Raw genomic sequence first — 225112 nt, forward strand, 5'->3', positions numbered from 1 at the left:
GCCGAACTGCCGCCGTACTTCGCTGATCGACCAGCCCGGCGTCGACGGGCACACCGTCAGCACGCCGTCGCGCAGCAGAATCCGCTGCGCCTTGGCCCAGGCGTAGGGCAATGCGCTCATTGCAGCGGCACCGCTTTGATGGTCGCGCGCGGGCCTGTCCCCGGCAGCGTCGCCGGCACGCCCTGCGCCGCGGTCGGCAATTGCGGCGCCTGCATGTCAGGCATCGCCCAGCTGCGTTCCGGTTGCAGACCGCCCTGAGCGCGGCGCATGAAGTCGTAGCGGTTAAGCGTGATGCTGCGCCCCGCCGCACTGTCGCGAATGATGTACGGGCGCAGGAACACCATCAGGTTGGTCTTGGTGATCGAGCGGCGCTCGTTGCGAAACAGCGCGCCGATCCCCGGAATCGTCGACAACCAAGGCACTGCGTCGTTGCTCTGGCTGTAGCCGTCCTGCAGCAGACCGCCGAGCACCATGATCTGGCCGTCGTCGAGCAAGATACTGGTGTCGATCGCGCGTTTGCTGGTGACAATCCCCGCCGAAGTCGAAGCCGCCGAAGCGCGCTCGTCGATGCTGCTGACTTCCTGATAGATGTCGAGCTTCACCGTGCCGCCCTCGGAAATCTGCGGCCGCACGTTGAGCTTCAAACCGACTTCTTCACGGGTCACGGTCTGGAACGGGTTGTTGCTGGTGCCCCCGCCGCCGGTGACGTAGCTGCCGCTGACAAACGGAATGGTCTGACCGACAAAAATGCTCGCGGCTTCGTTGTCCAGGGTCAGCAGGTTCGGCGTCGACAGCACGTTGGTGCCGCCCTTGCTCTTCAGCGCCCGGGCCAGCACTTTCAGGTCGAGAATCTTGCCGATGCCGGGGATGTCAACGGTGCCGTTGACGTAGCCGAGGTTGAGCCCTTTGGGCAGCACATCAACACTGGTTTTGCCATTGACGTTGATCCCTGAGCCGCCAAGGTTGGCGCCGCCGATCACGCCATTGCCGGCCAGATTGCCGGTCTGCCATTGCACGCCGAATTCGCTGGCATCGTCCTCGCCGACTTCGACGATCAGGCTTTCGATCACCACTTGCGCGCGGCGCTGGTCGAGCAGGTCAATGACTTCACGCAGGTTGCGGTACAGCGGTTCCGGCGCGGAAATCAGCAAGGTGTTGGTGGTCGCGTCCGCCTGAATGGTCACGCCGCCAGCGCTGAAGGCAACGTTCTGCTCGCTGCTCTGCGCATTGCCGCTGCCACTGGTGGCGCTGCTGCCCTGGGCGTAGCTGCCGCCGGTGCTGCCGCTGTTAGTGGTCGAGGTGCTGCCGTTGGTTTGCGTGCCGCTCTGGCCGTTCTGCCCACCGCTCGAGTTGGTGGAACTGCCCATGGCGCTGAGCACCGAACGCGCACTGTCGCTGGTGCCGCTGTCGCTCTCGCCGGTCAACAAACCGCGCAGTGCCTGGGCCAGTTTGCCGGCCTGGGCGTTGCGCAGATACACCACGTGCAGATTGCTCGGGTTGCTCTGGGCGTTGTCGAGTTTGTAGATCAGGTTGCGCGCCAGCTCCGTGCGCTCGGGGCTGCCGGCGCGGATGATGATGGTGTTCGAGCGCGGGTCGCCGATCACCGCGATTTTCTGCGTTGGATCATTGCCCGGCGCGTCGAGCAGGTCGGCGACCATCGGCGCGATGTCGGCGGCGATGCCGTTCTGGATCTGCACCACGTCGGTGTCGATGGCGGTCGGGGTGTCGATGGTCTGGATCAACTGGGCGACCCGCGTCAGGTTCTCGGCGTAATCGGTGACGACGATAGTGTTGTTGCCCGGATAGGCGTTGATCGGGTTGTTCGGCGAGACGATCGGGCGCAGCACCGGGATCAGGTTCACCGCGTTCTCGTATTGCAGGCGGAACGTGCGGGTGAGCATGCCGTTGCCGGCCGGTTTGTCGGCGCTGTAGATCGGCCCGCCGAGCAACTTGGCGTCGGCCTCCGGCACCACCTGCGCCACACCGCCGACATCCACCACGCTGAAACCCTGCATGCGCAGCGCCGCCAGCAACATGTCGTAGGCCTGATGCGCCGGCACCTGGCCTTCGGAGACCAGCGTCAGGTTGCCCTTGACCCGAGGGTCGACCAGAAACTGTTGACCGGTGGAACGCGACAACGCCCGCACCACCGCTTGAATATCCGCGTCGACAAAATTCAGCGTCACCGGTTGATCGCCCAACGGGTTGGCCGGCAACGTCGTGCCGCGCGCCGAACCACCGCTGCGAGCGCGTTCGGTGATGTTGTGCAACTGCTTCGGCGCCGGTCTGACCTGAGCCTGCGCGCGCTCGCGGTCAAGCACCGCGTCGCCACTGCGCTGGGTGTTGGCCAGCGGCCGGCCGAGTTCGCTGTCCACCAGCAGCGGCGGTTGATTCGGTGGCGTGGTGTTGCTGCACGCGCTCAATGCCATCAACAGCATCGGCAACGCCATGCGTTTGGATCCTGACCCCTTCATGAAGCTTCCTTAGCGCCCAGCGCCTGATCCATGCGTACGGTGCCCGACAGAGTGCCGGCCGTGTCATCGGTCGCGGCGTCGTCTGCGCGTTGCAGACGGGCCTCGACCACTTGCAGTGAAAAATTCCGGGGTTGGCTCAGCAGCCAGTCGAGCACGGCGTCGGCCGGTGCCGCATCGAAGGTCAACTGCCAGCCGGCGGACGCGGCCGCCAATTGGTAATGGCCGCCCAGTCCGCTGGCCTGCAAGGTCTGTTGCAGCGACTGCTCCAGGTTTTGCCCGTCGGGGCGCACGCTGACGTCGCGCAACAGCACTTCCAGCGCTTCGGCCTGGGCGCGCAGTTTTGGCGTTTCGACTTGCGAGGCGGCGATCTTCTTCAGCGGCGGCTGAACCAACGCCACCCATACAAACAGCCCCAGCAACAGCGCCGCCATGCCGCCGACCATGCGTTTTTCCCGCAACGCCAACGGCTGCCAACGGGCCTGCAACTGAGCATTGAAGCGCTGCCAACCGGCGCGGTATTTCGCAAGCGAGGGGCTATTCATCTTCGGCTCCGCTGCTGTCATCGTTGTCGGTGGCGGCGGTCGCCTCGCCGGCCGGGCGCAAGACCCAGCCGTCGTCATTCGGGCTGATGCTGATGCCGGCCTGGGCCAGCGTGCCTTGCCAGTCCTTGTCGTTGCCCGAACGCCGGGCCTCGGGCAGCAGACTCAATTGCAACGCACCGTCGACGAATTCCAGACGCTGCACCGTGCCCGCCATGGACGGCATGCCACTGCCGGCCTGCGACACCAGTCGCGTGAAATCCTGCCCCGGCGCATCCACCGCGCCTTGCTGGCGCGCCGCGATTTGCTGACGGGCCTGTTGCAGCGGGTTGAGGATCACCGGCAACTCGGGGAACGCCTGCTTCACCCGCTGCGCCATTTGCGCCTTGAGCTGCTGGCCCTGCCCGGCCTCGCGAGCGGCGTACAGGTTCAAACCGATCACCCACACCGCCAGCGCCAGCGCACAACAACCGAGCGCTCTGCCCCAGCCGCGATGCTCGGTGCCCGGTTGCTGGAGGCCGCCGTGCAGGCCCCAGTTCGGCAACGGGCCGGCGTTGCGCTGCGTGTCGGCCAATGTCGATTGCACCGCTTCGGGTGCACCGTCACCGATCCAGTGCGCCGGCAGACCGGTTTCCAGCAGCCACGCTTCGTCGATCATCGGCTGCACCTGCGCCGCGTTCGAGCCGTGGCGCAGCAACAGATGCTCGTCGTGCAGACAGCCGACGCCGCCGGCCATCACCGGCAAGCTGTAGGCCGCCGGGTACAGGCCTTTGAGGTTCAAGCCGAATTGCCCGAGGTGCTGCAAATCCTTGCGTGAGACCCAGGCAATCTGCACCTGGCCACTTTCATTGCGAGCACTGTGGGCGATGTGCATCTCGGCGCTGTCGCCGAGCATCAAGGCCTGCGCTGCGCATTGCACAGCCGCAGCGGTTTTGTTCGCAGGCAGCGGCGGCAGATCAATGCTCGCCAACAGGCTGTCCGACGGGTGCAGAAAGCACACCAGCGGTTGCTTCGGCAGCGCGCCGAGCCGCACGCGTTCCTGGCGAACGACCTGCCCCTGTCGATCCAGCCAAGCACAATCCAATTCACTGTCGAGACTCAGTTCCGCCAGCGGCGGCAAACTCACGCGCAACTGGCTCATACGCCCACCCGCGACCAGATCACTTGCGGCAAGCGGTCTTCACTGCGATGCAGTAACGCATCGAGGCTGACCCGCCGCTGATCGCGCCGCGCCTGCCCGCGCAGCCGAAACCAGTCGCTGGTGATGCCGACCTTGACGCTGGTGATCTCCAATTGCGGCAGTCGCAGGCGATTGACGAAATCCCCGCGATTGATGAACCAGCGCCCGGCATCACGCTCATTGATCAACGCCTGCGCCCGCTCCAGCGACAGCCCCGGCACATAAGCCGCCAGCACTGGCGCCGTGGCGGTGTTGCCGTTGAGCCAGGTGGTCGCCGGAATCACCGTCAGGTACGGCGCGAGTTTCGCCAACACCGCATCGTTGACCCCGTCGACACTGCGCAGATCGTCAAGCGTGCGCAGCATCGGCAAGGTCGGCGATTGCGGTTGGCGCGAAGCGGACGGCGACGTGGCGCGCCCGCTGTCGAAAGTGTTTTTCGCCACAGGCTTGTCCACCACTTGGGCATTCAACAGGTGCGGATAAGAGCCGATCACCCGCTGACTGATGCGCCGGCTCAAGCCGCTGCTGACACCGATCAACTCGCACAAGCGCTCGAACGCCTGCACCTGCGCGTCATCGATCCGCTCGTTGGCCACCAGATTGCGCAGGTTGAACTTGCCCTGCTCGTCCTCCAGCCGCCCTTCGAAACCCTGGGTGTTCAACCGCTGCGCCCAGGGTTGATCGAGTCGGGTCAGCGGATCACGCTGCCGCGCGTCCCACAACAATTGCCGGCTGATCTCCAGCCCGCCGTGCAACACCCAACGGCCCTGCACACGCAGTTGCTCGGCTTCCAGCGCCCGGGTCGAAACGCTCTGGCGGGTCAGCATGCCGGCAGCGATCACCGCGACCACCGCCGCAATCAGCAGCGCACTGATGATCGCCATCCCCTGCTGGTTCGATTGGCTGTTCATGACCGGCCTTACAACTGCCAGGAACCGATGTCGGCATTCACACCATCGCCGTCAGGCTGACCGTCGGCGCCGAGGGAAAAGATGTCGATCTCGCCGTTGGCACCGGGATTGAGGTACTGATAAGGACGACCCCACGGGTCATTCGGCAGACGCTCCAGGTACGAGCGCCAGTTGGTATTCTTTGCATCGGCCGGCCGTTCCACCAGTACTTTCAGGCCCTGGCTCTGGCTCGGGTAAGTGCCGTGATCGAGGCGATACAGTTTCAGCGCCTGCATCAACCCGCCGATGTCCTGCTTCGCCGCCGTGGCCCGCGCCTGATCCGGCCGGTCGAGCACCTTGGGCACCACCATCGCCGCCAGAATCCCGAGAATCACCACGACCACCATGATCTCGATCAGCGTGAAACCCTGCTGCCCACGGGGCATCCGGCTCGGTCGATTGGGCTGTTTGAATTGCGCGATATCCATCTCGTCATTCCCTGGCTTGATTCGATTCGACGCGCAGTGTTGCAAGAAGATATGTCAGGGATGTTGAAAATCCTCGGGTGTTTTCGTCGTCAAGCCGTCAAGCACGGGCGTTAGCGTCAAGGGCTGCCCGACCGCCCGAGACCCCGATGCGCACCCCCTCCCCGCAAGCCGGATTCACCCTGATTGAAGTGCTCGTCGCGCTGGCGATCATCGCCGTCGCCATGTCCGCCGCCGTGCGCGTGGCGGGGTTGATGACGCAGAGCAGCGGGATATTGCGGGATCGTTCGATTGCGATGATTGCGGCGCAGAGTCGGATGGCTGAACTTCGGTTGGAAGGGAGATTGCCGATGGGGGTCAAGGCGATGGAGTGTGATCAAGGGAGGTTGTTGTTGCGGTGTGAGCAGGTGATTGGGGGGGCGGAGAATGGGCGGTTGTTGAAGGTTGGTGTGCAAGTTTTTGATCGCAGCCAGGAAGCGCCGCCGCTGGCTCGGCTGGAGACGTTGCTTAGCCGCCCCGAAAATCCATAGCCCGCCCGAAGCCTCGGACCATTAAAGACACCTGCTCCTACAAAAAACCTCTGTATTTCCCGTAATGCCAAAGCATCGCAGTCCCGCCGCATACAAAATAGCCGACATGAAATGGACGCGTGGCCCAGAACTTCAGGTCTTTGGGAAGGCGCTGAACGGCGTCGATCAGCAACGGTTCCTGCCGTTGGATACTCTTGGAGGTAATCAACCGGCTGACCTCTGCCATTCGAAGAGTTCTCCAGTGAAAACTCCCACCTGAAGAACGCCAGTCCGTAATCAGGTATAGCCACTCGTCAAAGTGGTTTTCCAGCGCTTCGAGTTTTGTATAAACGGCGTAGAAAATCATTGCGCAGTTGATGATGCCCAGCAGGATCAGCGCTCCAAAGGCCCAGGCAAATGCTGATTGGGTGATTTCCATTATTCGGAATACTCGTAGATTTTTTGTCCTGAAAACTCACCACAGTCAGTCATCTTTTTTCTGTCTCAACGGCACGCTACCGACTCGCTATAGCCCTTTTATAGAGGACCGCCTCTCAACGGCGCTTACTCGAACAGCCCTAGATATTCCGCCCAACCATACAAGGCCAGAATTCCCAGCAGAGAAAATGCATTCAATCGATATGGAATTTCGACCCACCGCCGCAAATTCAGCGGAAGACGCCGGACATCTTCGAGGGCGTTCGGATTATCCAGCAACAGGCGCGAAGGACGCTTGCGAAGCAAAGCAGTGATCAGATTGAGCCTGTACCTGCGCGCCCAAAAACCGGCACTTCCTTTCTGTGGGCAATTCTGGAGCAGATAACAATTTTCAAGGTGCGACTCGATTTCGGAAAGCTTGAAATACCCGACATAAATCATCACCAGAACGTTGGAAATGATCAGCACCAATAACCCAATGCCAGTGGCGGCGAACAGAAGTTTGATTTCAATCATTTGAGGTAGCTTCGTAAACGATCTCACCGAGGACATCGCCAATCTTAGATCCCGTATTACCTGCTACAGAAGCTGTCGCGCCGCTGATGACGAGGACGCAAATAACGCCGCCGATGCCTCGTGTTTTTAGTGCAACACCTGCGCAATACTCCATTGTGAGCGGTGCGGTATATGTGGTTGCCGCGACAGTTGTTCCAACGTTACCTGCCAGTTTGCTGCCTTCGATGAATTTAACCTTCTGGCATTCTTGATCAGTGCCGGTACGGCACACTTCGTTGATTCGTAGAGTTGCCGCCCCTGTTGCTAAACCAATTCCGACGTAACCTCCGATTTGCATGAACTTTGCCGCCCGCGCAACGCCAACGATGTTGGACGCATATCCCGGCAACTGAGTGGGGCCTCCCGCTTTATCCCAACGGTGAATGGTTCTTCGAGTCGACAAACCCAGTGCTCTCTTGAGCTTGGGGTGATCGGCAATTCCGGTTCCCTTGCGTACCAGCGACCCAAGGCCACTATCAAGCTTCGTCAAGATACGTTTGCGCTGTGCAAAAAAATCCGGCGAGCGAAGATGCCCGTACTGCCGATAGTGCTGCTGGTGCAGTTGTTCCATATCCTGCAAAGCTTTTTTCAGCCCATCCAGATGCTGCCCGATCATATAAGAGGCAACCCCCAGTGACCCCGCCGACACCTCCAGAAACGGCTCAATGACTTCGTGATGCTCAACCATGAACGAAGCCTCTTCATCCGAGAGATCTTTCAACGCCTCGTTCACCTTCTCCGCAGCGGCCATCATCTGTGCTTCTTCCCGCCGGCACATGTAGTTGCGAGAGTCGCTGAACAAGACCATTTGCCCAGGCTTGACCTGCGCACCGAGATGTCGATTGAGTGAGCGGAATTCGCGACGCAGTGAGTCGCCGGGCCTGATTTCGTACAACTCCCGTTCAAGCGCTTCGAGCGTCATGGGTTTCTGAACGATGTGAAAACCCGATTCAGCGGGTTGCGGCAAGGTGTAGGCGTGTTCCTCCACCAAGTGTTGTGCGGGAGGTGGCTCGGGTTTGTGTTTGAAGGCGTTCCAGGAGGCGCCGCCGCTGTCTGTAGCCGTGCGCGGTTTCACCAGTGCCCACTCACCGTTACGCACAGCATCGATGAGTTTTCGCTCATTCGCGCCTTGCATGTAGTTCGAACGATGCAGGCCCATGGCGTTTAACAGGTCGTCGAATCCGGGCAGCTCGTCCGGGCGATTCAATGCCTGTCGGAAGTCTTCCATAGCTTGGTAGGAATCGAGGATTTGGTCGCGCTGGCCATGGAGTTCGCTTCGCGGGATGAGTCTGGTCACGTCCGTGTCCCGTTCTGAAAACGGGGGACTTTGGCGAACGGACTCAGGTTTGAATGCAGGATGGATCGGTGTTCGTTGTAGGGGAAATCCGGATTTCTAAACAAAGGGGACCGATATATTTTCTGGAAATAGATCAGCCCTTCTTTTTCCCCTGCCTCTCTAGTCTCCAGTGGTTGAATTACCGGTAGTTGCCAGGACGGCTATGCTTTCGCCTTCCTCGGCCGAAAACTCGTCAGCCGATGCAGTTATAGGAAGCAATGGAGTGCGGGATGAAAATCATCGCTTTTGTAGCTATCTATCTCGCAGGCGGAGTTGCCCTGTTTCCCTTCCTCGACCTATTGCGTCCGGTGGGTATTTCTCTCGACCATTTCTATTCGGAATTTTTCCTGAACTCCGGCGTTGACGTGGCACAACGGCTAAGCCTGAGCTTCATCTACGCAAGCGCGTTTCATATGGTGTGGTCTGCCTTGTTTTCTGAATCCGCAAAAAGCTGGGTGTACACGACCAACGTCATAGACCTCTACTATCTCGCCTTACGGTGTTTGAGTGCTTTTTGCATCAGCCTGATGAGCCTCGGACTGGTTGGGAAAAGCACACATAAAGCGCCCTATACGGACTTTCATCAGTATTTTACTTTTCTGGTTATCTGCATGCTCGCGGGCGCTTGGGCGTGGGAGCTCAAGCACTTTTTGATAGCCGTCATTTATTACGCCGCAAGAAAAATCAAGGGAACGACTGAATGAAAGAGCGCCGACTTGGTTTCAGACAGGGAAAATGGCTTTGTTTTTTCACCTGTTTAACCACCCCAAAAATCCCCGTTTAAAAGACACCGCCCGTTACGTCCTCAAGGCTACAACGCCTTGCGTCATTGCCTACGACTACGCCAGAATCCGCCGGCTTGTGCGTCTAGGGTGCGGGTCTTATCGTTTCCGGGTCACTGAAAAACAGTGATCGGGTTTGGTAGCCCGCAGCGCTGACGCATCGCGTCACCTCATGCAGTTGCATTTATGCGACTGGATTTATGGTGGCCATGCTCAGGGCTTCTTCGGAAGCGCCGGTTCCAGTGCTCCGGTCTACCAACCTGCGTATGGTCGCCACCCCCTCGTTTGGTAGCGAGAGTGGTTGACTCCAATTCAATCAGTACTGGAGTTACATCAATGATCAAACCAACACCCAACCCACCAGAAACCGATCCGGTTTCACCCTACAAATTCCCCGACTCCCGAACCCTCAACGAAGCCGCCGAACGCGCCCTCGACCACTACCTCACCCCACAACAGCGCATCATGGGCAGCCACACCAAACACGACCCCATGTTCCTGGCCAACCCCGCCTACAACAGCGAATCCCTCCTCGCCAACGCCAGCGAATCCCTCGGCTCCGCCAGCGAAATGCTCAGCAACTTCGCCGCGATCCTGGAACCCGCCCACCGTAAGACAGCGCTGGGTATTGCTCAGGTGGTTATGGTTGCGGGGTTGGCAGTGAATCAGGCGTTGGATCATGTTGAGGTGAATACGTAAGCTGCTGATTGCTGTCGCTCAATAGCCGGAAAGAAAATGGCCGAGGTTGTCAGGTGTGACTGACAGCCTCGGCCAAATGAGCATTTCTATTTTTTGCGGCACATCTCGACGTCATCCTGAGTCTTCAAGTCTGTGTCGATTCCCAAGCGATACTTGCAGTAATCAATAATCCACCCCCGCTCCTCTGCTGTCAGGCGCTCTACATTCCTGATCTCTCCATCGTTGGCGTGGATGTTGTAGAACTTCATCTGAATCGTGGGGTACTTTTTGATGAAGGCAATCGTCTCGACGCCCCCATTTCGAGGGTTCAGAGGGGGCTGATTTACTCTCAGAACAAATGTCATCCCCTTTTCCACTACTTCAAGCTACGTGCACTGATAGTGCACCTAAAAAAATCTCCACCCTCCTACTTTTTAGTCTTTACTGCCTATCAACTATAAATCGCACTTTTCGGCAATCTCTATTGTTCTACTCGCTCAGACGTCAAAGAGGCTCTCACGATGAGTACATGTGTCGATCATGGACAGTATAACGGGCCATCGTGTCCGTCTTGCGCACCTCAAGGCCAAATCCTGCGTGTCGTCAAGCTGCCAGAATATATGGAAGGGGCTATTGGGGCCGCACTGACTGCTTACAATCTTCCGGCTGCCTTGCGCGTTCGAGTGCTCGGCACGGTGGCTCCGCCAAGCGCCCACCCATCCATACTTGAACGCGGCCTGGTTCCCAAAAGCAAGATTGTGTCGCCCCCGACTGGACTGACGCCAAAGATTGCCGAATTCGTGAAAGATGCTGCGCGACGTGTTTACCTCGGTGGATTCGTGAGTTCTACGGTGTACTCAAACATGCAAATGCAATCCACGCTTAATCCTGACTGGGCCAAATTGGTGAAGAACGCCCGTTTCCAGTATGCGTTTTTGTTCGTTCCATCATTTAAAATACTGCGCACTCCTCTCGTCGCTATTGTTCCTGAGAATTTGTATATCAAGAATTTCATGAAGGACGATTTCTCGATCGTCAAAATTTTTGCCAAACGGTATTTTGGCTTTCAAAACAAGGTGCAAATTCCTGGAGCAGTGAAGAGTGTGGAGGGCTTTGAGCTTGCGCCAAAATACTTTGTCGCATCTACGCACTTTAGCCCAACGACAATCATGTCCGAAGCTATGCGTGGGCAGGCCTTAAATCCCATACGCTTCCTACGCGGACTGACCTTCGCCGGGATCGGCCCTGTCTTGATATACAGAGAATACTCGAGGCGCACAGAGGAAACGGAGTAGAAGCCACAAGCTCAACAGCATTCAAAGGGAACGTATATATTTCCTGAAAATATACCCGCTCCCTTTTTTTGCACTGGCTCGACTGGAGACTTTGCTAAACCAACCGAAAACTGACTCAGAGCTTCTTCGAAAGCGCCGGTTCCAGTCCCCTTTGCTTGTTCAGTTAAGCAAACAAAGGAGCAAACAAAGGGGACTGATTTATTTTTTGGAAATAAATCAGTCCCCTTTTTCAGACCAATATGAATTTGCTCAAAGGATTACCCATATGGACATCGAAGCAGAACTCAGCTCCGTTTTTTCCCAAAGATCATCCGGACCATTTTTGTTTTTGGGGTCCGGCTTCTCCCGGCGATACATAGGACTTGAGGATTGGGAAGGGTTGCTCAGTCGATTTTGTTTGACCGGAAAACCCTACGCTTACTACAAAAGCAGTGCTAATAATGACACGCCTAAATCGGCTCAGCTAATAGCTGATGATTTTCACGACTTGTGGTGGAGTCATGACGACTATGGCAAAAAGAGAGAAGACTCGGCAAATCTAATTAACGATAGAACTTCACCACTCCGGCTAGAAATATGTGACTACCTACAGCACAAACACCTCGCTGAAATCTCCCCGGCCATATTAGAAGAAATCAATGCTCTGAAAGAGTGCGACGTCGATGGGATAATCACCACGAATTGGGATATGTTTACTGAGAGCCTATTTCCAGACCACACCGTATACATTGGACAAAAAGAGCTTTTGTTTTCCAACACCATGAACATTGGAGAAATCTATAAAGTCCATGGTTGCTGCAGCACACCGGAATCTCTGGTATTGACGGACTCCGACTACCACGACTACAACAATCGCAATGCGTATCTAGCCTCAAAATTAATCACTATATTTGTAGAGCACCCAGTTGTTTTTATAGGCTACTCGATCTCCGACACAAACATCAGAGAACTTCTAAAATCTATTTCTCTATGTATTGGCAGGGAAAATATTGACAAACTTAGAGACAATTTAATTTTCATTGATAGAAATGAGCCTCTTGGCGGGCCAACAATTGAAACTTCCTACCTTCAATTTGACTCCATTCAGATACCAGTCAAGGTTGTTAAAACAAAAAATTATACTCCCGTTTACGATGCCATTGCACAATTCGAACGCAAACTGCCAGCCCGGGTATTAAGATTTTGCAAAGAACGCGTTTACGAAATTGTCAAAGGGCAGAATCCCGACAAAAAAATTGCTGTCGTCGATTACGACCAAGTCCAAGACAAGAACGACATTGAGATTGTATTTGGACTTGGCGTTATAGGAAAGGTGGGTGAAACCGGCTACAAAGGGATTTCCATCGGAGATATTTTTGAAGACCTCATTTCAAACAACAAGAATTTTGACGCCAGAAAACTAGTTGATACAACCTTATCTCTACTTCCGAGCCAAACAAAATTTGTTCCCGTGTTTAAATATCTGAGAATGCTTGGCATTAATTCTAAAGCCGACTATGACAAATCAGGGCTAAAACTTGATCGACTCGCAAATCGAAAAGCAGAAGATTTCGCAACCGCAAGCGCACTCCAAACTGCGAGATACTCTAAAACACCTTTTGCGGAATTCCTTGCAACAGCAACAGAGTCTGAAATAGTTAGCATGACCCCACTGCTACCGCTCGCAGACCAAAAAATTCTAGGAGAATACCTTCACGCTAACTATGACCATCTAATCAGCTGCAACAACAGATACCATTTTCGTCGATTGATGGCATATTACGACTGGAAGCGTTATGGATTTTAAGAAACTCAAAGGTACTTTACACGAATGGATTTAATCCGGCCTGCGTGAGCCGAGGAATGCGTAACAAAGGGAACTGATCTATTTTCTCGAAATAATCAGTCCCCTTTTCACTTTTGACGATACGAGCGTACTAACGCGTGGATAGATGATCTGAGGTATGCAACTTGCTCGGAAAAGGCAGTCTTCGCTGAGGAGTTGCGCCTGATGTATCTAGGCCGCGATAGCAAACCGTATCTCGAATTGCACGGGCCGCGGCGTCTTCTGCTGCATCACCACAGCTCTTGGTGATACACGATCGCTATGGGCGACGTCGCGCACGCGAAGCTTGATTAAGTCGCAAGCCCGAAGCTTGCTGTCGATGGACAAATTGAAGAGTCCGAGATCACGGGTTCGTTCTGCTATTTGAAGCCTTACCCGGATAGCCCAGATATCTCTCAATTTGAGTGGAGCTTTCTGACCGACCAGTTTTCCTTTGTTCCAGGGCTGATCGCTGCGGGCAGCGATGATGTTCATGACATGTGCTCCACGTATAGAATGACAAGGATGGCTAACCAGAGTGAAGGTCGTTAGTCGGCCAGAAGAGAAGGGAGGAACTCGGCCTCAGTTCCCTGTTCAGAGAAAATTCCCCAATATGCTCAAAAAAGCCAATGGCTATTTATTGACATAAGAAATAATGATGCTTAGCTGTGAGTAATACGTGATTAACCCGAGGGAGCGCCATGGCCGAACAGGGAGTTGAAATCGCACAAATATCTTTTTTTCTCGCAAGAGAAAATAAAACAGCCGACTCAATATTTGATCAAAAAAAAGACGTTTTAAAAAATCTATCAGCAAGAGAGTTTACGTTCTCAATCAATGGCACAGATTGTCAATTTATATATTTTGAAACCTCGACGACAAAATCAAACCCACCATGGCTAAATTTCATCAACGAAAAACTTCCTTCAGGCGAGGGACTACTCTTTAGTGCAAAAAGCAAAAGCCCAAATGGGATTTTATTTTTAACCGTGAACGGTAGAGTTTTTGCTGCAACCTTTGGACGGAGTGCAGTAAGCTATCTTGATCGCGAGGCTTTCGAACCAGACTTTGGTATAAAAACAGCAATGAATATGTGTGGTAACGAAGAAATACGTCAGACAAAAAGTGAGAGCCACGCGATAACCCCAACACATATTGACAGGCAGGTGAATAAGCCGGTTGACTCCTTCGCTTTTGGACTCAGCGAAGCAGAAGACCTGCGGTATATTTCAGCCCATATGAAAGATCACAAAAATATAACCCTTCAAGGTCGGAATAATTTAACAATAAAAATTATCGGAAAAGAGAAGCTAAACTGGCAGACACTAGTCGAGTATTGTGAGGATTTTTTACTGGCTTATGCTAGCAAGGAGTACACCAAGTTATTTCCCAATTACAAGCATTTTGACGAGGCAACGGAAACAGAAAATAACGCACTAGACGAGCTTTTAATCACTCAGTTGCGCTTAAAAAACACGAGCAATATTAGTCTTGGCATTCCAGAAGTCCTAATCGATCCGGATTATGGCTTTACCTATTCGAACCATAAAAAAATCTCTGATAGGACTTATGCATACTTAGACATATGCCAAATTTTTGAACACATGGCATTTGACAAAATAACACCCGCAAAACTTAAATCAAAATTTATTTATGCATACTCATATGAAGAAGATCAGGTGTTAGGGTACAAAAGATGGCCCCTGTACAACTGCCTATCTTTCGAGCAGAGCCTAGGAAGTAAATATTTTGTATTAAGCGACGGAAAATGGCTTGAGGTAGATAATGACTTCTATACTGAAATAACCAACTTCACCAAAAATATACTCCATGAAGAGACAAGCGAGGAGATTTATAGAGGGATAGACATCAGTGATGACGTAAAAATGCAAAATAGAGAGAGCATATTTAACAAAAAAATATGTGCAATACGACCATCATGCGTACTATTTGATCAAGCAAAGCTTCAAATCGGCTCAGGTCGTAAAGACAAAGAATTTTGCGACATTCTAGATCTTACCAACGCTAGTTTTATTCGAATCATCCATTGCAAGCCATATAAAAACACCTGCTCAACAAACTACCTATTCTCACAGGCTCAATTCTACTGTCACGCATTTATTAACGATCAAACTTTCCTGAGCGAGATTAGGGCTCACATAGGCTTGTCCAACAGTACAAAAAAATCAGAATACTTAGATTATATAAAATCAGATATAGCAGACATACATGGCAAGGACTATGTTATTTGCCTTTGGCTGCTATATGATCAACGCTTGACTGCCCCCACTAAAACTGAAATACCACTAATGGCGCAATATGAGTTAAAACTGATGCATGAGCATTTGCGCAACATGTGTAAGTTTCGCGACGTCATAATAAGATTTATTCCAGTTATTAAGAAAAATTATGTCAAGGACATTTCCCATCAGTAAGAGACTGAAGGATTCGATCATTAGAAGTGACCGGAAGGTCGCTATTTACCGAATGCGGAGCCGCTATGAACTTCTGCTAGCCCGTTAGCGGTCGCTTCCGAGTGTCCGCTTATGGCCGAAAGCGTTCAAGGTCATCCCCGGCGATCCATTACTTTCCACCTGCCTGAAACGCCAACATCACGCTCCCTCTTTAAAGTTACGGCCTAACCAACCTAGGCATCTCCACCCCCTCCCCCAACCTCTCCACCCCCAACCGCACCCTCTCCCCACCCTGCTCAATCACCACCCCATCCCCCTCCACCGCCACTAACTTCACGCCAGGACTCACCCGTTCCCCCTGCAAAAAGCTCCTCGGCGGCCCATCGTTGAGGCTAAGTATCGCCACCGCTCCCCGACTCCCCGCCATCACGCCGCTGACCTTGATCTCCACCGGCGCCGTGCGATTGGAAAACCATTGCAACGCGGGGTTGTCGCTACGTGCAGCGAGCAGTTGCGGCGTGGCGGCCGGGGTGTGGGATTCGGCGGTGGTCAGGAGCAGGGATGACCAGGTGGCGATGCCGACCAGGGCGGCCAGCAGTGCGGCGGCCTGGATGATTTGGGGGGGTGAAAAGCGTGCGGTGAATCTCATGGGCTGAATCTCCTTTTAGTCCCGGTGACCAGACTACGCGGCAATTCTCACGGTTTTATTTCACACGCCTTACATGTTGGCCGTGCAGGATGGTTTTTTGGGACGGGGCTGGACGCAAAGGAGTGCGCATTCGATGAACCGGTGCAGGCAGCAGGGTTTTACGCTGATCGAGTTGATGGTGGTGCTGGTGATCATCGGCATCGCCAGTGCGGCGATCAGTCTGAGTATCAAGCCCGATCCGTTGCAGTTGCTGCGCAAGGATGCCGAGCGCGTGGCGCAGTTGCTGCAGATTGCGCAGGCCGAGGCTCGCGCCGATGGCCGGCCGATTGCGTGGTTGAGCGATGGCAAGGGGTTTCGGTTCAGTCGGCGCAGTGACAATGGCAAGGGCTTTGATCATTTTGATCGGGACCCGCAGTTGCGGCCGCGTCCCTGGCAGAGTCCGAAGCTGGAGGTGCGGGTGGAGCCGAAACAGAAGGTGGTGCTGAACGCGGAGTGGATCAATCCGCCGCTGCAGTTGACGCTGTCTGACGGGCTCAATCGGTTGAGTGTGCTGCGCGATGCTTCGGGCCGGATTAGCGTGCAATGAACAGACAACAAGGTTTTACGCTGATCGAGGTGATGGTCGCGATTCTGTTGATGGCGGTGGTCAGTCTGATTGCCTGGAAGGGGCTGGACAGTGTCACCCGCGCCGACAGCCATTTGCAGGCCAGTGGCGAGCAGAGTGACAGTCTGTTACGGGCGTTGAATCAGATGCAGCGGGATGTGGAGATGCGCGCCGGGATCGAGCTGACGGAGCCGAAGAAGGTCGGCACCGAGGATGAACCGGCGACGGCCCCGCCTGCGCTTACGGTGCGCAGCAGTGACAGCAAGGGGTTTCGGCTGGACATCATTCGGAGCGCGGCGGATCAGCCGGGGGCTTTGCAGCGGGTGCGCTGGTGGCTCAAGGGGGACACGTTGTATCGCGCGGTGGCGCCGGCGCGTAGTCGGTATCCGTTGCCGGCGCCGGCGGCTGGGGTGGCGGTGTTGGGTGAGGTGAGTGATTTGCAGGTGCGGGTTTGGGAGATGGACAAGGGGTGGCGGCAGTTGAGCGGGAATCGGCGGGAGGATCCGTTGGGGTTGGAGGTGCGGTTGACCCGGCAGACACCGCAAGGGTCGGAGAAGTACCGGCAAGTCATGGGACCCTTGCAGTGATCAGCTGAGGACGACTACGCCGCCCGGTAACTCGGTGCATTTGACGCCGTAGGCATCGCGAATCAACGCGCCTACGCCGGCCAGTTGATCGAGGGAGAAACGCGCCTGCACCCGGCGCTGGCCGAGATCGCGATTCAGCAGCAACAACATCCCCGGGCGATAGCGGTTGATCTCGTCGATCATCTGGCTCAGCGTCGCGCCGTTGAATACCAGCACCTGCTGACGCCAGTTCATCACCGCCGCCGTGTCGACGCTTTGCACCGTGCCAACCTGTTGCGCGTCGTAGGTCAATTGCTGACCCGGTTCCAGGCGCAGGCTACGACCCTCAACTTCCACTTCTACTGCGCCATCCAGGCACGTCACGCACACCTGTTGATCGAGGTTGCGCAGGTTGAACCGCGCCCTGCTCGCCCGCAGCCAACCGCCACCGGCCTGCATCGCCATCGGTAATCGCGCGGTCTGCACTTCGACTTCGCCGCTGACCAGTTCAAAACCCTGCACGCCCTCATCCACCGAACGTTGGTTGATGCGGGTCTGGGTGTTCAGTTCCAAGCTCAAGCCATCGGCCGGTTCGACGCGACGTTGCTGGCCGACTTCAGTGATGTAATCGGCGCCAAGCCCGGAGAACCCGCCCGGGATCGTGCCGCGCACCAGCAGGAACGCTGCCGACGCAGCAATCGCGCCGCCGAGAAAGGCCCGACGTCCAAACCGGCGTGGCGCCTGCGTCGCTTCGGCCGCCGGTTGCAGCAGGTGCCACAACGCCTTGCACTCTTCGAAGGCGCGGGCGTGTTCAGGGCTTTGGGCGCACCACTGGCGCAGCGCTCGGGCGTCGGCGACCGTGGCGCGGCCGGAGGTCAGCAGGATCAGCCAGTCGCGGGCTTCGCTTTGCAGACGCTCGGCAGGCGTGGGCTCGGCAGGTGTCAGACGGAAGATGTTCAAACGCACAGGTACTCGACGGGTTGATCGGGACACTCAATCGGAGCTTCATTCACTAGACGGTTTTCCGGCCCCGCGACCGAACCGCTGAAACACTTTTCTTTCCAGTTTGGCCGCGCAGTGTCCGAGGGCAGCCTTGATTTCCTTCTCGACCATGCGCGTGGAGATGCCGAAACGCTGGGAGATTTCCAGGTGCGGCGCTTCTTCCAGGCGTGCGGCGATGAAGATCCGGCGGCGCCGGGCCGGCAGTTCGTAGAGGGCGCTGAGCAGGGACTGGATTTCCTTTTGGCCGCCGACTACGCGCATCGGGTCCAGCGCTTCGTCGCTGACTTGCAGCAGTTCTTCGATTTCGCTGCCGGTGAGCAGCCGCGCATCGGCCTGGCGGCGGTCGGCGGCGATGTTCAGGGCCATGCGATAGAGGTAGGCGTTGGGCCGCAGCAGGTTCGGCGGCGCTTCCATGCGGTCGACCCGCAGGTAGGTTTCGTGCAGCACGTCGTTGGCCAGGTCCTCCGAGCCGAGACGGCGTCGCAGGCGCACCCGAAAGTCCTCGTAGGACGTCAGGAACAGCTGGACCATCGAACTTTGTCCGGCGTCTTTCATCCCCCGGAAACTCCTTCCCATTGTGTGCATTCCATGCGCTTTCCTGACGATTCGGGTAACAACAGCAACGTGACTGGCTGGCGCAATGCGCCGGGTGTCGGCCGGTCGATCCTGAGCGTGTGAAAACTGTCTACCAGCGCGGCATCGCGCCGAACATCGCCGGTCGAGGTGACCAACCGGTTGTGCTGCACCACGCCGTCGCGACCGATCCACAGCTGCAACACCGCGCGAAAACTGCCGGGCCGGGTCAGCGGCGAGCGGCACAGGTTGCGTTCAATCGCGGCCTGTACCGCCGCGGCATAACTGCGGTTGACCGCGACGCTGGCGGGGGTCGGTTTCTCCGCCGGCATTGGCACGTCCTCGACTTGCGCTACTTGCAAGGTGAACGCGTCGTCGCGGCTGTACTTGGCCATCAACCCGCTGCCGCCGAGCATCCGGCGCAGCGCTTCGGCGGCGGTGAATTCGCCATCCACCGCCAACGAACGTCGACCGCGACTCAACTGGCTGTCGACCAGCACCGCCATGCCGGTGGCGCGACTGAACTGATCGAGAGCGCGGGCCAGTTCCTGGGCCGGGATGTGCAACGTCATGCGCATCGATGCCGGCACCGGGTCGGCGCTGGCGCGGCTCAGAAACAAGCCAAGCAGCAGCCCCAGACAGAGCTGGCGCATGAGCGCTGAGCGCACAACATCCTCCCTGGCACGGCCTCGCTGCACGGCTGATGTATCCCTGAAAACCGTCATCCTGAGGGCTGTTTATGAATCTGGTGTGACGGCCACTGCAAAAAAACCATCACGGGATCCGCGCCGCCGTTGCACTAGACTCTTGAGCTAGAGCGGCCCCTTCGGGCCGGCCAGGAGGCCAGCATGAAATCACTGTGGACATTGGCGCTGAGCGGGTTGTTGTTGACGCTGTCGGGCGGCGTGCATGCCGAGCAGGCAGTGGGTTGCGTCGAGGTGACCGTGGGCGGTTACAAGGCGCCGAATTACGACTGCCTGAGCCAGCAGATGGGCAACAACCCCGACGGCGCGGCGGCTGCGCAGAAGAATCAGGAAGCGATGAATGTGCCGGTCAACAAGCGGCCGCCGAATCAGGTGGGGTTGGCGACGCCGGCGGCTACCAGTACGCGGATGGGCAATACGTTTGGCACGTCGGTGAAACCGCAGCGGCCGCCGAACTAACTTTGATCGTTCCCACGCTCCTGCGTGGGAATGCAGCCCGTGACGCTCTGCGTCACTGGACGCGGAGCGTCCCCAGAGGCATTCCCACGCGGAGCGTGGGAACGATCACCGTGTGGGGGGCTTGGGAGATGGCTCGTGATCAATCGCTGGGAATCTGCCGAAAACTCACCGCCAGACGATTCCAGCTGTTGATGGTGCTGACAGCCATGGTCAGGTCCACCAGCTCCGTCTCGTTGAACTGTTCCCGCGCCTGCTGATAAACATCGTCAGGCACCCGGCTATCCGCAAGCAGCGTCACCGCCTCGGTCCAGGCCAGCGCCGCCCGCTCGCGCAGATTGAAGAAGCCGCTGTCGCGCCAGACCGCGATGGCGTACAGCCGTCGATCCGTCTCCCCTGCCCGCCGCGCTTCCACCGAATGCATGTCGGTGCAGAACGCGCAGCCGTTGAGTTGCGAGGCGCGGATCTTGATCAGGTGCAGCAACGGCGCCTCGATGCTCAGGCTGCTGGTCAGCGCTTCCAGGGCAATCATCGCTTTCATGGCTTTGGGTGAAGCGCTGTAGTAATCCAGACGCGGGGACATGGGCGGGCCTCGGGCAGCAGAAGAGTGATTTCACGGTAAGCGCTGGTGCGCCAGGGTTACAGCCCCAATTCAACGGAAAACCGGCAGACCACTGATCCTTGACCAATTTCCGGTTTTTGCTCCGCGCAACTTCTGCCCCGCGTGCATTCGGGAGTAATCTGGCGGGCGCACAATCCGCCTCATTCGCCCCCAGGAGCCCCGTCGGTATGGAACTTCATGTCGTGATCAACGGCCGCAAGGATCTGGCCGGTCAGTTGTATCAGCAACTGCGCGGCGCTATTGAATCCGGGCGTCTGGCCGCCGGCACGCAACTGCCGCCCAGCCGCTTGCTCGCCGAGCAACTGGGGATTTCGCGCAAGACCATTTCCGACACTTACGCGCAGCTGACTTACGAAAACTTCCTCACCGGGGTGATCGGCAAAGGCACTTACGTCAACGCTCGCGCCACGCCGGTGCAGCGCAAGCAAAGTCATTCCGAGCTGGCCAGTTCCGAGGTGATCGAGAGCTGGTGCAACCTGCCGGTGTTCTTGCGCCATCCGACGCTGGAAGGCTCGCTGCGCTACGACTTCATCGGCGGTGCCACCAGCAAGGGCCAGTTCCCCCACGATGACTGGCGCCGCTGTGTGTCCCACGCCATGCGGCAAATGGCCGGCTCCAAAGGTTTCTACAGCGTGGCGGAAGGCTTGCCGGCGCTGCGCAATGCGATTGCCCGGCACATTGCGTTCTCCCGTGGCGTGAACTGCCAGGACGAAGACATCGTGGTGTGCAACGGCGCGCAGCAGGCGCTGGACCTGATCGCCCGGGTGCTGCTGCGCCCCGGCAGTCTGGTGGCGATGGAAGATCCGGGTTATCCGCCGGCGCGGCTGCTGTTCGGCACTCACGGCGCCACCGTGGTCGGGGTGCCGGTGGATGCGGAAGGGATTCAGGTGCAGCACATTCCCGACGGCACCCGGTTGATCTACGTGACGCCGTCGCACCAGTTCCCGCTGGGCATGTCGATGAGTCAGGCGCGGCGCGAGGCCTTGCTGGCCCGGGCCTACGAGCTCGGCGCGATCATCATCGAGGACGACTATGACAGCGAGTTCCGCTACGAGGGCCGGCCGACGGATTCGCTGCACAACCTCGATCAGCGCGGCATCGTGGCTTACGTCGGCACCTTCTCCAAGACCCTGCTGCCGGAGCTGCGGCTCGGTTACGCGATTCTGCCGCCAGCGATCCTCGAAGCGGTGATCCGTGCCAAGCAGCTCACCGATCTGCACGCTTCCACCCTGCCGCAATGGGCGCTGGCCAAGTTCATCGCCGAGGGCTGCCTGCTCAAGCACATTCGCCGCTGCCACACCATTTACGCCCAGCGCCGCGAGCGGATCCTGGCGCGCATGGCCACCGACCTCGCGCCGTGGCTGGAGGCCGTGCCGGCGAGCGCGGGCTTTCATATGGCGGTGTTCTGCCGGGTGCCGATCGACTTGCCGCTGGTGATCGAACTGGCGAAAAAGGTCGAAGTCGGCCTATACGCCATCGACGGCTTCTATTACCAGCAGCCGGCCAGAAGCGGGATGTACTTCGGCTTCGGCGCCATCGAGACGCTGGACATCGATATCGCGCTGGATCGCCTGCGCGACATTCTGCAACAGGTCGCCTGATAGATTGGTCTAACGGATTACCCGCCGATTGGTTATTGGTGATCCGGGGGGGCAGGCCTATTCTGCACAGGCGTTATCCCTCAATGAGCAGGATTCGTCCGGCCTGATTCAGGAGTGTGAGCAATGTCCAACGAAGTGATCAACACCGTACAGGTGCAGGCTGCTGCCGGCCGCTCCGAGGAGCTGGGCAAGCAGTTGCAGAAGATCGTCGAAACCCTGCGCGAAACACCGGGCTGCGATTCCTACATGGTCGACCGCTGCCCCGACGACAGCCACCGCTGGACGGTCAGTGCCCATTGGCAGTCGGAAGCGGCGATGCAGGCGCATTTCAACCGGCCTGAGGCGCAAGGGTTTATCGATCTGATCGACAGTCGGCTGGCCAACAGCGTCGATTTCAACTCGTTTCCTATCGTTTGAAACTCCAGAAAATTGCAGCCTTCGGCAGCCTCGGGGAAACCCGCGAGGCTGCCGAAGGCTGTGGTTTTTCTGGTTTGCGGGGAATCAGGATTGGTCACCCGATCTTCCCGAATATTGGCCGTTTGATTAGACCGACACGCGGACTACTGTGAAGACCGACTCCCCCACTTCACAGGTGACCCGCCATGAAACTCCTGCACATTTTCGCCGCCGCCCTCGCCCTGTCTGTTTCTGCCGCCGCCATGGCCCACGATGCCTCCGAGAAAATCTCGGTATTGCAGGACCAGATGCTGAAAAACGCCCCCGGCAAAAAAGCCATGATGATCGAAGTCGACTACAAACCCGGCCAGTCTTCCATCGCCCACAAACACGACGGCACGGCCATGGCGTATGTGCTCGAAGGCGAAGTGACCTCCCAGGTCAAGGGCGAACAAGCGATCACCTACAAGAAGGGCCAGTTCTGGTACGAGCCGGCCGGTTCCGAACATCTGGTGTCGAAAAACGCCAGCAAAACCAAGCCAGCCAAGTTGCTGGTGTTCATGGTGCTGTCGCCGGACGAGCAAGTGCTGATCCCATTGAAAAACTGATGGTTGTTTAACCAGCCATAAATAAAAGGCGCAAATCGTTGATTGGCGCCTTTTTTATTTCCCGCGGCAATTAATCAAAAACGCTTACAGCCAATAAAACTATTGCATGACTGTCATTCAGCAAATTGTCAGGTTGTTTTCAGTTTCGCGGGAGTAGTCTGAGGCAACTGTCGCCGGTTCCATTTAATCAACCCCGACACCTCTGACTTTCCGACTGAAGTTGCTTCACGGGAGACTCACCATGAAACTTGCCTTTGCCAGTACCTTGGCGATATCAGTTTTAGCGTTGTCCGCCTGTTCCGTTCCCACCGCTCCAAAAGCGGTTTCTTCCCTCGACACGCTGTTCACCCAACCGGTCGGCCGCAGCAGCGCCGCCCAGGTCAAAAGTGGTCCCGGTGTCTCGCTGGGCGTCGTCTACAGCCCGAGTACCCAGACCAACCGCGAATACCTGCGCGACTATCAGGCCAACGCCGGCACCGGTTTCGGCCAGAGTTTATTGGTGCAGCCGATCCATGACGCCTACGTCGCCACTTCGAAACCGGACATGGCCGTGGACTGGGTAAAAGCCTCGCTGCAACGCCAGTTCGGCTCGGTCACGGTGTACCCGGACATGCAAAGCCTGCGTGCGGCCAACCCGGATGTGGTGGCGATCGTCGACACTCACAACCAGTTGATTACCTCGCGCAGTTCGGACATCAAGGCGGATGTGAGTGCGGACTTTTATGACGGGAAGTTGAACTACATCGGGACGGCCAAGGGGTCTGAGGCGAAAGAGTTGACGCCGGTCTGGGCGGACTTCAAGCGTTCAGAGGAGATTGTTGCGGATATTAATCAGCAACAGGAAGTTCAGGTTCGGGCGTTGCAGAAGTTTGACCAGTCGCTCAGTAATTTATTGACCAGACAGGCAGATAAAGTGTCGATGCTTGATAACAAACAAAGACATAACTTGCAGTAACGAGAAACCATCAGGCAAAAAAAAGCCCCCGCATCTCACAATGCAGGGGCTTTTTCATTCAGCGCTTACTCAAGCAAGCTCAAGCTCCGCAGTCGCCGCAGCAGGCACAACTGCCTGACCGCTCAACGCCACGTCGTTCAGCTCACGGTTGGCCACCGCGTACATGGCGTAGTCGGTGCCGCTGGCGGCACGGATTTCCACCAGCATGGCGCGCCAGCGCTGGATCATCGCGTCGTGTTGCGCCATCCACAGAGCCAGACGCGCTTCCACGTCCAGATCACCGCCGCCCGCTTGCAGAACGGCGATGGTGATAGCACGTTGCTGCCAGTCGACGTCGTCGCGGAACGCTTCGCGGGCCAGGGCTTGCCAGTTGTTTTCAACCGGCAAGGCGCTGATCTGCGAGATGTACCAGGTGATGTCCAGCGCGCTGCCCACGGCGAAGTACGCCTTGGCCACTTCGGCTGGGTCCTGACCGGTCACGTCGGCCGCTTCGATGATCGGCAGCAGCGTGTAGAGGTGGGTAGTCCCTGCCACCATACGCGCCAGCAGTTCCGGTACACCGGCTGCGACGTAAGCCTGATAACGCGCCTGCCAGTTTTCGCGGATTTCGCCGCTCAGCAGTTCGTCCAGCTTCAGGCCCAGCTCTTTCAGGTGCGGACCGAAATGCGCGACGTCACGGGCAGCGTTCTGCTCGTTGCGACGGGCACGCAGGAACCAGCGCGTAGCGCGACGGCCCAGACGCATCAGCTCGTCCATCAGCTCCAGTTGCACGTCAGCGGAGACCTGGTAGTCCAGGGCTTCGATCTGACGGAACCAGTGCGGGAGGTGGAAGATGTCACGCACGATCACGTAAGCGCCAGCCACGTTCGCCGGGGTCATGCCGGTGGACTCTTTGAGTCGCTGAACGAAGGTGATGCCCATGTGGTTGACCAGATCGTTGGCGATCTGGGTGCTGACGATTTCGCGCTTCAGACGGTGACGGCGCATGGCTTCGGCGAACTTGCTGACCAGGGTCGGCGGGAACGCGGTTTCCATGTCACGGGTCAGGTAATCGTCGTCCGGCACCAGGGAGCCCAGCAACTGCTCCTTGAGGTCGATCTTGCTGTACGAGATCAGCACCGACAGTTCAGGACGGGTCAGACCGTGGCCTTCGGCAACGCGTTCAGCCAGTTGCTCTTCGGTCGGCAGGAACTCGATGGCACGATCCAGCTTGCCACGGCCTTCCAGGTCGCTCATCAGACGCTTGTACTCGGCGATGCGCGCATAAGCGCGGCGGGCCGCCAGGGACAGAGCCTGAGTCTGCTTGTAGTTGTTGCCCAGCACCAGACCACCGACTTCGTCGGTCATGCTCGCCAGCAACTGGTCGCGTTGCTTGCCGGTCATGTCGCCGGCCTGAACCACTTCGTTCAGCAGGATCTTGATGTTCACTTCGTGGTCGGAGCAGTCCACGCCACCGGCGTTGTCGATGAAGTCGGTGTTGGAACCGCCGCCATTGAGACCGAATTCCACACGACCCAGTTGGGTCATGCCGAGGTTACCGCCCTCGCCCACGACTTTGCAGCGCAGTTCGTTGCCGTTCACGCGCAGCGCATCGTTGGCCTTGTCGCCGACATCGGCGTGGCTTTCGGTGCTGGCTTTCACGTAAGTACCGATACCACCGTTCCACAGCAGATCCACCGGCGCCTTGAGCAAGGCGTTCAGCAGTTCGGTCGGGGTCAGTTTGTCGGCCTTGATGTCGAAGCGTTCCTGCATCTGCGGGGAGATGGCAATGCTCTTCGCGCTGCGCGAGAAGATACCGCCGCCTTCGGACATGATGCTGGTGTCGTAGTCGGACCATGCCGAACGCGGCAGGTCGAACATGCGCTGACGCTCGACGAAGCTGGTGGCCGGGTTCGGGTTCGGGTCGATGAAGATGTGCATGTGGTTGAACGCAGCAACCAGTTGCAGCTTGTCGGACATCAGCAAGCCGTTGCCGAACACGTCACCGGCCATGTCGCCCACGCCGACTACAGTGATGCTGTCTTCCTGGACATTGATGCCGCGCTCGCGGAAGTGGCGCTGTACGCCAACCCACGCGCCTTTGGCGGTGATGCCCATTTTCTTGTGGTCGTAACCGGCCGAACCACCGGACGCAAATGCGTCACCCAGCCAGAAGCCGTAGTCGATGGCGATGCCGTTGGCGATGTCAGAGAAGGTTGCAGTGCCCTTGTCCGCCGCGACCACCAGGTACGGGTCATCGTCGTCATGACGCACGACGTTGGCCGGCGGTACCAGTTTGCCGTCCTTCAGGTTGTCGGTGATGTCCAACAGACCCGAGATGAAGATGCGGTAGCAGGCGATGCCCTCGGCCGCGATCTCGTCACGGCTGCCGCCCAGTGGCAGGCGACGCGGCAGGAAGCCGCCCTTCGCACCCACCGGCACGATGACCGAGTTCTTCACTTGCTGGGCTTTTACCAGGCCGAGGACTTCGGTACGGAAGTCTTCTTCACGGTCGGACCAGCGCAGGCCGCCACGAGCGACGTTGCCGAAGCGCAGGTGCACGCCTTCGACGCGTGGCGAGTAAACGAAGATTTCGAACTTCGGAACCGGCTTCGGCAGCTCAGGGATCAAGTGCGGGTTGAACTTGAAGCTGAAGTACGACTTGTTCTGGCCGTTGGCGTCGGTCTGGTAGAAGTTGGTACGCAGGGTCGCTTTGATCAGGTCCAGGTAACGACGCAGGATGCGGTCTTCGTTGAGGACTTGAACGTCGTCCAGCGCGGTCAGGATCGCTTGTTCCAGACGCAGTTGCTTGTCGTCCAGATCATCGCTGCCCAGCTTGCGTGCCAGGTAGAAACGGGTCTTGAACAACCGGGTCAGTTCGCGAGCGATGTCGGTGTGGTTGTTCAGGGTGCTGGCGATGTAGCCGAGGTCGAATCCCAGACGGATCTGCTTCAGGTAGCGAGCGTAGGCACGCAGCAGCGCGACGTCGCGCCATGGCAGGCCGGCGGTCAGCACCAGACGGTTGAACGCATCGTTTTCGGCGTCGCCGCGCACGATGTGGACGAACGCGTCCTGCAGGGTGTCATTGAGCTGCTGGATGTCCAGGTCCATGCCTTCAGCGGCAGTGAACGCGAAGTCGTGGATCCAGAACTCGCGGCCGTTGTTGTGACGCAGGCGATACGGGAACTCGCCCAGCACGCGCAGGCCGAGGTTTTCCAGGATCGGCAGCACGTCGGACAGGGCCAGCGGGGTATCGGCGTGATACAGCTTGCAGTGCAGCTCGCGCGGGCCGGAAGCCAGCGGCTGGTAGAAGCTCATGGCCAGCGGCTTCTTCTCGCTCAGGTTGAGCAGGTGCTGCATGTCGACCACGGCCGAGTGCGCAGCGAAACGCTCGCGGTAACCGGCCGGGAAGCCTTTAGGGAAGTCGGCCAGCACGTTGGTGCCGTTGGCTTCGCCGAAGGTCTCAACGGTCAGGGCGGCGTAGTCGTCCTGCCAGCTGCGGCAGGCCTGGATCACTTCGTTTTCCAGTTGCAGCGGGTCGATGTCGATGCGGTTTTTCGGGTCTACGCGCAGGATCAGTTGCACGCGGGCCAGCACGGACTCGGAGAAGAAGGTCCAGAACTCGCAGTCGGTCGCCTTCAGGCGCTCCATCAGCACTTGCTGGATTTTCTGACGGACTTCGGTGGAGTAGATGTCGCGCGGCACGTAAGCCAGGCAGTAGCAGAAACGGCCGTACGGGTCTTTGCGCAGGAACACGCGGATCTTGTTGCGTTCCTGGATCTGCACGATCGACATCACGGTGCTGAACAGTTCGTCGACCGGGGTCTGAAACAGGTCGTCACGCGGCAGTACTTCCAGAACCTGTGCCAGTTCCTTGCCCAGGTGAGCCTTGGACTGGAAGCCGGAACGGCGCTCGATCTCTTCGACCTTGCGGCGGATGTACGGGATGACACGTACGCTTTCGCCATACACCGACGAGGTGTACAGGCCCATGAAGCGGTGTTCCTTGATGACTTTGCCGTCGGCATCGATTTCGCGGATCGACACGTAGTCCGGGTAAGCCGGACGGTGGACGCGGCTCGGGTGCGCAGCCTTGGCGAACGACAGCAGCGTCGGTTCGCGCAGGTAGTTCACGGCGTAGTCTTCGATGTGACGGTCTTCGTTGGTCAGACCGGTGCGCAGCATCCGGGTCAGGCCGAGGAAGGAGTTCTGGTCGTATTCGATATGGCCGCCATCGGCCTGATCGACAACGGTGAACTCTTCGTAGCCGAGGAAGGTGAAGTGGTTGCCCACCAGCCATTCCAGGAAGCTCTTGATTTCGGTCTTCTCGTCGGCTTCGACGGCGAATGCGCTGTTATCGAGCTTGGTGAGGATTTCCTGCACCTTGGCCTTCATCGGCTCGAAATCGGCAACCGCGACGCGGACTTCACCCAGGACCTGTTCCAGCTCCTTGGTCAGCACATTCAATTCGGCCGCGTTGGCGCAGCGGTCGATTTCCAGGTACATCAGCGATTCGTGTTGTACGCCTTCGCCGGTCGAACCTTTAGGCAGGATTTCCAGCAATTCGCCCTTGCTGCCACGACGCACGCTGAGCACGGTGGTCTGCAGGGTGTGGATGCTGTAGCCGCGGCGGTTCAGCTCGGTACGCACCGAGTCCACCAGGAATGGCAGGTCGTGGTGCAGCACTTCGACCGCGGTGTGGGTCGACTGCCAGCCGTGACGTTCGTAATCGGGGTTGTAGACGCGCACTTGCGGTTGCGCGTGATCGAAGCGCTCAAGCAGGCGCCACGCAGAAAGAGTACAGCCAGCGAGGTCGGAGAGGCGACGTTGAGTCAGCTCGTCCAGGGAAATGATGCCGAAGAATTGTTCAGAGAACAGCGCCACTTGTGGCAGTGCCTGTTCACTGATGTGCTGCGCCAGTGCCGCTTGCAGTTGGTGCTGGAAGTCGGCTTTGCTGGCTGCGGTGAAGAACGCCATCTGTGGTACTCCGCTTGGGCTTGTTATTGATGGAAAGCGTCGCGTACAAAACCCCTTTCGGGGCGTTCCGTCGCCCTGTTCCTGAATCTCGGGCAGAGGAAACAGGGTGACAGGTGGGTGAAGCTGGACGAGACACTCAGGTCACATTCACCTTCCATGAATGGGCATCTGCAAAAACGACTGCCGGGCGCCGCTCGCGGGGCCATGGCAATGCCTTTACGGGTGCTCATCCGTTGCGCAGCTTAATGGGTGCGACAATGTGTCTGCTTGCGGTGCTGCGACATATTCGGTCATAGGCACGTAAACCGAGGCAAGTGCATCGGTAAACACTAGCATTCATGGGGCAGAACGCCGGTCTGAATCCCCGGTTTTACGGTACATGCGTGCCAGAAATGACCATTGACCTGCGTCGCGTTCACGACACATCCTCTGACACTCAGGCGAGCAGAAATTCCCGAGGGCTGGCAGAATCGCGCTTTATTGCGACCACCGAGCCCGCCGAGGCAGGAATTTCCCATGCAAATGACCACCGCCCTTTTGATCGTCAACCCGTGCGACGACGAAGAAGACAACATGGCCATGCTCTGCTGCCACAGCGACAAGGGCGACATGTTTCTGATGAGCCGCTATCCGGACGAGGATGAGCTGGAGATCACGCTGGATGGCGAGCCGTCCACCCTCGATGGCGTGAAAGTCACCTTGACCAAGACCCTGCTGAAGATCGAAATCGCCGCAGCGGATGCTGATGCGTTGAAAGGCGATGATGTGCTGGAAATCACCTACAACCCGGACATGGTGGATCTGGCCGAGGTCGAGGAAACCCTGAAGAACATTCTGGATGGCACTGGCACCTTTATCAGCCAGATTTGAGGGTGTCTGGACCGGCCCTTTCGCCTGCGAAAGGGCCTCAAAGAACACCGCATCTCCCCCGCCCTACAAAATTCCAACAATTGCCCCGGTCATTTCCCGCACTTTGCGCAAAATGCCGTTAGTCGCCACCCCCTGCGATGGATTAAAGTAACGCCCCCAGCCCCGGCGTTATCCGAACGCCTGTGGCCACCCTTTCCAGGAACAGTCATCGATGGAACATCGTGAAGCGCTGCTGGCGCTGCGAACCTTTCTTTCAACGCAGATTCTCGGCCAGGAAAAACTCATCGAGCGCTTGCTCATCGCCCTGCTCGCCGACGGCCACATGCTGGTCGAAGGCGCTCCGGGTCTGGCCAAGACCAAAGCGATCAAAGAGCTCGCCGAGGGCATCGAAGCCCAGTTCCATCGCATTCAGTTCACCCCGGACCTGCTGCCCGCCGACATCACCGGTACCGAGATCTATCGCCCGGAAACCGGCAGCTTCGTGTTCCAGCAAGGCCCGATCTTCCACAACCTGGTGCTGGCGGACGAAATCAACCGTGCCCCGGCCAAGGTGCAATCAGCCTTGCTCGAAGCGATGGCCGAACGTCAGGTCAGTGTCGGGCGCAGCACCTATGAGCTGTCGCCGCTGTTCCTGGTGATGGCCACGCAGAACCCGATCGAGCAGGAAGGCACCTACCCGCTGCCCGAAGCGCAGCTCGACCGGTTCCTGATGCACGTAAAAATCGGTTTTCCGGACGCGGCCGTCGAACGCCGAATCCTGCAACAGGCCCGGGGCGAAGCCCTGAACGGCGAGACCAAGCCCGAACGCCGGGTCAGCCAGCAAGCGATCTTCGCCGCACGCAAGGAAATCCTCGGTCTGTACATGGCGGACGCCGTGGAGGAATACCTCGTGCAACTGGTCATGGCCACGCGCAACCCGGCCAAGTTCGATCCGGAAATGGCCGAATGGATTGCCTACGGCGCCAGCCCCCGTGGCTCGATCGCCCTTGATCGCTGCGCCCGCGCCCACGCCTGGCTGGCCGGTCGCGACTTCGTCAGCCCGGAAGACATCCAGGCTGTGCTGTTCGACGTGTTGCGCCACCGCATCATTCTGTCGTTCGAGGCCGAAGCCGCCGGCATCGACCAGGATCGGGTGGTGCAACGGATTCTCGACGTCGTAGCCGTCGCTTGACCCCGATGAACGCCTCTCTGCCGTCCGAACCGGGTATTCGCGTCAGCCTCGCCGAGCTGATCGAGATGCGTCACCGCGTGCGCGAAGTGCAGCTGTTTTCCACGCCAAGCCAGCGCAGCCCGCTGATCGGCCTGCACCACTCGAAATTCCGTGGCCGTGGCGTGGACTTCGATCAGGTGCGGGTCTATCAGGCCGGCGACGACGTGCGCACCATCGACTGGCGCGTGACCGCGCGGACTCAAGAGCCGCACACCAAGCTGTTCCATGAAGAGCGCGAGCGGCCGATTTTCATCATGGTCGAGCAAAGCACACGGCTGTTCTTTGGCTCCGGACTGATGTTCAAGTCGGTGCTCGCGGCGCAGGCTGCAGCGTTGATCGGCTGGGCCGCGCTGGGTCACAACGACCGGGTCGGCGGACTGGTGTTCGGCGACAACGAGCATTACGAAATCAAGCCGCGCCGCAGCAAGCAGAGCCTGCTGCAACTGCTCAACCGGCTGGTGAAGGTCAATCAGTCGCTGCACAGCGAGCGAGAGCCGGATCGCGATGCGTTTGGCGTGGCGTTGCGCCGGGCTCGTGAAGTGCTGCGCCCTGGCAGTCTGGTGATCGTGATCTGTGACGAGCGCGCACTGACCGACAGTGCCGAGCAGCAATTGAGCCTGCTGTCGCGTCATTGCGACCTGCTGATGCTGCCGCTGTCCGATCCGCTGGATCACGCCCTGCCCGCTGCCGGGCTGCTGAGATTCGCTGAACGCGGCGCGCAACTGGAACTCGACACCCTCAACTTCGACCTGCGCCAGACCTATCGCGCCCAGGCCGAAGCACGCATCGCCCGCTGGGAACTGCTCGCGCAGAAACTGCGGGTGTTGTTGATGCCGTTGAGCACCCAGAGCGAAATGGTCGAGCAGATGCGCGAGTTCCTCAACCCGCAGCGCCCGGGGAAAGTTCGATGAACGGCCTCGAACAACTGCAACCGCTGATTTCCCCGCCACCGATTGCCTTCTGGCCGCCAGCCCCGGGCTGGTGGTTGCTGCTTTTGTTGCTGCCGCTGATCGGCGTCGTGCTGTGGCGCCTGCGCCGTTTCATTCCGATCAAGAAGAAACCCGTCGTGCGCGCCGAAATCCCGCTCGATCCGGTGCGCATCGCCGCGCTCGCCGAGCTGGCGCAAATGGTCAAACCCTACGACGGCGCCCCGGCCGGCGCGTGGCTGCAACAACTCAACGGCCTGCTAAAAAGGCTGTGCCGCAACCATTACCCCTACAGCCAGAGTCACACTCTCAACGGGCGCAAATGGCTGGCGTTTCTCGACAACCGCTGCCCTGCCGCTGGCCTGACTCGCTGGATGGTGCTTGTCGAGGGCGCGTACAAACCCGAATGCAAACTCGACGACAAGGCCATCGCCGGCCTGACGCAAGCCGTCGACACCTGGATCCGCAAGCATGTTTGAGTTCGCCTGGCCGTGGATCTTTGTGCTGTTGCCACTGCCGTGGTTGATGCGCCTTGTGCTGCCGGTTGCGGACAGCGGCGAGCCGGCGTTGAAAGTGAGTTTCCTCGGTGACCTGGAAGGCCTCGCCCGCCGCCGCGCCCGCGCCAATCTGCCAGCCTGGCGCCAGCAAGCGCCGTTCATGCTGCTGTGGCTGTTTCTGCTGATCGCTGCCGCCCGCCCGCAATGGCTGGGCGAACCGTTGCCGATTGCCGCCAGCGGTCGCGATCTGCTGGTGGCGGTGGACGTGTCCGGCTCGATGGACTTCCCCGACATGCAATGGAACGACGAAGACGTCAGTCGCCTGTCGCTGGTCCAGCATTTGCTCGGCGACTTCCTGGAAAGCCGCGATGGCGACCGGGTCGGTTTGATCCTGTTCGGCAGCCAGGCTTACCTGCAAGCACCGCTGACGTTTGACCGGCGCACCGTGCGCGTGTGGCTCGACGAAGCGCGGATCGGCATCGCCGGCAAGAACACCGCCATTGGCGACGCCATCGGTCTGGCGCTGAAACGTCTGCGCATGCGCCCGGCACAGAGCCGTGTGTTGATTCTGGTCACCGACGGCGCCAACAACGGCGGCGAAATCGATCCGCTGACCGCCGCACGACTGGCCGCCAACGAAGGCGTGAAAATCTATCCGATCGGCATCGGTGCCGACCCCGAAGAAAGTGGCGCCACAGCACTGCTCGGCGGCAATCCGACCCTCGATCTCGACGAGCCGACACTCAAGGCGATTGCCGACGCTACCGGCGGCCGCTACTTCCGCGCCCGCGACGGCAAGGAACTGCAAGCGATCAAGGACACCCTCGACCAACTGGAACCCGTGGCCCAGCAACCGACCCAGGCACGCCCGGCCCAGGCGTTGTATCAATGGCCTCTGGCATTGGCGTTGCTGTTGAGCATGTTGCTGGTTACCCGTGAATTGTGGCCGGACAACCCGTTGCAACGGCTGTTCACCAAGGAGCTGTATCTGCAAAGCCCCCTGCCTGACTGGCGCGCGCGCCTCAAGCGTTTGCGTCTGCGGAGGCGCCGATGATCGCCCTCTGGCCGCACTGGTTCCGTCCCTGGTGGTTACTGTTGTTGCCGCTGCTCGGCTGGTTGATCTGGCAGCTCTGGCACCGGCAGAAACGCGCCGGGCGCTGGCAGATGATTCTGCCGCCAGCGTTCCATGCCGCATTGCTCAGTGGCGGCAGCGGTCGCGACAGCAAACTGCCGTGGGTTGCGTTGGGCGTTGCGTGGTTGCTGACGATCCTGGCGCTGCTCGGGCCGAGCTGGGAGCGCGTCGAACAGACCAGCCAGAAACCGGCGGATCCGCTAGTAGTTGTGCTGGAGCTGACCCCGGAAATGCTCGCCACCGACTCGCCGCCCACGCGTCTGGAGCAAGCCCGGCGCAAGCTGTTCGATCTGTTGAAGGCGCGCAGCGATGCGCAGACCGCCATTGTGGTTTACGCGGGCAGCGCTCATACATTGGTGCCGCTGTCGGATGACCTGGCGACCAGCCGCAATCTGCTCGACGCCCTCAAGCCGTCGCTGATGCCAGAGAGCGGTCATCGCGCCGATCTTGCTGTGAGCAAGGCGCTGGCCTTGCTGGAGCAAGGCTCACTGGGTCAGGGACGCATCCTGCTGATCGGCTCTTCGCTGTCCGATGAGGAACGCCAAGGCATTCGCCATGCGTTGAGCGGGCAATCGGCGCAGTTGCTGATGCTCGGCATCGGCACCGCCGAGGGCGCGCCGATTGCTCAGGAGGACGGCAGTTTCCTCAAGGACGCCCAGGGTGCTATCCGCGTGCCGCAACTCGACAGTCCCGGCCTCGGCGCCTTCCTCAATTCGGTGGGCGGCGAGTACCACAGCGCACGGCTGGATGAGTCGGATCTGGGCAGCCTTGGACTGCTCAATGGCCCGCGTAGCCTGCGCAACGACGGCCAGACCCTGCGCCTCGATACCTGGGCCGATCAGGGTTACTGGCTGCTGTTGCCGCTGTTGCTGCTTGCCGCGTGTGCCGGGCGCCGTGGCTGGTTGTTCTGCCTGCCGCTGCTGTTTTGCCTGCCACAGCCGAGCTACGCTTTTGATTTCGAAGACCTGTGGTTGCGCCCCGATCAACAGGGTTTGCACCTGCTCAAGCAGAAGCGTCCTGCCGAAGCGGCGAAACACTTCGAAGATCATCAGTGGCAAGGGCTGGCGTTGTACGAGGCTGGCGACTACAGTGGCGCCGCCCAGCGTTTCGCCGAAGGCAGCGATGCCCGCGCCCACTACAATCGTGGCAACGCATTGGCGAAAAGCGGTGAGCTGGAAGCGGCGATCGATGCCTACGAACAGGCTCTGGAGTTGCAGCCGGATTTGCGCCCGGCGCTGACCAACAAGGCGCTGGTGGAAAACCTGCTCAAGCAGAAAAACACGCCGCCGCCGACCGAGCCCGAGAAGCAACCGACGCAGCAGAACGTGCCGGGCGACGAACCACCGCCCGCCACTGCACCGCCACCGACGGTCAAGAATGATGCGCCAAGCGAAGCCCAGCCCGCGGAGTCGGCCAGCGAACCGCCGCCGACCACCCCGCCGCAGCCAGGCCCCAACGAAGTGCCCAACAGCGCGCCGGACGAAGAACAGAACACCAGCCCGACGCTGCGCCCCAGCGAAGACAACGTCGAAGGCGAGCAACGCCAGGCACTGGAACAGTGGCTGGGCAAGATCCCGGACGATCCGGGCGAACTGCTGCGACGCAAATTCTGGTACGAACAGCAACAACATCAGGATCAGGAAAACACTCGATGACCCGTTTCACCGCTCTCTTGCTGCCCCTGCTGATCTGCACGGCCACCGCCCAGGCGGCCGGGCTGACGGCCAGTGTGGATCGCAGTCGCCTGAACTCCGGCGAGACGGTCGAACTCACCCTCGAATCCAACGATGTCACGCAGTTCGGCAAACCTGATCTGACCCCGCTGGAACCGTTGTTCGAAGTGCGCGGCACGCGCCAGGTCAACCAGCTGAACACCCTCAACAACGAGAACCGCGCCACCACCCGCTGGATCATCACTCTGTTGCCGAAACAGAACGGCAGCGTGGAAATTCCGCCGTTGAAACTCGGCGAAACCGAGAGCCAGCCGATCACCGTGCAGGTGGTCGAAAGCGACGTTCACGAAGAAAAGAATGCGCTCGACCCGGTGTTCATCGAGTCCAGCCTCGACCAGTCCAGCGTCTACGTGCAGGCCCAGGCCGTCCTGACCCTGCGCATCTACCATTCGGTTTCGCTGTACGACGACAGCAGCGTGACTCCGTTGCAGATCGTCGACGCGCGCATCGAGCAACTGGGCGACACGCGCACCTACGAAAAAGACATCAACGGTGTTCGGCATGGCGTGATCGAGATGCGCTACGCGATCTATCCGCAGCACAGTGGTTTGCTGACCATCACTCCGCAGACCTTCAGCGCCACATTGGTCGACACCCAACCGGCAAAAGACCCCACCGCCCAAGGGCCGAAAACCGGCAAGTTGCTGCGAGTCACGTCCTCGGAAATCCCGCTGACCGTCAAACCCAAACCGATCACTTATCCGAGCGATGCGCCGTGGCTGCCGGCCCGCAGCCTGAGCCTGAGCGAGAGCTGGAATCCGGAGCCGGATCACACGCAGGTCGGCGACTCTCTGACCCGCAGCCTGACCCTCAAGGTCGAAGGCCTCGCCAGTTCACAACTGCCCGCCCTGCCCGCCACCGAGGCCAATGGCTTGCGCCGCTACCCGGACCAACCCGTGCTCAACAACCAGAGCAGCGAACGCGGTCTGATCGGCAGCCGTGAAGAACGCGAAGCGCTGGTGCCGAGCCGCAGCGGTTCGATCGAACTGCCGACCGTGGACGTGGTGTGGTGGAACACCTTCGAAGATCACCTGGAACACACCAGCCTGCCGGCGCGCACCCTGCAAGTGGTGAACAACCCAAGTCTGCAGGTCGACACCCCGGCCGGCAGCGCACCATCATTCAACGCCGCCGACAGTGAAGCGCTGTGGTGGTGGAAACTCAGCACACTGATTCTTGCCTGTACCACCCTGCTCGGCTTCGGCCTGTGGTGGCGTGCCCGCTGGCAACCGGCGATCCTGCGCGCCGCGCAAACCGGCCCGAGCCCGCGCACCCTGCTCGACGACATCAAACGCGCCAGCCAGGCCAACGACCCCCACGCCACCCGCCAGGCCCTCGACGCGTGGGCCCGTCAGCAGCCGGAAACCCTGGCGGATATGGCGGCGCGGTTTGTGCCGTTGTCGGATGCGCTCGATGGTTTGAACGGCGCGCTGTACAGCGAGACCGGGCAGCATTGGCAGGGTGAGGATCTGTGGCGGGCGATCCGGACGATTCCGACGGCGGAGCGGGTGCAGGATCCGGTGGGTGATAGCGGGTTGCCGCCGCTTTATCCGAAGTAAGCGAAAGAACACCAGCAAACGACATCAAACGATGCCGCACGTCGCGCTCGAATTCGTTTCTGGCAAGATCAGCAGACCACTCGACGTGGTCTTCCCTCCTTCATTTGCTTGTAAGCAGATGCTCGAGATTCAACACCGACACCCGCCCTGCCTGGTTGTTTTCCTGCTTTGCTCGCTCGATGGCCGACGCAATCAGAGCGAAGCACTTTCCCGCTTCCACACCTGAGCTTGTCATCGACCTGATAGCGTCCAGCGCCGCATACCTGACGGTTTCGCTTTCGTGAAACATGAGATCCAGCAATACAGCCAGGGCGCGCTCATCAGCAACACTCCCCATGGATTCGCACATGCGCAAAATCCAGAATTCACTCTTGCCATTGACGGCCGCCAGCAGTTCCGACCAGTCGGTGTCGGAAAACTCTTCAAGTATCCCGGACGCGTTCACAACTTCGACATCCGACCAGTAATCGGTCGGAACCTCATCATCAGCGTATTGGCTTATACAAACATCAAACCTGGAATACATACTCATAGGTCATCTCCGGCTACGCTCAGTCGACACCAGTAAAGTCCACATAAACAGCCTCGACGATAGCGTCCTCCTCACCCATTTCAGGTGCGTAGAACCGCAGGCCCAGACGGGTCACATTGAAGCCTGAGTTATTGAAAAGCAGAAACTCGCCTTGCTCTATCAGAAACTGTTGAACGACAAGCACTTCTTCGCCTGCCAACCGCTGACCGCGCCAGGCGAATTGAGCCCATTTCAAAAACTCAACGCCGACGACCATCAAGGCATTATCGAAGTAGACATGAAGTCCCAAATCATCATATGCATCGGTTGGGATAGCGGAATCCGGACTTTTCAAAAACTCGTCAAAGGGGCTTTCGAGGGCCGACCTCGAATCTTCACGGGTCATACCTGCGCAAATCAGTCCAAGGTCTCCTGGGCCAAGCAAGTCAAAATCAATGGTCATTCATTAAAGCCTTTCAAAAAGGGGACAGATTTATTTAATTATTTTAAGCCCGCCCCTGTCGCCGTCACTGTTCACCGCCCATACCTTTCGAGAAACGCCTCATCACTCGAGTCAACGGTAAACAACGCTTGCTCGTATCCCTCAAGGTCATCGTTCAACCAGGTTTCTCCAGGTCGCAGCAGATGAAACTTCACCGTCGCATCGAATTTGTCACCTGAAATGGCTCCCTGCAGAACACCCGGCAGACCGGATTTGTTCCACGTTTCAAACACTGAAGACAAGTACGAGAGCGCGCATGCCAAAAACTCGGTTTTTACGTAATCATCGATATGGATCGAATTAACGAAGCACTCATACCCCGTTCTATCCGGGAAGTTCTTCAGGCTTGCGTTCCTCTGGAAGCTATCCAGGTTCGCCAGAAAAACACAGCCATCCCGCTCTACGAAACCGGACCTTGCAATATCCGCCAACTCCCCGACCAGAGAAGCACGTCCCACCCGACGGAGCATTTTCTCCATTTCACTGTTAAATCTCACACATCCCCCCCAACTTATCTACACGGCGTCAAGCACCCTTCTCAAGGCTGAAGCAGCCCCTAACAACTCGGCGTCAGCACTCAAGCGTTTCACTTCGGCCACAGCAACAACAGCCTTGCGGGATGCTTCGACATTCTCGTGCCAATACACAGCTCTCAAACCCGCCAGCGCAACCAGCAACTCACCGTCATATCTATCGCCTTCCAGAACGTCATCGGTCAGTAAAGCGATGCCGATGGGCAACATTTCCCGCACATACAAATCCTGCCTCAATGCACGACAAACATCTCCCACACTCAGGCAATCCAAGGGCGTATCACGCACGGACAAATACCACTCATCTAAAGACGAGAGCTGTCTCGAAGTCCCATAAAAATCCGGCCCTTGCTCCAAATCTCGAAACCTCATATCCGGCTCCCAAGCCCTATCGCTGAACACACTAAAAGGGGACAGATTTATTAAATCAAATAAATCTGTCCCCTTTTAGTGCACTTTTAGTGCACTTTTAGTGCAAAAAACCGTGCCCACTTTTAGTGTTACAACTCAAGCACCACAACCTCAGTGGATCCTTTTGGTAGCTCCAGAAGATACTTCCACTGTTCCAAAATCTTGTGCCATTCCTGCAATGTGAACCTGCTTTGCGGCTGCCCGGTCCAGTCATCGTTGACCAAAATATCGACTTGTACCCCATCGGGACTCATATTCAACAAGACGTCATTTCCGCCATCGCAAACCGATGTCTCAACGCCCGCCTCTATTGATGAGATGGCAGCCAGCATGCGATCACAATCCTCCGGAACCTGGGCGATAGCATCTAGGACGCTGCACACATAAAGCTCATAACGCTGCGCATCCTCTTGACCAGGTAAAACTTCAGCCACGTCATGGAAAACCTCTCCGGCGACGGGATACTTCCCTGCCGACCTGCGAAAAAACTTCAGCTTCATCATTAAACTCAATACTTATGGCTTATATACAGGGTAAACAGTCGTTCTCGGCGAGATATAATCAAAAGAATCAAAAGGGGACAGATTTATTAAATCAAATAAATCCGTCCCCTTTTAGCGATCGTCCCCTTTTAGCGATCAGCTGAAAAATCTCCTGGATAATTTTTACGTCTTCAGTGATCACTCCATGCCTCCTTACGGCAAACTCAGCATCAAGACTTCCTGGGAATCTTCTGGCATCTCGAGCAGGCGCTTCCATTGTTCGAGAACCTTACGCCACTCCTTCAGCGTGAATCTGCCCTGCGGCTGTCCGATCCAGTCATCGTTGACCTGAATATCAACTTGCACGCCTGTAGCATCCATGTACAGGAGCACATCATTTCCACCCTCGACAATGGAACTCTCGATGCCGTCTTCAATGGATGAAATGGCGTTGATGATGCGTTCACAACTCGAAGGTATTTGAGCGATAGCCATGAGTACACTGCACACGTAAAGATCATACCGTTGCGAATCCGCCTGATCCGGAAGCGCCGCTGCCGAAGCGTAGAAGACCGGGCCTATCACAGGATGGATCCCCCCGTAGGCGTAATAAAATTTCAGATCCACATTCACCCTTGATTGTTTATTCAAATAAAAGCGAGGACAGATTTATATTCATCACGAACATCACGGCACACCTGCAAGCACCCAGCTCAAGGCTAAAGCGTTCCGGACCTTGCTCCAGATCCCGAAATCTCATGCTCGGCTCCCAAATCAGTCGCAAGGGCCGATCCGATCCTGACTGATATCAATATAGTGGCGCGATGGTAGATATCGGGTGTAGGGCCGTCAATTAAGGATTCGCCGAGATCGTCCCACCCCACCTCCCGGACAAGCCTGCCCGTCGCAATAATCTGTAAACTCTCCCCTCTTTCGCCGCCCTCTCCTCCAGGCGGCCATCACCTCTTTATATTGCGGAGTCAGCCTTGCGTCTGTTTCACACCTCCGACTGGCACCTTGGGCAGAACCTGCACGGCCAGGAGCGCGATTTCGAGCACGCCTGTTTTCTCGAGTGGCTGCTGCGCCAATTGAAGCTGGCGCAGCCGGACGTGCTGCTGATCGCCGGCGACATCTTCGACACGGTGAACCCGCCGGTCAAAGCCCAGGAACGTCTCTACGATTTCATCGTCAGCGCCCACGAGCAGCAGCCGTTGCTGACTATCGTGATGATCGCTGGCAACCACGATTCCGGCTCGCGGATCGAACTGCCCGCGCCGCTGATGCGGCGTTTGCGCACCCATGCGTTGGGTCGGGTATTGTGGCTCGACGACGGCCAGCTCGATGCGGAACGCTTGTTGCTGCCGCTGCCGAATGCGTCCGGCGAGATCGCCGCGTGGTGCCTCGCGCTGCCGTTCCTGCGGCCTGCCGAAGTGACCGGCGCGCATCTGGGTGACAACTATCTGCGCGGTATTGGCCAGGTGCATGAATGGCTGATCGAAGCGGCCAACGCCAAGCGCCAGTCGGGCCAGGCACTGGTCGCCATCAGTCACGCGCACATGGCCGGTGGGTCGGTGTCGGAAGACTCCGAACGCAGTCTGATCATCGGCAACGCCGAAGCCCTGCCGGCCAGCCTGTTCGGGTCGAGCATCAGCTATGTCGCCCTCGGCCATTTGCACAAGCCGCAGAAGGTCAACGGTGAAGAACGGATTCGCTACAGCGGCTCGCCGATCCCGTTGTCGTTTTCGGAAATCAGTTATCAGCATCAGGTGCTCGACGTCGTTCTGGACGGCGAAACCCTGGTCAGCGTCGAGCCAATGCTGATTCCCCGCTCCGTCAACCTGCAACGTCTCGGCCCTGCGCCGTTGGCGGAAATCCTGCTGCAACTGGCCGACCTGCCGAACATCGACCTGCTGGCCGAAACCCAGCGCCAGCCGTGGCTGGAAGTCCGAGTCCGACTCGATGAGCCACAACCAGACTTGCGCCATCAAGTCGAAAGCGCCCTGCAAGGCAAAGCCGTGCGACTGGTGCGGATCGCGGCGGAGTACGCGGGCAACCGCGGCGTTGACGGCACAGAAGACAGCAGCGCGCTGATCGAACTGGACCAACTCACCCCGCAGGAATTGTTCAGCCGCGCGTGGCTCGACAATTACGGCAACGAGGTCGATGAGCAAACCCTCAAGGACTTCGCCCAGTTGCTGCAAGACGTACAAATGGAGGGCGAGCAGCCATGAAGATTCTCGCCATTCGTTTGAAGAACCTTGCTTCGCTGGCCGGCCCGTTCGAGATCGACTTCACCGCCGAGCCGCTGGCCAGCGCCGGTCTGTTCGCCATCACCGGCCCGACGGGTGCCGGCAAAAGTACCTTGCTCGATGCCCTGTGCCTGGCGTTGTTTGGCTCTGTGCCGCGTTTGAACAACACCAGCCGTGACGCCAAGGTGCCGGACGCCGACGGCGAAATCGCCACTGGCGACCCACGCACACTGCTGCGGCGCGGCACGGGTGAAGGTTTTGCCGAAGTGGATTTTGTCGGCGTCGATGGTCGCCGTTATCGCGCTCGCTGGGAAGCCAACCGCGCCCGGGAAAAGGCCGGCGGCAAGTTGCAGGCCAGCCGCCAGAGCCTGCGTGACATCGATCAGGATCAACTGCTCGCCAGCCAGAAAGGCGAATACAAGGTTCAGCTCGAAGCGGCGCTGGGCCTGAATTTCGAACAGTTCACCCGCGCCGTGCTGCTGGCCCAGAGCGAGTTCAGTGCGTTCCTCAAGGCCGATGACAACGACCGCAGCGAACTGCTGGAAAAACTCACCGATACGGCGCTCTACACCCGCCTCGGCCGACGCGCGTTCGACAAGACCAAAGAGGCGCGCGAAGCCCACAAGCAGTTGCAGGATCAAGCCACCGGCGTGACCCCGCTGCCGCCCGAGGCTCGCGCCGAACTCGACGAACGTTTCAACGCCGCCCAGCAGCAACTGAAGTTGCAGCAGGCCCAGCTCAAACAGCTTGAGCAACAACATACCTGGCTCAAGGATCTGCACCTGTTGCAGGACGCGCAGCAGGCGGCCGCCGAGCAACTGCAGAGCGCCGAACACGAGCGCGAAACGCTGGCCGGCGAACGCCTGCGATTGACACGTCTGGAACAACTCGCCCCGCAACGGCATCAGTTCGCCCGCAAGGCTGAGATCGATTCACTACTGACGCCATTGGCGGCGCAAATCAGCGCGCACACCCAGCAACAAGGCGAGCTGACTGAACGCCAGACTCAACTTGAGCAAGACCTCAGTGCTGCACAAATCGCCCTGACCCAGGCACAGACGCAACAGAGCGAAAGCGCGCCGCTGTTGCGTCAGGCCTTCGATGAACAAAGCACCCTCGCCCGCCTCGCCAGGGAAGTCGCCTCCGGCGCCGAAGCGAAGCAGAGCGCCGAACAGGCCTGCACTCAAGGCCAGAGCGCAATCCAGACCCTGCTCGACCAACAGAAAATGGTCGCCGAACGCTTGCAACGTATTGCCACCGATCTTGAGCAAAGTGCTCACCTGACACCGTTGAGCGAAGCGTGGAATGCCTACCGCGACCGCTTGCAGCAACTGATGCTGATCGGCAACCGGTTGAACAAGGGCGAGAGCGAACTGGCGAATCTCGAACAGAACGCCGCCCGCGCCACCGAAGAACTGGCTACACAAAAGCAGCAGCTTGAAGTGCTGTTCAAGGAGGCCGGTGCCGAGCCGGACGCCGTCGCCGAGCAGATCGGCATCCTCGGCACTCTGTTGCAGGACAACCGCAAGCAACTGCGCGCCGTCGAAGACCTGACACGCCTTTGGGCCAGTCAGCAGGATCTGGACAAACGTGGTGCCGAGCTGCAACAGCGCCAGCTCGATGCGCAACAGGAGCGCGAGCGCCTGACCCAGGACGGGGTGAAAACCAAGTCTGAACTGACCGTTACCGAACAAACCCTTAACGTCACCCGTGAACTGCTCGAACGCCAGCGTCTGGCCCGCAGTGCCAGTGTCGAAGAACTGCGTGCGCAATTGCAGGACGACCAGCCGTGCCCGGTCTGCGGCAGCAACGAACACCCGTATCACCAGCCGGAAGCCTTGTTGCAAAGCCTCGGCCGTCACGATGAAAGCGAGCAGGCCAGCGCGCAGCAAGCGGTCGATCAACTGAAGGAAAAACTCACCGAGCTGCGAACCAGCGTCGGTGGTGTGATTGCCCAACAGAAAGAGTTGCTGCAACAGCAGGAACAACTGGCGACCCAACAGCAAACGCTGACGCCGAGCATCGAGGCTCATCCGCTGGCCGCGCCGTTGCTGAATCAGGACAGCGACAAACGCGCTGCCTGGCTCACTCGCCAGAACGATCAACTGAACCAGAGCATCACGCAGGACGAACAGCGTCAGGCGGCCCTGCTCACCTTGCAACAGGATGCGGCGCGCCTGACCCAGCAATTGCGTCACGCCGAAACCGCACACCAGCAAGCGGCGCAGCACCTGAGCAATCAACAGCGCGAGCTGAGCGCTGACCGACAGCGTCTGGACGAAGAGCTCGCAGCCTTCGCCACGCTGCTGCCCTCCGAGACTCACGAAGCCCTGCGCGCCGAGCCGGCCGCGACCTTCATGCAGCTTGACCGGCAGATCGCCGAGCGACTGGCGCTAGTCGATCAGCAAAAGGAAGAACTGGCTGAGCAACAACAACGCCAGCAGACGCTTGAGAAGGAACAGGATCGTCAGCAAAGCCGCGTGCAGCAACTGCAAAACGCTGAACAGCAACTCAACGCGCTGACCGCTCAGCAACAGGCCAGCCAAGAGAAACTGACGCAATTGCTGGGCGATCACAACTGCGCCGAACACTGGCAGCAGCAGCTTGAACTGGCGGTAGAACAGGCACGCAACGCCGAATCCACCACGACTCAGGCACTGCAAGGCGTGCACACGCAACTCGTGCAAATCGCCGCCGAACTCAAAGCGCAGCAGGAGCGTTTGCAGGCGCTGGAAACCGAAGAGCGCGATCTGGCCGGCAAGATTGCCGACTGGCGTGCTCGCCATCCGGAACTGGATGACGGCGGCCTCGAAGATCTGTTGCGGGTCGATGACGCGCAGGTCGGCGAGTTGCGCGAGCGTTTGCAGCGCAACGAAAAAGCCCTGGAACACGCCAAAGTGCTGTTGCAGGAACGTGATCGCCAGTTGCTCGAACATCAGGCGCAGCACAACGGCAACCTCGAAGCCGAACAACTCACTGTCGCCCTCGCCGACGTACAGAACCAGTGCAGCGCGAGCGAACAGCTCTGCGCCGAGCTGCGTGCCGAGCAAGTCGAAGATCAGCGCCGACAGAACGCCAATTCCGCGCTGGCGCAGCAGATCGCCGACGCCTATGCCGAGTATCAGCGCTGGGCGCGTCTCAATGCCTTGATCGGCTCGGCCACCGGTGACACCTTCCGCAAGATCGCCCAGGCCTACAACCTCGACCTGCTGGTGCATCACGCCAACGTGCAGCTGCGGCAACTGGTCAAGCGCTACCGCCTGAAACGTGGTGGCAGCATGCTCGGCCTGCTGGTGATGGACACCGAAATGGGCGACGAGCTGCGCTCGGTGCATTCGCTGTCCGGCGGCGAAACCTTCCTGGTGTCGCTGGCGCTTGCACTGGGCCTGGCCTCGATGGCGTCGAGCACGCTGAAAATCGAATCGCTGTTCATCGACGAAGGCTTCGGCAGCCTCGATCCGGAATCCCTGCAACTGGCCATGGATGCCCTCGACGGCTTGCAGGCTCAGGGTCGCAAGGTCGCGGTGATTTCCCACGTGCAGGAAATGCACGAGCGGATTCCGGTGCAGATTCAGGTGCAGCGCCAGGGCAATGGCTTGAGCACACTGGAGGTGAAATGAACACGCTGTATTCGTTCCGCCGCTGCCCGTATGCGATGCGCGCGCGGATGGCCCTGCGTTATTCGGGCGTGCCGGTGGAGATCGTCGAAGTCAGCCTCAAGGCCAAACCGGCCGAGATGCTGGCGATCTCGCCCAAAGGTACGGTGCCGGTGCTGGATGCGGAGGGTCAGGTGATCGATGAAAGCCTGGAGATCATGCGCTGGGCACTGGCGCAGAACGATCCGCAGGGCTGGTTGCTGGGTGGGGACTCACGGATTGCCGAGTTGATCGAAACCAACGATCAAGTGTTCAAGGTGCACCTGAATCGCTACAAGTACGCCGAGCGCTATCCGGAACAACCGATGGAGGTTTATCGCGCCGAAGGTGCGTTGTTCCTGCAGAAGCTGGATGAGTTGCTCGAAGGCCACGACTACTTGTTGACCGATCATCCTTGTCTGGCCGATATCGCGCTGCTGCCCTTCGTTCGCCAGTTCGCCCATGTCGATCGCGAATGGTTTGCTCAGACACCTTACGTGCGGTTGCAGGGTTGGTTGCAGCGGTTCCTGGAATCAGATCTGTTCACCGCCATCATGAAAAAGTAAGCGCTTACGCCAACACTTCGCACATCCCTATCGCCGAGCAATCCACCTCGAACGGCCCGAAGAACTCGGCCGAGGTTTTCACGGGTGGATTGCCGGCCAGCAGCCCCAACGCATTGGCGCGTTCGATGTTGTGGGCGATGGTGTGGTTGGCCTCTATGGCCCGGGCCAGACCGCCGACCGAGCCCTGACCGAATCCCAGAAGAGACGTGCCGTTGGTCATGATCGCCAGACCGGCGATGATCCAGAATCTGTAGCCTTTCATGCTCCGACGGCTCCCGCGAGTTCAACTGAATCCACCGCTGCGCTTTGCGAGCGGAGTTCGAACTGGACGCCGGGATGCGCGATCTGGATCGGTGCATCGAAGCTGTGCTGCGATTGGGACGAGAGGCTGACGAACAGCACCATGACCAGGTACAGACCGATGGCCAGGTAGGCGCCGCGTTTGGCGGAAGTGATGATTGAACTGGCCATGATGTGTGCTCCGTGGACAATGTTTCGACGCCCACAGAATCAATCAAAAAAGCCGGGGTAACCACTCAGGGTTTGGCATAGTAACCATCAGCTTCGTTGATTATTTAGCCGGTCTATCCCGCCGTTTGAAAATACCTATTACCTGTCGGTGCGCACGCAAAAAACTGCCCAAGGCTGCGATCTTTTGATTTTGCTTTTGATAAACAAGATCAAAGGATCGCAGCCTTGGGCAGTTCCAGGACGTGACGGAAATTTCAGTGTTGAGCTTTGTGATCCAGGGCGGCGTAGAAGTTGGCGCTCTGTTGCAGATATTTCTGGGTGTAGCTCTGGGTGTGGGATTTTTTGTCGCTGATTTCAACGTTGGCGCTGGCTGGCAGAGCGACGGTGGCGGAGATAGCGGAAGCGGCGATGATCGAGAAGAGATTGAAGTTCATGGCGGTAACCCTCGTGTTCGGTTGGCTTGCTTGCCCGGTTGGGCCGTGAAGCAAACTTAACGCTCGAGGGTCGCTCGCTTGAAATGCTTTGCACCATTACCTGTTATCAGCAGGATTAATACAAAGCTTCAGGCCCCGTAGACCGGGGCCTGCGGCTTATTGACGCAGCAGAAACTTGAGGTCGCTCGGGGCGTCCATCGGCAGTTTTTGCACGGTTTTACCGAGCAGTCCGGTCTTGCCGTCGCGTTCAACCACGACAATCTGGTTGCTTTTCTGGTTGGCGATCAGCAGGAATTTACCGCTCGGATCGAGGCTGAACTCGCGCGGGTGATCGCCTTCCACCGAACGCCGTTGCAGCTCCTTGAGCTGGCCGGTAGCCGGGTCGATGGCGAACACCAGCAGCTGATTGGCAGTGCCACGGTTGCTGACGTAGAGGAATTTGCCATCGGCAGACGCGTGCAGCGCCGCAGCGGCTTTGTCCGAGGTCGGCTGGCCGGCTGCCAGGTCGACCATTTGCGTCTGGGTCAGCACGCCGTCGTTGTAGTCGAACACCGCAACCTGCGCGCTCATTTCCATGGTCAGCCAGACATGCTTGCCGTCAGCGCTGAACAGCAGATGACGCGGCCCGCTGCCCGCTGGCAATTGCACCGAGGCGGTTTTTGCCGGGGTCAGCGGCAGGTCCGGATTGGCTTTCGGGTCGAATTGGTAGACAAAGACTTTGTCTGCGCCCAGGTCGTTGGAGAACACATAACGACCGTCCGGCGAGGAAATCGTCGAGTGCACATGGTTCGAGGCCTGACGTTCAGGGTTGACCCGACTCGCCGGGTGAGCGCTCATCTGCACCACCGGTTTGAGTTTGCCGTCGCTGCCGACCGGCAACACCGCGAGGGTGCCGCCCGGATCTTCGACCACGGAATAGTTGCTGACGAACAGATGGCTGGCGTCGCCGCTGAGGCTGGAATGGGTCGGCTCGTTGCCCAGGCTCTGGACCTGATTGATCAGGGTCAGGGCGTGGGTCTTCGGATCGATCGAATAGCTGCTGACGCGACCGACCGGGTCTTTCTGGCCAGGGCCGTTTTCATTGACCACGAACACCCGGTGCTGATCCTTGGACAGGGTCAGCCACGACGGGTTTTCGCTCTTGATCACTTGCAGCGGCTTGGCATCGATCTGGCCGGTGGCGCTGTCGAAGTTCATCCGGTAGATGCCCTGGCTGGTGCCGGCGGTGTAGGAGCCGACCAGCAACTGGAAGCTCTCGGCTGACGCGCTGGAAAGGCCCATCGCACCAACGCTGCCGGCCATCAGCAACGGCCAGAATTTACGCATGTTCATTCGGCTTCATCCTCGTCGTCGGCGCTGCTGAGTACATCGCCGAGGTACACCAGACGGTGTTCGCCGACCGTTTTGGTGTCGCTGGCAAAACCGACGATCAACCAGCTCTGCAGGTCCTGGTCAAACGTCGCCGCTTCAACCTGAGCCGGCGTGAACTCCCAATGCCTGGCCGTTCGGCCATCGATGCACTCGATGTGCAGATTGTCGTCTTCATCGAGGGCGAATTCGAAGGCGTGCAGGCCGTCGATTTCGACCATACCGCAGTGTTCGAGGGCGTTGAGAAGGGTGTCGGTTACGGCAGTCATGGCAATCATGTCTTTCAGGGGGAAAGTGGCAATGATAGCTCAAAGCCCCGCTCTTGATCGTTCCCACGCTCCGCGTGGGAATGCCTCAAGGGACGCTCCGCGTTCCAGCTCTCGAATGGGACGCAGAGCGTCCCGGGCTGCATTCCCACGCAGAGCGTGGGAACGATCGATCCAGTTCGGCTTAGAGAGCCTCGCGCGAGGGTTTGCCATCCACCAGCCGCTGAATGCGCAGCGGGTTGGCATTTTTCAGCGGTTCCGGCAGCAGGCTGTCGGGATAGTTCTGGAAGCACACCGGGCGCAGGAAACGATCGATCGCCAGGGTGCCGACCGAGGTGCCGCGAGCATCGGACGTCGCCGGATACGGCCCGCCATGAACCATCGAATCGCACACTTCGACACCGGTCGGGTAACCGTTGAGCAGGATCCGCCCGACCTTCTGTTCCAGCAACGGCGTCAGTTCCGGGAACTGCACGAAGTCCGCCGGCTCGCCGATGATCGTCGCGGTGAGTTGCCCATGAAGCCCCTTCAACGCCGCGTTCAGTTGCGCCTGATCCGCCACTTCAACGATCACTGTGGTCGGGCCGAACACTTCTTCCTGAAGCACTTCATCGCCGTCGATCAACAGGCTGGCATCAGCCTTAAACAACTGCGGCTGCGCCTGATTGCCCTGCTGCGGATTACCGGCCAGATGCTCGATGCCGGCATGCGCCAACAGTTTTTCCAGACCTTTGCCGTAGCTGCCGAGGGTGCCGGCATTGAGCATCGTTTGCGCCGGTTGGTCGCCGATCAACGCCGCGACCTGCTCAACGAACGCCGTGAACTGCGGCGAGCGAATGCCGATCACCAAACCCGGGTTGGTACAGAACTGACCGCAGCCCTGCACCACCGACGCGGTCAGATCACGGGCAACAGTTTCCGAACGAACTGTCAGGGCCTGGGGCAGAACGATTACCGGGTTGATGCTCGACATCTCGGCGAACACCGGGATCGGCTGTGGACGCGCGGCGGCCATGTCACACAGTGCCCGTCCACCTCGCAGCGAACCAGTGAAGCCCACGGCCTGAATCGCCGGATGCTTGACCAGCCACTCGCCGACTCCGCCGCCGTAGATCATGTTGAACACACCGGCCGGCATCGCGGTTTTTTCCGCCGCCCGAATGACCGCGTCAGCCACGAGCTCGGCCGTGGCCATATGGCCGCTGTGAGCCTTGAACACCACCGGGCAACCGGCGGCCAGCGCCGACGCGGTGTCGCCGCCAGCGGTGGAGAATGCCAGCGGAAAGTTACTGGCACCGAACACCGCCACAGGCCCGAGGCCGATGCGGTATTGACGCAGATCGGGGCGCGGCAGCGGCTGACGATCCGGCAACGGCAGGTCGATGCGCGCACCGTAGAAATCACCGCGCCGCAGCACTTTGGCGAACAGCCGCATCTGGCTACTGGTGCGTCCGCGTTCACCCTGAATCCGCCCGGCAGGCAACGCTGTTTCGCGACAGACCACTGCGACGAAATCGTCGCCCAGCGCATCCAGCTCATCGGCAATCGCATCGAGAAACTGCGCACGGCGCTCGGCGCTCAGGCTGCGATAGGTGGGATACGCAGCAGCCGCCGCTTTGGCAGTGGCGTCCACTTCCTCTTGCGTCGCCTGGATGAAATCGTGAGGCAATGCCTCGCCCGTCGTGGCATCGATGCTGTGCAGTTTGACACTACCCGCCGCGCTGCGACGCCCGCCGATGTAGTTGTGACCGAGAATCTGAGTCATGGGATCTCCTTAAAGGGTGCCGATGCTGTCCGGTTGAAAAACGGCTTCAACCGGGGCGATGCCATTGACCAGCGGCGCACCGAATTCGGCCTGGCTGATCTCGAACACATCGCCCGGCCGAGTGCGGATGCCATCGGCAAACGACAGGGTCGCCGTGCCGAAAAAGTGAATGTGCACGTCGCCGGGACGCAGGAACTGGCGGTACTTGAAGTGGTGGTATTCGAGGTTCGCCAGGCTGTGGCACATGTTGGCCTCGCCGCTGAGGAATTCGTTCTGCCACAGCACTTCGCCGTCGCGCAGGATGCGGCTGGTACCGGCCAGGTGCTGCGGCAATTCACCCACGCGCAGCTCCGGGCCGTAGCTGCAACTGCGCAGTTTCGAATGGGCCAGGTACAGGTAGTTCTTGCGCTCCATGACGTGATCGGAGAACTCGTTGCCCACCGCGAAACCGAGGCGATACGGCTTGCCGTCGTGACCGATGATGTAGAGGCCGGCCATCTCAGGCTCCTCGCCGGCGTCTTCGGCAAACGGTGGCAGCGGGAACGGCTGACCGGGGCGCACGACAATGCTGCCGTCGCCCTTGTAGAACCATTCCGGCTGTACGCCGGCCTGCCCCGCTGCTGGTTTGCCACCCTCCACGCCCCATTTGAAGATGCGCATGGTGTCGGTCATCGCCGCTTCGTCGCCGGCCTGCTGGTGCATCTTGTCTCGGGCCGACGCGCTACCGAGGTGCGTGAGGCCGGTGCCGCTGACCAGCAGGTGCGCCGGGTCCGGGTGATCCAGCGGCGGCAGGATGCGCAGCTTGGCCAACAGTTCGGCGTAATCGTGGCTGATGCCGAGACCGAGGGTCTGCACCTGTTGCGCCAGCGTGCCGCCAGCCTCGATCGCCGCCAGTGCCAGATCGCGCACCGTGCGCGCATCCTGCACTTCACGCACCAGACCGCCCTCGACGACCCCGACGCGGCGCTCGCCGTTACTCAATTCGAATTGAACCAGATGCATGATGTTCTCCTGTTAAGACAAATCCTGGATCGATATCAGGTGCGGGTCGCACCGCGAGCACTGGCGGCGAACTGATCAACCGGCAATACGTGTTTGCGCTCCAGCAAGCGATAGACGATGCCCGTCAGAACCAGCCCGAACACCATCACCCCGGACAGGAAGTACAGGCCCGAAGCGAGGTTGCCGGTGTATTCCTTCAACGCGCCGATCACGAACGGTCCGATGTAACCGCCGAGGTTGCCCACCGAGTTGATCAAGGCAATACCCGCCGCCGCACTGGCACCGGCGAAGAAGCGCCCTGGCAAGGTCCAGAACACCGCCGTGCAGGAAAACAGCGCGAACGCCACCAGACACAACGCCGCCAGTTGCGCCACCGGCAAGGACAACCAGGCACTGAGGAACAGGCCGATGGCGCCCAGCACATAGAGCACCGCCAGATGCCCGTAGCGATCGTTCATGCGGTCGGAACTGCGCGGCACGATCAGCAGCCCGACAATGCCGAAGATGTATGGCACCGACGACACGAAACCGGTCACCAGATCGCTGCCGCCGAACTGTTTGATCAGGGTCGGCAGCCACAGGCCCAGACCATAGATGCTCAGGGTCACCGGCAGATAGAACAGCGCCAGCAGCAACACGCGTTTGTCCTTGAGCGCATGCAGCGGATTGCCGTGGCGGGTCTGGCCGTATTCCTGCAGATCCTTTTTCAACTCGCCTGTCAGCCAGTCCTTCTCGGCCTGATCCATCCATTTCACTTGCTGCGGGCCGTCCGGCAGCCAGCGCAGCACCGGCCAGGTCAGCAGGATCGCCGGGGTGCCGATGACGATGAACAGCCACTGCCAGCCATGCAGACCGAGAATGCCATCCATGCCCAGCAGGCCGCCGGACACGGGGCCGGTGATCATCATCGCGATGGGTTGGGAAAGGATGAACAGCCCGAGGATCTTGCCGCGATGGCGCACCGGGAACCATTGGGTGATGTAGTACAGAACGCCGGGAAAGAACCCCGCCTCCGCCGCGCCGAGCAGAAAGCGCATCACGTAGAAACTGTGCGGGCCCTGAACGAACGCCATGCCGATGGTGATCGCGCCCCAGGTGATCATGATCCGCGCGAACCAGCGCCGCGCACCGAAGCGTTCGAGCATCAGGTTGCTGGGGATCTCCAGCAGAAAGTAGCCAATGAAAAACAGCCCGGCGCCGAGGCCGTAGGCGGCATCGCCGATACCGATGTCGGCGCCCATGTGCAGCTTGGCGAAGCCGACGGCGGAGCGATCCACATAGGCGATCAGGTACAGCAGGATCAGGAAGGGAATCAGTTTCAGCGTGATGCGCCGGACAAGCCGCAGTTCCTGGCTCATGAGATCGGTCTCCGATTGTTGTTTTTATGGAACCTCGGGGGACGCCTCTCGCGGAAAACCGCCAGGGCCATCCCTCCGTCGAAAACGACTATATAGTAATACTAATTACCCAACAACACTTCCAAACCGTCGATTTTGCGCTTATGTTTAGCCGAAGCTCGCAAACAATAGTCTTACAATAAGAGAATCGATCATGTCTGATAAGCAACCCACCCTGCGCTCCGCCCAATGGTTTGGCACGGCCGACAAGAACGGCTTCATGTACCGCAGCTGGATGAAGAATCAGGGCATCGCCGACCATCAGTTCCATGGCAAACCGATCATCGGTATCTGCAACACCTGGTCGGAACTGACGCCGTGCAACGCGCACTTCCGCCAGATCGCCGAGCACGTCAAACGTGGGGTGATCGAGGCTGGCGGGTTTCCGGTGGAGTTCCCGGTGTTCTCCAATGGCGAATCGAACCTGCGCCCGACTGCCATGCTTACCCGCAACCTGGCGAGCATGGACGTCGAGGAAGCGATTCGCGGCAACCCAATTGACGGCGTGGTGCTGCTGACCGGTTGCGACAAAACCACCCCGGCGCTGCTGATGGGCGCGGCCAGTTGCGACGTGCCGGCCATCGTCGTCACCGGCGGGCCGATGCTCAACGGCAAGCACAAGGGCAAGGACATTGGCTCCGGCACGGTGGTCTGGCAGCTCAGCGAACAGGTCAAGGCCGGCACCATCACGATTGACGACTTCCTAGCGGCCGAGGGCGGCATGTCCCGTTCGGCCGGCACCTGCAACACCATGGGCACCGCCTCGACCATGGCCTGCATGGCTGAAGCACTGGGCACGTCCCTGCCGCACAACGCGGCGATTCCGGCGGTGGATGCGCGGCGTTATGTACTGGCGCACATGTCCGGCATGCGCGCGGTGGAAATGGTGCGCGAGGACTTGAAGCTGTCGAAGATCCTGACCAAGGAGGCTTTCGAAAACGCGATCCGGGTCAACGCGGCGATTGGCGGCTCGACCAACGCGGTGATCCACCTGAAAGCCATCGCCGGGCGCATTGGCGTCGAGCTGGAACTGGACGACTGGACCCGGATGGGTCGCGGCATGCCGACCATCGTCGACCTGCAACCGTCCGGGCGTTTTCTGATGGAAGAGTTCTACTACGCGGGCGGCTTGCCTGCGGTGCTGCGTCGCCTCGGCGAGGCCAATCTGATTCCGAATCCGGACGCACTGACCGTCAACGGCAAATCCATCGGCGAGAACACCAAGGACGCACCGATCTACGGTGAAGACGAAGTCATCCGTACCCTCGACAATCCGATCCGCGCTGACGGCGGCATCTGTGTGTTGCGCGGCAATCTGGCGCCACTCGGCGCAGTGCTCAAGCCATCCGCCGCCACACCGGAACTGATGCAGCACCGTGGCCGCGCGGTCGTATTCGAGAACTTCGATATGTACAAGGCGCGGATCAACGACCCGGAGCTGGACGTCGATGCGAACTCGATTCTGGTGATGAAAAACTGCGGGCCGAAGGGTTATCCGGGCATGGCCGAAGTCGGCAACATGGGTTTGCCGGCCAAGCTGCTGGCACAGGGCGTGACCGATATGGTGCGCATCTCCGACGCGCGCATGAGCGGCACGGCGTACGGCACCGTCGTGTTGCACGTCGCCCCGGAAGCGGCGGCCGGCGGGCCTTTGGCGGCAGTGAAAGAAGGCGACTGGATCGAGCTGGACTGCGCCAGTGGGCGTTTGCACCTGGATATTCCGGACGCCGAACTGGCGGCGCGCATGGCGGATCTGCAACCGCCACAACAGCTGTTGGTGGGGGGTTATCGTCAGTTGTACATCGACCATGTGTTGCAGGCGGATCAGGGGTGTGATTTTGATTTTCTGGTGGGTTGTCGAGGTGCTGAGGTCCCTCGCCACTCGCACTGACACCACCATGCCTCCTGTGGGAGCAAGCCCGCTCCCACATTTGCTCTGTATCTGCCTCAAGATTGTGTGGTGCCTGCTATGATGCGCGGCATCTCCATCGTTCAGGATCGCCCCGCGCCCCATGGATTACCGCAAACCTTCCGACCGCAAAAGCATGCACTCGCGCATCGTCCAGGAACTGGGCATGCAGATTGTTTCCGGACGCTTTTTGCCTTGCGACAAACTGCCCGCCGAAGCCTTGCTCTGCGAGGAGTACGCGGTCAGTCGGCCGGTGTTGCGCGAAGCCACGCGGGTGTTGGTGGCCAAGGGGCTGGTGTACTCGAAACCGCGCGTCGGCACGGTGGTCAAGCCGCGCCGCGAATGGCACATGCTCGACCCGGACGTATTGCACTGGCTGATGCAAAGCAGCCCGCAAAATGAATTCTTCAATGTGCTGACCAGCGTGCGCAGCATCATCGAACCGGCAGCTGCCGCCCTCGCCGCCCAACACGCCACCGATGCCGACATCGCCGCCATCGGCGAAGCCTACCAGCGCATGGAAGCCGCGCCGACGCCGGAAGCGTTGCTGCAACCGGATCTGGATTTCCACAGCCGGATTGCCGATGCGACCCATAACGACTTGCTGGCGAATCTGTGCAACATGCTGTCGGTGGCGATTGCCGAGGCGTTGAAGCATTCGAATCAGCGGCCGAATCTCCATGAGTTGGCGTTGCCTCGGCATAAGGCCATTTTGACGGCGATAGAGAACCGGGATGCGTTGGGGGCTCGGCATGCGACGTTGGTGCAACTGGATGATGCGCGGAGCGCTTTGAGTGTTGTGCTTGGTACTGAAATTTCTTAAGACTTGAGACCGCTTGCCCCATAAAAAAGCCGCAACCCTAAAGTTGCGGCTTTTTCGTTTCAGCGGCCCAATCAGTGGGCAAACAACGAGTTCCCCTTCTGCCCCGCCAGTTTCTCCGGCTTGATCAGGAACTTGGCCAGTGCCGGCAGCAGCCACAGCGCACCGAACATGTTCCACAGCAGCATGAAGGTCAGCATCAGGCCCATGTCGGCCTGGAACTTGATCGCCGAGAAAATCCAGGTGCACACACCGATGGCCAGGCACAGACCGGTGAACAGCACCGCTTTACCGGTGGATTTCAGGGTCTGGTAATAGGCTTCCTGCAACGGCAGGCCGGCACGCAGGAAACTTTCCAGACGGCTGTAGATGTAGATGCCGTAGTCCACGCCGATCCCCACGCCCAGCGCCACCACCGGCAACGTCGCGACCTTCACGCCGATACCCATGAACGCCATCAGCGCGTTGCCGAGTACCGAGGTCAGCACCAGCGGAAGCACGATGCACAGGGTCGCCGCCCAGGAACGGAAGGTGATCATGCACATCACCGCCACGCAGATGTACACCAGCACCAGGATGGTCAGTTCGGCCTGTTTGATGACTTCGTTGGTCGCAGCCTCGATCCCGGCGTTACCGGCCGCCAGGATGAATTCCAGACCCTCTTTGTTGTTGTCCTTGGCGAATTCCTGCACCGCATGCACCGCACGATCCAGGGTTTCAGCCTTGTGATCGTTGAGGAACACCAGCACCGGCGCCAGCGAGCAACTGTTGTTGTACAGGCCGTCGGCACGGGCGATGGAGTTGTTCAGCACGTCCGGGTTGCGCGACAGGGTTTCCCATTTCAGGTTGCCCTCGTTCATGCCCTTGATCATCTGCTTGGACACGGTCACCAACGAGATCGCCGACTGCACGCCCTCGGTGTTCTGCATTTTCCACATCAGCTCATCGATCGGCGCCATGGCTTCGTAGCGCGAACAGCCTTCGGACTTGGTCTTGACCATCACCACCAGTACGTCGGAGCTGGTGGAATAGTTGTTGATGATGAAGTTGTTGTCCTTGTTGTAGCGCGAGTCCGGACGCAATTCCGGCGCGCCCTGGTCGAGGTCGCCGATCTTCAGGTTCTGGCTGTACCAGAGGCCGCCACCGAAAGCGATCAGAGCGAGCGCAATGGACACCGGTGCGACTTTCGGGCTGGCAAAGTTCGACAGCAGGCGCCAGAACGGGTGTTCGCGGTTGGCGTCCTTCTTGCTCTTGGCCACCGCACGCTTGCTGATGCCGACATAGGAAATCGCCACCGGCAATAGAATCAGGTTGGTGAACACGATCACCGCCACGCCGATGGACGCGCCGATGGCCAGTTCACGGATCACGCCGATGTCGATGATCAGCAGCGTGATGAAGCCCACCGCATCCGCGAGAATCGCGATCATCCCCGGCAGGAATAGTTGCCGGAATGTGCGCCGCGCGGCGGTCAGGGCGTTGTCCGCCTCGCTCGATTGCAGGGCGATACCGTTGATCTTCTGCACGCCGTGGGAAATCCCGATGGCGAAGATCAGGAACGGCACCAGCATCGAATACGGATCGAGGCCGAAACCGAAGAAGTGCATCAACCCCAGTTGCCAGACCACCGCCACCAGCGTGGTGCTCAACACCGCCACGGTACTGCGCAGGCAGTTGGTGAACCACAACAGCAGAATCAGGGTGATGACGAAGGCGACGCCGAAGAACATCACCACCATCACCAGACCGTCGATCAGGTCACCGACCTTCTTGGCGAAACCGACGATGTGGATCTTGACGTTGGGGTTCTGCGCTTCGAACTTGTTGCGGATCTTGTCTTCCAGTTCATGGGAGAACTGGCGGTAGTCCAGCGCCAGCAACTTGCCCTGGTCCTGCGGGTCCGGGTAGGACTCCAGCAGCGGGATGTCGACGATGCTCGACTTGAAGTCGTTGGCCACCAGACGCCCGACCTGACCCGACTTGAGCACGTTGTTGCGCAGCATGTCGAGGCTGTCCTGGGAGCCGTCGTAGCTCTGCGGAATCACTTCACCGCCGGCAAAGCCTTCCTCGGTCACTTCGGTCCAGCGTACGCTCGGGCTCCACAGCGACTTCAGGCCGGAACGGTCGACGCCGGAGATGTAGAACACCTCGTCGTTGATCTGGCGCAGGGTCTCCATGTACTCCTTGGAGAAGATGTCACCGTCCTTGGCTTCCACCGAAATGCGCACGGTGTTGCCCAGGTTCGTCAGATCGTTGCGGTGCTCCATCATCTTCTCGATGAACGGATGCTTGAGCGGGATCATTTTTTCGAAACTGGTGGACGGCCGGATCAGCGTGGCCTGCCAGAACAGGAAAATGCTGACCAGCAGGCAGATCACGATCACTGCCGGGCGGTTGTTGAAGATCAGGCGTTCGAGAAACGTCGCCTTGTCCTGATGATGAGTGCTCAAGGAAGTCATAGCCCCGCCTTCTTATTATTGATTCGGCTCATTTGCCCAGCTCGGTGCCGTTGGGCGTGGTGGTGTGGACGCCACCCTGCCCGCTCAGGATCAGATTGCCATTGCCGGCGGCGGTGACCGACGACAGCGAGATGCGATCCGGGCGGTTGAACACGCTGAAGGTTTCACCGTTGTCGCTGCTGCTGATCACCGTGCCGCCGTTGCCGACGATGACGATCGAGCCGTCTTCGAGGAGCGTGGCGCCGGACAGGCCGAATTCCAGCGCACCGCGCGCCGCCTTGAGTTCGACTTGCTGCCAGGTGCTGCCGAAATCAGTGGAGCGGTAGAGGTTGCCGCGCAGCCCGTAGGCCAGCAGCGTGGAAGGCTGGGCGGTGCCGATCACACCGAACAGCGAGCCCTGATACGGGCCTTCGATTTTTTCCCAGGTCTGGCCCCAGTCGGCGGAGCGGAACATCGCGCCCTGTTCACCCACGATGAACAGCCCGGCGTCTTTCACGGCGGCGATGGCGTTGAGGTGAAACTGGTCCTGGTTGTCGAGGCGGTCGCTGACGTCTTGCCAGTTCTTGCCGCCGTCGGTGGTCTCGAGCAATGCGCCGTAGGCACCCACGGCCAAGCCGTTGTTGACGTCCTTGAACCAGAGGTCGAGCAGCGGCGATTCGCGCTTGAGGTCTTCGAACTGTTTGGTCCAGGTCAGGCCGCCGTCTTCGCTGGCGAGGATCTGCGCGTCATGGCCGACGGCCCAGCCGTGTTTGTCGTCGACGAAATACACGGCCGTCAGCAACTGGCGGCTTGGCACCTTGGCCTGGGTCCAGGTCTTGCCCTGGTCGTCGGAGTAGAGAATGTGCCCGCGATCACCGACCGCCACCAGCCGTGAACCGGCGTGAACGACATCGAGCATCAGGCTTTTCGGGGCCTTGGCCGATTCGATGGCGTAGACCACGTCGGCTGGCGCTTCGGCGGCCAGTACGGGCGCCGACAAGGTGGCAAAGCCCAGCAGAGAGAGTGCTGTGGCCAGCAACGCGGTGTTGCGAAACGCCGGCGGGCGGCAACGACTCATAGACCTTCCCCTATTTATTATTGTTAGGCCATTCGGCCTTCAAGGGCGCCGCAAGTGTGCTCCAGCGACGGTTGGTCAGAAGCATAGTCCTGAAACCCGCAATCCAGAGCCACTTCGGAAGCTGGCTCATCCTATCGGGCATTCGAAACGTCTGACAATCGGCGCAACGTTATCTTTTGTTAACCGAAAGGGATTACAGCAGCGGCTGAATGCACGGGCATTCGTCCGACTGATGGGCGGGAATCTTGCGTGGGGGACTTGCACGATCGGTATTATGGTATACCATCAGACGCACAGACACTCTTTATCCCCCTACGGAGCAGCTCATGAGTTTCGAAATTCGCAAGATCGTCAGCTATGTCGAAGAGACCTTCATTGAAGGCGGCAAGGCTTCCGACACCCCGGTGACCATGGTGGGCCTGGCCGTCGTGATGAAGAACCCGTGGGTCGGCAATGGCTTTGTCGAAGACCTCAAGCCGCAGATCCGCGCAAACTGCTCTGACCTCGGCGCGATGATGGTCGAGCGTCTGGTGGGCATCATCGGTGGCGCCGAGAAAATCGAGGCTTACGGCAAAGCGGCAGTCGTCGGTGCGGACGGCGAGATCGAACACGCCTCGGCGGTGATCCACACCCTGCGCTTTGGCAATCACTACCGCGAAGCGGTCAAGGCCAAGAGTTACCTGAGCTTCACCAACAAGCGCGGCGGTCCGGGCACCTCGATCCAGATCCCGATGATGCACAAGGACGACGAAGGCCTGCGCTCGCACTACATCACCCTGGAAATGCAGATCGAAGATGCCCCGCGCGCCGACGAAATCGTCGTGGTACTCGGTTGCGCCGACGGTGGCCGTCTGCACCCGCGCATCGGCAACCGCTACATCGATCTGGAAGAACTGGCCGCCGAAAAAGCCCAGTAATCAAAACAAGAAGGCATTGCAGGAGCGCTCCATGATTCGGCATACCGCTGAACTCACCCCGGCCGGCACCAGTTATCTGGCGACCGGCCAGGGCCACCCCGTGGTGTTGATCCACGGCGTGGGCCTGAACAAAGAAATGTGGGGCGGCCAGATCGTTGGCCTGGCCACGCAATATCGGGTGATCGCCTACGACATGCTCGGACACGGCGCCAGCCCGCGACCGGCCAGCGGCACCGCCCTGCTCGGTTATGCCGATCAGTTGCTGGAGTTGCTCGACCACCTGCAATTGCCGCTGGCGTCGGTGATCGGTTTTTCCATGGGCGGTCTGGTGGCGCGGGCCTTCGCCCTGCATTACCCGCAGCGCCTGAAAAGCCTGGTGGTGCTCAACAGTGTGTTCAACCGTAGCGAAGAGCAACGCGCCGGGGTCATCGCTCGCACCGCGCAAGCCGCCGAACATGGACCGGACGCGAATGCCGAAGCGGCGCTGTCGCGCTGGTTCAGCCGCGAATACCAGGCGGCCAATCCGGCGCAGATCGCCGCGATCCGCCAGACCCTGGCCGGCAATGATCCGCAGGGCTACCTGACCACCTACGAATTGTTCGCCACCCAGGACATGTACCGCGCCGACGACCTGGCCAGCATCCAGGCGCCGACGCTGATCGCCACCGGCGAGCTGGACCCCGGATCGACCCCGGAAATGGCCGAGCAACTGGCCGCGCGCATTCCCGGCGCGAAGGTTGCCGTGCTGCCCGAGCAACGGCATATGATGCCGGTAGAGTCGCCGCGACTGGTCAATCAGCTGCTGCTGGAATTTCTCGAAACCGCACACGCCCGACAAAACCCTATAAAGGGGATCGTTGCATGACACTCGCACGCTTCCAGATGTGCATCGGCGGAGAATGGGTCGACGCCCTCTCCGGCAAGACCTTCGAAAGCCTCAACCCGGCGCTGGCCGAGCCCTGGGCCGAACTGCCCGATGCGGACGAGGCCGACGTAGAACGCGCCGTCCAAGCCGCGCAAACCGCCTTCGACAGCCCGGCGTGGCGTGGCCTGACCGCCACCGCGCGCGGCAAACTGTTGCGTCGTCTCGGTGACCTGATCGCTGAAAACAAGGAAAAACTGGCGCAGCTGGAAAGCCGCGACAACGGCAAACTGATCCGCGAAACCCGGGGTCAGGTCGGTTATCTGCCGGAGTTCTTCCACTACACCGCGGGCCTTGCCGACAAGCTTGAAGGCGGCACCCTGCCGCTGGATAAGCCCGACCTGTTTGCCTACACCGTGCACGAAGCCATGGGTGTGGTCGCCGCGATCATTCCGTGGAACAGCCCGCTCTATCTGACCGCGATCAAACTGGCGCCGGCGCTGGCGGCGGGCAACACCATCGTGATCAAACCGTCCGAGCATGCCTCTGCGACCATTCTGGAACTGGCGCGCCTGGCCCTCGAAGCCGGGATTCCACCGGGCGTGGTCAACGTTGTCACCGGTTACGGCCCGAGCACCGGCGCTGCCCTCACCCGCCATCCGCTGATCCGCAAGATCGCCTTCACCGGCGGCGCAGCCACGGCCCGGCATGTGGTGCGCAGCAGCGCCGAAAACTTCGCCAAGCTGTCGCTGGAACTGGGCGGCAAGTCACCGAACATCATCTTCGCCGACGCGGATCTGGATAGCGCGATCAACGGCGCGATTGCCGGGATTTACGCGGCGTCCGGGCAGAGTTGCGTATCCGGTTCGCGACTGCTGGTACAGGACGAAATCTACGACGAGTTCGTCAGCCGACTGGTGGAACGCGCCCAGCGCATCCGCATCGGCAACCCGCAGGACGACAGCAGCGAAATGGGCCCGATGGCCACCGCGCAGCAACTGGCCGTGGTGGAAGGTCTGGTGGCCGACGCCATTGCCGAAGGTGCGCGCCTGCGTCTGGGCGGCAAGCGGCCGAGCGGTGTGGGCGACGGCTGGTTCTACGAACCGACGCTGTTCGAGTGCGACCGCAACTCGATGAAGATCATGCAGGAAGAAGTGTTCGGCCCGGTGGCCTCGGTCATCCGCTTCAAGGATGAAGCCGAAGCGCTGGCGATTGCCAACGACTCGCAGTTCGGCCTCGCCGCCGGTATCTGGACCCGCGACCTGGGCCGCGCCCATCGACTGGCCCGGGACGTGCGCTCGGGGATCATCTGGGTCAACACCTACCGCGCGGTGTCGGCGATGGCACCGATCGGCGGTTTCAAGAACAGTGGCTATGGACGCGAAAGCGGCATCGATTCGGTGCTGGCCTACACCGAACTGAAAACGGTGTGGATCAACCTCTCTCAGGCGCCGATGCCTGATCCGTTTGTGATGCGCTAGGAGTCCTGCGACATGATCGAACCCGGCATTTACAAAGACGTCATGAGCTCGTTTCCGTCCGGGGTCACGGTGGTCACCACCCTCGACCCGGATGGCGGCATCGTCGGCATCACCGCCAGCGCCTTCAGTGCGCTGTCGATTGACCCGGCGCTGGTGCTGTTCTGTCCCAACTACGCCTCCGACACCTACCCGGTGCTGCGCGACAGCAAGCGTTTCGCGATCCATTTGCTGTCCGCCGACCAGACCGCCGAGGCCTACGCCTTCGCCGGCAAAGGCAAGGACAAGGCCAACGGCATCGACTGGCATTTGAGCGAGCTCGGTAACCCGATCCTCGCCAAGGCCACGGCGATCATCGAGTGCGAGTTGTGGCGCGAATACGACGGTGGCGACCACGCGATCATCGTCGGCGCGGTGAAGAACCTGATCCTGCCGGCGCAACCGGTGACGCCGATGATCTATCACAAGGGCAAGCTCGGCGCCCTGCCGACACTGGGTTGAGCGGAGGACACATGAGCCACGAAAAATATGAGCAGGGCCTGAAGATCCGCACCCAGGTGCTCGGCGAAGCCTATGTGCAGCGCTCGATCGAGAACGCCGACGACTTCACCCGCCCGCTGCAGGAAATGGTCACCGAATACTGCTGGGGCCATGTCTGGGGACGCGAGGGTCTGTCGCTCAAGGAGCGCAGCATGATCAACCTGGCGATGATCTCCGCGTTGAACCGCCCGCATGAACTCAAGCTGCATGTGCGCGGCGCCTTGCGTAACGGCCTGAGTCGTGAGCAAATACGCGAAATTCTGCTTCAGGTCGGTATTTATTGCGGCGTCCCGGCAGCCGTGGACAGTTTCCGGCTCGCCCGTGAAGCCTTCGCCGAAGCCGACGCCGAGGCCTCCAGTTAACCCCTCGGCTGTTTGAATGCCCGTCTGGCATGGACAGCCACACTAAAGAGCGGACCCCATGAAACGCCTGCCACTCGACGACAGCTTCAAGGTCAATCGCAACCCCGTCACCCTGCGCGAAATCGTGCTGGATAAACTGCGAAGCGCCATCATGAACTTCCAGCTGCTGCCGGGCGATCGCCTGGTGGAGCGCGATCTGTGCGATCGCCTGGGTGTCAGCCGTACGTCGGTGCGTGAAGCCTTGCGTCACCTGGAATCCGAGGGCCTGGTGGAGTTCGCCGACGCCAAGGGCCCGCGTGTGGCAATCATCACCCTCGCCGATGCGGTCGACATCTATGAGCTGCGCTGCGTGCTCGAAGGCCTGATCGTCCAGCTGTTCACCCTGCGCGCCAAGGCCAAGGACATCAAGGCCCTGGAAAAAGCCCTCGACGAGAACCGCAAGGCGCTCAAGGACGGCGAACTGCAACAGGTAATCGACTCGGTGCAGGGTTTCTACGACGTGCTGCTGGAAGGCTCCGGCAACCATGTCGCGGCCACTCAGCTGCGCCAGTTGCAGGCACGCATCAGCTATCTGCGGGCGACGTCGGTGTCCCAGGAAAACCGTCGCGGCGCGAGTAACCAGGAAATGGAAAAAATGGTCGAGGCGATCAAGAGCGGCGATCCGCTGGCGGCGCATCAGGCGTGCGTCGATCACGTTCGCGCGGCCGCTGCGGTGGCCCTCGATTATCTCAAGCGCAAACAGGAAGAAACCGGCACCGTACTCAAAGGCACGCCGCCGATCACCCTGCCCATCCCGCTGAAAGAACCGCGCATAGGTCACTGACATGTTCAGCCCGAGCTTTTGCCCGAAATGCGGTGGCGCTGACCTCGGTCAGCAAGTGCCGCCGGGCGATACGCACGAGCGCCTGATGTGCCGGGGCTGCGGCTACATCCACTATGTGAACCCGAAGATCATCGCCGGCTGCATCATCGAGCAGGACGGCAAATACCTCTTGTGCCAACGGGCGATCCCCCCGCGCGCCGGCACCTGGACTTTGCCCGCCGGTTTCATGGAAAGCGGCGAAACCACCGAACAGGCCGCCCTGCGCGAAGTCTGGGAAGAAAGCGGCGTACGCGCGGAAATCGTCTCGCCGTACTCGATCTTCAGCGTGCCGAAAATCAGCGAGGTCTACATCATCTTCCGCGCCCTCGCGCTGGAGATCACCGGCCAGTACGGCCCGGAAACCCTCGACTACAAATTCTTCGCCCCCGAAGACATTCCGTGGGACCAGATCTACTACCCGGCGATCCGGCAGATCCTCGAACGCTACATCGAGGAACGCCAGGCCGGGGTCTATGGCATGTACATGGGCAATGACGACAGCGGCAAGATTCATTTCATGCGTTGATCGTGCTGCTTACGGCGCCATTCCTTCTACGATGATGATTTCCGCCTTCGCCCATTCCTCGCGATAACCTTTCGCTTCCTGATACGCCGCCGAGCGATAGCACGCCACCGCCTGCTCGTAGCTGTCGAACTCGATCACCACGCTGCGCTGAGGCGTCGTCCGCCCTTCCATCGCTTCGCTGCGCCCGCCTCTGGCTAAAAACTTCGCGCCGAACTCGGCGAACGCTTTTGGCGCGCGCTCGGTGTATTGGCTGTAGTGATCGGGATCGGTGATGTCCACGTGTGCAATCCAGTACGCCTTCATAGTGACCTCTCAGTTGAATTTGTATTATGGTATACCACGAATTTCATCCACATCGAGAGTCCAGCATGGCCTTCAACAGCATCGAAGAAATCATCGAAGATTATCGCCTCGGCAAAATGGTGTTGCTGGTCGATGACGAAGACCGGGAAAACGAAGGCGACCTGCTGCTGGCCGCCGACCGTTGCACGCCCGCGGCGATCAGTTTCATGGCCCGTGAGGCTCGGGGGCTGATCTGCCTGACGTTGACTGACGATCATTGCCAGCGCCTGGGGCTGGAGCAAATGGTGCCGAGCAATGGCAGCGTGTTCAGTACCGCGTTCACGGTTTCCATCGAAGCGGCGGTCGGCGTGACCACCGGCATTTCCGCTGCTGACCGCGCCTGCACGGTTGCTGCTGCGGTGGCGCCCAATGCTCGCGCAGAAGACCTGGTGCAGCCCGGCCATATCTTTCCGTTGCGCGCCAAGGAAGGTGGCGTGCTGACCCGTGCCGGTCACACCGAGGCCGGTTGTGATCTGGCGCGGCTGGCGGGTTTCACACCTGCTTCGGTGATCGTCGAAGTGATGAACGACGACGGCACCATGGCCCGCCGCCCGGATCTGGAAGTCTTTGCGCGCAAGCACGGGATCAAGATCGGCACCATCGCCGATCTGATCCACTATCGCCTGAGCACCGAACACACCATCGAGCGCATCGGCGAGCGGGAGTTGCCGACGGTGCATGGCACCTTCCGTTTGATCACTTTCGAAGATCGCATCGAGGGTGGTGTGCACATGGCGATGGTCATGGGCGAATTGCGTCGCGAAGAACCGACGCTGGTGCGCGTGCATGTGATCGATCCGCTACGGGATCTGGTCGGCGCCGAGTACAGCGGGCCGACGAACTGGACGCTATGGGCAGCGCTGCAGCGGGTCGCGGCCGAAGGGCATGGCGTGGTCGTGGTGCTGGCCAATCATGAGTCGTCGCAGGCGTTGCTGGAGCGGGTGCCTCAGCTGACTCAACCGCCACGGCAGTTCAGTCGTTCGCAATCGCGGATCTATTCCGAGGTAGGAACCGGGGCGCAGATTCTGCAGAACCTGGGCGTCGGCAAGCTGCGTCACCTGGGCCCGCCGCTCAAATACGCCGGTTTGACCGGCTACGATCTTGAGGTGGTCGAGAGTATTCCGTTCACCGAATAACCCCGTTTGCCAGATAGCCGGTAAGGCAAAGTGCTTGCACAATGTTTGGAATACCATAATATGATATTCCATAGACCGGACGACCTTAAAAACCGTCCAGCTACTGCTCCCGACAGGCGGGCAACAACGCAAGCCCGCTCAAAAACACAACAATGAGGGCGTAAAAATGGTGTTGAACAAAGCTGCAACCGCGATCTTTCTTGCGGGACTGCTGAGCGTGACCGGTCAGGCCGCGATGGCCGCCGAGAGTGTGAACTTTGTCAGCTGGGGCGGTAGCACCCAGGATGCGCAGAAACAGGCCTGGGCCGATCCATTCAGCAAGGCCAGCGGCATCACCGTTGTGCAGGACGGCCCGACCGACTACGGCAAACTCAAAGCCATGGTCGAAAGCGGCAACGTGCAATGGGACGTCGTTGATGTCGAAGCCGACTTTGCCTTGCGTGCCGCGTCCGAAGGACTGCTCGAACCCCTCGATTTCAAACAGATCCAGCGCGACAAGATCGACCCGCGTTTCGTCAGCGACTACGGCGTCGGTTCGTTCTTCTTCTCCTTCGTCCTCGGCTACAACGAGGGCAAACTCGGCGCCAGCAAACCGCAGGACTGGAGCGCGCTGTTCGACACCAAGACCTTCCCCGGCAAACGCGCCCTGTACAAATGGCCGAGTCCCGGCGTGCTTGAACTGGCGTTGCTCGCCGACGGCGTTCCAGCAGACAAGCTCTACCCGCTGGACCTCGATCGCGCGTTCAAGAAACTCGACACCATCAAGAAAGACATCGTCTGGTGGGGCGGCGGCGCGCAGTCGCAGCAACTGCTGGCCTCCGGTGAAGCGAGCATGGGGCAGTTCTGGAACGGCCGGATTCACGCCCTGCAAGAAGACGGCGCACCGGTCGGCGTGAGCTGGAAGCAAAACCTGGTCATGGCCGACATTCTGGTGGTGCCAAAGGGCTCGAAAAACAAGGACGCGGCGATGAAGTTCCTGGCCAGCGCCAGCAGTGCCAAGGGCCAGGCCGACTTCTCCAACCTGACCGCCTACGCCCCGGTCAACGTCGACAGCGTGGCGCGTCTGGACTCGACGCTGGCCCCGAACCTGCCGACTGCCTACGCTAAGGATCAGATCACTCTTGATTTCGCGTACTGGGCCAAGAACGGCCAGGCCATCGCGACACGGTGGAACGAATGGCTGGTCAAATGAAAATGGCGGCCACCGCGTCCCGTCCCTCCACTGCCGCCGGGAGCGCCGCCAGCGCTGCCGGGTCGGCCGCCGGAAAAAAGGCCAGTGCCATGGCGCCAGCCCCGTCCCTCAAGCAACGCTGGCGCGGCGCCGGCAACCTCGCGCCGGCGCTGCTGTTCCTCGGCCTGTTCTTTCTTGCGCCGTTGATTGGCTTGTTGCTGCGCGGCGTGCTGGAACCGGTGCCGGGCCTTGGCAACTATGAACAACTGTTCGCCAACTCGGCTTATGCCAGGGTGCTGTTCAACACCTTTTCGGTGGCCGGACTGGTGACCGTGTTCAGCCTGCTGCTGGGTTTTCCGCTGGCCTGGGCAATCACCCTGGTGCCACGGGGCTGGGGCCGCTGGATTCTCAACATCGTGCTGCTGTCGATGTGGACCAGCCTCCTCGCCCGCACCTATTCGTGGCTGGTGCTGTTGCAGGCTTCGGGCGTCATCAATAAAGCGTTGATGGCCGTGGGCATCATCGATCAGCCACTGGAAATGGTGCACAACCTGACCGGCGTGGTGATCGGCATGAGCTACATCATGATCCCGTTCATCGTGCTGCCATTGCAGGCGACCATGCAGGCGATCGACCCGATGATTCTGCAGGCCGGTTCGATCTGTGGCGCCAGCCCGTGGACCAACTTCTTCCGGGTGTTCCTGCCGCTGTGCCGGCCGGGGCTGGCGTCCGGCGGGTTGATGGTGTTCGTGATGTCGCTCGGTTACTACGTCACCCCGGCGCTGCTGGGCGGGGCGCAGAACATGATGCTGCCGGAGTTCATCATTCAGCAGGTGCAGTCGTTCCTCAACTGGGGTCTGGCCAGCGCCGGCGCCGCGTTGCTGATCGTCATCACCCTGGTGCTGTTCTACTTCTACCTGAAGCTCCAGCCGGAATCCCCGGTTGGCGCCAGTAACGCGAGGTAAGCCGACATGCTCCTGACTCCCAATGCCATGAGCCGCCGGATGCGCTTCGGCCTGTACGCCACCACCGGGCTGATCGCGCTGTTTCTGCTGCTGCCGATCGTCTTCATTGTCCTGCTGTCGTTCGGCTCGTCCCAATGGCTGGTGTTCCCGCCGCCGGGCTGGACGCTGAAATGGTATGGCCAGTTTTTCTCGAATGCGGACTGGATGAGCGCAGCACTGGCCAGCCTCAAGGTTGCGGTACTGACCATGATCTGCGCCGTCGCCCTCGGTTTGCCGACTGCCTTTGCGCTGGTTCGCGGGCGCTTTCCCGGTCGGGAAATGCTCTACGGCCTGTTCACCCTGCCGATGATTGTGCCGCTGGTGATCATCGCCGTGGCGGTGTACGCGCTGTTCCTCAAGCTCGGTTATACCGGGACGATGTTCGCCTTCGTCGTCAGCCATGTGATCGTCGCGCTGCCGTTCACCATCATCTCGATCATCAACTCGCTGAAGCTGTTCGATCAGTCGATTGAGGACGCGGCAGTGATCTGCGGTGCGTCACGCTTGCAAGCGGTGCTCAAGGTGACCTTTCCGGCGATTCGTCCGGGGATGGTGGCCGGCGCCCTCTTCGCCTTTCTGGTTTCGTGGGACGAAGTGGTGCTCAGCGTGATGATGGCCAGCCCGACCCTGCAAACCCTTCCCGTGAAAATGTGGACCACCCTGCGCCAGGACCTGACGCCCGTAATCGCCGTCGCCTCGACGTTGCTGATCGGCCTGTCGGTGTTGGTCATGGTGATCGCCGCCGCCCTGCGCCGGCGCAACGAAATCAGCGCCTGAGCGCCCAGGAGTACGACATGAGTGCCGTGATCAAAGACGCATCCCAGCAGAACGACAAACCCCTGGTCAGCCTGCGCAACCTGAACAAGCACTACGGCGAATTCGCGGCCGTGGACAACATCTCGCTGGACATCAAGGACGGCGAATTCCTGACCTTCCTCGGCTCCAGCGGCTCGGGCAAAAGCACCACGCTGTCGATGCTCGCCGGCTTCGAAACCCCGAGCAGCGGCGAGATCCTGGTCAACGGCCAGTCGCTGGTCAACGTGCCGCCGCACAAGCGCGACATCGGCATGGTGTTCCAGCGTTATTCGCTGTTCCCGCATCTGTCAGTGCGCGACAACATCGCGTTCCCGCTGGCGATCCGCAAACTCGCGGCTGCCGAACGCGACAAACGTGTCGATGCGATGCTGAAACTGGTGCAGCTCGAGCAATTCGCCCATCGCCGCCCTTCGCAACTGTCCGGCGGCCAGCAGCAACGGGTCGCCATCGCTCGCGCTCTGGTCTATGAGCCACGCATTCTGTTGATGGACGAACCTCTTGGTGCGCTGGACAAGAAACTGCGTGAAGACTTGCAGGATGAATTGCGCCAGTTGCACCGTCGTCTCGGCATCACCATCGTCTACGTGACCCACGATCAGGAAGAAGCCATGCGCCTGTCACAGCGCATCGCGATTTTCAGTCACGGCAAGATTGTCGGGCTCGGCAGCGGTTATGACCTGTACCAGAATCCGCCGAATGCGTTTGTGGCGTCGTTCCTTGGCAACTCGAACTTCCTCAAGCTCAAGGCTCAGGGCAACGGGGCGGCGAGTTTTGAAGGTCAGTCACTGTCGATTCGCCTCACCGCTGGATTGCAGACCGGGCAGGATGTGCTGCTGATGGTGCGCCCGGAAAAGGCTTTGGCGTTGAGTGTGCAGCAAGCGGCGAGTGAGCCGTTGGTAGCTGGCTGGAATGAGGTGTCGGCGAAGGTGGTTGAAGTGCTGTTTCTGGGTGAGAGCCAGACGTGCAGTGTGGTCACGCCGGGTGGCACGTCCATGACCGTGAAAGCATTGTCGGCGGCTGGGATGCCGTTGAAGGCCGGGGATCCGGTGCAGGTGCGTTGGGCGACAGCAGATGCATGCGTCTACACCGAGTGGGCCAAGAGCGATCTGAACAAAGCCGCAGGCGCACACTGATTCAACAGATATTTGCGTGTCACTCTCTGGCCACCACAACGTCGGGTTGTGGTGGCCATTTTTTTAAACGATGGCCGTGTAGCCTTCGATCTGGTCCGGCCAGGCCGTCAACACTTCAAACCCATCCTCCGTCACCGCCACCATGTGCTCCCACTGCGCCGACAATGACTGATCCTTGGTCACCACCGTCCAGCCATCTGCCAGGCTCTTCACATGACGCTTGCCAGCATTGAGCATCGGCTCGATCGTGAAGATCATGCCCGCTTTCAGCTTCAGGCCCTGCTCCGGATAACCGTAATGCAGCACTTGCGGCTCATCGTGGTAGACCTTGCCGATCCCGTGCCCGCAATACTCGCGCACCACGCTGAATCCTTCCTTTTCCGCCAGGCTTTGAATCGCATGGCCGATGTCGCCCAGCGTCGCGCCCGGCCGCACCATACGGATGCCGGCGCACATGGCGTCGTAAGTGGTCTTGATCAGGTGCCGCGCCTCGGGCGTCGGTTCGCCGACCACGTACATGCGGCTGGTGTCGCCGAACCAGCCATCCTTGATGACGGCGATGTCGAGGTTGACGATGTCGCCATCCTTCAGCACCCGGCTCGATGGAATGCCATGGCAGACCACTTCGTTGACCGACGCGCAGACGGTTTTCGGGAAGCCGTGATAACCGACGTTGGCCGGAATCGCTTTCTGCACGTTGACGATGTAGTCGTTGCACAGCCGGTCGAGCTGATCGGTGGTGACGCCAGCCTTGACGTGCGGCACCAGCATCGCCAGTACCTCGGCGGCCAGTTGGCCGGCCACGCGGGACTGGGCGATTTCAGCTTGGGTGTTGATCTTGATCGGGTTTCTCATGCCTTGGCTGCCTCTTGAACCGGGATGTTCTGCGCGGCATCGGCCAGGGCACAGATTTGTTGCAGATCCAGACCACCCGCCTGCTCGGCGCGAATCAGCAACCGGCAGATGGCGTGGTGATCAAGGTCGGGATAGAGCTCGGCGAGCATGCCGATGCGCATCCAGTGCTCGGCCTGCGCGTTGATCGAGCGGCTGAGTGCGTTGCTGGAGATGCGCAGATTCTCGTGCATGTCCTCTGAAATCTTCACAATGCCCATGGCAATTTCCGATACGAAATGTATATGGTTCGTATATTAATCGTACGCCGCCACGGATTGCAAACTTTGCTCGTCCACTAAATCGCAGGCAAAAAAAAGCTGCCGAAGTTGGCAGCCAAAATCATGAAAAGCACGCGATGTATTGGGGGCAAGAATAGGCGGCCGATAATGACAGTGTCATGACAGCGATGAATTCATTGAACCGCCCCGCCCGCGTCATCAGGTTGTCATCGAACCCACGGCAGAATCCTCGCAAACCGTCCCGAGCCTCCCGACGGAAGATTTGCAAGGACTCCCATGAAAGAAGACACCTCGCTGTTTGCTGCCATCGATCTGGGCTCGAATGCGTTTCGCATGATGATTGGCCAGTCGGTACGCAGCAGAAAGGGCTTCATGATTCAGGAGGTCAAAACCTTGCGCGAGCCAGTGCGGCTGGCCGAAGGTTTCGACGGCCGAGCATTGGACGAAATGGCGCTGGATCGCGGTTGGCAGGCCTTGGCGCGGTTCGGCAAGAAGCTTCGCGGTTTCGAGCCCGGTCGTGTGCGAGCAGTGGCCACCAGCGCCGTGCGCGAGGCAGACAACGCGCAGTTGTTCCTGGCCAGCGCGGAACGGCACCTGGGGTTTCGCATCGATGTGATTTCCGGGCATGAAGAAGCGCGCCTGGTCTACGCCGGTGTGGCCCACACCCTGCCGGTCGCCGATGACATGCGCCTGGTGGTCGATATTGGCGGTGGCTCCACCGAACTGATTCTCGGCCAGGGCTCTCAGCCGCTGCTGACCGAAAGCATTGCCATCGGCAGCGGCACCTTGAGCGCGCGCTACTTTCGCAATGGCGAGATTTCTGCCGGCGCCCTGCAAGAAGCCGAACGGGTCGCCATCCTGCAATTCGAAAAAGTCGCCCGTCGCTATCGCGCCCAGGGCTGGCAGCAGACGATCGGCTCTTCGGGCACCGCGCGGATGCTCGCCAAGGTGCTCAAGGCCAATCGCCTGAACGATTACGGCCAAAGCGGCATCACCTACGGCGGCCTGCTGCGGCTGTCGTTGCGCCTGCTGGAAGTCAGCAATGTTCAACAGCTGAAACTGGCCGGCCTGCAACCCCATCGCCAGAGCATTCTGCCCGGCGGCCTGGTGGTCATGCTGGCGGCATTCAAGGTGTTCGGGATCGCGCAAATGGTGCCGTCCGAGCCGGGATTGCGACTGGGGGTTCTGCACGGCCTGATGAGCAATCACTGAGCGATTTTCGCTGCAGGATTTTCACTGCCGAATCAAGCCATCCGTGACGCCGAAGACGCCCTTTGAATACTCAATGACGCCTCTGTGTAAACCTCTGTAAATCGCTCCCTTCCCCTCTCTGATTTCGTTCTATCGTTAGATCGAAATGGCTGAATTGCACGCTGACTAAAGGTTGCGACAGTTGATGTCTGCGCCTATGTTGCACGCGAGCTTTTCCCCCGCGAATGGAACGCGATCAACACCACAAAGAGGTGAAGAAATGTCAAAGGAATCACGCCCTGCCGTACTTGGGCTGATCGGCAATACTCCGCTGGTACAAGTCACCCGCTTCGATACCGGCCTGTGCACCCTGTTTCTCAAACTCGAATCCCAGAACCCCGGCGGATCGATCAAGGATCGTATCGGCCTGGCGATGATTGACGCCGCCGAACGCGACGGTCGCCTGCAACCCGGCGGCACGATCGTTGAAGCCACCGCCGGCAACACCGGCCTGGGCCTGGCACTGGTTGGCCGCGCCAAGGGCTACCGCGTCGTGCTGGTCGTGCCGGACAAGATGTCCACGGAGAAAGTCCTGCACCTCAAGGCCATGGGCGCCGAAGTGCACATCACCCGCTCCGATGTCGGCAAGGGTCACCCCGAGTACTACCAGGACGTCGCCGCCCGTCTGGCGAAAGACATTCCCGGCGCCTTTTTCGCCGACCAGTTCAACAACCCGGCCAACCCGCTGGCCCACGAATGCAGCACTGCACCGGAAATCTGGGCGCAGACCGAGCATGACCTGGACGCCATCGTGGTCGGCGTCGGCTCGGCCGGCACGCTGACCGGCCTGACCCGTTTCTTCAAACGCGTGCAGCCGGATCTTGAAATGGTCCTGGCCGACCCGGTCGGTTCGGTGATGGCTGAATACAGCCGCAGCAAGCACTTGGGCACTGCCGGATCGTGGGCGGTGGAAGGCATCGGCGAAGACTTCATTCCGTCGATCACCGACCTGTCGAGCGTGCGTAGCGCCTACTCGATCAGCGACGAAGAAAGCTTCGATCACGCCCGCCAGTTGCTGAAAGCCGAAGGCATCCTCGGTGGTTCGTCCACCGGCACCCTGCTCGCCGCCGCGCTGCGTTACTGCCGTGAGCAGACCGTGCCGAAACGTGTGGTCAGCTTCGTCTGCGACACCGGTACTCGCTACCTGTCGAAGGTCTACAACGACCAATGGATGACCGATCAGGGCCTGTTGCAGCGCAAACGCTACGGCGATCTGCGCGACCTGATTGCCCGACGTTTCGAAGACGGCAAAGTCGTCAGCGTCGGCCCGGACGACACGCTGATGACCGCGTTCCAGCGCATGCGCCTGGCCGATGTCTCGCAGTTGCCGGTGCTGGTGGATGGCAAACAATTGGTCGGCGTGATCGACGAATCGGACATTCTGGTTCGCGTACACGAAGACGCCTCGCTCTTCAGCAAACCCGTCGCCCATGCGATGACAGACAAGTTGCAAACCCTCGCCCCCGGCGCCACGCTGGCTGAACTGGAAGCCGTGCTCAGCAGCGGCCTGGTGGCGATCATTGCCGACGCTTCCGGCTTCCACGGCCTGATCACCCGCGTCGACATGCTCAATCAGTTACGGAGATCCCTCGCATGAGTCAGCACGACAAGAACGCCCGCCCTCAGGGCTTCGCCACCCGCGTGATCCACGCAGGGCAAACGCCGGACCCGACCACCGGCGCGCTGATGCCGCCGATCTACGCCAACTCGACGTACCTGCAAGACAGCCCTGGCGTACATAAGGGTTTCGACTACGGCCGCTCGCACAACCCGACGCGTTTTGCGCTGGAGCGTTGCGTGGCGGATCTGGAAGGCGGCACCCAGGCCTTCGCCTTCGCTTCCGGGCTGGCGACGATTTCCACCGTGCTCGAACTGATCGACGCCGGCTCGCACATCGTGTCCGGCAATGACCTGTACGGTGGCACGTTCCGCCTGTTCGACAAGGTGCGCCAGCGCAGTGCCGGGCATCGTTTCAGCTACGTCGACCTGGCCGATCTGTCGGCGTTCGAAGCCTCGTTGCAGGACGACACGCGCATGGTCATGGTCGAGACCCCGACCAACCCGCTGCTGAGCCTGTCCGACCTCGCCGCCATCGCCCGTATCTGCAAGGCGCGCGGGATCATCTGCGTGGCCGACAACACCTTCGCCAGCCCATGGATCCAGCGTCCGCTGGAACTGGGTTTCGACATCGTGCTGCACTCGACCACCAAATACCTGAACGGTCACTCCGACGTGATCGGCGGCATCGCGGTTGTCGGTGACAATCCGGCGCTGGCCGAGCGCTTGGGTTTCCTGCAAAACGCCGTCGGTGCCATCTCCGGTCCGTTCGACGCCTTCCTCACCCTGCGCGGCGTGAAGACGCTGGCGCTGCGCATGGAGCGTCATTGCAGCAACGCACTGGAGCTGGCGCGCTGGCTGGAGCAACAGCCGCAGGTCAAACGCGTCTACTACCCGGGCCTGGAATCCCATCCGCAGCACGAACTGGCCAAGCGTCAGATGCGTGGTTTCGGCGGGATGATTTCCCTGGATCTGAACAGTGATCTGGCAGGCGCTCGCCGCTTCCTGGAGAACGTGCAGATCTTCGCTTTGGCCGAAAGCCTTGGCGGTGTGGAAAGCCTGATCGAGCACCCGGCGATCATGACCCACGCGACCATCCCGGCCGAAACCCGTGCCAAGCTCGGCATCGGTGACAGCCTGGTGCGTCTGTCGGTGGGCGTCGAGGACATCGAAGACCTGCGGGCGGATCTGGCGCAGGCGCTGGCCAGTATCTAACCCGCAAAAACGTCAAAGCCCGCACGATGCGGGCTTTGGTGTTTGAGTAGGCGGCCAGTGCTGGTCTCTGGCTTACGAGGTTTATCAGGACTCTCACAGTACAGGCAATGTGCTCTGCTGCTTCACACGGCATAAGGGCTGGAACCCAGCGCGGGGTTCTTTCTAACCGTGTACCCTTCGGAACGCGCCCAACGCTTCCTCGCTATCCGCTTGCGCATCAGTCTGCGTCTTCGCCTACATTCTTGAGCCTAGCAAACACGCCACAATCCGCCGCGCGGTTTTTAGATTGATTTTCTTCTAGCGCTTGCCTGCAAGGAAGGTAACCGACTATCGCCTGCAAGCCCCTTAAGCCTGCCACCCGCCGAGGGCGAACTATACTTTTCAGTTCGCTGTCCGGATTTCATGTAAACCGTCGACACCTGTGCGCCTTGGGGTGCGCCCGTGCCAATCGCCAATCTGGTTAACCCCGGGCCAACGAGCCTTCCGTCGAGGATCCAATGACGGGCAATGCTCGGATGCTTTGTGGCTGATGGGTCGTGGAGAAAATCATGAAACACAAGCTTTGGTCAGGCGTCGTCCTGGCGGTCGCTGCATCGGTTGTGGTGATGCCCAGTGTCTGGGCTGCGCAGGCTCAGGCGCTGGCGTCTGACGGGGCGGATCATGTCAAGGCCGGGGCGGTTGCTTCGGATGGTTCAGATCATGTCGGCGCCGGGGCTGTGGCTTCTGATGGTTCAGATCATGTCGGTGCAGGAGCAGTCGCCTCTGATGGTTCCGATCACGTTGGCGCCGGAGCTGTAGCTTCTGATGGTTCAGATCATGTCGGTGCAGGAGCAGTCGCCTCTGATGGTTCTGATCATGTTGGCGCCGGAGCTGTAGCTTCTGATGGTTCCGATCACGTTGGCGCCGGAGCCGTAGCTTCTGATGGTTCCGATCACGTTGGCGCCGGAGCCGTAGCTTCTGATGGTTCCGATCACGTTGGCGCCGGAGCGGTGGCTTCGGATGGTTCCGATCACGTTGGTGCCGGAGCGGTGGCTTCGGATGGTTCGGATCATGTGGGCGCGGGAGCAGTAGCTTCAGATGGTTCTGATCACGTTGGCGCTGGCGCTGTAGCTTCTGACGGTTCCGATCACGTTGGCGCTGGCGCTGTAGCTTCTGACGGTTCCGACCACGTCCGCGCGGGCGCCCTCGCCTCCGATGGCGGCGATAAAGTGGGGGCCAGTCGATTCGCGTCCACTCGCGTTGGCGTAGGCTCTGACCAGGTCGCTTCCGCCCTCATGAACGGCAGCTATTCGGATCAGTTCAATAGTCCTCAGTGATGCTTGCCGGCGCAACCAGCCAACGACTGGTTGCGCCGTATTTGCACATTTATGCTTTCGATCGGCTTGCAACGTCAGGAAGCCCGCATGACAGACTAATGGACTCGTGAAGAGTCTACGACGCGCAATTGAATCAATGTTTGCGCGCGCATCATTTCGGGCCACTCATTCCGCCATCGCCACCGCCACGGCGCTTTCTCCCGGAACCGGGACTGGCACTGGAGTCCGAACCTTGCGCCGGCCCGGCTTTAACATTTGCATTAGCGTGCTGTTTGGATTGTTCAGCCTTGAACCATACATGCAGCGCTGTAATGCTTTCAAATCGCTCGGAGCAAAACTCACCGCTTCCATCCTTGTAACCAACCACTAGACACACTTCGCTTCCTTTCGTCCCTTGCGAAGTCGTCGCCACGAGCAGATCGATATACTTTGCAAACTCTTCTACCGGCAACGCGTACTTCGCGTTACCAGAAAACAGATCTTTCGCATATATGTGCAACTTAATCTTGTCTTTATCTTCACAACGTTCAGTAAGGCACCCTGCCTTTCCAGATGGGACATTCCTAAGCACTTCTACGTTGCACACCGCATTCCTGTAAATATAGAGAACCTGCTTCCCGTCGTTATCATCTCCAGCAAACAGATGGCAGCTGTCGTGCAGTTCCCGGAGTTGCGGGTCTGAAAAGACAGCAGAACAAACCGCATAAACACGGTCAACTTTACTATTCTCCGTTTTGCTTTTTAATACCGTATCCTTGAATTCAATCAGGCTGTAATTAGCCAGATTGGTAAAGATGGTATCGGCCAAAAGCTTTTCGTCCTGCCCACCGGTTGGAAACTGTTTGAACGTCGCCGAACATTCTCGCGCGGCAGTAAGCAAATTATCGACAAATGCCGATATCACACCCGATTCATTTTGCATCCAACTCCCTCCCTAGAATTCAAGTAGCACGTTATCTGCGTGCAAAAACGGAGAAGGTTATCACGCTCAGAGCGTTTGACGTTTCGCCCGGCGCATACCCGATGGTTTGCAAATGAACATCAAGGATCAACCTGCGCCATCAGCTCAGGCACCGATTCCTGCCGTTTCGCATAACGCTGCGCCAGCACCGCGCAGACCATCAATTGAATCTGATGGAACAGCATCAATGGCAGGATCAACACGCCAATCGTGCTGCCGGCAAACAGCACCTGCGCCATCGGCACTCCAGTGGCCAGGCTCTTTTTCGAGCCGCAGAACAAAATGGTGATGCGATCTTCCTGGCTGAAGCCGAATGCCTTGCCCAACACCGTCGACGCCAGCAGTACCAGCCCCAGCAGAATGCAGCAGGCCACCACGAGACCGAGCAGGTCTACCACCGGAATCTGATGCCAGATGCCTTCGTTCACCGCCTCGCTGAACGCGCCGTAGACCACCAGCAGAATCGAACCCTGATCGACAAATTTCAGCCAGTTCTTGTTGCGACCGACCCAGGCGCCGATCCAGCGGCGGGCGATCTGACCGGCGATGAACGGCAGCAGCAGTTGCACACTGATTTTCAGGATCGCGTCGACGGTTGAACCGCCGTCACCATGCACATTCAGCAACAGCGTCACCAGCAACGGCGTAAGAAAGATCCCGAACAGGCTGGACGCCGCCGCACTGCAGATCGCCGCCGGAATATTCCCCCGGGCCAGCGACGTGAAGGCAATCGCCGACTGCACCGTGGCCGGCAGCGCACAGAGGTAGAGCATGCCCATGTACAGGTTGTCGCCCACCAGCGGCGACAGCATCGGTTTGAGCGCCAGACCCAACAGCGGGAACAAGACAAAGGTCAGACCGAATACCAGCAAATGCAGGCGCCAGTGGCCGGCGCCGGCGATGATCGATTCGCGCGAAAGCTTGGCGCCGTGCAGGAAAAACAGCAGCGCAATCGCGATATTGGTCAGCCAGCCGAAGCCGACCGCGACCTGACCACTGGCGGGCAGGAAGCTGGCGAGCAGCACCACGCCGATCAGGGTCAGGGTGAAGTTGTCGGGCAAGAATCTTGGGCGCGTCATGGTTTGCTCATCCGGGGGTTGCCAGTACGTGGAAGCGACTCTAACGTGACTGGAAATTACCGACTAACGCCGAAGAGCCTCAAGATGCCGCCAAAAGGACACGACAAGAGCGTCAGACGCAGCATCCCCGGGCTGCCCAGCCTTCCGCGTCCGTTGTACGGACGCACCGAATCGCTGCCCAATCGTGCCCTGACCCGCCGCCACAGTCATCCGTGGGTGCAGTTGTCTTACGCGATTCAGGGTGTACTTGAAGTGCAGACTGCCGCCGGTCGTTTCGTTGCGCCGCCGGAGCGGGCCGTGTGGATTCCGGCGGGTGTGCCGCATCGGGTATTCAGTTCGCCGCACACGGAAATGCGCAGTCTGTACATCGATTGCAGTGTGGCGAGCTGGGCGCTGGAGCGTTGTCATGTGCTCGGCGTCAGTGATCTCTTGCGTGAGCTGATTCGGGCCTTCAGTCAGATTCCTGTCGAGTATGACCAGAGCGGCCCTCACGGACGTTTGGCGCAGGTGATCCTCGATCAACTGGCCGAAGCCCCGCAAATCGACCTGATGCTGCCACTGCCCCAGGACCTTCGTTTGCGGCAGATCTATCAAAGTCTCGAGCAACATCCGGAACAGCAGACCACACTCAGCCACTGGAGCGAAAAGTTCGGCGTGACCGAGAAAACCCTCAGCCGGCTGTTCCTGCGCGATACCGGCCTGACCTTCCGCGCATGGCGCCAGCGCTTGCGTTTGCTGGGCGCGCTGACGCCACTGGAGCGTGGCGAACGGGTCACCGAAGTGGCTCTGGCCTGCGGTTATGATTCGACATCGGCGTTCATCGCAGCCTTTCGCCAACAGTTTGGCGAGACGCCCGGAGAATTTTTTCGCTGATTTTTGTCGATATTTATCGAATTAGGACATGCCAATCGACAAACTTCAGGGTAGAGTTTCGTCCATCAAGAATGATTGACACGTTTCGACGATAACAATGATCAACCACCCTTTAGCGAACCTGTCGGCGGTAACAGCATGATCGAAGTCACTGAAGTCTCCATTGCCCAACTGCGCGCCGCGCTCGAATCCGGTCAGACCACCGCAGTTGAACTGGTGCAGGCGTATCTGGCGCGCATCGACGCCTTTGACGGCCCTGACACCGCCACTGCCTTGAACGCAGTGATTGTGCGTAACCCCGAGGCCTTGAAAGAGGCGCAGACCTCCGATGCCCGTCGCGCCAAGGGCGAAACCCTTGGTCCGCTGGACGGCATCCCCTACACCGCCAAGGACAGCTATCTGGTCAAAGGCCTGACCGCTGCGTCCGGCAGCCCGGCGTTCGCCGATCTGGTGGCCCAGCGCGATGCGTTCACCATCGAGCGCCTACGTGCGGGCGGCGCGATCTGCCTGGGCAAGACCAACATGCCGCCGATGGCCAATGGCGGGATGCAACGCGGCGTCTATGGCCGCGCCGAAAGCCCGTACAACGCCGCTTATCTGACCGCGCCGTTTGCTTCCGGCTCGTCGAACGGTGCCGGCACCGCCACCGCTGCAAGCTTCTCGGCATTCGGTCTGGCGGAAGAAACCTGGTCGAGCGGTCGCGGCCCGGCGTCGAACAACGGTCTGTGCGCCTACACGCCGTCGCGCGGCGTGATTTCGGTTCGCGGCAACTGGCCGCTGACGCCGACCATGGACGTGGTAGTGCCGTACGCCCGCACCATGGCCGACCTGCTGGAAGTGCTCGACGTAGTTGTCGCCGAAGATACCGACACCCGTGGCGACCTGTGGCGCCTGCAGCCTTGGGTGCCGATCCCGAGCGTCGCCTCGGTGCGCCCGGCTTCCTATCTGGATTTGGCGGTGAAGAGCGATGCGCTGGCCGGTAAACGCCTGGGCGTACCGCGCATGTACATCAACGCCGACCCTGAGGCCGGCACCAGCGAAGAGCCCGGCATCGGCGGCCCAACCGGACAACGTATCAACACCCGCGCCTCGGTGATCGATCTGTGGAAACAGGCACGTCAGGCCCTCGAAGCGGCCGGCGCCGAAGTGATCGAAGTGGATTTCCCGCTGGTCTCCAACTGCGAAGGCGATCGTCCGGGCGCGCCAACCGTGTTCAATCGCGGCATCGTCTCCAAAGAGTTCATGCACCACGAATTGTGGGACCTGTCGGCCTGGGCCTTCGATGACTTCCTGCGTGCCAACGGTGATCCGAAACTCAACCGACTGGCGGACGTCGACGGGCCGAAAATCTTCCCGCACGACCCGGGTACCCTGCCCAACCGTGAAGGCGACCTCGCCGCCGGTATGGACGAATACGTGCGCATGGCCGAGCGCGGCATCACGCCGTGGGATCAGATCCCGACACTGCCGGACGGCCTGCGCGGCCTGGAGAAGACCCGCAAGCTCGATCTAGAAGACTGGATGGATCGCCTCGGCCTCGACGCCGTGCTGTTCCCGACCAACGCTGACGTGGGCCCGGCCGACGCCGACGTCAACCCAGCCTCGGCGGATATCGCCTGGAGCAACGGCATCTGGGTCGCCAACGGCAACCTCGCAATCCGTCACCTCGGCGTACCGACCGTCACCGTGCCGATGGGCGTGATGGCCGACATCGGCATGCCGGTGGGGCTGACGTTTGCCGGGCGGGCCTATGACGATTCGACACTGTTGCGACTGGCAGCAGCGTTCGAAGCGACCGGGTCGAAACGTTTAGTGCCGCCACGTACGCCGGCACTGGCGGCAGGCAAGTAAATGCAAAACGGCGGGATCAATTGATCCCGCCGTTTTTTTATCGCTCTGCCAGTTCTTCCAGTAAATCTGCCGAAGGCACGAAGAACAGACTGCCGGTCACCGCCGTGCTGAAGTCCAGCAACCGGTCATAGTTGCCCGGCGGCTTGCCGACAAACATGTTCTCCAGCATCTGCTCCAGCGGCTCCGGCGAGCGTGCGTAGCCAATGAAATAAGTGCCGAACTCACCTGCGCCGGGCCGGCCGAACGGCATGTTGTCGCGCAGGATCTTCACCTCTTCGCCGTCCTTGGTGATGGTTGTCAACGCACTGTGGGAATTGCTCGGTTTGACCGAATCGTCCAGCTCGATATCGGACAGTTTGGTTCGCCCGATCACCCGTTCCTGCGCCTCGACCGGCAATTCGTTCCATGCCTTCATGTTGTGCAGATACTTCTGCACCAGCACATAACTGCCGCCGCTGAACGCCTGATCTTCATCGCCTACGAGGGTGAAATGCTCGGCTTTGCGCCCGACCGGATTTTCCGTACCGTCGACAAAACCGATGATGCTGCGCATGTCGAAATAGCGGAAACCCTGCACCTCATCGGTTACCGTCACGGCGCCATCCAGCGCAGACATCAGCTGCGTCGCCAGTTCGAAACACAAATCCATCTGATCAGCACGGATGTGCAAAAGCAGGTCGCCCGGCGTGGAAACGGCGCGCCGCCCTTCTACACCGAACTCGCGAAAGTCATGCAAGGACGCCGGTCGCGGGCTGCCGAACAGGCGATCCCAGGCGCTGGAAGAAAAACCACAGACGCAGGACAGGCTTCCCGAGGGAACGCGCTTGCCGACCGAGCGCGTCAAACCCGCGATATCGGCGCACCAGCCACGGACTTTTTCGGCCGCCTCGGCTTCGGTGTTGAGGGTCGCCACGATGAATATTGCAGCGCTGGTGATCGGGCTGCAGACGGCTTGAGGATCTGGCGTGTCGATGATCGTCGCTCCTGGCGTGATGGACTGACTCGACAGCGAGGTTACCAAAGAAGTGTTGAATGAAGTATTACCCGTGCGCTGCCCGTAGCGCCCGACACTTCGCTTTTAACGAACAATACCCACGAAATAAACGATTTTTCTTCGTCAGAATTCTCCTACTAGCATGGCCCCGTCTACCCCGAAAAACATAAAGACAGGGAGAACGACATGCACCCCATCAACATCGGCGAACCCTGGATGTGGGTCGCCTTCATCGTTTTTGTCCTCGCCATGCTGGCCGTTGACCTGTTTGTCTTCGGCGGGCGCAAGGCGCATCGGGTCTCGGTGCGCGAAGCGTCGTCCTGGGTGATTGCCTGGTGCATGTTGGCGCTGGCCTTCGCCGGGCTGCTCTGGTGGTATCTGAACGGCGAATTCGGCCCCGAAATCGCCCAGCGCAAGACCCTGGAATTCCTCACCGGCTATCTGATCGAGCAGTCACTGTCGATCGACAACATGTTCGTGTTCGTGATGATTTTCGGCTATTTCGCCGTGCCGCCGGAGTTGCAGCGCCGGGTGCTGCTGTACGGGGTGCTCGGCGCGATCGTGATGCGCGCGGCGATGATCTTTGCCGGGGTGTGGCTGGTCTCGCAGTTCACGTGGCTGCTGTATGTGTTCGGCGTGTTCCTGATCATCACCGGGATCAAGATGCTGGTGTTCGCCGAACAGCAACCGGACCTCGATAACAATCCGCTCCTGCGCTGGGTGCGCGGACATCTGCGAATCACCAACGGCTTTCATGGCGAGCGCTTTTTCGTGCTGCAGAACGGCGTGCGCTGGGCCACTCCGATGTTTCTGGTGCTGGTGCTGATCGAGGCCAGCGACCTGATGTTTGCGGTCGATAGCATTCCGGCGATTTTCGCGGTGACGACCGATCCGTTCATCATTTTCACGTCGAACATCTTCGCGATCATGGGCCTGCGGGCGCTGTATTTTCTGCTGGCGGACATGGCCGACCGCTTTCATTTGCTCAAGTACGGACTGGCGCTGGTGCTGGTGTTCATCGGCGGGAAGATGACGGCGATGCCGTGGTTTCACATGCCGGTGGAGTGGTCGCTGGCGATTGTCGGCGGACTGATTCTGGCGTCGGTGTTGCTGAGTCTGATCCTGACGAAGGACAAGTCGCCCGAAGAAAGTCGGGCAAAATAAAAGCCGAGGGAGCGAACAGGATTCGCTCACTCGGCTTTGAATTTACTTATCGGACTTGATGCTGGTCCAGACCCGCGTCCGCACCCGCTCCAGTTTCTGCGGCAGTGGCTGCACCACGTACAGCGTCTTGAGCGCTTCGCTGGTCGGCGTCAGGTTCGGGTTGCCGGTGATTTCCTTGTTGATCAGCGGCAGCGAATCCTTGTTCGCATTCGGGTAGCCGAGGAAGTCACTGATCGAAGCAATGACTTTCGGTTCAAGCAAGGTGTTGAGGAACTCGTGAGCCTCTTCAACGTTCTTCGCGCTCTTCGGAATGGCGAAGGTGTCGAACCAGATCGGCGCGCCTTCCTTCGGCAAGCGCCAGTCGACCACCACGCCGTTACCCGCCTCTTTGGCACGGTTGCCGAACTGGTAGAAACTGCCGGAGTAACCGATGGCCACGCAGATGTCGCCGTTGGCGATGTCGGTCATGTACTTGGCCGAGTTGAAGTAGGTGACGTAAGGGCGAACCTTGAGCATCAGGTCCTTGGCTTTCTCATAGTCGGCCGGGTTCTGGCTGTTCGGGTCCAGGCCCAGATAATGCAGGGCCAGCGGGAGAATTTCCGACGGTGAATCAAGCATCGCCACGCCGCAGGATTTCAGTTTTTCCATGTTCTCGGGTTTGAACACCAGATCCCAACTGTCCACGGGCGCATTCTCGCCAAGCGCAGCCTTGACCTTGGCCGGGTTGAAACCGATCAACACCGTGCCGACCATGTAGGGCACGCCGTACTGATTGCCGGGGTCGTTGGAGTCGAGCAACTTGAGCAGCGCCGGGTCCTGGTGACTCCAGTTCGGCAGCTTGGACTTGTCGAGTTTCTGGAACACGCCGGCCTTGATCTGGGTATCGAGGAACTGGTTCGACGGCACTACCAGGTCGTAACCGGAGTTGCCGGTCAGCAACTTGGCTTCGAGGGATTCGTTGGTGTCGAAGGTGTCCCAGGTCACTTTGATGTTGCTTTTGGCGGCGAAATCCTTGGGCACCGCTGGCAGGATGTAATCCGCCCAGTTGTATACCCGCAGTTCGCGCTGTTCGGCTTGCACGGCGCTGGCCAGCAGCGTCAGCCCGCACACAGTGGCACCCAGAATGCGTTTCATCGTGACCATATTGTGTTTCCCCGAATGCAGCGTGAGTCGATGGTTTTTATGTTCTGTACACGGCAGCGGCTGTCAGATCAGCCAAGGGCAAGGAAGGTGCAGCGTTTAGTTATGGCTTCGATTCTTGCCGACAGCGTAGTCGGAGCACAGTGGCCGGTTGGCCAAAAGGGGATCGATATGGCCAATTTGAGTGACCGCCAGAATACTGAAACGACAATGCCCGGCGATTGGCCGGGCATTGTTTGAGTAGCGTACGCAGGATCAGTCGGTAAAGCCCAACCGCGTCGCCCTGCTCTCCTGCGTCTGTCCACGCGTCGCCAGGCAGTAATACAACGGGCAGGTCACGATCAGGCCGACCAGCCACGACAGGTCTGCGCCGTCCACCAGATTGGCGTAAGGGCCGACGTAAAGTGAGGTGTTGGCGAACGGAAGCTGCACGATGATGCCGATGAAGTAGGCAATGATCGCGTGCAGATTGAAGCGCCCGTAGATCCCGCCATCGGCGCGGAAGATCGAGGCGATGTCATAGCTGCCGCGCTTGATCAGATAAAAATCGATCAAGTTGATCGACGCCCACGGCACCAGCACCAGCAGCAACGCCAGAATCAGCCCGATGAACTCGGAAATGAAATCCGCCGACGCCCCCAGCGCCACCACGCAGCAGCCCGCCAGCACCACGCTCGACAACATCACTCTCACTTTGATACTCGGCGTCCATTGGCTGGCAAAGGTCTGGATCGAGGTGATGATCGACAACACCGCGCCGTACAGATTCAGCGCGTTGTGGCTGATGATGTTGAGCAGGAACAGCACCATCAGAATCGGCCCCAGCCAACCGGTGGACTGTTTGACCGCGGCCATCGCTTCGGTGCCTTCCGGCGTCGCCAACACTGCCACCGCGCCGAATGTGAACGACAGAATCGTGCCCAGCGTGGCGCCCAGATAAGTTGCGATAAATGGCTTGCTGATACCGATGTCCGCCGGCAGGTAGCGGGAATAGTCAGAGACGTACGGCGAGAAGCTGATCTGCCAGATGATGCCTAGCGACACTGTCGCTAGCCACCCGGACAGATTGAAGCTGCCACGGGTGAAGAAGTCTGCCGGCAACTCATGGGCAAAGATGTAGATGAACCCGGCCAGCAACGCGCTGCCCATCACCCAGGTGCCGATGCGATTGAGCGTATGGATGAAGTTGTAGCCGATCACACCGATCGCCGTGGCGCTGAGGGCGCCGATCAGGATGCTCAACGGCGCTGGCACCGACGGCGCAATGCCGACGATGGATTTACCGGCGAGCACGATGTTGGAAATGAAGAAGCCGATGTAGATGATTGCGGCGAAAAACACGATCAGCAGCGCACCGTAACGCCCGAACTGACCACGACTCTGCACCATCTGCGGAATGCCCATGCGCGGACCCTGCGCCGATGCCAGGGCAATCACCACCCCGCCGATCATGTGCCCCAGCGCAATCGCCAGCAGCCCCCAGAACAGGTCGAGATGAAACACCTGGACCACCATGGCGCCGGTGACGATGGGCAGTGGCGCAATGTTGGTGCTGAACCAAAGGGTGAACAGGTCGCGGGCCTTCCCGTGGCGTTCCGCGAGTGGGACGTAGTCGACCGTGTGATTCTCGATCAACGGATCTTGCCGGGACATCTGGGACATATACATGAACTCGATTGGGTCTGTTCTTATCGTTGTATGAAGCCAAACCGGGGGCGCTTCATGGCCGCCCCTCAGATGCAGACCATATTATGGTATTCCAACATTTTCACAAGACTGATCCGCTGTTTGCGACGGCATCTGATCCGGCATCCTCCCTGATCACCAGGCTTTACAGCTAGACAAAAGCCCCGTAAATGCTGACTTTCCGACGGATGAACCACGTTTATCGTTTCACCAAAAAAGCACTTGCAATCGATGTATTACGGTATACCATCAGACCCATAAACACATAAAAACACGCTTCACCGCACTCGAGGATTGACCAATGATCGATGCTGCCGTCTACAAACAAGTCATGGGCTCGTTCCCGTCCGGCGTCACCGTCATCACCACGCTTGATGACGACGGCCAGATCGTCGGTCTCACCGCCAGCGCCTTCAGCTCGCTGTCGATGGACCCGGCCCTGGTGCTGTTCTGCCCCAACTACAGTTCCGATTCCTACCCCGTCCTGATCAAGAACAAACGCTTTGCCATTCACGTCCTGTCTGGCGGCCAGCAGAGCGAAGCCTACGCGTTCGCCCGCAAAGGCAAGGACAAGGCGCAGGGCATCGAGTGGACGCTGAGCGAACTGGGCAACCCGATCCTGGCCAACGCGACAGCTATCATCGAATGTGAGCTGTGGCGCGAATACGAAGGCGGCGACCACGCGATCATGGTCGGCGCGGTGAAAAACCTCATCGTGCCTCAGCAGGACGCCAGCCCGTTGGTGTATTGCCACGGCAAGATGGGCGCCCTGGCCGCCTTCGCCTGATCCGCACGATTGCACTTAAACAGGCCTGCATGTGACCGGCCGACCACAAGAGATTCGAGGTAGCGTCATGAAATTTTCCCTGTTCGTACACATGGAGCGCTGGGACGAAAGCGTCAGCCACCGTCAACTGTTCGAAGACCTGACCGAACTGACGTTGATGGCCGAGGCCGGCGGATTCAGCACCGTGTGGATCGGCGAACACCACGCCATGGAATACACCATCTCGCCGAGCCCGATGCCGCTGCTGGCCTACCTCGCTGCCAAGACCACCACGATTCACCTGGGCGCCGGCACCATCATCGCGCCGTTCTGGCACCCGCTGCGGGTCGCCGGGGAATGCGCGTTGCTCGACGTGATCAGCAACGGCCGGATGGAAGTCGGCCTGGCCCGTGGTGCTTATCAGGTGGAGTTCGATCGTATGGCCGGCGGCATGCCCGCCTCATCCGGCGGCCAGGCGCTGCGGGAAATGGTCCCGGTGGTCCGTGCCCTGTGGCAAGGCGACTACGCCCACAATGGCGAGATCTGGAAATTCCCCACCTCCACCAGCGTGCCGAAACCGATTCAGAAGCCCAATCCGCCGATGTGGATCGCCGCCCGCGACCCGGACTCGCACAACTTTGCCGTGGCCAACGGCTGCAACGTGATGGTCACGCCGCTGATGAAGGGTGATGAAGAAGTCCTCGACCTGAAGAATAAATTTCAATCGGCGCTGGACAACAACCCTGATGTGCCGCGTCCGCAATTGATGGTGCTGCGTCATACCCACGTGCATTCGGTGGATGACCCGGAAGGCTGGAAGGTTGGTGCCAAAGCCATCTCACGTTTCTATCGCACGTTCGATGCGTGGTTCGGCAACAAGGAAGTGCCGGTGAACGGCTTCCTCGCCCCGAGCCCGGAAGAGAAATTTGCCGGACGGCCGGAGTTTGAACTGGAGAGCCTGCACAGGACGGCGATGATCGGGACGCCGGAGGAAATCATTCCGCGAATCAAGTACTACCAGGAACTGGGGGTGGATGAGTTCAGTTTCTGGTGCGACAACAGCTTGCCGCATGCGGAGAAGAAGAAGTCGCTGGAGCTGTTTATCAAGCATGTGGTGCCGGCGTTTCGTTAACGACTGTGCTGATTGTATCTGCCCAATAAAAACGCCCTGATAATCCAGGGCGTTTTTGTGCCCACGCTTCCAAAACCCATTCTGTTTTCTGGCGTTCAATTTTGCGTTTGGCAAGAAATGTACATATCAGCGAGGGCGTGACAGGGACCCTTTCATACAAATCTGAGTTTCCAGTAATCGTTCCCTGCTACTACCCAGTACCGCTCACTCGCCGGAATCAGAAAGCTGAAATCAGCATTCTCTGCAGTCCAGCCCGGCTCGACCAGATCCTCATGAACACGCACATCATCCATGTGCATGAATATTTTCCGATCAAAATTGATATAAAAACTTGGGAAGCGCGAGCTAATAACATTGGCACGCTTGTACACATCAGGCGTCAAGCCCTCGCCTGTCTGGTAGTAATGCTCAACCCTTTTAAAAACCTCTGCATCTGCCCCGATAAAATCCTGCAGATCGTGGGAAGACAGAATTTTTTCGCTTGAGTCGTGGAGGTACTTGGGGAAGTTATCCGCAGTCATTTTAAGGACACCCCCTCTAAACGCCTTGCAAGCGAGTTCATATTGTTCCTGGCTTATACTCCCGGCGTCCAGGTAAGCACGGTAGTCTTTTTCCGCATCAAGGGTGAAGTTGTATTTTTCGTCTACGACCCAAAAGCTCTTGCCTGAGCAAACAAAGAAGCAAATGTTTTTTTCACCGTTCCAGAGCTCATCAAAAATTGTTTGATTGACCTTCATTCCTTGGAATCCTTTAAGAAGCACTAACCGCCCTGGCGGATATCAGTCTCCAGCTCTGTCGGATCAGGCAGGAAGAAACGGGCAGTCAACCAGCATGTCGCCATTGAAGTGACAAAGAGTACGACCATTCCGAAAATCTCATCGGAAAACTTCGCACTCTCTACATCCCGTACAACGGCGACGATAAACGGAGTAACCCATAAAGTGGCCAGCACCGCGCCCGACAGCGCTATCACGGAACAGGCTCGACTTGTCCTTTTGACTTTCATCGATGCGATCACCAATGAAAACAGCAGAAATGGCACGAGAAATACCACTTGAGCCAGAACAGGTCCGAGGAATGGCATCAACATCAATTCCGCCCCTGCGACCTCCCCCATCAACCGTGGGTTCATGGCCAGATGGGCGACGGTCGCAATCGTCTTGAAGAAGCCGGCGATAAAACCCGGCGCCAACGGGCAAAGAAGAAAAGCCAGGAAAACCTTCAGACGCGGATAACTCACATCACTCACAGGCAAAATTCTTCCTCACGCATTGATGGGCTCTCTCTGAATTCAGCAGGTCAGCTCTTCACAGGAATGCGCTGCTCGGGCTGAGTAACGTCGTAGACGTGCTGCTCGCAACTGCCGCCAACAAACTCAAACTCCACCAGATAGGCTTTGCCACGCTCTGGCGTAAACGAATTGCTCACTGGCCCGCAGGTATGGAGAACTCCGGTGCGAGGGCCATTCGCATAGCCCGACACTTCAATTGTCTTATCGGCATCGGCCTGGGTTTCCAGTTGCGGGAAGCGTTTGGCCACCGCGCTGTTGCCCACTTCATTGAGCTTGGCAATCCAGCCGAACACCTTGCCTCGCCCCGAATCCACAACGGTTCCCAACTCTTCCATGCGGCGGTCGGGATCGTCTGCACGACGGATCGAAAATTCTACAGGGATCGTCGAGCCCGACGCTTTCATCACTACCTTGGCGTGCTGCGCATCGACCGCCACCGTATTCTGGTGCAGTTGGACACCGTCTTTCAGCAGATTGGGAGAAGAATCCCGAACGTTGGAATGGCAACCTGAAAGCGCGAACGCCAAGGTCAAAGTGACGAGTGCAGGTTTGTTCACGTGTGAATCTTCCCTAATGAGCGCAACGAGACGGAGGTGATATCAAACATCGGCGCGATATTAGATGGCCACTATTTTGGCGTCAATCAATCGATTCGGCGCCCTGACGATGCTCATGCACAGCGTCGAACAAATCGGCAGCTCACTCAGTGCTCAACAGCCAATTTCGTCGCCACATCCTCCGGCGCCAGCACCTGACCATCGGCTGACAGCAACTTAGAACTTAAAAACTTAAAGCGAACTTAAAGGGGACAGATTTATTTAATTAAATAAATCTGTCGTTTCCGTCGTCCCTTCCGCCCAGCCCCTTTTCATTTCAAAACAACCGACGACCACTCCAAATCACTTTCTAAAAAATCATAATCATATGAATCAATTGATCTTCAGAATCTTCCAGACTGCCTCCTCCACCACCGAAAATTATTCTATCGGTACGAGCGTAAAACCATTCTTCAGCCTCATCATAAATCAGCTCAAAACAAGTAGCTGCACAATCAACTCGCGAACCAAGCCCCCTACCCTCCACTTTCCCCTGATAGGAGTAAGTTAGTCTTTTGTCTCCCAGCGAGCCAAAATAATCGAACATCCATACGGAGACACTGGAAACCCTACCATTCAAAAAACCGACCACAAGCGCCCTAGTCTCGGATAACACTTTCTCTGAACCTGGAAACTGCAAATTCCAGCCCGTAAGATTCAAATCAAAAATATCAAACCGAAAAAATGTCTTACCTGAACTTTCCGTAACGTCCAAAACCAACAATGGAGTATCAGAAAACTTATACACCTTCGCTTTCGGATCTACACAACACTCAAGGAGCATGGATTCAAACTCCTCACGCGCAGCCCCCAACTCAATACCAGCCAGTTCTACACCTGGGACGACGGGGGCAAACCAGTTCACTTTAATCATTTCAAGACCCATATGTCGTTCTTACAAACCAACCTTTGACCAGATGAATTATAAAACGCTGTCTTTTTTTCAAGATCCGCCTGATAAACCCCCTCAGAGTTGAGTTTATATTTAACCTTATAGGTAGCAGGGTCAATAACCTTAACCTTGCTCCCATCCACAAAAGTAAACTTATAGTACTGACCACTATGTATCGACTCAGAACTAACAGGACTAAATTGTACTTCCTTTATTAACGAATGCCCCTCAACAATAAATATTTGAGCATTTCCCGAGCTATTGGAACTTGGAGGCTTAGGCGTTATTTTAGCGCCATCCATCCTATACGCCTTAGCGAGATCATCCAGTGACGCACCCCACACTTGATCCAAGGTTCGTGGAATACCTTCTTCAATTGCAAGCTTGAGCCTGAGTTCCTCTCTCGCAATCGACGATGTTGCCGGAATTCCATCGTCGACTACAACCAGTTTCCCCGAGTCGATCGGATTTTCCGGAGTAATCGGATTGTCCACTTTCGGCGGCGTGGTGCCAGTTTTCGGAGGTTCAACGTCCGGCTTCGGTAGGACATCAGGCTTAGGTGGCACCACCGGCTTCTGCGGATCCAACACCGGCACATCCGTATCCGGCAGCTTCTCCGAAAACTTCGTAATCTGCGTCTTGAGATGGTCAATCTTGACCGTCGATCCCACTTCTTTGATGGTCTTGACCGAGACGTCGATACCCATACGTAAAAAAAGGGGACAGATTTATTAATCACTTTTCCCTTTTCACTGTCCCCTTTTCCACTTCAGGAATATGGATAAGGTTTGATGGTTTCCTGTAAAGATTACGGCCCTGCGTGCTGGTGTAGGTCAGGCCACCGTTCAGTTGCCAGGTGCCGACGCCATTGACCGACGCGATATCCCAAACGCCTTTGCCCAGACCGGTGAGGCTGCCTTGAGAGCCGGTCAGGTTGCTCAGGTCCAGATCGAACAGCCCTTTTGCAGCGTGACGAACGCTGCCGCTGAGGTTGTTGAGCTGGGCACCGGCCAGTTCCAGATCCTCGCTGCCGATCTCGATGACGCCGTTCTGGTTATTCAGGTTGCCGTTCAGCTTGATCGTGCTGGTGGCTCCGCCCAATGCACGAATCTGCCCGCCGGCGCTGTTGTCCAGTTGGCCGCCGATCAGCTGCAGATCCGTCGCCGACTCGATCAGCCCGCCCTGATTGAGAATCTGAGTGACCGCTTCGAGCCCCAGGCGATTGCCGCTGATCTCGCCGCCTGCGTTATCCAGGTTGGCGCCCTTGAAAATGACCTGATCCTTGCCGAAGAGCTTGCCGGCATGGTTGGTCAGACGTGTCACCGTCAGCTGCAAATCGCCCAACAGACTGGAGATCAAACCGGCCTTGCCGTTGACCGCGCTGTTGTCGAGGTTGGTGCTGGTGATGTTCAGGGTGTCGGCCTGCAGCGTGCCACCCTGGTTCTGCAGGTTACCGGTGCCCAGCGCGAGTTCTGCGTGGCTGCCATTGGCAAGGATCGCACCCTGCTGGTTCAGCAATGTGCTGCGTCAATTTATGGATTCACCGAACCATTGTTGCCGACGAACGTTATCTGTGAAATCGTCCGACTCCGACAGAGATGCAGGATGTTTCGCAGATCAACCAAGGAAAACCGGTCGCCGCATCAGAGAACGTTCCGAAAAACGAAACGTCCGACAGACCCCACTCACTTCACCTCAGTGCTCAACTGCCAGTTTCGTCGCCACATCCTCCGGCGACAGCACCCGACCATCGGCTGACAGCAACTCAAGCTTGCGGATCGGCTGCCCTTTCTGCGCATCGACCATCACCGACCCCGGTTCGCCAGGCGCGTACAGGTGTTCCCCGCCCCACTGCGACAGCGCAACGATCACGGTTTGCAGGGCACGGCCCTTTTCCGTCAGCACGTACTCCTTGTAGGCGCTGCCATCGGACGCCGGCACCATGCGCAGGATGTCGCGCTCCACCAGCCCTTTGAGCCGGACACTCAACATGTTCTTGGCAATATCCAGGCTCTTCTCGAAGTCGCCGAAACGACAAATGCCATCCAGCGCATCGCGGATGATCAGCAACGACCACCAGTCGCCGATCAGGTCCAGTGTCCGGGCGATCGGGCAGGCATTGCCGGCAAGGCTTTTGCGCTTCATTTCGGGGGTCTCCAGCAAATCGGCAGGTTCGATGCGGTTGCATCTTACAACCCGCGCTGCAAAACCGATAACGCCGTGCGCCTCGAACTTAGCACCTGCGTACAAGTGGCCGATGCACTTTGCCGCGATAGTGAACGTTGCCATCACGGCATCCACGCAGGCCCACACCCAAGGAGTTTCCATGAGCACGTTCACGACTCAAGACGGCACCGAAATCTATTTCAAGGACTGGGGCAGCGGCAAGCCCGTGCTGTTCAGCCACGGTTGGCCGCTGGATGCCGACATGTGGGAATACCAGATGGAATACCTGAGCAGCCGCGGCTACCGCACCATCGCGTTCGACCGTCGCGGTTTCGGTCGTTCCGAGCAGCCATGGACCGGCTATGACTACGACACCTTCGCCGACGACATCGCGCAGTTGATCGAACACTTGGATCTGCGTGACGTGACCCTGGTCGGGTTCTCCATGGGCGGCGGCGATGTCAGCCGCTACATTGCGCGCCATGGCAGCGAGCGCGTTGCCGGGCTGGTGTTGCTGGGCGCGGTGACGCCGCTGTTCGGCAAGAAACCGGACTTCGCCGAAGGTGTCGACAAGTCGGTGTTCGACGGGATCAAGGCCGGCCTGCTGAAGGACCGCGCGCAGTTCATTGCTGACTTCAACGCCCCGTTCTATGGCACCAATCAGGGTCAGAACGTCTCCGAGGGCGTGCTGACGCAAACCCTGAACATCGCCCTGCTCGCCTCGCTCAAAGGCACCGTGGATTGCGTCACGGCGTTCTCGGAAACCGACTTCCGCCCGGACATGGCGAAAATCGATGTGCCGACGCTGGTGATTCACGGCGACGGTGATCAGATCGTGCCATTCGAAACCACCGGCAAACGGGCCGCTGCACAGATCAAGGGCGCTGAGCTGAAAGTCTACGCAGGCGCGCCACACGGCTTTGCGGTCACCCATGCGCAGCAATTGAATGAAGACCTGCTGGCGTTTCTCGACCGCTGAGTCCGCAGTCAACTGAAGCCTTGCAAAGGGCCGTCGACTACCCTGTCGGCGGCCCTTTTTTTTCGTTGTCCCGGATTCCGGTGCCGTGGCGAGGCCCAGCATTTACGGGCGCTTCAGGCCTCTGCATCACGTTTTTATCTTCACATCCCAGCTTAATAATATTTTACCGATATCCACCCCCTCCCTAGTCTGATCCCAAGCACAGAGAACAGGTCGACAGCGGCCTGAATCCAACGGCCTCGTGAGAAGGGATCAGAGATGACCACTGAAATAATAAAAACAGACACGCTTGTTGTCGGCGCCGGTCAAGCGGGTGTGGCCATGAGTGAACACCTGAGCAAACTCGGTGTTCCGCACCTGGTGCTGGAGCGCAACCGCGTTGCCGAGCGCTGGCGCACCGGGCGCTGGGACTCGCTGGTAGCCAACGGTCCGGCGTGGCACGACCGGTTTCCGGGGATGGAATTCGATGATGTCGATCCGGATGGTTTCGCCCACAAGGAGCGCGTCGCCGACTACTTCGAAGCCTATGCGAAGAAATTCAACGCGCCGATCCGCACCGGCGTGGACGTGAAAAGCGTGGTGCGCAATGTCGGTCGCCCGGGCTTCACCGTCGAGACCTCCGAGGGCGTGATCGAAGCCGCCCGCGTCGTCGCCGCCACCGGCCCGTTTCAGCGTCCAGTGATCCCGGCCATTGCGCCGAAGGATGAGCGTCTGTTGCAGATTCACTCGGCCGACTATCGCAACCCGCAACAACTGCCGGCCGGCGCCGTGCTGGTGGTCGGTGCCGGTTCGTCTGGCGTGCAGATCGCCGATGAATTGCAGCGCTCGGGCAAGCAGGTGTTTCTCTCGGTTGGTGCCCATGACCGCCCTCCTCGTGCTTACCGCAACCGCGATTTCTGCTGGTGGCTCGGCGTGCTCGGCGAATGGGATCAGGCCGCCATGAAACCTGGCCGCGAGCACGTGACCATCGCCGTCAGCGGCGCCCACGGTGGCCGCACGATCGATTTCCGTGGCCTGGCCCATCGCGGTATGACCCTGGTCGGCGTCACCGAATCCTTCAACGACGGCGTGGTGACCTTCAAACAGGACCTGCGCGACAACCTCAAGCGTGGCGACGAGAACTACCTTGCGCTGCTGGATGCCGCCGACGCCTACATCGAACGCAACGGCCTCGATCTGCCGCTGGAACCGGAGGCCCGGGAAACCTATCCGGATCCTGAATGCGTGAAGAACCCGCTGGCCGATCTCGATCTGGCCGCCGCCGGCATCACGTCGATCATCTGGGCCACCGGGTTTGCCGTGGACTATTCCTGGCTGAAAGTCGCGGCGTTCGACGACAACGGCAAGCCGCAACATCAGCGCGGTGTGTCCAGCGAATCGGGTGTGTATTTCCTTGGGCTGCCATGGCAGTCACGACGCGGTTCGTCGTTCATCTGGGGCGTGTGGCACGACGCCAAGCACGTGGCCGATCACATCGCCACCCAGCGCAAATACCTGGCCTATCGCGATGCCGAACAACGCGAAGCCGGGCTGCACAACAAAGCCGCCGACACCGTCGACGCTTGATTCCCCTCATCAATACCGGCGCCCATCGCCCCGGGCCCGATTTCGTCAGGAGCCTCACATGAGTCAGCCAACCCACACCCGCATTCGCATGTTCAACACCAAGGACACTTACCCGAACCAGACCCTGGACAATGACTTGTGCCAGGCCGTCCGCGCCGGCAATACCGTGTATGTCCGTGGTCAGGTCGGCACCAATTTCGATGGTGAACTGGTCGGCCTCGGCGACCCGCGCGCACAGACCGAACAGGCGATGCGCAACGTCAAGCAGCTGCTGGAAGAGGCCGGCAGCGACCTGAGCCATATCGTCAAGACCACCACTTACCTGATCGACCCGCGCTACCGCGAGCCGGTGTATCAGGAAGTCGGCAAATGGCTGAAGGGCGTATTCCCGATCTCCACCGGGCTGGTGGTGTCGGCCCTGGGCCAGCCGCAGTGGCTGATGGAAATTGATGTGGTAGCGGTGATTCCCGAGTAATTCGACCTTAGCGAAAGGAGGCCACACATGACATTTTCCATCGCCGCCCGCTGCCCCGAAACCGGCCAGTTCGGCATCGCCATCAGCTCCTCCAGCATTGCCGTCGGCGCCCGTTGTCCATGGCTGTTGCCGGGTGTCGGCGCGGTGTCGAGCCAGAACATCACCCTGCCGTCCCTCGGCCCGGAAGTGCTCGCCTTGATGGAGCAAGGCCTGGCGCCCGAGGCAGCGCTGGACAAGGTGCTGACCCGCAACGGCTACAGTCAGTACCGGCAGATCACGGCAATCAACCACCTCGGGCAGACCGCGCATTTCAGCGGCGCACAAACCCTGGGCGTGCACAACGCCGTGTCGGGCGAACAGTGCGTAGCGGCGGGCAACATGCTCGCCGGGCGCTCGGTGATCGAAGCCATGGTCAGCGCGTTCGAAGAAGGCGAAGGCCAATTGGCCGACCGCCTGATCAAGGCCTTGCACGCCGCCCAGGCCCTGGGCGGTGAAGCAGGTCCGGTGCATTCAGCAGCCGTGGTCGTGGTCGGCGAACTGACCTGGCCTATCGTAAACCTGCGGGTGGACTGGGCCGATGAAGACCCGATCGGCCAATTGCAAAAACTCTGGGATGCCTATCGCCCGCAGCTTCAGGACTACATCGACCGCGCCCTCGATCCGGCGAAGGCGCCGGGCTACGGAGTTGCCGGAGACGACCGATGAGCGACAGCGTCGCGTTGCTCAAAACGCTGGTGGGGTTCGACACCACCAGCCGCGAGTCCAACCTGCAATTGATCGACTTCGTGCGTGACTACCTCGAAGGTTTCGATGTGCCGTGCGAGTTGATCTACAACGAAGACCGCAGCAAGGCCAACCTGTTCGCCACGATTGGCCCGGCCGATCAGCCGGGCATCGTGCTGTCGGGGCACACCGATGTGGTACCGGCCGACGGTCAGCCATGGACGCTACCGCCGTTCGAACTCAGCGAGCGCGACGGCAAGTTGTACGGTCGCGGCACGGCGGACATGAAGGGCTACATCGCCTGCGTGCTGGCGCTGGTGCCATCGTTGATCGAAGCACCGTTGCGCATGCCGGTGCACATTGCGCTGTCCTACGACGAAGAGGTCGGTTGCCTCGGTGTGCGTTCGCTGCTCAAGGTGCTGGAGCAACGTCCGCTCAAACCGTTGCTGTGCATCATCGGCGAGCCGACCGAACTCAAACCGGTGCTCGGGCACAAGGGCAAACTGGCGATGCGCTGCGATGTCCAGGGTCACGCCTGTCATTCGGCCTACGCGCCACTCGGGGTCAATGCCATCGAATGCGCCGCCGAGTTGATCGGCGAGCTGGGGCGCATCGGTCGGCAGCTCAAGGATGAACACCTCGACCCGCGCTTTGACCCGCCGTATTCAACGGTGCAAACCGGCGTGATCAGCGGCGGCAAGGCGTTGAACATCGTCCCTGCCGATTGCCGTTTCGACTTCGAAATCCGCGCCCTGCCCTCGCTGGATCCGGTTATCGTCGCGCAGCAACTCAAGGCCTACGCCGAACAGCAAATGCTGCCGCGCATGCGGGCCGTCAGCGAGCAGAGCGATATCCGGTTCAGCGAACTGTCGGCGTATCCGGGACTGGCAACGGATGCCCGGAGCCAGGCTGCGGAATTGATCGCCACGTTCTGTGGCTCGGACGATTTCGGCACCGTGGCCTTCGGCACTGAAGGCGGCTTGTTCGACGCGGTGGGGATTCCCACGGTGGTGTGCGGGCCCGGCAGCATGGACCAGGGTCACAAGCCGGACGAGTTCGTCAGCCGCGATCAGCTCAAGGCCTGCGATGAGATGCTGCAACGGATGCTGGCTTCGATTCACCTTTGAAAAAACGGTCTGGCTGCAGGATTCAAGTCCGCAGCCGAGCCGCAGGTTCACCGACAGACAGCTGCTCCGATGGAGGTCAGCTGCGTTGTCGTTCATGGCGCTGAAACACCCGAAACAGAGCGCTTTCACCTGAACGGAGAACCTCGTTTTTTTAACGCCTGAAGCAACAAAACAACTAATTTATCTCTCTCCGGGCATTGCCCATGATCAACCCCAACAAGAAATGCGCCGTCCGTGCCGGCGCTCACTGAAGTACGTCCACGTACTCGTCCTTGCCTTGGAGTTCGTCATGGCCACCTCTGCAACAACGTCCGCACCGCTCATTGAAAAACACACGATCGGCTATGTGCCGCCCGAAGATCGCCACGGAAAGGTCAGGGATCTGTTCACCCTCTGGTTCGGCGGCAACATCGCGCCGCTACCCATCGTCACCGGCGCCCTCGGCGTGCAGCTGTTTCACCTGAATCTGGTGTGGGGCATCGTCGCCATTCTGGTCGGCCATCTGGTCGGCGGTGTGCTGATGGCGCTGCACTCGGCGCAAGGCCCGCAGATGGGCATTCCGCAGATGATCCAGAGTCGTGCGCAATTCGGTTCCCTCGGCGCGCTGCTGGTGGTGTTGATTGCCGGCGTCATGTACATCGGTTTCTTCGCCTCCAACATCGTGCTCGCCGGCAAGTCCCTGCATGGCGTGGTCGACAGCGTTCCGGTGCCGGTCGGCATCGTGATCGGCGCGCTGGGCTCGGGGATCATCGGGATCATCGGTTACCGCTTCATCCACGTGCTCAACCGCATCGGCACCTGGGTGTTGGGGATCGGCATCGTGGTCGGCTTCGGCTACATCCTGACTCACGTGCAGACGGCTGACTTCCTTACCCGTGGCGGTTTCAACCTTTCGGGCTGGCTCGCCACCGTGTCGCTGGCAGCGTTGTGGCAGATTGCGTTTGCGCCGTACGTGTCGGACTACTCGCGCTATCTGCCGGCGAATGTGCCGGTGGCCGCGACGTTCTGGACCACTTACCTCGGTTCCGCACTGGGCTCCAGCCTGTCGTTCATCTTCGGTGCGGTTGCCGTGCTGGCAACCCCGGTGGGCATGGACACCATGGATGCGGTGAAACTCGCCACCGGCTCGATCGGCCCGCTGATGCTGGTGCTGTTTCTGCTCAGCGTGATCAGCCATAACGCGCTCAACCTGTACGGCGCGGTGCTGTCGCTGATCACGTTGGTACAGACTTTCGCCTATCGCTGGATTCCGACCGCCAAGAGCCGCGCGGTGATTTCGCTGATCGTGCTGCTCGCCTGCTGCTTCGCCGCCGTCGGCGCGTCGTCAGACTTCATCGGCCACTTCGTCGACATGGTGCTGGTGCTGCTGGTCGTGCTGGTGCCGTGGACAGCGATCAACCTGATCGACTTCTACGCCATCCACAAAGGCCAGTACGACATCGCCTCGATCTTCCAGGTCGACGGCGGCATCTACGGCCGCTACAACCCGCAGGCCTTGCTGGCGTATGCGATCGGCATCGCGGTGCAGATTCCGTTCATGAACACGCCGCTGTACGTCGGGCCGGTGTCGGCGCACATCAACGGCGCGGACCTTTCCTGGCTGGTGGGGTTGCTGGTGACGTCGCCGCTGTATTTCTGGCTGGCCAGTCGTGACAGTGCTTATCGTCGGCGGCTGATGACCGGGAAACTGGCGGGCAGTCTGTAAGCCTTCCTTTCTTCACTGACATACGAAGGCCCTCGAAGCGAGGGCCTTTTGCTTTGGCTGGAACCGCCTATTTCGCCTTGAACGCCTCGCGCCGCGCTTGCCGCTCGGCGACATAAGCCTCTTGCGGCTGGCTGATCAGATCCTCGCGTCGCAACAGTTCGCCGCAGTGATCGCACAGCGGTCCGAGGCCGGCACTGTGATTGCAGTGCTTGTGGATCATGTTCACGGCCAGCCCCTCCTCCGGCGACTTGCACCAGGTCTCTCCCCAGGCGCGCAACGCAATCACCACCGGGTAGAACCCCTCGCCCTTGGCGGTGAGGTGGTACTCGTAACGTTTCGGCCGCTCGTTATACAAGCGACGCTCGACCAGTCCGTCTGCCTCCAGGCTTTTCAGACGAGCGGCGACCATCTGCGGCGTACCGCCGGTCTGGGCCTGAATCTCGTCGTAGCGATGGCTGCCCATGAACAACTCGCGCAAAACCAGCACCGTCCAGCGGTCGCCGACGATCGCCTCGGCCCGGGAAATCGGGCACAGCGTATCGGGAAGACTATCGTTTACAGCCATCAGGGCTTGCCTCTTTCACAGTTACTATGATTATCATATCAACACGATGCAGGAACAAGCCCTGAGCATCGATCACTCTCATTGCCGGAGTACATCGTCATGTCGAAACCTCTCTATCCGCTCGACAGAACCGCCTACCTGCTGGTCGATCCGTACAACGATTTTTTATCGGATGGCGGCAAGATCTTTCCGCTGATCAAACCGATCGCCGACCAGAACGGTCTGCTCGACAACCTGCGCAAACTCGACCGCGCCGTGCGTGGCCTGCAAATTCCGGTGGTCATCGTACCGCATCACCGCTGGGTCAAAGGCGACTACGAGAACTGGGATCACCCAAGCCCTACCCAACAAAAGATCATGCACATGCACCACTTCGCCCGTGGCGAATGGGGCGGTGAATGGCACCCGGATTTCGCGCCGAAGGACGGCGACATCGTCGCTCAGGAGCATTGGGGCTCCAGCGGTTTTGCCAACACCGACCTCGATTTTCGCCTCAAGCAAAAGAGCATCACCCACGTGATCATCGTCGGCTTGCTGGCCAACACCTGCATCGAAGCCACCGCCCGCTACGCCAGCGAACTGGGTTACCACGTCACGCTGGTGCGCGACGCGACCGCGGCGTTCAAACCAGAGATGATGCATTCCGCCCATGAGCTGAACGGCCCGACCTTCGCCCATGTCGTCACGACCACCGACGAGTTGATCGCCAGCCTCAACACACAGGGTGAGTCGAAATGAGTCTGACTGGCCACCTGCTGATCGGCGCCTCTGACATCCTCGCCACCGAGGGCACGATGAAAGCGCTGAATCCGGCAACCCATCAACTGATCGAACCAGAGTTCGCGTTTGGCGGCGCGGCCCAGGTCGATCAGGCTGCAACCCTTGCCGACGCGGCATTCGACAGCTACAGCCACACCTCGCTGGCCGAACGCTCGGCGTTTCTGGAGAGCATCGCCGATAACCTCGACGCCGTTCGTGAGGAACTGGCCGCCCGTGCCGCACTGGAAACCGGTTTGCCCCAAGCGCAACTGGAAGGCGAAGCCGCCAAGGCCGCTACCCAGTTCCGCCAGTTCGCCGACGTGGTGCGCAAGGGTCGCTTCCTGCAACTGGCCATCGACCCGGCGCAACCTGAGCGTCAGCCCCGGCCACGGATGGATCACCGGCTGCAAAAGATCGCGATAGGCCCGGTGGCGATCTTCGGCGCCAGCAACTTCCCGATCTCCTATTCGGTGGCCGGCGGCGACACCGCTTCGGCGCTTGCGGCCGGTGCGACGGTGATTCTCAAGGCCCACAACGCCCACCCCGGCGCCTCGGAAATCCAGGCCCGCGCCATCCGCAAGGCCGTACAGGCGCATGGCTTGCACGAGGGTGTGTTTTCGATGGTGCGCGGCGGCGGCAATGCCATCGGTGAGGCGCTGGTCGATCACCCGCTGATCAAGGCAGTGACCTTCACCGGATCGGAACTGGGCGGCATGGCGCTCTATCGCCGCGCACAGCTGCGTCCCGACCCGATCCCGGTGTTCACCGAGATGACCAGCGTCAACCCGACCTTCATCCTGCCCGCAGCAATGGCGGCACGCGGCGCGGAAATCGGTGACGGTTTCGCCGAGCGGATGCTGGTCAATGTCGGGCAAGCCTGCCTGTGTCCGTCGATCCTGATCGCGGTCAAGGGCGATGGCCTGCAAGCATTGCGCAGCGCCATGATCAAACGGATCAGTGATGCACCGGCACGCACGATGCTGACCCCGGGGATTCACGGTTCATACGTCAAAGGGCTGGTGGCGATGGAAAGCGTTGGTGCGAATCTGGTGGCAGTCGGCGCACCAGCGGATGGCCAATTTGAAGGCCGCTCGGCGCTGCTGGAAGTTGACGGTCAACGCCTGCTCGGCGAACCGGCGCTGGCCCATGAAGTGTTCGGTCCGGCCGCGTTGCTGGTAACGGTCAACGATGAGGAAGAATTGCTGGCGGTCGCGCGGTCGTTCAAGGGCCAACTGAGCGCGGCCATTCACCTTGAAGACCGCGATCTGGACCTGGCTCGGCGTCTGTTGCCAATCCTTGAACGTCGCACCGGGCGCATCGTGGTCAACGCCTTCGCCCATCCTCAGGAAGTGACTTTCGCCACCGTGCACGGCGGGCCGTTCCCGGCCACTTCGGACAGTCGCTTCACCTCGGTCGGCATGACCTCGATCGAACGCTTTTTGCGGCCGGTGGCGTATCAGGGCTTTCCGGATGCGTTGCTGCCGGAGGTGTTGCGCGACGGAAATCTACTCGACCTACCCCGCAGTATCGATGGCCAATAAAAAATGCCCGGTTCGGCAAATCACCGAACCGGGCATTTTTATCGAGTCGCGCGTTTAATCAGGCCGGCACACCCAGAATGATGTGCGAAGCCTTGATCACCGCCGTCGCGCTCACGCCAGCCGCCAGGCCCAGTTCGTTCACCGCGTCGCGGGTCACGATCGAATAGACCTTCGAACCGCCGGCCAGCTCGATCACTACTTCAGCGTTGACGGCGCCATCGGTCACGCTCAGCACCTTGCCTTGCAGGCAGTTGCGGGCCGACAGGCGAATGCCGTCGGATTCGGTCATCAGCATCACCCAAGGCGCCTTGACCAGCGCAACGGCTTCTTTGCCCACCGCGATGCCCAGGCTCTTGAGGCTGGCCAGGGTCACGACAGCAACGAGCTTCTCGCCGCCCGGCAGGGTCAGGACAACTTCCGCGTTGACCGAGCCTTCCTGAACCTGGCTGACCTGACCTTTAAAAACGTTGCGGGCACTGACTTTCATGATGGACGTCCTTTTTTTGACTTTGGAGTTAGGAAACGGCCTGCATCATCTGAGCAAGCGCTATGTAGTTACAACTACAGCGCTGCACCTGAATGAACATCGACTCCTGACTCTAGCACCGCCAAAGTGAATCAGATCAGCAGGTCTTCATAGAAGGCGCCGTACGGAAGCTCAGGGTGCTCGATCTGGATTTCCAGAATCCACACACCGGCATTCGGAGCCTGATCGAGATCCCCCAGATTACCGCCGCGATAGATCGCGTGAGGAAAATCACTGACCCGGTGGCCCTTGATGTCCAGGTTCAGCTTCCAGCCCATGGCCTCGGCCTGATCGGTGGCGTAGCGATACAGCTCGACACCCGTCACGCCCTGGCGCCAGAAGGCTTCGACCTTGTCGAAAAGTGCTTTGGAGGCCGCCGCGCAAGCGATCATTTGCGGATCGGACCCGGTGACGAACGTCGCCCCGGCATCGCCTTCATGGCCTTCCCAGACCACGCCCATGTCGATGAAGAAAATGTCTTCCTCGCCCAGCACCGGATCGCCTTCGGAGCGCTCCTTGAAGGTCTTCAGCGTGTTGGCACCGAAGCGGATCAGCAGCGGATGCCAGATCCGGTCCATGCCCAGTTCGACAAGGATTTCCTTGCCCCGAGCATGGGCTTGCGATTCGCGCATGCCGGGCTTGATCACCTTGGCGATCTCGTCCACGGCCTTCCAGGTCAACTGCTGGGCGTGGCGCATGGTTTCCAGCACAAAACGTTCACCTACCGCTTCTTTACCGCTCAGGGCTGTGGTCATCGCTGATTCCTTCCGGCTAATCGCGCATCGCTTGCGCTGTATAGTTTTTTATATTGCGAAACAGGACGCCTAAGATACAACCATGACACAAAGTGTCAATTCTCTTCTGCACGCACCACGCCGCGCTCCTCAAGCAATCGCACGAACATGCTCAGACTGCGCGACACCGTGCCCCGGCGCCACACCAGCCATGTCGTCAGATAGCGAAAATCCGCCGCCAGTGGCCACACACTCACCGTCGCGCAACCGGGCATGCTCTGCAACATGCTGCGCGGCATCAGGGCCAGACCGGCGCCCGCACTGACGCAGGCGAGCATGCCGTGATAGGACTCCATCTCGAAGATCTTGCCGGGCACCGCAGCGTCGGTGCTGAACCATTTTTCGAAGTGATGGCGATAGGAACAGTTCGAGCGGAACGCGTAGATATTCTCGCCATTCACGTCCGCAGCGCGCTGGATCGGGCCGTGGTGGAGCGGCGAGATGATGACCATTTCCTCTTCGAACGCCGGGATGCCTTCCAGCGCCGGGTGCAAGACCGGGCCGTCGACAAATGCAGCCGCCAGGCGCCCGGAGAGGACACCGTCGATCATCGTCCCGGACGGCCCGGTCGACAGGTCCAGATCGACCTTGGGGTGTTGCTGGTTATACGTCGCCAGCAAACCGGGAATCCGTACCGCCGCCGTACTTTCCAGCGAGCCCAGCGGAAACGCGCCTTGCGGTTCCTCGCCAGCCACCGTGGCGCGTGCTTCTTGCACCAGGTCGAGAATCCGCCGTGCGTACTCCAGAAAACTCCAACCGGCCGGCGACAGGCGCAAGCGGCTTTTCTCGCGGATGAACAGGTCGACGCCCAGATCCTCCTCCAACTGCTTGATGCGCGTCGTCAGGTTCGACGGCACGCGATGGATCTGCGCCGCCGCCGCGCTGATGCTGCCGTGCTCGGCAACGGCCTTGAAGATTTCCAGTTGCACCAGATCCACAGTCATTCTCCAATCGTGAAAGAAACGCTCTTTATTATTCAGTTTCCAGAAATCAAACGCCACCCTACTCTGAGCGCATCCACTGACCTCGCAGGACGATGCCATGAGCCCGATTTCCAGCCAGACCCACGCCATCTCGATCAACCCCGCCACTGGCGAGCAGATCGGTCACTACGCCTTCGAATCCGCCGAGGCCCTCGATGCCGCGCTGACCCGTGCCGCGTTCGGTTTCGGCAAATGGAAACGCAAGCCGCTGCAAGACCGCTCCCGCGCCCTGACCGCACTGGCCGGCACCCTGCGTGACAGCAGCGAAGCCATGGCGACCATGATTACCCAGGAAATGGGCAAGCCGATCGCCCAGGCCCGTGGCGAAATCGAGAAATGCGCCAAGCTTTGCGAGTGGTACGCCGAACACGGCCCGGCCATGCTCAACGCCGAAGCAACACTGGTCGAAGGCGGCAAGGCGCGCATCGAATACCGTCCGCTCGGCCCGATCCTCGCCGTGATGCCGTGGAACTTCCCGATCTGGCAAGTGCTGCGTGGCGCCGTCCCGGCGCTGATCGCCGGCAACACCTACGTGCTCAAGCATGCGCCGAACGTGATGGGCAGCGCCTATCTGTTGCGCGACGCATTCACTCGCGCCGGTTTTGCCGATGGCGTGTTTGAAGTGATCAACGTCACCCCGGAAGGCGTGTCCACCGCCATCGCCGACCCGCGCATCGCCGCCGTGACTCTGACCGGCAGCGTCCGCGCCGGCATGGCCATCGGCGCACAGGCTGGGGCCGCGTTGAAGAAATGCGTGCTGGAGTTGGGCGGTTCCGATCCATTCATCGTGCTCAACGACGCCGATATCGACGAAGCCGTGCAAGCAGCAGTGATCGGTCGTTACCAGAACTCCGGCCAGGTCTGCGCTGCCGCCAAACGCCTGATCATCGAAGAAGGCGTGGTCGAGGAGTTCACCCGCAAATTCGTCGAGGCCACCCGCCAGTTGAAGATGGGCGATCCGTTGTCCGCCGACAACTACATCGGCCCGATGGCCCGCTTCGATCTGCGTGACGAACTGGATCAGCAAGTGCGCGACACCCTTGAAGAAGGCGCCACCCTGCTGCTCGGCGGCGGCAAGGCCCAAGGGCCGGGCAACTACTACGAGCCGACCGTCCTGGCCGACGTCACCGACCGCATGACCTCGTTCAAACAGGAATTGTTCGGCCCGGTAGCCTCTATCATCACCGCACGCGACTGCGCTCACGCCGTGGCCCTGGCCAACGACAGCGAGTTCGGCCTGACTGCCACGATCTACACCGCCAACGTCGCCCTGGCCCAGCAACTGACCAGCGAGCTGGAAACCGGTGGTGTGTTCATCAACGGCTACTCCGCCAGCGACCCGCGCGTGACCTTCGGCGGCGTGAAGAAAAGCGGTTTTGGCCGCGAGCTGTCGCACTTCGGCGTGCGCGAGTTCTGCAATGCGCAGACCGTGTGGCTGGATCGCCGCTGATCCAATGAACAAAGCCCGGAAACGTTTTGCGCTTCCGGGCTTTTCATTTATGCCGCAGCCTGTTGTGGCTCCGAAACCGTCCGTTCCTTGCTCAACAACCCCAGCACCACAGCTGCCGACGCCAGCGTGATGATCGTCAGGATATGCAGCAGATACTGGAACGCCGAGGCGTAACCTTGCACCAGACGTTCGTTGGCCAACCCTGGAATCGTGTTGATCGCGTGAGCCATGTCGCCTGTGGTCACCCGGTGCGCGGTCTCGGCAATCAGCGCGGCGTCTGCACCACCGGCCACGGCCTGCAGATTGGTATGCAGCAGCGAGGCAAGAATCGCCGCCACGCTGGCCAGTGCAATCCCCTCGCCCGCCACCCGCACCGTGTTGAAAATCCCGGCCGCCATGCCGGCGCGTTCTTTCGGCACTACGCTGACCGACAATCCGTCCATCAAGCCCCACGGCAAACCTGCGCCAATCCCGATCAACACCATCGGTACCACCAGCGCAAATTTTGGCTCGCCGACGTTGTACAGGCTCAGCCAATGCAGACCTACAGCAGCAATCAGGAAACCCACGCCCGACAAAATACCGGCCGAAACAAAACGGGTCATTGAAGCCGCGAGCATCGGCACCACCAGCATCGGCGCCGACAGCGCCAGCAACAGCAGACCGGCATCGATTTCACTCAAGCCTTCGACGCCGATAAACCGCAGCGGCAGCATGACCACCAGCACGATGTAGCAAAAGCAGGTGCCAATCGGCAGCATCTGCACACCGATGAAGCGCGGAAAACGGAACAGGGTCAGATCGAGCATCGGGCGCTTGACGCGCATTTCGATAAGGACGAACAGCGCCAGTAATAACGCCGAAGCGCCCAACAGCCCCACTACCAACGGACTGCCCCAACCGCTTTCGGGGGCCTGGATCACACCGAACGTGAACAGCGCGAGCGTCAAACTGAACGTCACACTGCCCGGCCAGTCGAGACCGGCGGCGTCGGGGTCGCGGGTCTCACGCATGCGCGGCAGACCGAAGACCATCGCGATCACACCGATCAGCGCGGTGAAGACGAAAATCGCGCGCCAGTTGAACGCCTCGATCAATGCCCCGGCCACCAACGGCCCGAACGCCAGACCGATGCCAAATGTGGTACCGAGCATGCTGTAGGCACGGGTGCGCGCGTGGCCTTCGAATTCCTGCGCCAGCGCTGCCGAACCACTGGCCAGCGCCGCCGCCCCGGCCACGCCCTGTATCGCCCGCAACACATCCAGCCAGAACACCGAAGGCGCCAGGCTCTGGGCAATCGACGCAGCGGTAAATAGCAGCATGCCGCCCGTGAACAGGCGCTTGCGCCCATAGACATCGGCCAACGCCCCCGCCGCCATCAGCAGACTGCCGAACGACAACATGAACGCATTGGTGATCCAGGTCAGCGCCACCGGGCTGCCGCCCAGGTCGCGGCCAATGGCCGGCGTCGCCACCGCGCCACCGGTAAAACTTAACGGAAGGACCAGTGCCGACAGGCAAATGGCTGCGAGGATCAGCAGTTTGTCGCGCGCGCCATGGGGCTGGGAGACGGTTGTCATGATTTCGTCCAATGAAAAGAAAATAAGGCTGCGATCAACAGAGCGCAGCCTGCGATTGCTGAGTCGGGCGTTGAGTCAGTCTTTGAAATCCGTGGACAGCGCCAGTGCATTCCACTCGGCCAGTTCCTGCGCCACCAATCGATTCTTCGCTTCGATCCGCGCGATGGTGTCGCTGCCCAATGCCAGCCGTTGCGGCGGGTTCGGCGCATTGACCAGCGCCAGCATGGCCTCCGCAAACTTCACCGGATCACCCGGCTGCGCATGGTTGGCGGCTTCGGCGAAGGTGCGCATCTTGCCGACGGTTTCGTCGTAGTCCGGCAGCACCAGCGCGGTCTTGACCAGCGATTGTTCATCGAGGAAATCAGTGCGGAAGAAGCCCGGCTCGACCACCGTGGCATGAATGCCCAGCGGCGCCAGTTCCTGACGTAGCGCTTCGCTGATGCCTTCCACCGCGAACTTGGTGGAGCCGTAGACACCCCAGCCCATATAGGCCTGATAGCCGCCAATCGATGAGATGTTGATGACCCGCCCGCTTCGCTGGGCACGCATGTGCGGCAGCACGGCGCGAGTCACGTTGAGCAGGCCGAAGACGTTGGTGGCGAACAGGCGCTCGGTTTCGCTGGCGCTGGTTTCTTCCACCGCGCCCAGTACGCCGAAGCCGGCATTGTTGATCAGCACATCAATGCGGCCGAAACGCTTGATGCCTTCCGCCACCGCTTGGTGGGCCTCTTCTTCACGGGTGACGTCCAGGCGCACCGCCAGCAGGTTCGGGTGCTCGCCGAGGCGGTCGGTAATGTCTTGCGGATTGCGGGCGGTGGCAATCACGGCGTCGCCGGCACGCAGGGCATGTTCTGCGATGAGGGTGCCAAAACCACGGGAAGCTCCGGTAATCAGCCAGGTACGCATAGCAACTCCTCCTGTCAGTGACCCTGGCGTTATTGCCGGGCCTTCTCGATGAGTTGATGCGACTTTAAAGCCGTGCTACTGATGTGATAATCCCAACAAAATTACATGACTTTGTGAAAGGCATTCATCAATGAAAAACCCGTCCACGGCGGATCTGTCGATCTTTCTGAGCATCGCCCAGCATCTGAATTTAAGTCGTGCAGCGGTGGATCTGGGCCTGACACCGTCGGCGCTGAGTCATTCCTTGCGCGCTCTGGAAAACCGCCTCGGCGTGCGTCTGTTCAATCGCACCACCCGCAGCGTGGCCCTGACCGAAGCCGGCGAACGGCTTTATGCCCGGTTGAAACCGGCGTTTCGCGATATCGAAGATGCGCTTGAAGACCTCAACCACTTTCGCGACAAGCCCTCGGGCAACCTGCGCATTACCTCCGGGCGCCAGGCGTGTGAACTGGTGCTGCTGCCGATTGCCAGCGAGTTCCTGCAGGCCTACCCGGACATTCGTCTGGAGGTGGTCGAAAGCGATGCGCTGCTGGATATCGTCGCTGCGGGATTCGATGCCGGTGTACGTTTCGGCAACCGGTTGGAGGCGGACATGGTGTCCCTGCCCATCGGACCGAACATGCGTTCGGTGGTGGTGGGTTCGCCGGCGTTTTTCCAGCGGCATCCCGCGCCACAGAAACCGGAAGACCTGCATGCCCTGCCCTGCATCCGTCATCGGTTCCCGAGCGGTTCGATGTACCGCTGGGAATTCGAACGTGGTGGCATTGAACAGGAAATCGAAGTCAACGGCCCGCTGACGCTGGGCGATGTCAGCCTGATGGTCGGCCCGGCGTTGCAAGGTTTGGGGCTGGCCTATGTGTTCGAAGACATGGTCAGCGAGCACCTCGCGGCCGGGCGTCTGGTGCAGGTGTTGGCGGACTGGTGCCCGTACTATCCGGGGCTGCATCTGTATTACCCGAGCCGGCGCCATGTACCGGCGCCGCTCAAGGCTTTCATCGACTTTGCCCGCAACGTTCGCGACGGCAAAACGGGATAGTTACAGATACTTCAACCAGGCGATGTCCCGTCGCCGGGCCTTCAATGCGGAGAACCAGCGCACGGCCGGAAACAACGCGACCGCCAGCACCATCGCCGCCAGCCACACCGCCGCCACCGTCGAGAAACCGAAATAACTGCCCTGATTGAGCCCGACCAATGCCACGCCAATCAGGTACAGCACCTTCAGCGCATACAGGTGCAGCAGATAGAAAAACATCGGCGCCGAACCGAACACCGTCAGCCAGCGAATCCAGCGTCGATCCTGTGCACGCTCGAACACCAGCAACAGCAGCAGCCCGACACTCACTGTCAGCGTGATGAACAACAGCGACGGCGGGTATTTGGTGATGTTGAAAAAACTCATCAGGGTTTGCAGGCTGCTGTCATTGAGCGACCACGGTTTCTCGCCGTAACCGTTGACCAGCCGCAACGCCACGAAACCCAGCAGCCCGGCGATGCCAACGATCAGCAAACGCCGCTGGCGCACACCCGCATCGGCCATTCGGGCAAACCATGGCCCCAGCGCGTAACCCAGACCGATTACACCGATCCACGGCAGCAGCGGGTACGACGTGCGCAAGCGCAAGCTCTCGCTGACTTCGATCCAGCCCCGGTCATGCAGGATTGCCCAAGGCACGTGCAGCGCCGAATCCATGGCAAAGTGCAGACCGTCGAGCAGGTTGTGCCCGGCGATGATCGCCAGGCTCAACGTCAACAACAGCCAGCGTGGCAGCCAGACCAACAGCGACAGCGCGATCATGCTCAGGCCGATCGCCCAGATCACCTGCAGGTAGATCACGCTCGGCGGCAGCTGGAACGTCCAGGCGAAATTCACCAGGGTGAATTCGAGCACCACCAGGAACAGACCACGCTTGAACAGAAAGGCACTGACATCAGCCTTGCCGTCGTACTTTTCCCCGAACAGCCACGCCGACAACCCGGTCAGCAGCACGAACACCGGCGCGCACAGATGCGCCAGAGTGCGGCTGAAAAACAGCGCCGGCTCGGTGCTGGCGATGTCCATCGGATCGGAGACCTGACGATGCAACAGAAAGGTTTCGCGCACGTGATCCAGCAACATGAACAGAATGACCAGGCCGCGCAGCGCATCAATGGACAGCAGCCGGCCAGTCGCCGGCGGGACGTTTCGAGGAGCAGCAACGGTCATGAAAGGTTCGCAATCGAGTGAAGAGTTCGATCGGGCCGCGTGCAAACGGCCCGACCATTTACGTTACCTTATAACATGAAAAGCCGCTTCAATTGCTAACGGTTCTCAAACCGTGCGCAGTTGCTCAAGCAGTACCTGCAACGGATGACGCACCGCCCGGTCGGCCTGACGCTTGACCTGGCTACGGCACGAATAGCCGGTCGCCAGTGCTTCGCCCCGCTCTGCCGGTGCCTCGATCTGCTTCGCCCAGGACTGCTCGTAAATCACTGCCGAGGTGTCGCGATTGCGCGCTTCGTGCCCGTAGGTGCCGGACATCCCGCAGCAACCGGTGGCCTGGGTCATCAGTTTCAAGCCGACACGTTCGAATACTTGCTCCCATTGCCGGGTTGCGGCGGGTGCGTTGGTTTTTTCGGTGCAGTGCGCGAGCAGGCGGAAGCTTTCGCCATTCTGTGAATCCGTCCGTTGCGGCATGACCTTCAGCAGCCACTCCTGCACCAGCGCCACTTCCGGGCATTTCTCCATCCCCGGCACCTTCAAATACTCCTGGCGATAAACCAGGGTCATCGCCGGGTCGAGCCCCACCAGCGGCACGCCAATCTCGGCCAGAGCACGCAATTGCCCGGCATTGCGCAACGCCGCGCGATTGAACGCCGACAGGAAACCCTGCACATGCAGCGGCTTGCCGTTGGCGCTGAACGGCGCCAGATAAACCTGATAACCCAGGCGCGAAATCAGTTCGATCAGATCCGCCAGCAATGGCGCCTCGAAATACCGGGTGAACGCGTCCTGCACCAGCACCACACTGCGTTCGCGTTGCACCTGAGTCAGCGCCGAAAGCACCTCGACCGACGCCGGCTGCACCTGCCAGCGACGCATGGCCGCGTGGAAATCGAAACGGCTGAGCAACGGCACATCGACCATGCCACCAAGGCGCTCGATCAAACGACGGCTGAACGACGCCCCCATCAAGCCGTTGTAGAGAAACGGAATCCGCGCCATATACGGAATCGTGTATTCCAGCGAGGCAATCAGATAATCCCGCGCCGGACGTAGATAGCGCGTGTGGTACAGCTCGAGAAACCGCGAACGGAAATCCGGCACGTTGACCTTCACAGGGCACTGCCCCGCGCAGGACTTGCACGCCAGACAGCCGGCCATGGCGTCGTACACCTCGTGGGAGAAGTCTTTTTCCTGCGCACGGCTGTTGCGCCAGCGCTCCAGTAATGTGCTGAAAAACGGCGGGCGACGACTGGCATCGGACAACACATCAACACCTGCCTCGCCCTGCAAACGCAGCCATTCGCGAATCAGCGAGGCGCGGCCCTTGGGCGACTGCGCACGCTGGCGGGTGGCTTTCCACGACGGGCACATCGCATCGTCGGGATCGAAGTTGTAGCAGGCACCGTTGCCATTGCAGTGCATGGCCGCGCCGTAGTCCTGCCAGACTTTTTCGTCGATCTGCCGGTCCAGTTCGCCGCGCAGGGTCACTTCGTCGATCTTCAGCAGTGCCGCGCCGGGAATATTCGGCGTGGCAATCTTGCCCGGGTTGAACTGGTTGAATGGATCGAACGCCGCCTTCAAGGCTTGCAACGCCGGGTACAGCTCACCGAAAAAGGCCGGGGCGTATTCCGAGCGCAGGCCCTTGCCGTGCTCGCCCCACAGCAGGCCGCCATAACGCTGGGTCAGCGCGGCGACGCCGTCGGACACCGGTCGCACCAGTGCGGCTTGTTGTGGATCTTTCATGTCGAGAATTGGCCGCACGTGCAGCACGCCGGCATCGACGTGGCCGAACATGCCGTACTGCAACTGGTGGCTGTCGAGCAGCTCGCGCAGTTCGGCGATGTATTCGGCCAGGTGTTGCGGCGGCACGGCCGTGTCTTCGACAAACGGCTGCGGTCGCGCTTCACCGGCGACGTTGCCGAGCAAACCCACCGCACGCTTGCGCATGCCGTAGACGCGGTTCACCGCTGCATGCCCGACGGCCAGCGTATGGCCCAGCCGTTCGACCGTGGCATCGTTGCCCAAGTGCTGGACAAAGGCCTCGACCCGACCTTGCAGCTCCTCGGGATCGTCGCCGCAGAACTCCACCAGGTTGATTCCCAGCGTCGGCCGCTCGGCGCTTTCCGGGAAATACTCGGCGACGCCATGCCAGACGATGTCCTGCATCGCCAGCAACAGTACTTTGGAGTCGACGGTTTCGATCGACAGCGGCTTGAGCGCCATCAACGCGCGGGCATCACGCAACGCATCCATGAAGCCGGCGTAGCGGATGTTCACCAGCATCGTGTGCTTGGGGATCGGCAACACGTTGAGCTTGGCCTCGACCACAAACCCCAGCGAACCTTCGGCACCGCACAGCACGCTGTTGAGGTTGAAACGGTTGTCGGCCTCGCGCAGGTGCGCCAGGTCGTAGCCGGTCAGGCAGCGGTTGAGGTCGGGGAAGGTTTGTCGGATCAGTTCGCCCTGCTCATCGATGATCTGCCGCGCGCAACGGTACACCTCGCCGGCCCGCCCCTCACGGGCGCATTCCGTTGCCAGCTCACGTTCTTCCAACGGGCGGCCGTGCAATCGCTCGCCACCGCGCAGGACCATGTGCAATTCCAGAACATGGTCACGGGTCTTGCCGTAGGTGCAACTGCCCTGGCCGCTGGCGTCGGTGTTGATCATGCCGCCGACGGTGGCGCGGTTCGACGTCGACAGTTCCGGGGCGAAAAACAGCCCGGCGGATTTCAGTGCCGCGTTGAGTTGATCCTTCACCACACCGGCCTGCACCCGCACCCAACGCTGTTCAACGTTGATTTCGAGAATGCGGTTCATGTGGCGCGACAGGTCGACGACGATGCCATCGGTCAACGATTGCCCGTTGGTGCCGGTGCCGCCGCCGCGAGGCGTGATCACCACTTTCTGGTAAGCCGGTTCGGCGATCAGACGCGCCAGCAGCGCCACGTCATCGGCGTCGCGCGGGAATACCGCCGCTTGCGGCAAGCGCTGATAGATCGAGTTGTCGGTGGCCAGCACCACGCGGCTGGCGTAATCGGCACTGATTTCGCCACGAAAACCGCTGGTTTCAAGGGCTTTGAGAAACTGCTGGTAATCGGTGTTCAACGCGGTGGAAGGCGACAGCTGGGCAATCATCGGGCGTGCAATCTCGGTCAAAAACGGGCCGTGTGGCGGTGAACAGTTGTGCGCAATGAATGATTGCGTCACGCTCCCGCCATCTCATAGACCTTATGTTCATTGCAGAGCGATGTCGGGACAACCGTAAAATCGACCCGCAATCCATGACTAAAACGAATGAATCCGCGAACCCTTACTCCCTCGATGTCGTTGCTGCTGGCGTTTGAAGCCGCCGCACGCCATGAAAGCTACACCCGCGCCGCCCACGAACTGTCGCTGACCCAGAGCGCGGTCAGCCGTCAGGTGCAGATTCTGGAAAAGATGCTCGGCATGCGCCTGTTCAGCCGTGAAGGCCGCCGGGTGATCCTCACCGACGTCGGGCGCATGTATCAGCGCGAACTGTCCGAAGCCCTCGGGCAGATCCGCAGCGCGACGTTGCAGGCCATGGCGTTTGGCTCGGGGATTCACAGCCTGCGCCTGGCGACCTTGCCGACTTTCGGCTCGAAATGGCTGCTGCCGCGCCTGAAGGATTTCTACACGGCGCACCCGGGCATGACCGTGCACCTGCACTCGCGGATCGAGGCCATCGACTTCGACACCAGCGAAATCGACGCGGCGATTTGTGTCGGCGGCGGTGACTGGCCGGGGCTGACCGCCCACCGCCTGCACACCGAAGAACTGGTGGTGATCGCCAGTGCGCAATTGTCCGACGCCGAACGTCTCGCGGCCAACAAGGATATCGCCGGGCAGCTTCTTCTCAATGTCAGCAGCAACGCTCAGGCGTGGTCCGAGTGGTTCAGCCATCACGCCCTGCCCCATCGCAGCATGCGCATCGGGCCGAGCTTCGAGATGACCTCGCACTTGATCCAGGCCGTGCGCGCCAATATCGGCATCGGGCTGGTGCCGAGGATTCTGGTGGAGGATGAATTGCACAACGGTGAGTTGCTGCAACTGGGCGAACCGATCAGCAGCCGGCGCAGCTATTACCTGGTGTACCCGGCGCGTAATGAATCATTGGCGTCGTTGAAGGCGTTTCGGGATTGGCTGGTGCAGACGCTTTGAGATGATGCCGGCCCGTAATGGGCCGGCATTCAAAGCCAAGTGCATGCTGGAAAGTGGCTTGTGATCAACTGTCACCGCGCATTACGCATCCTGCAGAATCAGATCCGCGCCCTTCTCTGCCACCATCAGCACCGCTGCATGGGTGTTGCCCGATGTCACGTTGGGGAAGATCGACGCATCGACAATCCGCAACCCCTCGAGGCCGTGCACCTTGAGGCGCTTGTCGACCACCGAACTCTGCTCGTCTGCGCCCATCGCGCAGGAGCCGCACAGGTGATAGATCGAGCCGCAGTTGTCACGGAAGTACTGCAGCATCTGCTCGTCGGTTTCCACCGCCGGCCCCGGCAAAACTTCATCGACCGTGATGCCCCTCAATGACGGAGCGCCCATGATCTTGCGCATCAGGCGACTGCCCTGGATCACCTCGTCGATGTCCTTTTGCGTGCTCAGGTAGTTCGGGTCGATCAATGCCGCATCACGTGGATTCTTCGAGGCAATCGTGATGTGCCCGCGACTGGTCGGGCGGCACGGGTTGAAGCACAACAGGAAACCTGAATACGGCTCGGGCTTGAGGCTGGCCTTGTTGTTTTTCGGAATCTGGTACGACAGCGGGTTGAAATACAGCTGCAGGTTCGGATGGCTCTGTTCCGAGTTGCCACGGAAGAATCCGCCAGCCTGATTGACGCTCATCGCCAGCGCGCCCTTGCGGGTCAACAGGTACTTCACGCCGAGTTTGAACTGGCCGAACAGCGAGCTCAGCTCATCGTTCAGGGTCGGGATATTGGCCTTGTAGTAGTAGCTGACGCACAGGTGATCCTGCAGGTTCTGCCCTACCGCCGGCAGGTGTTTCACCACCGGAATCTGATGCTTGGCCAGCAAGGCGCGATCCGCCACGCCGGACAGTTGCAGGATCTTCGGCGTATCGACCGCACCGGCGCACAGGATCACTTCCTTGCGCGCCGTGAAAGTACGCACTACGCCATGCTGAGTGATGGAAATACCGGTGGCGCGCTGCTGACTTTCATCGAACAGGACACGGTCGACCAGCGCGTAATGCTCGACCGTCAGGTTCGGCCGGCTCAGCGCCGGGTGCAAATGGGCGAAGCTGCTGGAGCTGCGCTGACCGTTGCGGGTGTTAACGTCGTAGATGCCCGCGCCTTCGAATTTCGGCCCGTTGAAATCGTCGCTGCGTGGATAGCCGAGTTCATCGCAACCCTTGAGAAACACGTCGCAGATCGGGTGGGTCTGGCCGGCCATCGGGGTGATGCTGATCGGGCCGCTGCCGCCGTGGTATTCGCTGTCGCCCAGCGGATGGTTTTCCAGTTTGCGGAAATACGGCAGCACGTCCTTGAAACCCCAGCCGTCGTTGCCGTTGGCCGCCCAGTCGTTGAAGTCATGGGCCTGGCCGCGCACGTAGATCATCGCGTTGATCGAGCCCGAACCGCCCTGGACCTTGCCGCGCGGGGCGTAGATTTCGCGATTGCCCAACTGCTTCTGCGGCTGGCTGTAGTACATCCAGTTGAAGGTCGGGTTGTAATACATTTTGGCGAAGCCGACCGGGATCTTGAACCACAGGGAACTGTCCTTGCCGCCCGCCTCCAGCAGCAGCACCGTGTGTTGGCCCGAGGCCGAGAGCCGATTGGCCAGGACGCAGCCAGCGGCGCCTGCGCCAGCGATGATGTAGTCGTATGTCATGCACGGTTACCGCGTAAGTCTTTTTATCGAACCCGCCCGTTGCCGGGCGGGGAAATCCCGTCAGCCCTTGGCCGGCGATGTGTCTTTGACGTCGGCTGGGGTCGGGGCCATTTGCAGGTGCAGGCGTTCGCCGGTGTACGGCGAATGCTTGCGCACCACGTCCATGTTCAGCTCCACGCCCAGGCCCGGCTCGGTGGACGGAATGATGTAACCGTCCTCCCACTGCAACGGCTTTTTCAGGACCTCGGCGTGGAAGCCGCCCCAGGTCTCGATGCTTTCCTGGATCAGGAAATTCGGCGTGCAGGCCGCGAGCTGGAAACTCGCCGCCGCGCCAATCGGCCCGTTGTACAGATGCGGGGCGATTTGCGCGTAATAGGCCTCGGCCATGCTGGCGATCTTCTTGCCTTCGAGCAGGCCGCCGCAGCGCGCCACGTTCATCTGCAGAATCGACGCACCGCCGGCCTGCAACAGCTTGAAGAACTCGTACTTGGTGGTCAGGCGCTCACCGGTGGCAATCGGAATGCTGGTCTTGGCCGCGACTTGCGCCATGGCCTCTTCCTGGCCCGGCGGCACCGGCTCTTCGAACCACAGCGGGTCGTATTTCTCCAGGCGCTTGGCCAGACGAATCGCCGAAGACGGCACCATTTGCCCGTGAGTGCCGAACAGCAAATCGCACTTGTTGCCCACCGCTTCGCGGATCTTGCGGCAGAAGGTTTCGCAGCGCTCCAGCACTTCCAGCGAGATCTGGTGCCCGGAGTACGCGGTGTACGGCCCGGCCGGGTCGAACTTCACGGCGGTGAAGCCCTTGTTCATGTTGTCGATGGCGCATTCGGCTGCCAGGTCCGGGTCGTCGTAGTCGTACTCGCCACGGCTGTTGACCGGGTACAGGTAGGTGTAGGAACGCAGGCGTTCATGGACCTTGCCGCCGAGCAGTTCGTAGACCGGTTTGTTCGCGGCCTTGCCAATGATGTCCCAGCAAGCCATTTCCAGACCGCTGACCACGCCCATCATGGTCAGGTCGGGACGCTGGGTGAAACCGCTCGAATAGGCCTGACGGAAGAAGCGTTCGATGTGGTGCGGATCCTGATTCAGCAGGTAGCGTTCGAACACGTCTTCGATGATCGGCAGCATGGCTTTGGGGCCGAAAGTTGCGGCGTAGATCTCGCCGACGCCTTCGATGCCGCAGTCAGTCTTGAGCTTGACGAACAGCCAGTACATGCCGCCGATGTGCGGTGGCGGTACGGCAACGATATGGGTTTCAAGGGCGACGATTTTCATCTCAGGCACCTGTCTTGTTCAAAGAGGTCTTGTTCAAGGATTTGCGATTGATCCGGGCACGCAGGGTCACGGCAGCCAGGGTGCCGATCAGACCGATAGAGGCGATGTAGCCGAAGTACAGCTTGTAGCCGAGGGCGCCGGGGAAATGCTCAGTGAGATAGCCGTTGATCAACGGGATAAAAGCATCCGGCATGTAACCGACCACCGAGACGATGCCGATGGCCAGTCCGGTGATGCGCAGCGGAATGTTGCAGCTGTCGAGGATCGCCCAGTACAGACCGCGAATCGCATAGGTCATCAGGCCGATGAAAATCACTGTCGCGATCAGCAGCCCCATGCTGTTGAGCGCCGGGAACACGATCAACCCGACAATCGCCAGACTCGCCAGCAACAGCGCGACAATCAGCACCGAGATGTTCGAAAACTTGTCTCCCAGCCAGCCGCCACCGATGCCGCCGATCGGGCGCATCCACAGCTTGATGGTAGTGATGGTGCCGGCCATGACGGCGGTCAGGCCGCTGCCTTGCAGGTAGTCCGAGAAGCTGTAGGTGGCCCAGAAGATGTGATAACCGCAGAACACGATCGCGGTGACCAGCCACAGTTCAGGGATCTTCACCAAAGTTGCCAGATCAGTGAACAGGTTGAACTTGCCCTTCTCCACTGGCGGCGTGTCCTCCATCGACTTCGGGTCCTTGATCAGCACCAGCACACAGCCGATGGCGATACAGGTGAAGGCGTAGAGGTAAACCACGTGCTTGAAACCTTCGGCGGTGGACTCGCCACGGGTTTCGGTGGCGTAGGCAAACAGCCCCAGCGCGACCGTCGCCAGCAACGCTTCGACCAGTCCGCGACCGCCATCGAGAATGCCGAAGAAACGACCCTGTTCGGTGTGATGGGCAATCATCTTCACGCGCTTGAGCACCGAGGCCCAGAATGTCAGGCCGGTGGTCAGACCCCAGCAACCGAAGATGATCATCAGCCCGGTCATCGACGGTGCCGTCGAGTACCACAGCCCCAGCACGCCGGTTGCCACCAGCGAGAAGAAAATCAGGAAACGCGGCGCGATACGGTCGGCCAGCCAACCGCTCGGCAAGTAGCTGAGGAGAAAGATCGTGCCAAGCATCGAGTACAGATAACCCAGCTCGCTGTGGTTGATCTGGAACACCTCGAGCATGGTGGTCTGGTAGACCTGGCGCAGGTACAGAATCGGGTAGATCGCACCGGCGGCGAGCACCAGCAACATCAGTTGGAAATAGCGACTTCCCTTGTCGCTCTGGCTTTTCGAAGCCGAGTTGGAACCCTGAACAGCGGCAGCAGAGGATGCATGCTTGGACATTGAAGTGACCTCGGGCAACCCGTGCTCCGGGCGCCCCTGATAATTGTTTTTATAGGTGTAGCGTGAGGCGTGATGCGGTGGATCAGTACTTCATGACCACGAGTCGGGTCTGGGTGAATTCGAGCATGCCGTGCTTGCCGTCATCGCCGCCCAGGCCCGAACGTTTCCAGCCGGCGTGGTAGCCCTGGTACGGATCGGCCGGGGTGCGGTTGACGTACAACTCGCCGGCCTCGATGGCGTTGGCGACTTTCTGCGCGGTGCGGTAGTTCTCGGTGTACAGCACCGACGACAGGCCGAACTGGTGGTCGTTGGCCATGGCCAGCGCTTCGTCGATGTCGCGGTACTTGAGCACCGGCAACACCGGGCCGAAGATTTCTTCCTGGACGATTTCCATGTCCTGACGGCAACCGCTGAGCAGCGTTGGCGGGTAGAAATGCCCCGCCCCCTCGGGCAGCACACCGCCGCTTTCGAGGACGGCGCCGTCCGCAATGGCGCGCTCGACCATGGCGTGGATGTTCTTCTGCGAACTGGCGTTGACCAGCGGGCCCATCAGGCTGGCGTCCGTGGCGCGGTCGCCGAATTTCACGGTGGCTATTTTCGCCTTGAGCAGCGCGAGGAAGCGGTCGTGAGCGCTTTCCTGCACATAGACCCGCTCCACCGCCGTGCACAACTGGCCGCAATGGGTGGTCTTGGAGGCAATGATCGCAGTCGCGGCCGCTTCAAGATCGGCGTCGGCTTCGATGATTGCCGGGGTCTTGCCGCCCAGTTCCAGCGACGGCTTGGCGATGTTGGTCTTGCAGTAGTCGAGGACGATGCGCCCGGCGTTGACGCTGCCGGTCAGGGTGATCAGGCCCACGGCTTTATGCGTGCAAACGGCTGCAGCGGTGGCGTGATCCATGGTCAGGATGTTGATCACACCGGCCGGCATGCCCGATTGCTCCACGGCTTTGGCGATTTCGAATGCCGAGGTCGGGGTGTTGTTGCTCGGACGCACCACCACGGTGTTGCCAGCAATCAGCGCCGGAGCGATTTTGCGCAACAGGGTGTAGACCGGGTAGTTGAACGGAATCAGGCACGCGACGACGCCAATCGGCTCGCGGTGCAGAAACAGGTTTTCGTCGGGGCTGTCGCTGGGAATGATCTCGCCTTCGATACGGCGCGCCCATTCGGCGTGGTAACGGGTGATCTGCGCGGCATAACGGGCTTCGTTGCTGGCGTCGCTCAGGCTCTTGCCGGACTCGGTGGCCAGTGCGGCGCCGATGGATTCGGCGCGATCTTCAAGGGCCGCCGCGAACGCTCGCAGGTGCTCGGCACGCTCGATGCTGGTGAGTTTGCCCCAGGTCTTCTGCGCCTTGGCGGCGGCATCGACTGCTGCCGTGGCTTCTTCGGCAGTGGCGGCCGACACCTGGCCGATCAACGCTTCGGTGGCCGGGTTGTAGACCGCGATCAGCGCCGCGCTGGCCGGCTCGATGAAGTGGCCGTTAACAAAATTTCGCTCGACTCGCATGTGCATCGCCCATCGTTTGTTTTTATCGATGCCGCCAGTCTTGTCATCGACAGCGGGTTCAACAAACGATTTATCCGGCAATCAAACATTCGAAAAAGGCACGTTACTCAGAAAATCGCCTTCGAGGGCTCAAGCTGGCGCTGCGCCAGCCAGATCTCTTCCTGCAACCACTGACTGAACGCCTGCAATTGCGGCATCTGCGTCTGTTCCGGGCGGGTCACCAGCCAGTAGGACTGGTGGCCTTCCACATGCACGTTGTGCACCTGGGTCAACTGCCCGCTGGCCAGTTCCGAGGCGACCATGTGCCAGTCGGCAATGGTGATCCCCAGACCATCGACCGCCGCTTGAATCGCCAGGTCCAACAGGTCGAATTCATAACCGCCCTGGGTATCGACACCCGTGATGCGCGCCGCGTCGAGCCAGTGTTTCCAGGTCAGGTAACGCTGATCCTCCCGGGCCAGCACATGCAGCAGCGTCAGGCGATTGAGGTCGATGCCCTGATCGCCGCCCTCCCGCGCATACAGGGTCGGCGCGCACACCGCGATGTGCCGTTCCTGAATCAGCAGTGAACTGTCGAGCCCGTCCCACTCGCCGTCGCCAAAACGGATCGCGCAATCGAGGGTGCTGGTTTCCGCGAGACTGTCCTGCAAGCGGGTGGTGATGCTCAGCTCCAGCTCCGGATGCTGCTCGCGCAGGCGCCCCAGACGCGGCATCAACCAGCGGCTGGTGAAGGTGGGTGGCGCATTGATGTGCAAGCGGTTGGCGTGGGTTTTCTGCTGGATGCTGCGCACGGTCAGCTCGATCTTGTCGAACGACTGGTGCAACGCCCGCAGCAGAATCTTGCCGGCACCGGTCAGTTCGAGATGGTGATGACGGCGTTCCAGCAGACTCTCGCCGAGCTGCTCTTCCAGTTGCCGCACCTGACGGCTGACCGCGCTCTGGGTGACGTTGAGCAACTCGGCGGCGCGGGTGAAGCTGCCGGTGCTGCCGGCCACTTCGAATGCTTTGAGTGCATTCAGGCCGGGCATTTTGCGTTTCATACAAGGCACTCGAAAACCACTGACAAGGCGCAAAGCATCCCACGACATTGGCGAATTGTCCTACAGGATTTTCTGAGTAACATGCATTCGATGCAGGTTTCCCCACCGTTTTTATCGTTTGTTCAACATCCCGCAGATAGCAAAACTGCGCGGCATCTCTAATAAAAACAATCGAGAGCCGCTCCATGCCCTTCCCAGCCTCTTTGCGCCTGCGCACAACTTCCATCGCTCTGTTCTGCAGCTTTGCCGCCCCGGCCATGGCGGTACAAGTCACCGACAATCTCGACCTTGGCGGCGCCATTCGTGCCCGCTGGGACGTGGACCCGGATCGCGACATCCAGAAGTTCGGCCTCGACACGGTGTTCCTCAGCGCGAAGTACAACTCCGACACCTGGATCGGTGAAGCGCAATACCGCTTCTACGGCCGCTCCTACCCGTACCAGTACACCAAGAACTACGGCGATATCCGCTTCGCCAAGTTCGCGTGGGTCGGCTACAAGTTCAATCCCGACCAGCAGGTGCAAGTGGGCCTGAACACCGTGCCGTTCGGCTTGCAGCCTTACTTCGGCAGCACCTTCTACGAAACCCTGGGCAACGTCATCGGTCTGGAAGACGTGCAACAGATCGGCACCAAATACATCCAGCAAAGCGGCGACTGGAACCTCCAGGCCGGTTACTACCTGCGTCCGGCCTGGCAAGGCAAAGGCACCAGCAAAGGCGTGACGTACTCGAGCGTGGTGTCCGAAGCCGACAGCTACGTGGCCGACGGCAGCAACAACCAGGAACGCAACACCGTGGTGCTGCGAGTGGCCAGGTCGCTGGATCTGGGGCCGTGGAAATCCGAGGTCGGGATCTCCGGCCTGACCTCAAGCATCGAGAACAAGGACACCAACAATGACGGCCGACGCAACGCCATGGCCGTGCACTACATGGGCAAGAACGGCCCGTGGGGCGTGCAGTTGCAGGCGGCGCGGCAGCAGATGTCGCCGCGCAACCCGGGCAGCGATGAAGTGGTGACCCTCGGTGGTTACGACGGCACTTACAACGTCGCCAGTCGCGGCAATCTGTACGTGGCCGACCTGAGTTACGACGTGGGCGGCAAATACCTGTTCGACCAGATCAGCGGGATCAAGCTCTACGCCAACTACAGCGCCTTCGACAAGTCCGCCAGCGGCTTCAAAACCTCCGAGCGGATGATCCTCGGCACCTCCTTCTCGGTCAGCAAGTTGTGGGTCGCGACCGAATGGCTGTTCGGCAAAAACGATCCGTACATAGGAGGCAGCAGCTACACCCAGAGCCTTGGCGCGGGCGGGCTGGATCAGTGGGAGAACCAGTTATATGTGAACGTCGGGTATTACTTCTGACGTTCGAAAAAATCGCAGCCAGGGCTGCGATTTTTTTTGCCTGCCCGTTGCGAATTCACCTTGCATCCGCGCCGCCCCGATAGTCAGATAGCCCTCACCCCAAAACAACAATAAACCGCCCGATCCGGAGTTCTGCCTCCATGCGTCAACTGCCCTCGCTCAACACCCTGCGCGTGTTCGAAGAAGTCGCCCGTCATCGCAGTTTCAGCCAGGCCGCCATCGGGCTGAATGTCACCCAGGGCGCGGTCAGTCGCCAGATCAAACAGCTTGAAGACTACCTCGGCGTGGCGCTGTTCGTGCGCACGCCTCAAGGGCTGTCGCTGACCGAAGCCGGCAGCAATCTTTCCCCGCATCTGGCCGAGGCTTTCGACCACATCGAACGCGCCCTGCAAGCCGTACGTGTGCCGAATCTGCGCCAGCGTTTGAAAGTGCTCGCACCGCCCACCTGGGCCACGCGCTGGCTGTCGCCACACCTGCGCGCGTTCTGTCAGCGCTACCCGGACATCAACCTCAGCGTCACCAACCAGATCGGCCACGACAGCCTCACGGAAGTCGATTGCCACATCCGCTTCGGCCTCGCGGCAGCGCCCCATTGCTCCAGCCAATTGCTGGTGATGGAACGGCACATCGCAGTGGCCAGCCCGGAGCTGTTCAACGGCGATCAGCCGCCGGATCTGCGGGAATATCCATTGCTGCACATCCTGCACGACGGCAAGCGCTTGAAGGTCTGGGAGAACTGGCTGGCGGCCATGGGCCGGGATGACATCGATGCCGGGCAAGGGCTGGAATTCAGCACCCTGGACCAGGTGATCCACACCGCGCTGGCCGGCGGCGGCCTGGCGGTGATCGACCGGCAGATGATCGAGAAGGAACTGGCCAACGGCAGCCTGCTGCCGATCACCCCGATTGAGGTGATCGGCCCTTATGGGTATTGGCTGGATGTGGCTAATGACAAGCAGGGGTTGTCGAAGGTGAAGCTGTTTACCGAGTGGCTAGGGGTTGTCAGCAACCCCTGACCTGCACTCATCAGACGGGGGTAGCGACTTTCCCGACCGTCCCTACCGCGACTTCCACCGGACTCTGCGCCTTGCACGCCTGACTCAACGTCAACGACTTGGTCTCCGGCGCCCACGCCCAAGACAGCAACGCGCCAATCCCCAGAATCGCCGCAAGAATCCCCATGGTCGGGCTCAAACCGATCCCCGCCACACTCACCGGCAGCAGGAACGTACTGATCGCCGAACCCAAACGACTCACCGCCGTCGCCAGACCAATTCCGCTGGCCCGCACTTCCGTCGGGAAGCTCTCCGCCGGGAACACGCCCACCAGGTTGCTGACCGCCGACAACACCAGCGTGAACAAACCGAACACCAGCACCATCAGCCACGCGGCACTGCCCGGCAACACCGCCAGCAGAAACAACGCCACCGCCAGAATGATGAACGAGTTGATCAGGAAGCCGCGTCGAGTGAATTTGATCGTGCACCAGATGCCGATCAGTGCGCCGAGAATCAGCAGCATGTTGAGCATCAGCTCAGTGCCGAAGCCTTCGGCCAGGCCCATCTTCTGCAGGATCGACGGCAGGAAGGTGTAGATGGCGAAGTACGGCATGACGATGCAGACGAAGAACAGGCAGTTGAACGCCGTGCGCTTGCGGTATTCACGGCTGAACAGCACCGCATAGCCCGAGCGGGTTTCCGTGGATTGGCTCTCGTCCAGCTCGACGTTGTCGCCCAGGTGTTTTTTGACGATCGCCCGCGCCTCGGTGATGCGCCCCTGATTGACCAGCCAGCGCGGTGATTCCGGCGTGCCGATCCGCGCGATCAGAATCAACGCGGCGGGAATCGCCGATGACGCCAGCATCCAGCGCCAAGCGTCATCACCGAGGCTGAGCATGGCGGTGCCAACGAAGGTCGCCGCGACGTAGCCGAAGGTCCAGATCACGCTGAACGAACCCAGCAACACACCGCGATGCTTCTTCGGCGCGAACTCGGCGAGCATTGCGTGGCCGACACTGAAATCGCCACCCAGGCCGATACCGATCAGCACCCGACACAGGAACAGGCTCATGGCGGTTTCGACGTAGAACTGCATCACCGAGGCAATGGTGATCAGCACGAAGCTGACCAGGAAGATTTTCTGCCGGCCGACCTTGTCCGAGATCCAGCCGAAAAACAGACTGCCGAGAAACAGCCCGATCAGCGCCGACGCACCGATCAGGCCCTGCCAGAACGCATCAAGGTGCATCTGCGGGCTGAGCAAAGTGAACGCGATGCCGATCAGGCCAAGGATGTAGCCGTCGGTGAAGTGCGCGCCGAAGGTCAGGCCGGCGATCTTGAGGTGGAAGCGCCCGATGGGCAGGTCATCGATCTTTACGGGTTGAGCGGACATGTTCGTCTCCAATTGTTGTTATTGACGGAGAAACGGAAAGCTCTGGGAGAAACCTGCGGGAGCGAACTCCCACAGGATTCGGGGGGGTCTAGAGACCGCCCATCAACAGGTATTTGATCTCCAGATAGTCATCCAGACCGTACTTCGAACCTTCACGCCCAAGGCCCGATTCCTTGATACCACCGAACGGCGCCACCTCCGTGGAGATGATCCCTTCGTTGATGCCGACCATCCCGGCTTCCAGCCCTTCGGCCATGCGCCAGACACGACCGATGTCGCGACTGTAGAAGTAAGCCGACAGACCGAATGGCGTGTCGTTGGCCCGCGCCAGCACTTCGGCTTCGTCCTTGAAGCGGAAACATGCGGCCACCGGGCCGAAGGTCTCGTCCTGAGCGATGAGCATGTCGCCACTGGCTTCGGTAAGGATGGTCGGTTCGTAGAACGTGCCGCCGAGGGCATGACGACGACCGCCGCACAACAGCGTGGCGCCCTTCTCCAACGCATCACTGACGTGGGCTTCGACCTTGGCCAGCGCAGCGGCGTTGATCAGCGGGCCTTGCTCGGTGTCACCGTCCAGCGCACTGCCCACGCGCATCGCCGCCACGGCTTCGGCGAGTTTGCCGGTGAAGGCTTCGTAGACGCCGTCCTGAATGAAAAAGCGGTTGACGCACACGCAGGTCTGCCCGGTGTTGCGGAATTTCGAGGCCATCGCGCCTTTGACGGCCGCATCGATGTCGGCGTCGTCGAAGACAATGAACGGCGCGTTGCCGCCCAGTTCCAGCGAGACCTTTTTCAGGGTGTCGGCGGCCTGGCGCATCAGCAGCTTGCCGGTGCGGGTCGAGCCGGTGAACGACAGCTTGCGCACCACGCTTGAAGCTTGCAGCGCACCGCCGATGGCCACCGCATCGCCGGAAACGATGTTGAACACACCGGCCGGAATCCCGGCCTGCTCGGCCAGTACCGCCAAAGCGAATGCCGACAGCGGGGTTTCTTCCGACGGTTTGAGAATCATCGTGCAACCCGCCGCCAGCGCCGGGCCGACCTTGCGGGTGACCATCGCCAGCGGGAAGTTCCACGGGGTAATCGCCGCGACCACACCGATGGCTTCCTTGGTGACGATGATCCGCGCATCGGCCTTGTGGCTCGGGATCACATCACCGTAGGCACGCTTGGCCTCTTCACCGAACCATTCGAGAAAACTCGCGGCATAGACCACTTCGCCCTTGGCTTCGGCCAGCGGTTTGCCCTGCTCGCGGCTGAGCAAGGTCGCCAGTTCCTGCTGGTTGGCGAGCATCAGATCGCTCCAGCGTTTCAGGCGCTGACTGCGTTCCTTGGCAGTGAGTTTGCGCCACGCAGGCAGGGCACGATTGGCCGCCTCGATGGCGAGGTTGGTTTCCTCGGCACCGGCCTTCTGCACCTCGGTGATCAACTCGCCATTGGCCGGGTTGCGCACCGGATAAGTGGCGCCGCCCGAACCCCACTGGCCGTCGATGAAGTTGCCGTGACGAATCAACCCGCTCATGCCACCGCCCCCTGCAACGTGAAGCGTTCATGCCCCGGACGGGCCGTGCGCAGGATGCGTTTGCCGGCGGTGTAGTCGTTGATCACGTCGCACGGGGTGTAGTTGCGCTCCAGTTCGTGCAGTTCTTCGGTGTCGAGCTTGGTTTCCAATGCCGCCAGTGCGCTGTCGAACTGTGCGGTGGTGTCGGCGCCGACCAGCATGCAGTCCACGCCCGGATGATTGGCGACCCAGGCCTGGGCGATCTGCGCGTTCGACACGCCGCGGGCACGGGCCACGCGCTGCACCGAATGGGCGATCTCGAACGAGGCTTCGTCGCTGTACATCTGCTGGGTGAAGAAGTCGGTCTGGTTGCGGGTCGATTGCACATCACCGGTCAACAGGCCACGGGCCAGCGGACTGAACACCGACACACCGATGCCCTGATCGCGGCAGAACGGAATCATCTCGCGCTCTTCTTCGCGGTAGGCGCAGTTCAGTTGCAACTGCATGTTGATCGGCTTGACCCAACCGTTGCGCTCGCAGGCCATGAGAATCTTCGCGAGTTGACCGGTGAGCATGGTCGAGACGCCGATGTAGCGCGCCTTGCCGGAACGCACGATGTCGTTCAGTGCGCCCATGGTTTCCTCGACCGGGGTGTTCACATCGAAGTAATGCAGCATGAACACGTCGACGTAATCCATGTCCAGACGCTTCAGCGAGGCATCGATGCTGTCCATGATGTGCTTGCGCGAATGGCCGCTGGCGTTGATCGCGTTGCGGGTGCCGTAGCCGACCTTGGTGGTGATCACCAGGTCTTCGCGACGGGCCAGGCGCTTGACGATGCGCCCCACCACTTCCTCGCCGACACCGGCGGAATAGAAGTCCGCCAGGTCGATGAAGTTCACGCCGTTGTTCAGGGCGTGGGCGACGATCGGCTCGCTTTGTTTTTCATTGAAGATCCACGGTTTCCAGTCCGGGGTGCCCATGTTCATGGTGCCCAGGCACAGGCGGGAAACTTGCAGGCCGGAGTTGCCCAAACGGATGTATTGCATGGCGCGGACCTCAGGCTTTTGGCGTGTAGAAAGGGTTGCTGATGTGATTGACCACATCTTTGAGCTGTGCGGTTTCCGGCTTGCCAGTCAGGGCGGCGCGGATCGCGGTGCGGCAGGCGTTGTAGTTGTTCAGGTAGACCGCATCGAGGTCATCGCAGGCCGGGTTGACCCAGTTGGCGGTGACGATCGCCCACTCGTCTTCGGCTTCCGGCGGCAGCGTGCCGTCGAGCAACGCTTCGAGCACAGCCTTGGCGATGCCGGCCTGGGAAGCGCCCCAGGTTGCGTTGCCGTGCAGGTCGCTGCCGATGGCAGCCTTGTTGACGTACAACGTCATCGGTTTGACCGGAATGTTCGGCTGGGCGATCACCATGAACGGGCAATGACCCTGGCTCGGCGACGCCAGGCTGTTGGCAAACGCCTGCCCCGCCGGGCCGTTGCGCGGGCCGATCAGGATGTTGATGTGCGCGGCGTTCACGCCCGGGCCTTCGAAACCTTCACCGATGTACAGGTCGAGTTCTTTCATCAGTCATTACTCTTTGCGATGCAGAGGGATTTTTTGGGGTGATCGACAGCTCACGCGGACCGAATGGCCAACGGGATCAATAACGGACGTGGGGAGACGCGAAGGAAGAATCGGGACATGGCTGCAAACGCTCTCTGGTTGTTATTGATGAGCTGTGTTTGCGATTTTTTAACACCGGGTATCGGGGCACCCGTAACCATTAAAAATCATGGGGCAATGACTTTTAGTCATAGCCTTTGGTGGTGGCAAAAAAATCCCGCTCGGGAGCGGGATTTTTCAGACTGCGCGGATTACGCGACGACAGGAATCATCGGATCCGCAGCCGCCAGCGCGATGGCACGGTCAGCGGCCGGCGGGTAAATCCACTGGGTGTTGATCTGGGTCTTGAGCGACTTGCCCTCCTCCTTGACCAGTTTCACCTGACGATCCCAGCCCTCGGTGTACACCGCGCCCCAGGCGCCGAGGTCGAGGCAGGTCACGTATTTCGGCTGACTGTAAGGCGTTGGCTCGACACCCAGAATCTGCGCCGCGACGTTGTTGCCGGCATGTCGGCCGAGGGAAATCGCATGCTGGCAGGTCATCAAGGCGAAATTGCCGATATCGTCGGTGGCCGCATAAGCCACGTCACCGGTGGCGAAGATGTCGTCCTGACCGATGACTTTCAGGTGCGCATCGACATGCAGACGCCCCTGACGGTCGCGCTCGGCAGGAATCTGCTCGGTCAGGGAGCTGGCACGCACGCCGGTGGTCCAGACCACGGTTTTCGCGTCGATGCGTTGGCCGTCCGACAGGGTTACGCCGTTTGCATCGACCGACAGCACCGACACACCCAGTCGCCATTCGACGCCCAACTCCGTGCTCGCTTCGGCAATCGACACACTGATGGCTTCGCCCATGGCCGCGCCAACTTTCTGCCCACGGTCGACGATGATCACTTGAACGTCTGCCTGCTCGCCCAGCACTTCCCGCAGACGTGCCGGCATTTCGGTCGCGGTTTCGATCCCGGTGAAACCGCCGCCGGCGACCACTACGGTGTTGCGCGCCGGGCTGGCAGGCTGATCGGCCAGGGACTTCAGATGGTTTTCCAGGCGAATCGCGGCTTCGATCTGGTCAACGTCGAACGCGTATTGTGCCACGCCCGGGGTGTCCGGCAAGGCCAGACCACTGCCGGAAGCCAGCACCAGTTTGTCGTAGTGAAAAACCTGAGCAGTGCCGTTGGCATCGGTGTAGCCCACGGTTTTGGCGTTCACGTCGATGGTGTTCGCGGCGCCCTTGATGAAGTTGACACCCACCGCATCGAACAGATCGCCCAGCGGCGCGGCCAGTGTGTGGGCATTCGGCTCGTAGAAACGCGGACGCACACGCAGTTCCGCCTGCGGCGCCAGTACGGTTACATCGATGTTGTCTCGATTGTGAATGTCCACCAGACGCGTGGCGCTCAATGCCGTCCACATGCCACCGAAACCTGCGCCGATTACCAGAATGTGCTGTTTCATTGTTGTCTCCAGGCCCAAAGCCAAGTCGTAGAAAGAGGTCAAGAATTCACGTTTATCGGGAGTCGGCACGCTTGTGGCTTCTGCAAGCGCCGAACGTTGCTCACCGGGTAACGGCGACTGTATTGGTCGCCGTTATATCCAACAAGTCAGATTATCCGATCATTCGAATCGAAATTGTCGATAGCTAACAGAGCCCCTACTGACGACACACAAACCATAAAAATCGCCAGACACAGAGAATAAAAGGGCTTTAAGGCAAAGATTCACGCGCTCATCAGATTTGTCCGCCACGAATTACCCTGCTAACATCTGCGACAATTACAGTCGGAGATAGCTATGTCGCTTTACAGTGCGGGCGTCGAGTACGGCATCCATTGCCTGGCGTTTCTGGTGGGCAGCGGCGGTGACAGTCGCGAAGCGAGCGTGCGCGACCTGGCGGACTTGCAAGGGGTGCCGCTGGATTACCTGGCGAAGATCTTCACCAAACTGGCCAAGGGCAAACTGGTGGTGGCGACCGGCGGCGTACGCGGCGGCTTTACGTTGGCGCGCCCGGCGGATGAGATCACCCTGCTCGATATCGTCAACGCCATCGACGGCCCGAAGAACATTTTCGAATGCCGCGACATCCGTGGGCGCTGCGCGCTGTTCGACGGCTCGCCCCCGGAATGGGCCTTGGACGGAACGTGCTCGATTCATGGGGCGATGATGGTTGCGCAAAAGCGCATGGAAGAAGCCCTCGCCCAGCAGACCATTCTCGATATCGCCAGAAAGGTCGGGCGCAAGGCACCGGCGGAGTTCAACAGTCAGGTGGAAAACTGGATACAGGATCGTCGTGACAAGAAGACCGGCGGCTCGGGCATCCCGCTCACCGACATCACCGACTGAGCCATTCCGGCAGGCAGGCGAAAAAAAAGCAGAAACCGGTCACACGGTTTCTGCTTTTTTCATTTCAGCCGCTCTGCCCTCAGAGGCAATCACGCACCGATTTGCGCAACGAGCCGGACTTGGCCCACGGCGGCCCCTGGTACAGCGAAACGCGGCTGCCGTCCTTGTACTTGACGATATCGAGAATCTCGTCGGCGGTGACGATACTCGGCGCCTTGATCCGGTATCCGTTGGAAATCGAAATCTGCGAGGTCTTGGGAATATCCTGCTGCCACAGCGGTAACACACACGCGGCGTAGTCCTTGGGAGCCTTGCCACTGACCTTGCTGAAGTTCGGTTCGCCCGGTACCAGAGAGGCCGGCAATGAACAACCGGCCAACGCTGCCATCAACAGGCCCCCGATCAACATCCGCATATTGAATCCTTCATTTTAAAAAAGGCGAATTTACCTTTTAACTGTTCGAACATCCATCGTGGCGCAATGCTCTGACCCCGAAAACCGGGTTCTGCGGCGCCGCAGCAGACAATTGCTCCGACCAACGGCGACTTGTTCACGCCCGTTCAGCTCACTGACCAGAACCACTTGCCCTGCTCCCGGAAAATGCGGCTACTATTTTCTACCGAGAATGTTCCGGAGGTGATCATGCGGCTCAATGAATACGAACACGAACTTCAACGTGACCTGCAAAGCGTGGCGTCGGATCTGAGATGGTCGGCCGTCGACCTCAAGCGCATTGCCGAGCAGTTGCGCAAATCCGGCAACGAAGCGGATGCGCAAACCGTGCTCAGGTCCTGCGAGGTGCTGCAAAGCGATGAAGAACGTTTGCAACTCTATGCCAGGGAAGTGAAGGCCCGCGCCATCAGCCGAACGAAAGTCCACTGACACCCCACAACAAAAAGCCCCGGACAATCCGGGGCTTTTTCATTGCAGGCCTTCAGCCTGTCTTGCGGCCGTGCGTGCGGCTCTTGTAACCCGGAAGTGCAGCGGCATACGCCAGTGCCTCCTCCCGGCTGGCGAAAGACGCCAGTCGATCACCCTGCGTGCAGACCCGCCACGGGCCGTTGTTCACACTGAGTACGTCGTAGCCGTTCATGTGCATTCTGTTCAGTATCGCCATGCTCATAGGCACCTCCTGTCGACTATCGATAGTCCAACTGCACGTTTTTACCTTACACCGGGTACAACGCCGTGTGCCGACCAGACGTCGCCCCACGTCAGCGTCAAGTGTCTGGCACTTTTGCGCCTTTCGACCACTCAGACATTACGAGCGCGTCTAAACCACGGCACGGCTTGAATATTGCATTTTCATGACCGATTTATGACAACCGGCAATCGGGTAACAAATGAAAGTACGTGCAACCATCATCTGCGAGCAGGATCGACATATTCTCCTGGTGCGCAAACCCCGATGCCGCTGGAATTTGCCGGGGGGCAAGGTCGAGCCCGGGGAGACCAGGGCCGACGCCGCGACGCGAGAACTTGAGGAAGAAACCGGCCTGCTCGCCGATGGCATGCTGTATCTGATGGAGCTGGAGGCTGGCAGCACGCGCCACCACGTCTACGAGGCGTCGGTGCTGAATATTGATGAAGTTCGGCCACAGAACGAGATCATCGATTGCATCTGGCATCCGCTGGACGCGGTGCAGAACCTGAGCATCAGTGAGGCGACCCTGCAAATCGTCCGCGCCTTTCAGCGCCGGCTCTGAGTCAACCGGCGAACGCCCGGCGTCCGGCACTCATTTCAGTGCGCAACTCACCGATGAAGTTGGAGATGTCACGAATGGTGACCAGATGCTCCGGTGACACGCCGTTGAGCAGCAAATCGACACGCCCGCTGTCCGGTTCGTAAACCTTGATCTGCAACAAGCCCTGCCCCGTTTCCGTGCAGTCACAGTAAAGGGGCGAAAAGCCGGATTCGACGATGCGGCAAATGTCGGCAATGGCAAGCATGGGCGGACGCCTCGCAGGCGATGGATCGGTCGATCGATTGAGCATAGATGAGCTTTTTCGACCTTGCGCGAGCGTCCGACCGCAGAAAATGCCAACCGCTTCACATCTTTGCGCGATGCCGATCAGTTGGCGTCGCGGCCCCAGATCCAGTTCCAGACCCCCGGCAGGCGCACCGGATCCGAGCTTTTCTGAACCGTTCGCGCCAGCGCTGCTTTCTCCAGTTGCGCGTGGTCGTCGTAGAACGGTTTATCGGCCAGACGCACCCCTGTGGCAGCGGCACTGTCGAGCAGGATTTGCAGATACTCGCGGGCATGCCGCGCTGTGTAGCGGTTGAGGTCATGGAACGTCACCACCACCGGGATCACCCCGTCCACCGTCGGCAGCTCGCCGAGGGCAATCCGCTCACGCACTTCCGACAGCTGACGCAACATGTTGGCGCGGCGTCTGGGGCTGCCATTGAAGCCCCAGATCTTGCCATCGTTGGCGCTCAGATCCGTAAGCAATACATGCAGGCCGTGTAACTGATAGGCCGCAAACGTACGCTTGTCGTAATTCCAGAATGGCGGGCGCAACAGCACCGCTGGCGCGCCGGTGATCGCGGCGATGTCCGCCGTGCCGTTGGTCAGTGAGGTTTCGAGTTCCTGTGGATCGAGCGATCGGTGGTTGGTGTGCCAGTGGGTGGCGGTGTGAAAACCCAGAATGTGCCCTTCATCGTGTTCGCGATGCATGATCCGCCGGCCGATCTCGCTGTTGCCGGCCCTCGGCGCACGGGTCTGGACGAAAAACACGGCTTTGATGTTGGGCTGCAACGGGTTGTCTTTCAGGCTGTCGAGCACGGTTTCGGTGGGGTTGTAGAAACTCGAAGCACTGGGGCCGTCATCAAAGGTCAGCAGAAACCTGACCGGTGCCTGCGCATCCAGCCGTGATCGGGTTTGCGCGGTCATTTCGATGGGAGCAGCAATGCAACCGGCCAGCCCGGTGATGAGGGTCACAGCGCAGAAAAGCTTGAACCAGTGTTTCATGTTTTGCCTTGAGCCCGACCGTCGCGGTCACGTTGTCGATTGGCAAAACTCCCTCGCCGCTACTGCCTCCCTGCGGCCCACCGAAATGGGCCGAGGTTGGATAAAGATAACAGGGTTTGGTTCCGGCGCTCGCTCAGCGCACCAGTGCCTGCTGGAACGAGGTATCGATGATGCCTGCCGTGGCCAGGGGAGCCGGCAGCGCCTTGACCTTGAACAGGAAATCCGCGGTGCCTTGCAGGTCGGCAGCGGCTTGCTGATCCACCGGACCGACGGTCATGTGCGCCTGGCGCAACCAGTGCCGCGACACTTCTTGATCGAGATTGGCCTTCTTCGCCCACAGGTCCGCGTATTCGTCGGTGTGGCTGTCGACCCAGGCCCGGGCCAGCTTCAGGCGTCCGAGAAAATCGGCGATCGCCTCGCGCTTGCTGTCGATGGATGGCGCGGAAGCCGCGATGGCGCTCAAACCCGGCATCAGGTTTTTCGCGGTCAGAATCGGTCGCGCACCGGAAAACACGATCTGCTGGGAAATGTACGGTTCCCACACCGGAAAGGCATCGATGCTGCCCTGAGGCAACGCGGCGGCGGCATCGATCGGCATCAGTTTGACGAAGTCGACGTAGTTCTCCGGCAGGCCGCCCTGCTCCAGCGCTCGCAGGGTCAACTGCTGGCTCCAGGCACCCGGCCAGTAGGCGACTTTCTTGCCTTTCAGATCCTCGATGGATTTCACCGGCGAATCCTTGGGCACCAGCAGCGCGATGGTGTCCGGGTTCTGCCGCGACACGCCGATCAGTTTCACCGGCGCCTGTTTCGCGGCGAGGAACAGAAAACCCGAGTCGCCGAGAAAGCCCAGGTCCAGCGAGCAGGTCTGCAACGCTTCAGCCAGCGGGGCGGCAGCCTGGAAGTGTTTCCAGTCGACGGTGTAAGGCGCGTCCTTCAAGACGCCGGACGCTTCTACCGAGGCGCGGATGTTGTAGTAATTCTGGTCACCAACGTGCAGGACCACAGGTTCGGCCGCGTAGGTCAGAGGCGATGCAATCATGGCGCTGGTCAACGCAGCACGTAGGAAACGGGAGAGCTTCATGGCGAGTCCTGCAAAGGGGATTTTTATAGACCATAACGCTCTTACAAATCGGATTTGAAATTCGATTAGCGCATAAGCTCAGCACTGTCGATGAGCGCTGTTTGTCTGGCAACAGTGGCGCGGCACAGTGTTTTCCCTGCAACAGTTCAAAACACACAAACCCTCTCGAACCCCCATAAACACGGGGTTCAGGGCATATGGCACAGAGCCTGCAATATTCCATTCATGCAGGAAGCATTCGATAAAAATATCTTTTTGGACATAAGAATCTGTTGCCTTGCCGGAGCGTGCCCATGAAATCCCTATTACCGTTTTCCCGAGTCAAAACGCTGCTCGCGGCCTGCGCAGTAGCCCTGAGTCTGCAACCTCTCGTCCACGCCGCCGAAACGCCGCCCGCTGAAGTGCATCTGGACTATGCCTATTACTCCCCTGTCAGCCTGGCGCTGAAACATTTGGGTTATCTGGAAAAAGCCCTGCCCCAGAGCAAAGTCAGTTGGGTGCTGAGCCAGGGCAGCAACCGCTCGCTGGAATACCTCAACAGCGGTGGCGTGGACTTCGCTTCGTCGGCCAGCCTCGCGGCGGTGCTGAGCCGTGCCAACGGCAGCCCGATCAAATCGGTGTACGTCTACAGCCGCGCCGAGTGGACCGCGCTGGTGGTGCGTAAAGACTCGCCGTACCAGACCGTCGCCGACCTCAAGGGCAAGAAAATCGCCGCCACCAAAGGCACCGATCCGTACCTGTTCACCCTGCGCAGCCTGCAACAGGCCGGTCTGAAAAAGGACGACGTCGAACTGGTGCACCTGCAACACCCGGACGGCCGCACCGCGCTGGAGAAAGGCGATGTCGACGCCTGGGCCGGCCTCGATCCGCACATGGCCGCCAGCCAGGTGCAGGCCGGTTCACGCCTGCTGTACCGCAATCGCGACTTCAACAGCTACGGCGTGGTCAGCGTCACCGAGCAGTACGCCAAGGAACACCCGCAAACCATCGACACCGTGATCAAGGCCTATGAGCAGGCCCGCGAGTGGTCGGTGAAAAACCCGGACGAACTGGCCCAACTGCTCGCCAGCGAATCCGGCCTGCCGCTGGATGTGGCCAAGCTGCAACTGTCGCGCACCGACCTGAGCAGCCCGCAACTCACCGCCAAGGACGTGCTCGCCTCGAAAGCCGCGGCGCCGATTCTGGTCTCCGAAGAACTGGTGCGCCGTGGGGTAAATGTCGATCAGGTGATCGATCAACTGATCGACACCGGTTTCCAGCAAGTCGCCGCCGCCCAGTAACCGATCAGGCTCACAACGAATCCGCGCCCGTCGCGGATTTGTCGTGAGCGGAGAACCGTCCATGAGCAATGACCTGCCCGCCCGCCTGGCCGCGCCGCTGCCGCGCCGACAAACCCTGCCGTTGAATCCGCTTTGGCGGCGGCGCCTCAAAGGGCTGGCCCTGCCGCTGTTGATCGTGATCACCCTGGAGATCATCGTGCGCGTCGGCTGGCTGCCGTCCTATCAGATGCCTGCGCCGAGCGAAGTCGCCCTGACCCTGACTGATCTGGCCGAAGGCGCCTTGTGGAAACACATCGGTGCCAGCCTGATTCGCGTGCTGATCGGGTTTGCCATCGGCGCAAGTCTGGCGCTGGTGTTTGCCGCGTGGGTTGGTCTGAGCCGTGAGGCCGAGGCGTACCTTGAGCCGACCTTCGCCGCCCTGCGTTCAATTCCCAGTCTGGCCTGGGTGCCGCTGTTGCTGTTGTGGCTGGGCATCGACGAGACCTCGAAAATCGTCCTGATCGCCATCGGTGCGTTCTTCCCGGTGTACGTCAACGTGGTCGCGGCGATCCGCAACATCGACCGCAAACTGGTGGAAGTCGGCCACATCTATGGCTTCAGTCGCCTGCAACTGGTGCGCCGGATTCTGCTGCCCGCCGCCCTGCCCGGCCTGTTCACCGGGCTGCGCAGTGGCATGAGCCTGGCGTGGATGTTTCTGGTGGCGGCCGAACTGATCGCGGCAACCAAAGGCCTGGGTTACCTGTTGAGTGACGGGCGCGAAACCTCGCGACCGGACATCGTGCTGGCGGCGATCATTGTATTGGCGCTGCTGGGCAAACTCAGCGATGGCTTGCTCGCCGCCCTCGAACGCCGCTGGCTGGCCTGGCGCGACACCTTCACCGGTCAGGGCAGCAAGGACTGATCCGCACAACTAAGCTGAACCTTCAGGCAGTGTTCGCCGGAGGTTCGGCCGATGTGCGGAAGACTTTCGCAATACCGCGGCATCCACGATTTCGTTGCGGTGCTGAGCATTCCCGATGCGCTGATCAATCACGTCGGCGATGCACCGCTGGCACACTACAACGCGGCGCCCACCACTGCGCTGGCCATTCTTCATCAACACGAACAACGCTTGTACGCCGATAACCTGCGCTGGGGCTGGCGCCCGCACTGGGCCAGGGATCGCGCTGCGCCGATCAATGCACGGGTCGAAAAAGTCGTCCACGGCCCGTTCTTTCGGGCGATCTGGCGTCACCGCCTGATCGTGCCGGTCGACAACTGGTTCGAGTGGGTCGACGGGCCGGACAAGAGCCGCCAACCCTGGCTGATCCATCGGGTCGATCATCAACCGGTTTTCTGCGCCGCCATCGGCCAGTTTCCGACACCCGATGCGCAATCGAGGGAAGACGACGGTTTCGTGATCATCACCGCCGACAGCGAAGGCGGCCTGCTCGATCTGCATGATCGCCGGCCCATCGTGTTGTCCGCCGAGGGGGCGCGGGAATGGCTCGATCCCGCCACGCCCGTGGAGCGCGCCGAGCAAATGTTGCTGTTCGAAGGGTTGGGCAGCAAGGCCTTCGAATGGCACAAAGTCGGCAAAGCTGTCGGCAACTCACGCAATCAGGGCGCGGAATTGATTGAAGTGGTGGCCTAAATATTGTCCGGGGTGACACGTCTATCAAATAGTCGGAAGGTGCGAATCAGATTGATGCCACAGTGCAAGTGAAAACCGTTCGTTACAGTCAGTGTTTCAATCTCGAAACAATCATTGAATCAATCGTTTGATTAAAACCAACCGCCTGTCTGACATTTCAATCGTCATACATACATTTAGTAACACTACAGATAGCATGCGCGCCGCATTTCCTATTGGCATACCAGTTGACCAAAGAGTCAACAAACCGGGAATACCCTACAAACTTACAAGCCTTGCAGAGAACTAAGTTGCGCGACGATTTTGCAATCAAACAGGCCAACGGCCTGGAGTGTATTTATCTGTCCATGACAGAACGCTTTCAACTCGACTGTTTTATCGCCCACTACATAAAGACTCGAAACCTGCGTGACGTACCCGAGATCGACCGCATTCTGCGCACCACTCTCCAACACTATCCCTGCCACCCGCCGGTGATGGTCAACGAGCTGAATGCCTGGATCGACAAGACCTTGGGTTATCGGGCTTCACACCCCGACTTCACACAGCTGGACGATCTTTGATGAAACGAAAAAGCCCCGCAATCGCGGGGCTTTTTCGTAGTAGCGCTCAAGGTTTGAGCGGGCGTTCCTGGTCGCGATCGGACAACTCGCGGCTGTCGTCATGTTTCCAGGTCTGCTCCTTGTGTTTCTCCCGCTCGATCTCTTCTTCGCTCGGTTCTTCATCTTCTTCGGGACGTTTCTGCTCGGTTGCCATGTTCACCTCGCTGCCATAAGTCGTCAGTCATCCTTACAGCGTAGAACAAATTCAGACAGGCAACTTACAACCACCAGCGCAACAGAAAGAAGAACGCCATACTCAATAGCATGCTAAGCAACGTATTACGCGTGTAGATCACTAGTCCGATGGCGACTAAAGAACTCAGCAAATAGGGATTATCCCACTGCAGATTCAGCTGTTTATCCGGCATGAACACGATCGGCCCGCAAATCGCGGTCAACATCCCCGGTACGGCGAAACCCAGAAATTGCCGTGCGTTACTGCTCAAACGAACCGGCAAGCGCGGTTCGAGAAATACGTAGCGGTTGAGGAACACCAGAATCCCCATGCCGAAAATCACTGCCCAGACGATCATGTGCGCTCCCGATACAGCTTGTTGCAGATAAACCCTGCGGTCATTCCCGCCAGTCCCGACAGCACCAGCGCCGAACCCCACTGCCAATAGCTGAACAGCACCGAGCAGAACAGCGACACCGCCACGCAAACCACGGTCGGCACGTTGCGCACCACCGGGGTGATCAGGGCGATGAAGGTCGCGGCAATCGAGAAGTCCAGCCCCAGGTGCTCAAGTCCCGGAATGCTGCTGCCGAGCACGATGCCGGCCAGGGTGAAGAGGTTCCAGGCGATATAGAACGTCAGGCCGACGCCGAGGGCATACCAGCGATTGAACTGCTGACGGTCGTGCTGACTGGTCAGGGCAAACAGTTCATCGGTGAGCAAAAAGCCCAGGCCAATGCGCCAGCGACCCGGCAACGGCGAAATCACATGGCGCATGCTCATGCCGTAAAGCAAATGCTGCGACGTCAGCAGCAGCGTGGTCAGCAATATCGAGAAAATCCCGGCACCGCCCTTGAGCATGCCGATCGCTACCAGTTGCGCAGCACCGGCAAACACGATGCTCGACAGGCCCTGCCCTTGCAGCGGCGTAAGGTTGGCTTCGATCGCCATGGAGCCGGCCAGCAGCCCCCACGGCGCGGTCGCCAGGGATAACGGCATGATCGCCGCGGCTCCGCGAAGAAAGGCACTGCGCGGCATTAATGAGTCAGACATAACGCTCTTCAACCGTGAGACAAGACCCCGGACTCTGCCAGTAAACGCCTTTTCATGGCTTGAACAATCTTGCGCAGTTGCCAGAAATCTCTCAGCCGCGAGCCGCCGACCGGCGTACCATTGCAGCCACTCACATCTTCGTCAGGGAGACGACATGCTGTATCGAATTGCCGCCGACGGGCTGGTGCTGTTTCACCTATCGTTCATTCTGTTCGTGCTGTTTGGCGGGCTGTTGGTGCTCAAGTGGCACCGCGTGGCCTGGCTGCATCTGCCGGCCGCAACCTGGGGCGTGATGGTCGAGGTGTTGCACCTGACCTGCCCGCTGACTTACTGGGAAAACCTGATGCGCCACGCCGCCGGGCAGACCGAGTATGCCGGTGGTTTCATCGAGCATTACGTCTGGCCGATCATCTACCCGGCGGGGCTGACCCCGCAGATTCAACTAGCGCTGGGCAGCGTGGTGCTGGCGATCAACCTGCTGGTATACGGGCGTCTGATCCGTCAGTGGAAACTGCGTCGCGCCGCCCGCATTCCGTTTTAACGCGTTTTCAAGGTTTCCAGCCAGGCCGGATCGAGGCGCGTCTGATCGGTGTCCAGACCGAGCGCCTCCATCCGAGCCTTGTGTGCCTCGACTTCCCGATGCAATTGCGCATGATCGCTGGAGTTGCCGTCCAGTTCATGCATCTGGGTCAGGCCAAGGTGATAGAAACGCAGTACTTTCATCGCCGTCGGATCCCCCTTCTCGACCGCCGCCGTCACCTGATGCATGACGTTGGTGACGCTCATCAGACTGCGCTTGAGCCGCCAGCCATATACCGCCGGGGCCATCCAGGTCTGATGCCAGAAACGCCCGCGCAACAACGCTGCCGTCAACAGAAATGCGCCGAACACCCCGCCGACATTGAACCGCAGGTTATCCCCGCCCGGCTCGCCGAACAGCGCCACCGCCACGGTCGAAAACGCCATCGCCAGCACCAGGAACAGCACCGCGATAATCAGCGTGCTGCGCCGGGTCTGATGGCGATAAGTGATGGCATCGATCGGTTGAATCTCGAACATCGTGACAGGCTTCCATGGCTTGAAATAAAAAGAGGCCGGCGCATTATCGCCTCTGAGGCGGATTTAGCTATGCTGGAGCTCCTTTTCATCTTTTCAGCGTCCAACGGGGACATGGCGATACCACGCAGATCGTGCCATCTTCATTCATGGATACACACTATTCGGATGCCATTGGCCAGGCCGGCAATGACATCGTTTTAAGGATCACTGCATGACCCAACGACACGTAATCAATGCCTCGGTCAGCCCAAAAGGCAGCCTGGAAACCCTTTCCCAACGTGAAGTTCAGCAACTGAGCCAGGCCGGAACCGGCAGCACCTACACCCTCTTCCGCCAGTGCGCCCTGGCAATCCTCAACACCGGCGCCCATGTCGACAACGCGAAAACCATTCTGGAAGCCTACAAAGACTTCGAAATCCGCATCCACCAGCAGGATCGCGGCGTGCGCCTGGAACTGCTGAACGCCCCGGCCGACGCCTTCGTCGACGGCGAAATGATCGCCAGCACCCGGGAAATGCTGTTCAGCGCCCTGCGCGACATCGTCTACACCGAGAACGAACTCGATGCCCTGAGCATCGACCTCAGCACCTCCCAGGGCATCAGCGACTACGTCTTCCACCTGCTGCGCAACGCGCGCACCCTGCGTCCGGGCGTCGAGCCGAAGATCGTCGTGTGCTGGGGCGGCCACTCGATCAACACCGAAGAATACAAATACACCAAGAAAGTCGGCCACGAACTGGGCCTGCGCAGCCTCGACATCTGCACCGGCTGCGGCCCGGGCGTGATGAAAGGCCCGATGAAAGGCGCAACCATCGCCCATGCCAAACAACGCATCCACGGTGGCCGCTATCTGGGCCTGACCGAACCGGGCATCATCGCCGCCGAAGCGCCGAACCCGATCGTCAATGAGCTGGTGATCCTGCCGGACATCGAAAAGCGCCTCGAAGCCTTCGTCCGCGTCGGCCACGGCATCATCATCTTCCCGGGCGGCGCCGGCACCGCCGAAGAGTTCCTGTACCTGCTGGGCATCCTGATGCACCCGGACAACGCCGGCCTGCCGTTCCCGGTGATCCTGACCGGGCCGAAACATGCCGCGCCGTACCTGGAGCAACTGGACGCTTTCGTCACCGCCACCCTCGGCGAGGCAGCGAAACAGCACTACGAAATCATCATCGACGACCCGGCCGAAGTGGCGCGCCAGATGACGGCGGGCCTCAAAGCCGTGAAACAGTTCCGCCGCGAACGCAACGACGCGTTCCACTTCAACTGGCTGCTGAAGATCGACGAAGGCTTCCAGCGTCCGTTCGATCCGACCCACGAAAACATGGCCAACCTCAAGCTGCACCGCGAGCAGCCTCCCCACGAACTGGCGGCCAACCTGCGCCGCGCGTTCTCCGGGATCGTCGCCGGCAACGTCAAGGACAAGGGCATTCGCCTGATCGAGGAACACGGCCCGTATCAGATCCGTGGCGACGCCGCGATCATGCAACCGCTGGACCTGCTGCTCAAAGCCTTCGTCGCCCAGCACCGGATGAAACTGCCGGGCGGCGCGGCGTACGTACCGTGCTATCGCGTGGTTTCCTGACTCGAAGATGTACGTGCCTGAAGCGCAAGGCTTCAGGCACAACTCTCACGCTTCAACGCCTCCTGCCTGCAGACATTCCATCGTAAAAACGGCCTCCGACGAGTGGTGGCCACTTGTCACTCGGCAGGTTTGACAGCCTATTGGCCGTGACTATGATCCACGTGCAGCCAGCACCGTGCTGCATTGCCATGGAGGCAACCTCATGTCCGGATTCACGGATGTCTTTCGTATGCGCTGCGCCAACCGGCGCAAGTTCCGCCTACCCCACTGTCGCGATGTCGTCTGGTAGTCCGCGGCGATTACGTAGCCGTACCTTTTTGAAACCTTGAATGTTCCTGCCTGGACCCGGCGCGTTGTTCGGCGCAGTCGTGCCTGCACGTCCAGAGTTTTTCCTCAGTCATAATGGAGACTGGAAATGACCGAAGCCAATAAACCAAAGGATCCCGGAAATGCTTCCGGTGGCAGAATCGGCGAATTGCTGGACCTTCTGTTCAGTGAGGAGGGCATCGCCATTCCAGGCGATGGCACTGTGCTGGACCTGGTAGCACTGGGCGAACACACGCTCAAGTATCACAAGATGGCCGACCCGCAGCAGCGGCTCTCTACGCCAGTCAAGGGGGGGCCGAGCGAATTCTTTGAAGGCGGTGAACATACAGCGATCGGAGACAGCGTGACGTTGTACTTTTCCGGAAGCGACTCCGGCTCGCCCGCCTGGTCCGTGCCATTGCACCTGCCCAATGGCCTGCAACTCACCTATGGCCAGGTTGTCGCCCTCGGCGGAGATTTCTACGGTATCCCGGACAAGCCTATTTCCGATGGTGCCACGGCCGGCGACCGCATCAAGCGCTTCTCGGCAGCGTTCGACTCGCTGGCAACCCTGCCGGCATCCAAGGCCGAGGCAGGCGAAATCCTGGCGGTGATGCAGGAAGAAATCAAAGCAGCCAATCAAGCGATTCTGGACGGGGTTCAGCCCCATGTTGCATACGACAAACTCGACGACGACCTGTCGAAAAAATGGAATCGGATCACTGGCGGCGGCTACCTTATCCCGCCGTGGATTCCCATGGGCCGCTACCTGAAGCTGGCCGCGACCAACTGGGATCACTTCGGCGACTGGGCCGTGCTGGCCTACAAGGCCGGCCACGCTGCGGCCCTCAATCAGGCAGTGAAGGCTCATGGCACAAAGCAGCGCAAGGATCTGGAACTGGCCTACGCAATGAACGCCTTTGCCGACCACTTCCTTTCCGACCTGTTCTCTGGCGGTCATCTGCGCACGCCGCGCAAGCAGTTGTATGAAAAGGTTACGCCCAGCGATATCGGCTCACTGCTGTCTCGCTCCATGCACGATGAAGACTGCAAGTTCGGTCTCAACGTTTTCAATGCAATGGATGAAAACTGGCACGCCTATGGCGACAAGCGCTACTTCGATACGGTTGATGTCGCCAACCGCAACAATGTCAATACGGTCGTGCAGACCTCGGTGGACGAAATCTTCGAAACCTATATGAATGGGAGTGCACCGAGCGAGGGCCAGTACCAGGCGTTGCTCTATGTGCCCGACCTGAAACAGGTGCAGAACCATCTGAGCACCGCCAACTACTCTGCGCTGTTCGTGGCACAGAACAATACGGTGCTGCGTCGCCAGGACATCAACAATCTCAACGACCGCAACTGGACCGACAACTGGTGGGGGTCAACCACGTTGGCGCTGCTGACCAACGACTACCACCCCAAACCACCGGCCGGCTACCTGAACCCGCCGACTCAAGCTCCCACCATTCAGGCAAACGGCTGGCAGAGCCATACGCCCAGCCCACCGAACTGGGTCGACGGTAACGCGGTGCGCTATGCCTACAGCTTCACCAATGGCCTGAACGAGTCGTACACCGGGCCGTGGTCGGCGTTCGTCACCCTCGAAGGTAGCTACCACCCGTCCGTCACCGTTCCGCTGGACACCAGCGGCAAGTCCACCGCCCGCAACGTCTTCCGTCAGTTCGAGGGCAAGGCGCCAACTCTGGTGGGCAGCGTGGCCAATGGCGAAAGCACCTTCATCGATCAGCAGAACTGACAAGGAGTCAGACATGTCCATCACCATTACGGTAAATCTGGCATCGGGCGAATCGGCCAAAGGCATCGCTCTGGAGTTGCTGTCGGATGGCGTCCCGGTGGCGCGAGCGACGATTGATGACCAGGGACGAGCAGTGTTCAACACGACAGCCACCCATGGACGACTGGCGGTGCGGTTCGATCGCTCGACAGTCGATGAAGCATGAGCAGGGAGCACACAACATGACCAACGTTTCAGTGGTTCCAATAGTCGATACTTCGGCCAGCATGACCGGCTCCGGGTATGTAGCGCAAACGGTCATCGACACCCGCGCGTTCTTGCGTCTGCTCAAGCCGGGCGACAAGGTGGCGGTGGTGGCCTATGACACCAACGCACGCAATGTCTATCCAAACAACAACAGTCTGGCCACGGTCGATCAGGCATTGACCGTGACCAAGAACGCCTCGGATGCAGTGGGCGGACTGTCGTTCAATGGCAACTCCACCGCCATCGGCAGGGGCTTGCAGCAGAGTCGCAATTTTCTTGACGCGGCCGGCGAGCCCCGCGCTTGTATATTGCTGACTGATGGTTACCAGAACGACGGACCTCCGCCATTGGACGTTTTGCCGGGTTACCGGGTGATGGCTTGCGCCATGGGGGCCAACTCGGATCAGCAATTGCTGAAACAGATCGCTTCGCGCACGGGCGGCCAGTTCTTCTATGCGCCGCGCGCGGCGGACATGATGAAGGTCTACAACCAGATTCGTTCGGACACCGCCTCGGCCGCTTTGCTGGTCAACGAACTCAATGACATCCAGCAGAACGATTACCGGTTGATCCCCGCCGTCGTCTCACAACGACCAGGGGGTGCCCAAATGTCGGCGGTGTGGTCGAACACCGAGATCAGCTACACCCGAGGCAGTCCTTCGGGCAATCAGTTGTCAGTCACGCTGGTCGACCCGTCCGGCTCCACCAGTGCGCTGAACCCGACGATCATCGGCGACGGTTTCGTCATCTACAACGTCGACAACCCGGCACCAGGGCAGTGGTACGTCCAGCTCGAGTTCGCCGGAGGCGGGCAGTTGATCAACTGCACCGGCGGCGCATTGCAATATTTCTCGCAGTCCCTCCGGAGCGCAGCAAGCCTGGAACTGAGCATTGACCTACCCACCTTGCACAGCGTCGGTCAGCCTTTACCACTGAACATCCATCTGGATGCAGGCGGTGAAATCCTCAGCAATGTGCGCGCCCACGCTATCGTGCAGCGACCGACCATCAGCCTTGCAGATGCGCTGGTCAAATACGATGCTCAACTTGGCTCGGTGCAACCTGACCCGGCAGACCTGGCCCGCGGCGTACCGTCGGCCAACGCCCGCCTCGCGGCCTTGCGCCAACGATTGCTGCCCGAGCAGGACATCCTCGCTCACCAGCAAGGTGTGGTGCACCTCAAGACCGCCAACAATCTCCCTCTGACCACGTTGATCGATACGCCAGTGGCGGGTTCATACAACGTACAGGTGGTGGTCACTGGCGAGGGCAGCCTGTCTGGACCGTTCCAGCGCAGTCATCTGGTCAGTGTGTTGGTGAACGACGTACGAAGTTAAGTCCGCAGTAACCGTGCAACCGGTCTGGCGCAGGCTGGCCGGTTGTACACTGCCGAATTCTGACACTCTATGTCCGTACAACTCGCTGGTACTACCAAACCGTCCTGCTCTCTGACACAAAAGCCCCGCTGATTCCCCACGACAGCCGTCATGTGGGCGTACTAAGCTGGGCGATTGATTTGTTCAGGGACGATCCATGAAACGTTTTGCCGCCTGCCTGCTGTCTTTTCTGGCCCTGACGGCCAATGCGGCAGATCTGCAACTGCTCACCGACAATCATCCTCCGCTGCATTTCCTTCAGGGCGATCAACTGGTGGGCTTCGGCGTGGATGTGGTGCAGGCCCTGGCCGCGCAGACCGGCGATCGCATTCATCTGCAACAAGTGCCGCTGCTGCGCGCCCTGCGCATGGCCAGCGATACCCCGGACACCGGCGTATTTACTGTCCTGCGCACCGACGCACGCGACGACAGCTACCAATGGGTCGGGCCGTTGATCGAAGTCGAAACCGCGCTGTATGCCCACGACAATTTTCACCCACCGGTACGCAGCCTGCGTGAAGCCGATCACCTGGGCCGGATCACCGTGCCACGCAAATGGCTGGTCTACAGCTATTTGCAGGAACAGGACCTGACCAACCTTTACGGCGTGGAAACCCCGGAACAGATGATGCGTCTGTTCAGTCTCGGGCGGACCGACTTTGTGGTGTCCGACACCTTGTCCAGCGCCGCCCTCGCCCGCGAGCAAGGCATGGAACCGGGGCGTTTGCAGTACCAGTTGCCGTTGATGAAGCAGGACACCTACATCGCGTTCTCCCGACAGACCGACCCCAAACAGGTCGCACGCTGGCAACAGGCACTGGATACGCTGCGCGCCGACGGCCGCCTGGAGAAAATGCGCCAACGCTGGCTGAGCAACACCCTGCCGCGCTGATCACGCATCAACGCCTTTGATAACAACTATCTGAAAAGGTGTTTTTTCTTCTGGCGCCCGTGGCCATAAAGTGGCGGTCATCTTCTTCCCACTTTCTGGTGCACCCATGAAAGACTTCATTGCCCTCGGGTTCATCGTCGCGCTGATCGGCGCCACTTCAGCGATTGCCAACGCCCACGGCAACGGGCACGTCGTAGCCATGACCAGTGTCGGCCAGTCCGGCACATTGAACGTCGACACCGTCGGCCTTGGCAGCGAAGCCACGGACAGCCTGGAGCAGACGCTCTACGTTGCGCAGAACGCCTCCGAGTACGGTTACGACTATTGAGCCACCAGCCGCGCCGCCAACGCCTTGGCCTGCGACGCGACATCGGTCACTGCGGTACTTTCCCACCACATCCCTCTGAGTGGCGGGCCCATCGCGAACAGTCTTTGTGACACTTTCCCCTGAGCATCCAGCACCGCGCCGTCCACCGCCGCCGCAATCCCCAGCGCCAATGGCCCCGGTTGCACCAGCCCACGGGCCAGCAACTGCTGCGGCAAGGGCCGGTCTACCCGGCGCCAGTCATACTCGATACCACTGGAATTGATCAGCGCCGCGCCTTGCACCACGCGCGTTTCACTCCCGCCCCGACGACGGACGCGAATGCCGACACCTCCGCCCGACACCGGTTCAAGACCTTTATAGGACGCGGCGTGAATACGCAGGCGCCCTTCGCGGTGCAGACGCTCGACCAGCTCCGCACTCAGCGGCGGCGAACGATGGTGATGGCTCTCCCACCACGGCCGCACATGCCGCACGAATTGCCGGCGCTGCGCATCGCTCGCCTGGCTCCACAGCCGACCGATGTGCGCGCGCACCGTATCCAGCGGCGCCTGCCAGTCGATGCCTTGGGCGATGGCGACCTGGCAATGCCGGCGCAATTCGCGCAGCAACTGGCGTGGCGTGCGGAGGCTGTGATCCTCGGCGAGAAAGTCCACCCACGCCGGCGGCTGTCGACGCACATGGGGCAACAGTCCGTGCCGGGAAAACACTTCGATCGGCCCGCGATGCCCGGCCTGCTCCAGCGAGACCACGGCATCGACCATGGTCAGGCCCGAGCCGATGATCAACACCGTGGATTGCGGATCGAGCTGGCGCATGGCGCCCACATCCCACGGGTCGAGCGCGGCGGCATTGAGGCCGCTGGACTGCTTTTGCGGCGTACGGGCGGCGGGGAACATGCCGGTGGCGAGCACCGCAAAAGCGCCTTGCAGTCGCTGGCCGTCGCTCAGGGTGAGCTGCACCGAATCAACTGAAGCCTGTACATCAATCACCTCTGCGCGCACGTGCTCGACCGTCGAACCATGCTGCGCGCCCACCTGCTGCGCTTCGGCCAGATGCTGCTGCACATAGACGCCAAACAGGCCCCGTGGCGGAAACAGTTCACTGACTGGCACATGCTGCTGATCCGATTCCGGCCAGCCGCCATCGGCAATGTGATCGGTCAGCCATTGAGTCAGGTCATCGGCATTGTCCGGATCAACGCTCATCCGCGCCGCGTTGCCATTGAGCGTGTGGCCCAGTTCAACCGCGCTGTACGCTTCGCCCCGGCCCAGTTCGGCCCGGGGCTCGATCACCAGAATCCGTCGCTGGCCCGGCAGGCGCAGCAGTTGCACCGCCAGCATCGTGCCGCTGAGGCCGCCACCGACAATCAGGATGTCGGCCGTATCGGTTTGAGTCATGCCGTTCTCGCTGCAGAGGGTTTGCTCAAGTCAGTTTCGTGCAGACGCTGCGAGCGAGTCTAGACAGACGCGACCTTTTTCTCCTGCCGATGCAACTCGCCCAGGTTTCGATAACCGCTGCCCGGATGGACCTGCGGCAATTTCGGTCCTTCGCCAAACAGCTTCTCGCGCAAGGTCCCCGGCGCATATTCGGTCTTGTAGACACCGCGCTTCTGCAACTCCGGCACCAGCAACTCCACGGCGTCGATGAAGGTCTCGTGGGTCAGCGCGTAGGCCAGGTTGAAGCCGTCGACATCGGTTTCGTCGACCCATTCCTGCAACAGGTCCGCCACCGTTTCCGGGCTGCCGACGAACAATGGGCCGAAACCGCCGATGCCGACCCAGTCGGCCAGTTCGTTAGGCGTCCAGACCTTGTTCGGATCCGCCGTGGAAAACGCCTCGACCGCCGACTGAATGGCATTGGTGTGCACATGCTTGAGCGGTTCGTCCGGTTTGAAGCGGCTGAAGTCGATGCCGGTCCAGCCCGAAATCAGCGCCATCGCGCCCTCGTAGCTGACCCAGGATTTGTACTCCTCGAACTTGGCTTTGGCCTTGGCATCGGTTTCGCCGAGAATCACCGTTTGCAGGTTGAAGATCAGAATCTTCGACGGATCGCGCCCTGCCTCGGCAGCGCGGCGGCGAATGTCGGCCACGGTTTTCTTGAGCAGCACTTTCGACGGCGCAGCGACGAAAACGCACTCGGCATGCTCGGCAGCAAACTGCTTGCCCCGGCTGGAAGCGCCCGCCTGATAGAGAACCGGCGTGCGCTGCGGCGACGGTTCGCAGAGGTGAATGCCCGGCACCTGGAAGTGTTTACCGTGGTGGCGGATCTCGTGGATTTTGCTCGGGTCACTGAAAATCCGCCGTTCGCGATCCCGCAGAATCGCGCCCTCTTCCCAACTGCCTTCCCAGAGCTTGTAGCAGACCTCCAGGTATTCCTCGGCGAAGTCGTAGCGCGCGTCGTGTTCAGTCTGGGCTTGCTGACCGATATTCTTCGCACCGCTCTCCAGATAAGAGGTGACGATGTTCCAGCCAGCGCGGCCCTTGGTCAGGTGATCGAGGGTCGAGAGGCGTCGGGCAAATGGATACGGATGCTCGAAGGACAACGAAGCAGTCAGGCCGAAACCCAGGTGCTCGGTCACCAGCGCCATCGGCGGGATCAGTTGCAACGGATCGTTGACCGGCACCTGCGCCGCCTGCCGGATGGCCGCCTCGCCGTTGCCGTTGTACACGTCGTAGATGCCCAGCACGTCGGCGATGAACAGCCCGTCGAACTTGCCGCGTTCGAGGATTTTCGCCAGATCGGTCCAGTACTCCAGATCCTTGTACTGCCAGGAACGATCCCGAGGGTGAGCCCACAGGCCCGGCGACTGGTGGCCGACGCAGTTCATGTCGAAGGCGTTGAGGCGGATTTCACGGGGCATCAGACGGCACTCCCGATTTTCAGGAGGCATTTAGTGGTGTGATTTGAGGTGGTCATGTGAGGCGACTCCGTGGTTTCCGGATGAGGATCCAGAACCCTTAGCAGGAGTCATGCCTGAATATATTTTCGTTATTTATCAATAGATTGAGATAACAACCTAAAGTAGTCTGCACGAAGAATAGAGCAAACTGTTTATCCGCTGTCGGCCCTGCAACAGTCAAATCACCACATTACGCACGAAGCGCGCCGCGACTTCCCCGTCATTGCGATAGGTGTGCGGCTGATTGCTGGCGAACATGAAAAACTCACCGGCGGCGATGTGCTGCGGCTGGTCGCCGAGCATCAGGGTCAGGCAGCCTTCAAAGACGAAAATCTGCTCGCTCCAGCCCTCGGCGTCCGGTTGCGAGGGATAGACCTCACCCGGTTGCAGGCACCATTCCCACTGTTCCACCGCGCGGGTGGCGTTGGCCTTGGACAGTAAAACGGCTTTGCTGCCGGGAATGCTGCCGGCCCAGGCGAGTTCGTTGATACGGCCCGGATCGCGGTTGTCCGGGGCCTGGATCAAATCGCTGAACGCCACTTCGAGGGCTTCGGCGACACGATCGAGGGTGGTCAGGCTGACGTTTTTTTCGCCGGCCTCGATCGCGACCAGCATGCGCCGGCTGACCCCGGACTTTTCCGCCAAGGCCGTCTGGCTCATGTCGGCGGCGTGGCGCAGGCGTCGGACGTTCTGGCTGACGTGTTGCAGGACCGAAGCCCGCTGTACAGAATCTTTGTGCACTATATTGCTCACTGGCTGGGGTTGGGCAGTATACTGCGCAACATTTGGCGCATTGTGCGTCGCCTCTTCAAAAGTGCGCAAGGTCATGACGTCAGCCAACTCCCCCCAAACTCCCCTGCGGTTTTCCCGGTTCAGCAAAGCCGAATGCGTGCTGGTGCTGATTACCATGCTTTGGGGTGGCACTTTTTTGCTGGTGCAGCACGCGATGACCGTCAGCGGGCCGATGTTTTTCGTTGGTCTGCGCTTTGCCGCAGCGGCGAGCATCGTCGCGCTGTTTTCGTGGAAACACCTGCGTGAGCTGACCTTGTTCGAACTCAAGGCCGGCGCGTTCATCGGCGTGGCGATCATGCTCGGCTATGGCTTGCAGACCGTTGGCTTGCAGACCATCCCCAGCAGTCAATCGGCGTTCATCACCGCGTTGTACGTGCCGTTTGTGCCGCTGCTGCAATGGTTGGTACTCGGTCGTCGTCCCGGCTTGATGCCGAGCATCGGGATCATGCTGGCGTTTACCGGGTTGATGCTGCTGTCGGGGCCGTCCGGCGCATCGTTGAATTTCAGTCCCGGTGAAATCGCCACGCTGATCAGCGCCATCGCCATAGCGGCGGAGATCATCCTGATCAGCACTTATGCGGGCCAGGTCGATGTGCGCCGGGTAACGGTGGTGCAACTGGCGGTGACCTCGGCACTGGCGTTTTTGATGGTGGTGCCGACCGGTGAAGCGCTTCCGGACTTCTCGTGGTTACTGCTGAGCACCGCCCTGGGATTAGGTGCGATGAGCGCAGCGATTCAGGTGGCGATGAACTGGGCGCAGAAAAGCGTTTCGCCGACTCGTGCGACCTTGATCTACGCGGGTGAGCCGGTCTGGGCCGGGATCGCTGGTCGGATTGCCGGGGAGCGTCTGCCGGCGATTGCGTTGGTGGGCGCCGGGTTGATTGTGGCGGCGGTGATCGTCAGTGAGTTGAAGACCAAGGGCAAAACCACGTCGGACCTCGAAGAAGAGCTGAGCCGCGAAACCGAGCACTGATCGAACCCACGCTAAAGCGTGGGTTCGCGCATTTCCCCTCCCTGAAACAATGTGAACCAAACAATTTGCGGCTACTTTGTAGGATTCAGAGACATCCTTGCGTTTGGCGATCCGGGAGCTGGCACGTATGATGCTTCACAAACTTCCGCAGATTAGAAGCCTATGTCCCTGATAGTTCTACTGCTTCTGCCTTTTGTGGGCAGCTGTCTGGCAGCCGTGCTGCCGCACAACGCACGTAACGCCGAATCCCTGTTGGCAGGTCTGGTCGCTTTGATCGGTACTGTCCAGGTCGCCTTGCTGTTCCCGCAAATCGCCCATGGCGGCGTGATCCGTGAAGAGTTCACGTGGCTGCCCAGCCTTGGCCTGAACTTCGTCCTGCGCATGGACGGCTTCGCCTGGCTGTTCTCGATGCTGGTGCTGGGCATCGGCACCCTCGTTTCCTTGTATGCCCGTTATTACATGTCGCCGGATGACCCGGTGCCGCGTTTCTTCGCGTTCTTTCTGGCGTTCATGGGCGCCATGCTCGGGCTGGTGATTTCGGGCAACTTGATCCAGATCGTGTTCTTCTGGGAGCTGACCAGCCTCTTTTCGTTCCTGTTGATCGGTTACTGGCACCACCGCCACGACGCCCGGCGCGGCGCCTATATGGCGCTGATGGTTACCGGTGCCGGCGGATTGTGCCTGCTGGCGGGGGTCATGATCCTCGGCCATGTGGTCGGCAGCTATGACCTGGACAAGGTCCTGGCCGCCGGCGATCAGATACGTGCACATGCCCTCTACCCTATCCTGCTTCCCCTCATTCTCATCGGCGCCCTCAGCAAAAGCGCCCAGTTCCCCTTCCACTTCTGGCTGCCCCACGCCATGGCGGCGCCGACACCGGTTTCGGCCTATCTGCACTCGGCGACCATGGTCAAAGCCGGGGTCTTCCTGCTCGCGCGGTTATGGCCGTCGCTGTCCGGCAGCGAAGAATGGTTCTACATCGTCAGCGGTGCCGGCGCCGCCACGCTGTTGCTCGGCGCGTACTGCGCGATGTTCCAGAACGACCTCAAGGGGCTGCTGGCCTACTCGACCATCAGCCACCTCGGCCTGATCACATTGCTGCTGGGCCTGAACAGTCCGCTGGCAGCGGTCGCGGCGGTGTTCCACATTCTCAACCACGCGACTTTCAAGGCTTCGCTGTTCATGGCCGCCGGGATCATCGACCACGAAAGTGGCACCCGCGACATCCGCAAGCTCAACGGCCTGTTCAAACTGATTCCGTTCACCGCCACCCTGGCGATGGTCGCCAGTGCGTCCATGGCCGGCGTGCCGTTGCTCAACGGTTTCCTGTCGAAAGAAATGTTCTTCGCCGAAACCGTGTTCATCAATGCCACGGCGTGGGTTGAAGCCGCGCTGCCAATCGTGGCGACCATCGCCGGTACGTTCAGCGTTGCGTACTCGCTGCGCTTTACCGTCGACGTGTTCTTCGGCCCGACCGCCACCGATCTGCCGCACACCCCGCACGAGCCGCCGCGCTGGATGCGTGCACCGGTTGAGTTGCTGGTGTTCACCTGTTTGCTGGTAGGGATTTTCCCGGCTCAAGTGGTCGGCCCGTTGCTGGCCGCCGCGGCGTTGCCGGTGGTCGGTGGCGTGCTGCCGGAATACAGTCTGGCGATCTGGCACGGTCTCAATGCACCGATGATCATGAGTCTGATCGCCATGTCCGGCGGCATCGTGGTCTACCTGCTGCTGCGTAATCAGCTCAAGCGTGGCCGTTTCAAGTTCCCGCCGCTGGTAGGCCGCTTCAATGGCAAGCGCCTGTTCGAACGCAGCCTGGTGGCGATGATGCGCCTGGCCCGACGTCTGGAGCGGCGGATCGGCACCAAACGCCTGCAAACGCAGTTGTTCCTGATGGTATTGGCGGCAGTGCTCGCCGGGCTGATCCCGATGCTGCACAGCAGCCTGAGCTGGGGCGACCGGCCGAAGATCCCCGGTTCCATCGTGTTCGTGACCCTGTGGCTGCTGGCAATCGCCTGCGCCCTCGGCGCTGCGTGGCAGGCCAAGTATCACCGTCTCGCCGCCCTGACCATGGTCAGCGTCTGCGGCCTGATGACTTGCGTGACCTTCGTCTGGTTCTCGGCACCGGATCTGGCCCTGACACAACTGGTGGTCGAAGTGGTGACCACGGTGCTGATCCTGCTGGGCCTGCGCTGGCTACCACGACGGATCGAAGAGGTTTCGCCGCTGCCGAGCAGCCTGCGCAAGGCCCGTGTGCGGCGTCTGCGCGACTTGCTGCTGTCGATTGCCGTCGGCGGCGGCATGGCGCTGCTGTCCTACGCGATGCTGACCCGCCAGACCCCGAACGACATTTCCTCGTTCTACCTGAGCCGTGCCCTGCCTGAAGGCGGCGGCAGCAACGTGGTCAACGTGATGCTGGTGGACTTCCGTGGCTTCGACACCCTCGGCGAAATCACCGTACTGGTGGCCGTGGCGCTGACCGTATTCGCCCTGCTGCGACGCTTCCGCCCACCGAAAGAAAGCCTGCAACTGCCAGCCCAGCAACGCCTGCTGGCGCCGGACGTGGTCACCGATCTGGTCAACCCGCGTTCGGCCAGCGACACCGCACTCGGCTTCATGATGGTGCCGGCGGTGCTGGTTCGCCTGTTGCTGCCGATTGCATTGGTGGTGTCGTTCTACCTGTTCCTGCGCGGCCACAACCAACCGGGCGGCGGGTTCGTCGCCGGCCTGGTGATGTCGGTGGCGTTCATCCTGCAATACATGGTCGCCGGCACCCAGTGGGTCGAGGCGCAAATGAGCCTGCGACCGCTGCGCTGGATGGGCACCGGATTGCTGTTCGCCACGGTCACCGGTCTTGGCGCGATGCTGGCGGGTTATCCGTTCCTCACCACGCACACCTGGCATTTCAGTGTGCCGGTGCTGGGTGAAATCCATATCGCCAGCGCGCTGTTCTTCGACATCGGTGTGTATGCGGTGGTGGTGGGTTCGACGTTGTTGATCCTCACCGCCCTCGCCCACCAATCGGTCCGGGGTCACAAAACCGCTGCCATCAAAGGAGCCGTCTGATGGAAGAAGTCATCGCAATCGCCATCGGAGTGCTCGCTGCCTCCGGCGTCTGGCTGATCCTGCGCCCGCGGACGTTCCAGGTGGTCATGGGCCTGTGCCTGCTGTCCTACGGCGTCAACCTGTTCATCTTCAGCATGGGTAGCCTGTTCATCGGCAAGGAACCCAACATCAAGGACGGCGTACCGCAGGATCTGCTCAATTACACCGATCCGCTGCCTCAGGCGCTGGTGTTGACGGCCATCGTCATCAGCTTCGCCATGACCGCGCTGTTTCTGGTGGTGCTGCTCGCTTCACGGGGCCTGACCGGCACCGACCATGTGGACGGTCGGGAGCCCAAGGAATGACGGCGATGACTCACCTGATCGCTGCGCCGATTCTGCTGCCGCTGCTGACCGCCGCCATCATGCTGATGCTCGGCGAGAAACACCGGCCGCTGAAGGCCAAGATCAACCTGTTCTCCAGTCTGCTGGGCCTGGGCATTTCCGTACTGTTGCTGCAATGGACCCAGACCACCGGCGTACCCGGTTCCATCGGCGTCTACCTGCCGGGCAACTGGCAAGTGCCGTTCGGCATCGTGCTGGTGGTCGATCGGCTGTCGGCCTTGATGCTGGTGCTGACCGGCATCATCGGCGTCAGCGCCCTGCTGTTCGCCATGGCGCGCTGGGATGGCGCAGGCTCAAGCTTCCACGCGCTGTTCCAGATTCAGTTGATGGGCCTGTACGGCGCGTTCCTGACTGCAGATCTGTTCAACCTGTTCGTGTTCTTCGAAGTGCTGCTCGCGGCGTCCTACGGTTTGCTGCTCCACGGTTCGGGCCGGGCACGGGTGTCGTCGGGGCTGCATTACATTTCGATCAACCTGCTGGCCTCGTCGCTGTTTCTGATTGGCGCGGCGCTGATCTACGGCGTCACCGGCACGCTGAACATGGCCGACCTCGCAATGAAAATTCCGCTGGTGCCGGAGGCCGATCGTGGCTTGCTGCATGCCGGCGCGGCGATTCTGGCGGTGGCGTTCCTGGCCAAGGCCGGGATGTGGCCGCTGAACTTCTGGCTGGTCCCGGCCTATTCCTCGGCCAGTGCACCGGTGGCGGCGATGTTCGCGATCATGACCAAGGTCGGCGTCTATACCTTGCTGCGCCTGTGGACGCTGCTGTTCTCCGGGCAGGCCGGCGCCTCGGCCTACTTCGGCGGCGACTGGCTGATCTACGGCGGCATGGCGACCATGCTCTGCGCGGGCGTGGCGATCATCGCCGCGCAACGCCTGGAGCGCATGGCCAGCCTGAGCATTCTGGTGTCGGCGGGGATTCTCCTGTCGGCGGTCGGTTTCGCCCAGCCGAACCTGATCGGCGCGGCGCTGTTCTATCTGGTCAGCTCGACACTGGCACTCAGCGCACTGTTCCTGCTGGCGGAACTGATCGAACGTTCGCGCACCGCCATCGAAATACCGCTCGAAGACGAAAACGAGTTGCTGCCGCGTCCGCAGGAATGGCAACGACCGGTCAAGGGCATCAACCTCGACGATGACCAGAAAGCCGTCGTCGGCCAGGTGATTCCGTGGACCATGGCCTTCCTCGGCTTGAGTTTCATTGCGTGTGCGCTGTTGATCATCGGCATGCCGCCGCTGTCGGGGTTCATTGGCAAGCTGAGCCTGATCGGCGCATTGCTCAACCCGTTGGGGCTCGGCACTGGCGAACCGATCTCGAATGCTGCCTGGGCGTTGCTGGCATTGCTGATCCTCACCGGCCTCGGCTCGTTGATGGCTTTCTCGCGTTTGGGTATCCAGCGTTTCTGGTCGCCGGAAGAGCGCCCGTCGCCGGTGCTGCGCAAACTCGAATGCGTGCCGATTTTCCTGCTGCTCGGCCTGAGCATCGCCCTGACCTTCAAGGCTGAGCCGCTGCTGCGTTACACCCAGGCTGCCGCAGACGCCCTGAACAACCCGCAGCAATACGTGATGGCGGTGCTTGGTACGCGCGCCGTGCCAAGCCCGGAAGCCAAGGCTGCGCTGTTGGAGGTACAACCATGAAGCGTCTGTTTCCTGCGCCATGGCTATCGCTTGCGCTGTGGCTGTTGTGGCTGGTGCTGAACCTGTCGATCAGCCCCGGCAATCTCCTTCTCGGTGCCGTACTGGGCTTCTGCGCGCCACTGATGATGCGCAAACTACGCCCGCAACAGATCCACATCCGCCGGCCCGGTGCAATTCTGCGCCTGTTCCTGCTGGTCGGGCGTGACGTGATCATCTCCAATCTGGCGGTGGCCTGGGGCGTGCTCAACGCCGGTCGCCGCCCGCCTCGCTCACGCTTCATCAAGGTGCCACTGGATCTGCGCGATGCCAACGGTCTGGCGGCGCTGTCGATGATCTGTACGGTCGTGCCCGGCACGGTGTGGTCGGAACTGGCGCTGGATCGCAGCATTCTGTTGCTGCACGTCTGGGATCTGGATGACGAGGCGCAATTCATCCAGCACTTCAAGGTCACTTACGAGCGGCCGTTGATGGAGATTTTCGAATGAGCCCACTGCTGTCGAATGCGATTCTGCTGACGCTGTTCCTGTTCTCGCTGGCGATGGTACTGACGCTGATTCGCCTGTTCAAAGGGCCGTCAGCACAGGACCGGGTACTGGCGCTGGACTACCTGTACATCGTCGCCATGCTGATGATGCTGACGCTGGGAATTCGTTACTCCAGTGACACCTATTTCGAAGCGGCGCTGCTGATCGCGCTGTTCGGCTTCGTCGGCTCGTTTGCCCTGGCGAAATTCCTGCTGCGTGGCGAGGTGATCGAATGAACGCTGAATTGTCTCTGTGGGTGGAAATCCCGGTGGCGATCTTGCTGGTGCTCAGCGGCGTGTTTGCCCTGATCGGTGCGGCCGGGCTGTTGCGGATGAAGGATTACTTCCAGCGCATGCACCCGCCGGCGCTGGCCTCGACCCTCGGCGCGTGGTGCGTGGCGCTGGCGTCGATTATCTGCTTTTCCGCGCTCAAGTCCGGGCCGGTGCTGCACGCATGGCTGATCCCGATTCTGCTGTCGATCACCGTGCCGGTGACCACCCTGCTGCTGGCGCGTGCGGCGTTGTTCCGCAAACGCATGGCCGGGGACGATGTGCCGGCCGAGGTGAGCAGCCGACGCACCGAGAGCGGCAGCTAGATCCAGGCAACAGCCAACAGCCCGGCTCCCAGAATCAGACACAACGGTGAGTAAATCCAAGTGTCGAGCCGGGCAAACCGCGAACCCTTCACTTCCTTGAAAAAACCCACCAGTTCCGAATCACCGATCGCCCTCGCAAACATCAAGAGCGCAATCGCGCTGATCACCCACTGCAACGCCCAGTGATGCACCGGCGAAAACCACCAGCCCACCCTCATGCACACCAGTGCGGCAATCAGTAGCAGGGCTGCCGCCACCGCCAACGTGATCCAGCCTGACGGCTTGAACGCCGGCCTGAGCGTCAGTCCGCCGTTATCCACCGGAACCTGCGGCACCACCGCCACAGCCGCCCACTCTCCACCCATCGCCCAATACACATGCATCAGGCTGATCGCCGCAAATATCGTCACCAGCCATTGAGCCAACACAAAGGTCATGGTCGAGAATCCTTTCAAGGGACTTGAACAAAACATCCTAGTCGGCATTTTTACATGTGCACGACCGGTCAGCGGTGCGGTAAAGTGCCGCCCCATGAAATTCACCCGTTCCGATCGCTCACTGCTGGCCTGGATGCTCTATTGCTGCGTCCTGTTCAACGTGTTCGCCTGCAGTATCGGTCACGGACAAATGGTCGGGATGCAGCTCAACGGAATCGGTGGCCAGTTCTGCGCCGTCGACCCGAGCACCCAGGCGCCACTCGCGTCCAATCCTTCCGAAGAAAAACTGCCGACCCTGGCCAAAGCCTTTGGCTGTCCGCTGTGCTCCACCGGCGGCATGGGCCCGGCGTTCAACTCCAGCCTGACCCTGGCGATCCTGCCGGAACAACACAGCCCGCCGCTGCCGGTCATTGTCAGCGCCGACCTCCCTGCTCGCTTCACCTGGCCTTCGGCCAACCCCCGCGCCCCGCCGCTCGCCTGAGTGTCTTTGCCTTTTTGATTTGTCAGCCCACTGCGCCAACGCGCGGCGTTCGTCTGTGCGCTGACTCCTAGACAAGCATTCAGGATTCAATCGATGAAACAACTTACCTTGCTGGCGAGCCTGTGCGGCTGCCTGTCCGTCAACGCCTGGGCACAATCCACTGTGGATCTGGCGCCGATCACCATTGACGGCGAGTCCGCCGCCGAACCGGGGCTGAGCCTCGACCAGTCCAGCGGCATGGCCTCGCGCCTCGGCTTGAGCGTACGCGACACCCCGGCCTCGGTAGCCATCGCCAACCGCAACGACATCGAGCGCCACGGTGCGCAGAACTTCCAGGACGCCGCCAACACCCTGCCCGGCGTCAACGCCAGTGCACCGCCGGGGTTTGGCGGATTCGTGTCCTATCGCGGTTTTACCAGCAGCCAGATCACCCAGATGTTCAACGGCGTCAATGTCTCTGGTGGTTTGGCGCGGCCGGTGGACTCGTGGATCTATGATCGGGTGGAGCTGGTCGGCGGCCCGTCGTCGCTGATCAACGGCGCCGGTTCGGTGGGCGGCTCGCTGAACTACGTGACCAAACTGGCCACTCGCGACGAGCAAGCCGCCGAAGGCCGGGTCAGCTACGGCACTTACGACACCACCGAAACCGCGTTCGGCCTCAACCACGCCCTCAGCCAGCCCGGCGCCGACGTGCAGCATTACGCCCGCCTCGACGTCAGCCACAACACCAGCAACGGCTACATCGACCGTCAGGAACGCGATGCCTGGAGCATGGCGTTCTCGCTGCTCAGCGACCTGACGCCGAACCTGTCGCACACCCTGGCCCTGGAATATCAGGACGAACACGAAGACAGCCCGTACTGGGGCACCCCGGTGCTCAACCCCAAGGCTGGCGAGTTGAAAATCGACCGGCACAACCGCTTCAACAACTACAACGTCGAGGACGGTCGCTACGAGCAGCGGACGATCTGGGTGCGCTCGATCATCGATTACCGGATCAACGACAGCACCACCCTGCGCAACACGCTCTATCACCTCGACAGCCAGCGTGATTACCGCAACCTCGAAACCTACCAGTACAACGCCGACAACAGCGCGGTGAACCGCTCCACGGCCTATCAGGTCCGGCATCAGGGTGAGCAGGACGGCAACCAGTTCGAACTGCGCCACGACAACACGCTGTTCGGCCTCGACACCACCTGGTCCGGCGGCTTCGAGTACAAGGTCAACCAGACCACCAACTCGCCGCTCAACGTCAAAGGCGCGAGCACCGTGGACCCGAACAATTATCGCCCGGGGCATTTCTATGACATTCCGGGCACGAAGCCGGGGTTTGTCAGCGACAAGACCAACGAGGTCACCACCAAGGCGTTGTTCGCCGAAAACCGCCTGGCACTGACTGACAAACTCTCGTTGCTCACCGGCCTGCGCTATGACGACATCGACCTGGACGTGACCAACCATCGCACGGTGACGGCGAGCAACCCGCGCCACCTCAAGCGCAGTTGGGAACCGGTCACCGGGCGCGTCGGCCTGACCTACCAGTTCATTCCATCAGCCAACGTTTATGTGCAATACAGCACCGCCGCCGAGCAACCCGGTGGTACTCAGGACTTCGATGTTTCAACGGGCAAGCAATGGGAAATCGGCAGCAAGTTCGACTATCTGAACGGTCGCGGTTCCGCGACAGTCGCGGCTTACACCATCGAGCGCAAAGACTTTGCCGTCACCGATCCACTGGACCCGACCAACAGCATTCCGGTCGGCCAACAGACGTCCAAAGGTATCGAGATTGCCAGCTCACTGCGGATCACCGACAAGCTGCTGGCCGAGGGCAATTTTGCCTGGGTCGATGCGCAGTACGATGAGTTCAACGAGAAGAACGCCGCCGGCGTGGTGGTATCACGCAAGGGCAACACGCCGACCAATGTGCCGGATCGGGTCGGCAATCTGTGGCTGACCTATGACTTTTCGCCACAGTGGCAAGGTGGGGTTGATGCGCGGTATGTGGCCTCGGTGTATGCGGATAATGCCAACACCATGACCGTACCGTCGTACACGTTGTTCGGGAGTTTCCTCAGCTACAAGGTCGATACTCACACCACCGTCACCGGACGCGTGCGTAACCTGACGAACGAGGTATATGCCGAATTCGCCCATGTGTCGCCGGCTTACTACCTGGGCACACCGCGCACCTTTGAACTGGCGGTGCAGACCCGGTTCTGACTCAACCTGGCGAGGGGCAAGCCCCCTCGCCACCTCACTACAATCCTGCCTGAACCTTCTCCGCCACATCCTTAGGCAACCACGCCTGCCACACATCCGGATGGGCCTTCATGAACGCCTCCGCAGCTTCCCGTGGCGGGGTGTGTTTCTCGCTCATATCGGCCAGTGCCTTGTTCAGATCCTCGATCGGAAAATCGACCTTGCTGAAAAACGCCGCGATCTGCGGATATTGCTTCTGAAACGGTGCAGACACCCCGATCGACAGTTTCGAGGCCAATGAACGGGTCGGTTTCGGGTTGGGATTGTCGGCGTCGGTCAGGGTCTTCCAGGCCTCGGCGTCGAACGGTGGCTCTTCCAGTTGCACCAGTTTGAACTTGCCGAGCAACGGCGTCGGCGACCAGTAATAGAACAGTACCGGTTTGCCCCGGCGGATCGACGAACTGATTTCGGCATCCAGCGCCGCACCGGAGCCGCTGCGGAAATTGGTGAAGTCATCCTGCAGCCCATAAGCCGCGAGCTTCTGTTTGTTCACCACTTCCGACGTCCAGCCGATCGGGCTGTTGAGGAACCGCCCCTTGCTCGGGGTTTCCGGGTCCTTGAACACGTCCTTGTACTTCTTCAGATCGCTGACGCTGAGCAGGTCCGGCGCCAGTGGTTTGATGCCCTTGGCCGGATCGCCCTTGATCACGTATTCCGGCACCCACCAGCCTTCGGTGGCGCCTTTGACCGTGTCGCCCAGGCTGGCGACCTTGCCCTCGGCCTCGGCCTTGACCCAAACCGGACTGCGCCCGGCCCACTCCTCGCCGATGACCTGAATGTCATTGTTGGCCAGCGCGGTTTCCAGGGTAATGGTGGTGCCCGGCAACGTGTCCGTCGGCAGGCCGTAGCCCTTCTCGACGATGATCCGCAGGACATCGGTGATCAGGCTGCCACTTTCCCAGTTCAGGTCGGCGAAGTGAATCGGGGTCTGCGCCGCATTGACCGTCGGTACCGCAGCCATCAAGCCGAATGTGGCCATGAAAGCGGCCAGCAACCGTCGAAATCCGTTCATGCTTTTGCACCTCGTGCTGTTCACAGCAATAGCAGGAAGGCCTGGGGCCTCTGAATACTCAGTCAACTGACTGTAGACGAGGTTCCTGCTTTTTCAGGGGCATGACACGGACGAGGCTACTTTTCAGACATTTCCTTCAAGCGTTGAAGCTCGCGTCTGACCATGCTGGCGTACTCAGCAGGCTGCAAAGCGTAGATCTGCGAGGCGACCCAACCGAGCCAGGCACCCTTCAATTCGGCCTTTGCATCGAACAGGCGCCGGGCTTCGTCGCGGGCGCTGTCGAGGTTCTGCAAATGGAAATCGGCGCGACTCACGCCCGTCACTCGCTGGCCTTGAAGGTCACCAGCTCACCCTTGCGCCACTTGGCGGCCTTGGCGGTGACGGCTTTGAGGGTTTTGGTCAGGCCTTCCTGTAGCTGCTCGTTGGCGGCGAACACCGTAACTGCGCTATGGCCTTCCTTGAATACGATGGCATGGCCATCGGCCGTGGTGACGAAGGCATAGTCGCCCAGGCCGTACACGGTCATTTTGATCTCGCGAAAACGGATGTCCATCTTGCCGCCTTCACGGCTGGGCAGTACCGAAGCGCTGAAATGATCGCCGACCTTGAGCTTGAGGCCGGGCTTGTCGTCGACCACCAATGCGCTTTCGGTGTCGATTTCGGCAACGTAAATGCCTTCGGCGTTTTGCTCGGTGATGTAAACAAAACGCGATTGAAACTGCTTGACCAGCTTTGCCCGCAAATCACCCAGCACGAACAAAGCATGCATATCGAGGTTACTGACTGCCAAAGAAACATCCCCACACTTGAAAGAGTGCCGCACGCGAAAAACGCGCACGACATTAAAAACGGCCAGGCCGATGGTGTTGCGCAATGACTCGAATAAAAGCCTGAACGAGCCAAGTGCTCATTCAACGCGAGGTTCACAAGACTACTGGAATGCCACTCGCGAAACCTGCAAAGACGTTCTCCAAATGTTGAAGGAAAACGCCTCACGGTCGGCCAGAGAAAACTGACTACGAACTTTAGGGAAAAAACTCACCAAGAAAAGCACTTTTCCGACATATCGCACGCAAAAAATTGCTTTAGATAACGTCATGCCGTCAACAGGTGTTGGCGATTCTAGAGCAGCGACGCTGCTCGCGACTACCCGCAACCGTCTGTAAATGCGGGTCAATCCATAAAAAGGACTTCATATGTGCACTTTGACCCACTTTGCCGTGGCCCACGAACCACCCTTTGTCTTGAATGGCCCAAGCCTGGGGACTGACTACGCACCGGAACGATGTGGCCGGGAGCCACTGTTCCAGGTGATCCCGGCCGGCAACGCCTTTTTCCATATCAGGGAAAAGTCGACAGGTCGCGTCAGAGGTTTCCGTGAGGATCACAACGCAGCCTGTGCTCTCGCCCGCTCGCTGGAGTCACGGGCAGCACACGGCCATTAAGCGCAATCAATGCAGGCTGTCAGCGGATTCGGCGCCCAACTGCGCAAGCCACGCAGCCCTGCACTCCTCCGCCTCGCCACGACTGGCGAACGCCGTACCCCGGCGCTCGCCATTGAGCAGTACCACCCAGCAGACGCTTTGCCCCATCGCACGCAGCCCGGCCGGAACACCGCTGCCGATCATCACCGCGACATCGACTCTGCATTGCATGCTGACCTCCCGAATTCATTAGCAACCTAACTATGCAGGCATGTTAATGATTTCAATCAAGAGGAAAAAGCAACGCTCGTGCACAGCTTAATTGCAGTTCCGGCAACAATGCCTCACCGCGGGTTCTCTGGTTTGTAGCCAAGGCGCAACCCGCCCCAGTGCCGCCCCTTGACCATGATCGGCACCGACAAGTCGTGCATCAGCTCGCCGGTATCGCGAGTGTATGTCTGCAACAGCACCGGTTGCTGATGGCTGCCACAGCGAATACCGGTGCGGTCGGCGAACTTGCGTTTGGTGCGGTTGTGCACGGTATCGACCTGCACATCGCCGGTCAGCGGTTGGCTGAACGCCTGGTTGTGGGTCGGTACATAACCTTGCTGCGTGCAGGCGATAGCGAACACCAGACCTTCATGACGCGGCAACAGTGGCTCCTGAATCGCCGGCAGCACCTGATCGGTGTAGCGGTCGAAACGAGTCTGGAACTTGGCAGGCTGAGTGTTCGGGATCGGCTGGTACTGGCGGTCGAACAAGTCATCAAGGCTGATCCGGCCCTGTTCGACATCGGCCTCGAAACGCGCGGCAATCTGCCCCGCACCTTCACGGGCCAGGTCGTAGATACGCTGGTGATAGTCATCCAGACCGACTTCGGCCAGGCGCTCGCTGATGGTTTCCGCCTGCCCCTCCATCTGCACCGCCGCCTCGGCCAGGCGCCGGGTCTGCTGATCGCTGATCGCCAGGTCGCTGCGCATCTGCTCGATGGCGGAGAACAGGCTGTCGAGTTGCTCGCGATTGGTCTCGGCACCGCGGGCGATTTCGCCGACCTGGGATTCCACCCCGGCAGCCAGTCGCGCGATGTTTTCCAGGTGCTGGCCGGTGTGTTCGACCTGCTCGACACCGATGTGCAAATCGTCGGAGAGCTGGCGGATCTGCTCCACCACCTGCGCCGTGCGTTGCTGGATGTCGGCGACCATCTCACCCACTTCACCGGTGGCCGTCGCCGTACGAGCCGCCAGACCGCGCACCTCATCCGCCACCACCGCAAAGCCGCGTCCGTGCTCGCCGGCCCGGGCCGCTTCGATGGCCGCGTTCAATGCCAGTAAGTTGGTCTGGCTGGCAATGGACTGAATCACCAGAGTCACGCGCTGGATGTCGTCGCTGCGCTGACTCAAGGCTTCGATGAGTTCACGACTGGCATTGGCGCGCTGACTGAGTTGATGCATGCGCGAAATGGAATCGACCAGTTCGGTCCGCCCCGCTGCGCTGCTGTGGTGAGCTTCACTGGCGGCGCCCAATGCTTCGCGGCTGAGTTGGGAAGTGGCTTGTTCAGTGGCGATCATCACTTCGGCGTTGTTGACGATCTGCGCGGCGGCGTCGAGTTGCGATTGCAGCTTGCCGGCCAGTTCCTTGACGGAAAACGCCACGCCGGCGGCTGACAGCGCGTTATGACTGGTGGTGTAGGAAAGGTCGCGAGTCAGCTCGGACATCGCATTGCTGCTATCGACCGGTTGCGCATCGGGGACCGCTCGGGAGCGCAGGCGCGGCAGCCAGACGATCAGTACCGCCAGCGGCATGCCCACGTATAACGGCCATTCGCCCAGAGTCATCCCGGCCAGCAACAGCATCAGGGCGATGCTTTGCAGGGTCGGCGTCAACCAGCGATTCTTCGGCAAAACAACTGGTGCAGGCAGAGCCGCAACCAGAGATCCATCTCTCGTCATTTCGTTACCCCACGCTTGTTCTCATTGTTGTGGCTGCATTAAACGCCACTACAAGGCCATTATCCATGGTCCGTTAGTCGTGGGTCTGTGGCAGGTCAATGGAACGGTGCGGGGATTTCCGGCAGACGAGAAAAAGCAAAGATCGCAGCCTTCTGCCGCTTTAAATAAAAGCTGCAGAAGGCTGCGATCTTTTCGCGACGACCCACACTGAAGGGGTCGCCTCAGGAATCAGGCCTGACGCTGGTGCTTGTCGATCTGCTCGTGACGCTCTTGAGCTTCGATGCAGTACTTGGTGGTCGGGCTGATCAGCAGGCGTTTCAGGCCAATCGGCTCGCCGCTGTCGTCGCACCAGCCAAAGCTGTCTTCCTTGATACGCTCAAGGGCTTGTTCCAGTTGCGGCAGCATGCGCTGGTCGCGATCGATCGCGTTTACCAGCCAGGTGCGCTCTTCTTCCACCGAGGCGGCGTCCGCCGGATCAGCCGGGGTGTCCAGGCTCTCGATGGCAATACGGTTCTGCTCAATGCGCTCATGGGTTTCGACTTTCATGTTCTGCAACAGCTCGCTGAAGAAAGCGTGTTGCTCGGCATTCATGTAGTCATCTGCCGGCATGGCCAGCAACTTGTCCTTTGTCATTGATATCTCTATAAAAAAACGTGCATTAAGGCGAATTAGGGAGCGTTCCGGCGAACCGCCTGCGGTCATCGGAAAGGCATCGTTTATTGCAAACGCCACCCGGCACTCAATTTACGAAGGGGCGGCAGTCTAAGGCCCGTTTGAGGCCTCAGCAACTGTAAATACAGGGAATTTGTCCGACAAAGCCCGGAAAGTGCTCTGACACAGGCTTCACGGCGGTCATCGGAGTGCGTTTATAGCAAGAAATTCAGTCGAGCGGATGCATATAGAAGACAAACGGCGGATGAGCGGCGCTTTGTCGCATTTTCTGACGGCAGAATCCCCAAATTTGTACGCGCCAGCCAATGCCTCGCACTGGCTGGCGTTGTGCATGAGCAGAAACTCAAGGTTGGCGAATCTGTGGCTGCGGTAGACTTTTCTCCAATAAATCGCGAACAGACTTGGGAAGGAGTTTCGGGTCTGCATTCTCCTTGATCAACACCACGACTCTGTCATGCGATGGCTCCAGTTCTCCGAGGTTCTGTGCAGTTACTAGAGGTGGAAGCAACGACTCAATGCTGTAGTTGATACCCCGGTACCCGATAGCAACCGGCCGAGCAAATGCCTGACGCAAGGTCACACCCAACGCGGAGGACCTGACTACCGACCCCGTCACGCCCGGCAAATCTGGAGCAACTTTGTTCACCCGGTCACGCAGTTGAGAATTGACCTGCTCCAACTCGGCTTCCAACTCGTCAATTCTGGCTTGACTGGTCGTCGACACTGCCGCGGCTGCGGTTTTTACCTCAGGCTGGGGCTTACCAGGCTTTTGAGGGTCTGCCGGCTTGGTTTCCTTGTCTTCTTTAGTTTGAACCTTGCCTTCAGCACCAGCACCAGCACCAGCACCAGCACCAGCACCAGCACCAGCATTTGGCTCCTTGCGGAGTTTGATCAACTGCGCTTCGATGCTTTTCTTCTTGTCACTCAGATCAACCATCGCCATGGTCAATGCCGAGAACGTGGCACTCATGCCCTCCTCAGAAGAAACACTCACATCAATGGCTCGGGCCAGGTATACGTCCGTGATCAAAACCAATACCGACTGCGCGCCCTCAGAACCTCTGCGACTCGTGCTTAATGCCTGCGCGGCCTCCTTTAACATTTGACGATCCTTTATGCTGTAACGCGTCGGCGCCACCTCATTGAACCGGCGTCGTGCCTCCAGATAGCTCACACCATAGGTCTCCGCCGCCGGAACCGAGTAAGACACGCTGTATTGTGATCGACGTCCCAACCCGATAAGCGCACCGATAGCATTGCTGGTGACATTGACGCCAACATCACTTTCAGCCAGCGAAGCAAAGGTAAATCCTGGGAAAGCTACCAAGCTATTTATCACCCGGTCACGAACCTTCAATGGCAAAACTTTTCTGGTCTGGACAGTACCACTGCCCGTGCCATCGTCGTAGGTATCCGAGGACTCGAAGGTCACTGTTGGTGCAGACCGGTACAACTCCTCACTCAGATCGATGTGATCGACGCGGATCGATCCCAACACATAATCGGCAGTCTTGCTTTTCTGGCCCTTCCCAACAGAACGCGCAACAAAAACATCACCGACCTCGAACTGTGCCCGAGGTGGATATATCGCCTGAATGCCTAATTGCTCTGTATTGGTTGCCCAGTTTTCGGCGACCACACCGGGAGTCGGTCTCGAGCCACATCCTGTTAATGCGCCCGCGCCAACCAGACACCAAATTAAATAACTGTGCTTGTACATGCTTTAACCCTCCCTTGAGTTTCCAGAGCACGCCTTTGCGTATCGATCGCGCGCAGGTCGGCACCTCAACGATCAAGGGGTCATGGACTGCAAGGGAGTAATACAAACGAGTACAGAGCCAGAGGGCCTGAACTCGCTTAACTTTTCCATCCCTGGTCGGTGCTGGCACTTTGACTATAGATACGACAGAACCACTGGCAAGGCCCTCGAAAGCCTTTATTTTCGGGTGTTTCATGGTTGTTACAGATTCTGTTTCAACAATGAAAAAACTCAACGGCCGAGTTACCCAGTAGTCAGCCGGCAAGCTTTACCGCTAAATTCGACAATCCATCGAATGGCCGTGATCTGCCCCAAGGAGTTGCACATGAAACTGATAGGAATGCTCGACTCACCCTACGTGCGCCGCGTGGCGATTTCCGCCAAGTGCCTTGGGATCGAACTGGAACACGACCCGGTGTCGGTGTTTCGCCACTTCGAGCGCTTCCAGCAGATCAATCCGGTGGTCAAGGCGCCGACCCTGGTGCTCGACGACGGCCAGGTACTGATCGACTCGACGCTGATCCTCGATTACCTCGAAGCCCTGTCCGGCAAAACCCTGCTGCCCACCAACCTGACCCAACGGGTAAAAGCCCTACGCCTGATCGGCCTCGGTCTCGCCGCCTGCGAAAAAGCCGTGCAGCTCTACTACGAACGCAACCTGCGTCCGGTCGACATTCAATATCAGCCGTGGGTCGAACGCGTCGAAGGCCAACTCGCCGCCGCCTTCACCGCCCTCGAACACGAGCTGCAAAAACACCCACTGCCCACCGATGGCACCCTCCAGCAGGACGGCATCACCCTCGCCGTCGCCTGGAGCTTCACCGGCCTCGTCGTCCCCGACCAGATCGACGCCGGACGATTCCCGCGCATCGCCCAATACACCGCGTACGCCGAAGGCCTCCAAGCGTTCATCAGCACCCCGATGACCTGACCATGAGCACAACCGAAACCACCGCCCCGGCCCTGAAAGAAATCTTCAACGCCGAACGCCTGCAACACATCGCCACAGAAATGAGCGCCGTGTACCCGGCGTTCAAGGCCAAGGCGTTTCTCAAGCACGCCAACGACGGCCTCGCCGACCTCTCGGTCATGCAACGCATGGCCCGCGTCAGCGAATGCCTGCACGCCGTGCTGCCACTGGACTACGAAGATTCCCTCGCCGTACTACGTGAACTCGCCCCACGACTGAACAGCGGCTTCGTCAGCATGAGCCTGCCGCACTACGTCGCAAGCTACGGCACGCACGCGTTCGACACCTCGATGGAGGCCCTGAAGTACTTCACCACCTTCGGCTCCTCCGAATTCGCCATCCGCCACTTCCTGCGCAGCGACCTGGAGCGCTCGCTGGAACTGATGCACGACTGGGCACGAGACGAAAACCACCACGTCCGCAGACTCGCCAGCGAAGGCAGCCGCCCTCGCCTGCCATGGTCGTTTCGGCTGGAACCGGTGCAGGCAAACCCGCAATTGGCCGCCGGGATTCTTGACCGGTTGAAGGCGGATGAGAGTTTGTATGTGCGCAAATCTGTGGCGAATCATTTGAATGACGTGACCAAGGAACATCCAGAGTGGGTGCTGGATACAGTTGAGGGGTGGTCGCTGGAGAACAAGCACACGGCGTGGATTGCGAAGCATGCGCTGCGAAGTTTGATCAAACAGGGGGATTTGCGGGCGCTCACTGTTATTGGTGCAGGGGCGAAGGCTGAGGTTGAGTTGCTGGATGTGAAGGTTGAACCGGCGGTTGTGCGGCTCGGAGAGACGATCACTTTGTCATTCACCGTGCGGTCGTTGGTGCCGGTGGAACAGCGGTTGGTGATTGATTATGCGATTGACTATGTGAAGGCGAATGGTGGGACTTCGGCCAAGGTTTTCAAGTTGAAGACGTTGGTGTTGGAGGGGTTTGGGAGTGAGGTTGTGACCCGCAGGCAAGTGATTAAGGATTTCACTACGCGCAAGCATTATGCGGGGGAGCATGCGGTGCATGTAACGATTAATGGGGAGCGGTTGGGGACTGCTGCCGTTAACATCCTCGTTTCATAAATATAAAAAATAGTTTGGTCATCAAGCCACATAAGGATATCCCCTTGCGAAGATTGTTCCTCAGTAACAAAAAAGTCCGAAACACCCCCCGTCACCTCCGCTCCTTGGAGCACTGGGCCGCGAGTTTTAGCGGCGAGCTCCATCCTCGCAGCGATGAGCAAGAGCGTTACACACACTGGAAAATCCCAGTACTCAACAACCTCGTTCAAGGTCCGCAAGCACGTATCGAAGTGCAGGCCTTCTGTGTTCAGCAATTGCTCGAAGCAGCGGCTCATCTTTCCCGCGCAGCGGATCGCAGCCAAGGTTACTACCGCATTGCCTGCCTGGTGGTATGGCCCTGGTTACACCAGAGCGAAGTGACAGTGTTCTATGACCGTGAGTACTACTTGAGTTTTCTGGGGCAGCATAACTCGCTTGCCCCGATACACTTGAGCGAAAGGCTTGCGTTGGATGTGCCCGAGAATTTCATTGAGCATGGGCATGATGTAACCCAGGACGATGATGAAGTCGAAGTTCAGTGGTGGTGTATCGGGGAGCACGCCTGATCAGTAACAGCCTATTGTCCGGGATGCTCCTGGCGAAAGTTTTAATTTCCCGAATCCCAACTTCAGGCATCAAGCGATTGGTCGACTGATCAGACTGAGACGGTTACGCTGACGTTTTTCACCTGAACGGAAAGCGTATGTCAGAGGTGTACCAGGGAAGCTGTTTGTGCGGAGTCGTCGGTTACGAATTAACCACCTCACCAAAAGCAGTGAGCCATTGCCATTGCAGTCAATGCCGTAAAGGTCACGGGGCCGCATTCGCTTCGTACGGCAGTGTTCCGCAAAGCGCACTTCGCATACTCCGTGGCTCCGCCAGCATTAAATCCTTTGTTTCTTCGGAGTCGGTATTACGCGAGTTCTGCTCGGAATGCGGTTCTACTTTGTTCTGGTCACGATCTCAAGGTGAGTTTGCCGACTGGGTTTCGATAGCACTGGGCACGCTCGATACGCCGTTCCTGCCTGAAAAGCAGAAGCACGTTCATACTGATTCTGCAGCCCCTTGGTATATCTCCTCCAACCCATGTATATCAGGTGGACGCCCCCCCTTCCCTTTGGCTCCAATGGTAGCGCCAAGCCACGAATGATAAGGTTCAGCCTCAAAATCACGGACGACACCTCGTGCACAAACAATGTCTTGCAGCAGCAGCGATAACCTTCACCATCAGTCTTTCCGCTCATGCCTCCCCTGTGCCGCAGGAAGAGCTCGAAGAGTGCCAGCGAATAGAAAACTCGGCCAAACAGGTCATGAAAAGCAGGCAGCAAGGCGCGCCCATGGATTCGGTGTGGGAACTGGCCGAAGCGGCAGGCAAGCAGAGCGAGTATGTGGGTGAGTTGTTCAAGACGCTGATTCGCGAGGCGTACGCGATTCCTCAGTACTCAAGCGAGAGCTTGCAGCAGAAAGCGATCAGCGATTTCCATACCAATTTCTACAAAGCCTGCATCGTGACGGCGGAAAAGAGAGCAGACGCCAACGGTTGAGCTAGTCGAACAAAAAAAGGGAGCAGATTCAGGTAATGGATCTGCTCCCTTTTACTTGAGGGCGGCCTCTACGCTTTCAGCTCTACCTTATCCAGCGCCTGATTCACGGCCAGCCCCGCGACCATGACCACTTGCGCGATACCCAGTGCGGTTTTGCGGTGGGCGGGTTCGAGAATGGCGGCGAAGTTGCTGAGCATTTCGCTGGCGGAATCGAGGGATTCGCTGGCGTTGGCCAACAGGGATTCGCTGTTGTAGGCGGGGTTGGCCAGGAACATGGGGTCGTGTGTGGTGTGGCTGCCCATGATGCGTTGTTGCGGGGTCAGGTAATGGTCGAGGGCGCGTTCGGCGGCTTCGTTCAGGGTTCGGGAATCGGGGAATTGGTAGGGTGAGACTGGATCGGTTTCTGGTGGATTCGGTGTTGGTTTGATCATGGTGAAACTCCTAATTATTGGTAAGGAGCCTTCACCCTCGCTACCAAACGAAGGGTGGCGGCCAATACGCGGGTTGGTAGACCGGTAACTAGGAACCCGGCGCACCCGAAGGTGCCCTGCGCATGGCCACCATTAAGCAGAGACCCGAAATGGTCTGCGAACGATGCGCTATGCGACTAGTTAACTCGGGCTACCAAACCCGATCACTGTTTTTCAGTGACCCGGAAACGATAAAACCCGTGCCCCAGACGCACAAGCCGGCGGATTCTGTCTTAGGTGTAGGGAGTGGCGCAAGGCGTTGTGGGCATCGGGATGTGACGAGAGGCATCTCATAAACAGGCCACGTGTTTCGTGTTTAATTTCTGACAAAAGAGACTGTTTCGCAGTCCGACGGGAATACGTAAATCAGATCGTCCGCTTTCACCCAAACACCGCCAGTCCCCTGTGTCTAAAAAACCGGCCACCCTGCATAATCCGCGCAAATTCCTCCATCAATCCAAGTCCGACCGTCATGCCTGAAGAGTTCGAAGTCCCCAGTCCTCACGAGCAACACGTTGAACACACCACCCATCATGCCCACGCAAAAGGCGATCGCTTTGCCAGCAAGATTGCGGTCATGACGGCGATCATGGCGACGGTCGGCGCCCTGATGAGTTATCAGGCCGGTTCGACGGAGAGCGAGGCGGCCATGGACAAAAACAACGCGGCCATCCAGAAGACCGAAGCAGCCAACGAGTGGAACTACTATCAGGCCAAGTCCAGTCGGCAGAACCTGTCGGAGCTGGCCAGCCATCTTCCGGGGCTGGATTCCGCTCATTATGTTGCCGAGGCTCGGCGCTACGCGGAGCAGAAAGAGGACGCCCGCAAAAAGGCGGAAACACTTGAGCAGCAGGCGCGAGAGTGGGACGAGAAGTCAGAGCAGGTCCTGCATCAGCATCACCGCTGGGCCCAGGCCATGACCGCGATTCAAATCGCCATTTCACTGGCGGCCATCACCCTGCTGACGCGCAAGGAATGGCTCAGGCGCGTCTCGTTTGGGGCGGCGGGTGTGGGTGTCATGTTGGGTTCGCTGGCCTGGTTGCATATTTGAGTGCGGCAGTACGTCTGCCGGTTGAATCCACAGCCAGAAGCCGTCATTGCATGACAATGGTAACGTCCACTCCTTATCAAAATTCCTGAGAGATTATGAATAGAATCAAATCTTTTGTGAGTCTTCTACCTTGCTCTCGTTGATGGATGTCTACATGCCCAACACATCGCAGAACGCGAGATTAAATAAGTTGCTGGCCGTGAGCGAAGCCCGTCTGGACAGGGCTGAATCCAAGGACGACCTATTGGAAGTGATCCATGAGTTCGTCTCGTACAATGGCCCGCTCAAGTTCAATTACACACGCGCATGGTGGTTTTTCGGCACTGGCATGTTATTGATTGCGAGCACTGTGGCCCTTTATGGGTATCTGGATTCCCGTAACGTCGCTTCTTTTTTTTACCAACTGCAAATTGATCCCGTCTTGTTCGGCATGGGCTCTGGCTTGCTTGGCATCGTGTCTGCCATTTGGAGTCTGCTATGGATGAAATCCAAATCTGATCGCTTGCCTGCACTCAGTAGCAAAATTGCTCGACTGTCATCCTACTTCCACAACGGATTGACTTACCTGCAAGAAGACTCGAGCTTGACCCTCAAAAAGCTGGATGCGCAGTTTAGTGATTACTGGCGGGGCAACTACAGCCGCGAGTTGATCGATTCGATGCAGGGTGTATTTACCGGCACGCTCCGCAACCTCCCTTACGAGTACCACCGGCTGCACTACATCAACAAACGAACGGAGAAAACCACTGTTACCGACGACCAGGGAAAAACAAAAACGGAGACTCGAGTGATTTATGACCACTATGACAGGTACAGTCTGGTCATCGACTTTCCATGGGTCACCGGGGTATCGGTCAGATCTGATGATCAGTCAGAGAACGACTATCCGTGCCGCATGGACACCGCTTCTCCGGATTTTAATAAAGCGTTCCGTTTGACGGGTGGCAGCGAGATGCTCTGTGCGAAATTCATCAAGCCTTCGACGGTGCTCCACTTGCTGAAGCTGTTCAACATCCTCCATCGTCCAAACCTGGAGTTCGCCGACAGTGGAAAGCTCTGCCTGAGCTTCGCGGATAGCGACCTGCTCGCGTTCGGTACTCAATATTCGCTGTCTTCACCCAACGAGTTTTATGCAGAAATTTCTGCTGGTGTCGATCTGCCACGCCTGATGTCTGCGCTCCAATGGAGCCATGCACTCAGTGAGCTGCACGACGACAACTTTACCTCCTCTCTCCCAAAAAACCGCCAAGAGAAGTAAGACATGGACATCCCACTCGCCCTCTCCGCCATTATCGCTGCAGTCATAATCGTGACGGGCTTCGTCATCTACAACGGCATTATCGGGGGGCACAATCGAGTACAACGTGCCTGGGCGGACGTCCTCGTTTACGAACGCCAGAAGACGAAGATTCTCGATCAACTGCAAAAGGTGCTCGCAGACTTCATGGTCTTTGAGGCTAGCCTCCTCGAAAAAATAGCCGGCCTTCGCAGCGCCGTAAAAAGCCTTCCTGCCGGAGCGGACGGCAATGCCCTCGCGACCGTTGAAACCGCCACGAAGGCGCTGATGGGTGGCTTGCACATCGCGTTTGAGGCTTACCCTGATCTGAAAGCATCGGAAGCGGCGAACAACATGATGCGTGAAATTGCCGAACAGCAAGAGAATGTCGGCGCGGCCATCACCATTTACAACCGGAACGTCGAGCTGTTCAACAACTCCATCGAAATGTTCCCTGGCTCGGTCATCAATGGCCTGTTCAACAAGAAATCTCCGGTTACGCCGTTCTCCGATAGCGAAGCTTCGCAAGGTTTCTCTTACACCCCGAATCTCTGATCCGCGTGATGCCCTGATCGTCCACAAGGGTGATGGACGATCAGAGCGGCGCCCCCAAGACCTCCTCCAGCCTGCCAACACCAAAGGCACCGGCAGACCGGACTCCACAGCTCAAAACCTCAGTAAGGATTACACCGCTGAGCCACCGCCGTCGCCTGATCTACATACGGCCGCGCCGGTTCCAGATTCCATTCCGGCTTGTTCCTCACAGGCTTGCCATCGAACGACGCGGCCAAGTGACAAACCAGCTGCCGGCGCAATGACCCGCCATTGACGCTGTACATCCGCCATTGCTCGTCGTCTTTGTGTTTGTTGTACAGCTCGGCAAACATCCGGTCGGTCTGGTCATCCTTGATCGCACGTCCGCAAGCAGTCGGCACGACTTGCAGCGACCAGGTCTTCGGCCCGAGTTTCGGGTCGTCGCGTTGGGCCCAGGTGCTGGATTCGATGTACTTGTCGCAGAACTGTTGGGCCGGTGGCGCCGCGGTCTGGATGCACGAGAACGTAGCCTTGCTGGTCGGCGTTTTTGGGAAGTCGATCTTGACGATGTTGCGGTCCTTGCCGGTCTTGGCCTTATAGTCGCGCTGGTTGGCCAGGGCGTCGTTCAAACCCCGTGAATCGCTGTAGAAAAAGGCCAGGATCGGCAACTCATCAGTCTTCGGATTGCCCAGGCGCAACTCGGTCTGGGTCTGGAATTCACGGGTGTTGATGACGCGTCGGGCGCCCATGAAGTTCTGGAACGCGTTGACCCGATCCTGGCTGCTCATCGGGTTGCGCATGTTGAAGCCGCATTGCAACTGGTCCTGCTTGCGGTCGTTGTTGAACTTGGTGAAGTGCGCGACCCAGGCGTTGACGTTGGTGATTGGCGGGGCCATGGACTGGCAGACTGCCTCGGTCTGACTGGTGTTCTTGTTGTTACCGCAGCCACGGTCGTCGCGAAAATCGGTCCAGGCATCGTTGGGGAATGCGCAGTAAACGTGCACGGGATTTTCCGGGTCACGCACCATGTCGACCGGGGTGATGATGTAGCCGTTCTGGGTGCTCATGCCGGGGTCTTCGTAGCTGATGCCATCGGCCCGCATGTAGGACGCGGCAAACGTGCCCAGCTCGACCGCTTTGGGGCTGGGGTTCCAGACATCCCACTTCTGTCCTTTTGCCGGATCGGCGCGGTGAGTGCCGCGAATCAGCAATCCCGAACAGTCTGACGCCGGGTCTTTGCCGCAACTGGCGGTGGTGTTGTTGTACAGGCTTTCAACGCGCTTCAGCGTGTCTTCGCAGGACTCGGCATTGGCCAAGGTCGCGTGCAGAAACAACGGAACCGCAAATAATGGGACGATCCTGCTCCAGCGTTCTTTCATGACGTGTTTCTCCCTGATTGTTCTTCTCGTCTTCCCTGTTCAATGACGTCCGGTACCCGGCGGGGCTTAGCGCGTAACCGGATTGCACCCCGCCGCCCGGGTCTCGGCGTCCGAAAGCGCAGGCCGGAAGGGTTCAAGATTCCACGGTGTCTTGGCGCGATAATTCACCAGAACGCAATTCAATTGCTGACGCATGCTGCCGACGGATTTTTCGTTGTCGCGCCAGTTGCCATCGGCGCCCTTGAGGGCGAACAACTGCTGGTACAGAGCATCGATTTGATCGTTGGGCAAAGCGCGTCCGGCCGCCGTTGGCACGACACTCAAGGTCCATTCGTCCTGACGGGTGCCCGGGTCGTAGCGTTTGACCCAGTCGGCGGAAGCGATGTACTGCGGTGCCTTGACCGGCAGCGGGTTGCAGCCAGCCTTGGCGGCTTCCTGTGGGCTGACGACGGGACGGAACGGTTCCAGGTTCCACTCGGTCTTGCCCGGGTAGTTCTGCACCAGACAACTGAGTTGCTGACGCATGCTGCCGGGAGATTTTTCGTTGTCGCGCCACTGGCTGTCGGCACCGCGCAGCGCGAACAGTTCCTTGTACAACGCTTCCTGATCGCTGGCCTGAATCGCCTTGCCCTGAGCGGTGGGCGTGACGTTGAGCGTCCATTCGTTTTTGCCGGCACCGGGATCGTGGCGTTCGACCCAATTGGCTGAAGCAATAAAGCGAGATGTCACCGGTGCAGGCTGGCCGTTGCCGGCGGTCGTCAGATCAATCGCCTGATCCGCCGCGACATAGCTGAAGCGCTGCTCCGGCGGCTTGGTGAAATCCAGCCGCAGGACCGGCACGCTGTAACCCTGGGCCTGAAGTTTCTTCTGGAAATTGCGCGCACTGTTCAGGCCGTCTTCCGGTTTGGGTGGCGCCTGATCGCCGCGAGTGGCGAAGTTCTGGGTGCTGTTGACGTTGTAAATGAAGGCGTCGATGTACTTCATGTTTTCGCTGCCATCGTTGGTGGCCGAGGCGTTCTTCAACATGAATTCGTTGACCTGCGCACTGAAGGCGAACGGGTCTTTGTTGGTGGTGTTCACCCTTGATTCATGGACACGGATCATCGCGTTCCAGTCGCTGGGTTTTTCCGCATTCCAGGAGCACTGGCCGTACTGGATCGGTCCTTTCATCAGCCCGGTGTACTTGTTGGTCCACTGCTCGGCAGTGCTCACCCCGGCCTCCGCGCAGGTACCATAAGCCAGCGCGGCGTTCTTGTTGTTCATGGTTCCCTGTGCGGCGCGCGGCGGTTCGCGGCTGTCGAAGAAGCCACAGCCATACCACTTGCGCTCGGGCCCGGTGCCGCCATCGAACGCGTAGATGCAGGTGAAGCCTTGCTCCTTGACCGGCAGTTGCAGCGCCGCTGCATCGGTGGGATTGCGCAGGATGAAACCGGCCGGGTGAATGAGGATGCGCGTGCTCAGATCCTTGCGAATCCACGAGTAGGACGTCGCACCGATCTTGATCGCGTAAGGGCTGTAGTCCCACGGGTTGAACGGCCCGTCGTTGACCATGCGCAACGTCACGCCACTGCAGTAGTAATGCCCGCGAGCGGCGCCGGTGTCAGGCTCCTGGCACGCATCCTTGAGGGTGTTGTAGTTGCGGTTGATGCGGTTCAGGGTTTCCAGCGGATCCAGGGGTGGCTGGGCAGCCACGGCGCTGAATGCCAGGGGCAGAAACAGACTCAGGATAAAAGGCGAACGAACGGCTGCGCGCATAACCGACACTCCTTGTCGTGCGAGATGACACTTCCATGAAAAGCAGCGTAGTTAGCACAACCCTGACGGTCAAACCGATAGTGGATCAAGCCGCACTTCTGCTGCGCCTCATATGAATCAACGCCGTCCGCCCACCACCCGGCGCGGCGCGCTCCTCGATATCAAACGGCACAAACCCCAGCGTCGGATACAGCAGCAATCCCGCCGTATTTTCGTTGAAACAGGACAACTGCACCTCTTTGGCCTCCCAGCGCTCGAAGGCCAGTTCAGTCATGGTCTCGACGATAAACCGGGCCACGCCTTTGCCCCGGGCACTCGGTGCCACGATCACATTGCCGATGCAGCAAATACCCTGGCGCTCGGCGCGATAGAAGTTGGCGAACCCGACCACCACGTCATCCACCTCGAAAACCGTGGAGTCGAAGCGCTGGCTGATCGCGGCGTTCATCTGCGCTTCCGTCAACGGAAATTCCGCCTTCGGGAACATGAAATACAACTCCTGAACGCCCTGCGGAAAACCGCAAATGGTTTTGACGTCGTCAGCCTTCACCGGCCTGTGTTTCAAGTTCATGGCTGCCCTGCCCTCACTTTTTGCCGCTTGCCAGATGATGGGCGACCAGCGCGTTCGCATGCCCATGGCCCATGCCGTGCTCGGTCTTGAGCCAGGCGACCAGTTCCATGTGTTTTTTGTCGGTGATACTGGCGAGAAGCTTCAGCCAGTGATCGATGGGCTGGCCGTACTTCTTTTCGATTGAAGGAAAGTAGGATGCCGGGCCTTTCACTTTTGCGTCTTCGCTCATGCTGCAAGCTCCCTGGGATCACGACGGAGTGTCGGATAACGCTCCTTGTCGTCGAGCGATAGATTGGACGCCAAACGCTGGCCCGGCAAGTGCGCCCGGTTGTCTCAGTTCAAACCTGCCCTGACGGAAAGTTTTGATGACCAGGACTCTTGTCCAGCCTTCATTATCGGCTCGGCGGGGAAGCGGTAATTGCCAAAGGCCTCGAGCACGGCTTGATCGACAGCGGCGTTTCCCGAACTCTCGACCAATATGATTTCAGGCACCAGCGAGCCGGGTTTGCCTTTGATTTCCAGCGTGACGGGTTTATTGGCGGAACCAGGTTTGATCTGTTTCTTAAGGGCAAACTCCATGTCGCCCACCGTTCCGGAGAGGCTGTTGCCGGTACTCTCATACCAGATTGTGTTGTAGCGCTCGACCTGCTCGGCTGTCATGGCCAGACCTTGAGCACGAACTCGCTGAACGCCTTCCCATGAGGTGTCGCCGACATATCGGCTGGCATTCAGGTAGTGCGTCATTGCACCGGACAGATCCTGTGGGCCACCTTTGCCCTCCTCCATCAAGCGCGCCAGCCGGGCATCACTGTACGCACTGCCAGGTTGCACTCGCTGATACAGTCGTCGCGCTTCACTAGCGTCTGCCACTTGACCGCTGCCCTCTTCCGCCATTCGCGCGAGTTGCTCGTAGCCGGCGGTATCGTGCGCAGCAACAAGCTCATAAATAGCTTTGGCCTTATGAACATCTTGCGGCAGCCCACGGCCAAACTCATACAGCACGCCAAGCGCAATCTGGCATTGCGGATTACCGTTGTCGCTGGCCTCGCGGATGTATTCGACCCAGTCTCTGGAGATGTCTTTTGTCGTGGCGAATATCCGGCATCGCATGCCGGTCAAGCTCTGTTCCTGGAGTGTTGGCGGGGTGGTTTTACAGCCAGCGACGAGGGTCACCAGAGCCATTAAAGCAACAGCCTTGTTCATGGAGTCGGTCCGTTGAAGGTATGCGAACTCCATCGGCCGCTTTTTTGAGAAATTGAACCCGGATCAGAGATCAGAGTACGACGGCACTCGGCTGCCGGGTTGATTCAACACCAGACCGCTGCACTGTCTCCGGTACCGCCACCCAAAGCAGCACCAGCGCCGCCATCGCCACCGCCGCCAATGTCAGAAACGCAGCGCTGTACCCTGCTTCCTGAACCACAAACCCCGCCAGGCTGTTGCTCAACGCCGCACCCAGACCAAACACTGTCGAAATCGCCCCCCAGGCTGACATTGAAATGCCCGGTCCCCAGCGTCAGGTCTTTCACCACCACCGGAAACAGCGCCCCGAAAATCCCCGCGCCGACGCCATCGAGTAACTGCACTGAAACCAGCCACCACGGATCGTTCGACAGCACATACAACCCCCCACGTAACGGCAGGATCAGAAACCCCGCCAACAGCAACGGCTTGCGCCCCCACAGATCGGCCTTTGCGCCCACCAGCAACGCGACCGGCACCATCACCATTTGCGCCGCAACAATGCAGGCGGACGTGAGCGGCGTGGCCATCTGCAGATTGGCTTGCGCCAGTTTCTGACTCACCAGCGGCAACATCGCCGCGTTCGCCAGATGAAACAGCGCACAGCAAATCGCGAACATCAGCAGCGGTCTGTTGATGAGCAACACGGAAAGCCCCGAAGGCTGCTTGCCCTGCCCCGTTTCGCTGGGTGAAAGACCTCGGGCGAGATCGTGATCAATGGCATCGGCCGATACGAACGAGACGGCAATCACACTGGCCAGCGCCATGACCGCCATCAGATAAAATACGGCAACCGGGCCGAACAGGTACGCAGACAAACCGGCCAGCAGTGCGGCGCAGGCGTTGCCGGCGTGGTTGAAGGTTTCGTTTCGCCCGGTCCTTCGCGTGAAAGCGCGAGGCCCGGTAATGCCGAGGGTGATTGCGCAGATGGCGGGGGCGAAGATCGAAGCGGCAACGGCACTGATGGCTTGCGTCACGGCCACCAGGGTAAATGACGTCACGAACGGCAGCAGCAGGCAGCTTCCGGTCACCACCAGCGCGGCAATCGCTATCAGCGCTCGTTTGAAGCGTGTGCTGTCGACCAGCGCGCCTGCCGGGGTCTGCGTGATGAGCGCGGCGATCCCGGCAATCGTCATGACCAGACCAATGCTCGCCGGCTCCCAGTGGTGAACCGCCAGCAGATAAATCGCCAGATAGGGGCCGAGCCCGTCACGCACGTCGGCGAGGAAGAAGTTCAGGCTGTCGAGGGACAGATTATTGCGGCGATCGAGGTGAGTAGCCACGGGAAGCGTCTTCGTTGTCGAGGTTCTGCGTGATGACTCAACCTCCGCCATTCGAATGACCTTTTGCCGGGTGTTTTAGTTGCATGAAACAGCCGTCCGTTATTGCCCCATCAACAACTCGCGCTCGCCTTCACACAACCCCACCACGTAATCCCAAACCACCCGCAACCGCACCGACTTGTGCAACTCCCGCCGCGTGCTGATCCAGTAACTGCGCTCGATACTCTCATCCGGCAACAGCGCCACCAGATCCGGATCCGCAGCTGCCATGTAGCAAGGAAGCACCGCAATCCCCAACCCCGAACGTGCCGCCTGCTGCTGGGCGATCACGCTGGTGCTGTGAAACACCACGCGCGGATTGCGACAGAAGCTGTTGAGAAACATCAGTTCCTGACTGAACAGCAGATCGTCGACGTAGCCGATCCACGCATGCCGGCCAAGATCCTCGCGACTGCGCAGCGGCGGCGCATTGTCGAGGTAAGCGCGGCTGGCATAGAGCGCGAGCCGGTAATCGGTGAGTTTGCGGGTGACGAGCATGTCCGCCGCCGGCCGTTCCAGGTGAATACTGATTTCCGCTTCGCGGTTGAGGATGCTGACGAAGCGCGGCACCGCCACCAGTTCCACTTCCAACCCTGGATAGCGTTCGAACAGCCCGATCATGCGACTGGCGAGAAACATGATGCCCAAGCCTTCGGTGACACCGACGCGGATCTTGCCCAGCGGCGCGGTGGACTGGGTGATTTCTTCCTGAGCCAGCAGCGCGACGTTTTCCATCGCTTCGGCATGTTTGAGCAGTGCTTCCCCCGCCGGAGTCATTTCGTAGCCTTGGGCGTGCTGGACGAACAGCGCGGTGCCGAGGCTTTTTTCGATGGCCTCGATATGCCGGGCAACGGTGGCGTGCGTGGTGTTCAAGCGGCGGGCAGCCGTGAGCAAGCGGCCGCTGCGTTGCAACTCGAGAAAGAACCGCAGGTCGTTCCAGTCGAACATGGCTTGTCCTTGTCGGCTATCGTCAGAAAGCGCTGTTTGAAAACGCACAGCGGCTGCGCAAAAACTAACATTCTTTTGACGAAAGCTAACAACTAGGATGACTGACAACAAAAACAATAAGCGAGGTCAGGGAATGCAGACTTCCCTCGATGAATTCGATTACATCGTGGTCGGCGCCGGGCCGGCCGGGTGTTTGCTGGCCAATCGGCTGTCGGCCGATGCTCAGCAGCGCGTGTTGCTGCTGGAGGCCGGCGGCCGCGACAACTATCCGTGGATCCACATCCCCGTGGGTTACCTGTTCTGCATCGGCAACCCCCGCACCGACTGGTGCTTCAAGACTGAAGAACAACCAGGCCTTAACGGCCGCGCGCTGAGTTATCCGCGCGGCAAGGTGCTGGGTGGCTGTTCGTCGATCAACGGCATGATCTACATGCGCGGCCAGGCCAACGACTACGACGGCTGGGCCGCCGAGGGCAATCCGGGCTGGTCCTGGAATGACGTGCTGCCGCTGTTCAAACAGAGCGAAAACCACTTTGCTGGCGCGGCGGATTTCCATGGCGACCAGGGTGAATGGCGGGTCGAACGCCAGCGCCTGTCATGGCCGATTCTCGATGCGTTTCGCAGCGCTGCCGAACAGAGCGGCATCGCCAGCATCGATGACTTCAATCAGGGCGACAACGAGGGTTGCGGTTACTTTCAGGTCAATCAGAAGGCCGGGGTGCGCTGGAATGCGGCGAAGGCGTTTCTGAAGCCGATTCGCGATCGGGCCAATCTCACGGTGTTGACCGACGTCGAGGTGGATCGCGTGCTGTTCGAGGACGGTCGCGCCTCAAGGGTCAGCGCACGTTGGCAAGGTCAGGAAAAGCGCTTCAAGGCGCGCAAGGAGATCGTGTTGTGCGCAGGTTCCGTGGGCTCGCCGAGCATTCTGCAACGCTCCGGGATCGGGCCGCGCCCGCTGCTGGAAAAGCTCGGGATCGGCGTGGTGCATGAACTGCCGGGCGTCGGCGGCAATCTGCAGGACCACCTGCAACTGCGGCTGATCTACAAACTGGAAAATGCCCGCACCCTCAACCAGATCGCCGGCAGCGTGTGGGGCAAGATGGGCATGGGCCTGCGCTATATGTATGACCGCAGCGGGCCGTTGTCGATGGCGCCGAGTCAGTTGGGCGCGTTTGCCCGCTCGGGGCCGGAACAGACCTCGGCCAATCTCGAATACCACGTGCAGCCGCTGTCGCTGGAGCGCTTTGGCGAGCCGTTGCACAGCTTCCCCGCGTTCACCGCGTCGGTGTGTGATTTGCGTCCGCAGAGCCGGGGCCGAATCGAGATCCGCTCCGCCGATCCTCAGGAAGCGCCGCTGATCCAGCCCAATTACCTGAGCCATCCCGAAGACCTGCGCGTGGCCGCCGATGCGATTCGCCTGACCCGACGCATCGTCAGCGCCCCGGCCCTGCAAGCCTTCAACCCGGTGGAATACCTGCCCGGCGCCAGCCTGCAAACCGAAGAACAACTGCACGAAGCGGCGGCGAAGATCGGCACGACGATTTTTCACCCGGTCGGCACCTGTCGCATGGGCAATGACGCGAACGCGGTGGTCGATGCGCAATTGCGCGTGCACGGTGTGCCCGGTCTGCGGATTGCCGATGCGTCGATCATGCCGCGCATTACCTCGGGCAACACCTGTTCGCCTACGCTGATGATTGCCGAAAAAGCGGCACAGCTGATCCTCAACCCAACCGCCCGGAGTTTTGCCGCCGAAGAAAAAGCATTGCCCGCACTCTCTTGACCAAAGGAATAGCGGCGCCAGCCCACGAGGTCGGCGCCGACAGTGGAACAACAAAAACAATCACTGTGAGGGATACCGATATGTCAGAACACGTTCAGTCTCTGGACGCCGTGCGCAGCACGGACGCCAGCCCCGATACCCGAAAGGTCATCTTCGCCTCGTCCCTGGGGACGGTGTTCGAGTGGTATGACTTCTTTCTCTACGGCGCCCTGGCGGCGGTGATCAGCAAGCAGTTCTTTGCCGGGGTCAACGACACCACGGCATTCATCTTCGCGTTGATGGCGTTTGCCGCAGGCTTCATCGTGCGGCCGTTCGGGGCGCTGGTGTTCGGTCGGTTGGGGGACATGATCGGGCGCAAATACACCTTCCTTGCGACCATCATCCTGATGGGCGTAGCGACGTTCGCCGTGGGTCTGCTGCCAACCTACGCCAGCATCGGCATCGCCGCGCCGATCATTCTCGTGGGGCTGCGCATGCTTCAGGGCCTGGCCCTCGGCGGCGAGTACGGCGGCGCCGCGACTTACGTGGCAGAACACGCGCCCATCGGCAAACGCGGTTTCCACACCAGCTGGATTCAATCCACCGCGACCCTCGGTCTGCTGCTGTCGCTACTGGTGGTACTCGGTTGCCGTTACTTCACTGGCGATCAGTTCGAAGTCTGGGGCTGGCGCATTCCGTTCCTGCTGTCGATCGTACTGCTGGGGATTTCCACCTGGATTCGCCTGAGCCTGCACGAGTCGCCGGCCTATCTGAAGATGAAAGAGGAAGGCAAGGCCAGCAAGGCGCCGATCCGCGAATCCTTCGGTAAATGGGAAAACCTCAAAGTCGTGCTGATCGCCCTGTTCAGCATCAACGCCGGGCAAGCGGTGACCTTCTACGCCGCGCAGTTCTACGTGCTGTTCTTCCTCACCCAGTTCCTGAAAATGGACCCGGCGGTGGCCAACAGTCTGCTGATCATCAGCGTGGTGATCGGCGCGCCGTTCTTCATCATTTTCGGCTGGCTGTCGGACAAGGTCGGGCGCAAACCGGTGCTGATGCTCGGTCTGCTGCTGGCCACGGCGCTGTACTTCCCGATCTTCAAATCCCTGGCCCACTACGCCAACCCGGCCATCGACCACGCCAGCCAACAGGCGCCGATCACCGTGGTGGCGGATCCGGCCACCTGCACCTTCCAGTTCGACCCGGTGGGCAAGGCCAAATTCGACAGCCCCTGCGACAAGGTCAAGACCTTCCTGGTCAAGCAAGGCCTGCCCTACTCCAGCGTCGCCGCCCCGGCGGGCAGCGCGGTGCAAGTGAGCGTCGGCGACGTCAAACTCGATGGCTTCGACGAGGCATCACTGCGCGGTGCGATCACCCTCGCCGGCTACCCGCAACAGGCTGACCTGCAACAGATCAACAAGCCGATGATCGTGGCCCTGATCGTAGCCCTGATCATCATCTCCGCCATGTGCTACGGCCCGCTCGCAGCACTGATGGTTGAACTGTTCCCGACCCGCATCCGCTACACCTCGATGTCCCTCCCGTACCACATCGGCAACGGCTGGTTCGGCGGTTTCCTGCCGACCGTGTCGTTTGCGCTGGTGGTGTACACCGGGGATATTTTCTATGGACTGTGGTACCCGGTGCTGATTACCGGGGTGAGCCTGGTGGTGGGAATGATTTGCTTGCGTGAGACGAAGAATATCGATCTGGACAAGAACTGATCCTTGATCAGTGTGGCGAGGGGTTCACACCCTCGCCACCGCACTGAATCTCAGACCTCCGCCTCCAGCAATTCAAACTTCACCTGATCGGGATAGAACGCAACGTAATCCTTGATCTGGCTGACCGAAATCTTCGGATGTTCGTACGTCCACACCGCGTTCGCCCCCTCATGCCCGGGCACTTGCAGACTGAAATAATTGGCGTCGCCCTTGTACGGGCAATAACTCGTGTGGTCGGTGCGAGCGAAGTATTTTTCGTCGATGTCTTCGCGGGGGATGTAGTAGACCGGCGGGTAGTTGGCCTCGAGCAGCACCAATGCTCGGGCGGAGGCGGCGACTTGTATGCCATGGAACTTCACCAGCAGGCAGCCTGGCTGCTCGGCGATGGTGATGACGGGACTGGGACCGGAGGTTTTCATCGGTTTCTCCTGACTGCAGCGAAGGGAGCGTTTCAGGTATAACCCATGCCGCCGGATCTCGTCGGGTTCGCAGCCGAACGGTTTTCCGCCCATAAAAAAACCGCAGCCGGCGAAGGCTGCGGTTTTCCGGTTTCAGATCAGGCGACGATATCGGTCGCCACGGCCTGCCCCACAACACCCACTGCGAAGTCCACCGAACCCTGGCCCGTCAGGTCGATCATCAGGCTGGTCTGGTTGGTCTGTTCGAAGTAAGTGAGGATCGCGTCACCCGCGTGCCCGGTAAAGCCGCTGACGAAGTTCAGAGTGGCCGCCCCCGTGGCAAAACCGGCGATGCCCGACAGGTCGATCTTGTCCAGGCCACTGGTGAAATCCATGATCCAGTCCGGCGCGGTCATGGTCGAATCGCTGGCAGCGCCGAACACGAAGGTGTCTGCGCCTTCACCGCCCCACAGCGAATCACCACCGCCACCGCCGTAGATGATGTCGTTGCCGGCACCGCCAATCAGGTCGTTGGCCGCCGCGTTGCCGATCAGCAGGTCATTGCCCGAGCCGCCCACCGCGTTTTCAACGGTCACGCCATACGCGATGGAGACGTTGCCCACCAGGCCGCCGACGTCGGAGAACGAACCTTCGTTGAGGTTGATCTTCTGGTTCTGGCTGAAGCCGGAGAAGTCCAGGGTGTCGTTGCCGCCGCCGTCCCACACCGAGAACACCACTTTGGAGGTGTCCGAAGTAGCGCTGTAGTAGTCGCGGTCGGCGTTGGAGTTGAAGCCGTACACGGTGTCGTCGGCACGGGTTTCCAGGTTGGCACCGTAGAGTTTCTGCACGGCGACGATGTCGTCCAGCAACGGTGCGGAGGCGTAGGCGCCGCTGCCGTCCTTGCTGAAGTTCTGGTCGGTGTTGGCTTCGCTCCAGTAGCTCATCAGGCTGTAGCCACGGGTGTCTTCGGCGTACTTGGCGTCGCCGTAGGTCGGGTTGCCATTGCCGGCGTTGTAGGCGCCCGGGTGCGACAGGCCGAGGGTGTGGCCGATTTCGTGGGTCAGGGTCTGGCGCCCGTAGTTGTTGGTGTCCGGGGTCTTGTTGACCTGGTACTTATCGTTGATCAGATACCACGACTGGCCGTCGTAGCTGCTGCCCTGCGGCAGGTAGGCAAACGCCGCGCCGCCGGTGCTGACGTCGTAGTTGCCGAAGGTCATGTGACCGTCGCCGCCCTTGCCCTCGGTGAAAGTGACTTTGGCCACGTCCGACCACGATTGCATCGACAGGATGGCCTGGTCTTTCTGCTGAGCGCTGAACTCGCTGAAGTTGCCGAGTTTCGGGTTGTAGTTCGACGGTTTGTCGGTCAGGAACGTGTAGGTCAGATCAATCTTGCCGTCAGCGTTCTTGTCTTGCCACGACATGCCCTTGCGCAGGATTTCGTCGGCGGCCTGGTCGGCGGTGAACGACGGCTTGCCGTTGACGGTCCCGGTGCCACGGTCATACAGGTGGCTGAAAGTGTCGACCGCGGTGAAGGCGCTGGTGGCCTGAGAGGAAGGTTGAGACATGGTGTACGTCCTTGTTTCTAAATGGTCAGTGTCAGACAGAAAAACGGCGATCTTCTGGCGAGATCGTCCTGTCACTCGCCCTGTTGAGGCAGATTGAACCTGCCACAGCCGCCAAGGGGGGCGCTAATCAATTTCTCGATAGCGTCCCCGATTGCCCCGGCGACGGCTGTCATGACCGGCAATCCTTTTATCTGTATATCCATACAGATAAAAGTTGCCCCTTCGCCCGAGTCAGGCCATTCTGTGCGCCTCTTCGGGCAATGATCGACGACGGTGGTTATGCGGTTGTACCTCTGTGAAAAACCTTCCCAGGCCAAGGATATTGCGGCCGTGCTGGGCGCCAGGCGCCGAGGCGATGGCTGCTGGCTGGGAACGGACGTCACGGTGACCTGGTGCATCGGCCACTTGCTGGAAACTGCCCCGCCGGATGCCTACGACGCACGCTACAAGCGCTGGGTGCTGGCGGACCTGCCGATCATCCCGGACAAGTGGAAAATGACCGTCAAGCCGCGCACTGCCAGCCAGTACAAGGCAGTCAAACGCCTGCTCGGCGAGGCCAGCGAACTGATCATCGCCACCGACGCCGACCGCGAAGGCGAGATGATCGCCCGGGAACTGGTGGAACATTGCCGCTATCGCGGGCCGATCCGCCGCTTGTGGCTGTCGGCGCTGGACGAAGCATCGATCCGCAAGGCTTTGGCGGCTCTGAAGCCGGGCGCTGAAACCTTCAGCCTCTATCACTCGGCATTGGGGCGCTCACGAGCAGACTGGCTGATCGGGATGAACATGAGTCGCCTGTTCACCCTGCTTGGCCGGCAATCCGGCTATCAAGGCGTGTTGCCGGTGGGCCGGGTGCAGACGCCGACCCTGCGGCTGGTGGTGGATCGCGACCGCAGCATCGCTGACTTCGTGCCGGTGGCGTACTGGGCCATCGATGTGCAACTGCTGCAGGACGGCACGGCGTTCACGGCGCAATGGCGTGCGCCAAACGATGCCTGTGACGATCAGGATCGCTGCCTCAATCAGGCTCTCGCCCAGCAAGCGGCCGCCGCAATCAGCAGCGCCGCCAGCGCCCGGGTGATCAAGCTGCGCACCGAGCGCATGCGCGAAGTGGCGCCTCTGCCCTTCGATCTCGGCACCTTGCAGGAAGTCTGCTCGAAGAAGCTCGGCCTCGGCGCCCAGGAAACCCTCGACATCGCCCAGGCCCTCTACGAAACCTACAAAGTCATCACCTACCCGCGCAGCGATTGCGGCTACCTGCCCGTGAGCCAGCACAGCGAGGCGCCGGGGATTCTCGCGGCGCTGCGCCAAGCCGACCCGAGCCTCGACGCCTTGCGCGAACATCTGGAGCCACAGCGCCGCTCTCGCGCCTGGAACGACGCCAAGGTCAGCGCCCACCACGGCATCATTCCCACCGCCGCCGCGAAGAATCTCGAACGCCTGACCGGCAAGCACCGCGCGGTCTACACGCTGATTCGTGCGCGGTATCTGGCGCAGTTCCTGCCCAATCATGAATACGACCGCACTCAGGCCGATTTCGATTGCGCCGGTGAAGCCTTGCGTGCCGTCGGCAAGCAGATCATCGAGCCGGGATGGAAACGCGCACTACCGGAAGCACTGGCCCCGGCCAAGGGTCGTGAAGCCCCTGCCCCGCAAACCCTGCCGACGCTGACCCAGGGCGCCGAGTGCGCTATCGCTGACGTGAAGCTCAAAGACTTGTGGACGCAGCCACCCAAGCCCTACACCGAAGGCGATCTGATCAAGGCGATGAAAAACGTCGCCAAACTGGTAGAAGACCCGCTGCTCAAGCAAAAACTCAAGGACACCACCGGCATCGGCACCGAAGCCACCCGCGCTTCGATCATTCAAGGCCTGCTGGATCGTGGTTATCTGGTGAAAAACGGCAAGGCCCTCGCCGCCACGCCCGCCGCGTTCAGCCTGATCGACGCGGTGCCGCGAGCGATTGCCGACCCCGGCACCACGGCGATCTGGGAACAGGCGCTGGACATGGTGCAGAGCGGCGAGATGAGTCTGGAAGAGTTCGTCACCAAACAGGCCGCGTGGATGAGCAAGCAAGTGACCCGTTGTGCCGGCCTGAGCCTGACCATCAGCGGCCCGCCCCCTGCCGGCAAAGCCGCTGCACCGTGGAAGAACAAGCGCAAGACCACTCGGCGCAAAACCACCGGCACCAGCAAACGTACGACGAAACCGGCAGCCAAATAGCCCGCTGCGCGCTACTGTTTCTGCTGTGATTGTCAGGAGCCAGCGACATGTCTGTCATCGAACTGCGCGTCGCCCGGCGCGACGAACTGGACACCCTCGAAAACCTGATGCAGTTCTACACCTACGACTTCAGCGAATGGCTGCCGCTGAAGCTGGGCGGGCATGGTTTCTTCCCGATCCAGTTGAAGGACGATTACTGGCGCCAACCGGCAACCCGGCCATTCCTGATTCACGTCGACGGCGAACTGGCGGGGTTCGTGACCGTCGATGACCACCTTCTCATCGAAGGCGCCGATTACAACATCGGCTATTTCTTCGTCAGCCGGCGCTGGCGTGGCCAAGGCGTCGCGCAGTTTGTCGCCTCTGCCCTCTTGAGCCATCTGCCTGGTCAATGGCAGATTTTCCATGTCGACGCCAACCTGCCTGCGCAGCGGTTCTGGGCCAGGGTCATCCCTGAGGTGAGCGGCGGCGACTTCACTCGCCAGCAGAAAACCGTAGACGGTTATCCCTGCACGTTCTACTGCCTGCGCAGCCCTTCCCACGCTGCCTGAACGGCCCTTTTCTCATTCCATAATGACTTTGTCCGACAATATGTAGTGACTAAAAATAATCACTACAAAACCGTTGACGGCGTCGTTTTGCTTTTGCATGATGCAGACGTCTCCCCGATCGGGAGCACTGGCAACACGCTTGAGCAAGCTCGTCTGACCGCCGAGCTGTTTTTTCCGGATACACGCTGCCCACAAGGCAGATTGAAGAAGCTGACCTGGCCTGAACGTCCAGTACAAGGACGAGAAGCGCTGGCGAAAATTCTCAAGACGCTTGTGGTCGACCCTGAAAACGTCGTCAAGGAGCCTCCCGGTTTTCGCTGCTTCTCCTCGTTGTGACGCTATTGCGTAGCAGTTATTCAACACGACTACATGCAACAGATGCATGACCCCGTACTTCACACGGGCGACCGCTGACGTCCTGGTTTCGGTGCCAGGGATCAACTAACCGATGGGCTACCTGTATTAGCGAATCAACTTTGAAAGATCACCAGACTGGTCAAGGGGCAAAATCATGAATCTGAACAATCAACCAACTATCGAAGAACTGGCTCGTATGTTCGCTGCGCAAAAAGACAGCCACGACAGCCATATTCTGTGGATCAGCAAGTCGGGTCAGGTGCATATCGACTGCCTGTCGCCCCATGCTGGTGAAGACGAGTTCGACCGGAACAACCAGAACCTGCTGGCCCGCCTGAAGATGTACCGCCGCGGCCACGGCTATGTCGGCAAGAAAGCCGCGGCCGACAAGGACTTCATCGGTAATGTTCTGCAAACGCTGAAACAGGCGTGGGACTCGATGCAGAACAACAACGAAGTTCGGGTGATTGATCGGTTCTACTGAGTTCTAACTTCAATAAACAAAAGGGCCTGCTTCCGATAAGGAGCAGGCCCTTTTTTATTGATCACCCGCAATGTTCATGAACGGTTTTCCAACACCATCTCCATGAACGCCACCGCCGCCGCACTGTGATAATTGTTCTTGCGCCGCAACAACGCCGCCCCTCGTTGCGGTGCCTCACTTTCGACCCGCAACCGGCGCAACGCCCGATCCTCCGTCGCAATCGCCTCCGGCAACATGGTCGCAATCGGCGCATGCCGGATCACTTCCAGCAACGTACTCACCGAGTTCACCTCGATCTGCACCTTGGGCGTGATGCCGTGCTGACGGAAATACTCGTCAATCGACAGCCGCGTGATGAAGTCCGGCGCCAACAGAGCGAAATCCAGTTGCGCAATATCATCCGACGTCAGCACTGCAGCACTGTCATACAACGGATGTTCACGCCCGACCATCACGCCCAGCGTCTCGACAAACGCCGGAATGCATTCAATGTCCGGGCTGCGCACCGGGGTGAAGGCAATCGCGATATCCAGCGAGTCATCCGCCAGCCCGGCCTCGATGTCATCCATCGACAACTCGAAAATCTCCAGGTGAATCCCCGGATACCGCGCCACGTAATCGCGCACCAACGGCCCCACCAGATACGCCATGAAGGTCGGGGTCATGGCCAAACGCAGCGAGCCTCGGGACAGATCCTTCACGTCATGCAACGCGCGCTTGCCCGCCTCCAGCTCCACCAGCACCCGTCGTGCGCATTCGATGTAGGCCTGGCCGGCATCAGTGGGTTTGACCGAACGCGAGGTGCGGTCGAACAGATCCACACCGAGGCTTTCCTCCAACTGGCGGATCTGTTGCGACAGGGTTGGCTGCGACACGTGCAGCGCCTCGGCTGCCCGGGTGAAGCCGCCGTGATCGGCCACGGCCAGCAGGTAACGCAAATGTCGCAGCAGCATGGGGCTCTCCATCTATAGGCAGTACTTATGCTTTGCATTGTATATCGGTCTTGGACGCTATTGATCAATCGGCAGAAGATGAACCCCACACAGCAAGCCAACCCCGAAAGGAGAAACACCATGCAATCTCAAGCCTACAACGACAGCCGCATCGCCCTGACCACTCGCGCCCTGGATGCCAAGGCACAGAAAAACCTGTCGTGGCAGGACCTGGCCGACGGCACCGGCCTGAGCCTGGCCTACGTCACCGCCGCCCTCCTCGGCCAACACCCGCTGCCAAAAGCCGCCGCTGAAGTGGTCGGTGACAAGCTTGAACTGAGCGTCGAAGACGTCGCCGCCCTGCAAATCATCCCGCTGCGCGGCAGCCTCGATGGTGTGCCGACCGACCCGACCATCTACCGCTTCCACGAAATGATCCAGATCTACGGCACCACCCTGAAGGCACTGGTTCACGAACAATTCGGCGACGGCATCATCAGCGCGATCAACTTCAAGCTCGACATCAAGAAAGTCGAAGACCCTGAAGGCGGCTCCCGCGCCGTGGTCACCCTCGACGGCAAGTTCCTCCCGCTGCGTCCGTTCTGATCCATCCCGAGCCCGCACCCCGCGTGCGGGCCCGCCCAAACCTGAATTGCCAAGTCGTCACCACATCCGTCTGGAGGCTGCCCCATGCAAAAAATTCTGTTGTCCCTGGCCCTGCTCGCCGGCCTTTGCGCTCAAGCCCAGGCCAGTGAAGAAGCTGTCGCCTACCGCTACGGCATGCAACTGGACATCGCGCAGGTCGTGAGCATCACCCCGGTCGCCGACGTCTGCGGCGTAGTGCCGGTCGAGATGACCTACCTCGACAGTCACGGCGCAAAACACATTCTTCAATACAGCGAGTTCGGCACTGGCTGCTCCAACTGAGAGGACACACCATGAAAAACCTGATCGAAGGATTCCTGAAGTTCCAGAGCGAAGCCTTTCCGCAACGCACTGAACTGTTCAAATACCTGGCGACTACCCAAACCCCGGGCACCTTGTTCATCACTTGCTCCGACAGCCGTGTAATTCCGGAACTGCTGACCCAACAAGAACCCGGCGAGCTGTTCGTGATCCGCAACGCCGGCAATATCGTGCCGTCCTACAGCCCGCACCCGGGTGGAGTTTCGGCGACGGTGGAATACGCGGTGGCCGTGCTTGGCGTGACCGACATCGTGATCTGCGGCCACTCCGATTGCGGCGCCATGACTGCCATCGCCCAGTGCAAATGCATGGATCACCTGCCCGCCGTCAGCGGCTGGCTGCAACATGCCGAGTCAGCGAAAGTGGTCAACGAATCGCGGCCACACGCCAATGACGCGGCCAAGCTGAGTTCGATGGTGCGCGAAAACGTGATCGCCCAACTGGCGAACATTCAGACCCACCCGAGCGTGCGTCTGGCCCAGGAGAAAGGCCTGCTGAACCTGCACGGCTGGGTGTACGACATCGAGACCGGCTCCATCGATGCCTTGAGCGCCGACCGCCGCACCTTCGTCTCGCTGGCCGAGCAACCATCGACGTGCGCGGTGTATGGCCAAACGGTCGATGCCGCCTGAACCGAACGCCCCGCACCTGCCGGGGCGTTTGCTTTGTATCAGCGTGTAGCCAGCGCCCTGCCAGACACAGTTCCATGCACCCGCACCGGGAGGCGGACACATCAGCGATACAGCGTGCGCCTTGAATAAGCCCTGATGCTGCATCCCTCCTCCCGACACAAGGAACATTCGATGAACAAGCTGTTTGCAGGACTGGCCCTTGCCGCCGCCATGGCCGGCGCCACCTCGGCGATGGCCGCCGAGAAACCCACCGTGGTGCTGGTGCACGGAGCCTTTGCCGATTCCAGCAGCTGGAACGGTGTGGTGAAGATTCTGGAAAAGGACGGTTATCCGGTGATCGCGGCGGCCAACCCGCTGCGTACGCTCAAGGGCGATGCGCAATCAGTCGCCGACGTGCTGGCCGGAATCAAGTCGCCTGTGGTGCTGGTCGGCCACTCCTATGGCGGGCCGGTGATCAGTGAAGCCGCGTACGGCAACGCCAACGTCAAGGCGCTGGTGTATGTCGCGGCACTGGCGCCCGAAGCCGGTGAAACCGTGGCCGGACTAGCCGGCAAATTCCCCGGAAGCACCCTCGGCCCGACTCTCGCGCCGCCCGTTACCCTGAAGGATGGCGGCAAGGATCTGTACATCCAGCAGGACAAGTTCCACGACCAGTTTGCCGCCGATGTTCCGAACGCTGACGCAAAACTGATGGCCGCCACCCAGCGCCCGGTCACCGAGGCCGCGCTGAACGAGGCAGCCAGCGAGCCCGCATGGAAAACGATTCCGTCGTGGTTCGTGTACGGCGACAAGGACAAGAACATCCCGCCGCAAGCGATGGCGTTCATGGCCGAACGGGCGCACGCCAGACAGACCGTGGTGGTCAAAGGCGCGTCCCATGTGGTGATGGTGTCGAATCCGAAAACCGTGGCCAGCCTGATCGAATCCGCCGCCACCGCCAAGTGAAACAACAACGCCGCGCCTGTCATTGCGACAGGCGCGGCGTTTTGGTTTTAGCGTTTTACGCCCAGATCGACCTGGGTCATGCGGCTGCGCACGGTGAACACACCGTCTCCGGAAAGAATCGCGCTGCGGGCGAACAACCGTCCGCTCTCCCAGTTCGAAAGCCCCAGTTCCGGCTTGTTCAGCGCGTACTGGCCGTCGACCCAACGGGTAATCCCGTTGCCCACGAACGGCGCATTGACCGCGCTGTAGAAACGCTCCTGGACCGCCGCGTCCTCGCTGATCAGCGACACCGTGAACTGCGGGCTGTAGCGGTTGAACAGCGCAATGGCCTGATCCAGATCGTCGACGATCATCAGGCTGGTTTCCGGGGTTTCTTCCCATTCCCACTCGCGGCCCAGTTGCGCTTCCGGCAATGGCTCGGCCAGGGCTTCGGTCTGGTAACCCTCGGCGCGATAGACCTCGACCGTCGCGTTCTGCCAGTCGCTCGGCAGGTAGCTTTCGCTGCCTTCGACGATGTGCAATTTGCAGCCCTGACCGCGCGCGGTGCCGGCCTGCTGCAACGCGTCGAGGAACAACGGCACCAGTTCAGCGGCACGCTCGCGCTGGATCAGGCAGACGTTAAGGGTGTTGCAGACCTTGCGATCCAGCGAGTTACGTACCACAGCGGCGAAGCGTTTGGCGTCGGCATCGCGATCGGCGATCAGCCACGCGCCACCGGTGCCGTGCAGGCTGACGGCGGTGCCGGCCTGCTGGGCGATGCTGCCCAACTGGCTGACCGCACGGCCCGAACCACGGGCCACCGCCAGCGACAGACGCCGGTCGGCGAACATCGCCCAACCGGCGGCGTGGTTGACGCTCTCGACCAGCGACACCGCACCCGCCGGCAGACCGGCATCGGCGAGCGCCGGGTTCAAGGCGTGGGTGACGATGGCTTGTGCGGTGCCCAACGCATCGCTGCCAATGCGCAGCACGGCGGTGTTGCCGGTGCGCAGTACGCCAGCTGCGTCGGCGAAGACGTTCGGCCGGCCTTCGAACACAAACGCGACGATGCCCAGCGGCGACACCACTTGCTCGACCTTCCAGCCGTCGTGTTCGACGCTGCTGATAACCTTGCCGCGCGTGGCCGGCGCATCACGCCAGGCGCGCAGGCCGGCGATCATGTCGCGGCGCATGCGCTCGTCGGCGAGCAAACGAGTGGTCGAACGACCGCGTGCCTTGGCCCGTTCGATGTCAGCGAGGTTGGCGGTTTCGATCAGCGCCCAGGCGTCCGGGTTTTCCAGGCGTTGGGCAAACAGATCGAAGAAACGGCTGATGTCTTCGTCCGACACAGCAGACAACGCAGTAAACGCCGCCGCTGCACGCTCGATCGCCACCGAAGCCGCCTGCTGATCCACCACCGGAATCAGCAACAACTCGCCACTCACCTGCTCCACCAACAGGTGGTCGCCGGGTCGGAAACGCTCGGCCAGTTCGGGGCTGACCACGGTGACGCGGTTACCGGCGAAAGGGATGGGCGTGCCAGCGACGAGACGTTCGAGCGCGAGAGACATGGAGCGGATTCACCATATTGAGGGCGGCCGGAAAATGTATAGGTTGCCCTGCCTCAAAGCAACACAGGCTCAGAACACCGACCAGCCGATCCGCGAACTGAGCATTTCCAGCGCCGCCATGCCCGCCAGCGAGTTGCCCGCTGCGTTGAGTTCAGGCGACCACACGCACACCGTGAATTGCCCCGGCACTACGGCAACGATGCCGCCACCGACACCGCTCTTGCCCGGCAAACCGACACGGTAGGCGAAGTTGCCGGCCTCGTCGTACAGGCCGCTGGTGGCCATGATCGAGTTGACTTGCTGGGTCTGACGGCGAGTGAGGATCTGTTCGCCGCTGTGCTTGCAATAGCCGTCGTTGGCCAGGAAGCAGAACGCCCGGGCCAGGTCGATGCAGCTCATGCGCAACGCGCAGTGGCTGAAGTAGCTGCGCAGCACCGCTTCGACGTCGTTGTGGAAGTTGCCGAAGGACTGCATCAGGTAAGCCATCGCCGCATTGCGTGCGCGGTGCTGGTATTCGGAATCGGCGACCTTGCCGTCGACCATCACTTGGGGATTGCCCGACAGCCGTCGCACGAAGTCGCGCATCGACAAGGCCGGCGCCGCGAAGCGCGACTGGTTGATGTCGCAGATCACCAGTGCTCCGGCGTTGATGAACGGATTGCGCGGGCGGCCGCGTTCGAATTCCAGTTGCACCAGCGAGTTGAACGGCTGGCCGGACGGCTCGTGGCCCAGGCGTTCCCAGATCGCCTCGCCGGAGTGTTCGATGGCCTGCACCAGGCTGAACACCTTGGAAATACTCTGCACCGAGAACAGTGTCTCGGCATCGCCGGCGCAATACATCTCGCCGTCGTTGCCGTACACCGCGATGCCCAGTTGATCGGGCGGCACGGTGCCGAGGGCGGGAATGTAGTCAGCCACCTTGCCCTGCCCGATCAAGGGCCGGACAGCGTCAAGGATCTCGTTCAACAGCGCTTGCATGCCGGGTCTCGAAGTCTCGCCCCATGGGATTGCGGGGACACCGTGGCTAGACGCTGCGCCCGCCAGCCGAATCACACCGCGTTTGTGTATCGCACTGTATACGACGCGGCGACGGACACACCACGAGCACAAATCCCCCCGTTCGCGACACATCACCGATACAGCCCGACGTTCAAATGAACCTGTCGATCGGCAGCCCCGATCAAGCCTTTGAACTCACACATCGCATCGGAGATTCACCATGACCAAACTCTCGAAAACCTCCATGACGCTCGGCCTGCTGCTTGCCGGTGGCCTGGCCCTGTCCAACGCCGCTTCGGCATCTGAAGCGTTCAGCGTCAAGCAATTGGATCACGGCTACAGCCAGACCCAGGCCCAGGCCGACACCCCGGAAAAAACCTCGGAAGGCAAATGCGGCGAAGGTAAGTGCGGTGCCGGCGAATAACCCTCTTCACGGGGCACGCCGGTGTCCCGTTTTCCCTTGATTGAACGGAGCCATCCCATGACCACTGCTCTCTCGACGGCCATCAAAGGCCTGCACCTGAACCTCGACCGCGCAGGCCAATGGCTGGCGCCGCTGACCCTGCGCCTGTTCATCGCCTGGGAGTTTTTCGAATCGGGCCTGGAGAAATTCAACGGCCAGAACTGGTTCGAAGACATTCAGGACCGTTTCCCGTTTCCCTTCGATCACTTGCCGGCGACGCTGAACTGGGAGCTGTCGATGTGGGCCGAGCTGATCTGCGCGCTGGCGATCCTGATCGGACTCGGCACGCGGATCTCGGCCATTTCGCTGATCGTGGTGACGGTCGTCGCCACCGCCGCCGTGCACTGGCCGGCAGACTGGTCGTCGTTGAGCGAACTGGCGCAGGGCTACGCGATCACCAACAAGGGCTTCGGCAACTTCAAGCTGCCGGCGATTTACCTGGCTGCGCTGGTGCCGTTGGTGTTTGCCGGGGCCGGCAAATTGAGTGTGGATGCGTGGCTGGCGCGTTTTTTCTGGAAACGCGCCAGCCGCTGAGGATCAATGCGCCCGGTCAAGGCCCGCCAGCAACGCGCTGTCACGGCTGTAGATGTCCGGCGCGTAGAGCACGCGGCCCTTCCCGTCGACCTGTGCCGTCCAGTAAGTCATCAGGATCGGCACCGGGTTGCTCAGGCGGAATTCATGGGTAGCGCCGGTGGCGAGCAACGTGTCGGTACGGGCCCTTTCCGCCGGGCTGAGCAGGAAGTCGCGCAGTTTCATCGGATGCTCGACCCGCACACAACCGGAACTGAACGCCCGTGGCCCCTTGTCGAACAACGCCTTGCTCGGCGTGTCGTGCAGGTACACCGAGAACGGGTTGGGGAAGCGGATGACCATTTGCCCCAGCGGATTGCGCGGCCCGGCATCCTGACGCAGGAGGATATTGCCGGGGTTGTCCCAGTCGATGTCGGCGGCGGCCAGCGGCTGGCCATTGGCGTCGAGCACTTGCAGGTTCTGACGGCTGAGGAAGGTCTGATCCTTGCGGATTGCCGGCAGCTTGTCTTCTTTCCAGATGGTCGGCGGCACGGTCCAGGTCGGGTTCAGCGTCAGGCGCGTAACCCGGGATTTGAGCAGCGGCGTCTGGCGCTCGGCGCGACCGACCTGGGTGCGGGTCTGCCACACCGGCTCGCCGCCCTGGTACAGGGTCAGTTCGGCCGCAGCGACGTTGACCAGCAAACCGTCGGGCTCCATGTCCTGGGCCAGCCAGCGGAACCGTTCAAGGTTGACCCGCAACTGTTCGCGACGTGTCAGCGGGCTGATATTCATCTCGGCAATCGTTCCTGGCCCGACCACACCGTCGGCCTGCAACGAATGGTTGGCCTGGAAGCTTTTCACCGCTTCTACCAAAACACCGTGATAAGCGTTGTCCGGCGTACCGACCACACTGCTCAGATAACCTTCGCTGTACAGCCGCTTGGCCAGTTCCGGCACGCGCTTGTCTTCCATGTCCGGACGCAACAGCGGCCCGTTGCCCACCGATTGCCAGTGCGGCAAGGCTTGCAGCCGTTGCGCGGCATAGAGGTGACGCAGGTTCTGATATTGCGCCAGGTTCGGCCGCGCCAGATCGAAGGCCGCCGCCATGTCATGCATGCCCGGCACGGCGATGGCGAGCAGTTCGGCCTGACGGTCACGCGGCGTTTCGTCGGCGTGCCACAGCGGCTCGAAGTGCGATTGCAGCAGGCGACCGTAATGCAGGTCCTGCAAGGCTTGCAGGTAGTTGCGACTGATGTCGATGTCGGCGCACAGATCGCCGTCCTGCGGGACTGTTTCTGCGACCGGATAGCGCTTCGGATTGAGGCCATCGTCGGCCAGCAGCTGCAATTGCGCGTGCAATTGCGGCAATTGCCCGGCCGCCGCCCACACCGGCAGCCAGTCCTGCTGCTGATAGAACGCCTGCAACTGTTCGAGCGCCGGGCCGCCGAGACGGGCGGCAATCGCCGGGCAGGCCTGAGGCAGGCTGATCAACGCGGCCTGCAGCGGGCTTTGCGGCTCGACAGGCATTTCTGCCGGCAGCATCGGGAGTGCCGGCAGAGGCTCATCGGCACAAACGACAAACGGCGCAGCGAGCAAACAAATGCTCAAGTAGCATGCGTACTTTTTGAACAACTGCTTTACTCCAATCCATGGCCGTCTTGATTGACGGTCAACCTTACATCAGGTGCGGTGATACAGTCAGGTCCGATTCGCGGGCCTGCCGGGGACGACTGGACGTCAGGAGCCAAAGTGCCAAACATGTAACCAGTGAGGACTCACTTTAAATGTTGACGTTTTTGCGCCGACTTCTGCTGACTGCCACTGCCATCGGGCTGGTGACCAGTCAGGTTTTTGCCGCCGGCACCTCGCAGCCGGTTCTCTACAACAGCCTCGCCCACGCCGCTCCGGAACTCAATCCCCAGGCGCTGAAAGGTGCCTTGAACGCCATGCAATGCGCAATCAACAACGGCGCGAAGCAGTCCCGTCACCTGGCGATCATCGATTATTCGCAACCGTCCACCGAGCGACGCCTGTGGATCTTCGACCTGACCAAGAAAAAACTGATCCTGCGCGACCTGGTCGCCCACGGATCGATGTCCGGTGATAACTTCGCCACCCGGTTCTCCAACCGCGAAGGCAGTTTCCAGTCCAGCCTTGGACTGTTCCGCACCCAGGAAAGTTACGAAGGCACCCACGGTTATTCGTTGCGCATGGACGGTCTGGAACCGGGCGTCAACGACATGGCCCGTGACCGCGCCATTGTGATCCATGCCGCCGACTACGTGAATCTGTTCTGGAGCAAACGTACAGGCCGGCTGGGCCGCAGCCAGGGTTGCCCGGCCGTACGCCCGCAGGTTGCCAGACGCGTGATCGACAGCCTGAAGGACGGCCAGTACATGTTCTCCTGGTACCCGGACCAGCACTGGCTGAAGTCCTCGCCGTACCTCAACTGCCAGCCGCAACAGATCGCCAGCATTCTCAGCACCCACGGCAGCTGAAAATATTCGCTGTAAAAAACATCCCCTGTTCTCACAGGGGATTTGTGTTTTCAGGGTTTCATTACAGCTTTGTCATTGAGTTGTCGGTTTGCCGAGCGGATCGCTCGGTAGCCTGAAGTTGTTCCGGCACCACTGCCGATCCACTTCACCGACACGAGTGACTCATCATGAAAACCCTGATCCTTGCCTTCACCGCCCTCCTCGCCACTGGCACCGTGTTCGCCGCCGAAATGCCGGACAACACGGTCATTCACGACACCAACGGCTTCTACGTGCACCTGGATGTCGACAAAGTCCTCTCCAGCACCGATATTTCCCAAGCCTGCGGCGTCATTCCCGCACGACTCAACTACCTCGACCACCAGGGCCGCGAACATGTGCTGGACTATCAAGTGCAAGGCAGCGGTTGCACCAACTGACCAGTGAGGCGCAGTGCCCATGAATATCCTTGTCGTCGAAGACGAACCCAAGGCCGGCAATTACCTGCTCAACGGCTTGCAGGAACTGGGTTACAACGTAAGCCTGGCCCGTGACGGCGCCGACGGTCTGCACCTGGCGCTGGAACACGACTTCGACGTGATCGTGCTGGACGTGATGATGCCCAAAATGGATGGCTGGGAAGTTCTGCGCCGGCTGCGCAAGGAAGCCGACACGCCGGTGCTGTTCCTCACCGCCCGCGACGACATCGCGGATCGGGTCAAAGGCCTGGAACTGGGCGCCGACGACTACCTGATCAAACCGTTTTCCTTCGCCGAACTGGTGGCGCGCCTGCGCACCCTGACCCGGCGCGGGCCGATCCATGAAGAAGAGCAATTGCAGGTGGCCGACTTGCAGATCGACGTGCTCAAACGCCGGGTCACCCGCGCCGGCAGCCGGATCACCCTGACCAACAAGGAATTCGCCTTGCTGCAACTGTTCGCCACCCACACCGGCCAGGTGCTGTCGCGTTCGCTGATCGCCTCGCGGGTGTGGGACATGAACTTCGACAGCGACACCAATGTGGTCGATGTCGCCGTACGCCGCCTGCGGGCGAAGATCGACGACCCGTTCCCGCTCAAGCTGATCCACAGCGTGCGCGGCATCGGCTACCGCTTCGACACCCAGCCATGAAAGTCACCGGCACTTACTCCCTGACCTTGCGTCTGGCGCTGGTGTTCGCGGTGCTCGCCTTTGCTGCGCTGGCAGGCCTGGGCGCGGCGCTTTACAACCAGCTGGAAGAACAACTGACCCGCCGCGACGACATCCAGTTGGTCAGCCGCATCGATCAGTTGCGCACCATCCTCAACGACAGCAACACCCTGGAGTTGATCAAGAACAAACCGGCGCTGTTTCAGAACATGCTGGGCAACCGCGAAGCGCTGTTGACCATCGGCGCGCCGGGGCAACCGCCCTTGTTCGTGGTCAACCCCAGCGACCTGGCACTGCCGAGTGTGCCCGCCGTGCCGGTCGACCATGTAATGGCCCTCAACGACGTGCAGCATTTGCCGAGCATCAACGGAGTGCCGTTCTCGGCGGTGGCAGCCAGTATCGACTCCGGCGACCAGGGCAATCTGCAAGTGCTGATCGGCAAGGTGATGAGCGAACGCACGGCGATGCTCGCCAACTACCGACTCAGCGTGTACGGCCTGGCGTCATTGGCAGCAATTGTCCTGGCGCTGGTGGGCTGCCTGCTGGTGTATCGCGGCCTGCTGCCGTTGCGGCGGATTGCCCGGCATGCCCACGGGATCGGCATCGCCAACCTCGGCGAACGTCTCGACCGCCACGGCACGCCCCGGGAATTGCAGCCGATGATCGAAGCCTTCAATGCGATGCTGGACCGGCTCGACCGAGGTGTTGCGCAACTGAGCCAGGTCTCCACCGACATGGCCCACGAACTGCGCACGCCGATCAACAATTTGCTCGGTGAAACCCAGGTCGCCCTGCAACAGCACCGTAGCGTCGACGCCTATCAACAGCTGCTCGCCTCTAACGTCGAAGAACTCGAACGGCTGGCGCGGATGCTCGACAACATGCTGTTTCTCGCCCGCACCGACCCGGCCAGTGCCTTGAGCCAGCGTCAGGAGCTGGACGCCTGCGATGAGATGCAGCGCATCGCCGATTACTTCGAAGGATTGGCGGCGGATGTCGGCATCAGCATCGAGGCCCGAGGCAGCGGCGTGATCTGGGCCGAACCGATGTTGCTGCGTCGGGCCCTGGCCAATCTGTGCGCCAACGCGATCAAGTACGGCGCAGCGGATTCGACGATGCAGGTTGAGGCCATTGCCGAATCGGACGGCAGCTATCTGCGGGTGCGCAATCAGGGCGCGACGATTCCTGCCGAACATCTGTCGCGGCTGTTCGAACGTTTCTACCGCGCCGACCCGTCCCGTGAGCGTTCGGCCCAATCCAACGGTCTGGGTCTGTCGATCGTGGCGACCATCATGCAATTGCATCAGGGCCGCTACAGCGTCAGCAGCGCTGATGGTGTCACCTGCTTTGAGCTGTTTTTTCCAGCCCGGGAGACGCGAGACGCAGGTGTGTGAGGGCTCCGAGCGCAAGCGCCGCGACCATCAACGCCGTGGCAACGCCGAAGGTCATGTGCAATCCGCCAGCGATAACCGCCGCTGACGCCTGAGTCGGATCGTCCGTGGCCAGGGCAAACACCGCGCCCATCGCCGCCGCCCCGGTGATCAAGCCCAGATTGCGCGCCAGCCCGAGCATGGCCGAGACCACCCCGCGCTGATCCTGAGCGACGCCGGACATCAACCCGGTGTTGTTGGCGGCCTGGAACAGCGCATAACTCAAGGCCACCAGCGTTATCGGCAACACATATGCAAACACCCCGAAACTCATCGGCAACAACGCCAACAGTCCGCAACCGCAGGCCAGTCCGAGCAGCGCACCCGGCACCATCCGCCGCGCACCGAAACGATCCACCAGACGCCCCGCCGGTACACCGCTGAACGCCGCCAACAGTGGCCCGATCGACAACACCAAGCCGACCTGAGTGCTGGAAAGGCTCAGTCCTCGGCTCAAGTAAAACGGCCCGACCACCAGTGTGGTCATCATGACCGTCGTCACCAGTAACGTCAGCGCCAGACTGCTGCTTATTCGTGTGTCGGTGAACAATGACAGGTGAATCAGCGGCGCCTTGCTCTTCATCTCGACAAGGACGAACAACCCCACGCCCAACAGACTGAGCAACAGCAACGACCGGGTGAACCCTTCAATCGTCATCGCCAGTGCATAGGCCGCCAGCGTCAACATCAGCACGGCGGTGCCCGGATAATCAAACGCAACAGGCGAGCGTACGGTTCGATTCTTCGGCAGATAGCGATACACCAGCCATGCATTGAGCAACCCCAATGGCACGTTGATCACAAAGATCGACTGCCAGCCGACATGCGCCATCAACAGCCCACCGAGCGACGGCCCGAGGGTGGTGCCGGTGGCCGACATGGTAGCCAGCAACCCCATTGCACTGCCGGCCCGGGATTTGGGCACCGCATCGGCTACCAACGCCACCGTCAACGCGAACATGATCGCTGCACCCAGGCCTTGCACCGCTCGCGCACCGATCAGCCAGGCAAGGCTCGGCGCCAGTGCGCAAGCCAGCGAAGCGGCGGTAAAAATGCCGATGCCGATCAACAGCAAGCGCCGCCGACCGAAGCCGTCACCCAGCCGCCCGACACTGACAATCAACGTGGTGACCGCCAGCAGATAGGCCAGCACGATCCACTGCACTTGTTGAAACGTCGCATCGAACGCCGCCGCCAACGTGGGCAATCCGGCGTTGGCAATGCTGGTGTCCAGCGATGGCATCAACATCGACAGCGCCAGACTGGTCAACGCCCAGCGGGCTGAAGGGCTCAGGGGTTCTCGGTGCATGGGGGGCTCACAGGGCAAAGGTCATGGGACATAGCCTGAGCCTCGACAATACAAGGCGCAAGACGCATGCTTTGCACTTGATACCTGCATGGAACGCCATGTCATGAATGCGCCGGACCTGAACCTGTTGATCACCCTCGACGTGCTGCTGAGCGAAGGCAGCGTGGCCCGCGCCGCCGAGCGCCTGCGCCTGAGCCCGTCAGCCATGAGCCGGGCGCTGGCCCGCCTGCGGGAAACCACCGGGGATCCGCTGCTGGTACGCGCCGGTCGCGGACTGGTGCCAACCCCGCGTGCGCTGGAGTTGCGCGACCGGGTCAGCTATCTGGTACAGGAAGCCGAAGCGGTTCTGCGTCCGGCAGAAGTGCTCGATCCCGGCCAGTTGCGGCGCACCTTCACCCTGCGCAACACCGACGGGTTTGTCGAAACCTTTGCCGCCGCCCTGCTCGCCCGCATCGCCGAAGAGGCGCCCGACGTGCGACTGCGTTTTGTGCAAAAGGCTGACAAGGACAGCACACTGCTGCGCGAAGGCCGGGTGGATCTGGAAACCGGCGTGGTCGATGACAGCACCGACCCGACGTTGCACAGTCGCATCCTGTTCCGCGATCAGTGGATCGGTGTGGTGCGTGAGGGGCATCCGTTGAGCAGCGGCAAGGTCAGCGCCAAACGCTTCGCTGCAGGCCAGCACATTCTGGTGTCACGACGCGGGCGCAGCAGCGGCCCGGTGGACGAGGCGCTGCTCGCCTTCGGCCTGACGCGGGACATCGTCACTTCGTTCGGCGGCTTTTCGGCAGCGCTGACGCTGGTCCGTGAATCGGACCTGATCGCCACCGTTCCGGAACGTCACACCAGCAAACTGCGCACGGGTCTGCACAGTTTCGCCCTGCCGTTGCGCATGCCGGACATCAGCGTGTCCATGCTCTGGCATCCACGCATGGACGCCGATCCGGCGCATCGCTGGTTGCGCAACTGTGTGCGGGAAGTCTGCGCCTAGCGCGCATCCCCGCCAGCAGGTTTGTAAAACAGGAATTTCTTGGTCTCGGCGGTCTTGGTGTACTTCTTGGCCCAACTCGGGTCGACGTTGTGGTCATGAAAGTACAGCGCGCCATGGGTGCGATCCGTGAGCTGGCGGTTCAGCGCCTTACCGGCGATCTCCTTGGCCAGCGCGTATTCGGCGTCTTCCTTGACCTGATCGGACTTGCCATCGCACCACCAGGAAAACTGGCAACTCTTGGTTTCCGAGCCCTGCTTGACCACCTCGCACACGGTGCCTGGAAAACCGTCATGGCCGAGGCGATTCATCACCACGTTGGCCACGGCTTCCATTTCCGCCGTGTCCTTGCCCTTGGCTTCCCAATAGATGCTGCGCGCCAGGCAGGTGATCGGGTCGTCGAGCGGCGCGGTGCCGGCCGGGTCGACGGCTTGCACCTCTTTGGGGGTGATGGCTTCGGACTTCGGCGCCGGAGGCGCATCGGGTTTGTCGGCAGCCTTCTCTTCCAGTACCTCGGCTTTCGCTTCGGCCTTTTCCTTGATCGGCGCCTGATCGGTGGCCAATGCCGCGCCGCTCAGCAGGGTCAACACAAGACAACAGATCAGCCCGTGCAATTTCATGATCGATTCTTCCGGCAGCGCCCGTTGCGGGCAAAGTGTTACGTGGCTGAGACGCCCGGATTCCGGGGCCCTCGCAGAGGGTAGACGGCAGAGTCGGCGGCATCGTTCCGCAGAAAAAACCGCTCGGTGAAGAAAAAGACATTGCGCGAACCCGGGGCCTTTCGCGCATCATGGGCGCACTCAGCCCAAGGGAGATTTCCATGCGCTTCATGCCATCCGTTCTGCGACTCGCCGTGTTGTCCACGGGACTGGCGTTGGCCACCTCGGCCATGGCTACCGACGAGTCGCAACTGGTCGAGTCGATCAACAGCTACCGCAGCCAACCGCAGCGTTGCGGCACGCAGGCGTCCAGTGAGTTGCCGCCGCTGTCGGCCGACCCGCGCCTGATTCTGCCGGCCAGCGGCGTCGTCGATCTGCAGCAGGCGATGGCCAGCGCCAGCTACCCGATGGTCAATGTGCAGGCGATTACCCTCAACGGTCCTAGGGATGCGGCGTCAGCGATGAAGGCGATTCAGGAGAGCTTCTGTCAGGTGGTGCTGGATCCGCAGTTCGTCGATATCGGCGTCAGCCGGGCTGACCGTGACTGGCGCATCACGCTGGCCCGACCGCTGCTATCGGCGCGTCTGGGCGACGGGCAAGCCGAAGGCCAGAAGTTGCTGACACAGCTCAACGCTGCCCGCAGCCAGCCACGCCAGTGCGGCGGCCAGGCCTTCTCGGCCGCCGCGCCGCTGGCGTGGAACGCAGTGCTCGGCGGTGTGGCGCAGGATCACAGCCGTCAGATGGCCAACAACAATTATTTCGACCACAAGGACCGCGACGGCCGTACCCCCGGCGACCGCGCCGAACTGGCCGGGTACAGCGGTCAGCAGGTCGGCGAGAACATCGCCGCCGGGCAGGATACCGTGCAGAAAGTCGTTGCCGGCTGGCTCGCCAGCCCCGGTCATTGCGCCAACCTGATGAACCCGCAGTACCGGGAGCTGGGCGCGGCCTATGCCGTCGATCCGAAGAGCAGCGCCGGCATTTACTGGACCGCGATGTTTGGCGGGGATTAAACCTCAGGGCACCCTCTCCATCTGGGGAGGAAGGAAAATGCAGGCAATAAAAAACCGGAGCCAGGCTCCGGTTTTTTTTGGTCAGTGGGTTCGCATCCCCGCTGCGTACATCGCCAGCTTCAGCAGACTCGCCACCACCGCCAGCGAGACCACACTGCCGGACCAGATCAGCAGCAACCAGCCCAGTCGTTTGTACCAGCGGCTTTTCACTTCACGCATTTCAATGGTAGCCATCACCAATCCTCACTTTGCCGCGGAAGACGTAGTAGTTCCAGAAGGTGTACATCAGGATCACCGGCAGAATGAACAGCGCGCCGATCAGGGCGAACAACTGGCTGGTGGCCGGTGATGCCGCCGCCCACAGGCTGACCGACGGCGGGATGATGTTCGGCCAGATGCTCAACGCCAGACCGATGTAACCGAGGAACATCAGCACCAGGGTGAACACGAACGGCCAGTGGGTGTGCCGCTGACGCAGCGAGCGCAGCAGCCCGAACAGCGACAGTGCCGCCAACACCACCAGCCCGGCGAACACGGTCAGGTGCGCATGGTTGAACCAGCGGGTGGCCAGTTCCGGGTGCAGTTGCAGCGTCCACGCGCCGATCACCACCACCATCGCCAGCAGCAGCCACGCCAACGGACGGCTGTAGTGACGCATCCGAGACTCCAACATGCCTTCGGTCTTGACCAGCAGCCAGGTGCTGCCCAGCAACGCGTAAGCGACCACCAGACCGACACCGCAAACCAGCGGGAACGGTGCCAGCCAGTCGAGACCGCCACCGGCAAACTGCCGATCCACCACCGGAATCCCGGCCACATACGCGCCGATCACCACGCCCTGGGAGAACGTCGCCAGCAGCGAACCGCCGATGAACGCCCAGTCCCACAGATAGCGTTTTTCCGCTGGCGCCTTGAAGCGAAACTCGAACGCAACACCGCGGAAGATCAAACCCGCGAGCATGAAGATCAGCGGCAGATACAGCGCCTCCAGAATCACCCCGTAAGCCAGCGGAAACGCGCCGTACAGCGCCGCACCGCCGAGCACCAGCCAGGTTTCGTTGCCGTCCCACACGGGTGCGACGGTGTTCATCATCACGTCGCGTTCCTGCTCGTCGCTGATCAGCGGAAACAGGATCCCGAGGCCCAGATCGAAGCCGTCCATGATCACGTACATCATCACCCCGAAGGCAATGATCACGCCCCAGATCAACGAGAGATCGATACCTTGAATACCCATGACTCAACGCTCCTTTATCAGTGGATCCGGGTCGCGGATTCGAGGTTGTCGGTGACCGCCGAGAGAGGCCGGCGCGGGGTCTGTATCTGGGCGCCTTCAGGCGGGTGTTCGTGGTGCGGCTGCGGGCCTTTGCTCACGAGCTTCATCATGTAGCCGATGCCCACGGTGAACACCGAGCAGTAGATGACAACGAACAGCGCCAGCGAGGTACTCATCTGCGCCACCGAGTGATGGGACGCGGCGTCATGGGTACGCATCAGGCCGTACACCACCCACGGCTGACGCCCGACTTCAGTGGTGATCCAACCCGCCAGCAACGCGACCAGACCACTCGGCCCCATCAGCAGCACCAGCCGCTGGAAGCCGCGATGACGGTAGACCTTGCCATTGCGCCGCAACGCCAGGCCCAGCACACCGACGAGGATCATCAACATGCCCAGCCCGGCCATGACGCGAAAGCTCCAGAAGATCACGGTCGAGTTCGGCCGGTCTTCTTTCGGGAAGCTCTTGAGTGCCGGGATCTGCTTGTCGAGGCTGTGGGTGAGGATCAGGCTGCCGAGGTACGGAATCTCGATGGCGTATTTGGTCTTCTCCGCCTGCATGTCCGGGATGCCGAACAGCACCAGCGGGGTCGGTCCGTTGTCAGCGTTTTCCCAGTGACCTTCGATTGCAGCGATTTTCGCCGGTTGATGTTCCAGGGTGTTCAAGCCATGGGCGTCACCGACCACCGCTTGAATCGGCGCCACGATCAGCGCCATCCACAGCGCCATGGAAAACATCTTGCGCACCGGCTTGGTGTCGTTGCCACGCAGCAAATGCCAGGCCGCCGAAGCGCCGACAAAAAACGCCGTGGCCACGAACGCGGCAATCGCCATGTGCGCCAGTCGGAACGGGAACGACGGGTTGAACACGATGGCCAGCCAGTCCAGCGGCATCACCCGGCCATCGACGATTTCGAAGCCTTGCGGAGTCTGCATCCAGCTGTTGGACGCGAGAATCCAGAAGGTCGAGATCAGCGTGCCGATGGCGACCATCACCGTGGCAAAGAAGTGCAAGCCACGGCCCACGCGGTTCCAGCCGAACAGCATCACCCCGAGGAACCCGGCCTCGAGGAAGAACGCGGTCAGCACTTCATAGGTCAGCAACGGCCCGGTGACGCTGCCAGCGAAGTCGGAAAATCCGCTCCAGTTGGTGCCGAACTGGTACGCCATGACCAGACCCGAGACCACACCCATGCCGAAGTTGACGGCGAAGATCTTCGACCAGAAGTGGTAGAGATCCCGGTAAGTGTCGTTACCGGTTTTCAGCCACAGGCCTTCGAGCACCGCCAGGAAACTCGCCAGGCCAATGGTGATCGCCGGGAAGATGATGTGGAACGAAACCGTGAACGCGAATTGAATTCGCGCCAGGTCCAGTGCCTCCAGGTTGAACATGATGATGTCCTCATCAAGGCTGAAAAGCGGCAGCACACGGCCGGGCCACCGCCAGGCGTGAACGCCTGCAGCCAGTCAAATTGCAAAAGGGTTGGATCGCGTGGGGCGGTCAGGCCACCGACGACGGGATCAGGTTGCTCGCCTCGGCCGCCTCGAGGCGGATCGCCACGAACTTGGAGGTCGGCGTGTAAGTTCGGTCTCCGTAGCTTTCCAGCGGCACCAGCGGATTGGTTTCCGGGTAGTACGCAGCGGCTTGCCCCGCTGGAATGTCGTAGGCGATCAGGGTGAAACCGCTGACCCGACGCTCGCGCTCGTCGCCCCACAGCGCCACAAGATCAACCTTCTGCCCCGGTTCGAAACCGAGCCGGCGGATATCCTGCTCGTTGGCGAACACCACGTCGCGCATGCCGTAGACCCCGCGATAACGGTCGTCGAGGCCGTATAGCGTGGTGTTGTACTGATCGTGAGAACGCATGGTTTGCAGGATCAGATGCGGTTTGACCGGCAGGTTACGCACACCTTCGCTGATCAGATGCTCCGGCAGCACGCACGGGGTGAACTGGGCTTTACCGGATTCGGTGTTCCAGACACGGTCTGAAGCGTCGTTGCCGAGGTGGAACCCACCCGGGATCAGCAGCTTCTCGTTGAAATTCTCGAAGCCCGGAATCACGTCGGCGATCAGGTTGCGGATGCGCCCGTAGTCGCCCACCGCCCATTCCCAGTCGATCGGGTGTTTGCCCAGGGTCGCGGCGGCAATCCCGGCAATGATCGCCGGCTCGGACTTCAGGTGCGCCGACTTCGGCTTCAACTGACCGAACGACAAGTGCACCATGCTGAAGGTGTCTTCCACGGTCACGCCTTGCGGACCTTCGGCCTGCACGTCGATATCGGTACGGCCCAGGCACGGCAGGATCAGCGCATCACGCCCGGTCACCAGATGGCTGCGGTTGAGCTTGGTCGAGATGTGCACGGTCAGGTCGAGTTTGCGCATCGCCTCGTGGGTGCGCGGGGTGTCCGGCGTGGCCTGGGCGAAGTTGCCGCCCAGACCGATAAACACCTTGGCTTCGCCACGTTCCATGGCACCAATCGCCATGACCGTGTTGTGGCCGTGCATGCGCGGCACCTTGAAGTTGAAGCGCTTTTCCAGGGCATCCATCAGCTCTTTCGGCGCCAGTTCGTTGATGCCCATCGTGCGGTCGCCCTGCACGTTGCTGTGGCCACGCACCGGTGACAGCCCGGCACCCGGACGGCCAACGTTGCCGCGCAGCAGTTGCAGGTTGATGACTTCCTGCAGGGTCGGCACCGAGTGCACGTGTTGGGTCAGGCCCATGGCCCAGCACATGATCACGCTCTTGGCGCGGGCATACATGCGCGCGGCCAGTTCGATGTCATGCAGCGGCACACCGGACTGCTCGACGATGTGCTCCCAGCTCGTGGCATCGACTTCGGCCAGATAGCTGTCGAGACCCGACGTGTGCTCGGCAATGAACGCGTGATCGAACACCGGTTCGCCGCCCGTGGCCTGGGCCTCACGCTCCCATTGCAGCAGGAACTTGACCATGCCGCGGATCATCGCCATGTCGCCGCCCAAGGCTGGACGGAAGTACGCGGTGTTGGTCGCTTCCCAGCCGTTGCTGAGCATTTCGATCGGGTTTTGCGGGTTCTGGAAACGCTCCAGCCCACGCTCCTTGAGCGGGTTGATGCACACCACCTGCGCGCCACGCTTCACCGCTTCACGCAACGGTTCGAGCATGCGCGGGTGGTTGGTGCCGGGGTTCTGGCCGATCACGAAAATCGCGTCGGCGTGGTGCAGGTCTTCATAGACCACGGTGCCTTTGCCGACGCCCAGGGTCTCGCCCATGCTCACCGCACTGGCTTCGTGGCACATGTTCGAGCAGTCCGGGAAGTTGTTGGTGCCGTAGGCGCGGACGAACAACTGATAGAGAAACGCTGCTTCGTTGCTGGCGCGACCCGAGGTGTAGAACTCGGCCTCGTGAGGCGATTTCAGGCCTTTGAGGTGCTTGGCGATCAGCGCGAACGCCTCGTCCCAGGTGGTCTCGACATAGCGATCGACCCGGGCGTCGTAGCGCATCGGATGGGTGATCCGGCCCTGGTATTCAAGCCAGTAATCGCTTTGCTCGGCCAGCGTCGACACCGTGTACTTGTTGAAGAACGCCGGATCGACCAGGCGGCCGGTGGCTTCCCAGTTCACCGCTTTGGCGCCGTTCTCGCAGAACTTCAGCATACTCGCGCCGGGTGCTTCACCCCAGGCGCAACCGGGGCAGTCGAAGCCGCCGTTCTGGTTGGTCTTGAGCATGGCGCGGATGTTTTTCAGGGCGTTTTCACTGCCCAGCCAGTTCTTGGTGAGGCTGATCACAGCGCCCCATCCTGCAGCGGCGCCCTTGTAGGGTTTGTAACGGTCGACTTGTGACATGGGACTTCTCCATGACGATGCACACAGGCAAAAACCTGATCGGGTTTAAACAGCGACGACTGACTTTCAAGTTCAAAAGTGGTCGTTTCGTTTGACGGGGCCAAGGATATGAACCGCTGCAAAAACTTGTCTAATCGCTATTAATGACTGCGTTATCGAAAGCATCTATCACGGCGTTAAACCCTTTAAATACGGGCACTTGCAAAACTAAGAGACGCAAAAACCGGAAGGATTATTTCATCATCGACAGCATCAATCGGCCGGTCATTAATAGTGATTGGACGCTGTCATAAGTTGCTCATAACCTGCGCCGACCCAATCCCTTCAATAGCGGATTTCACCCAAGCGAGGCTGTCATGTCAGAGCGCGTCTTGATCGATGGTTACAACCGCCGCGTCGACTACCTGCGTATGTCGGTCACCGACCGCTGCGACTTTCGCTGCGTGTATTGCATGGCTGAAGACATGCAGTTTCTGCCACGCCAACGGGTACTGACGCTGGAGGAGATCTATCAACTGGCGCAGAGCTTTGTCGCACTGGGCACCCGCAAGATCCGCCTGACCGGCGGTGAGCCGCTGATTCGTCCCGGCGTCGTCGGGTTGTGCAAGCAGATTGCTGCCCTGCCCGGCCTGCGCGAGTTGTGCCTGACCACCAACGGTTCGCAGCTCGGCAAACTCGCCAGCCCGCTGTTCGACGCCGGGGTCAAGCGCCTCAACGTCAGCCTCGACAGCCTTGACCCTGTGCTTTTCAAACAAATGACCCGCACCGGCGACCTGGCACAAGTGATCAACGGCATAGATGCCGCCCGCGAGGCCGGATTTACCCGCACTAAACTCAACTGCGTGGTGATGCAGGGCCGCAACGATCACGAGATCAACGACCTGGTGCAGTTCGCCATCGAGCGGGATCTGGACATTTCCTTTATCGAGGAAATGCCGCTGGGCATCATCAGCGAACACAGTCGCGCCGAGTCGTTCTTTTCCAGCACCCAGGTGCGCGAAAAGATCGCCGAACGCTACACCCTGATCGATTCCGCCGAGTCGACCCAGGGCCCGTCGCGTTACTGGCGGCTGGCAGAAGCGCCGCACATTCGGCTGGGGTTCATTTCGCCCCACAGCCACAACTTCTGCGGCACCTGCAACCGGGTGCGGCTGACGGTCGAGGGGCGTTTGCTACTGTGTCTGGGGAACGAGCATTCGGTGGATTTGAAAGCGGTGCTGCGCGCCCATCCGGGTCAACCGGAGCGGCTGGAGAAAGCGATCATCGAAGCGATGAAGCTCAAGCCTTACCGGCACAACTTTGAAGTGAACGACGACGTGCAAGTGGTGCGTTTCATGAACATGACCGGCGGCTGAACCGCCACGTTTTCAAGGCAAAAAAAGCATGATCATCCGGCCCAAGATCAATCAGTTCGCCGTCCTGTTTACCCTCAAGGGTTCGATTGCCAAGCGCATCGCCCTGCGCACCCTGATGGTCACGCTGCTGGCGTCGGCCATCGTGCTGGTGGAAATGCTCCACCCGAGCAACTTCACCAAGGTCAACGCCACGCCGTTCACCTTGCTCGGTCTGTCACTGTCGATCTTCATGAATTTTCGCAACAACGCCTGCTACGACCGCTGGTACGAAGCGCGCAAGGCCTGGGGTGAGGTGATCGTGCATGTGCGTTCGGTGATTCGCGAAACCCACGTCATCCGCGAATCGGCGCAGCGCCGTCTGTTGCTGCTGAATCTCTGCGGCTTTGCCCATGCCCTGAACGCGCGGTTGCGCCGGGAAAACGAAGCCGCCGCCAGCGCCGAATGGATCACTCCACAACACGATGCACAGGTGCCGGACTACAGCGGGCGCATCCTGCAAACCGTCGGCCAGCAATGTTCCGATCTGCATGAAGCGGGCGACCTCAGTGAATGGCGCTACATGCTGCTGGCCAATCACCTGACCAGCCTGACCCAAGCGCAAGCGGTGTGCGAGCGGATCAAGAACACGCCGCTGCCCTTCCCTTACACCCTGCTGCTGCACCGCACGATCTACCTGTTCTGCATCCTGCTGCCGTTCGCCATGGCCGAACCGCTGGGCTGGCTGACGCCGCTGTTCACGGCGATTGTCAGCTACACCTTTTTCGGTCTGGATGCGATTGCCGATGAGCTGGAAGATCCGTTCGGCCGGGATGAAAACGACCTGCCAACCGATGCGCTGGTGCGTGGCATCGAGCGGGATATTCTCTCGGAGCTGGGCACCGAGCCGTTGCCACCGGCGCTGAAGCCCGTGGACTACGTGCTGAGTTGATCCGACACCTCCCCCTTCAGGGGAGGAAATTCAATCAATCCAGATGTGCCCAGGTCATGCGGAACGACGCCCCGCCCCACCGTGAATCGCCAACCTCGACCCGGCCGCCATGGGATTGCGACACTCGCCGCACCAATGCCAGTCCGAGGCCGAAACCGCCAGTACGGCGGTCGCGGCTGGCGTCCAGGCGCGAGAACGGTTCGAAAATCTTCTCCCGACCGGCCAGCGGTACACCCGGGCCGTCGTCATTGACCTGCACTTCGTATTGATCGCCGATGCGCACCAGCGACACCTCGACTCGCTGCTCGGCATAACGAATGGCATTGCGCAGCAGATTGATCACCGCCCGCGCCATGAAACGCGGCTCGATCCGCACTTCTTCGACCCGGCATTCTCCGATCAGCAATTGCACCCCGGCGGCCTCGGCTTCCAGGGCGACGCTGCCCACCACACTGTCGAGCCAGTTGGCGGCTTGAATGTTTTCACGGGTGATGACCGTCGCGCCGCGTTCGAGGCTGGCGTAGGTCAGCAGCTCGGAGACCATCTCTTCCAGCTCGCCAAGGTCGGCGTACATGTCGGCGATCAGTTCGCGGTTCTGGCTGGCGTCCGGTTGTTGCTTGAGCTGGTCGAGTTCGAACGACAGCCGGGCAATCGGCGTGCGCAGTTCATGGGACACGGCATTGGTCAGTTCGCGCTGATTGGCGATCAGGCCTTCGATGCGCGCCGCCATCAGGTTGAAGTGTTCGGCCAGATCGCGAATGTTCGAGCGTTTGGAGAGCTGGATGCGCGACGAGAGGTCGTTGTCGCCGAATCGCTCGGCGGCCAGTCGCAGTTTTTCCAGATCGCGCCAGTGCGGACGGACCCAGAAGTACAGGACGATGCCAAGCAGCACCGCCAGCATCAGATAGGCCGCTGCGATGTAGAACGGCATCAGGCTCGGCTCGGGCGGCAATTTGATGCTGAGCACCTGCGAACCGCCGTCGATGTTGCTGATGAACTGGGTGTAGTTGTCGCGAATCACCAACAGGTTCTGTGCCAGTTCAGCCTTTTCCTCGGGCGTCAGGGCCAGTTGATCGGACTCGATCAGGTTCAACGTCAGCCCGTAATGCGGACGCAACGCCTCCAGTTGCGCCTCGCGCGCCGCTCCTTGCTGGTCGCGCATGTGCTCGATCAGCGACCAGGCCTGGCCCCGCACCGCCTCGCGGTTGTAGGCCTGCATCTGGTTGTCGAGCAACGCGTTGAAGGTGTGTTCGACGGTTTGCAGCGCCGCCACCAGCCCGACTGTCATCACCAGAAACAGTCCCAGAAATAACCGCAGCATCTACAGCTCCCACGCGAACGGATTGAACAGATAGCCCTTGCCCCACACGGTCTTGATGCACACCGGTTCGCGGGGATTGTCCTTGAGTTTGTTGCGCAACTTGCTGATGTACACATCGACGCTGCGATTGAGGCCATCGAAAGCGATGCCACGCATGCGATTGAGAATGTCATCGCGCGACAGGATATTGCCGGCGGCACTGGCCAGCAGCCACAGCAGTTCGAATTCCATGGTGGTCAGCTCGATCAACTCGCCCGCCAGACGCACTTCGCGGCAACTGCGATCGATGATCAGATTGCCGAACTCCAGCGAGCTGACCACGCCACTGTCCGGCACCTGCCGGCGTTGCAGCGCGCGCAGACGCGCGAGCAGGACCGGCGGTTTGATCGGTTTGATCACGTAGTCATCGGCCCCGGACTCCAGGCCCAGAATGTGGTCGAGGTCGTCTTCCTTGGCGGTCAGGATGACAATCGGCGTATCCGACACGCTGCGGATTTCCCGGCACACGTGCAGGCCACTCTGCCCCGGCAGCATCAGGTCGAGCACCACCACTTTGGGCTTGAATTCAAGAAACGCTGCCACGGCCAGATCGCCGCGATGCACCGTGCGTACCTCGTAGCCGTGTTGTTCGAGAAAGTGCGCGATCAGCGCGGCCAGGCGCTCATCGTCTTCCACCAGCAGGACTCTGCCAAAACCCAGGTTATCCATAACAACCGTCGCCAACCCTCAGTGAAGTGGGCGCCATTATGGAGGCATTCGCGGGCGAGACGTTTATCGCAGGCAGCAAAAACCGGCCACTTGGGCCGGTTTTCGTTGATGTTTCATACTCTTAAGAGTTTTTAACAATTCATGCCGCGACGGGCACACCGCTGTGGAAACGGAATTCCTCGTCCGGCGATTCGATCAGGTCCTGCTCGGCGGCGCGGACTTTCTCGATCACCTGGGCAATGTCCTTGGCGTCACCGTACTGGTAGGCCAGTTTCAGATAACCCTGGAAATGCCGGGCCTCGCTTTTCAGCAGGCCGAAGTAAAACTTGCCGAGTTCTTCGTCCAGATGCGGCACCAGTGCTTCGAACCGCTCGCAACTGCGCGCTTCGATGAAGGCGCCGACCACCAGGGTGTCGACCAGTTTCACCGGCTCGTGGCTGCGCACCACTTTGCGCAGGCTCGAAGCATAACGGCCGGCGTGCAGCTGGCGCAGTTCGATCTTGCGCCGCTTCATGATGCGCATGACCTGTTCGTGGTGAACCAGTTCTTCCCGGGCCAGACGCGACATCATGTTGATCAGATCGACGTGGGAATGGTACTTGGCGATCAGGCTCAACGCGGTGCTGGCGGCCTTGAACTCGCAGTTCTTGTGGTCGATCAGCAGGGTTTCCTGATCGGCCAGCGCGGCCTGGACCCAGGCGTCAGGCGTGCGGCAACCAAGGAATTCGTGGATTTCGGGAAGGATCATGGGGCTCACGGTCAAAAGGTGTTCGAGCGAAGGGCGCCGATTATACCGGCCTGCCCGCAGACCACCAGCCGTCCGCGTTGATATGCATCAAGTCGCAGACGGATGAGCAGCAACTATAGTTGTGCAACGCCGTGCCTTTTCATTGCTGGAGACTCACTCATGCAAGCCATTCGCAGCATTCTGGTGGTCATCGAACCCGAACACGCGGAAAGCCTGGCGCTCAAGCGCGCCAAGCTGATCGCCGGGGTGACCCAGGCCCATCTGCACCTGCTGGTCTGCGACAAGAAGCACGATCACGCCGGCATGCTCAGCGTGCTCAAGGCCGCGCTGCTGGCGGACGGTTATAGCGTCACCACCGAACAGGCGTGGAACGAGAGCCTGCACGAAACCATCATCGATGTGCAGCAAGCCGAAGGCTGCGGGTTGGTGATCAAGCAGCACTTCCCCGACAGCTCGCTGAAAAAAGCCCTGCTGACCCCGGCGGACTGGAAACTGCTGCGCCACTGCCCTACTCCGGTGCTGCTGGTGAAGACCTCGGCCTCCTGGAAAGACCGAGTGATTCTGGTGGCGGTCGATGTGGGCAATGCCGATGGCGAGCACCGCCACCTGCACACCACCCTCATCGATCACGGCTATGACATCGCGAGCCTGGCCAAGGGGCATCTGCACGTCATTACCGCCCATCCGTCACCGATGCTGTCGGCGGCAGACCCGACCTTCCAGCTCAAGGAAACCATCGAGGCGCGCTATCGCGAGCAATGCCGGGCGTTCCAGGCTGAATTCGATGTCGACGACGAGCACTTGCATGTCGAGGAAGGCCCGGCGGATGTGCTGATTCCGTTCATGGCGCACAAGCTGCAGGCCGCCGTGACCGTGATTGGCACCGTGGCGCGTACCGGATTGTCAGGGGCGCTGATCGGCAATACCGCCGAAGTGGTGCTGGATGCGCTGGAAAGTGATGTGCTGGTGCTCAAGCCGCAGGAGGTTGAAGACCATCTGGTGGAATTGGCGGTGAAGCATTAAGCATTGCGGGTCACCCTGTGGCGAGCTCACTCGCCACAGGTAACGCTCATTCGCCCAGCGCATCCTTCAGAAAACCGGGTGCGATGTAGCGCTGATAGTGCGCTTCCGACAGCAGGAAAAATTCCCGATCAATGGCATCGCGCAGTTCCGGCAGGTTCCAGTCGCGAAACTCCGGCAGCAGCACCATCCCGTAGGCTTCCAGATTAATGATCACCCGCGCGCCCCGGGCGATCAGCTGATAGGCCCAGCAATATTCCGATTGGTGCGGCACGAAGCGGATCTTGCGCTGTTCCAGTTGCAGGCGCAGCCGCGCCGGGTCGAAGACCTCGACCTTGCTGGCCATCACTTGTGACAGCAATTGCTCAAGACGCAGCCACACCGCGCGTTTTTCTTCCTCGTTGTAACCGTTCCAGTGGATCACTTCGTGGTGGAAACGCTTGCAGCCACGGCACACCAGATCACCGTAAACAGTGGAGCAGAGGCCGACGCAGGGGGTCTTGATGGTCTGATTGGGCATAGAATGGGCAAAACACTTGAAACGCGGAACAGGTCGGCATGTTAGCCCTTTGTCCGGCATTCATCACCCCTCAAACGTCAGGGACAAGTGCTGGATCAAGGTTTGCCCCAGCTGCGCACAACGCAACCAAAGTCCAATAGAGCGCGACTTACCTTTAAATTTTTTTTGCCGTAGAATCAGCCAGCCTTTTTAGGCGCCAATGTCCGTTAGAAGCTGTTTTCAAAGCGTCACGAGCACAGTCGTTCCTTCAGAGCGGTGTTGGCGTAAGGTTTTTCCAGCGGGGAAAAGCCATACGCCAACCCTCATCAGCTCCCCGTTCTGCAGGCGTAAAACTTTGAAAGCAGCTTCTGTAAGGAATTGCCGGTAATTCTGGCCGAACGACCCACAACGTCGTGAGGAGCATGAGTACGGCAATTTCGGGATGAGCGTCCCGGACACCCATTTGGGACCACTGATGAGGGTAATAACTGTGCTTGAAGCCTACCGCAAACATATCGAAGAGCGTGCAGCCCTGGGTATCGTTCCCCAGCCGCTTAACGCCGAACAAACTGCAGGCCTGGTCGAGCTGCTGAAGAATCCTCCGGCTGGCGAAGAAGCTTTCCTCGTTGACCTGATCACCAATCGCGTTCCACCAGGAGTGGACGAAGCCGCCTACGTCAAGGCCGGTTTCCTCTCCGCACTGGCCAAGGGCGAAGTCTCCTCCCCTCTGCTGGACAAGAAGCGCGCTGTAGAACTGCTCGGCACCATGCAGGGCGGCTACAACATCGTGACCCTGGTAGACCTGCTGGACAACGCCGAGCTGGCGCCAGTGGCTGCCGAAGAACTCAAGCACACCCTGCTGATGTTCGATGCCTTCCACGACGTGGCTGAAAAAGCCAAGAACGGCAACGTTCACGCCAAGGCCGTGCTGCAATCCTGGGCTGACGGCGAGTGGTTCAAGAAGCGCCCTGTGCTGGCCGACAAGATCAGCCTGCGCGTCTTCAAGGTGACCGGCGAAACCAACACCGACGACCTGTCCCCTGCTCCAGACGCCTGGTCGCGTCCAGACATCCCGCTGCACGCCCTGGCCATGCTGAAAATGGCCCGTGACGGCATCGTTCCGGACGAGCAAGGCAAGACCGGCCCGATGAAGCAGATCGAAACCATGCGCGGCGAAGGCTTCCCGATCGCCTACGTCGGTGACGTGGTCGGTACCGGTTCCTCGCGTAAATCCGCGACCAACTCGGTTCTGTGGTTCTTCGGCGACGACATCCCTTACGTGCCGAACAAGCGCGGTGGCGGTTTCTGCTTCGGCAGCAAAATTGCTCCGATCTTCTACAACACCATGGAAGATGCCGGCGCACTGCCAATCGAGTTCGACGTATCGAACATGAACATGGGCGACGTGATCGACCTGTACCCGCACGCTGGCAAAGTCTGCAAGCACGGTACCGACGAAGTCATCACCACCTTCGAAATGAAGACCCCGGTTCTGCTGGACGAAGTCCGCGCCGGCGGCCGTATCCCGCTGATCATCGGCCGTGGCCTGACCGAGAAGGCTCGCGCTGAACTGGGTCTGCCTGCGTTCGACCTGTTCAAGAAGCCGGAAGCTCCGGCCGAAAGCACCAAGGGCTTCACCCTGGCGCAGAAAATGGTCGGCAAGGCTTGCGGTCTGGCAGAAGGCAAAGGCGTTCGTCCTGGCACTTACTGCGAACCGAAGATGACCACCGTAGGTTCTCAGGACACCACCGGTCCAATGACCCGTGACGAACTGAAAGACCTGGCGTGCCTGGGCTTCTCCGCTGATCTGGTGATGCAGTCCTTCTGCCACACCGCGGCTTATCCAAAGCCGATCGACGTGACCACCCACCACACCCTGCCTGACTTCATCATGACCCGCGGCGGCGTTTCCCTGCGTCCGGGCGACGGCATCATCCACTCGTGGCTGAACCGCATGCTGCTGCCAGACACCGTGGGTACCGGTGGTGACTCGCACACCCGTTTCCCGATGGGCATCTCGTTCCCGGCCGGTTCCGGTCTGGTCGCGTTCGCCGCTGCCACCGGCGTCATGCCGCTGGACATGCCGGAATCGATCCTGGTGCGCTTCAAAGGCAAAATGAAACCTGGCATCACCCTGCGTGACCTGGTTCACGCCATTCCTTACTTCGCCATCCAGAACGGCCTGCTGACCGTCGAGAAGAAAGGCAAGAAAAACGCCTTCTCCGGCCGCATCCTGGAAATCGAAGGCCTGGAAGGTCTGACCCTGGAACAGGCTTTCGAACTGTCCGACGCCTCGGCCGAACGTTCGGCTGCCGGTTGCACCATCAAGCTGTCGAAAGAGTCGATCACCGAGTACCTGAACTCCAACATCACCCTGCTGCGCTGGATGATCGGCGAAGGCTACGGCGATGCGCGTACTCTGGAACGTCGTGCTCAAGCGATGGAAGCCTGGGTTGCCAACCCTGAGCTGATGGAAGCCGATGCCGACGCCGAATACGCCGAAATCATCGAAATCGATCTGGCCGACATCAGCGAGCCTGTACTGTGCGCGCCGAACGACCCGGACGACGCCCGTCTGCTGTCCAGCGTTGCTGGCGAGAAGATCGACGAAGTGTTCATCGGTTCGTGCATGACCAACATCGGTCACTTCCGCGCTGCCGGTAAACTGCTGGATCAGGTCAAGGGTCAGCTGCCAACTCGTCTGTGGCTGTCGCCGCCGACCAAAATGGACGCTCACCAACTGACCGAAGAAGGCTACTACGGCATCTACGGCAAGGCCGGCGCACGCATGGAAATGCCAGGCTGCTCGCTGTGCATGGGTAACCAGGCACGCGTTGAGCCGAACAGCACCGTGGTGTCGACGTCGACCCGTAACTTCCCGAACCGTCTGGGCGACGGCGCGAACGTCTACCTGGCTTCGGCCGAGCTGGCGTCCGTTGCTTCGATCCTGGGTCGCCTGCCGACCGTCGAGGAGTACATGGAATACGCTGGCAAGATCGACAGCATGGCGGCCGACGTTTACCGCTACCTGTCCTTCGACCAGATTGCCGAGTTCCGTGAAGCTGCTGCGAACGCCAACATTCCGGTCGTTCAAGCCTAACGCTGCAACGCAATGAAAAACGCCGCCCATCGCAAGATGTGCGGCGTTTTTTTATGCCTCCGGAAACTCATGCATTGAGCTTGAGTGCCTGCTGTACCGCCTCGTCCACACTCAAACCGCTCAACAGCACCTGCTCGCGTTCCAGTTCTGGCAATTGCGCCAGCACGCTCTGCGCCTGATGTTTGAGGCGCGCCAGAATCAACAGTTTGTCCTCGGCCCGCACCTGCAGGAAAAACGCTTCCAGCGCTTCGATGCTGGTGCCGTCCAGATCCGGCGACTCTTCCAGACTCAGGATGATCGTGTGCACCGCTGCCGGTGCATGACGGGCCAGCCGCAGCGCGCCGCCAAGAATGCGCTCCACATTGGCGAAAAACAGCGCCTCGCTCGGCCGGACAATCAACACGCCGGGGATTTCCCGGGCATCCGGATGGCGCTGCACGTCGACATAGTCGTGACCACCGCCCATTTGCCCCAGCACCTGGATATCCGCCGATGACATCTGTTTCAGCATCAGTACCACGCTGATCGCTACCGCCAGCAGCAAACCGTCGAGCACGCCCAGCACCAGCACCGCTGCCACCGCGCAGATCACCAACAAGCGATCGCGGCGCCAGATGAAGTAGCGGCCCAGTGGTTGCAGGCTCAACGCCCGTCCCAAGGCGTGAATCACGATGGCGGCCAGCACCGGTTCCGGTGTCAGAGCGATGTACGGCAGCACCGTCAACACGATCAGCAGAACCACCGCCGCCGCGACAATACCCGCCAATCGCGATGTGGCCCCCGCCGCTTCATTGGCCGATGTTGCCGAATACCCCGCTCCGGCCGGCATGCCATGAAACAGCCCCGACAGCAGATTGGACGCACCAAGGGCCAGCAGGTCGCGGTTCGACGAGACCCGGTCGCCATGCTTCAGGGCAAACGAGCTGATCGAGCCATAAGACTCGGCATACAGAATCATCACCATGGCAAACGCCAGTTCCCCGAGGCGCAGCCAGTCGGCAAACGGCATGTTCGGCAGGCGTGGCACCTCCAGCGCCAGGTCGATGACCCCGATCAGTTTCACCCCGTGAGCCGGCAGGTTCAGCCATTGACTGGCGACAATGCCCAGCGCTACGACGATCAGTCCACCCGGTACTCGACGAAAACGGGCGCAGAGCATCAACACCAGCAACGCCACCACCGCGACCCCGGCACCCGCCAGATTCCATTGCGGCCACTGCTCCAGCAACTGCGGCAGGAAGCGGATCAGGTTGCTGTCGGTCAGGTGGATATCGACGACACTTGCCACCTGTTTGAGGATGATCGTCACTGCCAGCCCCAAGGCAAACCCACGCAACACCGGTTTGGCAATGAATGAAGTGACGCTCCCGAGCTTGAACAGCCCCGCCAGCAGAAACAGCACGCCGGTCATCAACACCAGACCGACCGCCAGGCTCAAACGCAATGCCGGGTCGCCGCCGGCCAGCGAAGCCGTCGCCGCTGCCAGCACCGCTGCCGAGGATGAAGTGGCCGAAACCACGGCAAACCGACTGGTGCCCATCAGCGCGTAACACAACAACCCAGCGAACAGGGCAATTACCCCCGCTTGGGGCGGCAATGCAGCGATGCTGGAATACGCCACGGCTTCGGGCAGCAACAGACCAGCAATCGACAATCCGGCCAGCAAGTCCTGACTACGACTTTGTACTTCGGGTCGGGAAGCAGCGCTCAGGGGTTCAGTTGACAATCGGACCCACCCACCCCGGCAGATACCGAGCCTCCTGGCTGCGCGCCAGGTTCATGGCCTTGGTCTGTAATTTCGGACTCAGATCGTTGATCTGGTCGCTGGCGATGCGGCTGCGAAAGAAGTCCGCCCAGAGGAATTCGCTGTAGGGCGTGGCGTCCTTGGCGTAGCCACCGGCCCGGCGCAAGCGTCCGGCAAGGCTGCGATAAGGATCGTCCTGCAGATCGACTATGGATTTGGGAATCGCTTCGAAGGAGCGCCTGGCACCGCGACCATCATAGGGATGCGCCCACTGGTTGAAGTTCATCACGCTCCAGAACGTCACCGGGTCGACAAAGGAAAGGTCCTTGAGCACCAGCAATGAAGCCTTCTTGACCTCTTCCTCAATCAGCGCAAGACCGAAGTGGTGGTGATCGACGATGTAATAGACGCCTTCAGGCCCAAGCACACTGGGAAACCAGTGATTATCCAGCGCTGCCGCCCGCTCCTTGCGTTTGAGTTTCTTCCATTCCTGACGCTTGTCGGCGACTTCGGCGAGGCCGACCGTGAGCTGGGTGGGATGGAGTTTTTCCAGTTTGGCGCTGATCAGTTGCGGTCGGGCACGGGGCATGAGGCATCTCCGGGAAAAGTGCCTTTCAAGCGTAGCCGTTTATGCCGTGGGATGTGTGCCCTGGATCAGGCACCGGAAGGTCTTGCAAAAACGGGGGCGAATCGCTCGCCCCCGCTTGGTGCTGCTGGTCTGGAATCAGGCCGTCAGCGAGTAGATCAACGCCGAAATCGCCACCAGGCCGACGGCGGTGACAAACACGTTCGACGCCTGGCCACGATAGCGGGCCATTGCCGGCACTTTGCGGATCGCATACATCGGCATCAGGAACAGGATCGCCGCGATGACCGGGCCACCGATGGTCTCGATCATGCCGAGAATGCTCGGGTTCAGGGTCGCCACGATCCAGCACACCACCAGCATGAACGCCGCAACGATGCGATCCAGCGCCTTGACGCCCGGACGCT

At 60.1% G+C, this 225112-nt stretch carries 224 protein-coding genes and 2 pseudogenes (2 of these 226 running past the window's edge); 112 read left to right on the plus strand and 114 right to left on the minus strand.

Annotated elements, in window-relative coordinates:
* The 6 genes in view from gspE to gspG are tightly spaced (at most 8 nt apart) and all read right to left on the minus strand, a layout consistent with a single transcriptional unit that may run on beyond the window.
* A protein-coding gene (gene gspE, locus IF199_RS17055; RefSeq protein WP_192558189.1) for a type II secretion system ATPase GspE crosses the window boundary here: on the minus strand, positions 1 to 120 show its beginning. The gene continues 1287 nt to the left of window position 1, outside the view; the window shows 120 of its 1407 coding nt (coding positions 1-120); it begins with the start codon at positions 118 to 120; its stop codon lies off the left edge, out of view.
* Positions 117 to 2474: a type II secretion system secretin GspD gene (gene gspD / locus IF199_RS17060; RefSeq protein WP_192558190.1), complete on the minus strand. Its 2358-nt coding sequence runs from the start codon at positions 2472 to 2474 to the stop codon at positions 117 to 119. The genes gspE and gspD overlap by 4 nt, the downstream gene beginning before the upstream one ends.
* Positions 2471 to 3016, minus strand: a complete 546-nt coding sequence (gene gspM, locus IF199_RS17065) for a type II secretion system protein GspM (protein ID WP_074690249.1) — start codon at positions 3014 to 3016, stop codon at positions 2471 to 2473. Before gspM ends, gspD begins: the two co-directional genes overlap by 4 nt.
* Positions 3009 to 4154 (minus strand): type II secretion system protein GspL, encoded by a 1146-nt coding sequence (gspL, locus tag IF199_RS17070; protein WP_192558191.1) that lies wholly within the window; start codon positions 4152 to 4154, stop codon positions 3009 to 3011. The genes gspM and gspL overlap by 8 nt, the downstream gene beginning before the upstream one ends.
* Positions 4151 to 5104, minus strand: coding sequence for a type II secretion system minor pseudopilin GspK (gene gspK / locus IF199_RS17075; RefSeq protein ID WP_192558192.1), 954 nt, complete (start codon positions 5102 to 5104; stop codon positions 4151 to 4153). The genes gspL and gspK overlap by 4 nt, the downstream gene beginning before the upstream one ends.
* Positions 5105 to 5112: 8 nt before the next feature.
* Positions 5113 to 5571 carry a type II secretion system major pseudopilin GspG gene (gene gspG, locus IF199_RS17080; RefSeq protein ID WP_007959380.1) on the minus strand — a complete coding sequence of 153 codons (459 nt, stop codon included), beginning with the start codon at positions 5569 to 5571 and terminating at the stop codon, positions 5113 to 5115.
* Positions 5572 to 5717: 146 nt separating this feature from the next.
* On the opposite strand from gspG, the gene gspI reads away from it, so the two are divergent.
* Positions 5718 to 6098 carry a type II secretion system minor pseudopilin GspI gene (gspI, locus tag IF199_RS17085; protein ID WP_192558193.1) on the plus strand — a complete coding sequence of 127 codons (381 nt, stop codon included), beginning with the start codon at positions 5718 to 5720 and terminating at the stop codon, positions 6096 to 6098.
* 37 nt (positions 6099 to 6135) lie between these two features.
* On the opposite strand, the gene IF199_RS17090 is transcribed toward gspI, so the two are convergent.
* The 3 genes from IF199_RS17090 to IF199_RS17100 all read right to left on the minus strand — a co-directional run bounded on the left by IF199_RS17090 (position 6136) and on the right by IF199_RS17100 (position 8367).
* Positions 6136 to 6516, minus strand: a complete 381-nt coding sequence (locus tag IF199_RS17090) for a hypothetical protein (RefSeq protein WP_192558194.1) — start codon at positions 6514 to 6516, stop codon at positions 6136 to 6138.
* 125 nt (positions 6517 to 6641) lie between these two features.
* Complete coding sequence (locus IF199_RS17095; protein WP_192558195.1) at positions 6642 to 7031, minus strand: hypothetical protein; 390 nt, start codon at positions 7029 to 7031, stop codon at positions 6642 to 6644.
* Positions 7024 to 8367, minus strand: coding sequence for a hypothetical protein (locus tag IF199_RS17100; protein WP_192558196.1), 1344 nt, complete (start codon positions 8365 to 8367; stop codon positions 7024 to 7026). Before IF199_RS17100 ends, IF199_RS17095 begins: the two co-directional genes overlap by 8 nt.
* A 269-nt stretch (positions 8368 to 8636) precedes the next feature.
* Between IF199_RS17100 and IF199_RS17105 the strand changes: the two genes are divergently transcribed.
* Both IF199_RS17105 and IF199_RS17110 read left to right on the plus strand, forming a co-directional pair.
* The gene (locus IF199_RS17105; RefSeq protein WP_192558197.1) at positions 8637 to 9110 is read left to right on the plus strand and encodes a hypothetical protein; all 474 of its coding nucleotides are present in this window, start codon (positions 8637 to 8639) and stop codon (positions 9108 to 9110) included.
* Between the two features lie 414 nt (positions 9111 to 9524).
* Entirely contained in the window at positions 9525 to 9887 is a 363-nt protein-coding gene (locus IF199_RS17110) for a DUF6124 family protein (protein ID WP_192558198.1), read from the plus strand.
* An 86-nt stretch (positions 9888 to 9973) separates the two neighbouring features.
* Here IF199_RS17110 and IF199_RS17115 read toward each other — a convergent pair whose 3' ends face one another.
* The gene (locus IF199_RS17115) at positions 9974 to 10231 is read right to left on the minus strand and encodes a hypothetical protein (protein ID WP_244142397.1); all 258 of its coding nucleotides are present in this window, start codon (positions 10229 to 10231) and stop codon (positions 9974 to 9976) included.
* 156 nt (positions 10232 to 10387) lie between these two features.
* On the opposite strand from IF199_RS17115, the gene IF199_RS17120 reads away from it, so the two are divergent.
* The gene (locus IF199_RS17120) at positions 10388 to 11161 is read left to right on the plus strand and encodes a hypothetical protein (protein WP_192558199.1); all 774 of its coding nucleotides are present in this window, start codon (positions 10388 to 10390) and stop codon (positions 11159 to 11161) included.
* A gap of 265 nt (positions 11162 to 11426) precedes the next feature.
* Positions 11427 to 12947 (plus strand): SIR2 family protein, encoded by a 1521-nt coding sequence (locus tag IF199_RS17125; protein ID WP_192558200.1) that lies wholly within the window; start codon positions 11427 to 11429, stop codon positions 12945 to 12947.
* Between the two features lie 133 nt (positions 12948 to 13080).
* Here the strand turns inward: IF199_RS17125 and IF199_RS17130 are convergent.
* Positions 13081 to 13460 (minus strand): annotated as a pseudogene (locus tag IF199_RS17130) (site-specific integrase); the annotation flags it as partial.
* Between the two features lie 206 nt (positions 13461 to 13666).
* Here IF199_RS17130 and IF199_RS17135 point away from each other — a divergent pair.
* Complete coding sequence (locus IF199_RS17135; protein WP_192558201.1) at positions 13667 to 15400, plus strand: DUF6119 family protein; 1734 nt, start codon at positions 13667 to 13669, stop codon at positions 15398 to 15400.
* A 196-nt stretch (positions 15401 to 15596) separates the two neighbouring features.
* On the opposite strand, the gene IF199_RS17140 is transcribed toward IF199_RS17135, so the two are convergent.
* Positions 15597 to 16028 (minus strand): type II secretion system protein N, encoded by a 432-nt coding sequence (locus tag IF199_RS17140; protein ID WP_134023270.1) that lies wholly within the window; start codon positions 16026 to 16028, stop codon positions 15597 to 15599.
* A gap of 133 nt (positions 16029 to 16161) precedes the next feature.
* On the opposite strand from IF199_RS17140, the gene gspH reads away from it, so the two are divergent.
* Both gspH and IF199_RS17150 read left to right on the plus strand, forming a co-directional pair.
* On the plus strand, positions 16162 to 16614 hold the full coding sequence (gene gspH, locus IF199_RS17145; protein WP_192558202.1) for a type II secretion system minor pseudopilin GspH: 453 nt from the start codon (positions 16162 to 16164) through the stop codon (positions 16612 to 16614).
* Positions 16611 to 17219: a prepilin-type N-terminal cleavage/methylation domain-containing protein gene (locus tag IF199_RS17150; protein WP_192558203.1), complete on the plus strand. Its 609-nt coding sequence runs from the start codon at positions 16611 to 16613 to the stop codon at positions 17217 to 17219. Before gspH ends, IF199_RS17150 begins: the two co-directional genes overlap by 4 nt.
* On the opposite strand, the gene IF199_RS17155 is transcribed toward IF199_RS17150, so the two are convergent.
* From IF199_RS17155 to IF199_RS17165, 3 genes are read right to left on the minus strand one after another with little or no spacing between them, the layout of a single operon-like run.
* The gene (locus tag IF199_RS17155) at positions 17220 to 18158 is read right to left on the minus strand and encodes a FecR family protein (protein WP_102620987.1); all 939 of its coding nucleotides are present in this window, start codon (positions 18156 to 18158) and stop codon (positions 17220 to 17222) included. It lies immediately after the preceding gene.
* A 45-nt stretch (positions 18159 to 18203) separates the two neighbouring features.
* Positions 18204 to 18755, minus strand: coding sequence for an RNA polymerase sigma factor (locus tag IF199_RS17160; RefSeq protein WP_102620981.1), 552 nt, complete (start codon positions 18753 to 18755; stop codon positions 18204 to 18206).
* Positions 18752 to 19426, minus strand: coding sequence for a secretin and TonB N-terminal domain-containing protein (locus IF199_RS17165; protein WP_192560967.1), 675 nt, complete (start codon positions 19424 to 19426; stop codon positions 18752 to 18754). The genes IF199_RS17160 and IF199_RS17165 overlap by 4 nt, the downstream gene beginning before the upstream one ends.
* 195 nt (positions 19427 to 19621) lie before the next feature.
* Between IF199_RS17165 and IF199_RS17170 the strand changes: the two genes are divergently transcribed.
* A complete protein-coding gene (locus IF199_RS17170; RefSeq protein WP_025109823.1) occupies positions 19622 to 19936 on the plus strand; it encodes a hypothetical protein in 315 nt (104 codons plus the stop codon).
* Positions 19937 to 20075: 139 nt separating this feature from the next.
* Here IF199_RS17170 and IF199_RS17175 read toward each other — a convergent pair whose 3' ends face one another.
* Complete coding sequence (locus IF199_RS17175; RefSeq protein ID WP_096820026.1) at positions 20076 to 20516, minus strand: carboxymuconolactone decarboxylase family protein; 441 nt, start codon at positions 20514 to 20516, stop codon at positions 20076 to 20078.
* Between the two features lie 206 nt (positions 20517 to 20722).
* On the opposite strand from IF199_RS17175, the gene pdxR reads away from it, so the two are divergent.
* The 4 genes from pdxR (at position 20723) to IF199_RS17195 (ending at position 24115) form a co-directional block, all read left to right on the plus strand.
* Complete coding sequence (gene pdxR, locus IF199_RS17180; protein ID WP_102620978.1) at positions 20723 to 22156, plus strand: MocR-like pyridoxine biosynthesis transcription factor PdxR; 1434 nt, start codon at positions 20723 to 20725, stop codon at positions 22154 to 22156.
* A 123-nt stretch (positions 22157 to 22279) separates the two neighbouring features.
* Positions 22280 to 22573: a putative quinol monooxygenase gene (locus IF199_RS17185; protein WP_096820028.1), complete on the plus strand. Its 294-nt coding sequence runs from the start codon at positions 22280 to 22282 to the stop codon at positions 22571 to 22573.
* A 185-nt stretch (positions 22574 to 22758) separates the two neighbouring features.
* A complete protein-coding gene (locus tag IF199_RS17190) occupies positions 22759 to 23160 on the plus strand; it encodes a cupin domain-containing protein (protein ID WP_192558204.1) in 402 nt (133 codons plus the stop codon).
* Positions 23161 to 23401: 241 nt separating this feature from the next.
* On the plus strand, positions 23402 to 24115 hold the full coding sequence (locus tag IF199_RS17195) for an ATPase (protein ID WP_192558205.1): 714 nt from the start codon (positions 23402 to 23404) through the stop codon (positions 24113 to 24115).
* A gap of 69 nt (positions 24116 to 24184) precedes the next feature.
* Here the strand turns inward: IF199_RS17195 and IF199_RS17200 are convergent, their stop codons facing one another.
* The gene (locus tag IF199_RS17200; protein WP_096820031.1) at positions 24185 to 29071 is read right to left on the minus strand and encodes an NAD-glutamate dehydrogenase; all 4887 of its coding nucleotides are present in this window, start codon (positions 29069 to 29071) and stop codon (positions 24185 to 24187) included.
* Between the two features lie 516 nt (positions 29072 to 29587).
* Between IF199_RS17200 and IF199_RS17205 the strand changes: the two genes are divergently transcribed.
* The 7 genes from IF199_RS17205 to IF199_RS17235 all read left to right on the plus strand — a co-directional run bounded on the left by IF199_RS17205 (position 29588) and on the right by IF199_RS17235 (position 36998).
* The gene (locus tag IF199_RS17205; protein ID WP_192558206.1) at positions 29588 to 29941 is read left to right on the plus strand and encodes a hypothetical protein; all 354 of its coding nucleotides are present in this window, start codon (positions 29588 to 29590) and stop codon (positions 29939 to 29941) included.
* Positions 29942 to 30152: 211 nt separating this feature from the next.
* Positions 30153 to 31112, plus strand: coding sequence for an AAA family ATPase (locus tag IF199_RS17210; protein ID WP_007913915.1), 960 nt, complete (start codon positions 30153 to 30155; stop codon positions 31110 to 31112).
* Between the two features lie 5 nt (positions 31113 to 31117).
* Entirely contained in the window at positions 31118 to 32062 is a 945-nt protein-coding gene (locus IF199_RS17215; RefSeq protein ID WP_096820033.1) for a DUF58 domain-containing protein, read from the plus strand.
* Positions 32059 to 32556, plus strand: a complete 498-nt coding sequence (locus IF199_RS17220) for a DUF4381 domain-containing protein (RefSeq protein WP_192558207.1) — start codon at positions 32059 to 32061, stop codon at positions 32554 to 32556. Before IF199_RS17215 ends, IF199_RS17220 begins: the two co-directional genes overlap by 4 nt.
* Positions 32549 to 33628, plus strand: a complete 1080-nt coding sequence (locus IF199_RS17225; protein ID WP_192558208.1) for a vWA domain-containing protein — start codon at positions 32549 to 32551, stop codon at positions 33626 to 33628. The genes IF199_RS17220 and IF199_RS17225 overlap by 8 nt, the downstream gene beginning before the upstream one ends.
* Positions 33625 to 35361, plus strand: coding sequence for a tetratricopeptide repeat protein (locus IF199_RS17230; protein ID WP_192558209.1), 1737 nt, complete (start codon positions 33625 to 33627; stop codon positions 35359 to 35361). Before IF199_RS17225 ends, IF199_RS17230 begins: the two co-directional genes overlap by 4 nt.
* Positions 35358 to 36998 (plus strand): BatD family protein, encoded by a 1641-nt coding sequence (locus IF199_RS17235; protein ID WP_192558210.1) that lies wholly within the window; start codon positions 35358 to 35360, stop codon positions 36996 to 36998. The genes IF199_RS17230 and IF199_RS17235 overlap by 4 nt, the downstream gene beginning before the upstream one ends.
* Before the next feature lie 100 nt (positions 36999 to 37098).
* Here the strand turns inward: IF199_RS17235 and IF199_RS17240 are convergent, their stop codons facing one another.
* The 6 genes from IF199_RS17240 to IF199_RS17265 all read right to left on the minus strand — a co-directional run bounded on the left by IF199_RS17240 (position 37099) and on the right by IF199_RS17265 (position 40064).
* Positions 37099 to 37530 carry a HEAT repeat domain-containing protein gene (locus tag IF199_RS17240; RefSeq protein WP_192558211.1) on the minus strand — a complete coding sequence of 144 codons (432 nt, stop codon included), beginning with the start codon at positions 37528 to 37530 and terminating at the stop codon, positions 37099 to 37101.
* A gap of 19 nt (positions 37531 to 37549) precedes the next feature.
* Positions 37550 to 37972: a hypothetical protein gene (locus tag IF199_RS17245; protein WP_192558212.1), complete on the minus strand. Its 423-nt coding sequence runs from the start codon at positions 37970 to 37972 to the stop codon at positions 37550 to 37552.
* A 71-nt stretch (positions 37973 to 38043) separates the two neighbouring features.
* Positions 38044 to 38508 carry a hypothetical protein gene (locus IF199_RS17250; RefSeq protein ID WP_192558213.1) on the minus strand — a complete coding sequence of 155 codons (465 nt, stop codon included), beginning with the start codon at positions 38506 to 38508 and terminating at the stop codon, positions 38044 to 38046.
* 18 nt (positions 38509 to 38526) lie between these two features.
* Entirely contained in the window at positions 38527 to 38916 is a 390-nt protein-coding gene (locus tag IF199_RS17255; protein ID WP_208491897.1) for a contact-dependent growth inhibition system immunity protein, read from the minus strand.
* 128 nt (positions 38917 to 39044) lie between these two features.
* The gene (locus tag IF199_RS17260; RefSeq protein WP_244142398.1) at positions 39045 to 39458 is read right to left on the minus strand and encodes a hypothetical protein; all 414 of its coding nucleotides are present in this window, start codon (positions 39456 to 39458) and stop codon (positions 39045 to 39047) included.
* A gap of 192 nt (positions 39459 to 39650) precedes the next feature.
* Positions 39651 to 40064, minus strand: coding sequence for a hypothetical protein (locus tag IF199_RS17265; RefSeq protein ID WP_192558215.1), 414 nt, complete (start codon positions 40062 to 40064; stop codon positions 39651 to 39653).
* A 359-nt stretch (positions 40065 to 40423) separates the two neighbouring features.
* Between IF199_RS17265 and IF199_RS17270 the strand changes: the two genes are divergently transcribed.
* From IF199_RS17270 to IF199_RS17280, 3 genes are read left to right on the plus strand one after another with little or no spacing between them, the layout of a single operon-like run.
* Positions 40424 to 41668, plus strand: coding sequence for an exonuclease SbcCD subunit D C-terminal domain-containing protein (locus IF199_RS17270; RefSeq protein WP_192558216.1), 1245 nt, complete (start codon positions 40424 to 40426; stop codon positions 41666 to 41668).
* Positions 41665 to 45306: an AAA family ATPase gene (locus tag IF199_RS17275; RefSeq protein ID WP_192558217.1), complete on the plus strand. Its 3642-nt coding sequence runs from the start codon at positions 41665 to 41667 to the stop codon at positions 45304 to 45306. Before IF199_RS17270 ends, IF199_RS17275 begins: the two co-directional genes overlap by 4 nt.
* Positions 45303 to 45887, plus strand: coding sequence for a glutathione S-transferase (locus IF199_RS17280; RefSeq protein ID WP_192558218.1), 585 nt, complete (start codon positions 45303 to 45305; stop codon positions 45885 to 45887). Before IF199_RS17275 ends, IF199_RS17280 begins: the two co-directional genes overlap by 4 nt.
* A gap of 4 nt (positions 45888 to 45891) precedes the next feature.
* Here the strand turns inward: IF199_RS17280 and IF199_RS17285 are convergent, their stop codons facing one another.
* The 8 genes from IF199_RS17285 to IF199_RS17320 all read right to left on the minus strand — a co-directional run bounded on the left by IF199_RS17285 (position 45892) and on the right by IF199_RS17320 (position 52551).
* Complete coding sequence (locus IF199_RS17285) at positions 45892 to 46149, minus strand: hypothetical protein (protein ID WP_096820052.1); 258 nt, start codon at positions 46147 to 46149, stop codon at positions 45892 to 45894.
* Positions 46146 to 46358, minus strand: coding sequence for a hypothetical protein (locus IF199_RS17290; RefSeq protein WP_102620963.1), 213 nt, complete (start codon positions 46356 to 46358; stop codon positions 46146 to 46148). Before IF199_RS17290 ends, IF199_RS17285 begins: the two co-directional genes overlap by 4 nt.
* Positions 46359 to 46612: 254 nt before the next feature.
* Entirely contained in the window at positions 46613 to 46792 is a 180-nt protein-coding gene (locus IF199_RS17295) for a hypothetical protein (RefSeq protein ID WP_011334602.1), read from the minus strand.
* Positions 46793 to 46948: 156 nt separating this feature from the next.
* Positions 46949 to 48124: a lactonase family protein gene (locus tag IF199_RS17300; protein ID WP_192558219.1), complete on the minus strand. Its 1176-nt coding sequence runs from the start codon at positions 48122 to 48124 to the stop codon at positions 46949 to 46951.
* A complete protein-coding gene (locus IF199_RS17305) occupies positions 48121 to 48429 on the minus strand; it encodes a DUF5629 family protein (RefSeq protein ID WP_192558220.1) in 309 nt (102 codons plus the stop codon). The genes IF199_RS17300 and IF199_RS17305 overlap by 4 nt, the downstream gene beginning before the upstream one ends.
* Before the next feature lie 181 nt (positions 48430 to 48610).
* Positions 48611 to 50191: an aldehyde dehydrogenase (NADP(+)) gene (locus IF199_RS17310; protein WP_192558221.1), complete on the minus strand. Its 1581-nt coding sequence runs from the start codon at positions 50189 to 50191 to the stop codon at positions 48611 to 48613.
* A gap of 9 nt (positions 50192 to 50200) precedes the next feature.
* Positions 50201 to 51193 (minus strand): AraD1 family protein, encoded by a 993-nt coding sequence (gene araD1, locus IF199_RS17315; RefSeq protein WP_192558222.1) that lies wholly within the window; start codon positions 51191 to 51193, stop codon positions 50201 to 50203.
* A 35-nt stretch (positions 51194 to 51228) separates the two neighbouring features.
* Positions 51229 to 52551 (minus strand): MFS transporter, encoded by a 1323-nt coding sequence (locus tag IF199_RS17320; RefSeq protein ID WP_096820057.1) that lies wholly within the window; start codon positions 52549 to 52551, stop codon positions 51229 to 51231.
* A 193-nt stretch (positions 52552 to 52744) separates the two neighbouring features.
* On the opposite strand from IF199_RS17320, the gene IF199_RS17325 reads away from it, so the two are divergent.
* Together IF199_RS17325 and IF199_RS17330 are read left to right on the plus strand one after the other, a co-directional pair.
* Positions 52745 to 54481, plus strand: a complete 1737-nt coding sequence (locus IF199_RS17325; protein ID WP_192558223.1) for an IlvD/Edd family dehydratase — start codon at positions 52745 to 52747, stop codon at positions 54479 to 54481.
* Between the two features lie 121 nt (positions 54482 to 54602).
* Positions 54603 to 55322 (plus strand): FadR/GntR family transcriptional regulator, encoded by a 720-nt coding sequence (locus IF199_RS17330; RefSeq protein WP_096820059.1) that lies wholly within the window; start codon positions 54603 to 54605, stop codon positions 55320 to 55322.
* Positions 55323 to 55393: 71 nt separating this feature from the next.
* Here the strand turns inward: IF199_RS17330 and IF199_RS17335 are convergent, their stop codons facing one another.
* Together IF199_RS17335 and IF199_RS17340 are read right to left on the minus strand one after the other, a co-directional pair.
* Positions 55394 to 57778 (minus strand): efflux RND transporter permease subunit, encoded by a 2385-nt coding sequence (locus tag IF199_RS17335; protein ID WP_096820060.1) that lies wholly within the window; start codon positions 57776 to 57778, stop codon positions 55394 to 55396.
* A gap of 28 nt (positions 57779 to 57806) precedes the next feature.
* Positions 57807 to 58835: a WD40/YVTN/BNR-like repeat-containing protein gene (locus IF199_RS17340; protein ID WP_096820061.1), complete on the minus strand. Its 1029-nt coding sequence runs from the start codon at positions 58833 to 58835 to the stop codon at positions 57807 to 57809.
* Positions 58836 to 59161: 326 nt separating this feature from the next.
* Between IF199_RS17340 and IF199_RS17345 the strand changes: the two genes are divergently transcribed.
* The 7 genes from IF199_RS17345 to IF199_RS17375 are packed head-to-tail and all read left to right on the plus strand — an operon-like array spanning position 59162 to position 64382.
* The gene (locus tag IF199_RS17345) at positions 59162 to 59752 is read left to right on the plus strand and encodes an amino acid synthesis family protein (protein ID WP_007957412.1); all 591 of its coding nucleotides are present in this window, start codon (positions 59162 to 59164) and stop codon (positions 59750 to 59752) included.
* A gap of 31 nt (positions 59753 to 59783) precedes the next feature.
* Positions 59784 to 60617 carry an alpha/beta fold hydrolase gene (locus IF199_RS17350; protein WP_102620955.1) on the plus strand — a complete coding sequence of 278 codons (834 nt, stop codon included), beginning with the start codon at positions 59784 to 59786 and terminating at the stop codon, positions 60615 to 60617.
* Positions 60614 to 62095 carry an aldehyde dehydrogenase gene (locus IF199_RS17355; RefSeq protein ID WP_192558224.1) on the plus strand — a complete coding sequence of 494 codons (1482 nt, stop codon included), beginning with the start codon at positions 60614 to 60616 and terminating at the stop codon, positions 62093 to 62095. The genes IF199_RS17350 and IF199_RS17355 overlap by 4 nt, the downstream gene beginning before the upstream one ends.
* A gap of 12 nt (positions 62096 to 62107) precedes the next feature.
* The gene (locus IF199_RS17360) at positions 62108 to 62593 is read left to right on the plus strand and encodes a flavin reductase family protein (RefSeq protein ID WP_085711335.1); all 486 of its coding nucleotides are present in this window, start codon (positions 62108 to 62110) and stop codon (positions 62591 to 62593) included.
* Positions 62594 to 62604: 11 nt separating this feature from the next.
* Positions 62605 to 62994, plus strand: coding sequence for a carboxymuconolactone decarboxylase family protein (locus tag IF199_RS17365; protein WP_096820065.1), 390 nt, complete (start codon positions 62605 to 62607; stop codon positions 62992 to 62994).
* Positions 62995 to 63052: 58 nt separating this feature from the next.
* On the plus strand, positions 63053 to 63817 hold the full coding sequence (locus IF199_RS17370; protein ID WP_096820066.1) for a GntR family transcriptional regulator: 765 nt from the start codon (positions 63053 to 63055) through the stop codon (positions 63815 to 63817).
* A gap of 1 nt (position 63818) precedes the next feature.
* Positions 63819 to 64382 (plus strand): NUDIX hydrolase, encoded by a 564-nt coding sequence (locus tag IF199_RS17375; protein ID WP_096820067.1) that lies wholly within the window; start codon positions 63819 to 63821, stop codon positions 64380 to 64382.
* A gap of 9 nt (positions 64383 to 64391) precedes the next feature.
* Here IF199_RS17375 and IF199_RS17380 read toward each other — a convergent pair whose 3' ends face one another.
* Positions 64392 to 64685: a DUF1330 domain-containing protein gene (locus IF199_RS17380; protein WP_192558225.1), complete on the minus strand. Its 294-nt coding sequence runs from the start codon at positions 64683 to 64685 to the stop codon at positions 64392 to 64394.
* A gap of 65 nt (positions 64686 to 64750) precedes the next feature.
* On the opposite strand from IF199_RS17380, the gene ribBA reads away from it, so the two are divergent.
* The 5 genes from ribBA to IF199_RS17405 all read left to right on the plus strand — a co-directional run bounded on the left by ribBA (position 64751) and on the right by IF199_RS17405 (position 69984).
* On the plus strand, positions 64751 to 65860 hold the full coding sequence (gene ribBA, locus IF199_RS17385) for a bifunctional 3,4-dihydroxy-2-butanone-4-phosphate synthase/GTP cyclohydrolase II (protein WP_192558226.1): 1110 nt from the start codon (positions 64751 to 64753) through the stop codon (positions 65858 to 65860).
* 166 nt (positions 65861 to 66026) lie between these two features.
* Entirely contained in the window at positions 66027 to 67052 is a 1026-nt protein-coding gene (locus tag IF199_RS17390; RefSeq protein ID WP_192558227.1) for an ABC transporter substrate-binding protein, read from the plus strand.
* Positions 67049 to 67996 (plus strand): ABC transporter permease, encoded by a 948-nt coding sequence (locus IF199_RS17395; protein ID WP_192560969.1) that lies wholly within the window; start codon positions 67049 to 67051, stop codon positions 67994 to 67996. Before IF199_RS17390 ends, IF199_RS17395 begins: the two co-directional genes overlap by 4 nt.
* A 6-nt stretch (positions 67997 to 68002) precedes the next feature.
* A complete protein-coding gene (locus tag IF199_RS17400) occupies positions 68003 to 68812 on the plus strand; it encodes an ABC transporter permease (RefSeq protein WP_192558228.1) in 810 nt (269 codons plus the stop codon).
* Positions 68813 to 68829: 17 nt separating this feature from the next.
* Positions 68830 to 69984, plus strand: coding sequence for an ABC transporter ATP-binding protein (locus tag IF199_RS17405; RefSeq protein ID WP_192558229.1), 1155 nt, complete (start codon positions 68830 to 68832; stop codon positions 69982 to 69984).
* Between the two features lie 63 nt (positions 69985 to 70047).
* Here IF199_RS17405 and map read toward each other — a convergent pair whose 3' ends face one another.
* On the minus strand, positions 70048 to 70839 hold the full coding sequence (gene map, locus IF199_RS17410; protein WP_192558230.1) for a type I methionyl aminopeptidase: 792 nt from the start codon (positions 70837 to 70839) through the stop codon (positions 70048 to 70050).
* Positions 70836 to 71096 carry a ParD-like family protein gene (locus tag IF199_RS17415; protein ID WP_085711344.1) on the minus strand — a complete coding sequence of 87 codons (261 nt, stop codon included), beginning with the start codon at positions 71094 to 71096 and terminating at the stop codon, positions 70836 to 70838. Before IF199_RS17415 ends, map begins: the two co-directional genes overlap by 4 nt.
* A gap of 297 nt (positions 71097 to 71393) precedes the next feature.
* Between IF199_RS17415 and IF199_RS17420 the strand changes: the two genes are divergently transcribed.
* The 3 genes from IF199_RS17420 (at position 71394) to IF199_RS17430 (ending at position 75140) form a co-directional block, all read left to right on the plus strand.
* Positions 71394 to 72329, plus strand: coding sequence for a Ppx/GppA family phosphatase (locus tag IF199_RS17420; RefSeq protein ID WP_096820075.1), 936 nt, complete (start codon positions 71394 to 71396; stop codon positions 72327 to 72329).
* Between the two features lie 259 nt (positions 72330 to 72588).
* Positions 72589 to 73965: a pyridoxal-phosphate dependent enzyme gene (locus IF199_RS17425; RefSeq protein WP_096820076.1), complete on the plus strand. Its 1377-nt coding sequence runs from the start codon at positions 72589 to 72591 to the stop codon at positions 73963 to 73965.
* Positions 73962 to 75140 (plus strand): cystathionine gamma-synthase, encoded by a 1179-nt coding sequence (locus IF199_RS17430; RefSeq protein WP_085711347.1) that lies wholly within the window; start codon positions 73962 to 73964, stop codon positions 75138 to 75140. Before IF199_RS17425 ends, IF199_RS17430 begins: the two co-directional genes overlap by 4 nt.
* A gap of 809 nt (positions 75141 to 75949) precedes the next feature.
* Here IF199_RS17430 and IF199_RS17435 read toward each other — a convergent pair.
* From IF199_RS17435 to IF199_RS17445, 3 genes are all read right to left on the minus strand, one after another.
* Positions 75950 to 76192: a hypothetical protein gene (locus IF199_RS17435; RefSeq protein ID WP_192558231.1), complete on the minus strand. Its 243-nt coding sequence runs from the start codon at positions 76190 to 76192 to the stop codon at positions 75950 to 75952.
* Between the two features lie 415 nt (positions 76193 to 76607).
* Positions 76608 to 77378 (minus strand): hypothetical protein, encoded by a 771-nt coding sequence (locus tag IF199_RS17440; protein ID WP_192558232.1) that lies wholly within the window; start codon positions 77376 to 77378, stop codon positions 76608 to 76610.
* A 119-nt stretch (positions 77379 to 77497) separates the two neighbouring features.
* Positions 77498 to 78496 (minus strand): bile acid:sodium symporter family protein, encoded by a 999-nt coding sequence (locus tag IF199_RS17445; RefSeq protein ID WP_192558233.1) that lies wholly within the window; start codon positions 78494 to 78496, stop codon positions 77498 to 77500.
* Between the two features lie 84 nt (positions 78497 to 78580).
* Between IF199_RS17445 and IF199_RS17450 the strand changes: the two genes are divergently transcribed.
* Both IF199_RS17450 and IF199_RS17455 read left to right on the plus strand, forming a co-directional pair.
* On the plus strand, positions 78581 to 79369 hold the full coding sequence (locus IF199_RS17450; RefSeq protein WP_096820079.1) for an AraC family transcriptional regulator: 789 nt from the start codon (positions 78581 to 78583) through the stop codon (positions 79367 to 79369).
* Between the two features lie 138 nt (positions 79370 to 79507).
* A complete protein-coding gene (locus IF199_RS17455) occupies positions 79508 to 81220 on the plus strand; it encodes an amidase (protein ID WP_192558234.1) in 1713 nt (570 codons plus the stop codon).
* Between the two features lie 37 nt (positions 81221 to 81257).
* Here IF199_RS17455 and IF199_RS17460 read toward each other — a convergent pair whose 3' ends face one another.
* The gene (locus IF199_RS17460) at positions 81258 to 82196 is read right to left on the minus strand and encodes a Dyp-type peroxidase (protein WP_425220390.1); all 939 of its coding nucleotides are present in this window, start codon (positions 82194 to 82196) and stop codon (positions 81258 to 81260) included.
* Between the two features lie 204 nt (positions 82197 to 82400).
* Between IF199_RS17460 and IF199_RS17465 the strand changes: the two genes are divergently transcribed.
* Complete coding sequence (locus IF199_RS17465; protein WP_102620946.1) at positions 82401 to 83378, plus strand: TerC family protein; 978 nt, start codon at positions 82401 to 82403, stop codon at positions 83376 to 83378.
* Between the two features lie 42 nt (positions 83379 to 83420).
* Here IF199_RS17465 and IF199_RS17470 read toward each other — a convergent pair whose 3' ends face one another.
* Both IF199_RS17470 and IF199_RS17475 read right to left on the minus strand, forming a co-directional pair.
* Positions 83421 to 84521 (minus strand): polyamine ABC transporter substrate-binding protein, encoded by a 1101-nt coding sequence (locus IF199_RS17470; protein WP_096820082.1) that lies wholly within the window; start codon positions 84519 to 84521, stop codon positions 83421 to 83423.
* Positions 84522 to 84773: 252 nt separating this feature from the next.
* Positions 84774 to 86180 (minus strand): purine-cytosine permease family protein, encoded by a 1407-nt coding sequence (locus IF199_RS17475; RefSeq protein WP_192558235.1) that lies wholly within the window; start codon positions 86178 to 86180, stop codon positions 84774 to 84776.
* 325 nt (positions 86181 to 86505) lie between these two features.
* Here IF199_RS17475 and IF199_RS17480 point away from each other — a divergent pair, with 325 nt between their 5' ends.
* Positions 86506 to 86991 (plus strand): flavin reductase family protein, encoded by a 486-nt coding sequence (locus IF199_RS17480; RefSeq protein ID WP_192558236.1) that lies wholly within the window; start codon positions 86506 to 86508, stop codon positions 86989 to 86991.
* 67 nt (positions 86992 to 87058) lie between these two features.
* Positions 87059 to 88102: an LLM class flavin-dependent oxidoreductase gene (locus IF199_RS17485; protein ID WP_192558237.1), complete on the plus strand. Its 1044-nt coding sequence runs from the start codon at positions 87059 to 87061 to the stop codon at positions 88100 to 88102.
* Positions 88103 to 88254: 152 nt separating this feature from the next.
* On the opposite strand, the gene IF199_RS17490 is transcribed toward IF199_RS17485, so the two are convergent.
* From IF199_RS17490 to IF199_RS17520, 7 genes are all read right to left on the minus strand, one after another.
* Positions 88255 to 88839, minus strand: a complete 585-nt coding sequence (locus IF199_RS17490; protein WP_192558238.1) for a hypothetical protein — start codon at positions 88837 to 88839, stop codon at positions 88255 to 88257.
* Between the two features lie 23 nt (positions 88840 to 88862).
* A complete protein-coding gene (locus tag IF199_RS17495) occupies positions 88863 to 89351 on the minus strand; it encodes a hypothetical protein (protein ID WP_176504835.1) in 489 nt (162 codons plus the stop codon).
* A gap of 50 nt (positions 89352 to 89401) precedes the next feature.
* A complete protein-coding gene (locus tag IF199_RS17500) occupies positions 89402 to 89950 on the minus strand; it encodes a hypothetical protein (RefSeq protein ID WP_192558239.1) in 549 nt (182 codons plus the stop codon).
* Positions 89951 to 90299: 349 nt separating this feature from the next.
* Positions 90300 to 90875: a hypothetical protein gene (locus IF199_RS17505; RefSeq protein WP_192558240.1), complete on the minus strand. Its 576-nt coding sequence runs from the start codon at positions 90873 to 90875 to the stop codon at positions 90300 to 90302.
* Positions 90860 to 91588, minus strand: coding sequence for a hypothetical protein (locus IF199_RS17510; protein WP_192558241.1), 729 nt, complete (start codon positions 91586 to 91588; stop codon positions 90860 to 90862). The genes IF199_RS17505 and IF199_RS17510 overlap by 16 nt, the downstream gene beginning before the upstream one ends.
* Positions 91589 to 91616: 28 nt before the next feature.
* Positions 91617 to 92399 (minus strand): hypothetical protein, encoded by a 783-nt coding sequence (locus tag IF199_RS17515; RefSeq protein WP_244142399.1) that lies wholly within the window; start codon positions 92397 to 92399, stop codon positions 91617 to 91619.
* 177 nt (positions 92400 to 92576) lie between these two features.
* A complete protein-coding gene (locus IF199_RS17520) occupies positions 92577 to 93026 on the minus strand; it encodes a winged helix-turn-helix transcriptional regulator (protein ID WP_192560971.1) in 450 nt (149 codons plus the stop codon).
* 181 nt (positions 93027 to 93207) lie between these two features.
* On the opposite strand from IF199_RS17520, the gene IF199_RS17525 reads away from it, so the two are divergent.
* The 6 genes from IF199_RS17525 to IF199_RS17550 all read left to right on the plus strand — a co-directional run bounded on the left by IF199_RS17525 (position 93208) and on the right by IF199_RS17550 (position 99622).
* Complete coding sequence (locus IF199_RS17525) at positions 93208 to 94026, plus strand: alpha/beta fold hydrolase (RefSeq protein WP_192558242.1); 819 nt, start codon at positions 93208 to 93210, stop codon at positions 94024 to 94026.
* 258 nt (positions 94027 to 94284) lie between these two features.
* Entirely contained in the window at positions 94285 to 95592 is a 1308-nt protein-coding gene (locus tag IF199_RS17530) for a flavin-containing monooxygenase (protein ID WP_192558243.1), read from the plus strand.
* 58 nt (positions 95593 to 95650) lie between these two features.
* Complete coding sequence (locus IF199_RS17535; RefSeq protein WP_007950460.1) at positions 95651 to 96067, plus strand: RidA family protein; 417 nt, start codon at positions 95651 to 95653, stop codon at positions 96065 to 96067.
* 27 nt (positions 96068 to 96094) lie between these two features.
* Entirely contained in the window at positions 96095 to 96772 is a 678-nt protein-coding gene (locus tag IF199_RS17540; RefSeq protein WP_039766940.1) for a DUF1028 domain-containing protein, read from the plus strand.
* A complete protein-coding gene (argE, locus tag IF199_RS17545) occupies positions 96769 to 97917 on the plus strand; it encodes an acetylornithine deacetylase (protein WP_192558244.1) in 1149 nt (382 codons plus the stop codon). Before IF199_RS17540 ends, argE begins: the two co-directional genes overlap by 4 nt.
* A 289-nt stretch (positions 97918 to 98206) precedes the next feature.
* A complete protein-coding gene (locus tag IF199_RS17550; protein WP_102620933.1) occupies positions 98207 to 99622 on the plus strand; it encodes a purine-cytosine permease family protein in 1416 nt (471 codons plus the stop codon).
* A gap of 67 nt (positions 99623 to 99689) precedes the next feature.
* Here IF199_RS17550 and IF199_RS17555 read toward each other — a convergent pair whose 3' ends face one another.
* Positions 99690 to 100187 carry a winged helix-turn-helix transcriptional regulator gene (locus IF199_RS17555; RefSeq protein WP_192558245.1) on the minus strand — a complete coding sequence of 166 codons (498 nt, stop codon included), beginning with the start codon at positions 100185 to 100187 and terminating at the stop codon, positions 99690 to 99692.
* 99 nt (positions 100188 to 100286) lie between these two features.
* Here IF199_RS17555 and IF199_RS17560 point away from each other — a divergent pair, with 99 nt between their 5' ends.
* Positions 100287 to 100925, plus strand: coding sequence for a cysteine hydrolase family protein (locus IF199_RS17560; protein ID WP_096820099.1), 639 nt, complete (start codon positions 100287 to 100289; stop codon positions 100923 to 100925).
* Positions 100922 to 102487 (plus strand): aldehyde dehydrogenase (NADP(+)), encoded by a 1566-nt coding sequence (locus tag IF199_RS17565; RefSeq protein ID WP_192558246.1) that lies wholly within the window; start codon positions 100922 to 100924, stop codon positions 102485 to 102487. The genes IF199_RS17560 and IF199_RS17565 overlap by 4 nt, the downstream gene beginning before the upstream one ends.
* 58 nt (positions 102488 to 102545) lie before the next feature.
* Here IF199_RS17565 and IF199_RS17570 read toward each other — a convergent pair whose 3' ends face one another.
* From IF199_RS17570 to ptrR, 3 genes are all read right to left on the minus strand, one after another.
* Positions 102546 to 102974, minus strand: a complete 429-nt coding sequence (locus IF199_RS17570; protein ID WP_102620931.1) for a TOBE domain-containing protein — start codon at positions 102972 to 102974, stop codon at positions 102546 to 102548.
* 131 nt (positions 102975 to 103105) lie between these two features.
* A complete protein-coding gene (locus IF199_RS17575; RefSeq protein WP_192558247.1) occupies positions 103106 to 103768 on the minus strand; it encodes a M24 family metallopeptidase in 663 nt (220 codons plus the stop codon).
* A gap of 95 nt (positions 103769 to 103863) precedes the next feature.
* Positions 103864 to 104745, minus strand: coding sequence for a putrescine utilization regulator PtrR (ptrR, locus tag IF199_RS17580; RefSeq protein ID WP_039767672.1), 882 nt, complete (start codon positions 104743 to 104745; stop codon positions 103864 to 103866).
* A 103-nt stretch (positions 104746 to 104848) separates the two neighbouring features.
* Here ptrR and IF199_RS17585 point away from each other — a divergent pair, with 103 nt between their 5' ends.
* Positions 104849 to 106240 (plus strand): aldehyde dehydrogenase family protein, encoded by a 1392-nt coding sequence (locus tag IF199_RS17585; RefSeq protein ID WP_192558248.1) that lies wholly within the window; start codon positions 104849 to 104851, stop codon positions 106238 to 106240.
* A gap of 47 nt (positions 106241 to 106287) precedes the next feature.
* Here the strand turns inward: IF199_RS17585 and IF199_RS17590 are convergent, their stop codons facing one another.
* The gene (locus tag IF199_RS17590; protein WP_192558249.1) at positions 106288 to 107820 is read right to left on the minus strand and encodes an MFS transporter; all 1533 of its coding nucleotides are present in this window, start codon (positions 107818 to 107820) and stop codon (positions 106288 to 106290) included.
* Positions 107821 to 107895: 75 nt separating this feature from the next.
* The gene (locus tag IF199_RS17595; RefSeq protein WP_192558250.1) at positions 107896 to 108726 is read right to left on the minus strand and encodes an oxidoreductase; all 831 of its coding nucleotides are present in this window, start codon (positions 108724 to 108726) and stop codon (positions 107896 to 107898) included.
* A gap of 130 nt (positions 108727 to 108856) precedes the next feature.
* Here IF199_RS17595 and IF199_RS17600 point away from each other — a divergent pair, with 130 nt between their 5' ends.
* Entirely contained in the window at positions 108857 to 109762 is a 906-nt protein-coding gene (locus tag IF199_RS17600; protein WP_192558251.1) for a LysR family transcriptional regulator, read from the plus strand.
* Here IF199_RS17600 and IF199_RS17605 read toward each other — a convergent pair whose 3' ends face one another.
* Both IF199_RS17605 and ydiJ read right to left on the minus strand, forming a co-directional pair.
* A complete protein-coding gene (locus IF199_RS17605) occupies positions 109763 to 110932 on the minus strand; it encodes an acetyltransferase domain-containing protein (RefSeq protein ID WP_192558252.1) in 1170 nt (389 codons plus the stop codon). It lies immediately after the preceding gene.
* 105 nt (positions 110933 to 111037) lie between these two features.
* Positions 111038 to 114067 (minus strand): D-2-hydroxyglutarate dehydrogenase YdiJ, encoded by a 3030-nt coding sequence (ydiJ, locus tag IF199_RS17610; protein WP_192560972.1) that lies wholly within the window; start codon positions 114065 to 114067, stop codon positions 111038 to 111040.
* A 159-nt stretch (positions 114068 to 114226) separates the two neighbouring features.
* Between ydiJ and IF199_RS17615 the strand changes: the two genes are divergently transcribed.
* On the plus strand, positions 114227 to 115111 hold the full coding sequence (locus IF199_RS17615; RefSeq protein ID WP_096820109.1) for a LysR substrate-binding domain-containing protein: 885 nt from the start codon (positions 114227 to 114229) through the stop codon (positions 115109 to 115111).
* Between the two features lie 81 nt (positions 115112 to 115192).
* Here the strand turns inward: IF199_RS17615 and IF199_RS17620 are convergent, their stop codons facing one another.
* The 5 genes from IF199_RS17620 to IF199_RS17640 all read right to left on the minus strand — a co-directional run bounded on the left by IF199_RS17620 (position 115193) and on the right by IF199_RS17640 (position 121967).
* A complete protein-coding gene (locus IF199_RS17620) occupies positions 115193 to 116806 on the minus strand; it encodes a GMC family oxidoreductase (protein ID WP_192558253.1) in 1614 nt (537 codons plus the stop codon).
* Between the two features lie 60 nt (positions 116807 to 116866).
* Positions 116867 to 118084: a mandelate racemase/muconate lactonizing enzyme family protein gene (locus IF199_RS17625; RefSeq protein ID WP_085731929.1), complete on the minus strand. Its 1218-nt coding sequence runs from the start codon at positions 118082 to 118084 to the stop codon at positions 116867 to 116869.
* A 1-nt stretch (position 118085) separates the two neighbouring features.
* Positions 118086 to 119420: an MFS transporter gene (locus IF199_RS17630; RefSeq protein WP_192558254.1), complete on the minus strand. Its 1335-nt coding sequence runs from the start codon at positions 119418 to 119420 to the stop codon at positions 118086 to 118088.
* 82 nt (positions 119421 to 119502) lie between these two features.
* The gene (aldA, locus tag IF199_RS17635) at positions 119503 to 120927 is read right to left on the minus strand and encodes an aldehyde dehydrogenase (protein ID WP_192560973.1); all 1425 of its coding nucleotides are present in this window, start codon (positions 120925 to 120927) and stop codon (positions 119503 to 119505) included.
* A gap of 107 nt (positions 120928 to 121034) precedes the next feature.
* Complete coding sequence (locus IF199_RS17640; RefSeq protein ID WP_096820112.1) at positions 121035 to 121967, minus strand: LysR substrate-binding domain-containing protein; 933 nt, start codon at positions 121965 to 121967, stop codon at positions 121035 to 121037.
* A 185-nt stretch (positions 121968 to 122152) separates the two neighbouring features.
* On the opposite strand from IF199_RS17640, the gene IF199_RS17645 reads away from it, so the two are divergent.
* Both IF199_RS17645 and IF199_RS17650 read left to right on the plus strand, forming a co-directional pair.
* Positions 122153 to 123331, plus strand: coding sequence for a hypothetical protein (locus IF199_RS17645; RefSeq protein WP_192558255.1), 1179 nt, complete (start codon positions 122153 to 122155; stop codon positions 123329 to 123331).
* A gap of 140 nt (positions 123332 to 123471) precedes the next feature.
* Positions 123472 to 124347, plus strand: a complete 876-nt coding sequence (locus IF199_RS17650; RefSeq protein ID WP_102620921.1) for a LysR substrate-binding domain-containing protein — start codon at positions 123472 to 123474, stop codon at positions 124345 to 124347.
* A gap of 10 nt (positions 124348 to 124357) precedes the next feature.
* Here IF199_RS17650 and IF199_RS17655 read toward each other — a convergent pair whose 3' ends face one another.
* The 5 genes from IF199_RS17655 to IF199_RS17675 form a co-directional block, all read right to left on the minus strand.
* On the minus strand, positions 124358 to 125722 hold the full coding sequence (locus IF199_RS17655; protein WP_192558256.1) for an MFS transporter: 1365 nt from the start codon (positions 125720 to 125722) through the stop codon (positions 124358 to 124360).
* Between the two features lie 88 nt (positions 125723 to 125810).
* Positions 125811 to 127244, minus strand: coding sequence for an NAD-dependent succinate-semialdehyde dehydrogenase (locus tag IF199_RS17660; protein ID WP_102620919.1), 1434 nt, complete (start codon positions 127242 to 127244; stop codon positions 125811 to 125813).
* A complete protein-coding gene (locus tag IF199_RS17665; protein WP_096820117.1) occupies positions 127241 to 128275 on the minus strand; it encodes an aldo/keto reductase in 1035 nt (344 codons plus the stop codon). The genes IF199_RS17660 and IF199_RS17665 overlap by 4 nt, the downstream gene beginning before the upstream one ends.
* Positions 128276 to 128285: 10 nt before the next feature.
* Positions 128286 to 128798, minus strand: coding sequence for a formaldehyde-activating enzyme (fae, locus tag IF199_RS17670; protein ID WP_075948975.1), 513 nt, complete (start codon positions 128796 to 128798; stop codon positions 128286 to 128288).
* 290 nt (positions 128799 to 129088) lie between these two features.
* Positions 129089 to 130294: an NAD(P)/FAD-dependent oxidoreductase gene (locus IF199_RS17675; RefSeq protein WP_192558257.1), complete on the minus strand. Its 1206-nt coding sequence runs from the start codon at positions 130292 to 130294 to the stop codon at positions 129089 to 129091.
* Positions 130295 to 130630: 336 nt separating this feature from the next.
* Here IF199_RS17675 and IF199_RS17680 point away from each other — a divergent pair, with 336 nt between their 5' ends.
* Positions 130631 to 131179 carry an RrF2 family transcriptional regulator gene (locus tag IF199_RS17680; RefSeq protein ID WP_192558258.1) on the plus strand — a complete coding sequence of 183 codons (549 nt, stop codon included), beginning with the start codon at positions 130631 to 130633 and terminating at the stop codon, positions 131177 to 131179.
* A gap of 79 nt (positions 131180 to 131258) precedes the next feature.
* Here IF199_RS17680 and IF199_RS17685 read toward each other — a convergent pair whose 3' ends face one another.
* Positions 131259 to 131594 carry a hypothetical protein gene (locus IF199_RS17685; RefSeq protein ID WP_192558259.1) on the minus strand — a complete coding sequence of 112 codons (336 nt, stop codon included), beginning with the start codon at positions 131592 to 131594 and terminating at the stop codon, positions 131259 to 131261.
* 228 nt (positions 131595 to 131822) lie between these two features.
* Between IF199_RS17685 and IF199_RS17690 the strand changes: the two genes are divergently transcribed.
* The gene (locus IF199_RS17690) at positions 131823 to 132062 is read left to right on the plus strand and encodes a hypothetical protein (RefSeq protein WP_065259780.1); all 240 of its coding nucleotides are present in this window, start codon (positions 131823 to 131825) and stop codon (positions 132060 to 132062) included.
* 52 nt (positions 132063 to 132114) lie between these two features.
* Here the strand turns inward: IF199_RS17690 and IF199_RS17695 are convergent, their stop codons facing one another.
* Entirely contained in the window at positions 132115 to 132303 is a 189-nt protein-coding gene (locus IF199_RS17695; protein ID WP_096820121.1) for a DUF2188 domain-containing protein, read from the minus strand.
* 220 nt (positions 132304 to 132523) lie between these two features.
* On the opposite strand from IF199_RS17695, the gene IF199_RS17700 reads away from it, so the two are divergent.
* The gene (locus IF199_RS17700) at positions 132524 to 132886 is read left to right on the plus strand and encodes an NUDIX hydrolase (protein ID WP_096820122.1); all 363 of its coding nucleotides are present in this window, start codon (positions 132524 to 132526) and stop codon (positions 132884 to 132886) included.
* A 1-nt stretch (position 132887) separates the two neighbouring features.
* On the opposite strand, the gene IF199_RS17705 is transcribed toward IF199_RS17700, so the two are convergent.
* The 3 genes from IF199_RS17705 to IF199_RS17715 all read right to left on the minus strand — a co-directional run bounded on the left by IF199_RS17705 (position 132888) and on the right by IF199_RS17715 (position 135233).
* Positions 132888 to 133130 (minus strand): DUF1652 domain-containing protein, encoded by a 243-nt coding sequence (locus IF199_RS17705; protein WP_096820123.1) that lies wholly within the window; start codon positions 133128 to 133130, stop codon positions 132888 to 132890.
* Between the two features lie 122 nt (positions 133131 to 133252).
* The gene (locus tag IF199_RS17710; RefSeq protein ID WP_192558260.1) at positions 133253 to 134152 is read right to left on the minus strand and encodes a polysaccharide deacetylase family protein; all 900 of its coding nucleotides are present in this window, start codon (positions 134150 to 134152) and stop codon (positions 133253 to 133255) included.
* 133 nt (positions 134153 to 134285) lie between these two features.
* Positions 134286 to 135233, minus strand: coding sequence for an ABC transporter substrate-binding protein (locus IF199_RS17715; RefSeq protein ID WP_192558261.1), 948 nt, complete (start codon positions 135231 to 135233; stop codon positions 134286 to 134288).
* A gap of 293 nt (positions 135234 to 135526) precedes the next feature.
* Here IF199_RS17715 and IF199_RS17720 point away from each other — a divergent pair, with 293 nt between their 5' ends.
* The 4 genes from IF199_RS17720 to IF199_RS17735 all read left to right on the plus strand — a co-directional run bounded on the left by IF199_RS17720 (position 135527) and on the right by IF199_RS17735 (position 138709).
* The gene (locus IF199_RS17720; protein WP_096820126.1) at positions 135527 to 136513 is read left to right on the plus strand and encodes an aliphatic sulfonate ABC transporter substrate-binding protein; all 987 of its coding nucleotides are present in this window, start codon (positions 135527 to 135529) and stop codon (positions 136511 to 136513) included.
* Between the two features lie 61 nt (positions 136514 to 136574).
* Positions 136575 to 137414 (plus strand): ABC transporter permease, encoded by an 840-nt coding sequence (locus tag IF199_RS17725; protein ID WP_192558262.1) that lies wholly within the window; start codon positions 136575 to 136577, stop codon positions 137412 to 137414.
* 51 nt (positions 137415 to 137465) lie between these two features.
* The gene (locus IF199_RS17730) at positions 137466 to 138146 is read left to right on the plus strand and encodes an SOS response-associated peptidase family protein (RefSeq protein WP_192558263.1); all 681 of its coding nucleotides are present in this window, start codon (positions 137466 to 137468) and stop codon (positions 138144 to 138146) included.
* Positions 138147 to 138436: 290 nt separating this feature from the next.
* Positions 138437 to 138709 carry a hypothetical protein gene (locus IF199_RS17735; RefSeq protein ID WP_096820129.1) on the plus strand — a complete coding sequence of 91 codons (273 nt, stop codon included), beginning with the start codon at positions 138437 to 138439 and terminating at the stop codon, positions 138707 to 138709.
* A gap of 46 nt (positions 138710 to 138755) precedes the next feature.
* Here IF199_RS17735 and IF199_RS17740 read toward each other — a convergent pair whose 3' ends face one another.
* The 3 genes from IF199_RS17740 to IF199_RS17750 all read right to left on the minus strand — a co-directional run bounded on the left by IF199_RS17740 (position 138756) and on the right by IF199_RS17750 (position 139976).
* Positions 138756 to 138902: a hypothetical protein gene (locus IF199_RS17740; RefSeq protein ID WP_169430743.1), complete on the minus strand. Its 147-nt coding sequence runs from the start codon at positions 138900 to 138902 to the stop codon at positions 138756 to 138758.
* A 64-nt stretch (positions 138903 to 138966) separates the two neighbouring features.
* Positions 138967 to 139278 carry an AzlD domain-containing protein gene (locus tag IF199_RS17745; RefSeq protein ID WP_164872179.1) on the minus strand — a complete coding sequence of 104 codons (312 nt, stop codon included), beginning with the start codon at positions 139276 to 139278 and terminating at the stop codon, positions 138967 to 138969.
* A complete protein-coding gene (locus IF199_RS17750; RefSeq protein WP_045121617.1) occupies positions 139278 to 139976 on the minus strand; it encodes an AzlC family ABC transporter permease in 699 nt (232 codons plus the stop codon). Before IF199_RS17750 ends, IF199_RS17745 begins: the two co-directional genes overlap by 1 nt.
* Positions 139977 to 140130: 154 nt before the next feature.
* Here IF199_RS17750 and IF199_RS17755 point away from each other — a divergent pair, with 154 nt between their 5' ends.
* A complete protein-coding gene (locus tag IF199_RS17755; protein ID WP_096820132.1) occupies positions 140131 to 140517 on the plus strand; it encodes a DUF2784 domain-containing protein in 387 nt (128 codons plus the stop codon).
* On the opposite strand, the gene IF199_RS17760 is transcribed toward IF199_RS17755, so the two are convergent.
* The gene (locus IF199_RS17760) at positions 140514 to 141035 is read right to left on the minus strand and encodes a DUF3087 domain-containing protein (protein WP_192558264.1); all 522 of its coding nucleotides are present in this window, start codon (positions 141033 to 141035) and stop codon (positions 140514 to 140516) included. The genes IF199_RS17755 and IF199_RS17760 overlap by 4 nt on opposite strands.
* Before the next feature lie 211 nt (positions 141036 to 141246).
* Here IF199_RS17760 and ppnN point away from each other — a divergent pair, with 211 nt between their 5' ends.
* The 6 genes from ppnN to IF199_RS17790 all read left to right on the plus strand — a co-directional run bounded on the left by ppnN (position 141247) and on the right by IF199_RS17790 (position 147530).
* The gene (gene ppnN / locus IF199_RS17765) at positions 141247 to 142620 is read left to right on the plus strand and encodes a nucleotide 5'-monophosphate nucleosidase PpnN (RefSeq protein WP_192558265.1); all 1374 of its coding nucleotides are present in this window, start codon (positions 141247 to 141249) and stop codon (positions 142618 to 142620) included.
* A 415-nt stretch (positions 142621 to 143035) separates the two neighbouring features.
* Complete coding sequence (locus IF199_RS17770) at positions 143036 to 144688, plus strand: phospholipase (protein ID WP_096820134.1); 1653 nt, start codon at positions 143036 to 143038, stop codon at positions 144686 to 144688.
* Positions 144689 to 144701: 13 nt separating this feature from the next.
* Positions 144702 to 144893 (plus strand): hypothetical protein, encoded by a 192-nt coding sequence (locus IF199_RS17775; RefSeq protein WP_096820135.1) that lies wholly within the window; start codon positions 144702 to 144704, stop codon positions 144891 to 144893.
* 16 nt (positions 144894 to 144909) lie between these two features.
* Complete coding sequence (locus IF199_RS17780; protein ID WP_176504836.1) at positions 144910 to 146271, plus strand: vWA domain-containing protein; 1362 nt, start codon at positions 144910 to 144912, stop codon at positions 146269 to 146271.
* A 196-nt stretch (positions 146272 to 146467) separates the two neighbouring features.
* A complete protein-coding gene (locus IF199_RS17785; protein ID WP_096820137.1) occupies positions 146468 to 147202 on the plus strand; it encodes a substrate-binding periplasmic protein in 735 nt (244 codons plus the stop codon).
* 106 nt (positions 147203 to 147308) lie between these two features.
* Positions 147309 to 147530, plus strand: a complete 222-nt coding sequence (locus IF199_RS17790; RefSeq protein WP_192558266.1) for a hypothetical protein — start codon at positions 147309 to 147311, stop codon at positions 147528 to 147530.
* Here the strand turns inward: IF199_RS17790 and IF199_RS17795 are convergent.
* The 3 genes from IF199_RS17795 to IF199_RS17805 form a co-directional block, all read right to left on the minus strand.
* The gene (locus tag IF199_RS17795) at positions 147524 to 148927 is read right to left on the minus strand and encodes an FAD/NAD(P)-binding protein (protein WP_192558267.1); all 1404 of its coding nucleotides are present in this window, start codon (positions 148925 to 148927) and stop codon (positions 147524 to 147526) included. The two genes, IF199_RS17790 and IF199_RS17795, sit on opposite strands and share 7 nt — an antisense overlap.
* A 59-nt stretch (positions 148928 to 148986) precedes the next feature.
* The gene (locus IF199_RS17800) at positions 148987 to 150390 is read right to left on the minus strand and encodes an LLM class flavin-dependent oxidoreductase (RefSeq protein WP_192558268.1); all 1404 of its coding nucleotides are present in this window, start codon (positions 150388 to 150390) and stop codon (positions 148987 to 148989) included.
* Positions 150391 to 150606: 216 nt separating this feature from the next.
* Positions 150607 to 151170, minus strand: coding sequence for a helix-turn-helix domain-containing protein (locus tag IF199_RS17805; RefSeq protein ID WP_096820141.1), 564 nt, complete (start codon positions 151168 to 151170; stop codon positions 150607 to 150609).
* An 85-nt stretch (positions 151171 to 151255) separates the two neighbouring features.
* Between IF199_RS17805 and IF199_RS17810 the strand changes: the two genes are divergently transcribed.
* The 7 genes from IF199_RS17810 (at position 151256) to IF199_RS17840 (ending at position 158396) form a co-directional block, all read left to right on the plus strand.
* Positions 151256 to 152194, plus strand: coding sequence for a DMT family transporter (locus tag IF199_RS17810; RefSeq protein ID WP_102620905.1), 939 nt, complete (start codon positions 151256 to 151258; stop codon positions 152192 to 152194).
* A 162-nt stretch (positions 152195 to 152356) separates the two neighbouring features.
* On the plus strand, positions 152357 to 155257 hold the full coding sequence (locus IF199_RS17815) for a monovalent cation/H+ antiporter subunit A (RefSeq protein WP_192558269.1): 2901 nt from the start codon (positions 152357 to 152359) through the stop codon (positions 155255 to 155257).
* Entirely contained in the window at positions 155257 to 155601 is a 345-nt protein-coding gene (locus tag IF199_RS17820) for a Na+/H+ antiporter subunit C (protein ID WP_096820144.1), read from the plus strand. Before IF199_RS17815 ends, IF199_RS17820 begins: the two co-directional genes overlap by 1 nt.
* On the plus strand, positions 155598 to 157277 hold the full coding sequence (locus IF199_RS17825; RefSeq protein WP_192558270.1) for a monovalent cation/H+ antiporter subunit D: 1680 nt from the start codon (positions 155598 to 155600) through the stop codon (positions 157275 to 157277). Before IF199_RS17820 ends, IF199_RS17825 begins: the two co-directional genes overlap by 4 nt.
* The gene (locus IF199_RS17830) at positions 157274 to 157762 is read left to right on the plus strand and encodes a Na+/H+ antiporter subunit E (protein WP_096820146.1); all 489 of its coding nucleotides are present in this window, start codon (positions 157274 to 157276) and stop codon (positions 157760 to 157762) included. The genes IF199_RS17825 and IF199_RS17830 overlap by 4 nt, the downstream gene beginning before the upstream one ends.
* On the plus strand, positions 157759 to 158037 hold the full coding sequence (locus IF199_RS17835; RefSeq protein ID WP_003225959.1) for a K+/H+ antiporter subunit F: 279 nt from the start codon (positions 157759 to 157761) through the stop codon (positions 158035 to 158037). The genes IF199_RS17830 and IF199_RS17835 overlap by 4 nt, the downstream gene beginning before the upstream one ends.
* Positions 158034 to 158396: a Na+/H+ antiporter subunit G gene (locus tag IF199_RS17840; protein WP_096820147.1), complete on the plus strand. Its 363-nt coding sequence runs from the start codon at positions 158034 to 158036 to the stop codon at positions 158394 to 158396. Before IF199_RS17835 ends, IF199_RS17840 begins: the two co-directional genes overlap by 4 nt.
* Here the strand turns inward: IF199_RS17840 and IF199_RS17845 are convergent.
* Positions 158393 to 158833: a DUF3995 domain-containing protein gene (locus tag IF199_RS17845; RefSeq protein WP_102620901.1), complete on the minus strand. Its 441-nt coding sequence runs from the start codon at positions 158831 to 158833 to the stop codon at positions 158393 to 158395. The two genes, IF199_RS17840 and IF199_RS17845, sit on opposite strands and share 4 nt — an antisense overlap.
* A gap of 94 nt (positions 158834 to 158927) precedes the next feature.
* On the opposite strand from IF199_RS17845, the gene IF199_RS17850 reads away from it, so the two are divergent.
* Entirely contained in the window at positions 158928 to 159314 is a 387-nt protein-coding gene (locus IF199_RS17850; RefSeq protein ID WP_096820149.1) for a DUF2946 domain-containing protein, read from the plus strand.
* A gap of 93 nt (positions 159315 to 159407) precedes the next feature.
* Positions 159408 to 161540, plus strand: a complete 2133-nt coding sequence (locus tag IF199_RS17855) for a TonB-dependent receptor (protein ID WP_192558271.1) — start codon at positions 159408 to 159410, stop codon at positions 161538 to 161540.
* Positions 161541 to 161577: 37 nt separating this feature from the next.
* Here IF199_RS17855 and IF199_RS17860 read toward each other — a convergent pair whose 3' ends face one another.
* The 3 genes from IF199_RS17860 to IF199_RS17870 form a co-directional block, all read right to left on the minus strand.
* The gene (locus tag IF199_RS17860) at positions 161578 to 162591 is read right to left on the minus strand and encodes an ABC transporter substrate-binding protein (protein WP_192558272.1); all 1014 of its coding nucleotides are present in this window, start codon (positions 162589 to 162591) and stop codon (positions 161578 to 161580) included.
* Between the two features lie 116 nt (positions 162592 to 162707).
* Positions 162708 to 162905 carry a hypothetical protein gene (locus IF199_RS17865; RefSeq protein ID WP_085731966.1) on the minus strand — a complete coding sequence of 66 codons (198 nt, stop codon included), beginning with the start codon at positions 162903 to 162905 and terminating at the stop codon, positions 162708 to 162710.
* Positions 162906 to 162910: 5 nt separating this feature from the next.
* Positions 162911 to 163381: a hypothetical protein gene (locus IF199_RS17870; protein WP_007950541.1), complete on the minus strand. Its 471-nt coding sequence runs from the start codon at positions 163379 to 163381 to the stop codon at positions 162911 to 162913.
* 406 nt (positions 163382 to 163787) lie between these two features.
* Between IF199_RS17870 and IF199_RS30410 the strand changes: the two genes are divergently transcribed.
* On the plus strand, positions 163788 to 164036 hold the full coding sequence (locus tag IF199_RS30410) for a hypothetical protein (protein ID WP_096820152.1): 249 nt from the start codon (positions 163788 to 163790) through the stop codon (positions 164034 to 164036).
* Positions 164037 to 164042: 6 nt separating this feature from the next.
* Here the strand turns inward: IF199_RS30410 and IF199_RS17875 are convergent, their stop codons facing one another.
* The 4 genes from IF199_RS17875 to IF199_RS17890 all read right to left on the minus strand — a co-directional run bounded on the left by IF199_RS17875 (position 164043) and on the right by IF199_RS17890 (position 168356).
* The gene (locus IF199_RS17875) at positions 164043 to 164246 is read right to left on the minus strand and encodes a hypothetical protein (RefSeq protein WP_096820153.1); all 204 of its coding nucleotides are present in this window, start codon (positions 164244 to 164246) and stop codon (positions 164043 to 164045) included.
* A gap of 113 nt (positions 164247 to 164359) precedes the next feature.
* On the minus strand, positions 164360 to 165964 hold the full coding sequence (locus tag IF199_RS17880) for a methyl-accepting chemotaxis protein (RefSeq protein ID WP_192558273.1): 1605 nt from the start codon (positions 165962 to 165964) through the stop codon (positions 164360 to 164362).
* 228 nt (positions 165965 to 166192) lie between these two features.
* Positions 166193 to 166597, minus strand: a complete 405-nt coding sequence (locus tag IF199_RS17885) for a TraR/DksA family transcriptional regulator (protein ID WP_007935965.1) — start codon at positions 166595 to 166597, stop codon at positions 166193 to 166195.
* 382 nt (positions 166598 to 166979) lie between these two features.
* Positions 166980 to 168356: a hypothetical protein gene (locus IF199_RS17890; protein ID WP_192558274.1), complete on the minus strand. Its 1377-nt coding sequence runs from the start codon at positions 168354 to 168356 to the stop codon at positions 166980 to 166982.
* 364 nt (positions 168357 to 168720) lie between these two features.
* On the opposite strand from IF199_RS17890, the gene IF199_RS17895 reads away from it, so the two are divergent.
* From IF199_RS17895 to IF199_RS17915, 5 genes are all read left to right on the plus strand, one after another.
* Complete coding sequence (locus IF199_RS17895) at positions 168721 to 169326, plus strand: glutathione S-transferase (RefSeq protein WP_192558275.1); 606 nt, start codon at positions 168721 to 168723, stop codon at positions 169324 to 169326.
* Between the two features lie 2 nt (positions 169327 to 169328).
* The gene (locus tag IF199_RS17900) at positions 169329 to 170435 is read left to right on the plus strand and encodes a DNA alkylation repair protein (RefSeq protein WP_192558276.1); all 1107 of its coding nucleotides are present in this window, start codon (positions 169329 to 169331) and stop codon (positions 170433 to 170435) included.
* Between the two features lie 44 nt (positions 170436 to 170479).
* Positions 170480 to 170980 carry a DUF3916 domain-containing protein gene (locus tag IF199_RS17905; RefSeq protein WP_192558277.1) on the plus strand — a complete coding sequence of 167 codons (501 nt, stop codon included), beginning with the start codon at positions 170480 to 170482 and terminating at the stop codon, positions 170978 to 170980.
* A gap of 137 nt (positions 170981 to 171117) precedes the next feature.
* A complete protein-coding gene (locus tag IF199_RS17910; protein ID WP_192558278.1) occupies positions 171118 to 171564 on the plus strand; it encodes a GFA family protein in 447 nt (148 codons plus the stop codon).
* A gap of 34 nt (positions 171565 to 171598) precedes the next feature.
* Entirely contained in the window at positions 171599 to 171958 is a 360-nt protein-coding gene (locus IF199_RS17915) for a hypothetical protein (RefSeq protein ID WP_192558279.1), read from the plus strand.
* A 68-nt stretch (positions 171959 to 172026) separates the two neighbouring features.
* Here IF199_RS17915 and IF199_RS17920 read toward each other — a convergent pair whose 3' ends face one another.
* Positions 172027 to 172389 carry a DUF6124 family protein gene (locus tag IF199_RS17920; protein ID WP_192551939.1) on the minus strand — a complete coding sequence of 121 codons (363 nt, stop codon included), beginning with the start codon at positions 172387 to 172389 and terminating at the stop codon, positions 172027 to 172029.
* 511 nt (positions 172390 to 172900) lie between these two features.
* Here IF199_RS17920 and IF199_RS17925 point away from each other — a divergent pair.
* The 3 genes from IF199_RS17925 to IF199_RS17935 all read left to right on the plus strand — a co-directional run bounded on the left by IF199_RS17925 (position 172901) and on the right by IF199_RS17935 (position 175310).
* Positions 172901 to 173479 (plus strand): DUF4337 domain-containing protein, encoded by a 579-nt coding sequence (locus IF199_RS17925; RefSeq protein ID WP_192558280.1) that lies wholly within the window; start codon positions 172901 to 172903, stop codon positions 173477 to 173479.
* Between the two features lie 154 nt (positions 173480 to 173633).
* A complete protein-coding gene (locus IF199_RS17930) occupies positions 173634 to 174737 on the plus strand; it encodes a hypothetical protein (RefSeq protein ID WP_192558281.1) in 1104 nt (367 codons plus the stop codon).
* A 3-nt stretch (positions 174738 to 174740) separates the two neighbouring features.
* Entirely contained in the window at positions 174741 to 175310 is a 570-nt protein-coding gene (locus tag IF199_RS17935; RefSeq protein WP_102622049.1) for a LemA family protein, read from the plus strand.
* A 119-nt stretch (positions 175311 to 175429) separates the two neighbouring features.
* On the opposite strand, the gene IF199_RS17940 is transcribed toward IF199_RS17935, so the two are convergent.
* The 7 genes and pseudogenes from IF199_RS17940 to IF199_RS17970 form a co-directional block, all read right to left on the minus strand.
* A complete protein-coding gene (locus IF199_RS17940) occupies positions 175430 to 176668 on the minus strand; it encodes a DUF2599 domain-containing protein (RefSeq protein ID WP_192558282.1) in 1239 nt (412 codons plus the stop codon).
* Between the two features lie 66 nt (positions 176669 to 176734).
* A complete protein-coding gene (locus tag IF199_RS17945) occupies positions 176735 to 178423 on the minus strand; it encodes a DUF2599 domain-containing protein (RefSeq protein ID WP_192558283.1) in 1689 nt (562 codons plus the stop codon).
* 85 nt (positions 178424 to 178508) lie between these two features.
* Positions 178509 to 178994 carry a GNAT family N-acetyltransferase gene (locus tag IF199_RS17950; RefSeq protein ID WP_192558284.1) on the minus strand — a complete coding sequence of 162 codons (486 nt, stop codon included), beginning with the start codon at positions 178992 to 178994 and terminating at the stop codon, positions 178509 to 178511.
* A 13-nt stretch (positions 178995 to 179007) separates the two neighbouring features.
* Positions 179008 to 179223: a DUF4287 domain-containing protein gene (locus tag IF199_RS17955; RefSeq protein WP_096820167.1), complete on the minus strand. Its 216-nt coding sequence runs from the start codon at positions 179221 to 179223 to the stop codon at positions 179008 to 179010.
* 104 nt (positions 179224 to 179327) lie between these two features.
* Positions 179328 to 180197 (minus strand): tetratricopeptide repeat protein, encoded by an 870-nt coding sequence (locus tag IF199_RS17960; protein WP_192558285.1) that lies wholly within the window; start codon positions 180195 to 180197, stop codon positions 179328 to 179330.
* A gap of 70 nt (positions 180198 to 180267) precedes the next feature.
* Positions 180268 to 181519 (minus strand): annotated as a pseudogene (locus tag IF199_RS17965) (MFS transporter).
* Between the two features lie 99 nt (positions 181520 to 181618).
* Positions 181619 to 182506, minus strand: a complete 888-nt coding sequence (locus IF199_RS17970) for a LysR family transcriptional regulator (protein WP_192558286.1) — start codon at positions 182504 to 182506, stop codon at positions 181619 to 181621.
* Between the two features lie 133 nt (positions 182507 to 182639).
* On the opposite strand from IF199_RS17970, the gene IF199_RS17975 reads away from it, so the two are divergent.
* Both IF199_RS17975 and IF199_RS17980 read left to right on the plus strand, forming a co-directional pair.
* Complete coding sequence (locus tag IF199_RS17975; RefSeq protein ID WP_192558287.1) at positions 182640 to 184289, plus strand: GMC family oxidoreductase; 1650 nt, start codon at positions 182640 to 182642, stop codon at positions 184287 to 184289.
* Positions 184290 to 184369: 80 nt separating this feature from the next.
* Positions 184370 to 185992, plus strand: a complete 1623-nt coding sequence (locus IF199_RS17980; RefSeq protein ID WP_192558288.1) for an MFS transporter — start codon at positions 184370 to 184372, stop codon at positions 185990 to 185992.
* 50 nt (positions 185993 to 186042) lie between these two features.
* Here IF199_RS17980 and IF199_RS17985 read toward each other — a convergent pair whose 3' ends face one another.
* Positions 186043 to 186411: a DUF427 domain-containing protein gene (locus tag IF199_RS17985; protein ID WP_096820174.1), complete on the minus strand. Its 369-nt coding sequence runs from the start codon at positions 186409 to 186411 to the stop codon at positions 186043 to 186045.
* 137 nt (positions 186412 to 186548) lie between these two features.
* Entirely contained in the window at positions 186549 to 187955 is a 1407-nt protein-coding gene (locus IF199_RS17990; RefSeq protein WP_192558289.1) for a serralysin family metalloprotease, read from the minus strand.
* Positions 187956 to 188234: 279 nt separating this feature from the next.
* Between IF199_RS17990 and IF199_RS17995 the strand changes: the two genes are divergently transcribed.
* From IF199_RS17995 to IF199_RS18010, 4 genes are all read left to right on the plus strand, one after another.
* Positions 188235 to 190178 (plus strand): DNA topoisomerase III, encoded by a 1944-nt coding sequence (locus IF199_RS17995; RefSeq protein WP_192558290.1) that lies wholly within the window; start codon positions 188235 to 188237, stop codon positions 190176 to 190178.
* Between the two features lie 47 nt (positions 190179 to 190225).
* Positions 190226 to 190729 (plus strand): GNAT family N-acetyltransferase, encoded by a 504-nt coding sequence (locus IF199_RS18000; RefSeq protein WP_096820177.1) that lies wholly within the window; start codon positions 190226 to 190228, stop codon positions 190727 to 190729.
* 45 nt (positions 190730 to 190774) lie between these two features.
* Positions 190775 to 191065, plus strand: coding sequence for a hypothetical protein (locus IF199_RS18005; protein WP_176504837.1), 291 nt, complete (start codon positions 190775 to 190777; stop codon positions 191063 to 191065).
* 175 nt (positions 191066 to 191240) lie between these two features.
* Entirely contained in the window at positions 191241 to 191570 is a 330-nt protein-coding gene (locus IF199_RS18010) for a hypothetical protein (RefSeq protein ID WP_096820179.1), read from the plus strand.
* A gap of 74 nt (positions 191571 to 191644) precedes the next feature.
* On the opposite strand, the gene cynR is transcribed toward IF199_RS18010, so the two are convergent.
* Positions 191645 to 192523: a transcriptional regulator CynR gene (gene cynR / locus IF199_RS18015; RefSeq protein WP_192558291.1), complete on the minus strand. Its 879-nt coding sequence runs from the start codon at positions 192521 to 192523 to the stop codon at positions 191645 to 191647.
* A 120-nt stretch (positions 192524 to 192643) separates the two neighbouring features.
* Between cynR and cynS the strand changes: the two genes are divergently transcribed.
* The 4 genes from cynS (at position 192644) to IF199_RS18035 (ending at position 195045) form a co-directional block, all read left to right on the plus strand.
* Complete coding sequence (gene cynS, locus IF199_RS18020; RefSeq protein ID WP_192558292.1) at positions 192644 to 193108, plus strand: cyanase; 465 nt, start codon at positions 192644 to 192646, stop codon at positions 193106 to 193108.
* Positions 193109 to 193192: 84 nt separating this feature from the next.
* Positions 193193 to 193429: a DUF2790 domain-containing protein gene (locus tag IF199_RS18025; RefSeq protein WP_096820181.1), complete on the plus strand. Its 237-nt coding sequence runs from the start codon at positions 193193 to 193195 to the stop codon at positions 193427 to 193429.
* An 11-nt stretch (positions 193430 to 193440) separates the two neighbouring features.
* Positions 193441 to 194100 (plus strand): carbonic anhydrase, encoded by a 660-nt coding sequence (locus tag IF199_RS18030; RefSeq protein WP_096820182.1) that lies wholly within the window; start codon positions 193441 to 193443, stop codon positions 194098 to 194100.
* Between the two features lie 171 nt (positions 194101 to 194271).
* Entirely contained in the window at positions 194272 to 195045 is a 774-nt protein-coding gene (locus IF199_RS18035; protein WP_192558293.1) for an alpha/beta fold hydrolase, read from the plus strand.
* A gap of 47 nt (positions 195046 to 195092) precedes the next feature.
* Here the strand turns inward: IF199_RS18035 and IF199_RS18040 are convergent, their stop codons facing one another.
* Both IF199_RS18040 and glsB read right to left on the minus strand, forming a co-directional pair.
* Entirely contained in the window at positions 195093 to 196595 is a 1503-nt protein-coding gene (locus IF199_RS18040; protein ID WP_192558294.1) for an aldehyde dehydrogenase family protein, read from the minus strand.
* 69 nt (positions 196596 to 196664) lie between these two features.
* Positions 196665 to 197573: a glutaminase B gene (gene glsB, locus IF199_RS18045; protein WP_085711458.1), complete on the minus strand. Its 909-nt coding sequence runs from the start codon at positions 197571 to 197573 to the stop codon at positions 196665 to 196667.
* Positions 197574 to 197814: 241 nt separating this feature from the next.
* Between glsB and IF199_RS18050 the strand changes: the two genes are divergently transcribed.
* Positions 197815 to 198018, plus strand: a complete 204-nt coding sequence (locus tag IF199_RS18050; RefSeq protein WP_192558295.1) for an HvfA family oxazolone/thioamide-modified RiPP metallophore — start codon at positions 197815 to 197817, stop codon at positions 198016 to 198018.
* A 57-nt stretch (positions 198019 to 198075) separates the two neighbouring features.
* A complete protein-coding gene (locus IF199_RS18055; protein WP_192558296.1) occupies positions 198076 to 198591 on the plus strand; it encodes an HvfX family Cu-binding RiPP maturation protein in 516 nt (171 codons plus the stop codon).
* A gap of 3 nt (positions 198592 to 198594) precedes the next feature.
* On the opposite strand, the gene IF199_RS18060 is transcribed toward IF199_RS18055, so the two are convergent.
* The gene (locus tag IF199_RS18060) at positions 198595 to 200199 is read right to left on the minus strand and encodes a L,D-transpeptidase family protein (protein ID WP_192558297.1); all 1605 of its coding nucleotides are present in this window, start codon (positions 200197 to 200199) and stop codon (positions 198595 to 198597) included.
* Positions 200200 to 200351: 152 nt separating this feature from the next.
* Between IF199_RS18060 and IF199_RS18065 the strand changes: the two genes are divergently transcribed.
* The 4 genes from IF199_RS18065 (at position 200352) to IF199_RS18080 (ending at position 203587) form a co-directional block, all read left to right on the plus strand.
* Positions 200352 to 201065, plus strand: a complete 714-nt coding sequence (locus IF199_RS18065; protein WP_096820189.1) for a murein L,D-transpeptidase catalytic domain family protein — start codon at positions 200352 to 200354, stop codon at positions 201063 to 201065.
* A 167-nt stretch (positions 201066 to 201232) separates the two neighbouring features.
* Positions 201233 to 201484 (plus strand): DUF2790 domain-containing protein, encoded by a 252-nt coding sequence (locus tag IF199_RS18070; RefSeq protein ID WP_085711463.1) that lies wholly within the window; start codon positions 201233 to 201235, stop codon positions 201482 to 201484.
* 19 nt (positions 201485 to 201503) lie between these two features.
* Positions 201504 to 202175 carry a heavy metal response regulator transcription factor gene (locus IF199_RS18075; RefSeq protein WP_085732003.1) on the plus strand — a complete coding sequence of 224 codons (672 nt, stop codon included), beginning with the start codon at positions 201504 to 201506 and terminating at the stop codon, positions 202173 to 202175.
* On the plus strand, positions 202172 to 203587 hold the full coding sequence (locus IF199_RS18080) for a heavy metal sensor histidine kinase (RefSeq protein WP_192558298.1): 1416 nt from the start codon (positions 202172 to 202174) through the stop codon (positions 203585 to 203587). The genes IF199_RS18075 and IF199_RS18080 overlap by 4 nt, the downstream gene beginning before the upstream one ends.
* On the opposite strand, the gene IF199_RS18085 is transcribed toward IF199_RS18080, so the two are convergent.
* Positions 203532 to 204932 carry an MFS transporter gene (locus IF199_RS18085; protein WP_192558299.1) on the minus strand — a complete coding sequence of 467 codons (1401 nt, stop codon included), beginning with the start codon at positions 204930 to 204932 and terminating at the stop codon, positions 203532 to 203534. The two genes, IF199_RS18080 and IF199_RS18085, sit on opposite strands and share 56 nt — an antisense overlap.
* A 103-nt stretch (positions 204933 to 205035) precedes the next feature.
* Here IF199_RS18085 and IF199_RS18090 point away from each other — a divergent pair, with 103 nt between their 5' ends.
* On the plus strand, positions 205036 to 205923 hold the full coding sequence (locus IF199_RS18090; RefSeq protein ID WP_192560974.1) for a LysR family transcriptional regulator: 888 nt from the start codon (positions 205036 to 205038) through the stop codon (positions 205921 to 205923).
* On the opposite strand, the gene IF199_RS18095 is transcribed toward IF199_RS18090, so the two are convergent.
* Positions 205920 to 206540, minus strand: coding sequence for a cell wall hydrolase (locus tag IF199_RS18095; RefSeq protein WP_192558300.1), 621 nt, complete (start codon positions 206538 to 206540; stop codon positions 205920 to 205922). The genes IF199_RS18090 and IF199_RS18095 overlap by 4 nt on opposite strands.
* A 200-nt stretch (positions 206541 to 206740) precedes the next feature.
* Between IF199_RS18095 and IF199_RS18100 the strand changes: the two genes are divergently transcribed.
* Positions 206741 to 207592 carry a CAP domain-containing protein gene (locus tag IF199_RS18100; RefSeq protein ID WP_192558301.1) on the plus strand — a complete coding sequence of 284 codons (852 nt, stop codon included), beginning with the start codon at positions 206741 to 206743 and terminating at the stop codon, positions 207590 to 207592.
* An 81-nt stretch (positions 207593 to 207673) separates the two neighbouring features.
* On the opposite strand, the gene IF199_RS18105 is transcribed toward IF199_RS18100, so the two are convergent.
* From IF199_RS18105 to IF199_RS18120, 4 genes are all read right to left on the minus strand, one after another.
* A complete protein-coding gene (locus IF199_RS18105; RefSeq protein WP_074688757.1) occupies positions 207674 to 207826 on the minus strand; it encodes a DUF2474 domain-containing protein in 153 nt (50 codons plus the stop codon).
* A complete protein-coding gene (cydB, locus tag IF199_RS18110) occupies positions 207813 to 208829 on the minus strand; it encodes a cytochrome d ubiquinol oxidase subunit II (protein WP_096820195.1) in 1017 nt (338 codons plus the stop codon). The genes IF199_RS18105 and cydB overlap by 14 nt, the downstream gene beginning before the upstream one ends.
* A gap of 17 nt (positions 208830 to 208846) precedes the next feature.
* A complete protein-coding gene (locus tag IF199_RS18115; protein WP_192558302.1) occupies positions 208847 to 210262 on the minus strand; it encodes a cytochrome ubiquinol oxidase subunit I in 1416 nt (471 codons plus the stop codon).
* Between the two features lie 109 nt (positions 210263 to 210371).
* Entirely contained in the window at positions 210372 to 212696 is a 2325-nt protein-coding gene (locus IF199_RS18120; protein WP_096820196.1) for an FdhF/YdeP family oxidoreductase, read from the minus strand.
* 356 nt (positions 212697 to 213052) lie between these two features.
* Here IF199_RS18120 and moaA point away from each other — a divergent pair, with 356 nt between their 5' ends.
* A complete protein-coding gene (gene moaA / locus IF199_RS18125; protein WP_096820197.1) occupies positions 213053 to 214051 on the plus strand; it encodes a GTP 3',8-cyclase MoaA in 999 nt (332 codons plus the stop codon).
* A 28-nt stretch (positions 214052 to 214079) separates the two neighbouring features.
* The gene (locus IF199_RS18130; protein WP_096820198.1) at positions 214080 to 214979 is read left to right on the plus strand and encodes a bestrophin family protein; all 900 of its coding nucleotides are present in this window, start codon (positions 214080 to 214082) and stop codon (positions 214977 to 214979) included.
* 34 nt (positions 214980 to 215013) lie between these two features.
* On the opposite strand, the gene IF199_RS18135 is transcribed toward IF199_RS18130, so the two are convergent.
* From IF199_RS18135 to IF199_RS18145, 3 genes are all read right to left on the minus strand, one after another.
* Positions 215014 to 216300 (minus strand): ATP-binding protein, encoded by a 1287-nt coding sequence (locus IF199_RS18135; protein WP_192558303.1) that lies wholly within the window; start codon positions 216298 to 216300, stop codon positions 215014 to 215016.
* A complete protein-coding gene (locus IF199_RS18140) occupies positions 216301 to 217008 on the minus strand; it encodes a response regulator (protein WP_096820200.1) in 708 nt (235 codons plus the stop codon). It abuts the gene before it with no gap.
* 139 nt (positions 217009 to 217147) lie between these two features.
* Positions 217148 to 217756, minus strand: a complete 609-nt coding sequence (locus IF199_RS18145; protein WP_085610660.1) for a MiaE family protein — start codon at positions 217754 to 217756, stop codon at positions 217148 to 217150.
* A gap of 159 nt (positions 217757 to 217915) precedes the next feature.
* Here IF199_RS18145 and IF199_RS18150 point away from each other — a divergent pair, with 159 nt between their 5' ends.
* A complete protein-coding gene (locus IF199_RS18150) occupies positions 217916 to 218779 on the plus strand; it encodes a universal stress protein (protein ID WP_096820201.1) in 864 nt (287 codons plus the stop codon).
* Positions 218780 to 218825: 46 nt separating this feature from the next.
* Here IF199_RS18150 and IF199_RS18155 read toward each other — a convergent pair whose 3' ends face one another.
* Positions 218826 to 219296: a DUF1289 domain-containing protein gene (locus IF199_RS18155; protein ID WP_192558304.1), complete on the minus strand. Its 471-nt coding sequence runs from the start codon at positions 219294 to 219296 to the stop codon at positions 218826 to 218828.
* Between the two features lie 469 nt (positions 219297 to 219765).
* Here IF199_RS18155 and acnB point away from each other — a divergent pair, with 469 nt between their 5' ends.
* Complete coding sequence (acnB, locus tag IF199_RS18160; protein ID WP_096820202.1) at positions 219766 to 222375, plus strand: bifunctional aconitate hydratase 2/2-methylisocitrate dehydratase; 2610 nt, start codon at positions 219766 to 219768, stop codon at positions 222373 to 222375.
* A 67-nt stretch (positions 222376 to 222442) separates the two neighbouring features.
* On the opposite strand, the gene IF199_RS18165 is transcribed toward acnB, so the two are convergent.
* From IF199_RS18165 to IF199_RS18175, 3 genes are all read right to left on the minus strand, one after another.
* Complete coding sequence (locus IF199_RS18165; RefSeq protein WP_244142400.1) at positions 222443 to 224101, minus strand: SulP family inorganic anion transporter; 1659 nt, start codon at positions 224099 to 224101, stop codon at positions 222443 to 222445.
* On the minus strand, positions 224091 to 224708 hold the full coding sequence (locus tag IF199_RS18170; protein ID WP_192558305.1) for a ParB-like protein: 618 nt from the start codon (positions 224706 to 224708) through the stop codon (positions 224091 to 224093). The genes IF199_RS18165 and IF199_RS18170 overlap by 11 nt, the downstream gene beginning before the upstream one ends.
* 135 nt (positions 224709 to 224843) lie before the next feature.
* A protein-coding gene (locus tag IF199_RS18175) for an HAAAP family serine/threonine permease (protein WP_192558306.1) crosses the window boundary here: on the minus strand, positions 224844 to 225112 show its final stretch. It continues 1012 nt past the right edge of the window; only the last 269 of its 1281 coding nucleotides appear in the window; its start codon lies off the right edge, out of view — the gene reads right to left on this strand; it ends in the stop codon at positions 224844 to 224846.

Source organism: Pseudomonas allokribbensis, assembly GCF_014863605.1.
Lineage (GTDB): Bacteria > Pseudomonadota > Gammaproteobacteria > Pseudomonadales > Pseudomonadaceae > Aquipseudomonas > Aquipseudomonas allokribbensis.

What these genes read in the sequence shown, in the direction of transcription:
- gspD (WP_192558190.1), bottom strand. Translation starts at nt 2,474, where the DNA reads ATGAAGGGGTCAGGATCCAAACGCATGGCGTTGCCGATGCTGTTGATG.
- gspM (WP_074690249.1), bottom strand. Translation starts at nt 3,016, where the DNA reads ATGAATAGCCCCTCGCTTGCGAAATACCGCGCCGGTTGGCAGCGCTTC.
- gspL (WP_192558191.1), bottom strand. Translation starts at nt 4,154, where the DNA reads ATGAGCCAGTTGCGCGTGAGTTTGCCGCCGCTGGCGGAACTGAGTCTC.
- gspK (WP_192558192.1), bottom strand. Translation starts at nt 5,104, where the DNA reads ATGAACAGCCAATCGAACCAGCAGGGGATGGCGATCATCAGTGCGCTG.
- gspG (WP_007959380.1), bottom strand. Translation starts at nt 5,571, where the DNA reads ATGGATATCGCGCAATTCAAACAGCCCAATCGACCGAGCCGGATGCCC.
- gspI (WP_192558193.1), top strand. Translation starts at nt 5,718, where the DNA reads ATGCGCACCCCCTCCCCGCAAGCCGGATTCACCCTGATTGAAGTGCTC.
- IF199_RS17090 (WP_192558194.1), bottom strand. Translation starts at nt 6,516, where the DNA reads ATGGAAATCACCCAATCAGCATTTGCCTGGGCCTTTGGAGCGCTGATC.
- IF199_RS17095 (WP_192558195.1), bottom strand. Translation starts at nt 7,031, where the DNA reads ATGATTGAAATCAAACTTCTGTTCGCCGCCACTGGCATTGGGTTATTG.
- IF199_RS17105 (WP_192558197.1), top strand. Translation starts at nt 8,637, where the DNA reads ATGAAAATCATCGCTTTTGTAGCTATCTATCTCGCAGGCGGAGTTGCC.
- IF199_RS17110 (WP_192558198.1), top strand. Translation starts at nt 9,525, where the DNA reads ATGATCAAACCAACACCCAACCCACCAGAAACCGATCCGGTTTCACCC.
- IF199_RS17115 (WP_244142397.1), bottom strand. Translation starts at nt 10,231, where the DNA reads ATGACATTTGTTCTGAGAGTAAATCAGCCCCCTCTGAACCCTCGAAAT.
- IF199_RS17120 (WP_192558199.1), top strand. Translation starts at nt 10,388, where the DNA reads ATGAGTACATGTGTCGATCATGGACAGTATAACGGGCCATCGTGTCCG.
- IF199_RS17125 (WP_192558200.1), top strand. Translation starts at nt 11,427, where the DNA reads ATGGACATCGAAGCAGAACTCAGCTCCGTTTTTTCCCAAAGATCATCC.
- IF199_RS17135 (WP_192558201.1), top strand. Translation starts at nt 13,667, where the DNA reads ATGGCCGAACAGGGAGTTGAAATCGCACAAATATCTTTTTTTCTCGCA.
- IF199_RS17140 (WP_134023270.1), bottom strand. Translation starts at nt 16,028, where the DNA reads ATGAGATTCACCGCACGCTTTTCACCCCCCCAAATCATCCAGGCCGCC.
- gspH (WP_192558202.1), top strand. Translation starts at nt 16,162, where the DNA reads ATGAACCGGTGCAGGCAGCAGGGTTTTACGCTGATCGAGTTGATGGTG.
- IF199_RS17150 (WP_192558203.1), top strand. Translation starts at nt 16,611, where the DNA reads ATGAACAGACAACAAGGTTTTACGCTGATCGAGGTGATGGTCGCGATT.
- IF199_RS17160 (WP_102620981.1), bottom strand. Translation starts at nt 18,755, where the DNA reads ATGAAAGACGCCGGACAAAGTTCGATGGTCCAGCTGTTCCTGACGTCC.
- IF199_RS17165 (WP_192560967.1), bottom strand. Translation starts at nt 19,426, where the DNA reads ATGCGCCAGCTCTGTCTGGGGCTGCTGCTTGGCTTGTTTCTGAGCCGC.
- IF199_RS17170 (WP_025109823.1), top strand. Translation starts at nt 19,622, where the DNA reads ATGAAATCACTGTGGACATTGGCGCTGAGCGGGTTGTTGTTGACGCTG.
- IF199_RS17175 (WP_096820026.1), bottom strand. Translation starts at nt 20,516, where the DNA reads ATGTCCCCGCGTCTGGATTACTACAGCGCTTCACCCAAAGCCATGAAA.
- pdxR (WP_102620978.1), top strand. Translation starts at nt 20,723, where the DNA reads ATGGAACTTCATGTCGTGATCAACGGCCGCAAGGATCTGGCCGGTCAG.
- IF199_RS17185 (WP_096820028.1), top strand. Translation starts at nt 22,280, where the DNA reads ATGTCCAACGAAGTGATCAACACCGTACAGGTGCAGGCTGCTGCCGGC.
- IF199_RS17190 (WP_192558204.1), top strand. Translation starts at nt 22,759, where the DNA reads ATGAAACTCCTGCACATTTTCGCCGCCGCCCTCGCCCTGTCTGTTTCT.
- IF199_RS17195 (WP_192558205.1), top strand. Translation starts at nt 23,402, where the DNA reads ATGAAACTTGCCTTTGCCAGTACCTTGGCGATATCAGTTTTAGCGTTG.
- IF199_RS17200 (WP_096820031.1), bottom strand. Translation starts at nt 29,071, where the DNA reads ATGGCGTTCTTCACCGCAGCCAGCAAAGCCGACTTCCAGCACCAACTG.
- IF199_RS17205 (WP_192558206.1), top strand. Translation starts at nt 29,588, where the DNA reads ATGCAAATGACCACCGCCCTTTTGATCGTCAACCCGTGCGACGACGAA.
- IF199_RS17210 (WP_007913915.1), top strand. Translation starts at nt 30,153, where the DNA reads ATGGAACATCGTGAAGCGCTGCTGGCGCTGCGAACCTTTCTTTCAACG.
- IF199_RS17215 (WP_096820033.1), top strand. Translation starts at nt 31,118, where the DNA reads ATGAACGCCTCTCTGCCGTCCGAACCGGGTATTCGCGTCAGCCTCGCC.
- IF199_RS17220 (WP_192558207.1), top strand. Translation starts at nt 32,059, where the DNA reads ATGAACGGCCTCGAACAACTGCAACCGCTGATTTCCCCGCCACCGATT.
- IF199_RS17225 (WP_192558208.1), top strand. Translation starts at nt 32,549, where the DNA reads ATGTTTGAGTTCGCCTGGCCGTGGATCTTTGTGCTGTTGCCACTGCCG.
- IF199_RS17230 (WP_192558209.1), top strand. Translation starts at nt 33,625, where the DNA reads ATGATCGCCCTCTGGCCGCACTGGTTCCGTCCCTGGTGGTTACTGTTG.
- IF199_RS17235 (WP_192558210.1), top strand. Translation starts at nt 35,358, where the DNA reads ATGACCCGTTTCACCGCTCTCTTGCTGCCCCTGCTGATCTGCACGGCC.
- IF199_RS17240 (WP_192558211.1), bottom strand. Translation starts at nt 37,530, where the DNA reads ATGAGTATGTATTCCAGGTTTGATGTTTGTATAAGCCAATACGCTGAT.
- IF199_RS17245 (WP_192558212.1), bottom strand. Translation starts at nt 37,972, where the DNA reads ATGACCATTGATTTTGACTTGCTTGGCCCAGGAGACCTTGGACTGATT.
- IF199_RS17255 (WP_208491897.1), bottom strand. Translation starts at nt 38,916, where the DNA reads ATGAGGTTTCGAGATTTGGAGCAAGGGCCGGATTTTTATGGGACTTCG.
- IF199_RS17260 (WP_244142398.1), bottom strand. Translation starts at nt 39,458, where the DNA reads ATGATGAAGCTGAAGTTTTTTCGCAGGTCGGCAGGGAAGTATCCCGTC.
- IF199_RS17275 (WP_192558217.1), top strand. Translation starts at nt 41,665, where the DNA reads ATGAAGATTCTCGCCATTCGTTTGAAGAACCTTGCTTCGCTGGCCGGC.
- IF199_RS17280 (WP_192558218.1), top strand. Translation starts at nt 45,303, where the DNA reads ATGAACACGCTGTATTCGTTCCGCCGCTGCCCGTATGCGATGCGCGCG.
- IF199_RS17285 (WP_096820052.1), bottom strand. Translation starts at nt 46,149, where the DNA reads ATGAAAGGCTACAGATTCTGGATCATCGCCGGTCTGGCGATCATGACC.
- IF199_RS17290 (WP_102620963.1), bottom strand. Translation starts at nt 46,358, where the DNA reads ATGGCCAGTTCAATCATCACTTCCGCCAAACGCGGCGCCTACCTGGCC.
- IF199_RS17295 (WP_011334602.1), bottom strand. Translation starts at nt 46,792, where the DNA reads ATGAACTTCAATCTCTTCTCGATCATCGCCGCTTCCGCTATCTCCGCC.
- IF199_RS17300 (WP_192558219.1), bottom strand. Translation starts at nt 48,124, where the DNA reads ATGAACATGCGTAAATTCTGGCCGTTGCTGATGGCCGGCAGCGTTGGT.
- IF199_RS17305 (WP_192558220.1), bottom strand. Translation starts at nt 48,429, where the DNA reads ATGACTGCCGTAACCGACACCCTTCTCAACGCCCTCGAACACTGCGGT.
- IF199_RS17310 (WP_192558221.1), bottom strand. Translation starts at nt 50,191, where the DNA reads ATGACTCAGATTCTCGGTCACAACTACATCGGCGGGCGTCGCAGCGCG.
- araD1 (WP_192558222.1), bottom strand. Translation starts at nt 51,193, where the DNA reads ATGCATCTGGTTCAATTCGAATTGAGTAACGGCGAGCGCCGCGTCGGG.
- IF199_RS17320 (WP_096820057.1), bottom strand. Translation starts at nt 52,551, where the DNA reads ATGAGCCAGGAACTGCGGCTTGTCCGGCGCATCACGCTGAAACTGATT.
- IF199_RS17325 (WP_192558223.1), top strand. Translation starts at nt 52,745, where the DNA reads ATGTCTGATAAGCAACCCACCCTGCGCTCCGCCCAATGGTTTGGCACG.
- IF199_RS17330 (WP_096820059.1), top strand. Translation starts at nt 54,603, where the DNA reads ATGGATTACCGCAAACCTTCCGACCGCAAAAGCATGCACTCGCGCATC.
- IF199_RS17335 (WP_096820060.1), bottom strand. Translation starts at nt 57,778, where the DNA reads ATGACTTCCTTGAGCACTCATCATCAGGACAAGGCGACGTTTCTCGAA.
- IF199_RS17340 (WP_096820061.1), bottom strand. Translation starts at nt 58,835, where the DNA reads ATGAGTCGTTGCCGCCCGCCGGCGTTTCGCAACACCGCGTTGCTGGCC.
- IF199_RS17345 (WP_007957412.1), top strand. Translation starts at nt 59,162, where the DNA reads ATGAGTTTCGAAATTCGCAAGATCGTCAGCTATGTCGAAGAGACCTTC.
- IF199_RS17350 (WP_102620955.1), top strand. Translation starts at nt 59,784, where the DNA reads ATGATTCGGCATACCGCTGAACTCACCCCGGCCGGCACCAGTTATCTG.
- IF199_RS17355 (WP_192558224.1), top strand. Translation starts at nt 60,614, where the DNA reads ATGACACTCGCACGCTTCCAGATGTGCATCGGCGGAGAATGGGTCGAC.
- IF199_RS17360 (WP_085711335.1), top strand. Translation starts at nt 62,108, where the DNA reads ATGATCGAACCCGGCATTTACAAAGACGTCATGAGCTCGTTTCCGTCC.
- IF199_RS17365 (WP_096820065.1), top strand. Translation starts at nt 62,605, where the DNA reads ATGAGCCACGAAAAATATGAGCAGGGCCTGAAGATCCGCACCCAGGTG.
- IF199_RS17370 (WP_096820066.1), top strand. Translation starts at nt 63,053, where the DNA reads ATGAAACGCCTGCCACTCGACGACAGCTTCAAGGTCAATCGCAACCCC.
- IF199_RS17375 (WP_096820067.1), top strand. Translation starts at nt 63,819, where the DNA reads ATGTTCAGCCCGAGCTTTTGCCCGAAATGCGGTGGCGCTGACCTCGGT.
- IF199_RS17380 (WP_192558225.1), bottom strand. Translation starts at nt 64,685, where the DNA reads ATGAAGGCGTACTGGATTGCACACGTGGACATCACCGATCCCGATCAC.
- ribBA (WP_192558226.1), top strand. Translation starts at nt 64,751, where the DNA reads ATGGCCTTCAACAGCATCGAAGAAATCATCGAAGATTATCGCCTCGGC.
- IF199_RS17390 (WP_192558227.1), top strand. Translation starts at nt 66,027, where the DNA reads ATGGTGTTGAACAAAGCTGCAACCGCGATCTTTCTTGCGGGACTGCTG.
- IF199_RS17395 (WP_192560969.1), top strand. Translation starts at nt 67,049, where the DNA reads ATGAAAATGGCGGCCACCGCGTCCCGTCCCTCCACTGCCGCCGGGAGC.
- IF199_RS17400 (WP_192558228.1), top strand. Translation starts at nt 68,003, where the DNA reads ATGCTCCTGACTCCCAATGCCATGAGCCGCCGGATGCGCTTCGGCCTG.
- IF199_RS17405 (WP_192558229.1), top strand. Translation starts at nt 68,830, where the DNA reads ATGAGTGCCGTGATCAAAGACGCATCCCAGCAGAACGACAAACCCCTG.
- map (WP_192558230.1), bottom strand. Translation starts at nt 70,839, where the DNA reads ATGAGAAACCCGATCAAGATCAACACCCAAGCTGAAATCGCCCAGTCC.
- IF199_RS17415 (WP_085711344.1), bottom strand. Translation starts at nt 71,096, where the DNA reads ATGGGCATTGTGAAGATTTCAGAGGACATGCACGAGAATCTGCGCATC.
- IF199_RS17420 (WP_096820075.1), top strand. Translation starts at nt 71,394, where the DNA reads ATGAAAGAAGACACCTCGCTGTTTGCTGCCATCGATCTGGGCTCGAAT.
- IF199_RS17425 (WP_096820076.1), top strand. Translation starts at nt 72,589, where the DNA reads ATGTCAAAGGAATCACGCCCTGCCGTACTTGGGCTGATCGGCAATACT.
- IF199_RS17430 (WP_085711347.1), top strand. Translation starts at nt 73,962, where the DNA reads ATGAGTCAGCACGACAAGAACGCCCGCCCTCAGGGCTTCGCCACCCGC.
- IF199_RS17435 (WP_192558231.1), bottom strand. Translation starts at nt 76,192, where the DNA reads ATGATCCGAACCATCCGAAGCCACCGCTCCGGCACCAACGTGATCGGA.
- IF199_RS17440 (WP_192558232.1), bottom strand. Translation starts at nt 77,378, where the DNA reads ATGCAAAATGAATCGGGTGTGATATCGGCATTTGTCGATAATTTGCTT.
- IF199_RS17445 (WP_192558233.1), bottom strand. Translation starts at nt 78,496, where the DNA reads ATGACGCGCCCAAGATTCTTGCCCGACAACTTCACCCTGACCCTGATC.
- IF199_RS17450 (WP_096820079.1), top strand. Translation starts at nt 78,581, where the DNA reads ATGCCGCCAAAAGGACACGACAAGAGCGTCAGACGCAGCATCCCCGGG.
- IF199_RS17455 (WP_192558234.1), top strand. Translation starts at nt 79,508, where the DNA reads ATGATCGAAGTCACTGAAGTCTCCATTGCCCAACTGCGCGCCGCGCTC.
- IF199_RS17465 (WP_102620946.1), top strand. Translation starts at nt 82,401, where the DNA reads ATGCACCCCATCAACATCGGCGAACCCTGGATGTGGGTCGCCTTCATC.
- IF199_RS17470 (WP_096820082.1), bottom strand. Translation starts at nt 84,521, where the DNA reads ATGGTCACGATGAAACGCATTCTGGGTGCCACTGTGTGCGGGCTGACG.
- IF199_RS17475 (WP_192558235.1), bottom strand. Translation starts at nt 86,180, where the DNA reads ATGTCCCAGATGTCCCGGCAAGATCCGTTGATCGAGAATCACACGGTC.
- IF199_RS17480 (WP_192558236.1), top strand. Translation starts at nt 86,506, where the DNA reads ATGATCGATGCTGCCGTCTACAAACAAGTCATGGGCTCGTTCCCGTCC.
- IF199_RS17485 (WP_192558237.1), top strand. Translation starts at nt 87,059, where the DNA reads ATGAAATTTTCCCTGTTCGTACACATGGAGCGCTGGGACGAAAGCGTC.
- IF199_RS17490 (WP_192558238.1), bottom strand. Translation starts at nt 88,839, where the DNA reads ATGAAGGTCAATCAAACAATTTTTGATGAGCTCTGGAACGGTGAAAAA.
- IF199_RS17505 (WP_192558240.1), bottom strand. Translation starts at nt 90,875, where the DNA reads ATGGGTCTTGAAATGATTAAAGTGAACTGGTTTGCCCCCGTCGTCCCA.
- IF199_RS17510 (WP_192558241.1), bottom strand. Translation starts at nt 91,588, where the DNA reads ATGGGTATCGACGTCTCGGTCAAGACCATCAAAGAAGTGGGATCGACG.
- IF199_RS17520 (WP_192560971.1), bottom strand. Translation starts at nt 93,026, where the DNA reads ATGAAGCGCAAAAGCCTTGCCGGCAATGCCTGCCCGATCGCCCGGACA.
- IF199_RS17525 (WP_192558242.1), top strand. Translation starts at nt 93,208, where the DNA reads ATGAGCACGTTCACGACTCAAGACGGCACCGAAATCTATTTCAAGGAC.
- IF199_RS17530 (WP_192558243.1), top strand. Translation starts at nt 94,285, where the DNA reads ATGACCACTGAAATAATAAAAACAGACACGCTTGTTGTCGGCGCCGGT.
- IF199_RS17535 (WP_007950460.1), top strand. Translation starts at nt 95,651, where the DNA reads ATGAGTCAGCCAACCCACACCCGCATTCGCATGTTCAACACCAAGGAC.
- IF199_RS17540 (WP_039766940.1), top strand. Translation starts at nt 96,095, where the DNA reads ATGACATTTTCCATCGCCGCCCGCTGCCCCGAAACCGGCCAGTTCGGC.
- argE (WP_192558244.1), top strand. Translation starts at nt 96,769, where the DNA reads ATGAGCGACAGCGTCGCGTTGCTCAAAACGCTGGTGGGGTTCGACACC.
- IF199_RS17550 (WP_102620933.1), top strand. Translation starts at nt 98,207, where the DNA reads ATGGCCACCTCTGCAACAACGTCCGCACCGCTCATTGAAAAACACACG.
- IF199_RS17555 (WP_192558245.1), bottom strand. Translation starts at nt 100,187, where the DNA reads ATGGCTGTAAACGATAGTCTTCCCGATACGCTGTGCCCGATTTCCCGG.
- IF199_RS17560 (WP_096820099.1), top strand. Translation starts at nt 100,287, where the DNA reads ATGTCGAAACCTCTCTATCCGCTCGACAGAACCGCCTACCTGCTGGTC.
- IF199_RS17565 (WP_192558246.1), top strand. Translation starts at nt 100,922, where the DNA reads ATGAGTCTGACTGGCCACCTGCTGATCGGCGCCTCTGACATCCTCGCC.
- IF199_RS17570 (WP_102620931.1), bottom strand. Translation starts at nt 102,974, where the DNA reads ATGAAAGTCAGTGCCCGCAACGTTTTTAAAGGTCAGGTCAGCCAGGTT.
- IF199_RS17575 (WP_192558247.1), bottom strand. Translation starts at nt 103,768, where the DNA reads ATGACCACAGCCCTGAGCGGTAAAGAAGCGGTAGGTGAACGTTTTGTG.
- IF199_RS17585 (WP_192558248.1), top strand. Translation starts at nt 104,849, where the DNA reads ATGAGCCCGATTTCCAGCCAGACCCACGCCATCTCGATCAACCCCGCC.
- IF199_RS17590 (WP_192558249.1), bottom strand. Translation starts at nt 107,820, where the DNA reads ATGACAACCGTCTCCCAGCCCCATGGCGCGCGCGACAAACTGCTGATC.
- IF199_RS17595 (WP_192558250.1), bottom strand. Translation starts at nt 108,726, where the DNA reads ATGCGTACCTGGCTGATTACCGGAGCTTCCCGTGGTTTTGGCACCCTC.
- IF199_RS17600 (WP_192558251.1), top strand. Translation starts at nt 108,857, where the DNA reads ATGAAAAACCCGTCCACGGCGGATCTGTCGATCTTTCTGAGCATCGCC.
- IF199_RS17605 (WP_192558252.1), bottom strand. Translation starts at nt 110,932, where the DNA reads ATGACCGTTGCTGCTCCTCGAAACGTCCCGCCGGCGACTGGCCGGCTG.
- ydiJ (WP_192560972.1), bottom strand. Translation starts at nt 114,067, where the DNA reads ATGATTGCCCAGCTGTCGCCTTCCACCGCGTTGAACACCGATTACCAG.
- IF199_RS17615 (WP_096820109.1), top strand. Translation starts at nt 114,227, where the DNA reads ATGAATCCGCGAACCCTTACTCCCTCGATGTCGTTGCTGCTGGCGTTT.
- IF199_RS17620 (WP_192558253.1), bottom strand. Translation starts at nt 116,806, where the DNA reads ATGACATACGACTACATCATCGCTGGCGCAGGCGCCGCTGGCTGCGTC.
- IF199_RS17625 (WP_085731929.1), bottom strand. Translation starts at nt 118,084, where the DNA reads ATGAAAATCGTCGCCCTTGAAACCCATATCGTTGCCGTACCGCCACCG.
- IF199_RS17630 (WP_192558254.1), bottom strand. Translation starts at nt 119,420, where the DNA reads ATGTCCAAGCATGCATCCTCTGCTGCCGCTGTTCAGGGTTCCAACTCG.
- aldA (WP_192560973.1), bottom strand. Translation starts at nt 120,927, where the DNA reads ATGCGAGTCGAGCGAAATTTTGTTAACGGCCACTTCATCGAGCCGGCC.
- IF199_RS17640 (WP_096820112.1), bottom strand. Translation starts at nt 121,967, where the DNA reads ATGAAACGCAAAATGCCCGGCCTGAATGCACTCAAAGCATTCGAAGTG.
- IF199_RS17645 (WP_192558255.1), top strand. Translation starts at nt 122,153, where the DNA reads ATGCCCTTCCCAGCCTCTTTGCGCCTGCGCACAACTTCCATCGCTCTG.
- IF199_RS17650 (WP_102620921.1), top strand. Translation starts at nt 123,472, where the DNA reads ATGCGTCAACTGCCCTCGCTCAACACCCTGCGCGTGTTCGAAGAAGTC.
- IF199_RS17655 (WP_192558256.1), bottom strand. Translation starts at nt 125,722, where the DNA reads ATGTCCGCTCAACCCGTAAAGATCGATGACCTGCCCATCGGGCGCTTC.
- IF199_RS17660 (WP_102620919.1), bottom strand. Translation starts at nt 127,244, where the DNA reads ATGAGCGGGTTGATTCGTCACGGCAACTTCATCGACGGCCAGTGGGGT.
- IF199_RS17665 (WP_096820117.1), bottom strand. Translation starts at nt 128,275, where the DNA reads ATGCAATACATCCGTTTGGGCAACTCCGGCCTGCAAGTTTCCCGCCTG.
- fae (WP_075948975.1), bottom strand. Translation starts at nt 128,798, where the DNA reads ATGAAAGAACTCGACCTGTACATCGGTGAAGGTTTCGAAGGCCCGGGC.
- IF199_RS17675 (WP_192558257.1), bottom strand. Translation starts at nt 130,294, where the DNA reads ATGAAACAGCACATTCTGGTAATCGGCGCAGGTTTCGGTGGCATGTGG.
- IF199_RS17680 (WP_192558258.1), top strand. Translation starts at nt 130,631, where the DNA reads ATGTCGCTTTACAGTGCGGGCGTCGAGTACGGCATCCATTGCCTGGCG.
- IF199_RS17685 (WP_192558259.1), bottom strand. Translation starts at nt 131,594, where the DNA reads ATGCGGATGTTGATCGGGGGCCTGTTGATGGCAGCGTTGGCCGGTTGT.
- IF199_RS17690 (WP_065259780.1), top strand. Translation starts at nt 131,823, where the DNA reads ATGCGGCTCAATGAATACGAACACGAACTTCAACGTGACCTGCAAAGC.
- IF199_RS17695 (WP_096820121.1), bottom strand. Translation starts at nt 132,303, where the DNA reads ATGAGCATGGCGATACTGAACAGAATGCACATGAACGGCTACGACGTA.
- IF199_RS17700 (WP_096820122.1), top strand. Translation starts at nt 132,524, where the DNA reads ATGAAAGTACGTGCAACCATCATCTGCGAGCAGGATCGACATATTCTC.
- IF199_RS17705 (WP_096820123.1), bottom strand. Translation starts at nt 133,130, where the DNA reads ATGCTTGCCATTGCCGACATTTGCCGCATCGTCGAATCCGGCTTTTCG.
- IF199_RS17710 (WP_192558260.1), bottom strand. Translation starts at nt 134,152, where the DNA reads ATGAAACACTGGTTCAAGCTTTTCTGCGCTGTGACCCTCATCACCGGG.
- IF199_RS17715 (WP_192558261.1), bottom strand. Translation starts at nt 135,233, where the DNA reads ATGAAGCTCTCCCGTTTCCTACGTGCTGCGTTGACCAGCGCCATGATT.
- IF199_RS17720 (WP_096820126.1), top strand. Translation starts at nt 135,527, where the DNA reads ATGAAATCCCTATTACCGTTTTCCCGAGTCAAAACGCTGCTCGCGGCC.
- IF199_RS17725 (WP_192558262.1), top strand. Translation starts at nt 136,575, where the DNA reads ATGAGCAATGACCTGCCCGCCCGCCTGGCCGCGCCGCTGCCGCGCCGA.
- IF199_RS17730 (WP_192558263.1), top strand. Translation starts at nt 137,466, where the DNA reads ATGTGCGGAAGACTTTCGCAATACCGCGGCATCCACGATTTCGTTGCG.
- IF199_RS17740 (WP_169430743.1), bottom strand. Translation starts at nt 138,902, where the DNA reads ATGGCAACCGAGCAGAAACGTCCCGAAGAAGATGAAGAACCGAGCGAA.
- IF199_RS17750 (WP_045121617.1), bottom strand. Translation starts at nt 139,976, where the DNA reads ATGTCTGACTCATTAATGCCGCGCAGTGCCTTTCTTCGCGGAGCCGCG.
- IF199_RS17755 (WP_096820132.1), top strand. Translation starts at nt 140,131, where the DNA reads ATGCTGTATCGAATTGCCGCCGACGGGCTGGTGCTGTTTCACCTATCG.
- IF199_RS17760 (WP_192558264.1), bottom strand. Translation starts at nt 141,035, where the DNA reads ATGTTCGAGATTCAACCGATCGATGCCATCACTTATCGCCATCAGACC.
- ppnN (WP_192558265.1), top strand. Translation starts at nt 141,247, where the DNA reads ATGACCCAACGACACGTAATCAATGCCTCGGTCAGCCCAAAAGGCAGC.
- IF199_RS17770 (WP_096820134.1), top strand. Translation starts at nt 143,036, where the DNA reads ATGACCGAAGCCAATAAACCAAAGGATCCCGGAAATGCTTCCGGTGGC.
- IF199_RS17775 (WP_096820135.1), top strand. Translation starts at nt 144,702, where the DNA reads ATGTCCATCACCATTACGGTAAATCTGGCATCGGGCGAATCGGCCAAA.
- IF199_RS17780 (WP_176504836.1), top strand. Translation starts at nt 144,910, where the DNA reads ATGACCAACGTTTCAGTGGTTCCAATAGTCGATACTTCGGCCAGCATG.
- IF199_RS17785 (WP_096820137.1), top strand. Translation starts at nt 146,468, where the DNA reads ATGAAACGTTTTGCCGCCTGCCTGCTGTCTTTTCTGGCCCTGACGGCC.
- IF199_RS17790 (WP_192558266.1), top strand. Translation starts at nt 147,309, where the DNA reads ATGAAAGACTTCATTGCCCTCGGGTTCATCGTCGCGCTGATCGGCGCC.
- IF199_RS17795 (WP_192558267.1), bottom strand. Translation starts at nt 148,927, where the DNA reads ATGACTCAAACCGATACGGCCGACATCCTGATTGTCGGTGGCGGCCTC.
- IF199_RS17800 (WP_192558268.1), bottom strand. Translation starts at nt 150,390, where the DNA reads ATGCCCCGTGAAATCCGCCTCAACGCCTTCGACATGAACTGCGTCGGC.
- IF199_RS17810 (WP_102620905.1), top strand. Translation starts at nt 151,256, where the DNA reads ATGACGTCAGCCAACTCCCCCCAAACTCCCCTGCGGTTTTCCCGGTTC.
- IF199_RS17815 (WP_192558269.1), top strand. Translation starts at nt 152,357, where the DNA reads ATGTCCCTGATAGTTCTACTGCTTCTGCCTTTTGTGGGCAGCTGTCTG.
- IF199_RS17820 (WP_096820144.1), top strand. Translation starts at nt 155,257, where the DNA reads ATGGAAGAAGTCATCGCAATCGCCATCGGAGTGCTCGCTGCCTCCGGC.
- IF199_RS17825 (WP_192558270.1), top strand. Translation starts at nt 155,598, where the DNA reads ATGACGGCGATGACTCACCTGATCGCTGCGCCGATTCTGCTGCCGCTG.
- IF199_RS17830 (WP_096820146.1), top strand. Translation starts at nt 157,274, where the DNA reads ATGAAGCGTCTGTTTCCTGCGCCATGGCTATCGCTTGCGCTGTGGCTG.
- IF199_RS17835 (WP_003225959.1), top strand. Translation starts at nt 157,759, where the DNA reads ATGAGCCCACTGCTGTCGAATGCGATTCTGCTGACGCTGTTCCTGTTC.
- IF199_RS17840 (WP_096820147.1), top strand. Translation starts at nt 158,034, where the DNA reads ATGAACGCTGAATTGTCTCTGTGGGTGGAAATCCCGGTGGCGATCTTG.
- IF199_RS17845 (WP_102620901.1), bottom strand. Translation starts at nt 158,833, where the DNA reads ATGACCTTTGTGTTGGCTCAATGGCTGGTGACGATATTTGCGGCGATC.
- IF199_RS17850 (WP_096820149.1), top strand. Translation starts at nt 158,928, where the DNA reads ATGAAATTCACCCGTTCCGATCGCTCACTGCTGGCCTGGATGCTCTAT.
- IF199_RS17855 (WP_192558271.1), top strand. Translation starts at nt 159,408, where the DNA reads ATGAAACAACTTACCTTGCTGGCGAGCCTGTGCGGCTGCCTGTCCGTC.
- IF199_RS17860 (WP_192558272.1), bottom strand. Translation starts at nt 162,591, where the DNA reads ATGAACGGATTTCGACGGTTGCTGGCCGCTTTCATGGCCACATTCGGC.
- IF199_RS30410 (WP_096820152.1), top strand. Translation starts at nt 163,788, where the DNA reads ATGTGCACTTTGACCCACTTTGCCGTGGCCCACGAACCACCCTTTGTC.
- IF199_RS17875 (WP_096820153.1), bottom strand. Translation starts at nt 164,246, where the DNA reads ATGCAATGCAGAGTCGATGTCGCGGTGATGATCGGCAGCGGTGTTCCG.
- IF199_RS17880 (WP_192558273.1), bottom strand. Translation starts at nt 165,964, where the DNA reads ATGACGAGAGATGGATCTCTGGTTGCGGCTCTGCCTGCACCAGTTGTT.
- IF199_RS17885 (WP_007935965.1), bottom strand. Translation starts at nt 166,597, where the DNA reads ATGACAAAGGACAAGTTGCTGGCCATGCCGGCAGATGACTACATGAAT.
- IF199_RS17890 (WP_192558274.1), bottom strand. Translation starts at nt 168,356, where the DNA reads ATGTACAAGCACAGTTATTTAATTTGGTGTCTGGTTGGCGCGGGCGCA.
- IF199_RS17895 (WP_192558275.1), top strand. Translation starts at nt 168,721, where the DNA reads ATGAAACTGATAGGAATGCTCGACTCACCCTACGTGCGCCGCGTGGCG.
- IF199_RS17900 (WP_192558276.1), top strand. Translation starts at nt 169,329, where the DNA reads ATGAGCACAACCGAAACCACCGCCCCGGCCCTGAAAGAAATCTTCAAC.
- IF199_RS17910 (WP_192558278.1), top strand. Translation starts at nt 171,118, where the DNA reads ATGTCAGAGGTGTACCAGGGAAGCTGTTTGTGCGGAGTCGTCGGTTAC.
- IF199_RS17920 (WP_192551939.1), bottom strand. Translation starts at nt 172,389, where the DNA reads ATGATCAAACCAACACCGAATCCACCAGAAACCGATCCAGTCTCACCC.
- IF199_RS17925 (WP_192558280.1), top strand. Translation starts at nt 172,901, where the DNA reads ATGCCTGAAGAGTTCGAAGTCCCCAGTCCTCACGAGCAACACGTTGAA.
- IF199_RS17930 (WP_192558281.1), top strand. Translation starts at nt 173,634, where the DNA reads ATGCCCAACACATCGCAGAACGCGAGATTAAATAAGTTGCTGGCCGTG.
- IF199_RS17935 (WP_102622049.1), top strand. Translation starts at nt 174,741, where the DNA reads ATGGACATCCCACTCGCCCTCTCCGCCATTATCGCTGCAGTCATAATC.
- IF199_RS17940 (WP_192558282.1), bottom strand. Translation starts at nt 176,668, where the DNA reads ATGAAAGAACGCTGGAGCAGGATCGTCCCATTATTTGCGGTTCCGTTG.
- IF199_RS17945 (WP_192558283.1), bottom strand. Translation starts at nt 178,423, where the DNA reads ATGCGCGCAGCCGTTCGTTCGCCTTTTATCCTGAGTCTGTTTCTGCCC.
- IF199_RS17950 (WP_192558284.1), bottom strand. Translation starts at nt 178,994, where the DNA reads ATGAACTTGAAACACAGGCCGGTGAAGGCTGACGACGTCAAAACCATT.
- IF199_RS17955 (WP_096820167.1), bottom strand. Translation starts at nt 179,223, where the DNA reads ATGAGCGAAGACGCAAAAGTGAAAGGCCCGGCATCCTACTTTCCTTCA.
- IF199_RS17960 (WP_192558285.1), bottom strand. Translation starts at nt 180,197, where the DNA reads ATGAACAAGGCTGTTGCTTTAATGGCTCTGGTGACCCTCGTCGCTGGC.
- IF199_RS17970 (WP_192558286.1), bottom strand. Translation starts at nt 182,506, where the DNA reads ATGTTCGACTGGAACGACCTGCGGTTCTTTCTCGAGTTGCAACGCAGC.
- IF199_RS17975 (WP_192558287.1), top strand. Translation starts at nt 182,640, where the DNA reads ATGCAGACTTCCCTCGATGAATTCGATTACATCGTGGTCGGCGCCGGG.
- IF199_RS17980 (WP_192558288.1), top strand. Translation starts at nt 184,370, where the DNA reads ATGTCAGAACACGTTCAGTCTCTGGACGCCGTGCGCAGCACGGACGCC.
- IF199_RS17985 (WP_096820174.1), bottom strand. Translation starts at nt 186,411, where the DNA reads ATGAAAACCTCCGGTCCCAGTCCCGTCATCACCATCGCCGAGCAGCCA.
- IF199_RS17990 (WP_192558289.1), bottom strand. Translation starts at nt 187,955, where the DNA reads ATGTCTCAACCTTCCTCTCAGGCCACCAGCGCCTTCACCGCGGTCGAC.
- IF199_RS17995 (WP_192558290.1), top strand. Translation starts at nt 188,235, where the DNA reads ATGCGGTTGTACCTCTGTGAAAAACCTTCCCAGGCCAAGGATATTGCG.
- IF199_RS18000 (WP_096820177.1), top strand. Translation starts at nt 190,226, where the DNA reads ATGTCTGTCATCGAACTGCGCGTCGCCCGGCGCGACGAACTGGACACC.
- IF199_RS18010 (WP_096820179.1), top strand. Translation starts at nt 191,241, where the DNA reads ATGAATCTGAACAATCAACCAACTATCGAAGAACTGGCTCGTATGTTC.
- cynR (WP_192558291.1), bottom strand. Translation starts at nt 192,523, where the DNA reads ATGCTGCTGCGACATTTGCGTTACCTGCTGGCCGTGGCCGATCACGGC.
- cynS (WP_192558292.1), top strand. Translation starts at nt 192,644, where the DNA reads ATGCAATCTCAAGCCTACAACGACAGCCGCATCGCCCTGACCACTCGC.
- IF199_RS18025 (WP_096820181.1), top strand. Translation starts at nt 193,193, where the DNA reads ATGCAAAAAATTCTGTTGTCCCTGGCCCTGCTCGCCGGCCTTTGCGCT.
- IF199_RS18030 (WP_096820182.1), top strand. Translation starts at nt 193,441, where the DNA reads ATGAAAAACCTGATCGAAGGATTCCTGAAGTTCCAGAGCGAAGCCTTT.
- IF199_RS18035 (WP_192558293.1), top strand. Translation starts at nt 194,272, where the DNA reads ATGAACAAGCTGTTTGCAGGACTGGCCCTTGCCGCCGCCATGGCCGGC.
- IF199_RS18040 (WP_192558294.1), bottom strand. Translation starts at nt 196,595, where the DNA reads ATGTCTCTCGCGCTCGAACGTCTCGTCGCTGGCACGCCCATCCCTTTC.
- glsB (WP_085711458.1), bottom strand. Translation starts at nt 197,573, where the DNA reads ATGCAAGCGCTGTTGAACGAGATCCTTGACGCTGTCCGGCCCTTGATC.
- IF199_RS18050 (WP_192558295.1), top strand. Translation starts at nt 197,815, where the DNA reads ATGACCAAACTCTCGAAAACCTCCATGACGCTCGGCCTGCTGCTTGCC.
- IF199_RS18055 (WP_192558296.1), top strand. Translation starts at nt 198,076, where the DNA reads ATGACCACTGCTCTCTCGACGGCCATCAAAGGCCTGCACCTGAACCTC.
- IF199_RS18065 (WP_096820189.1), top strand. Translation starts at nt 200,352, where the DNA reads ATGTTGACGTTTTTGCGCCGACTTCTGCTGACTGCCACTGCCATCGGG.
- IF199_RS18070 (WP_085711463.1), top strand. Translation starts at nt 201,233, where the DNA reads ATGAAAACCCTGATCCTTGCCTTCACCGCCCTCCTCGCCACTGGCACC.
- IF199_RS18075 (WP_085732003.1), top strand. Translation starts at nt 201,504, where the DNA reads ATGAATATCCTTGTCGTCGAAGACGAACCCAAGGCCGGCAATTACCTG.
- IF199_RS18080 (WP_192558298.1), top strand. Translation starts at nt 202,172, where the DNA reads ATGAAAGTCACCGGCACTTACTCCCTGACCTTGCGTCTGGCGCTGGTG.
- IF199_RS18085 (WP_192558299.1), bottom strand. Translation starts at nt 204,932, where the DNA reads ATGCACCGAGAACCCCTGAGCCCTTCAGCCCGCTGGGCGTTGACCAGT.
- IF199_RS18090 (WP_192560974.1), top strand. Translation starts at nt 205,036, where the DNA reads ATGAATGCGCCGGACCTGAACCTGTTGATCACCCTCGACGTGCTGCTG.
- IF199_RS18095 (WP_192558300.1), bottom strand. Translation starts at nt 206,540, where the DNA reads ATGAAATTGCACGGGCTGATCTGTTGTCTTGTGTTGACCCTGCTGAGC.
- IF199_RS18100 (WP_192558301.1), top strand. Translation starts at nt 206,741, where the DNA reads ATGCGCTTCATGCCATCCGTTCTGCGACTCGCCGTGTTGTCCACGGGA.
- IF199_RS18105 (WP_074688757.1), bottom strand. Translation starts at nt 207,826, where the DNA reads ATGGCTACCATTGAAATGCGTGAAGTGAAAAGCCGCTGGTACAAACGA.
- cydB (WP_096820195.1), bottom strand. Translation starts at nt 208,829, where the DNA reads ATGGGTATTCAAGGTATCGATCTCTCGTTGATCTGGGGCGTGATCATT.
- IF199_RS18115 (WP_192558302.1), bottom strand. Translation starts at nt 210,262, where the DNA reads ATGTTCAACCTGGAGGCACTGGACCTGGCGCGAATTCAATTCGCGTTC.
- IF199_RS18120 (WP_096820196.1), bottom strand. Translation starts at nt 212,696, where the DNA reads ATGTCACAAGTCGACCGTTACAAACCCTACAAGGGCGCCGCTGCAGGA.
- moaA (WP_096820197.1), top strand. Translation starts at nt 213,053, where the DNA reads ATGTCAGAGCGCGTCTTGATCGATGGTTACAACCGCCGCGTCGACTAC.
- IF199_RS18130 (WP_096820198.1), top strand. Translation starts at nt 214,080, where the DNA reads ATGATCATCCGGCCCAAGATCAATCAGTTCGCCGTCCTGTTTACCCTC.
- IF199_RS18135 (WP_192558303.1), bottom strand. Translation starts at nt 216,300, where the DNA reads ATGCTGCGGTTATTTCTGGGACTGTTTCTGGTGATGACAGTCGGGCTG.
- IF199_RS18140 (WP_096820200.1), bottom strand. Translation starts at nt 217,008, where the DNA reads ATGGATAACCTGGGTTTTGGCAGAGTCCTGCTGGTGGAAGACGATGAG.
- IF199_RS18145 (WP_085610660.1), bottom strand. Translation starts at nt 217,756, where the DNA reads ATGATCCTTCCCGAAATCCACGAATTCCTTGGTTGCCGCACGCCTGAC.
- IF199_RS18150 (WP_096820201.1), top strand. Translation starts at nt 217,916, where the DNA reads ATGCAAGCCATTCGCAGCATTCTGGTGGTCATCGAACCCGAACACGCG.
- IF199_RS18155 (WP_192558304.1), bottom strand. Translation starts at nt 219,296, where the DNA reads ATGCCCAATCAGACCATCAAGACCCCCTGCGTCGGCCTCTGCTCCACT.
- IF199_RS18170 (WP_192558305.1), bottom strand. Translation starts at nt 224,708, where the DNA reads ATGCCCCGTGCCCGACCGCAACTGATCAGCGCCAAACTGGAAAAACTC.